Source organism: Cellulosimicrobium sp. JZ28, assembly GCF_015327065.1.
GTDB classification, from domain to species: domain Bacteria; phylum Actinomycetota; class Actinomycetes; order Actinomycetales; family Cellulomonadaceae; genus Cellulosimicrobium; species Cellulosimicrobium funkei.
On sequence record NZ_CP017660.1, the window covers coordinates 970,564 to 1,196,134 of the forward strand.

The 225,571-nt window shown below is 74.1% G+C and carries 226 protein-coding genes, 4 tRNA genes, 1 other RNA gene and 11 pseudogenes (2 of these 242 running past the window's edge); 125 read left to right on the plus strand and 117 right to left on the minus strand.

The annotated features are described in order from the left end of the window. Together BJP59_RS04320 and BJP59_RS04325 are read left to right on the plus strand one after the other, a co-directional pair. Positions 1-329, plus strand: the 3' portion of a protein-coding gene (locus tag BJP59_RS04320) for a MarR family winged helix-turn-helix transcriptional regulator (protein ID WP_061267618.1). Its footprint begins 160 nt before the window's first position; the window shows 329 of its 489 coding nt (coding positions 161-489); its start codon lies off the left edge, out of view; the stop codon is at positions 327-329. A gap of 170 nt (positions 330-499) precedes the next feature. Next, positions 500-2,011 (plus strand): MFS transporter, encoded by a 1,512-nt coding sequence (locus BJP59_RS04325; protein ID WP_194522289.1) that lies wholly within the window; start codon positions 500-502, stop codon positions 2,009-2,011. Positions 2,012-2,119: 108 nt separating this feature from the next. Here the strand turns inward: BJP59_RS04325 and BJP59_RS04330 are convergent, their stop codons facing one another. Together BJP59_RS04330 and BJP59_RS04335 are read right to left on the minus strand one after the other, a co-directional pair. Further along, positions 2,120-3,565 carry a class II fumarate hydratase gene (locus BJP59_RS04330; protein ID WP_021482628.1) on the minus strand — a complete coding sequence of 482 codons (1,446 nt, stop codon included), beginning with the start codon at positions 3,563-3,565 and terminating at the stop codon, positions 2,120-2,122. A gap of 145 nt (positions 3,566-3,710) precedes the next feature. Next, positions 3,711-4,388, minus strand: coding sequence for a carbonic anhydrase (locus BJP59_RS04335; protein WP_043659766.1), 678 nt, complete (start codon positions 4,386-4,388; stop codon positions 3,711-3,713). A 129-nt stretch (positions 4,389-4,517) separates the two neighbouring features. Here BJP59_RS04335 and BJP59_RS04340 point away from each other — a divergent pair, with 129 nt between their 5' ends. From BJP59_RS04340 to BJP59_RS04355, 4 genes are all read left to right on the plus strand, one after another. Further along, complete coding sequence (locus BJP59_RS04340; protein WP_043659768.1) at positions 4,518-5,810, plus strand: sugar ABC transporter substrate-binding protein; 1,293 nt, start codon at positions 4,518-4,520, stop codon at positions 5,808-5,810. After that, positions 5,807-6,853 (plus strand): carbohydrate ABC transporter permease, encoded by a 1,047-nt coding sequence (locus BJP59_RS04345; RefSeq protein WP_137280208.1) that lies wholly within the window; start codon positions 5,807-5,809, stop codon positions 6,851-6,853. Before BJP59_RS04340 ends, BJP59_RS04345 begins: the two co-directional genes overlap by 4 nt. Further along, positions 6,853-7,704 carry a carbohydrate ABC transporter permease gene (locus BJP59_RS04350; protein ID WP_194522290.1) on the plus strand — a complete coding sequence of 284 codons (852 nt, stop codon included), beginning with the start codon at positions 6,853-6,855 and terminating at the stop codon, positions 7,702-7,704. The genes BJP59_RS04345 and BJP59_RS04350 overlap by 1 nt, the downstream gene beginning before the upstream one ends. Before the next feature lie 91 nt (positions 7,705-7,795). Further along, on the plus strand, positions 7,796-9,049 hold the full coding sequence (locus BJP59_RS04355) for an ABC transporter ATP-binding protein (RefSeq protein WP_194522291.1): 1,254 nt from the start codon (positions 7,796-7,798) through the stop codon (positions 9,047-9,049). Between the two features lie 133 nt (positions 9,050-9,182). Here the strand turns inward: BJP59_RS04355 and BJP59_RS04360 are convergent, their stop codons facing one another. From BJP59_RS04360 to BJP59_RS04375, 4 genes are all read right to left on the minus strand, one after another. Further along, positions 9,183-10,142, minus strand: coding sequence for a carbohydrate kinase family protein (locus BJP59_RS04360; protein ID WP_194522292.1), 960 nt, complete (start codon positions 10,140-10,142; stop codon positions 9,183-9,185). Continuing rightward, entirely contained in the window at positions 10,139-10,432 is a 294-nt protein-coding gene (locus BJP59_RS04365; protein WP_051028398.1) for an exodeoxyribonuclease VII small subunit, read from the minus strand. The genes BJP59_RS04360 and BJP59_RS04365 overlap by 4 nt, the downstream gene beginning before the upstream one ends. Before the next feature lie 58 nt (positions 10,433-10,490). Beyond that, positions 10,491-11,819: an exodeoxyribonuclease VII large subunit gene (gene xseA / locus BJP59_RS04370; RefSeq protein WP_194522293.1), complete on the minus strand. Its 1,329-nt coding sequence runs from the start codon at positions 11,817-11,819 to the stop codon at positions 10,491-10,493. 83 nt (positions 11,820-11,902) lie between these two features. Beyond that, the gene (locus BJP59_RS04375; RefSeq protein ID WP_194522294.1) at positions 11,903-13,309 is read right to left on the minus strand and encodes a polysaccharide deacetylase family protein; all 1,407 of its coding nucleotides are present in this window, start codon (positions 13,307-13,309) and stop codon (positions 11,903-11,905) included. Positions 13,310-13,506: 197 nt separating this feature from the next. Here BJP59_RS04375 and BJP59_RS04380 point away from each other — a divergent pair, with 197 nt between their 5' ends. Further along, positions 13,507-14,586, plus strand: coding sequence for a 4-hydroxy-3-methylbut-2-enyl diphosphate reductase (locus BJP59_RS04380; protein WP_021483536.1), 1,080 nt, complete (start codon positions 13,507-13,509; stop codon positions 14,584-14,586). A gap of 45 nt (positions 14,587-14,631) precedes the next feature. Here BJP59_RS04380 and rmuC read toward each other — a convergent pair whose 3' ends face one another. Continuing rightward, positions 14,632-16,140 (minus strand): DNA recombination protein RmuC, encoded by a 1,509-nt coding sequence (rmuC, locus tag BJP59_RS04385; protein ID WP_194522295.1) that lies wholly within the window; start codon positions 16,138-16,140, stop codon positions 14,632-14,634. A gap of 120 nt (positions 16,141-16,260) precedes the next feature. Here rmuC and BJP59_RS04390 point away from each other — a divergent pair, with 120 nt between their 5' ends. The 6 genes from BJP59_RS04390 to BJP59_RS04415 all read left to right on the plus strand — a co-directional run bounded on the left by BJP59_RS04390 (position 16,261) and on the right by BJP59_RS04415 (position 24,838). Further along, on the plus strand, positions 16,261-17,139 hold the full coding sequence (locus BJP59_RS04390) for an ABC transporter ATP-binding protein (protein WP_194522296.1): 879 nt from the start codon (positions 16,261-16,263) through the stop codon (positions 17,137-17,139). 17 nt (positions 17,140-17,156) lie between these two features. Then, complete coding sequence (locus tag BJP59_RS04395) at positions 17,157-18,707, plus strand: hypothetical protein (RefSeq protein WP_228485269.1); 1,551 nt, start codon at positions 17,157-17,159, stop codon at positions 18,705-18,707. Positions 18,708-18,758: 51 nt separating this feature from the next. Continuing rightward, a complete protein-coding gene (gene ychF / locus BJP59_RS04400; RefSeq protein WP_175008006.1) occupies positions 18,759-19,844 on the plus strand; it encodes a redox-regulated ATPase YchF in 1,086 nt (361 codons plus the stop codon). Between the two features lie 326 nt (positions 19,845-20,170). Continuing rightward, entirely contained in the window at positions 20,171-22,036 is a 1,866-nt protein-coding gene (locus BJP59_RS04405; RefSeq protein ID WP_108049888.1) for an ABC transporter family substrate-binding protein, read from the plus strand. 238 nt (positions 22,037-22,274) lie between these two features. Beyond that, entirely contained in the window at positions 22,275-23,804 is a 1,530-nt protein-coding gene (locus BJP59_RS04410; RefSeq protein WP_144680376.1) for an ABC transporter permease, read from the plus strand. Further along, positions 23,801-24,838, plus strand: coding sequence for an ABC transporter permease (locus BJP59_RS04415; RefSeq protein ID WP_043654598.1), 1,038 nt, complete (start codon positions 23,801-23,803; stop codon positions 24,836-24,838). The genes BJP59_RS04410 and BJP59_RS04415 overlap by 4 nt, the downstream gene beginning before the upstream one ends. Before the next feature lie 65 nt (positions 24,839-24,903). Here the strand turns inward: BJP59_RS04415 and BJP59_RS04420 are convergent, their stop codons facing one another. Then, positions 24,904-25,482, minus strand: coding sequence for a PH domain-containing protein (locus BJP59_RS04420; RefSeq protein WP_194522298.1), 579 nt, complete (start codon positions 25,480-25,482; stop codon positions 24,904-24,906). 65 nt (positions 25,483-25,547) lie between these two features. Here BJP59_RS04420 and BJP59_RS04425 point away from each other — a divergent pair, with 65 nt between their 5' ends. The 10 genes and pseudogenes from BJP59_RS04425 (at position 25,548) to BJP59_RS04465 (ending at position 39,310) form a co-directional block, all read left to right on the plus strand. Next, a complete protein-coding gene (locus tag BJP59_RS04425; protein ID WP_228485270.1) occupies positions 25,548-27,380 on the plus strand; it encodes an ABC transporter ATP-binding protein in 1,833 nt (610 codons plus the stop codon). 157 nt (positions 27,381-27,537) lie between these two features. Further along, a pseudogene (locus BJP59_RS04430) lies at positions 27,538-29,180 on the plus strand (BCCT family transporter); the annotation flags it as partial. Positions 29,181-29,207: 27 nt separating this feature from the next. Further along, entirely contained in the window at positions 29,208-29,429 is a 222-nt protein-coding gene (locus BJP59_RS20290) for a hypothetical protein (RefSeq protein ID WP_336244638.1), read from the plus strand. A gap of 182 nt (positions 29,430-29,611) precedes the next feature. After that, positions 29,612-31,521 (plus strand): annotated as a pseudogene (gene typA / locus BJP59_RS04435) (translational GTPase TypA). 46 nt (positions 31,522-31,567) lie between these two features. Further along, a complete protein-coding gene (locus BJP59_RS04440; protein ID WP_228485401.1) occupies positions 31,568-32,545 on the plus strand; it encodes a PIG-L family deacetylase in 978 nt (325 codons plus the stop codon). 9 nt (positions 32,546-32,554) lie between these two features. Beyond that, positions 32,555-33,004, plus strand: coding sequence for a hypothetical protein (locus BJP59_RS04445; RefSeq protein WP_186381239.1), 450 nt, complete (start codon positions 32,555-32,557; stop codon positions 33,002-33,004). Positions 33,005-33,080: 76 nt separating this feature from the next. Then, positions 33,081-36,437 carry a VanW family protein gene (locus BJP59_RS04450; protein ID WP_194522300.1) on the plus strand — a complete coding sequence of 1,119 codons (3,357 nt, stop codon included), beginning with the start codon at positions 33,081-33,083 and terminating at the stop codon, positions 36,435-36,437. A 31-nt stretch (positions 36,438-36,468) separates the two neighbouring features. Further along, positions 36,469-37,368, plus strand: coding sequence for a hypothetical protein (locus tag BJP59_RS04455; RefSeq protein WP_194522301.1), 900 nt, complete (start codon positions 36,469-36,471; stop codon positions 37,366-37,368). Further along, positions 37,365-38,312, plus strand: coding sequence for a prephenate dehydratase (locus tag BJP59_RS04460; protein WP_228485271.1), 948 nt, complete (start codon positions 37,365-37,367; stop codon positions 38,310-38,312). Before BJP59_RS04455 ends, BJP59_RS04460 begins: the two co-directional genes overlap by 4 nt. Continuing rightward, positions 38,309-39,310: a prephenate dehydrogenase gene (locus BJP59_RS04465; RefSeq protein ID WP_228485272.1), complete on the plus strand. Its 1,002-nt coding sequence runs from the start codon at positions 38,309-38,311 to the stop codon at positions 39,308-39,310. Before BJP59_RS04460 ends, BJP59_RS04465 begins: the two co-directional genes overlap by 4 nt. Before the next feature lie 97 nt (positions 39,311-39,407). Here BJP59_RS04465 and BJP59_RS04470 read toward each other — a convergent pair whose 3' ends face one another. Next, positions 39,408-39,710, minus strand: a complete 303-nt coding sequence (locus BJP59_RS04470; protein ID WP_034651460.1) for a putative acetyltransferase — start codon at positions 39,708-39,710, stop codon at positions 39,408-39,410. 154 nt (positions 39,711-39,864) lie between these two features. On the opposite strand from BJP59_RS04470, the gene fdxA reads away from it, so the two are divergent. The 3 genes from fdxA to BJP59_RS04485 all read left to right on the plus strand — a co-directional run bounded on the left by fdxA (position 39,865) and on the right by BJP59_RS04485 (position 42,758). Next, positions 39,865-40,182: a ferredoxin gene (fdxA, locus tag BJP59_RS04475; RefSeq protein ID WP_024841122.1), complete on the plus strand. Its 318-nt coding sequence runs from the start codon at positions 39,865-39,867 to the stop codon at positions 40,180-40,182. A gap of 19 nt (positions 40,183-40,201) precedes the next feature. Beyond that, positions 40,202-41,344, plus strand: a complete 1,143-nt coding sequence (gene dapC / locus BJP59_RS04480; RefSeq protein ID WP_194522302.1) for a succinyldiaminopimelate transaminase — start codon at positions 40,202-40,204, stop codon at positions 41,342-41,344. A 115-nt stretch (positions 41,345-41,459) separates the two neighbouring features. Beyond that, complete coding sequence (locus tag BJP59_RS04485; RefSeq protein WP_021482791.1) at positions 41,460-42,758, plus strand: citrate synthase; 1,299 nt, start codon at positions 41,460-41,462, stop codon at positions 42,756-42,758. A gap of 190 nt (positions 42,759-42,948) precedes the next feature. Here the strand turns inward: BJP59_RS04485 and BJP59_RS04490 are convergent, their stop codons facing one another. Then, complete coding sequence (locus tag BJP59_RS04490) at positions 42,949-43,926, minus strand: hypothetical protein (RefSeq protein ID WP_194522303.1); 978 nt, start codon at positions 43,924-43,926, stop codon at positions 42,949-42,951. 32 nt (positions 43,927-43,958) lie between these two features. Then, positions 43,959-44,951 carry a 2,3,4,5-tetrahydropyridine-2,6-dicarboxylate N-succinyltransferase gene (dapD, locus tag BJP59_RS04495; RefSeq protein ID WP_194522304.1) on the minus strand — a complete coding sequence of 331 codons (993 nt, stop codon included), beginning with the start codon at positions 44,949-44,951 and terminating at the stop codon, positions 43,959-43,961. 36 nt (positions 44,952-44,987) lie between these two features. Here dapD and dapE point away from each other — a divergent pair, with 36 nt between their 5' ends. The 6 genes from dapE to BJP59_RS04525 all read left to right on the plus strand — a co-directional run bounded on the left by dapE (position 44,988) and on the right by BJP59_RS04525 (position 51,104). Then, positions 44,988-46,115, plus strand: a complete 1,128-nt coding sequence (gene dapE / locus BJP59_RS04500) for a succinyl-diaminopimelate desuccinylase (RefSeq protein ID WP_228485273.1) — start codon at positions 44,988-44,990, stop codon at positions 46,113-46,115. A gap of 10 nt (positions 46,116-46,125) precedes the next feature. Next, on the plus strand, positions 46,126-46,965 hold the full coding sequence (locus BJP59_RS04505) for a TIGR00730 family Rossman fold protein (protein ID WP_194522305.1): 840 nt from the start codon (positions 46,126-46,128) through the stop codon (positions 46,963-46,965). 13 nt (positions 46,966-46,978) lie between these two features. Beyond that, positions 46,979-47,974 (plus strand): dihydropteroate synthase, encoded by a 996-nt coding sequence (folP, locus tag BJP59_RS04510; protein WP_194522306.1) that lies wholly within the window; start codon positions 46,979-46,981, stop codon positions 47,972-47,974. Next, entirely contained in the window at positions 47,971-49,188 is a 1,218-nt protein-coding gene (locus tag BJP59_RS04515; RefSeq protein ID WP_194522307.1) for a hypothetical protein, read from the plus strand. The genes folP and BJP59_RS04515 overlap by 4 nt, the downstream gene beginning before the upstream one ends. Before the next feature lie 122 nt (positions 49,189-49,310). Continuing rightward, a complete protein-coding gene (locus BJP59_RS04520; protein WP_064506638.1) occupies positions 49,311-49,478 on the plus strand; it encodes a DUF3117 domain-containing protein in 168 nt (55 codons plus the stop codon). A gap of 60 nt (positions 49,479-49,538) precedes the next feature. After that, entirely contained in the window at positions 49,539-51,104 is a 1,566-nt protein-coding gene (locus tag BJP59_RS04525) for a leucyl aminopeptidase family protein (RefSeq protein ID WP_228485274.1), read from the plus strand. Positions 51,105-51,113: 9 nt separating this feature from the next. Here the strand turns inward: BJP59_RS04525 and BJP59_RS04530 are convergent, their stop codons facing one another. Further along, a complete protein-coding gene (locus BJP59_RS04530; protein ID WP_061267694.1) occupies positions 51,114-51,767 on the minus strand; it encodes an O-methyltransferase in 654 nt (217 codons plus the stop codon). Between the two features lie 184 nt (positions 51,768-51,951). On the opposite strand from BJP59_RS04530, the gene sigE reads away from it, so the two are divergent. From sigE to BJP59_RS04565, 7 genes are all read left to right on the plus strand, one after another. Continuing rightward, positions 51,952-52,578, plus strand: a complete 627-nt coding sequence (gene sigE / locus BJP59_RS04535; protein ID WP_194522309.1) for an RNA polymerase sigma factor SigE — start codon at positions 51,952-51,954, stop codon at positions 52,576-52,578. Next, positions 52,575-53,543, plus strand: a complete 969-nt coding sequence (locus BJP59_RS04540; protein WP_086151492.1) for a zf-HC2 domain-containing protein — start codon at positions 52,575-52,577, stop codon at positions 53,541-53,543. Before sigE ends, BJP59_RS04540 begins: the two co-directional genes overlap by 4 nt. After that, complete coding sequence (locus tag BJP59_RS04545) at positions 53,540-54,991, plus strand: S1C family serine protease (protein WP_194522310.1); 1,452 nt, start codon at positions 53,540-53,542, stop codon at positions 54,989-54,991. Before BJP59_RS04540 ends, BJP59_RS04545 begins: the two co-directional genes overlap by 4 nt. A gap of 9 nt (positions 54,992-55,000) precedes the next feature. Further along, positions 55,001-55,342, plus strand: coding sequence for a twin-arginine translocase TatA/TatE family subunit (locus BJP59_RS04550; protein ID WP_021479805.1), 342 nt, complete (start codon positions 55,001-55,003; stop codon positions 55,340-55,342). A gap of 67 nt (positions 55,343-55,409) precedes the next feature. Further along, positions 55,410-56,501 carry a tryptophan--tRNA ligase gene (gene trpS / locus BJP59_RS04555; protein WP_194522311.1) on the plus strand — a complete coding sequence of 364 codons (1,092 nt, stop codon included), beginning with the start codon at positions 55,410-55,412 and terminating at the stop codon, positions 56,499-56,501. Beyond that, entirely contained in the window at positions 56,498-57,061 is a 564-nt protein-coding gene (locus tag BJP59_RS04560; RefSeq protein ID WP_021479803.1) for a 2'-5' RNA ligase family protein, read from the plus strand. Before trpS ends, BJP59_RS04560 begins: the two co-directional genes overlap by 4 nt. A gap of 10 nt (positions 57,062-57,071) precedes the next feature. Beyond that, positions 57,072-58,217, plus strand: a complete 1,146-nt coding sequence (locus tag BJP59_RS04565; RefSeq protein ID WP_228485276.1) for a YihY/virulence factor BrkB family protein — start codon at positions 57,072-57,074, stop codon at positions 58,215-58,217. A gap of 251 nt (positions 58,218-58,468) precedes the next feature. Here BJP59_RS04565 and BJP59_RS04570 read toward each other — a convergent pair whose 3' ends face one another. The 4 genes and pseudogenes from BJP59_RS04570 to sdhC all read right to left on the minus strand — a co-directional run. Continuing rightward, on the minus strand, positions 58,469-59,236 hold the full coding sequence (locus BJP59_RS04570; RefSeq protein WP_021481376.1) for a succinate dehydrogenase iron-sulfur subunit: 768 nt from the start codon (positions 59,234-59,236) through the stop codon (positions 58,469-58,471). After that, a complete protein-coding gene (gene sdhA, locus BJP59_RS04575) occupies positions 59,236-61,068 on the minus strand; it encodes a succinate dehydrogenase flavoprotein subunit (RefSeq protein ID WP_021481377.1) in 1,833 nt (610 codons plus the stop codon). Before sdhA ends, BJP59_RS04570 begins: the two co-directional genes overlap by 1 nt. Before the next feature lie 71 nt (positions 61,069-61,139). Continuing rightward, a complete protein-coding gene (locus BJP59_RS04580) occupies positions 61,140-61,598 on the minus strand; it encodes a succinate dehydrogenase hydrophobic membrane anchor subunit (protein WP_021481378.1) in 459 nt (152 codons plus the stop codon). 7 nt (positions 61,599-61,605) lie between these two features. Then, a pseudogene (gene sdhC / locus BJP59_RS04585) lies at positions 61,606-61,980 on the minus strand (succinate dehydrogenase, cytochrome b556 subunit); the annotation flags it as partial. Between the two features lie 233 nt (positions 61,981-62,213). Here sdhC and BJP59_RS04590 point away from each other — a divergent pair. The 13 genes and pseudogenes from BJP59_RS04590 (at position 62,214) to deoC (ending at position 76,089) form a co-directional block, all read left to right on the plus strand. Continuing rightward, positions 62,214-63,362, plus strand: coding sequence for a mannose-1-phosphate guanylyltransferase (locus BJP59_RS04590; protein ID WP_031315561.1), 1,149 nt, complete (start codon positions 62,214-62,216; stop codon positions 63,360-63,362). Then, a pseudogene (locus tag BJP59_RS04595) lies at positions 63,359-64,587 on the plus strand (amidohydrolase). The gene BJP59_RS04590 and the pseudogene BJP59_RS04595 overlap by 4 nt, the downstream one beginning before the upstream one ends. Before the next feature lie 226 nt (positions 64,588-64,813). Then, positions 64,814-65,926 (plus strand): BMP family lipoprotein, encoded by a 1,113-nt coding sequence (locus BJP59_RS04600; RefSeq protein WP_144680348.1) that lies wholly within the window; start codon positions 64,814-64,816, stop codon positions 65,924-65,926. A 204-nt stretch (positions 65,927-66,130) separates the two neighbouring features. After that, positions 66,131-67,753, plus strand: coding sequence for an ABC transporter ATP-binding protein (locus BJP59_RS04605; RefSeq protein WP_051027470.1), 1,623 nt, complete (start codon positions 66,131-66,133; stop codon positions 67,751-67,753). Continuing rightward, positions 67,750-69,066 carry an ABC transporter permease gene (locus tag BJP59_RS04610; protein ID WP_076405246.1) on the plus strand — a complete coding sequence of 439 codons (1,317 nt, stop codon included), beginning with the start codon at positions 67,750-67,752 and terminating at the stop codon, positions 69,064-69,066. The genes BJP59_RS04605 and BJP59_RS04610 overlap by 4 nt, the downstream gene beginning before the upstream one ends. Next, the gene (locus BJP59_RS04615) at positions 69,063-70,358 is read left to right on the plus strand and encodes an ABC transporter permease (protein WP_034651148.1); all 1,296 of its coding nucleotides are present in this window, start codon (positions 69,063-69,065) and stop codon (positions 70,356-70,358) included. Before BJP59_RS04610 ends, BJP59_RS04615 begins: the two co-directional genes overlap by 4 nt. A gap of 81 nt (positions 70,359-70,439) precedes the next feature. Beyond that, positions 70,440-70,829, plus strand: a pseudogene (locus BJP59_RS04620) (cytidine deaminase); the annotation flags it as partial. A 29-nt stretch (positions 70,830-70,858) separates the two neighbouring features. After that, a complete protein-coding gene (locus tag BJP59_RS04625; RefSeq protein ID WP_194522929.1) occupies positions 70,859-72,193 on the plus strand; it encodes a thymidine phosphorylase in 1,335 nt (444 codons plus the stop codon). A 2-nt stretch (positions 72,194-72,195) separates the two neighbouring features. After that, positions 72,196-72,603 (plus strand): YidH family protein, encoded by a 408-nt coding sequence (locus tag BJP59_RS04630; protein WP_043651290.1) that lies wholly within the window; start codon positions 72,196-72,198, stop codon positions 72,601-72,603. After that, positions 72,600-72,950, plus strand: a complete 351-nt coding sequence (locus tag BJP59_RS04635) for a DUF202 domain-containing protein (RefSeq protein ID WP_194522313.1) — start codon at positions 72,600-72,602, stop codon at positions 72,948-72,950. The genes BJP59_RS04630 and BJP59_RS04635 overlap by 4 nt, the downstream gene beginning before the upstream one ends. Continuing rightward, positions 72,947-74,173 carry a hypothetical protein gene (locus tag BJP59_RS19690; protein WP_228485277.1) on the plus strand — a complete coding sequence of 409 codons (1,227 nt, stop codon included), beginning with the start codon at positions 72,947-72,949 and terminating at the stop codon, positions 74,171-74,173. Before BJP59_RS04635 ends, BJP59_RS19690 begins: the two co-directional genes overlap by 4 nt. A gap of 63 nt (positions 74,174-74,236) precedes the next feature. Further along, complete coding sequence (locus BJP59_RS04645) at positions 74,237-75,367, plus strand: adenosine deaminase (RefSeq protein WP_043651295.1); 1,131 nt, start codon at positions 74,237-74,239, stop codon at positions 75,365-75,367. Then, positions 75,364-76,089: a deoxyribose-phosphate aldolase gene (gene deoC / locus BJP59_RS04650; RefSeq protein ID WP_194522314.1), complete on the plus strand. Its 726-nt coding sequence runs from the start codon at positions 75,364-75,366 to the stop codon at positions 76,087-76,089. The genes BJP59_RS04645 and deoC overlap by 4 nt, the downstream gene beginning before the upstream one ends. A 102-nt stretch (positions 76,090-76,191) precedes the next feature. On the opposite strand, the gene BJP59_RS04655 is transcribed toward deoC, so the two are convergent. Both BJP59_RS04655 and BJP59_RS04660 read right to left on the minus strand, forming a co-directional pair. Then, the gene (locus BJP59_RS04655; RefSeq protein WP_194522315.1) at positions 76,192-78,036 is read right to left on the minus strand and encodes a phospho-sugar mutase; all 1,845 of its coding nucleotides are present in this window, start codon (positions 78,034-78,036) and stop codon (positions 76,192-76,194) included. 1 nt (position 78,037) lies between these two features. Beyond that, positions 78,038-78,889 carry a purine-nucleoside phosphorylase gene (locus BJP59_RS04660; RefSeq protein ID WP_043651298.1) on the minus strand — a complete coding sequence of 284 codons (852 nt, stop codon included), beginning with the start codon at positions 78,887-78,889 and terminating at the stop codon, positions 78,038-78,040. 121 nt (positions 78,890-79,010) lie between these two features. Here BJP59_RS04660 and BJP59_RS04665 point away from each other — a divergent pair, with 121 nt between their 5' ends. After that, complete coding sequence (locus BJP59_RS04665) at positions 79,011-80,474, plus strand: NAD(P)H-quinone dehydrogenase (RefSeq protein WP_442861527.1); 1,464 nt, start codon at positions 79,011-79,013, stop codon at positions 80,472-80,474. A 30-nt stretch (positions 80,475-80,504) separates the two neighbouring features. Here BJP59_RS04665 and BJP59_RS04670 read toward each other — a convergent pair whose 3' ends face one another. The 4 genes from BJP59_RS04670 to BJP59_RS04685 all read right to left on the minus strand — a co-directional run bounded on the left by BJP59_RS04670 (position 80,505) and on the right by BJP59_RS04685 (position 84,286). After that, positions 80,505-81,086 (minus strand): shikimate kinase, encoded by a 582-nt coding sequence (locus BJP59_RS04670; protein WP_194522316.1) that lies wholly within the window; start codon positions 81,084-81,086, stop codon positions 80,505-80,507. A gap of 1 nt (position 81,087) precedes the next feature. Beyond that, positions 81,088-81,561 carry a hypothetical protein gene (locus BJP59_RS04675; protein ID WP_061267660.1) on the minus strand — a complete coding sequence of 158 codons (474 nt, stop codon included), beginning with the start codon at positions 81,559-81,561 and terminating at the stop codon, positions 81,088-81,090. An 81-nt stretch (positions 81,562-81,642) separates the two neighbouring features. Further along, entirely contained in the window at positions 81,643-83,658 is a 2,016-nt protein-coding gene (locus tag BJP59_RS04680; protein ID WP_194522317.1) for an endonuclease/exonuclease/phosphatase family protein, read from the minus strand. Positions 83,659-83,749: 91 nt separating this feature from the next. Then, positions 83,750-84,286, minus strand: a complete 537-nt coding sequence (locus BJP59_RS04685) for an NUDIX hydrolase (RefSeq protein WP_371810621.1) — start codon at positions 84,284-84,286, stop codon at positions 83,750-83,752. Between the two features lie 108 nt (positions 84,287-84,394). Here BJP59_RS04685 and BJP59_RS04690 point away from each other — a divergent pair, with 108 nt between their 5' ends. Beyond that, on the plus strand, positions 84,395-85,693 hold the full coding sequence (locus tag BJP59_RS04690) for an MFS transporter (protein WP_194522318.1): 1,299 nt from the start codon (positions 84,395-84,397) through the stop codon (positions 85,691-85,693). Between the two features lie 144 nt (positions 85,694-85,837). Here the strand turns inward: BJP59_RS04690 and BJP59_RS04695 are convergent, their stop codons facing one another. The 8 genes from BJP59_RS04695 to BJP59_RS04730 all read right to left on the minus strand — a co-directional run bounded on the left by BJP59_RS04695 (position 85,838) and on the right by BJP59_RS04730 (position 94,500). Further along, positions 85,838-87,637 carry an acetyl/propionyl/methylcrotonyl-CoA carboxylase subunit alpha gene (locus BJP59_RS04695; protein WP_228485278.1) on the minus strand — a complete coding sequence of 600 codons (1,800 nt, stop codon included), beginning with the start codon at positions 87,635-87,637 and terminating at the stop codon, positions 85,838-85,840. A 181-nt stretch (positions 87,638-87,818) separates the two neighbouring features. Next, positions 87,819-88,478, minus strand: coding sequence for a Maf family protein (locus tag BJP59_RS04700; protein ID WP_194522319.1), 660 nt, complete (start codon positions 88,476-88,478; stop codon positions 87,819-87,821). A 35-nt stretch (positions 88,479-88,513) separates the two neighbouring features. Continuing rightward, complete coding sequence (locus tag BJP59_RS04705; protein WP_194522320.1) at positions 88,514-89,434, minus strand: AEC family transporter; 921 nt, start codon at positions 89,432-89,434, stop codon at positions 88,514-88,516. Between the two features lie 71 nt (positions 89,435-89,505). Beyond that, positions 89,506-91,248 carry a DUF885 domain-containing protein gene (locus BJP59_RS04710; RefSeq protein ID WP_194522321.1) on the minus strand — a complete coding sequence of 581 codons (1,743 nt, stop codon included), beginning with the start codon at positions 91,246-91,248 and terminating at the stop codon, positions 89,506-89,508. A 10-nt stretch (positions 91,249-91,258) separates the two neighbouring features. Continuing rightward, positions 91,259-91,972: a hypothetical protein gene (locus BJP59_RS04715; protein ID WP_194522322.1), complete on the minus strand. Its 714-nt coding sequence runs from the start codon at positions 91,970-91,972 to the stop codon at positions 91,259-91,261. Further along, the gene (locus BJP59_RS04720; RefSeq protein ID WP_228485279.1) at positions 91,969-92,235 is read right to left on the minus strand and encodes an acyl-CoA carboxylase epsilon subunit; all 267 of its coding nucleotides are present in this window, start codon (positions 92,233-92,235) and stop codon (positions 91,969-91,971) included. Before BJP59_RS04720 ends, BJP59_RS04715 begins: the two co-directional genes overlap by 4 nt. Then, on the minus strand, positions 92,232-92,741 hold the full coding sequence (locus BJP59_RS04725; RefSeq protein ID WP_194522323.1) for a hypothetical protein: 510 nt from the start codon (positions 92,739-92,741) through the stop codon (positions 92,232-92,234). Before BJP59_RS04725 ends, BJP59_RS04720 begins: the two co-directional genes overlap by 4 nt. Positions 92,742-92,802: 61 nt before the next feature. Next, positions 92,803-94,500 carry an acyl-CoA carboxylase subunit beta gene (locus BJP59_RS04730; protein ID WP_194522324.1) on the minus strand — a complete coding sequence of 566 codons (1,698 nt, stop codon included), beginning with the start codon at positions 94,498-94,500 and terminating at the stop codon, positions 92,803-92,805. Between the two features lie 88 nt (positions 94,501-94,588). Here BJP59_RS04730 and BJP59_RS04735 point away from each other — a divergent pair, with 88 nt between their 5' ends. Continuing rightward, on the plus strand, positions 94,589-95,464 hold the full coding sequence (locus BJP59_RS04735) for a biotin--[acetyl-CoA-carboxylase] ligase (RefSeq protein WP_194522325.1): 876 nt from the start codon (positions 94,589-94,591) through the stop codon (positions 95,462-95,464). A 115-nt stretch (positions 95,465-95,579) separates the two neighbouring features. Then, entirely contained in the window at positions 95,580-96,662 is a 1,083-nt protein-coding gene (locus BJP59_RS04740) for an adenylate/guanylate cyclase domain-containing protein (RefSeq protein ID WP_369824877.1), read from the plus strand. Between the two features lie 54 nt (positions 96,663-96,716). Here BJP59_RS04740 and BJP59_RS04745 read toward each other — a convergent pair whose 3' ends face one another. Further along, complete coding sequence (locus BJP59_RS04745; protein ID WP_061267671.1) at positions 96,717-97,484, minus strand: SOS response-associated peptidase; 768 nt, start codon at positions 97,482-97,484, stop codon at positions 96,717-96,719. Positions 97,485-97,649: 165 nt separating this feature from the next. Here BJP59_RS04745 and BJP59_RS04750 point away from each other — a divergent pair, with 165 nt between their 5' ends. Next, positions 97,650-98,885, plus strand: a complete 1,236-nt coding sequence (locus tag BJP59_RS04750) for a multidrug effflux MFS transporter (protein WP_194522326.1) — start codon at positions 97,650-97,652, stop codon at positions 98,883-98,885. Positions 98,886-98,964: 79 nt separating this feature from the next. Then, the gene (locus BJP59_RS04755; protein ID WP_194522327.1) at positions 98,965-100,332 is read left to right on the plus strand and encodes an LCP family protein; all 1,368 of its coding nucleotides are present in this window, start codon (positions 98,965-98,967) and stop codon (positions 100,330-100,332) included. A gap of 6 nt (positions 100,333-100,338) precedes the next feature. Here BJP59_RS04755 and BJP59_RS04760 read toward each other — a convergent pair whose 3' ends face one another. Further along, positions 100,339-101,562, minus strand: a complete 1,224-nt coding sequence (locus tag BJP59_RS04760; protein WP_194522328.1) for a pyridoxal phosphate-dependent aminotransferase — start codon at positions 101,560-101,562, stop codon at positions 100,339-100,341. A gap of 198 nt (positions 101,563-101,760) precedes the next feature. Here BJP59_RS04760 and BJP59_RS04765 point away from each other — a divergent pair. The 3 genes and pseudogenes from BJP59_RS04765 to BJP59_RS04775 form a co-directional block, all read left to right on the plus strand. After that, a pseudogene (locus tag BJP59_RS04765) lies at positions 101,761-102,225 on the plus strand (CpaF family protein); the annotation flags it as partial. Between the two features lie 125 nt (positions 102,226-102,350). Further along, positions 102,351-102,869 (plus strand): hypothetical protein, encoded by a 519-nt coding sequence (locus tag BJP59_RS04770; RefSeq protein WP_194522329.1) that lies wholly within the window; start codon positions 102,351-102,353, stop codon positions 102,867-102,869. Between the two features lie 615 nt (positions 102,870-103,484). Further along, entirely contained in the window at positions 103,485-103,976 is a 492-nt protein-coding gene (locus BJP59_RS04775; RefSeq protein WP_194522330.1) for a hypothetical protein, read from the plus strand. A 64-nt stretch (positions 103,977-104,040) separates the two neighbouring features. On the opposite strand, the gene BJP59_RS19695 is transcribed toward BJP59_RS04775, so the two are convergent. The 21 genes from BJP59_RS19695 to BJP59_RS04880 all read right to left on the minus strand — a co-directional run bounded on the left by BJP59_RS19695 (position 104,041) and on the right by BJP59_RS04880 (position 120,471). Further along, positions 104,041-104,814, minus strand: a complete 774-nt coding sequence (locus BJP59_RS19695) for a hypothetical protein (RefSeq protein ID WP_228485280.1) — start codon at positions 104,812-104,814, stop codon at positions 104,041-104,043. Next, positions 104,811-104,978, minus strand: coding sequence for a hypothetical protein (locus tag BJP59_RS04785; protein ID WP_194522331.1), 168 nt, complete (start codon positions 104,976-104,978; stop codon positions 104,811-104,813). Before BJP59_RS04785 ends, BJP59_RS19695 begins: the two co-directional genes overlap by 4 nt. Continuing rightward, positions 104,978-105,778, minus strand: a complete 801-nt coding sequence (locus BJP59_RS04790; protein WP_194522332.1) for a peptidoglycan recognition protein family protein — start codon at positions 105,776-105,778, stop codon at positions 104,978-104,980. Before BJP59_RS04790 ends, BJP59_RS04785 begins: the two co-directional genes overlap by 1 nt. Positions 105,779-105,845: 67 nt before the next feature. Further along, positions 105,846-106,283, minus strand: coding sequence for a hypothetical protein (locus BJP59_RS04795; protein WP_194522333.1), 438 nt, complete (start codon positions 106,281-106,283; stop codon positions 105,846-105,848). After that, positions 106,280-107,221 (minus strand): hypothetical protein, encoded by a 942-nt coding sequence (locus BJP59_RS04800; protein WP_194522334.1) that lies wholly within the window; start codon positions 107,219-107,221, stop codon positions 106,280-106,282. The genes BJP59_RS04795 and BJP59_RS04800 overlap by 4 nt, the downstream gene beginning before the upstream one ends. 36 nt (positions 107,222-107,257) lie before the next feature. Continuing rightward, positions 107,258-108,265 (minus strand): hypothetical protein, encoded by a 1,008-nt coding sequence (locus BJP59_RS04805; protein ID WP_194522335.1) that lies wholly within the window; start codon positions 108,263-108,265, stop codon positions 107,258-107,260. Continuing rightward, positions 108,262-109,392, minus strand: coding sequence for a tail fiber domain-containing protein (locus tag BJP59_RS04810; RefSeq protein WP_194522336.1), 1,131 nt, complete (start codon positions 109,390-109,392; stop codon positions 108,262-108,264). The genes BJP59_RS04805 and BJP59_RS04810 overlap by 4 nt, the downstream gene beginning before the upstream one ends. Before the next feature lie 9 nt (positions 109,393-109,401). Next, entirely contained in the window at positions 109,402-110,628 is a 1,227-nt protein-coding gene (locus BJP59_RS04815; RefSeq protein ID WP_194522337.1) for a hypothetical protein, read from the minus strand. A 3-nt stretch (positions 110,629-110,631) separates the two neighbouring features. Then, a complete protein-coding gene (locus BJP59_RS04820; RefSeq protein ID WP_194522338.1) occupies positions 110,632-111,534 on the minus strand; it encodes a phage tail family protein in 903 nt (300 codons plus the stop codon). Further along, positions 111,531-114,230, minus strand: a complete 2,700-nt coding sequence (locus tag BJP59_RS04825; protein ID WP_194522339.1) for a phage tail tape measure protein — start codon at positions 114,228-114,230, stop codon at positions 111,531-111,533. The genes BJP59_RS04820 and BJP59_RS04825 overlap by 4 nt, the downstream gene beginning before the upstream one ends. 3 nt (positions 114,231-114,233) lie before the next feature. After that, positions 114,234-114,419, minus strand: coding sequence for a hypothetical protein (locus tag BJP59_RS04830; RefSeq protein ID WP_108048118.1), 186 nt, complete (start codon positions 114,417-114,419; stop codon positions 114,234-114,236). Then, positions 114,416-114,910 (minus strand): DUF7426 family protein, encoded by a 495-nt coding sequence (locus BJP59_RS04835; protein ID WP_194522340.1) that lies wholly within the window; start codon positions 114,908-114,910, stop codon positions 114,416-114,418. Before BJP59_RS04835 ends, BJP59_RS04830 begins: the two co-directional genes overlap by 4 nt. Next, on the minus strand, positions 114,910-115,632 hold the full coding sequence (locus tag BJP59_RS04840) for a phage tail tube protein (RefSeq protein ID WP_194522341.1): 723 nt from the start codon (positions 115,630-115,632) through the stop codon (positions 114,910-114,912). The genes BJP59_RS04835 and BJP59_RS04840 overlap by 1 nt, the downstream gene beginning before the upstream one ends. A 25-nt stretch (positions 115,633-115,657) precedes the next feature. Continuing rightward, entirely contained in the window at positions 115,658-116,098 is a 441-nt protein-coding gene (locus BJP59_RS04845) for a minor capsid protein (protein ID WP_194522342.1), read from the minus strand. Positions 116,099-116,108: 10 nt separating this feature from the next. Then, positions 116,109-116,453 (minus strand): hypothetical protein, encoded by a 345-nt coding sequence (locus tag BJP59_RS04850; RefSeq protein ID WP_194522343.1) that lies wholly within the window; start codon positions 116,451-116,453, stop codon positions 116,109-116,111. A 214-nt stretch (positions 116,454-116,667) separates the two neighbouring features. Continuing rightward, entirely contained in the window at positions 116,668-116,997 is a 330-nt protein-coding gene (locus BJP59_RS04855) for a hypothetical protein (RefSeq protein WP_194522344.1), read from the minus strand. Then, positions 116,994-117,428, minus strand: a complete 435-nt coding sequence (locus tag BJP59_RS04860; RefSeq protein ID WP_194522345.1) for a hypothetical protein — start codon at positions 117,426-117,428, stop codon at positions 116,994-116,996. The genes BJP59_RS04855 and BJP59_RS04860 overlap by 4 nt, the downstream gene beginning before the upstream one ends. 197 nt (positions 117,429-117,625) lie before the next feature. Next, positions 117,626-118,135 carry an Ig-like domain-containing protein gene (locus BJP59_RS04865; protein ID WP_194522346.1) on the minus strand — a complete coding sequence of 170 codons (510 nt, stop codon included), beginning with the start codon at positions 118,133-118,135 and terminating at the stop codon, positions 117,626-117,628. Then, positions 118,132-118,632: a hypothetical protein gene (locus BJP59_RS04870; protein WP_194522347.1), complete on the minus strand. Its 501-nt coding sequence runs from the start codon at positions 118,630-118,632 to the stop codon at positions 118,132-118,134. Before BJP59_RS04870 ends, BJP59_RS04865 begins: the two co-directional genes overlap by 4 nt. Positions 118,633-118,699: 67 nt before the next feature. Then, positions 118,700-119,650, minus strand: a complete 951-nt coding sequence (locus BJP59_RS04875) for a major capsid protein (RefSeq protein ID WP_194522348.1) — start codon at positions 119,648-119,650, stop codon at positions 118,700-118,702. 17 nt (positions 119,651-119,667) lie between these two features. Further along, the gene (locus BJP59_RS04880) at positions 119,668-120,471 is read right to left on the minus strand and encodes a hypothetical protein (protein ID WP_194522349.1); all 804 of its coding nucleotides are present in this window, start codon (positions 120,469-120,471) and stop codon (positions 119,668-119,670) included. Between the two features lie 97 nt (positions 120,472-120,568). Between BJP59_RS04880 and BJP59_RS04885 the strand changes: the two genes are divergently transcribed. Then, a complete protein-coding gene (locus BJP59_RS04885) occupies positions 120,569-120,874 on the plus strand; it encodes a hypothetical protein (RefSeq protein ID WP_194522350.1) in 306 nt (101 codons plus the stop codon). Here the strand turns inward: BJP59_RS04885 and BJP59_RS04890 are convergent. Together BJP59_RS04890 and BJP59_RS04895 are read right to left on the minus strand one after the other, a co-directional pair. After that, positions 120,871-121,971: a phage minor capsid protein gene (locus BJP59_RS04890; protein ID WP_194522351.1), complete on the minus strand. Its 1,101-nt coding sequence runs from the start codon at positions 121,969-121,971 to the stop codon at positions 120,871-120,873. The two genes, BJP59_RS04885 and BJP59_RS04890, sit on opposite strands and share 4 nt — an antisense overlap. Before the next feature lie 32 nt (positions 121,972-122,003). Next, positions 122,004-123,764 (minus strand): phage portal protein, encoded by a 1,761-nt coding sequence (locus tag BJP59_RS04895; RefSeq protein ID WP_194522352.1) that lies wholly within the window; start codon positions 123,762-123,764, stop codon positions 122,004-122,006. A 145-nt stretch (positions 123,765-123,909) separates the two neighbouring features. Here BJP59_RS04895 and BJP59_RS04900 point away from each other — a divergent pair, with 145 nt between their 5' ends. Continuing rightward, positions 123,910-124,503: a hypothetical protein gene (locus tag BJP59_RS04900; protein ID WP_194522353.1), complete on the plus strand. Its 594-nt coding sequence runs from the start codon at positions 123,910-123,912 to the stop codon at positions 124,501-124,503. A 2-nt stretch (positions 124,504-124,505) separates the two neighbouring features. On the opposite strand, the gene BJP59_RS04905 is transcribed toward BJP59_RS04900, so the two are convergent. The 4 genes from BJP59_RS04905 to BJP59_RS04920 form a co-directional block, all read right to left on the minus strand. Further along, positions 124,506-125,831 (minus strand): PBSX family phage terminase large subunit, encoded by a 1,326-nt coding sequence (locus tag BJP59_RS04905; protein ID WP_194522354.1) that lies wholly within the window; start codon positions 125,829-125,831, stop codon positions 124,506-124,508. Further along, positions 125,828-126,337 (minus strand): helix-turn-helix domain-containing protein, encoded by a 510-nt coding sequence (locus BJP59_RS04910; RefSeq protein ID WP_194522355.1) that lies wholly within the window; start codon positions 126,335-126,337, stop codon positions 125,828-125,830. Before BJP59_RS04910 ends, BJP59_RS04905 begins: the two co-directional genes overlap by 4 nt. 45 nt (positions 126,338-126,382) lie before the next feature. After that, positions 126,383-127,003: a hypothetical protein gene (locus BJP59_RS04915; protein ID WP_194522356.1), complete on the minus strand. Its 621-nt coding sequence runs from the start codon at positions 127,001-127,003 to the stop codon at positions 126,383-126,385. A gap of 250 nt (positions 127,004-127,253) precedes the next feature. Further along, positions 127,254-128,189 carry a hypothetical protein gene (locus BJP59_RS04920; protein ID WP_194522357.1) on the minus strand — a complete coding sequence of 312 codons (936 nt, stop codon included), beginning with the start codon at positions 128,187-128,189 and terminating at the stop codon, positions 127,254-127,256. A gap of 147 nt (positions 128,190-128,336) precedes the next feature. On the opposite strand from BJP59_RS04920, the gene BJP59_RS04925 reads away from it, so the two are divergent. Further along, positions 128,337-128,933, plus strand: coding sequence for a hypothetical protein (locus BJP59_RS04925; protein ID WP_194522358.1), 597 nt, complete (start codon positions 128,337-128,339; stop codon positions 128,931-128,933). A 7-nt stretch (positions 128,934-128,940) separates the two neighbouring features. Here BJP59_RS04925 and BJP59_RS04930 read toward each other — a convergent pair whose 3' ends face one another. The 5 genes from BJP59_RS04930 to BJP59_RS04950 form a co-directional block, all read right to left on the minus strand. Next, positions 128,941-129,642 (minus strand): ParB/RepB/Spo0J family partition protein, encoded by a 702-nt coding sequence (locus BJP59_RS04930; protein ID WP_228485281.1) that lies wholly within the window; start codon positions 129,640-129,642, stop codon positions 128,941-128,943. Then, the gene (locus tag BJP59_RS04935; protein WP_194522360.1) at positions 129,639-130,049 is read right to left on the minus strand and encodes a hypothetical protein; all 411 of its coding nucleotides are present in this window, start codon (positions 130,047-130,049) and stop codon (positions 129,639-129,641) included. Before BJP59_RS04935 ends, BJP59_RS04930 begins: the two co-directional genes overlap by 4 nt. Next, positions 130,046-130,510 carry a hypothetical protein gene (locus BJP59_RS04940; protein ID WP_194522361.1) on the minus strand — a complete coding sequence of 155 codons (465 nt, stop codon included), beginning with the start codon at positions 130,508-130,510 and terminating at the stop codon, positions 130,046-130,048. Before BJP59_RS04940 ends, BJP59_RS04935 begins: the two co-directional genes overlap by 4 nt. A gap of 13 nt (positions 130,511-130,523) precedes the next feature. Beyond that, positions 130,524-130,979: a hypothetical protein gene (locus BJP59_RS04945; protein ID WP_194522362.1), complete on the minus strand. Its 456-nt coding sequence runs from the start codon at positions 130,977-130,979 to the stop codon at positions 130,524-130,526. Between the two features lie 131 nt (positions 130,980-131,110). After that, positions 131,111-133,783, minus strand: coding sequence for a phage/plasmid primase, P4 family (locus tag BJP59_RS04950; RefSeq protein WP_194522363.1), 2,673 nt, complete (start codon positions 133,781-133,783; stop codon positions 131,111-131,113). Between the two features lie 89 nt (positions 133,784-133,872). Between BJP59_RS04950 and BJP59_RS04955 the strand changes: the two genes are divergently transcribed. Beyond that, positions 133,873-134,235 carry a hypothetical protein gene (locus tag BJP59_RS04955; protein WP_194522364.1) on the plus strand — a complete coding sequence of 121 codons (363 nt, stop codon included), beginning with the start codon at positions 133,873-133,875 and terminating at the stop codon, positions 134,233-134,235. Between the two features lie 107 nt (positions 134,236-134,342). Here BJP59_RS04955 and BJP59_RS04960 read toward each other — a convergent pair whose 3' ends face one another. The 14 genes from BJP59_RS04960 to BJP59_RS05025 form a co-directional block, all read right to left on the minus strand. Beyond that, positions 134,343-135,017: a hypothetical protein gene (locus BJP59_RS04960; protein WP_194522365.1), complete on the minus strand. Its 675-nt coding sequence runs from the start codon at positions 135,015-135,017 to the stop codon at positions 134,343-134,345. A 44-nt stretch (positions 135,018-135,061) separates the two neighbouring features. Beyond that, positions 135,062-135,937 carry a hypothetical protein gene (locus BJP59_RS04965; protein ID WP_194522366.1) on the minus strand — a complete coding sequence of 292 codons (876 nt, stop codon included), beginning with the start codon at positions 135,935-135,937 and terminating at the stop codon, positions 135,062-135,064. Further along, positions 135,934-136,407, minus strand: a complete 474-nt coding sequence (locus tag BJP59_RS04970; RefSeq protein WP_194522367.1) for a hypothetical protein — start codon at positions 136,405-136,407, stop codon at positions 135,934-135,936. The genes BJP59_RS04965 and BJP59_RS04970 overlap by 4 nt, the downstream gene beginning before the upstream one ends. Beyond that, positions 136,404-136,940 (minus strand): hypothetical protein, encoded by a 537-nt coding sequence (locus tag BJP59_RS04975; protein WP_194522368.1) that lies wholly within the window; start codon positions 136,938-136,940, stop codon positions 136,404-136,406. Before BJP59_RS04975 ends, BJP59_RS04970 begins: the two co-directional genes overlap by 4 nt. Then, complete coding sequence (locus BJP59_RS04980) at positions 136,937-137,287, minus strand: hypothetical protein (RefSeq protein WP_194522369.1); 351 nt, start codon at positions 137,285-137,287, stop codon at positions 136,937-136,939. The genes BJP59_RS04975 and BJP59_RS04980 overlap by 4 nt, the downstream gene beginning before the upstream one ends. Then, complete coding sequence (locus BJP59_RS04985) at positions 137,284-137,505, minus strand: hypothetical protein (RefSeq protein WP_194522370.1); 222 nt, start codon at positions 137,503-137,505, stop codon at positions 137,284-137,286. The genes BJP59_RS04980 and BJP59_RS04985 overlap by 4 nt, the downstream gene beginning before the upstream one ends. Continuing rightward, the gene (locus BJP59_RS04990) at positions 137,505-137,669 is read right to left on the minus strand and encodes a hypothetical protein (RefSeq protein ID WP_194522371.1); all 165 of its coding nucleotides are present in this window, start codon (positions 137,667-137,669) and stop codon (positions 137,505-137,507) included. The genes BJP59_RS04985 and BJP59_RS04990 overlap by 1 nt, the downstream gene beginning before the upstream one ends. Then, positions 137,662-138,006, minus strand: coding sequence for a DUF983 domain-containing protein (locus BJP59_RS04995; protein ID WP_194522372.1), 345 nt, complete (start codon positions 138,004-138,006; stop codon positions 137,662-137,664). The genes BJP59_RS04990 and BJP59_RS04995 overlap by 8 nt, the downstream gene beginning before the upstream one ends. 8 nt (positions 138,007-138,014) lie before the next feature. Continuing rightward, positions 138,015-138,272: a hypothetical protein gene (locus BJP59_RS05000; protein WP_194522373.1), complete on the minus strand. Its 258-nt coding sequence runs from the start codon at positions 138,270-138,272 to the stop codon at positions 138,015-138,017. Positions 138,273-138,289: 17 nt separating this feature from the next. Next, complete coding sequence (locus tag BJP59_RS05005; RefSeq protein WP_194522374.1) at positions 138,290-138,604, minus strand: hypothetical protein; 315 nt, start codon at positions 138,602-138,604, stop codon at positions 138,290-138,292. Further along, positions 138,604-138,831, minus strand: coding sequence for a hypothetical protein (locus BJP59_RS05010; RefSeq protein WP_194522375.1), 228 nt, complete (start codon positions 138,829-138,831; stop codon positions 138,604-138,606). Before BJP59_RS05010 ends, BJP59_RS05005 begins: the two co-directional genes overlap by 1 nt. Further along, complete coding sequence (locus BJP59_RS05015; RefSeq protein WP_194522376.1) at positions 138,831-139,001, minus strand: hypothetical protein; 171 nt, start codon at positions 138,999-139,001, stop codon at positions 138,831-138,833. Before BJP59_RS05015 ends, BJP59_RS05010 begins: the two co-directional genes overlap by 1 nt. Before the next feature lie 75 nt (positions 139,002-139,076). Beyond that, positions 139,077-139,274 (minus strand): hypothetical protein, encoded by a 198-nt coding sequence (locus BJP59_RS05020; RefSeq protein WP_194522377.1) that lies wholly within the window; start codon positions 139,272-139,274, stop codon positions 139,077-139,079. Further along, entirely contained in the window at positions 139,274-139,513 is a 240-nt protein-coding gene (locus BJP59_RS05025; protein ID WP_053371085.1) for a helix-turn-helix domain-containing protein, read from the minus strand. Before BJP59_RS05025 ends, BJP59_RS05020 begins: the two co-directional genes overlap by 1 nt. A 177-nt stretch (positions 139,514-139,690) precedes the next feature. Between BJP59_RS05025 and BJP59_RS05030 the strand changes: the two genes are divergently transcribed. The 4 genes and pseudogenes from BJP59_RS05030 to BJP59_RS05045 all read left to right on the plus strand — a co-directional run. Continuing rightward, the gene (locus BJP59_RS05030) at positions 139,691-140,128 is read left to right on the plus strand and encodes a helix-turn-helix domain-containing protein (protein ID WP_228485282.1); all 438 of its coding nucleotides are present in this window, start codon (positions 139,691-139,693) and stop codon (positions 140,126-140,128) included. 19 nt (positions 140,129-140,147) lie between these two features. Continuing rightward, on the plus strand, positions 140,148-140,546 hold the full coding sequence (locus BJP59_RS05035; protein WP_194522378.1) for an ImmA/IrrE family metallo-endopeptidase: 399 nt from the start codon (positions 140,148-140,150) through the stop codon (positions 140,544-140,546). 24 nt (positions 140,547-140,570) lie between these two features. Next, positions 140,571-142,031 carry a recombinase family protein gene (locus BJP59_RS05040; protein WP_194522379.1) on the plus strand — a complete coding sequence of 487 codons (1,461 nt, stop codon included), beginning with the start codon at positions 140,571-140,573 and terminating at the stop codon, positions 142,029-142,031. Then, positions 142,028-142,285: pseudogene (locus BJP59_RS05045) on the plus strand (ATPase, T2SS/T4P/T4SS family); the annotation flags it as partial. The gene BJP59_RS05040 and the pseudogene BJP59_RS05045, both read left to right, overlap by 4 nt. 104 nt (positions 142,286-142,389) lie before the next feature. On the opposite strand, the gene BJP59_RS05050 reads toward BJP59_RS05045, so the two are convergent. The 12 genes from BJP59_RS05050 to BJP59_RS05105 form a co-directional block, all read right to left on the minus strand. Next, a complete protein-coding gene (locus BJP59_RS05050) occupies positions 142,390-143,040 on the minus strand; it encodes a hypothetical protein (protein WP_194522380.1) in 651 nt (216 codons plus the stop codon). A gap of 134 nt (positions 143,041-143,174) precedes the next feature. After that, on the minus strand, positions 143,175-143,966 hold the full coding sequence (locus tag BJP59_RS05055) for a hypothetical protein (protein WP_194522381.1): 792 nt from the start codon (positions 143,964-143,966) through the stop codon (positions 143,175-143,177). Between the two features lie 20 nt (positions 143,967-143,986). Continuing rightward, positions 143,987-144,346: a hypothetical protein gene (locus BJP59_RS05060; RefSeq protein ID WP_194522382.1), complete on the minus strand. Its 360-nt coding sequence runs from the start codon at positions 144,344-144,346 to the stop codon at positions 143,987-143,989. Between the two features lie 170 nt (positions 144,347-144,516). Beyond that, entirely contained in the window at positions 144,517-145,029 is a 513-nt protein-coding gene (locus BJP59_RS05065) for a hypothetical protein (protein ID WP_194522383.1), read from the minus strand. After that, entirely contained in the window at positions 145,026-145,718 is a 693-nt protein-coding gene (locus BJP59_RS05070) for a hypothetical protein (protein ID WP_194522384.1), read from the minus strand. The genes BJP59_RS05065 and BJP59_RS05070 overlap by 4 nt, the downstream gene beginning before the upstream one ends. Positions 145,719-145,738: 20 nt before the next feature. Further along, positions 145,739-145,978 (minus strand): hypothetical protein, encoded by a 240-nt coding sequence (locus BJP59_RS05075; protein WP_194522385.1) that lies wholly within the window; start codon positions 145,976-145,978, stop codon positions 145,739-145,741. Positions 145,979-145,999: 21 nt separating this feature from the next. Beyond that, positions 146,000-146,149 carry a hypothetical protein gene (locus tag BJP59_RS05080; RefSeq protein WP_194522386.1) on the minus strand — a complete coding sequence of 50 codons (150 nt, stop codon included), beginning with the start codon at positions 146,147-146,149 and terminating at the stop codon, positions 146,000-146,002. A gap of 260 nt (positions 146,150-146,409) precedes the next feature. After that, entirely contained in the window at positions 146,410-147,069 is a 660-nt protein-coding gene (locus tag BJP59_RS05085; protein WP_194522387.1) for a helix-turn-helix domain-containing protein, read from the minus strand. Positions 147,070-147,232: 163 nt separating this feature from the next. Continuing rightward, the gene (locus BJP59_RS05090; protein WP_194522388.1) at positions 147,233-147,520 is read right to left on the minus strand and encodes a hypothetical protein; all 288 of its coding nucleotides are present in this window, start codon (positions 147,518-147,520) and stop codon (positions 147,233-147,235) included. Between the two features lie 53 nt (positions 147,521-147,573). After that, complete coding sequence (locus tag BJP59_RS05095; RefSeq protein WP_194522389.1) at positions 147,574-147,732, minus strand: hypothetical protein; 159 nt, start codon at positions 147,730-147,732, stop codon at positions 147,574-147,576. Beyond that, a complete protein-coding gene (locus BJP59_RS05100; RefSeq protein ID WP_194522390.1) occupies positions 147,729-147,953 on the minus strand; it encodes a helix-turn-helix transcriptional regulator in 225 nt (74 codons plus the stop codon). The genes BJP59_RS05095 and BJP59_RS05100 overlap by 4 nt, the downstream gene beginning before the upstream one ends. 215 nt (positions 147,954-148,168) lie before the next feature. Beyond that, complete coding sequence (locus BJP59_RS05105; RefSeq protein WP_194522391.1) at positions 148,169-149,539, minus strand: recombinase family protein; 1,371 nt, start codon at positions 149,537-149,539, stop codon at positions 148,169-148,171. A 24-nt stretch (positions 149,540-149,563) separates the two neighbouring features. On the opposite strand from BJP59_RS05105, the pseudogene BJP59_RS05110 reads away from it, so the two are divergent. The 16 genes and pseudogenes from BJP59_RS05110 to ssrA all read left to right on the plus strand — a co-directional run. Further along, a pseudogene (locus BJP59_RS05110) lies at positions 149,564-150,139 on the plus strand (ATPase, T2SS/T4P/T4SS family); the annotation flags it as partial. A gap of 2 nt (positions 150,140-150,141) precedes the next feature. Then, positions 150,142-151,002, plus strand: coding sequence for a type II secretion system F family protein (locus BJP59_RS05115; protein WP_194522392.1), 861 nt, complete (start codon positions 150,142-150,144; stop codon positions 151,000-151,002). Further along, positions 150,999-151,940 carry a type II secretion system F family protein gene (locus BJP59_RS05120; RefSeq protein ID WP_194522393.1) on the plus strand — a complete coding sequence of 314 codons (942 nt, stop codon included), beginning with the start codon at positions 150,999-151,001 and terminating at the stop codon, positions 151,938-151,940. The genes BJP59_RS05115 and BJP59_RS05120 overlap by 4 nt, the downstream gene beginning before the upstream one ends. Positions 151,941-152,008: 68 nt before the next feature. Next, complete coding sequence (locus tag BJP59_RS05125; RefSeq protein ID WP_021483743.1) at positions 152,009-152,224, plus strand: hypothetical protein; 216 nt, start codon at positions 152,009-152,011, stop codon at positions 152,222-152,224. 4 nt (positions 152,225-152,228) lie between these two features. Then, the gene (locus tag BJP59_RS05130; RefSeq protein WP_194522394.1) at positions 152,229-152,633 is read left to right on the plus strand and encodes a TadE family protein; all 405 of its coding nucleotides are present in this window, start codon (positions 152,229-152,231) and stop codon (positions 152,631-152,633) included. Continuing rightward, positions 152,630-153,103 carry a TadE/TadG family type IV pilus assembly protein gene (locus BJP59_RS05135; protein WP_228485283.1) on the plus strand — a complete coding sequence of 158 codons (474 nt, stop codon included), beginning with the start codon at positions 152,630-152,632 and terminating at the stop codon, positions 153,101-153,103. The genes BJP59_RS05130 and BJP59_RS05135 overlap by 4 nt, the downstream gene beginning before the upstream one ends. 239 nt (positions 153,104-153,342) lie before the next feature. Then, entirely contained in the window at positions 153,343-153,837 is a 495-nt protein-coding gene (locus tag BJP59_RS05140; protein ID WP_194522395.1) for a pilus assembly protein TadG-related protein, read from the plus strand. Between the two features lie 190 nt (positions 153,838-154,027). Beyond that, positions 154,028-154,645: a hypothetical protein gene (locus tag BJP59_RS05145; protein ID WP_021483459.1), complete on the plus strand. Its 618-nt coding sequence runs from the start codon at positions 154,028-154,030 to the stop codon at positions 154,643-154,645. A gap of 132 nt (positions 154,646-154,777) precedes the next feature. Continuing rightward, positions 154,778-155,980 (plus strand): DUF916 domain-containing protein, encoded by a 1,203-nt coding sequence (locus BJP59_RS05150; RefSeq protein WP_228485284.1) that lies wholly within the window; start codon positions 154,778-154,780, stop codon positions 155,978-155,980. A 142-nt stretch (positions 155,981-156,122) separates the two neighbouring features. Beyond that, entirely contained in the window at positions 156,123-157,235 is a 1,113-nt protein-coding gene (prfB, locus tag BJP59_RS05155; protein WP_031316541.1) for a peptide chain release factor 2, read from the plus strand. Between the two features lie 162 nt (positions 157,236-157,397). After that, positions 157,398-158,327, plus strand: coding sequence for a cell division ATP-binding protein FtsE (ftsE, locus tag BJP59_RS05160; protein ID WP_194522396.1), 930 nt, complete (start codon positions 157,398-157,400; stop codon positions 158,325-158,327). A 5-nt stretch (positions 158,328-158,332) separates the two neighbouring features. Next, complete coding sequence (ftsX, locus tag BJP59_RS05165) at positions 158,333-159,244, plus strand: permease-like cell division protein FtsX (protein ID WP_021483124.1); 912 nt, start codon at positions 158,333-158,335, stop codon at positions 159,242-159,244. A gap of 1 nt (position 159,245) precedes the next feature. After that, complete coding sequence (locus BJP59_RS05170; protein WP_194522397.1) at positions 159,246-160,640, plus strand: M23 family metallopeptidase; 1,395 nt, start codon at positions 159,246-159,248, stop codon at positions 160,638-160,640. A 202-nt stretch (positions 160,641-160,842) separates the two neighbouring features. Continuing rightward, on the plus strand, positions 160,843-161,313 hold the full coding sequence (gene smpB / locus BJP59_RS05175; RefSeq protein ID WP_021482407.1) for an SsrA-binding protein SmpB: 471 nt from the start codon (positions 160,843-160,845) through the stop codon (positions 161,311-161,313). A 119-nt stretch (positions 161,314-161,432) separates the two neighbouring features. Beyond that, positions 161,433-161,846, plus strand: a complete 414-nt coding sequence (locus tag BJP59_RS05180; protein ID WP_021482408.1) for a hypothetical protein — start codon at positions 161,433-161,435, stop codon at positions 161,844-161,846. A 148-nt stretch (positions 161,847-161,994) separates the two neighbouring features. Next, positions 161,995-162,361: a transfer-messenger RNA gene (gene ssrA / locus BJP59_RS05185) on the plus strand. 63 nt (positions 162,362-162,424) lie between these two features. Here the strand turns inward: ssrA and BJP59_RS05190 are convergent. Then, positions 162,425-162,772, minus strand: coding sequence for a hypothetical protein (locus tag BJP59_RS05190; RefSeq protein WP_194522398.1), 348 nt, complete (start codon positions 162,770-162,772; stop codon positions 162,425-162,427). Continuing rightward, positions 162,765-163,742 (minus strand): DUF4349 domain-containing protein, encoded by a 978-nt coding sequence (locus tag BJP59_RS05195; RefSeq protein ID WP_194522399.1) that lies wholly within the window; start codon positions 163,740-163,742, stop codon positions 162,765-162,767. Before BJP59_RS05195 ends, BJP59_RS05190 begins: the two co-directional genes overlap by 8 nt. Positions 163,743-163,815: 73 nt before the next feature. Here BJP59_RS05195 and BJP59_RS05200 point away from each other — a divergent pair, with 73 nt between their 5' ends. The 9 genes and pseudogenes from BJP59_RS05200 to BJP59_RS05240 all read left to right on the plus strand — a co-directional run bounded on the left by BJP59_RS05200 (position 163,816) and on the right by BJP59_RS05240 (position 173,818). After that, entirely contained in the window at positions 163,816-164,775 is a 960-nt protein-coding gene (locus tag BJP59_RS05200) for a PfkB family carbohydrate kinase (protein ID WP_228485285.1), read from the plus strand. Between the two features lie 113 nt (positions 164,776-164,888). After that, positions 164,889-166,049 (plus strand): ROK family transcriptional regulator, encoded by a 1,161-nt coding sequence (locus BJP59_RS05205; RefSeq protein ID WP_051027709.1) that lies wholly within the window; start codon positions 164,889-164,891, stop codon positions 166,047-166,049. Positions 166,050-166,259: 210 nt separating this feature from the next. Then, positions 166,260-167,570, plus strand: a complete 1,311-nt coding sequence (locus tag BJP59_RS05210; protein WP_021481372.1) for an extracellular solute-binding protein — start codon at positions 166,260-166,262, stop codon at positions 167,568-167,570. 156 nt (positions 167,571-167,726) lie between these two features. After that, on the plus strand, positions 167,727-168,683 hold the full coding sequence (locus BJP59_RS05215) for a carbohydrate ABC transporter permease (protein WP_086151463.1): 957 nt from the start codon (positions 167,727-167,729) through the stop codon (positions 168,681-168,683). Then, positions 168,680-169,612 (plus strand): carbohydrate ABC transporter permease, encoded by a 933-nt coding sequence (locus BJP59_RS05220; RefSeq protein WP_021481374.1) that lies wholly within the window; start codon positions 168,680-168,682, stop codon positions 169,610-169,612. Before BJP59_RS05215 ends, BJP59_RS05220 begins: the two co-directional genes overlap by 4 nt. A 1-nt stretch (position 169,613) precedes the next feature. Beyond that, positions 169,614-170,642, plus strand: a complete 1,029-nt coding sequence (locus BJP59_RS05225; RefSeq protein ID WP_228485286.1) for an ROK family protein — start codon at positions 169,614-169,616, stop codon at positions 170,640-170,642. Then, positions 170,642-171,423, plus strand: a pseudogene (nagB, locus tag BJP59_RS05230) (glucosamine-6-phosphate deaminase). Before BJP59_RS05225 ends, nagB begins: the two are co-directional and overlap by 1 nt. A 209-nt stretch (positions 171,424-171,632) precedes the next feature. Then, positions 171,633-171,968, plus strand: coding sequence for a DUF3039 domain-containing protein (locus BJP59_RS05235; protein ID WP_021482851.1), 336 nt, complete (start codon positions 171,633-171,635; stop codon positions 171,966-171,968). Continuing rightward, positions 171,965-173,818 (plus strand): DEAD/DEAH box helicase, encoded by a 1,854-nt coding sequence (locus tag BJP59_RS05240; protein ID WP_194227675.1) that lies wholly within the window; start codon positions 171,965-171,967, stop codon positions 173,816-173,818. The genes BJP59_RS05235 and BJP59_RS05240 overlap by 4 nt, the downstream gene beginning before the upstream one ends. 67 nt (positions 173,819-173,885) lie before the next feature. Here BJP59_RS05240 and BJP59_RS05245 read toward each other — a convergent pair whose 3' ends face one another. After that, complete coding sequence (locus BJP59_RS05245; RefSeq protein WP_194522400.1) at positions 173,886-175,316, minus strand: nicotinate phosphoribosyltransferase; 1,431 nt, start codon at positions 175,314-175,316, stop codon at positions 173,886-173,888. A 113-nt stretch (positions 175,317-175,429) separates the two neighbouring features. On the opposite strand from BJP59_RS05245, the gene clpS reads away from it, so the two are divergent. The 6 genes from clpS to rdgB all read left to right on the plus strand — a co-directional run bounded on the left by clpS (position 175,430) and on the right by rdgB (position 179,668). Then, a complete protein-coding gene (clpS, locus tag BJP59_RS05250; RefSeq protein WP_206154435.1) occupies positions 175,430-175,717 on the plus strand; it encodes an ATP-dependent Clp protease adapter ClpS in 288 nt (95 codons plus the stop codon). Then, on the plus strand, positions 175,714-176,397 hold the full coding sequence (locus tag BJP59_RS05255) for a DUF2017 family protein (protein WP_194522401.1): 684 nt from the start codon (positions 175,714-175,716) through the stop codon (positions 176,395-176,397). Before clpS ends, BJP59_RS05255 begins: the two co-directional genes overlap by 4 nt. 88 nt (positions 176,398-176,485) lie before the next feature. Continuing rightward, a complete protein-coding gene (gene murI, locus BJP59_RS05260; RefSeq protein ID WP_031316087.1) occupies positions 176,486-177,289 on the plus strand; it encodes a glutamate racemase in 804 nt (267 codons plus the stop codon). Next, complete coding sequence (locus BJP59_RS05265; protein ID WP_194522402.1) at positions 177,289-178,119, plus strand: MBL fold metallo-hydrolase; 831 nt, start codon at positions 177,289-177,291, stop codon at positions 178,117-178,119. Before murI ends, BJP59_RS05265 begins: the two co-directional genes overlap by 1 nt. Before the next feature lie 95 nt (positions 178,120-178,214). Then, positions 178,215-178,985, plus strand: coding sequence for a ribonuclease PH (gene rph / locus BJP59_RS05270; protein WP_043652567.1), 771 nt, complete (start codon positions 178,215-178,217; stop codon positions 178,983-178,985). Further along, entirely contained in the window at positions 178,982-179,668 is a 687-nt protein-coding gene (rdgB, locus tag BJP59_RS05275) for an RdgB/HAM1 family non-canonical purine NTP pyrophosphatase (protein ID WP_061268533.1), read from the plus strand. Before rph ends, rdgB begins: the two co-directional genes overlap by 4 nt. Here the strand turns inward: rdgB and BJP59_RS05280 are convergent. Then, positions 179,657-180,106, minus strand: a complete 450-nt coding sequence (locus BJP59_RS05280) for a DUF3054 domain-containing protein (protein ID WP_081896078.1) — start codon at positions 180,104-180,106, stop codon at positions 179,657-179,659. The genes rdgB and BJP59_RS05280 overlap by 12 nt on opposite strands. A 132-nt stretch (positions 180,107-180,238) precedes the next feature. On the opposite strand from BJP59_RS05280, the gene BJP59_RS05285 reads away from it, so the two are divergent. Beyond that, positions 180,239-181,870, plus strand: a complete 1,632-nt coding sequence (locus tag BJP59_RS05285; RefSeq protein ID WP_194522403.1) for an ABC-F family ATP-binding cassette domain-containing protein — start codon at positions 180,239-180,241, stop codon at positions 181,868-181,870. Between the two features lie 66 nt (positions 181,871-181,936). Here BJP59_RS05285 and BJP59_RS05290 read toward each other — a convergent pair whose 3' ends face one another. The 5 genes from BJP59_RS05290 to BJP59_RS05310 all read right to left on the minus strand — a co-directional run bounded on the left by BJP59_RS05290 (position 181,937) and on the right by BJP59_RS05310 (position 187,000). After that, the gene (locus BJP59_RS05290; RefSeq protein WP_194522404.1) at positions 181,937-182,479 is read right to left on the minus strand and encodes a flavodoxin domain-containing protein; all 543 of its coding nucleotides are present in this window, start codon (positions 182,477-182,479) and stop codon (positions 181,937-181,939) included. 145 nt (positions 182,480-182,624) lie between these two features. Continuing rightward, the gene (locus tag BJP59_RS05295) at positions 182,625-183,287 is read right to left on the minus strand and encodes a Pr6Pr family membrane protein (protein ID WP_194522405.1); all 663 of its coding nucleotides are present in this window, start codon (positions 183,285-183,287) and stop codon (positions 182,625-182,627) included. Next, a complete protein-coding gene (locus BJP59_RS05300; protein ID WP_009863909.1) occupies positions 183,284-183,853 on the minus strand; it encodes an NUDIX hydrolase family protein in 570 nt (189 codons plus the stop codon). The genes BJP59_RS05295 and BJP59_RS05300 overlap by 4 nt, the downstream gene beginning before the upstream one ends. 71 nt (positions 183,854-183,924) lie before the next feature. Further along, a complete protein-coding gene (locus BJP59_RS05305; protein ID WP_336244607.1) occupies positions 183,925-185,550 on the minus strand; it encodes a pyridoxal phosphate-dependent decarboxylase family protein in 1,626 nt (541 codons plus the stop codon). Beyond that, entirely contained in the window at positions 185,516-187,000 is a 1,485-nt protein-coding gene (locus tag BJP59_RS05310) for an MFS transporter (RefSeq protein WP_194522406.1), read from the minus strand. Before BJP59_RS05310 ends, BJP59_RS05305 begins: the two co-directional genes overlap by 35 nt. Before the next feature lie 113 nt (positions 187,001-187,113). Here BJP59_RS05310 and trxA point away from each other — a divergent pair, with 113 nt between their 5' ends. Next, positions 187,114-187,497, plus strand: coding sequence for a thioredoxin (gene trxA / locus BJP59_RS05315; RefSeq protein WP_021482401.1), 384 nt, complete (start codon positions 187,114-187,116; stop codon positions 187,495-187,497). 258 nt (positions 187,498-187,755) lie between these two features. Here the strand turns inward: trxA and BJP59_RS05320 are convergent. Both BJP59_RS05320 and bcp read right to left on the minus strand, forming a co-directional pair. Then, positions 187,756-187,837, minus strand: a tRNA-Leu gene (locus BJP59_RS05320). Positions 187,838-187,931: 94 nt separating this feature from the next. Continuing rightward, on the minus strand, positions 187,932-188,408 hold the full coding sequence (bcp, locus tag BJP59_RS05325) for a thioredoxin-dependent thiol peroxidase (protein ID WP_021482400.1): 477 nt from the start codon (positions 188,406-188,408) through the stop codon (positions 187,932-187,934). 73 nt (positions 188,409-188,481) lie between these two features. Between bcp and BJP59_RS05330 the strand changes: the two genes are divergently transcribed. The 4 genes from BJP59_RS05330 (at position 188,482) to BJP59_RS05345 (ending at position 193,333) form a co-directional block, all read left to right on the plus strand. Beyond that, the gene (locus BJP59_RS05330; RefSeq protein WP_389304070.1) at positions 188,482-188,862 is read left to right on the plus strand and encodes a GroES family chaperonin; all 381 of its coding nucleotides are present in this window, start codon (positions 188,482-188,484) and stop codon (positions 188,860-188,862) included. A gap of 105 nt (positions 188,863-188,967) precedes the next feature. Then, positions 188,968-189,043, plus strand: a tRNA-Lys gene (locus BJP59_RS05335). A gap of 125 nt (positions 189,044-189,168) precedes the next feature. After that, a tRNA-Lys gene (locus BJP59_RS05340) sits at positions 189,169-189,241 on the plus strand. Positions 189,242-189,478: 237 nt separating this feature from the next. Beyond that, a complete protein-coding gene (locus BJP59_RS05345) occupies positions 189,479-193,333 on the plus strand; it encodes a metallophosphoesterase (RefSeq protein WP_194522407.1) in 3,855 nt (1,284 codons plus the stop codon). A 117-nt stretch (positions 193,334-193,450) separates the two neighbouring features. Here BJP59_RS05345 and BJP59_RS05350 read toward each other — a convergent pair whose 3' ends face one another. Next, positions 193,451-194,212, minus strand: a complete 762-nt coding sequence (locus BJP59_RS05350; protein WP_194522408.1) for an SDR family NAD(P)-dependent oxidoreductase — start codon at positions 194,210-194,212, stop codon at positions 193,451-193,453. A 294-nt stretch (positions 194,213-194,506) separates the two neighbouring features. On the opposite strand from BJP59_RS05350, the gene BJP59_RS05355 reads away from it, so the two are divergent. The 14 genes from BJP59_RS05355 to BJP59_RS05420 all read left to right on the plus strand — a co-directional run bounded on the left by BJP59_RS05355 (position 194,507) and on the right by BJP59_RS05420 (position 208,279). Continuing rightward, complete coding sequence (locus BJP59_RS05355) at positions 194,507-195,826, plus strand: TrpB-like pyridoxal phosphate-dependent enzyme (protein WP_043654086.1); 1,320 nt, start codon at positions 194,507-194,509, stop codon at positions 195,824-195,826. A gap of 55 nt (positions 195,827-195,881) precedes the next feature. After that, complete coding sequence (gene trmB, locus BJP59_RS05360; RefSeq protein WP_442861530.1) at positions 195,882-196,697, plus strand: tRNA (guanosine(46)-N7)-methyltransferase TrmB; 816 nt, start codon at positions 195,882-195,884, stop codon at positions 196,695-196,697. Positions 196,698-196,893: 196 nt separating this feature from the next. Further along, entirely contained in the window at positions 196,894-197,244 is a 351-nt protein-coding gene (locus BJP59_RS05365; RefSeq protein WP_021482757.1) for a DUF485 domain-containing protein, read from the plus strand. Continuing rightward, positions 197,241-198,887 carry a solute symporter family protein gene (locus tag BJP59_RS05370; RefSeq protein ID WP_021482756.1) on the plus strand — a complete coding sequence of 549 codons (1,647 nt, stop codon included), beginning with the start codon at positions 197,241-197,243 and terminating at the stop codon, positions 198,885-198,887. Before BJP59_RS05365 ends, BJP59_RS05370 begins: the two co-directional genes overlap by 4 nt. Positions 198,888-198,998: 111 nt before the next feature. Continuing rightward, positions 198,999-199,568, plus strand: coding sequence for an AAA family ATPase (locus tag BJP59_RS05375; RefSeq protein ID WP_228485287.1), 570 nt, complete (start codon positions 198,999-199,001; stop codon positions 199,566-199,568). Positions 199,569-199,620: 52 nt separating this feature from the next. Further along, positions 199,621-201,180 (plus strand): dihydrolipoyl dehydrogenase family protein, encoded by a 1,560-nt coding sequence (locus BJP59_RS05380; RefSeq protein WP_194522409.1) that lies wholly within the window; start codon positions 199,621-199,623, stop codon positions 201,178-201,180. A gap of 223 nt (positions 201,181-201,403) precedes the next feature. Beyond that, positions 201,404-202,111, plus strand: coding sequence for a SipW-dependent-type signal peptide-containing protein (locus BJP59_RS05385; protein ID WP_194522410.1), 708 nt, complete (start codon positions 201,404-201,406; stop codon positions 202,109-202,111). A 91-nt stretch (positions 202,112-202,202) separates the two neighbouring features. Beyond that, positions 202,203-203,231 (plus strand): hypothetical protein, encoded by a 1,029-nt coding sequence (locus tag BJP59_RS05390; RefSeq protein WP_194522411.1) that lies wholly within the window; start codon positions 202,203-202,205, stop codon positions 203,229-203,231. A 110-nt stretch (positions 203,232-203,341) separates the two neighbouring features. Further along, positions 203,342-203,845, plus strand: coding sequence for a signal peptidase I (locus BJP59_RS05395; protein ID WP_194522412.1), 504 nt, complete (start codon positions 203,342-203,344; stop codon positions 203,843-203,845). Further along, positions 203,842-204,777, plus strand: a complete 936-nt coding sequence (locus tag BJP59_RS05400; RefSeq protein WP_194522413.1) for a hypothetical protein — start codon at positions 203,842-203,844, stop codon at positions 204,775-204,777. The genes BJP59_RS05395 and BJP59_RS05400 overlap by 4 nt, the downstream gene beginning before the upstream one ends. Further along, positions 204,774-205,406: a hypothetical protein gene (locus tag BJP59_RS05405; RefSeq protein ID WP_194522414.1), complete on the plus strand. Its 633-nt coding sequence runs from the start codon at positions 204,774-204,776 to the stop codon at positions 205,404-205,406. Before BJP59_RS05400 ends, BJP59_RS05405 begins: the two co-directional genes overlap by 4 nt. Before the next feature lie 37 nt (positions 205,407-205,443). Further along, complete coding sequence (locus BJP59_RS05410; RefSeq protein ID WP_194522415.1) at positions 205,444-206,634, plus strand: sensor histidine kinase; 1,191 nt, start codon at positions 205,444-205,446, stop codon at positions 206,632-206,634. After that, positions 206,631-207,293: a response regulator transcription factor gene (locus BJP59_RS05415; RefSeq protein WP_194522416.1), complete on the plus strand. Its 663-nt coding sequence runs from the start codon at positions 206,631-206,633 to the stop codon at positions 207,291-207,293. Before BJP59_RS05410 ends, BJP59_RS05415 begins: the two co-directional genes overlap by 4 nt. A gap of 59 nt (positions 207,294-207,352) precedes the next feature. Further along, positions 207,353-208,279: an ATP-grasp domain-containing protein gene (locus BJP59_RS05420; RefSeq protein ID WP_021483322.1), complete on the plus strand. Its 927-nt coding sequence runs from the start codon at positions 207,353-207,355 to the stop codon at positions 208,277-208,279. Between the two features lie 69 nt (positions 208,280-208,348). On the opposite strand, the gene BJP59_RS05425 is transcribed toward BJP59_RS05420, so the two are convergent. The 4 genes and pseudogenes from BJP59_RS05425 to BJP59_RS05440 form a co-directional block, all read right to left on the minus strand. Further along, positions 208,349-209,272 (minus strand): ABC transporter substrate-binding protein, encoded by a 924-nt coding sequence (locus BJP59_RS05425; protein ID WP_021482243.1) that lies wholly within the window; start codon positions 209,270-209,272, stop codon positions 208,349-208,351. A 78-nt stretch (positions 209,273-209,350) separates the two neighbouring features. Further along, on the minus strand, positions 209,351-210,082 hold the full coding sequence (locus BJP59_RS05430) for an ABC transporter permease (RefSeq protein ID WP_194522417.1): 732 nt from the start codon (positions 210,080-210,082) through the stop codon (positions 209,351-209,353). Continuing rightward, positions 210,079-210,720, minus strand: coding sequence for an ABC transporter permease (locus BJP59_RS05435; protein WP_021482821.1), 642 nt, complete (start codon positions 210,718-210,720; stop codon positions 210,079-210,081). Before BJP59_RS05435 ends, BJP59_RS05430 begins: the two co-directional genes overlap by 4 nt. Next, a pseudogene (locus tag BJP59_RS05440) lies at positions 210,717-211,549 on the minus strand (ABC transporter ATP-binding protein). The gene BJP59_RS05435 and the pseudogene BJP59_RS05440 overlap by 4 nt, the downstream one beginning before the upstream one ends. Positions 211,550-211,779: 230 nt before the next feature. Between BJP59_RS05440 and BJP59_RS05445 the strand changes: the two are divergent. Then, a complete protein-coding gene (locus BJP59_RS05445) occupies positions 211,780-212,421 on the plus strand; it encodes a LysE family translocator (RefSeq protein ID WP_194522418.1) in 642 nt (213 codons plus the stop codon). Positions 212,422-212,507: 86 nt separating this feature from the next. On the opposite strand, the gene BJP59_RS05450 is transcribed toward BJP59_RS05445, so the two are convergent. The 3 genes and pseudogenes from BJP59_RS05450 to BJP59_RS05460 form a co-directional block, all read right to left on the minus strand. Continuing rightward, positions 212,508-212,583, minus strand: a tRNA-His gene (locus BJP59_RS05450). A gap of 92 nt (positions 212,584-212,675) precedes the next feature. Further along, positions 212,676-213,328 (minus strand): annotated as a pseudogene (orn, locus tag BJP59_RS05455) (oligoribonuclease). 182 nt (positions 213,329-213,510) lie between these two features. Then, on the minus strand, positions 213,511-213,651 hold the full coding sequence (locus BJP59_RS05460; protein ID WP_157446647.1) for a hypothetical protein: 141 nt from the start codon (positions 213,649-213,651) through the stop codon (positions 213,511-213,513). Between the two features lie 235 nt (positions 213,652-213,886). Between BJP59_RS05460 and BJP59_RS05465 the strand changes: the two genes are divergently transcribed. From BJP59_RS05465 to BJP59_RS05475, 3 genes are read left to right on the plus strand one after another with little or no spacing between them, the layout of a single operon-like run. Then, positions 213,887-214,624 carry a phosphatase PAP2 family protein gene (locus BJP59_RS05465; protein ID WP_194522419.1) on the plus strand — a complete coding sequence of 246 codons (738 nt, stop codon included), beginning with the start codon at positions 213,887-213,889 and terminating at the stop codon, positions 214,622-214,624. 47 nt (positions 214,625-214,671) lie between these two features. Continuing rightward, positions 214,672-215,295: an ArsR/SmtB family transcription factor gene (locus tag BJP59_RS05470; protein WP_194522420.1), complete on the plus strand. Its 624-nt coding sequence runs from the start codon at positions 214,672-214,674 to the stop codon at positions 215,293-215,295. Next, entirely contained in the window at positions 215,292-216,614 is a 1,323-nt protein-coding gene (locus tag BJP59_RS05475) for an MFS transporter (protein WP_194522421.1), read from the plus strand. Before BJP59_RS05470 ends, BJP59_RS05475 begins: the two co-directional genes overlap by 4 nt. Positions 216,615-216,712: 98 nt before the next feature. Here BJP59_RS05475 and BJP59_RS05480 read toward each other — a convergent pair whose 3' ends face one another. From BJP59_RS05480 to BJP59_RS05500, 5 genes are all read right to left on the minus strand, one after another. Next, a complete protein-coding gene (locus tag BJP59_RS05480; RefSeq protein ID WP_194522422.1) occupies positions 216,713-217,312 on the minus strand; it encodes an energy-coupling factor transporter transmembrane component T family protein in 600 nt (199 codons plus the stop codon). After that, positions 217,309-217,989 (minus strand): energy-coupling factor ABC transporter ATP-binding protein, encoded by a 681-nt coding sequence (locus BJP59_RS05485; RefSeq protein WP_194522942.1) that lies wholly within the window; start codon positions 217,987-217,989, stop codon positions 217,309-217,311. Before BJP59_RS05485 ends, BJP59_RS05480 begins: the two co-directional genes overlap by 4 nt. Positions 217,990-218,093: 104 nt before the next feature. Then, entirely contained in the window at positions 218,094-219,293 is a 1,200-nt protein-coding gene (locus tag BJP59_RS05490) for a thiolase family protein (protein ID WP_194522423.1), read from the minus strand. Between the two features lie 8 nt (positions 219,294-219,301). Beyond that, positions 219,302-220,699, minus strand: a complete 1,398-nt coding sequence (locus BJP59_RS05495) for a class I adenylate-forming enzyme family protein (RefSeq protein ID WP_194522424.1) — start codon at positions 220,697-220,699, stop codon at positions 219,302-219,304. A 20-nt stretch (positions 220,700-220,719) separates the two neighbouring features. Next, the gene (locus BJP59_RS05500) at positions 220,720-221,433 is read right to left on the minus strand and encodes a biotin transporter BioY (protein WP_194522425.1); all 714 of its coding nucleotides are present in this window, start codon (positions 221,431-221,433) and stop codon (positions 220,720-220,722) included. A gap of 338 nt (positions 221,434-221,771) precedes the next feature. Between BJP59_RS05500 and BJP59_RS05505 the strand changes: the two genes are divergently transcribed. Beyond that, on the plus strand, positions 221,772-222,257 hold the full coding sequence (locus BJP59_RS05505) for an Hsp20/alpha crystallin family protein (protein ID WP_369824872.1): 486 nt from the start codon (positions 221,772-221,774) through the stop codon (positions 222,255-222,257). Positions 222,258-222,264: 7 nt separating this feature from the next. On the opposite strand, the gene BJP59_RS05510 is transcribed toward BJP59_RS05505, so the two are convergent. The 3 genes from BJP59_RS05510 to BJP59_RS05520 all read right to left on the minus strand — a co-directional run. After that, positions 222,265-223,251, minus strand: coding sequence for an FHA domain-containing protein (locus BJP59_RS05510; protein ID WP_194522426.1), 987 nt, complete (start codon positions 223,249-223,251; stop codon positions 222,265-222,267). Continuing rightward, positions 223,248-224,531, minus strand: coding sequence for a VWA domain-containing protein (locus BJP59_RS05515; RefSeq protein ID WP_021483252.1), 1,284 nt, complete (start codon positions 224,529-224,531; stop codon positions 223,248-223,250). Before BJP59_RS05515 ends, BJP59_RS05510 begins: the two co-directional genes overlap by 4 nt. A gap of 70 nt (positions 224,532-224,601) precedes the next feature. Further along, positions 224,602-225,571, minus strand: the 3' portion of a protein-coding gene (locus BJP59_RS05520; RefSeq protein WP_194522427.1) for a PP2C family serine/threonine-protein phosphatase. It continues 329 nt past the right edge of the window; the window shows 970 of its 1,299 coding nt (coding positions 330-1,299); its start codon lies beyond the right edge, outside the window — the gene reads right to left on this strand; its stop codon occupies positions 224,602-224,604.

Genomic DNA, 225,571 nt, shown 5'->3' on the forward strand with positions numbered 1-225,571 from the left:
TCGACGTGCTCGCGGCGCTGCGCCGCGCCGGGCGGCCGCTGCGTGCGGGCGAGGTCACGACGATGACCGGCGCCCCCGGCGCGTCGATCACCAAGCGCCTCGACCGGCTCGAGCGCGCCGGCCTTGTCGAGCGCACCGTCGCCGAGCGCGACCGGCGCGGCGTCCTCGTCGCGCTCACCGACGCCGGGACGGCGCTCGTCGACGAGGTCTTCCCGCAGCAGCTCGACCGCGAGCGCGCGGCGCTCGTCGACCTCGACGAGGCCGAGCGCGCCGAGCTCGCGCGCCTGCTCGCCGTCGTGCTGCGCCGCCTCGACCCCGTCGACTACTGAGGGCGTGGCGCGGTGACCGACGTCACCGCTCTCGGGCGCGGCGGGCGCCGCCGCCGTCGGGCTAAGGTGGTCCGTCTGTCCGACCCCGCGGTTGGAGCGGCCGGGTCTCGCCGAGCGTGACCGGTCCGGGCTGGAAACCCCACGATCCCCTCCCGCGCAGAAGGTCGCCCATGCCTGCACGTCTCTCCCCGCCCTCCACCGACGTCGCACCCGTCCACGCCGCCCCGACCGACCCCGCACCGGGGGCCGCTGCGAAGCGTGCGCCGTCTGCCCGTCGCTGGTGGGTGCTCGTCGTCCTCGCCCTCACCCAGCTCCTCGTGGTGCTCGACGGCACGATCGTGAGCATCGCCCTCCCGCAGGCCCAGGCGGAGCTCGGGCTCTCCGACGTGCAGCGCCAGTGGGTCGTCACCGCGTACGCCCTCGCGTTCGGCGCGCTCCTGCTGCTCGGCGGACGGATCGCCGACTATGCGGGGCGCAAGCGGACGTTCCTCGTCGGGATGGCCGGCTTCGGGGTCGCCTCGCTGCTCGCGGGCTTCGCGCGCGACGGCGGTGAGCTCGTCGCGGCGCGCGGCCTCCAGGGCGTCTTCGCGGCGCTGCTCGCCCCGGCGGCGCTCGCGCTGCTGACCGTCACCTTCCCCGCCGGCCGTGAGCGCAACACCGCGTTCGCCGTCTTCGGGTCGATCGCGGGTGTCGGCGCGGCCTTCGGCCTCGTCCTCGGCGGGCTCCTCACCGAGCTCGCCGACTGGCGCTGGTGCCTGTGGGTCAACGTGCCCGTCGTCGTCGTCGGTCTCGTCGCGGGCAGCCTCCTGCTGCGCGAGAGCCGCGCCGACGGCGACAACCGCTACGACGTCCTCGGTGCGGTGCTCGTCGTGCTCGGTCTCGGTGCTCTCGTCTACGGGCTGACCCTCGCCGAGCACAGCTGGACGGCGCCCGGCACGCTCGCCTGCCTCGCGGTAGGGGTCGCCCTGCTCGTCGCGTTCGTCGTCGTGGAGTCCCGCACGGCGCAGCCGCTGCTCCCGCTGCGGATCGTGCGGGACCGGGTCCGCGCCGGCGCGTTCCTGCTCCAGGCCGTGGTGGGCACGCTGATGATCGGGGCGCTGCTGTACCTGTCGTTCCACCTGCAGGTCGTCATGGGGCTGCCGCCCCTGCGGGCAGGGCTGGGCTCGGTGCCGATGACGCTCGTCATCCTCGTGCTCGCGCCGGTCGTCACGAAGCTCCTGCCCCGGGTCGGGCCGCGGCCGCTCATGGTCGCCGGGCCCGTGGTCGCGGCCGTCGGCCTGCTGCTCCTGAGCCGCGTCACGGTCGACGGCTCGTACGCCGCCGAGATCCTCCCGTCGCAGGTCGTGCTCGGCGTGGGCCTCGCTCTCGTCCTCGTGCCGCTGCAGAACGTGGCGCTGGCCGGCGTCGCACCGCACGACGCCGGAGCGGCGAGCGCGACCGTCAACGCGGCGATGCAGGTGGGCGGCTCGGTCGGCCTGTCCGTCTTCACGACGGTCTACGCGAACGCCCTGCCCGCCGGCGGAGCGCCCACGACCGCCGATCTCGTGGACGGCTACTCCGCGGTCTTCGTCGCCGCCGCGGTCACCATGCTCCTGGGCGCGGTCCTCGCGTTCGTCCTGGTGCGCGGCCCGAAGTGGCGGCTGCTGCCCGCGGGCGGCGAGGTCGCCGTCCACCTCGGCTGAACGCCCACCCGGCCGCGGACCACGGGCGGGCGGCGGTGGCACGACGAAGGCCGGGCGGAGCGGGTCGTCCCGCTCCGCCCGGCCTCCGTGGACCCGGGTCGCGGACGCTCAGGCCTGCGGCGGGCGCGTCATCGACAGGACGTCGAGCGCCTCGTCGAGCTGCGCCTCGGTGACCTCGCCGCGCTCGACGAAGCCCAGGTCGATCACGGCCTGGCGGACCGTGAGGCCCTCCTTGACGGAGTGCTTCGCGACCTTCGCCGCCGCCTCGTAGCCGATGACGCGGTTGAGCGGCGTGACGATCGACGGCGACGACTCGGCCAGCGCGAGGGCCCGCTCGACGTTCGCCGTGATGCCCGCGACGGTCTTGTCCGCGAGGACGCGCGATGCGTTCGCGAGGAGGCGGATCGACTCGAGGACGCCCTGGGCGATCACAGGGATCTGCACGTTGAGCTCGAACGAGCCCGACGCGCCGGCCCACGCGACGGTCGCGTCGTTGCCGATCACGCGCGCGGCGACCATGAGCACGGCCTCGGGCACGACTGGGTTGACCTTGCCCGGCATGATCGAGCTGCCCGGCTGCAGGTCCGGGATGAAGATCTCGCCGAGACCCGTGTTCGGGCCCGAGCCCATCCAGCGCAGGTCGTTGCAGATCTTGGTGAGCGAGACGGCGATCGTGCGCAGCGCGCCCGAGAGCTCGACGAGGCCGTCGCGCGAGGACTGCGCCTCGAAGTGGTCGCGAGCCTCCGTGAGGGGCAGGCCCGTGTCCTCGACCAGCAGCGCGATGACGCGCTGGGGGAACCCGGCGGGCGTGTTGATGCCGGTGCCGACGGCGGTGCCGCCGAGCGGGACCTCCGCGGCGCGGGGGAGCGCCGACTCCAGGCGCTCGACGCCGTAGCGGATCGCGGCGGCGTACCCGCCGAACTCCTGGCCGAGCGTCACGGGCGTGGCGTCCATGAGGTGCGTGCGGCCCGACTTCACGACCGTGGCGAACTCGGCGGACTTCGCCTCGAGCGCGTCGGCGAGGTGGCCCAGCGCGGGCACCAGGTCGCGCACGACCCCGGCCGTCGCGGCGACGTGCACCGACGTGGGGAACACGTCGTTCGACGACTGCGACGCGTTGACGTGGTCGTTCGGGTGCACGTCGCGTCCGAGCGAGCGCGTCGCGAGCGTCGCGAGGACCTCGTTCGTGTTCATGTTCGACGACGTCCCGGACCCCGTCTGGTAGACGTCCACCGGGAAGTGCGCGTCGTGCGCGCCCGACGCGACCTCGTCGGCCGCGGCGACGATGGCGGCGGCGACGTCCTCGTCGAGCACGCCGAGCTCCGCGTTCGCGCGGGCCGCGGCCTTCTTCACGCGGGCGAGCGCCTCGATGTGGCCGCGCTCGAGCGGGGTGCCCGAGATGGGGAAGTTCTCCACCGCGCGCTGCGTCTGCGCGCGGTAGAGGGCCTGCGCGGGCACGCGCACCTCGCCCATGGTGTCGTGCTCGATGCGGTACTCGGTCGTCGGTGCGGCCGCGCCGGCGGCGGCGCCGGGAGCCTCGGGAGATGCAGTCATGGGGCCATCCTGCCGCACCGCGCGCCGGCCCCCGCAACCCGCGTGAGCGAGGTCACGCGGGCTGCGGGGAGGGTCGCGCGCGGGTCGGCGGGCGCCGCCCGGGGTCGACCGCGCCGGGACCGCCGGGCCAGCCCCGGCCGTGGGATCAGGCGTCGGCGCGGGGCTGCTCGCCGACGTCGCCCACGACGTCGACCAGGTGCGCGCGCCCCTCGGCGAAGTCGTACTCGACGCCGACGATCGCGCAGCGGCCCTCGGCGACGGCCGCGGCGAGGCCGGCCGAGTAGGAGTGCAGCATGTCGACCGTGTTGCGCACGTGCTCGCGGCGCAGCACGGCGGGGTCGAGGTTCTCCAGCGTGCCGTTCCCGGCGCCGGTGATCTTCGCCACGGAGGGGATGACGCGGTCGACGACGGCCCGGACGAACCCGTTCGCCTGCGCGCCCGTCCGCAGGGTCTCGACCGCCGCGCCCACGGCACCGCACGAGTCGTGCCCGAGCACCACGACGAGCGGCGCGGACAGCACCTCGACGCCGTACTCGATCGAGCCGAGCACCGTGGTGTCCACCACGTGCCCCGCCGTGCGGACGACGAACATGTCGCCCAGGCCCTGGTCGAAGATGATCTCCGCCGCGACGCGGGAGTCGGAGCAGCCGAACAGGACCGTGTGCGGGTGCTGCGCGGCCGACGTCTCACGCCGTCGGTCCGCGCCCTGCGACGGGTGCAGCGGGGCGTCGGCGACGAAGCGGTCGTTCCCGGTCCGCAGCGTCGCCCACGCCTCGGCGGGGGTGAGCGAACGGACCGGCTGTGCGGGGGCGGGAGAGGTCATGGCTCCCATCATCGCGCAGGTCGGGGCGTGCCCCGCGTGCCCGTTCGCATGGCGGGCCGCGCCGGGGGGCGGTATCCATGGAGGGTGACACCCCCGGTACTCGGGGAAGCGCGACCGAGGGGAGCTGACGTGCGCCGACGCACCCGAGCGCTCGCCGTCCTGGTCGCCGCGGGGCTCGTGGCGCCGCTCGCCGCGTGCGGCCCGGGCGACGACGGGACGCCGGAGCTCACGTGGTACATCAACCCGGACAACGGGGGCCAGGCCGACATCGCGGCGGCCTGCACCGAGGCCGCCGGGGGCGCGTACCGCATCACGACCGAGCTGCTGCCGCGCGACGCCGCGTCGCAGCGCGAGCAGCTCGCCCGCCGCCTCGCGGCGAAGGACTCGTCGATCGACATCATGAGCCTCGACCCGGTGTTCATCGCCGAGTTCGCCGAGGCGGACTTCCTGGCACCCGTGCCCGACGACGTCGCGCAGGCGACGACGCAGGACGTGGTGCAGGGCGCGATCGACGCCTCGACGTGGAAGGACGAGCTGGTCGCCATCCCGTTCTGGGCGAACACGCAGCTCCTCTGGTACCGCAAGTCCGTGGCCGAGGCCGCCGGGCTCGACATGTCGCAGCCCGTCACGTGGGAGCAGATCATGCAGGCGGCCCAGGACCAGGACAAGCTCCTGGCCGTCCAGGGCGCCAAGGCCGAGTCGCTCACGGTGTGGATCAACGCGCTCGTCGAGGGCGCGGGCGGCCACATCATCGACAACCCCGAGGCCCCGGCCGACGAGGTGAAGCTCGGTCTGGACACGGACGCGGGCAAGGCCGCCGCGGAGATCATCGGCGGCATCGGCACCTCGGGCGTCGGCGGGCCGGGGCTGCCGAGCGAGGACGAGCCCGCGTCGCTCACCAAGTTCCAGGGTGACCGCGGGTCGTTCATGGTGAACTGGCCGTTCGTCTGGTCGTCCACCCAGAGCGCCGTCGAGGCCGGGTCGCTCGACCAGGCGCTCCTCGACGACATCGGCTGGGCGCTGTACCCGCGCACGACGGAGGGCGAGGACGCCCGGCCGCCCTACGGCGGCATCTCGCTCGGCATCGGCGCGTTCGGCAAGCACACCGACCTCGCCTACGAGGCGGCCCAGTGCATCGTGAGCCCCGAGAACCAGGCCGAGTACTTCGTCACCAACGGCAACCCGGCCGCGAGCATCAAGGCCTACGACGACCCGGACGTCCAGAAGGCGTTCCCCATGTACGACGTCATCCGCGACTCGCTCGACCAGGCGGCGCCGCGGCCCCAGACGCCGTTCTACAACGAGGTCTCCACGGGCCTCCAGCAGACGTGGTACCCGCCCGCGTCGGTCGATCCCGACACGACGCCGCAGGAGTCCACCGAGTTCATCACCGCCGTCCTGCGAGGGGAGCGACTCCTGTGAACGCCGGACCCCCGACCGAGCCCGCACCCCGCGGCCGGCACGCCACCACGCCGTCGACGGCGGCCGACGACGCCCCGCCGCGCGGCGGGGCCGCTCCCCGGTCGGGGTCGCGCGGCGCGCCGGACGCCGCCGCCAAGGCCGCGCGCAGCGACCGCTCGCGGGCCGAGGCCCGCCTCGGCTGGTACCTCGCCGGACCGGCGTTCGTCGTCATGCTCGCCGTGACGCTGTACCCGATCCTCCAGGCCGTCTACGACTCGCTCTTCAACTACAAGCTCACCGCGCCGGACGACCGGTCGTTCGTCGGGCTCAACAACTACGTCGTGATCCTCACGGACTCCGTGTGGTGGCGGGACCTCGGGGTCACGCTCTTCATCACGGTCGTCACGGTCGTCATCGAGCTGATCCTCGGCTTCGCCCTCGCGCTCGTCATGCACCGCGCGATCAAGCGCCTGCGCGGCCTCCTGCGCACCGCGATCCTCGTGCCCTACGGCATCATCACGGTCGTCTCGGCGTTCGCGTGGTTCTACGCGTTCGACATCACGTCCGGGTACGTCAACCACTGGTTCGACTGGGTGCCGGGCGTCGGGCCCGACCTCAACTGGTTCGCGCAGCAGGGCACGAGCCTGTTCGTCATCATCGCGTCCGAGGTCTGGAAGACGACGCCGTTCATCTCGCTCCTGCTCCTCGCCGGCCTCGCGCAGGTGCCGGGCGACCTGGAGGAGGCCGCGAAGGTCGACGGCGCGACCGCGTGGCAGCGGTTCACCCGCGTCATCGTGCCGAACATGAAGGCCGCGATCATGGTGGCCGTCCTGTTCCGCGCGCTCGACGCGTTCCGCATCTTCGACAACGTCTTCATCATGACGAACGGCGCCAACGGCACCGAGGTGCTGTCGCTGCTGGCCTACCGCACGTCGATCGGCCAGCTCCAGATCGGCATGGGCTCGGCGATCTCGGTGCTGCTGTTCCTGTGCGTCGTGCTCATCTGCTTCATCGCGATCAAGCTCTTCAAGGTGGATCTCGCCGGCGCGAGGGGGGAGAAGTGATGGGCAGCGTCCTCAGCACCAAGGCCAAGATCTGGTGGGCCGTGATCACGGTCGTCGTGCTCGTCGGGGCGCTGTTCCCCGTGCTCTCGATCTTCATGACGAGCTTCAAGGGGCCCAGCGACATCAACTCCGGGACGTTCCTGCCCCCGCAGTGGAGCACCGCCAACTACGAGCAGATCCTCGCGTCCGGCGGGTCCGCGCAGGAGCTGTTCCTGTCCGCGCTGCGCAACTCGATCGGCATCTCGCTCATCGCGACGGTCATCGCCGTCGTGCTCGCCACGCTGTGCGCCTACGCGATCGCGCGCCTGAGCTTCCCGGGCAAGCGCCTCATCCTCACCACGGCGCTCGGCGTGTCGATCTTCCCCGTCGTGTCGATCGTCACGCCGCTGTTCAACCTCTGGCGCAACATCGGCCTCTACGACACCTGGCTCGGCCTGATCATCCCGTACCTGTCGCTCACCCTCCCGATCTCCATCTGGACGCTCGCGGCGTTCTTCCGCCAGATCCCGTGGGAGCTCGAGCAGGCCGCGCAGGTCGACGGCGCGACGCCGTGGCAGGCGTTCCGGAAGGCGATCGTCCCGCTCGCCGCGCCGGGCGTGTTCACCACCGCGCTCATCGCGTTCTTCATCGCGTGGAACGACTTCGTCTACGGCATCTCGCTCACGTCGACGAGCGCGGCCCGACCGGTCCCGGCGGCGCTCGCGTTCTTCACCGGGGCGTCGTACTTCGAGGAGCCGACGGGCGCGATCTCCGCGGCCGCGGTCGTCGTGACCATCCCCGTGGTCATCCTCGTCGTGCTGTTCCAGCGCCAGATCGTCTCGGGCCTGACCCAGGGGGCGGTGAAGGGATGAGCACCGCGTCCCCGGCCCGCCCCGTCCACCACCGCACGCCCTCCCGGTCCGCCGGGCACCGTGCCGCACGCCGAACCCGAGGAGAGAGCTGATGGCGTCGATCACCCTCAAGGACATCGTCAAGCGCTACGGCGACGGCTTCCTCGCCGTGGACAACGTCAACCTCGACATCGCGGACGGCGAGTTCGTCATCCTCGTCGGGCCGTCCGGCTCGGGGAAGTCGACGGTCCTGCGCATGATCGTCGGGCTCGAGGACATCACGGCGGGCGAGCTCGAGATCGACGGCGTGCGCGTCAACGAGAAGGCGCCGCGCGAGCGCGACCTCGCGATGGTGTTCCAGAACTACGCGCTCTACCCGCACCTCACGGTCGCGGAGAACATCGCGTTCCCGCTGCGCCTCGCGAAGGGCAAGCACAGCGAGGAGGAGATCCGGGAGAAGGTCGAGCGCGCGGCCGACATGCTCGACCTGCGCGAGCACCTCGACCGCAAGCCGGCGAACCTCTCGGGGGGTCAGCGGCAGCGCGTCGCGATGGGCCGGGCGATCGTGCGGGACGCGAAGGCGTTCCTCTTCGACGAGCCGCTGTCGAACCTCGACGCCAAGCTGCGCGGGCAGACCCGCACCGAGATCGCGCGCCTCCAGCGCCGGCTCGGCACGACGACCGTCTACGTCACGCACGACCAGACCGAGGCCATGACGCTCGGCGACCGCGTCGCCGTCCTGCGCCGTGGCGTGCTCCAGCAGGTCGCGAGCCCGCGCGGCCTCTACGAGCAGCCGGTCAACCTGTTCGTCGCGGGCTTCATCGGCACGCCGCCCATGAACTTCCTGCCCGGCGAGGTCTCGGGCGGGAGGATCACGCTGCCGTTCGGCGAGTTCGACATGCCGGAGAGCATCGCGACGGCCGTCGGCGACCGCGGCCTGGTGATCGTCGGCCTGCGGCCCGAGCACTTCGAGGACGCGCGGCTCGTCGACCCGGCGAAGAAGGACCGGGGCCACACGTTCGAGGCGCAGATCGACGTCACCGAGTGGCTCGGCGCGGAGCTCTACGCCTACGTCCCGTTCGAGATGCACGAGTCCGTGAAGGGGCAGCTCGACGAGCTGGACCGCGAGCTCGACGGCGAGGGCGTGCGCACGCAGTTCGTCGTGGCGCTCGACTCGGCGTCGCGCGCGCGGGACGGCGACGTGACCGACCTGTGGTTCGACCCGACGAAGATGATGATCTTCGACCCGGAGACGAGCGAGAACCTCACGCGCGACACCGCGGAGGCCGAGCGCATCGAGCAGGAGAACGTCGAGGACCGCAAGCGCTCGCTGGAGCGGGCGCAGAAGCAGGACGCGCAGGTCTGACGCAGGTCTCGGCCGCCCGGGCTCGTGCCCGGGCGGCCGAGGCGTGCCCAGCCTCGTGGCCGCGCTCGTGCCCAGCCTCATGGCCGCGCTCGTGGCCGGGCTCGCGGGCGCGGCCTCGGAGCCGTGACCGGGCTCAGGCGGGGGCGAGCTCCGCGCGCCGCGGCGGGTTGGCCCCGGCGCGCGAGACGGTGACGGCGGCGACCGCGACGCAGCGGCGCAGCACGTTGGCGAGCACGGTGGCGTCGATCGCGCGCAGCGCCTCGCGCCGGTCCGCACCGAGCAGGCCGGCCTCCCACAGGCCGTCGAGGAGCGCGCCCATGAACGAGTCGCCCGCGCCGACGGTGTCGACGACCTCGACGCGCGGGGCCGTGACGCGCTGCTCGCCCGCCGCGGTGACGGCAACCGCGCCCTCGCCGCCGAACGTCACGACGACGAGCGCCGGCCCGAGCGCGAGCCAGTCGCGCGCGACGGCGACCGGGTCCGCGCCCGGCACGAGCCACGCCACGTCCTCGTCGCTCACCTTGACGACGTCGGCGAGCGCGACGAGCGCCTCGATGCGGGTGCGCGCGTCGGCGGGGTCGCCCATGAGGGCGGGCCGGGCGTTGGGGTCGTAGGTGATCGTCGCGGTGTCGCGCGCCGCGGCGACGAGCGCGCGGACGTCGGACGCGCCGGGCTCCAGCACGGCGGCGATGGAGCCCGTGTGCACGGCGAGCGTGCCGGCGGCGGGAGCCGTGCCCGCGGGGACGCGCCACTCCAGGTCGAACTCGTACGTGGCCGCCCCGTGCGCGTCGAGGTGCGCGGTGGCGACGCTCGTCGTGGGGGCGTCGGTGCTGCCGGGCGTGAGGGTCACGGCGGAGTCGTCGAGCCACGCCCGTACCGCCTCGCCGTGCGCGTCGTGCCCGAGCCACGTGGCGAGCCGGGCGTCCCGCCCGAGGCGGCCGAGCGTGAGCGCGACGTTCGCGAGGCTGCCCCCGGGGTGCTCGGCGACGCTGCCGTCCGCGCGGTGCACGACGTCGACGAGCGCCTCACCGACGACGAGGACGTGCCCGGTGGGCGCGGCGGCGGGCTGGGCGGGGTCCGTGCTCGTGCTCATGCGTCGTCTCCGGTCGGGTCGTCGGGGTCGGTCGTGCCGCGTGCCGTCGCGTCGTCCTGCGAGCGTGCCGCGTCGAGGCGGGCGCGCGCGCCGTCGAGCCACTCCTGGCAGCGCGCGGCGAGCGCCTCGCCGCGCTCCCAGAGCGCGAGCGAGTCCTCGAGGGGCTCGCCCCCGGCCTCCAGCCGGGCGACGACCTGCACGAGCTCGTCGCGCGCCTGCTCGTAGGAGAGCGTCGACACGTCGGACGTGACAGCGTTGTCAAAGGAAGTCACGGCAGTATTCAACCCCATCTGTGCGTCGTAGCCCGACCGGTCGTCGGGCGGGCGGTCCAGAACCGGCGCGGGCGCGTCACGACGCCTCCCGGCCGGGAGCGGGTCCGTCGTCGTGCGTGCCGGTGACCGCCGCGTCCAGCGCGCCGCGCGCGAGACGCACGAGGACGGCGTCCCCCGTCGCGACGTCGCCGGGGGAGCGGACCACGTGCCCGTCGGCCCGCTGCACGACGGCGTACCCCCGCTCGAGCGTCGAGGCCGGGGACAGGGCCCGCACCTGGGCCTCGAGCCGGCCGACGTCGCCCGCCGCGCGCACGAGCCGCGCGTCGAGCGCCCGGCGTGCCCGGTCCCGCAGCGCCCCGACCCGCTCCTGCCGATCGGTGAGCATCCGCCCGGGGTCGGCGAGCGCGGGCCGGGACCGCAGCGCGTCGAGCCCTGCCTGCTCGCGGGACACGCGCCCCGCGATAGCGCTGCGCAGGCGCTGACGGCCCTGCGCCACGCGGGCGCGCTCCTCCGTCACGTCGGGCACCACGCGCTTGGCCGCCGCCGTCGGGGTCGAGGCGCGGTAGTCCGCGACCAGGTCGAGCAGCGGGCAGTCGGTCTCGTGGCCGATCGCGCTCACGAGCGGCGTGCGGCACGCCGCCGCGACGCGCACCAGCGCCTCGTTCGAGAAGGGCAGGAGGTCCTCGACGGCGCCCCCGCCGCGCGCGACGACGATGACCTCCACCTCCGGGTCGGCGTCGAGCGCGCGGATCGCGTCGCCCACCTGCTGCACCGCGTGCGCGCCCTGGACGGCCACCTCGCGGATCTCGAACCGGACCTGGGGCCAGCGGGCGCGCGCGTTGACCACGACGTCGTGCTCCGCCTTGGACTCGCGCCCGCACACGAGCCCGACGACGGCCGGGAGGAACGGCAGCGGCCGCTTGCGGTCGGCGTCGAACAGGCCCTCCGCCGCGAGCACGCGCTTGAGGTGCTCGATCCGCGCGAGCAGCTCGCCCACGCCGACGGGACGGATCTCGCGCGCCTGGAGCTGGAGCGTGCCGCGCCGCGTCCAGAACACCGGCTTCGCGTGCACGACGACGTGCGCGCCCTCCTCCACCGGCGTGCCCTGGAGCACGCGGGACGCGGCCGACACCGGGAGCGACATGTCGAGGTCCGTGTCGCGCAGCGTGAGGAACGCCGTCGACGTGCCCGGGCGCCGGTTGAGCTGGACGACCTGGCCCTCGACCCAGACCGGCGCCATCCGCTCGACGTACTGCTCGATCTTGCGCGACAGGAGCCGGACCGGCCACGGGTGCTCCGCGCTCGTCTCGAGCGCGCGCGCCGGCAGGGGGCCGCGGGCCGCCGGACCGGCGGGCGCGGCACCCGGACGCGGGGCGTCGTCGGGCAGCGGGAGGGAGGCGGTCACGGGACCAGCCTGCCGCACCCCACCCACGCCCACCCAACGCGCCCGCGGTACGGAGCGCGCCGACCGGCGCGCCGGTCGAGCGCTCAGGGCGCGAGCAGGTCGACGGTGACGAGGCGGTAGCCCTGCGCGCGCAGGTCGTCGACGATCCCGGGCACGGCGTCGACGGTCGAGGCGTGGATGTCGTGCATGAGCACCACGCTGCCCGGTCGCGCGCCCTCCACCGCGCGGCGACGCGTCTCCGCGGCGTCGCGCGTCTTCCAGTCGAGCGTGTCGAGGTTCCACAGCACCACCTGGAGCCCGGAGCGGAGCGCGACCGACCGCACGCGGTCGTCGACGTCCCCGTACGGGGGCCGCAGGAGCGTCGGGGTGACCCCCGCGGCGCTCTCGATCGCCGCCTGGGTGCGCGCGAGCTCGTCGCGGACGGCGTCGTCGTCGAGCGTCGTGAGCTGCGGGTGGTCCCAGGTGTGGTTCGCGAGCAGGTGGCCGGCGGCCGCCGTGTCGCGCACGACGTCGGGCCGCTTCTCCACGTTGCTCCCGACGAGGAAGAACGTGGCGGAGACGTGCTTCTCCGCGAGCACCTGCAGGAGCCGCTCGGTGTCGGGCCCGGGCCCGTCGTCGAACGTGAGCGCCACGCACCGCTCGACCGCGCAGTCCACGCCCGTCGCTCGCGCCTGGTCGCGCCGCTGGGCGAGCTGGAGCGCCAGACGGTCCGACCAGACGGCCTCCGTCGCCGCGAGCACCGCGTCGCGCAGCGCCACGGTCTCGGCCACCGGGGCGCCGCCCGGGCCGGCGTCCAGCGTCGTCGTCGCCTGCGTGAGCAGCCCGTCGAGGGTCGTGCGCGTGCCCTCGTCCGCGACGAGGCCTGCCGACTCCACGAGGACGGGCCGGCCCTCGGTCGCCGCCGCCTCGAGACCGTCGTACGCCCACTGCCGCTGCGCGGTCGCGACGGGCTCCGCCGCCTCGACGACGGCGGTGGCGGCCTCGTCCAGGGCGTCCGCCGTGGGCTCGGAGCCGGTCACGACCTCGACGTGGACGGCGGGGCGCGAGCCCGGGTGCAGCGGGTTCGGGCGGGACAAGGCGTCCACGGTGCGGTCCTCCTCCGGGTAGGTCAGCGGGGTCGTGCGGAGCGCGGTGGCCTCCTGGAGCGCCGCGGCCAGGGGCTCGCGGACCGCCGGGGCGTCCACCTGGCCCTCGCTCGCGGCGAGCAGCGCCGCGCCCGCGACCTCCGCCGCGGTCGTCGGGACGAGCCGCGTGAGGTACGCCGCCTCGGCCTGCGCGCGGCCGTCCGTCGCGTCCTGCGTCACGCGCGCGACCTCGGCGTCGTAGCGCTCGACGGCGGCGACCCACGCGCGGTGCTCCAGCGTCCCGACGACCACGACCGCCGCCGTGACGACGACGAGCAGCAGCGGGACGAGCCACCACCACACGCGGCGGCGCCGTCGGGGCGCGTCGGGCACGGGTGACGTCGTGCCGCCCGGGTCGTCGCTCATGCCCTCGATCTTGGGGGGCGGCGGGGCGGACGTCGACCCGGCGCGCCCGGCGGACGGGTGCGACACGCGTGCCGCACGCCGCGCCTGCGGAGGGTCTGTGTGCTCCTCGCGTGCGGGTCGTGACGACGTCGGGCCCGGGCGGTGGGTGAGCGGGCTCACCGGGGTCGGGAGACCGCCGCTCGCCTAGACTCGGGAGCGTGAGCGTCCTCCCCGCCGGCTCGTCCGCGTCCCCGACCGACCGCCCCGTCGCGACCCCTGCCGTCGACGGGACCCGCAAGCGCGTCCTGCTGGCGGCACCGCGCGGCTACTGCGCGGGCGTCGACCGCGCCGTCGTCGCGGTCGAGAAGGCGCTCGAGCACTACGGCGCGCCGGTCTACGTGCGCAAGGAGATCGTGCACAACAAGTACGTCGTCGAGACGCTCAGCGAGCGCGGCGCGATCTTCGTCGACGAGACCGACGAGGTGCCCGAGGGTGCGCGCGTCGTGTTCTCCGCCCACGGCGTGTCACCCGCCGTGAAGGCGGCCGCGGCCGCGCGCAACCTCGACACGATCGACGCCACGTGCCCGCTCGTGACGAAGGTGCACAAGGAGGCCGTGCGCTTCGCGAAGGACGACTACGACATCCTGCTCATCGGCCACACGGGCCACGAGGAGGTCGAGGGCACCGCGGGGGAGGCCCCCGACCACGTGCAGGTCGTCGACTCGCCCGACCACGTGGACGACGTCGTGGTCCGCGACCCGGACAAGGTCGTGTGGATCTCCCAGACGACGCTCTCCGTCGACGAGACGATGGAGACGGTCCGCAGGCTGCGGGAGAAGTTCCCGACCCTCCAGGACCCGCCGAGCGACGACATCTGCTACGCGACGCAGAACCGCCAGGTCGCGGTGAAGAAGCTCGCTCCCGACGCGGACGTGGTCATCGTCGTCGGCTCGGCGAACTCGTCCAACTCCGTGCGCCTCGTCGAGGTCGCGCTCCAGGCGGGGGCCGGGGCGTCGTACCGCGTCGACCACGCGAAGGAGATCGACCCGGCCTGGCTCGACGGCGCGACGACCGTGGGCGTGACCTCGGGCGCGTCCGTGCCGGAGATCCTCGTGGACGACGTGCTCGCCTACCTCGCGGAGCGCGGGTTCGGCGCGGTCGAGGAGGTCCGCACGGCGACGGAGGACCTCATGTTCTCGCTGCCGCGCGAGCTGCGCGCCGACCTCAAGGGCTCGACGGCCGACGGCGGGCGCCCCACCCGCGGCGGCCGCACCTCGCTCTCCGTCCAGCCCGTCTGACGCCCGCGCCGGAGCCCTCCGCGGCCGTCGGCCCCGGGGGAGCGGTCAGGCGCTCGCCCCGCCGGCCGACGGCTCCCGCCGGGGCTCGTCGCGGTCGTCCGGGCGCTCGTCGATCGCGACCACGGACTCGTTGACGGACGCGAGCAGCTCGGGTGCGCTCACCGCGCTGAGCTGCGGGTTCACCGTCGGGGGCGTCGTCAGCTCGTCGTCGACGACGTGCAGGTCCGCGAACCGGCGCGCGCTGACGAGCACGCGCGTCTCGAGCGAGCCGACCGTCCGGTTGTAGGAGTCCGCGGCGCTCTGGAGCTGGCGCCCGAGCTTCGCCAGGTGCGACCCCATGACCGCGAGCCGCCCGTGGAGCTCCTTGCCGAGCGTGAGGACCTGCTGCGCGTTCGTGGCCAGGGCGTCCTGCCGCCACGCGTACGCGATCGTCCGCAGCATCGCGACCATCGTCATGGGCGTCGCGATGACGACGTTCTTGGACACCGCGTGCTCGAGGAGCGACGGGTCCTGCTCGACGGCGGCCGAGAGGAACGACTCCGCCGGGACGAACATGACGACGAACTCCGGTGCCGGGCCGAACTGGTTCCAGTAGCGCTTGGCGCCGAGGTCGTCGACGTGCTTGCGCATGTGGCGGGCGTGGGCGGCCAGGCGGTCCGCGCGCACGGCCGGGTCGGTGGCGCCCTGCGCGTCGAGGTAGCCGAGGAACGCGACCTTCGCGTCGACCACGACCTGCTTGCCGCCCGCGAGCCGCACGACCATGTCCGGGCGCAGCGCGCCGTCGTCGGTCGCGACCTGGTCCTGCTCGACGAAGTCGACGTGGGGGAGCATGCCCGCCGCCTCGACGACGCGCCGGAGCTGGAGCTCGCCCCACGCGCCCCGCACCTGCGACGAGCGCAGGGCCGTCACGAGCTGCGACGTCTCGGCGCGCAGCAGCTCGGAGGCGTCGCGCACCCCGCGCACCTGCTCCGCGAGGCTCCCGTGCGCGGCGAGGCGGGCCCGCTCGGCCTCGGCGACCTCCGCACGCACCTTCTCCAGCGCACCGGCGAGCGGCTCGACCAGGTGGCGCACGGCCTCCTCGCGGCGCGCGAGCTCGGCCGCCCCCTGCTCCTGGCTGCGCCGCATGCGCTCCTCCGCCTGCACGAGGAACTGCTCCGTGCCCGCGGCGAGCACCTTGCGCGAGAGCGCCTCGAACTGGGCCTCGAGCCGTCGGTGGTCGCCCTGGATCTCCGCGACGCGGCGCTCGGCCGCGGCCCGCAGCTCCGCGAGCTGCTGCTCGTGGGTGGCCCGGGCGAGGTCGAGCCGCTCGTCCGCGCTGCGCTGGGCCGCGCCGAGCTGGCGCGCGAAGCCCTCGCGCTCCGCCTCGAGCCGTTCGGCGAGGCCCGCGCCGCGCGCCGCGTCCTGCTGCGCCTGGCCCAGGAGCTGGGTGAGACGGCGGACCTCCGCGCCCGCGGCGTCGGGCGAGGCGCGCCGCACCGCGAGCACGAGCGCGGCGCCGGCCACCAGCCCCAGCACGAGTCCGACGGCGAAGAGCAACCATCCCGAGGAGTCCATGGCCGCACCCTCCCACGGGGCACCGACAGCACCGTCGGTCGGCGCGCGGGGCGGGCGCCGTCGCGCAGGTCGTGACAAAAGGCACCGCCCCGCGGCCGAGGGCTCGGCTACCTTGGCGCCATGGTCGATCCCCACCCCGCCCCACCTGTCGCGCCCGCCGGCGCGCCCGCCCCCGGCAGCGTGCCGGGCGTCGCGCCCGACCCCCGGCCCACGGCTCCGCCGGGACAGCCCGCGCCCCCGGACCCCACCGCCGCGCTGTCCCTGCGCGCCCTGTGGAAGCGCTTCGGGGAGAAGATCGCGGTCGCCGGCATCGACCTCGACGTGCCGGCAGGCTCGTTCTACGGGCTCGTGGGCCCCAACGGCGCCGGCAAGACGACGACGCTCTCCATGGCGACGGGCCTCCTGCGGCCCGACGCCGGCTCCGCGCACGTCCACGGGACGGACCTGTGGGCCGACCCGGTCGCGGGCAAGCGCCAGCTCGGCGTCCTGCCCGACGGCGTCCGCCTCTTCGACCGCCTCACCGGCGCCCAGCTCGTGACCTACGCGGGCCTGCTGCGCGGCATGGACCGCGACACCGTGGCGGAGCGCACCACGGAGCTGCTCGCGGCCCTCGACCTCGCGAAGGACGCCAACACGTTCGTCGTCGACTACTCCGCGGGCATGACGAAGAAGATCGCGCTCGCGACCGCGCTCATCCACGCGCCGCGCACGCTCGTGCTCGACGAGCCGTTCGAGGCCGTCGACCCGGTCTCCGCGGCCAACATCCGCGACATCCTCGCCGGCTACGTCGCCAGCGGCGGGACGGTCGTGGTGTCGTCGCACGTCATGGACCTCGTCCAGCGCATGTGCGACCACGTGGCGGTCGTCGCGGGCGGGCACGTGCTCGCCGCGGGCACCGTGGACGCGGTGCGCGGCGACCAGAGCCTGGAGGACCGGTTCGTCGAGCTCGTGGGCGGTCGGCAGAGCACGGAGGGCCTCGCGTGGTTGCGCAGTTCGTAAGGCTCAAGCTCACGCTCATGGGGAACGCGTTCCGCCGGAGCGTGTGGCAGACCATCGGCTTCGTCGTCGGCGTCCTCTACGGGCTGTTCGTCGTCGGGATGCTCGTCGTCGGGATGGTCGTCCTCGGCACCGAGGACGCCGCGCTCGCGGGCTCGATCACGATCCTCGCCGGGGCGCTCGCCGTCCTCGGGTGGTGGGTGATCCCGCTCTTCGCGTTCGGCGTGGACGCGACCCTCGACCCGCAGCGCTTCGTGCTGTTCGGCATCCCGCAGCGTCGGCTGCTCGCCGGCCTCGCCGTCGCCGGCGTCGTCTCGATCCCGGGCATCGTCACGGCCCTCGCGGCGCTCGGCGCGTCGTTCGCGTGGTGGCGCACGCCCCTCGCGGTCCTCGCCGCGCTCGTGGGCGCCGTCGTCGCGGTCGCGCTGTGCGTCGTCGGCTCGCGCGCGACGACGACGGCGCTCGCGCCCCTGCTCGAGTCGCGGCGCTACCGCGAGGTCGTGACGATCGCCGCGTTCGTGCCGCTCGTCCTCATCGGGCCCGCGTTCGCGTGGCTGGGGTCCCAGCTGGGCGGGGGCCCGGTCGACGGCGACGCGGTGCGCGGCATGGTGACGCGCCTCGCCGACGTCGCGGCCTGGACGCCGTTCGGCGCGCCGTGGGGCCTCGGCGCCGCGGTGCACGACGGCGCGTGGGGCCTCGCGCTCGCGCGGCTCGTCGTGGCGCTGGCGACCCTCGCGGTCGCGTGGGTCGTGTGGGACAAGGCGCTCGCCCGCGCCCTCGTCACGCCGCCCACCTCCGGCGGGGGCGGCCGCGCCAAGGGCCTCGGCTTCTTCTCGCGCTTCCCGGCGACGCCCACGGGCGCCGTTGCCGCGCGCACCGCCACCTACTGGCTGCGCGACCCGCGCTACTCCGGGTCGATCGCGGTCGTGCCGCTCATCCCCGTCGTGCTGCTCGTCGTCGGCGGCGGCACCGGCTCGGAGATCTTCCTCGCGCTCGCTCCCTTCACGGCGTGGATCCTCGGCTTCTCCATCTCGGCGGACATCGCCTACGACCACACCGCGTTCGCGCTCCACGTGTCGTCGGGCGTCCCGGGGCGGGCGGACCGCTGGGGCCGGGCGCTCCCCGTGCTCGTCGCCGGCGGCGCCGTGTCCTTGCTGTTCGCCGTGGTCTCCGTCGCGGTGGCCGGGCGCTGGGACGCGCTGCCCCCGCTGCTCGGGCTCACCGCAGGCGTGCTGCTCACCTCGACGGGCATCTCGAGCGCGACGTCGGCGCGCCTGCTCTACCCGGTGCCCAAGCCGGGCGACAGCCCGTTCAAGCAGCCGCAGGGCGCCGCGATGGCGACCCTCGTCGCCCAGACGGTCGCGATGCTCCTCGTCCTGGCGCTGTCGCTCCCGTTCCTCGTCCCGGGCGTCATCGCGATCGTCGCCGACCTGCCCGTCCTCGGGTGGGTCACCCTCGCGGTCGGCGTGGTCGTGGGTGCCGTGGTGCTCGTGCTCGGCGTGCGGTGGGGTGCCCGCACCTACGACCGCCGGGCGCCCGAGCTGCTCCAGCGCGTGCTGTCGTACGCCTGACGCGCGGGCCGGGACCGCGCGCTGCGGTCCCGGCCCGTAGACTCGGCCGACGTGGCACTCACTATCGGCATCGTCGGCCTGCCCAACGTCGGCAAGTCCACCCTCTTCAACGCCCTGACGCGCAACCAGGTACTCGCCGCGAACTACCCGTTCGCGACGATCGACCCGAACGTCGGCGTCGTGTCCCTCCCGGACCCGCGCCTCGACAAGCTCGCCGAGATCTTCGGCAGCCAGCGCGTCCTGCCCGCCACGGTGTCGTTCGTCGACATCGCGGGCATCGTCAAGGGCGCGAGCGAGGGGGAGGGGCTCGGCAACAAGTTCCTCGCGAACATCCGCGAGGCCGACGCCATCTGCCAGGTGACGCGCGCGTTCTCCGACCCGGACGTCGTCCGCGTCGAGGGCTCGACGGACGCCGAGGGCGACATCGAGACCATCAGCACCGAGCTGATCCTCGCCGACCTCCAGACGCTCGAGAAGACGGTCCCGCGCCTCGAGAAGGAGGTCCGGATCAAGAAGGGCGACGCCGCCCTCCTCGACGCGGCCCAGAAGGCCCAGGCGGTCCTCGAGGCCGGCACGACCCTCTTCCAGGGCGCGGCCGCCGCGGGTCTCGATCTCGCCGACGTCGCGAGCCTGCAGCTCCTCACGGCGAAGCCGTTCATCTACGTCTTCAACACCGACGACGCGGGCCTCGCCGACGAGGACCTCCAGGCGCGGCTGCGCGCGCTCGTCGCGCCCGCCCAGGCGATCTTCCTCGACGCGAAGTTCGAGTCCGAGCTCGTCGAGCTCGAGCCCGACGAGGCGAAGGAGATGCTCGCGGAGTCGGGGCAGGCGGAGGCCGGCCTCGACCAGCTCGCGCGCGTCGGGTTCGACACGCTCGGTCTGCAGACGTACCTCACCGCCGGGCCCAAGGAGGCGCGCGCGTGGACCATCCGCAAGGGGTGGACTGCGCCCCAGGCGGCCGGGGTCATCCACACCGACTTCGAGCGCGGCTTCATCAAGGCGGAGGTCGTCTCGTTCGAGGACCTCGTCGAGACCGGCTCCGTGGCCGCGGCGCGCGCCGCGGGCAAGGCGCGCGTCGAGGGCAAGGACTACGTCATGGCCGACGGCGACGTGGTGGAGTTCCGCTTCAACGTCTGAGACGCAGGTCACAGCCCTGGGCGCCTGCCGCATCGTGAGACGCGGCGGGCGTCCGTGCGTCCGGGGCCGGACGTTTCGCGCGTGTTTCCCGGCCGTCGCGGCCCGGAAACGCGCCCGTACCGGCCAGTATCAACTCGGTAACGATCACCTGCCGCAACCGGGCAAGGGGGAGATCCTTCGCAACTTGCTGGGTAGCGTGGGCCCAAACCGTGGTGGGCATGCCCGTCCACGCGCGCCGGCCGCAGGGCGAGCGTGCGACGGACGGGGCGGCCGAGGGGCGATCGACGTCCGCTCGTCCGCGCCCACCATCCCTTGGAGGAGGAACATTGAAGATCAGGCGCACGAGTGCCGCCCTGGCCGTGACGGTCACGGGGGCGCTGCTGTTCTCGGCGTGCAGCGGCACGTCGGGTGAGGGCGAGACCGACGGCGGCGACGACGCGGGCATCAACACCGCGACCGCTGTCACGGTCGCGTGGGAGGCTCCGCTCAACGAGCTCAACCTGAGCTCGCAGAACGGCAACGCGACGCAGAACGCCGTCATCAACTACATGCTCAACTCGGGCTTCAGCTACTACGACGCCGACCTGAACATCGTCAAGGACGAGTCGTTCGGCACGTACGAGAAGATCTCGGACGACCCGCTGACGGTGAAGTACACGTTCGGCGACGACACCAAGTGGTCGGACGGCACGCCGGTCGACGCGACGGAGATCCTGCTGGACTGGGCCGGTCAGTCCGGCAAGTTCAACACGGTCGAGGCCCAGACGGACGAAGAGGGCAACGTCACGAACCAGGCCGAGGTGGACGCGGGTGTCTACTTCGACGGCTCGGACCCGGGCGTCGCGCTCATCTCGCAGAACCCCGAGATCTCGGACGACAACAAGTCGATCACCGTCGTGTACGACAAGCCGTTCGGCGACTGGGAGCTCAGCTGGACGAACGAGTTCGTCCCGGCGCACGTCGTGGGCCAGAAGGCGCTCGAGATCGAGGACCCGGAGGAGGCCAAGGCCGCCGTCCGCGACGCGATCCTCAACAACGACACCGCGGCGCTGGCGAAGATCTCGAAGTTCTGGAACGAGGGCTTCGAGTTCACCTCGCTCCCCGAGGACCCCTCGCTCTACGTCTCCAACGGCGCATACACGCTCGAGGAGTACAAGGAGAACCAGTACCTCACGCTCAAGGCGAACCCTGACTTCAAGGGCAAGAACAAGGGCTCGGTCGAGACCATCACGGTTCGGTACATCGACGACCCGATGGCCCAGGTCCAGGCGCTCGAGAACGGTGAGGTCGACCTCATCGGTCCGCAGGCCTCCGCGGACGTCCGCACGGCGCTCGAGGGCCTCGACGGCGTCGAGACCCACTCGGGCATCGAGGGCACGTACGAGCACGTCGACCTGGTCTTCCAGAACGGCGGCCCGTTCGACCCGGCCACGTACGGCGGCGACGCCGAGAAGGCCAAGGCCGTGCGCCAGGCGTTCCTGCTGACGATCCCGCGCCAGACGATCGTCGACAACCTCATCAAGCCGCTGAACCCGGACGCGGAGGTGCGCAACTCGAACATCCTGCTCCCGGGCTCGCCGAACTACGACGAGATGGTCGCCGAGAACGGCTCCGACTTCTACGACGCCTCCAAGGCGGCCGAGAACCTGGAGAAGGCGAAGCAGCTGCTCGCCGACGCCGGGGTCGAAACCCCGGTCAAGGTCCGCTTCGCGTACAACAACGAGAACACGCGTCGCGTGAACGAGGTCGCGCTCATCACGGACACCGCGTTGCAGGCCGGTTTCACGATCGAGGACACGGGCCGCCCGGCCGCGGAGTGGGGCACGCTCCTCGCCTCCGGTCAGGACCAGTACGACGCGTCGCTGTTCGGCTGGCAGTCGACCTCGACCGCGGTCACCGAGTCGGACGCGAACTTCCGCTGGGCGCCGAACCCGGGCGTCAACAACTACGGCAAGTACAACAACCCCGCCGTGGACGCCGCGCTCGACAAGCTCCAGGTCTCGACCGACCCGGAGGAGCAGTTCCAGCTCCAGCTCGAGGTCGAGAAGAACCTCTGGGCCGACGGCTTCGGCGTGACGATCTTCCAGTTCCCCGCCATCCAGGGCTGGGACGAGAACCTGAAGGGCGTCGAGTCGATCACGATCAGCCCGACGATCTTCCACGGGTTCTGGAACTGGACGTTCGAGGGCTGAGTGCCCTGAGTCCCTGACGCGCCCTGCCGCCGCCCCGTGCGGTGGCAGGGCCGTCCAGGTGTGAGACCGGGGGTTCCGGCGGCTGTCCGCCCGGGGCCCCCGGTCCTCGCGTGCACCCGCCCCGACGCCCAGACCCGCGGCGTCCCGGGCCCTCGGTTCACGACCACGCGAGACCCGCGCGTAGAATCGACCGGCCCCTGACCCGGGGTCCCTACCGACCAGCGAGGTAAGACCTCCGATGTTCTCCTTCATCTCGCGGCGTGTGCTGGCAGGGTTGGCGACCCTCCTCGTGTCCACGTTCGCGATGTACCTGCTCGTCGACGCCGCGATCCGGCCGTACATCTTCGCGGATCTCGAGTCGAGCACGAAGCCCAACAAGGCCCAGCTGATCGCCCAGCGCACCGCCGACCTCGATCTCGACACCCCGTCGGTGATCCGCTACTTCAAGTGGCTCGGCGACTTTGTGACCGGTGACCTCGGCACGGCCTGGCAGAGTGGCCAGTCCGTCTCGACCCTGCTCCAGGGCGCGGTCATCTCGACGATCCAGCTCGTCGCCGCCGCGACCGTCCTCGCCGTGGTCTTCGGCGTCATGGTCGGCATCGTCAGCGCCCTGCGGCAGTACAGCACCTTCGACTACCTGACGATCTTCGTCTCGTTCGTGCTCTACTCCCTCCCGGCCTTCTGGGTCGCCGTCCTGCTCAAGCAGTGGGGCGCGATCGGCTTCAACGACTTCCTCCGCGACCCGAACCTCTCGATCCTCGTGATCGTCGGCATCGGCGCGATCTCCGGCCTGCTGTGGTCCCTCGCCTTCGGCGGGACCGCGCGGCGGCGGCTCACGGTCTTCGGCCTGGGCTTCGCGGCGAGCACGCTCGCGCTGCTCTACCTGCAGCTCTCCGGCTGGTGGGAGAAGCCGAACCTCGGCCCGGTCATCATCGTCGTCACGGGCGCCGCGCTGGCATTCGCCATCACCGCGCTCGTCTCGGGCCTGAAGAACCGCCGCGCCCTGTACGCGTCGCTCACCACCGTCCTGATCGGGGTCGTCGTCTACTTCCCGATCCAGTCGGTCCTCAAGCAGGTCGACAACTGGTGGATCGTGCTGGTGCTCGCCGTGGTCACCGTCGGCGTCGGCATCGGAGTTGGGTACGCGTGGGGCGGTCCCGACAAGGGCGTGTCCGCGCGTGCTGCGGCCATCACCGCGTTCCTCGTCGGGTCCATGGTCTTCGTCGACAAGGTGATGTCGGTCTGGCCCGCGTACTTCGGCGCACCGGCGATCAACGGTCGGCCCATCCCGACGATCGGCAACAGCACCCCGAACCTCGGCGGCAACTTCTGGGTGCAGGTCCTCGACCAGTACACCCACCTGCTGCTCCCGACGATCGCGCTCGTGCTCATCCAGTTCGCCGGGTACACCCGCTACTCGCGCGCGAGCATGCTCGAGGTGATGAGCCAGGACTACATCCGCACGGCTCGGGCGAAGGGTCTGCCGGAGCGGACCGTCGTCATGCGCCACGGGTTCCGCAACACGCTGATCCCGCTCGCGACGATCGTCCCGATCGACGTCATCACGCTCCTGGGCGGCGCGATCATCACCGAGAAGGTGTTCGCCCGGCCCGGCATGGGCCTGCTCTTCCTCAACGCGCTGCAACGCGGCGAGATCGACCCCGTCATGGCGTACCTCGTCATCGTCGCGGCCCTCGCCATCATCGCCAACATCGTGGCTGACCTCATCTACGCAGCCCTCGACCCGCGGATCCGGGTGAACGCATGACCAACACACCGAACGACGCGTCGCAGAGCGGCGCGGTCGAGAACCAGATCGAGCTGCGCGAGGTCGAGGGCCTGTCCCAGGGCCAGATCGTCCGCCGTCGCTTCTTCCACCACAAGGGCGCCGTGGTCGCGCTCGTCGTGCTGATCGGCATCGTCGCGCTCGCGATCACCTCGATCGGCATCGGCGGCTGGCAGGGCTGGTACGCCTACAAGCCGTCCGGGCAGGGGTCCACGTACCCCCTGGTCAACGGCGGTGCACCGTCCGAGGCGCACATCTTCGGCCAGGACGAGGCGGGCCGTGACGTGTTCGCCCGCGTCATGCAGGGCACCCAGACCTCGTTGCTCGTCGTGCTCTCCGTCGGCGTCATCGCGACGATCGCGGGCGTCCTCGTCGGGGCGCTCTCCGGGTACTACCGCGGTCGTACCGACTCGTGGCTGATGCGGTTCACGGACCTCATCATCACGATGCCGGTCATCGTCATCGGTGCGGTGCTGGCCCTGCTCTCGGGCGGCAGCAACGCGCTCATCCTCGGGGCGTTCCTCGGGCTCGTGCTGTGGCCGCCGCTCGCGCGCCTCGTGCGCGGCGAGTTCCTCTCGCTGCGCGAGCGCGAGTTCGTCGACGCCGCCCGGGTCGCGGGCGCGAGCGACACGCGGATCATCTTCAAGCACATGCTGCCGAACGCGGTCGGCGTGATCATCGTCAACGTCACGCTGCTCATGAGCTCGGCGATCCTGCTGGAGACCGCGCTGAGCTACCTCGGCGTCGGCATCCAGGCGCCGGCGACCTCGCTCGGCAAGCTCATCAGCGACTACCAGGAGGCGTTCGCGACGCGTCCGTGGCTGTTCTGGTGGCCGGGTCTGTTCATCGTCGCCATCGCGCTGTGCGTCAACTTCATCGGTGACGGCCTGCGCGACGCGTTCGACCCCCGTCAGAAGCGCATCCCCTCCGAGCGTAAGATGGCCCGCGCGAAGCGCGTCGCCCGCCCGACGGCCGCCACGGCGCCGAGCGCGACCGGCGAGGCCGGGGCCAGCTGATGACCGCCGTCGTCGCCGTCCGCCCGGGAGGTCGTGGACCTCTCGGGCGGCGCGGCGCGCCGCGGTCAGGCGGTGAGCGCCACGACCGTCCCCACCGCGAGCGCGCCCAGCACGGCGAGCTGCATGACGTGCCACGTCGTGCGGGCACCGGGGGCGCCCTGGACCGCCCGGTCGAGGTGGCCGGCCGCCGCGAGCATCGCGTGGCGCTGCGTCACGGCGTCGGCCACGGCCTCGGCGCTCGCGCCGGTGACCACCTGGTCCTGGCCGACGGCGCGCCGTCGCGAGCTGCGCAGCCAGCGCGCCGTGCCGCTCGAGCGGGGCGCGGACCACGCGGCCACGCGTCCGCCGGCGTAGCGCACCTCGAGCGAGTAGCGGGTGTCGACGCCCTCGTACGCCGTCCACGGCACGTGCACGGTGCGCGTGACGTTGCGGACCTCGACCCCGCCGTCGGACACCTCGACGGCGGGACGCCAGAACAGCATCCAGACGAGGTACGTCACGAGCGCGGCGGGCACCAGTGCGCCGACGACCGCGCCGACGTCCCCCGTCAGGGCCGTGCTCACACCCAGGGCGACGGCGACGACGCCCGTCGCCACCGTGAGAACTCGGCCGTACGTCGAACGGAAGACCAGCGTGGGACCCATGCGCCCATGCTCGCAGAGTCGCGGCGCCACGAGCGCCGGCTCCAGCAGGAAGGACACTGATCAGCGTGGCCATCGAGACGTCTCCCGCGGCCCCGGCCGCGCGCCAGGGCAGCCCCGTGCTGACCGTGCGCAACCTCGGCGTGGACTTCTACGTCGACAAGGCCTGGTACCCCGCGGCCGCGGACGTGAGCTACGACCTCCACTCCGGTGAGGTCCTCGCGATCGTCGGCGAGTCCGGCTCGGGCAAGTCCCAGTCGTCGCTCGCGCTGCTGGGCCTGCTCCCGCCGAACGGCCGCGCCAGCGGCTCGGCGAAGCTCGGCGACCGCGAGCTCATCGGCATGTCGCACGGTTCGCTGCGGCACGTCCGCGGCAAGGAGATCTCCATGATCTTCCAGGAGCCGATGACGGCGCTGAACCCCGTCTACACGGTGGGCTTCCAGATCGTCGAGACCATTCGGACGCACTTCAACGTCGGCCCCGCCGACGCGAAGAAGCGCGCGATCGAGCTCCTGCGGCTCGTCGAGATCCCCGAGCCCGAGCGCCGGTTCGACGCGTACCCGCACCAGCTCTCCGGCGGGCAGCGCCAGCGCGCGATGATCGCGCAGGCCCTCGCGTGCGACCCGAAGCTCCTCGTCGCCGACGAGCCCACCACGGCGCTCGACGTCACGGTCCAGGCGGAGATCCTCAAGCTCCTGCGCGACCTGCGCTACCGCGTCGACGCGGCGATCATCCTCATCACGCACGACATGGGTGTGGTCGCCGACATGGCGGACTCGATCATGGTCATGAAGGACGGCCAGGTCGTCGAGCGCGGCACGTCGGCCGAGATCTTCGGCAACCCGCAGCACCCGTACACGGTGCGCCTCCTCGAGGCCGTGCCGCACCTCGGCTCCAAGCGCGGCACGACGACCGCCACGGACCGCGTGCCCGCGGGCGCCCCGGTCCCGGAGCGGCCGCTCGTGCTCGACGCGCAGGACATGGTCATCGAGTACCCGGGCCGCGGCCGGCAGGCGGCGTTCCGGGCGGTCGACGAGGTCTCGCTCCAGATCCACCAGGGCGAGGTCGTCGGCCTGGTCGGCGAGTCCGGCTCCGGCAAGACGACGATCGGCCGCGCGGCCGTCGGGCTGCTGCCCGTCACGGGCGGCTCGCTGAAGATCGTCGGGACGGACATGGTGGGTGCCCGGCCCAAGGACCTCAGGCCGCTGCGCACCGAGGTCGGCATCGTGTTCCAGGACCCGGGGTCGTCGCTCAACCCGCGTCTGCCCATCGGCGAGTCGATCGGCGAGCCGCTCATGCTGCACAAGGGCGTCAAGGGCAAGGAGCTCAGCCGTGAGGTCGAGCGCCTGCTCGACCAGGTCGAGCTTCCCCGGGCGATGCGCAACCGCTACCCGCACGAGCTCTCCGGCGGTCAGCGCCAGCGCGTCGGCATCGCGCGGGCGCTCTCGCTCGAGCCGAAGCTGCTCGTCGCGGACGAGCCGACGTCGGCCCTCGACGTGTCGGTCCAGGCGAGGGTCCTCGACCTGTTCACCGACCTGCAGCGCGAGCACGGGTTCGCGTGCCTGTTCATCTCGCACGACCTCGCGGTCGTGGAGCTGCTGTCCGACCGCATCGCCGTGATGCACAAGGGCAAGCTCGTCGAGGTGGGCGACACGTCGCAGATCGTGCACGAGCCGAAGCACGCGTACACGCAGCGCCTGCTCGCCGCCGTCCCCGTCCCGGACCCGGCCGCGCAGCGCGAGCGCCGCGCCGCGCGCGACGCCCTCCTCGAGGCCGCCGCCCGCGACATCGCGAACGACGAGGTGTCCTCGCTGGCTGACGAGGAGCGCGCGCTCGCGGCGGCGCGCGAGGACGTGGACCACGAGCGCAGCGCCCCGCCCACCGCCGGCGCCGGCTTCTGACCGCACGCTCCACGGCTCGCTGAGCCGTCACGACGCCCCGGGGGCGGCCGCGCACGCGGCCGCCCCCGGGGCGTCCCGGCTGTCATGACGGGTGTACCGGCTGCCCGGGCGGGCGTTCCGGTTGCCGGGGCCCGCGCGTCCGACAAGCCTTGAGGCCATGAACGCCCCGCACCACGAGACGCCCCGCGAGCCAGCACGTGACGAGGAGGCCGCACCGGCGCCCGACGGGGGAGGGGCCGAGGCGCCCCGCGACGAGGGCGCCGTGACGACCGACGCCGCGACGACCGAGGCCGCGACGACCGACGCCGTGGCGACGGACGCCGTCGGGCCGGGCACCGGCTCCGCGCCGGTCGTGTCCTCGCACGATCCGGACGCCCCGCGGACGGGCCGGCCGGACCCGCGCGTCTTCTACCCGGCGGCGGGGATCATCCTGGTCTTTGTCCTGCTCACGGTGCTCTTCACGGACACCGTCACGGCGGTGCTGGACACGCTCCAGACCGACGTCATCGGCGCCTTCGGCTGGTACTACGTGATCGTCGTCGCGGGCTTCGTGGTCTTCTCGCTGTGGATGGGTCTGAGCCGGTTCGGCGACATCGTGCTCGGCAAGGACGAGGAGACGCCGCTCTTCCGGCTGCCCGTGTGGTTCGCGATGCTGTTCGCCACCGGGATGGGCATCGGCCTCGTCTACTGGGGCGTCGCCGAGCCGCTCTCGCACTACGTGAGCCCCAAGCCCGGCGTCGAGGGGAGCGACGCGTCGCTCGCGCAGGCCGCGATGGGACAGAGCTACCTGCACTGGGGCATCCATGCGTGGGCGATCTACGTCGTCGCCGGGCTCGCGCTCGCGTACGCGATCCACCGCAAGGGCCGCCCCGTCTCGATCCGGTGGGCGCTCGAGCCGTTGTTCGGCGAGCGCGTGAAGGGGCGCCTCGGTGACGTCATCGACATCGTCGCGATCATCGGCACCGTCTTCGGCGTCGCGACGTCCCTCGGGTTCGGCGTGCTCCAGATCTCCGCCGGGCTCGGCTACCTCGACGTGGTCGAGCCGAGCACCGCGCTGCAGATCGGGCTCATCGTGGCGATCTCGGCGCTCGCGACGCTCTCGGTCGTGTCCGGTCTGGGCAAGGGCATCAAGTGGCTGTCGAACGGCAACATGATCCTGGCCGGTGTGGTCCTGGCGCTCGTGCTGGTCCTCGGCCCCACGCTGTTCCTCCTGCGCGAGTGGGTCCAGTCGCTCGGCTACTACCTGCAGAACGTCGTGCGCCTCACGTTCGACACCACCGCCTTCCAGGGCCAGGCCGGCCTCGAGTGGCAGTCGCAGTGGACGATCTTCTACTGGGGCTGGTGGATCTCCTGGGCCCCCTTCGTCGGGGTGTTCATCGCCCGGATCTCGCGCGGTCGCACGGTCCGCGAGTTCGTCCTCGGCACCCTGCTCGTCCCGACGATCGTCACGACGCTCTGGTTCTCCGTGTTCGGTGGGTCGGCGCTGTACCGCGAGCTCATGGAGCCCGGGAGCATGCTCGTGGACGGCGAGGTCGACACGGACACCGCGCTCTTCCAGCTGTTCGACGGCCTGCCGCTCGGGAACGTCCTCGCCGTGGTGGGGATCGTGCTCATCGTCATCTTCTTCGTGACGTCGTCGGACTCCGGCTCGCTCGTCGTCGACATGCTCGCGAGCGGGGGAACCCGAACCCGCCGACCTGGAGCCGCATCTTCTGGGCGGGCACCTCCGGCCTGCTGGCCATCGCGCTCCTGCTCGCGGGCGGTCTCCAGGCGCTGCAGACGGCGGCGATCCTCATCGCGCTTCCGTTCTCCGTGGTGATGATCGGGATGGCCGTCTCCACGGTGCGTGCGCTCCGGGTCGAGCACGCCGCGATCCTGCGCGCCGAGCGGCGCGCCGCGCGCGCCGCGCTCACGGAGCACGTGACGACGCGCGTCTCGGAGTCGATCTCCGAGCAGTGGGAGGAGCTCTACCCCGACCGCCCGGACCGATGGCGCGCGCTCGTCCGTCGGCCGCGGCGCAAGACACCCTCCGGGGGAGGCACCTCCTGAGGAGGCGCCTCCGAACGGTGCACGACGGCGGGCATGGTGTCCCGAGCGCGGACCCGGTAGGATAGCCGGGCCCGGGTGACGGCCCGTGCTCCGTGATGCTGCGGCGGGCCGAGCCCGCCGTCGTGCGCGCTGAGGTGGCCGGCCGTCGTCGCCCCTCGTACCCCACGAAATGAGAACCGTAGATGTCTGTGCGCTCCGACCTGCGCAACGTGGCGATCGTCGCCCACGTCGACCACGGCAAGACCACGCTCGTCGACGCGATGCTGCGCCAGTCCGGCGCCTTCTCCGCGCACCAGCACGTGGACGAGCGCGTCATGGACTCCGGTGACCTCGAGCGCGAGAAGGGCATCACCATCCTCGCGAAGAACACCGCGGTGCGGTACGCCGGCCCGGCGGCCGCCGCGGTGGGCGAGCCCGACGGCATCACGATCAACGTCATCGACACCCCGGGCCACGCCGACTTCGGCGGCGAGGTCGAGCGCGGCCTGTCCATGGTCGACGGCGTCGTGCTGCTCGTGGACGCGAGCGAGGGCCCGCTCCCGCAGACCCGGTTCGTGCTCCGCAAGGCGCTCGCCGCGAAGCTCCCGGTGATCATCGTCGTCAACAAGGTCGACCGGCCCGACTCGCGCATCACCGAGGTCGTCGCCGAGGCGACGGACCTGCTGCTGGGCCTCGCGTCCGACCTCGCGGACGACGTGCCGGACCTCGACCTCGACGCGATCCTCGACGTCCCGGTCGTCTACGCGTCCGCGAAGGCCGGCCGCGCGTCGCTCGACCAGCCGCTGGACGGCCAGCTCCCCTCGAACGAGGACCTCGAGCCGCTGTTCACGACGATCCTCGAGAAGATCCCCGCGCCGACGTACGACGAGGGCGCGCCGCTCCAGGCGCACGTGACGAACCTCGACGCGTCGCCGTTCCTCGGCCGCCTCGCGCTGCTGCGCATCTTCAACGGCGAGCTCCGCAAGGGCCAGGTCGTCGCGTGGGCGCGCCACGACGGCACGCTCCAGAGCGTGAAGATCACCGAGCTGCTGGAGACGAAGGCGCTCGACCGCGTCCCCACGGACAAGGCCCGGCCCGGCGACATCGTCGCCGTCGCGGGCATCGCGGACATCACGATCGGCGAGACGCTCACCGACCCCGACGACCCGCGCCCCCTGCCGCTCATCACGGTCGACGACCCGGCCATCTCGATGACCATCGGCATCAACACCTCGCCGCTCGCGGGCAAGGGCGGCAAGGGCCACAAGGTCACGGCCCGCCAGGTCAAGGACCGCCTCGACGCCGAGCTCGTGGGCAACGTGTCGCTGCGCGTGCTCCCGACCGACCGCCCCGACGCGTGGGAGGTCCAGGGCCGCGGCGAGCTCGCGCTGGCGATCCTCGTCGAGCAGATGCGCCGCGAGGGCTTCGAGCTCACGGTCGGCAAGCCGCAGGTCGTCACGCGCACGATCGACGGCAAGACGCACGAGCCGATGGAGCGCATGACCATCGACGTCCCCGAGGAGTACCTCGGCGCGGTCACCCAGCTCCTCGCCCAGCGCAAGGGCCGCATGGAGACCATGTCGAACCACGGCACGGGCTGGATCCGCATGGAGTTCATGGTCCCGGCGCGCGGCCTCATCGGGTTCCGCACGCGGTTCCTCACCGAGACGCGCGGCACCGGCATCGCGTCGTCGATCTCCGAGGGCTACGAGCCGTGGGCCGGCGCGATCGAGACCCGCACCACGGGCTCGCTCGTCGCCGACCGCGCGGGCAAGGTGACGCCGTTCGCGATGATCAACCTCCAGGAGCGCGGCTCGTTCTTCGTCGACCCCACGCAGGAGGTGTACGAGGGCATGATCGTCGGCGAGAACTCGCGCAACGAGGACATGGACGTGAACATCACCAAGGAGAAGAAGCTCACGAACATGCGGTCCTCGACGGCCGACAACTTCGAGAACCTCGTGCCGCCGCGCCACCTCACGCTCGAGGAGTCGCTGGAGTTCGCGCGCGAGGACGAGTGCGTCGAGGTCACCCCGAGGTCGTCCGCATCCGCAAGGTCGTCCTCGACCAGACCGAGCGCGCCCGCGCGGTCTCGCGCGCGAAGCGCGCCTGACGCCACCCCCGGGGTGACCGTCCCGCAGAGCCAGCAGGCCGCCGTCGTGCCCGACGGCGGCCTGCTGGCCGTCCACGCCCACCCCGACGACGAGACCCTGGCGACGGGCGCGCTGCTCGCGACCTGGGCCCGCGCGGGGGAGCCGGTCACCGTCGTGACGTGCACGCGGGGCGAGCGGGGCGAGGTGATCGACACCCCTGGGCACCCGACGGGCGTCGGGCACCTCGAGGGCGACGGGCCCGCGCTCGCGGCGTTCCGCGAGACCGAGCTCGCCCGCGCGCTCGCCGCGCTGGGTGTGCGGGACCACGTCTTCCTCGACACCGTCACGAGCCCGGTCGAGCCGTCCGACGGCGGCGCGACCGTGCGGTTCGAGGACTCGGGCATGGCCTGGGTCGCGCCGGGCGTGGCCGGCGGGGTCGCGACCGAGCAGCTCCCGCCGCGCGCGTTCGTCGGCGTCCCGCTCGACGAGGCCGCCGCCCGCCTGGCGGCGGTGGTCCGGGACCGGCGTCCCGCCGTCGTGGCGACGTACGAGGCGGGCGGCGGCTACGGCCACCCCGACCACGTCCGGGCCCACGACGTCACGGTCCGCGCGCTCGAGCTCCTCGCCGCGGACGGTGAGCCGCTGCCCGCGCTGTGGCAGGTCGTCGCCCCCGAGACCACGGTGCGCGCGGCACGCCGCGCCCTCGCCGAGCACCCCGGCGCGCGCGAGCTGCTCGCGGCCGACGCGCGGCTCACGCTCCCGGACCCGGACGAGGCGCTGCCCCCGCTCGCGCGTCCCGACGCGTCGCTGCCCGCGCTCGTGAGCGTGCCGGTGGGTCCCGTGCTCGACGACGTGCTCGGCGCGATGCGCGCGCACGCGACGCAGGTGCAGCACGTGACGGTCGCCGCGGGGGGCGAGCCGGTGCTGCTCGGGTGGTACGCCCTGAGCAACGACGTGCTGGCGCCCGTCCCTTCACACGAGTTCTACGCTCCCTCCGGCCCTGCTCTCCCGGGCGACCAGGTCCCGCCCGGACCCACGCGTTAGCCTGGGCCCGTGGAGACCGGTATGGGGCGGCTCGTGGGCCGCGGGGTGGCGTGCGCGCTCGTGGGCGCGCTCGTCGGGCTCGTCGGCACGGTCGCGCACCGGGCGCACCTCCTGGGCGTCGACCTCCCGGGCGGGGCCGGGCTCGGCATCGTGCTCGCCCTGCTCACCGTCCTCGCGGCGGCCACCCTGGCCCGCGCCTGGGGCGGGATGGCGGGTCTCCTGGGCTTCGGCATCGGGTGGGTCGTCGTCGTGCAGCTCCTCTCGCTCGAGGGGCCGGGGGGCGACGTGCTCGTCCCGAGCGAGGCCGTCGGGTACGTCTGGATCTACGGCGGCATGCTCGTGGTCGCCGCGGCGGCCTTCCTGCCCCGGTCGTGGTTCAGCGACCGCCCGGTCCGCACGGCCCAGCACGGGCGTCCCACCAGGCACGACGGACCCGAGAACCCCCTCGCGTCCCGCTAGTATTCGCCGTGCGGATCCCCGCACACCCCTCGTCGTCGCGCGGACCGCCGCGCGCCTTTCGTCACGGAGACAGTGGATGGGTCAGCCGACCGACCGAGACGCCGATCTCGACTCCCCTCAGGACGCCGTGCCGGAGCCCGCCGAGACGGTCGAGCCCGCGGCTCCCGAGACGGCCTCCGGCCCCGACGCGCAGCGTGCCGACGCTTCCGGCGACGTCGGCCCGGGCGCTCCCACGCCGACGGACGAGTCCACGAGCGCGTCGACGGACGAACCGACGGGCGCGCCGACGGACACCGCCCCGGACGGCCCCGCCCCCGCCGCGCCTGCGGACCCCGGTCCCGAGGGTGCCGGCTCGGCCGAGCCCGGCCCCGCACCCGGCGCGACCCCGGCGGGCGACGCGCCGACCTCCGTGGAGCCGTCGGCCGACGCCTCGGCCACCGGTACAGCCACCGCCGACGCGCCCGAGGCCGGCTCTCCCGCCGCGGAGAGCCGCCCGGAGGTCGCCGCCTCGGAGCCGGTCTCCGCTGCGGAGCCGCTCACCTCCGCGGAGCAGCTCGTCACCTCGGAGTCTGTCGCGGTCCCCGAGCAGACGGCCGCGACCCCCGAACAGACGGCCGCGCAGCCCACCGCCGTCCCGGAGCAGGGCTCCGCGGTGCCGGACGACGCGAGCCCGGCACCCGCCGCGTCGTCGGACGCCGCGGACGCGAGCCCGGCCACCCACGCCACGCCCGCAGCTCCGGCGGACGAGGCACCCGCCGAGACCCGCACGACGACCGGGACGGACGCGGACGCCGGTGCTCCGGCGAGCGCCGCCCTCGAGCCCGACGCCCAGGACGCCCCGGTCGAGAGCGGTCCCGACGCGTCCGTCGCGGAGTCGCCCGTCGCGGACGCGTCCGCGCCGGGCGGGTCGACGGCCGACCCGACCGAGGCGAGCGGCGAGCCGACGTCGACCACCCCCGACGCGCCGGTCGCCGGCGCTGCCGCAAGCCCGGCCCCTGTCGGCACCGCGGACGGCGGCACCACGGCCGAGAGCAGCCCGCGGACGGTCGGCGTTCCCGTCGGGAGCAACGCAGACGAGGGCGACGAGGAGCCGTACGTCCCGCGCGTGTTCGCGTTCGACCCGGACGTCCCGGCGGTGCTCGTCCCCGCCCCGGGTGCCCAGGCTGACTCCCCGGCCGCCCCGGCCGCGGGCACCGCCGACCGGGAGGCCCCGGCACCCGTGGCCCACACCTCGGTCATCCCGGACCCCACGACCTCGAACGACACGGGCTCGGACGACACGGCCTCCGTCGCGACGGCCGCGGACGCCCCGTCCGCGAGCAGCGCGACACCGGACGACCCGACGTCGGCCGACCGGCCCGCCGCCGCGACCGGGGGAGACCCGGCCGACGAGCGCGCGGCCGAGCGGACCGCCGTCGGGCCCGTGGTGCCGACGCCGGCGGACGGCCCGGCTCGTCCCGCGGGCGAGGAGAGCGACGCCGCGCCCGACGCGACGCAGGTGATCCCGCCCGTCGACCCGTGGTCGCGGCCCGCGCCCGTCGTGCGCACGTCGATCCTGTCGCCCGCGTCCCCCGACGAGCCGGCGAGCCCGGCGCCGGACGCTGCTAGCGCGAGCGTTCCGGCGGAGGCCACCGCAGGGGCCCCGGCCGAGGGCTCCGGTGCGACGGCGCCGACGGCTGCCGCGGGGACCGCCGCACCGAGCGCGTTCACGCCGGTCCCGCCCGACGACTCGCGCGAGGCCTCGCCCTTCGAGGGCTTCGACGAGGACGGGCCGCGGCGCGGCTGGGCCCGCGGGCTGCTGTGGACGGGGATCGCCGTCCTGGTCCTGGGCGGCCTGTACACCGGCGCCCAGTGGTTCTACTCCGACAAGGTCCCGAGCGGGACGAGCGTCGCCGGCGTCGACGTCGGTGGCCTGTCCCGGACGGCGGCCGAGGACCGGCTCGAGTCGGAGCTCGGGCCGCGCGCGGCCGAGCCGATCACGCTCGCCGCGGGCGAGGCGAGCACGACGCTCGACCCGGCGACGGCGGGCCTGACCTTCGACGCCGCGGGCACGGCCGAGGAGCTCACGTCGTTCTCGATGAACCCGGCGCGCCTGTGGCAGCACCTGTTCGGCGGCAAGGACGCGGAGCCGCTGGTCACGGTCGACGACGCGGCCCTCGACGCCCAGGTCGAGGCGCTGCGCGGCAGCCTGGAGATCGAGCCCGTGGACGGGGCCGTGCAGTTCGTCGACGGTGCGCCCACGAGCACGCCTGCCGCGGACGGCTCGGCGCTCGTCACGGACGAGGTGCCCGCCACCATCACGGAGAGCTGGCTCGTCACCGACGGGCCGGTCGAGCTGCCCACCGAGCCCGTCGAGCCCACGATCACGCAGGACGAGACGGACGCCGCGCTCGCCCTGGCGGAGAAGGTCGTGTCCGCGCCCGTCGTCGTCTCCGTCGGCGGCCAGTCGCCGGAGCTGCCCCCCGAGGCGCTCGCAGCGGCTGCCTCCTTCGCGGCGACGGACGGCGTCCTCACGCTGACCTTCGACGGCCCGGCGCTCGTGCAGTCCGTGGTCGACCGGACGAACGACCTGCTCACCGCGGCCGACGACGCGCACTTCGTCTTCCGGGACGGCGCGCCGGTGATCGAGGGCGGCCAGCCCGGCACGACGATCGACCCGGCGGCCATCGCGACGGCCGTCACGACGGCCGCCTCGGGCGACGAGCGCACGGCGACGGTCGAGCTCGTCGAGTCGGACCCGGAGCAGTCGGTCGCGGCGCTCGAGGCGCTGGGGATCAAGGAGAAGGTGTCGGAGTTCTCGACGCCCGTCCCCAACGTCCCCGTCCGCACCGCGAACCTGCAGCGCGGGGCGGAGAAGGTGAACGGGACGCTCGTCAAGCCGGGGGAGACCTTCTCGCTCGTCGACACGCTCTCGCCCATCACGCTCGAGGGCGGCTACTACGCGGCCGGCATCGTCGAGAGCGGGCGCCACACCGAGGGCGTCGGCGGCGGCCTGTCGCAGATGGCCACGACCACGTACAACGCGGGCTTCTTCGCGGGGCTCGAGGACGTCGAGCACCGCCCGCACAGCTACTGGTTCGAGCGCTACCCCGCGGGCCGCGAGGCGACGATCTTCGTGGGCTCGATCGACATGAAGTTCAAGAACGACACCCCGTACGGCGTCCTCATGCAGTCCTGGGTCGGCGGCGGACAGCTGCACGTCGCGGTCTGGAGCACCAAGTACTACGACGTCGAGACGTCGTCGAGCGGCAAGTCGAACGTGGTCCAGCCGACGACCGTCACGCACTCGGGCGCCGACTGCGCCCCGACGCCCGCGGGCAGCCCCGGCTTCTCCATCACGAACTACCGCAAGGTCTATCGCGAGGGCGAGCTCGTCAAGGACGAGTCCTACCGGTGGACCTACAAGCCGGACAACGCGGTCGTCTGCGAGTAGACCCGGTCCACCCACGAACCACGGAGGTCCCATGCTCGGACGCAGCGAACGGGAGTCGGGAGCGCAGGCGCTGCTCGCGGCCACGGCGGCGGGATGGGTCGACGGCGACCCGACGGAGGCGCTGCTCGACCTCGGGTCGACGACGGCGACGCTGTCGACCGTCGCGAGCATCGACGCGCTGGCCGCCGTCGTGCACCTGGGCCACCCGGCACAGCCGTCGCACGAGCTCGAGCGCGCGCTGCTCGCGGCGCCGCCGTCGCTCGTGCTGACCGGCGCGTCGGCGGTGCCGTCGCAGTGGGTCTGGGTCGGCCGGTCGACGGCGGCCCGCGACCTGACGGGGCACGTGGTGGTCGACGAGGCGGGTATGCGCGACCGGCGCCACGTGCTGCGCACGATGGGCGTCAGCCCGTCGCTCGTCCCGACCCGCACCACGCTCGAGGAGCGGGTCGCGCTCGCCGGCGCCGACGGCAGCCTCGTCGTGGAGCGCTCGGTGGCCCACGGGCCGCTCGCCGCGCTCGGCTACGCCGAGCTCCCGGGGAGCGAGCTCCTCGGCGAGGGCGCGCCCGTCTGGTACGGGCTGCTGGAGAGCCGCGACGCGGCGCCGCGGGCGGAGGGCGTCGCCCAGGTGTGGCTCGCGTTCGGGCCCCGGGACGACCACCGCGGCTCGCTCCAGGAGACGCTCGCGCTCGTCGCCGCCGCCGGGATCGACCTGCAGCACCTGCGCAGCCACCGCTCGCAGGCGGGCCCGCACATCTTCTTCTGCGCGTTCTCGTGCCCCGACGCGACGACGCTCGACGGCCTCGTCACGGGGTTCGGGGAGCGGGGCGTCGCGCACCGGGTGCTCGCGGTCCTGCCCGGTCAGGAGTTCGTGCCCGGCCCGGACGCGCTCGAGCCGCGCTGGGCGACCGCCCCCGACCCCGTCCACGCGTGAGCGTCGGGTACCTCGGCCCCGAGGGGTCGTTCACCCACCAGGCGGCGGCCGCGTGGTCGGCCGAGCACGGCCCGGTGGGTGCCGGGCTCGCGGCCCGCGAGACCGTCGCGGACGTCTTCGCGGGCGTGGCCGCGGGCGAGCACGAGCGGGGCGTCGTCGCGATCGAGAACACGGTCGAGGGGTACGTCGTGCCCTCGCTCGACGCGATCGTCGGGAGCGCGAGCGTCGTCGCGGTCGACGAGGTCGTGCTCGACATCTCGTTCGACGCGTTCGCGCGCCCGGGCCACGGCGACCTCACCGAGGTGACGGCGCACCCGCACGGCCTCGCGCAGTGCCAGGGCTTCGTGCGCCGGACGGGCCTCGTCCCGGTCGCGGCGTCGTCGAACGCCGCGGCGTGCCGCGACGCCGGGCCGCACCAGGTCGCCCTCGGCCCGACGATCTGCGGTGAGCTCTACGGCCTGGAGACGGTCGAGCGCGCGGTCGAGGACTTCGCGGGCGCGCGCACCCGGTTCCTCGTGCTGGCGCCGCGCGCGGAGGCTGCTGCGGCGCTGGGCCGGGCGCGCAGCACCGGCGAGACGACGTGGCGCACGATGCTCGCGGTGACGCCCGTCGTCACAGGCCCCGGGGTGCTCGCCCGCATCACCCAGTCCTTCGGCGCACGGCGCGTCAACCTGTCGAGCCTCATCACCCGGCCGCTCAAGGCCGTCGCGGGCACCTACGCGTTCGTCCTCGTGGTCGACGGCGCGCCCTGGGACGCGCCGGTGCGCGCGGTTCTGGAGGACCTCGTCGGGGCCGGGGACGCGCTCAAGACGCTCGGGGTCGTCCCGGCGCGCGGCGAGCTCGACGGGGCGGTGCGCGCCGACGTCGACGCCGCGCACGTCCCGGTCGGGAGCGTCGACGCGTCGACCGGCGCGGCGGGCCTCGCGTCGGGGCTGCTGTGGTGACCGCCGCGGGCGCCACGCCGGAACCGGGCGCGCCCCGCGCGGTGGTCCGGGTCGGCGTCGTCGGCCTCGGTCTCGTCGGCGGCTCGGTCGCACGGCTCCTGCACGAGCGAGGCGTCGAGGTGACCGGCTACGACGCCACGGCGACCACGCGCGCGGCGGCGCGCGCCGCCGGTCTGCGCGTGGTCGGCGACGTCGCGGAGGTCTGCGCCGACGAGCCGGACGCCCTCGTGCTCGCCGTGCCGCTGCGCGCCATGCGGGCGGTGGCGGCCGACGTCGCCCGGCACGTGCGGGGCGCGACGGTCGTGACGGACGTCGGGAGCGTCAAGGGCGCGGTGCGCGACGCCGTCCGGTCCGCCGGGCTCGACGCCCGGTACGTCGGGGCGCACCCCATGGCCGGGACCGAGCACTCGGGCTTCGAGGCGTCGGACCCCGCGATGCTCGCGGGCGCGCGCTGGGCCGTGACGGTGGACGCGACCACGCGACCGGACGCGTTCACGACCGTGCTGCGGCTCGTCACGGGCCCGCTCGGCGGCGCGGTGCACGTGCTCACCGACGACGTCCACGACGAGTCCACCGCGCTGGTCAGCCACGTCCCGCACGTCCTGGCCACCGAGCTCCTGGGTGTCCTCGCCGACGCGCCCGTGCGCGACGTCGCGCTGGGCCTCGCCGCGGGCAGCTTCCGCGACGCGACGCGCGTGGGGCGCACCGACCCGCGCCGGACCGAGGCCATGGTCACGGACAACGCCGCGTGGGTGGCGTCCGCGCTGCGCGTCGTCGTGCGCGACCTCGAGCAGCTCGTGCGCGCGCTGGAGACCAACGCGCCCGTGGGGGAGTTCTTCGACAGGCCCGACCCGGTGCGCGCCGCGACGGGCGGCACCGGCGAGCCCGTGCGCGTCGACCTCGACGACGCGGGCACCTGGCGCGAGACGCTCACCGCCGCAGGGGCCCGCGGCGCCGTCGTCGTGGACGTCGAGGACCGGGCGGTCGTCGTCGCCTGAGGTGCGACCGCGGCCCCGGCGTCGCCCGGGGCGGGTCACGTCGTCGCCGGGCCCCGTCGCGAGTCCCCGTCGACCGGTCGTCCGTCGGCCCCGGTCGTCAGTCCGGGCGCGACGCGGGCCGTCGCGGTGGCCGCGGCGGGACCGGCTTGCCGGCCACGATCGCGTCGAGCGGCACGGAGACCAGGGGAGGGGCGTCGTCGCGCGGGCCGTGGCCGCGGTGGGGCGGGGCGCTGCCGCCCGCGTCCTCGCGCAGCACGAGCGTGGTCGCGGTGGTCTCCACGACCACCCCGATCACGTCGGTGAGAGGCTTGCCCGCGGCGGCCGCGTCGTCGGGCGAGAGCCTGCGGCGGACGACGACCCGCGTCCCCGGCGCCCACGTCGTCCAGGGCGAGTCGGGCACGCGGCGGCTCCTCGGGTCGTGTGACGTTCGTCCACGGGCTGGTCAGAGAGGGTCGGGCACCGCCCGACCTGAGCGATACTAGTCGTGCATGTCCCTGTCATGACCTCGCCCCTCGCCGGGCCGGGTCCGGACGAACCCAGAAAGGTACTCGGTCGTGACTTACGTGATCGCCCAGCCGTGCGTGGACGTCAAGGACAAGGCGTGCATCGAGGAATGTCCTGTCGACTGCATCTACGAGGGCAAGCGGTCGCTCTACATCCACCCGGACGAGTGCGTCGACTGCGGCGCGTGCGAGCCGGTCTGCCCCGTCGAGGCGATCTACTACGAGGACGACGTGCCGACGGAGTGGAGCGACTACTACCGCGCCAACGTCGAGTTCTTCGACGACCTCGGCTCGCCCGGCGGCGCCGCGAAGATGGGTCTCATCGAGAAGGACGACCCGATGATCGCCGCCCTGCCGCCGCAGGCCTGAGCCCTCGGCGCCGGCGCTCGTGGGACTCGCCGACCTCTCGGGTCTCGCCTATCCCTGGGACACGCTGACCCCGTACGCGGAGCGCGCGCGAGCGCACCCCCGCGGCGTGGTCGACCTCTCCATCGGCACGCCGGTGGACCCGACCCCCGCCGTGGTGCGCGACGCGCTCGCCGCCGCGTCCGACGCGCACGGCTACCCGACGACGCACGGGACGCCCGCCCTGCGCGAGGCGGTCTCCGCATGGTTCGCCCGCCGTCGCGGCGTCCCCGGCCTCGACCCCGACGCCGTGCTCCCCACGGTCGGCAGCAAGGAGCTCGTCGGGCTGCTGCCCTCGCTCCTGCGGCTCGGGCCGGGCGACGTCGTCGTGCACCCGCGGACGGCGTACCCCACCTACGACGTCGGCGCCCGCCTCGCGGGCGCGACGCCCCTCGCGACGGACGACGTCGACGCGTGGGCCGGGCGCGACGACGTGCGGCTGGTCTGGGTCAACTCGCCGAGCAACCCGACGGGCCGGGTGCTCGATGCCGCGCACCTCGCGCGCGTCGTCGCCGCGGCCCGCGAGATCGGCGCGGTCGTCGCGAGCGACGAGTGCTACGCGGAGCTCGCGTGGACCGGGCCCTTCACGACGACCGGTGTCCCGAGCCTGCTCGACCCGGCGGTGTGCGGCGGGTCGCACGACGGCCTGCTCGTCACCTACTCGCTCTCCAAGCAGTCGAGCATGGCGGGCTACCGCGCGGCGTTCGTCGCAGGTGACGCGGCGCTCGTCGCGGACCTGCTCGCGACGCGCAAGCACCTCGGCATGATCGTCCCCGCGCCGGTCCAGGCAGCGATGGTCGCGGCCCTGTCCGACGACGCGCACGTCGCCGCGCAGCGGGACGTCTACGCGCGCCGCCGCGAGGTGCTCGTCGACGCCCTCACCGGCGCGGGCCTCGTGATCGACCACTCCGAGGCGGGCCTGTACCTGTGGACGCGGCCCGCCGACGAGGCGGCCGGCGACTGCTGGCTGACGGTCTCCGCCCTCGCGGACCGGGGCATCCTCGTCGGGCCCGGGGCGTTCTACGGGACGGACGGCGCGGGGCACGTGCGCGTCGCCCTCACCGCGACCGACGAGCGGGTCCACGAGGCCGCGGCTCGACTCTCCGGAGGCCTCCCGCTGGCGTGACCTGGATCACAGCGGGTGTGGTGTTCTCGTGACGGTTCCTGATTGGTCACGTGCGGGTGAGGCGGGGTACGGTCGACCGCGCGGCAACGGCGCGAGCAGCAGCAGGAAGGGAACCATGACCACCACTCAGCAGGCGAAGGTCCGCCTCCTCGTCGACGACCAGGCGCAGGACCTGCCCGTGGTCGCGGCGACCGAGGGCAACGACGGCATCGTCGTGTCCTCCTTGCTCAAGTCGACCGGCCTCGTGACCGTCGACCCCGGCTTCATGAACACCGCGTCGTGCGAGTCGAGCATCACGTACATCGACGGCGAGGCCGGCATCCTCCGGTACCGCGGCTACCCGATCGAGCAGCTCGCCGAGCGGTCGAGCTTCCTCGAGGTCGCCTACCTCCTCATCCACGGCGAGCTCCCCGACGCCGCGACCCTCGACGCGTTCGTCGAGCGCGTCAACCGGCACACGCTCGTGCACGAGGACTTCCGCACGTTCATGGGCACGTTCCCGCGCAACGCGCACCCCATGGCGGTGCTGTCGTCCGCGATCAACGCGCTGTCCACGTTCTACCCCGAGTCGCTCGACCCGTTCGACGACGAGACGGTCGAGCTCGCGACGGTCCTGCTCCTCGCGAAGTCGCGCACCATCACGTCGTACCTGCACCGCCGCCGCGTCGGTGAGCCGCTGCTCTACCCGGACTACTCGCGCGGGTACGTCGACGACTTCCTGCGCATGACGTTCGCGACGCCGTACCAGCAGTACGAGGCCGACCCGGTCGTGGTCGACGCGCTCGACAAGCTGCTCATCCTGCACGCCGACCACGAGCAGAACTGCTCGACCTCGACGGTCCGCGTCGTCGGGTCCTCGCACGCGAACCTCTACGCGTCCGTCGCGGCCGGGGTCAACGCGCTCTCGGGCCCGCTGCACGGTGGCGCGAACGAGTCGGTGCTCACCATGCTCGACAAGATCGCGGGCGCGGAGTACGACGTCGACACCTTCATGAAGAAGGTGAAGAACAAGGAGGACGGCGTCCGCCTCATGGGCTTCGGCCACCGGGTCTACAAGAACTACGACCCGCGCGCGGCGATCGTCAAGAAGTCGGCCGACGCCGTGCTCTCCACCCTCGGCAAGAAGGACCAGCTCCTCGACATCGCCATGGGCCTCGAGGAGATCGCGCTCAACGACGACTACTTCATCGAGCGCAAGCTCTACCCCAACGTGGACTTCTACACGGGCCTCATCTACAAGGCCATGGGCTTCTCGCCCGCCATGTTCACGCCGCTCTTCGCGCTGGGCCGCATGCCCGGCTGGATCGCGCAGTGGCGCGAGATGATGAAGGACCCGCAGACCAAGATCGGCCGCCCGCGCCAGGTCTACGTCGGCGAGACCGAGCGCGACTACGTCGCCGTCTCCGACCGCTGACGCCCGTTCACCGAGACGCCGCGCCGCTCACCCCACGGTGAGCGGGGCGGCGTCTCGTCGTGCGCCCGGCGGCTACCCCCGGGACGAGACGCGAGACATGGCCCCGACGCGGGGTGCGTGAGGGCCGCTTCTCCCGTCTCGGCGAGGCACTGACCGCGACACCGCGCCGGCGCGAGCCGACGGCGGTCGGTCAGGACGCGTCGGGGACGGCGACGTGGACGCGCAGGGTGCCCGGGTCGAGCGGGGCGAGGTCGGCCGGGTCGGGGGTGGTCCACGTCGCGCCGTCGCGCGACCAGCGGCGGTCGCCGACCTCGACGGCGACGACGTTCGTGGCGTCCGCCGTCGCGACGGCCCACTGGGCGACGGCCCACGCCGACCGCTCGACGCCGCCGTCCTCCGCGGCGGCGGGGAGCGCGGACGCGTCGACCACGACCAGGCCCCCGTCCCCGCCGTCCGACGGCGCGACGCGGACGGCGTCGCCGAGGTCGCGCGCGACGCGCTCCCGGAACGGCTCGGCCGGGTCGCCGTCGGCCGGGACCTCCTCCGCCGGGACCGCCGCGAGGTCGCACGTGAGCGACGCGGGCGACCAGCCGGTCAGCGCGGACGCCCACGCGCGCGAGCGGGGTTCGTGCTGCGCGTACGCGTCGGGGAACGCGGACCGCTGGACGGTCTGCGCGGCGACGGTGACCTCCATGCCCTCGTACCCCTCGACCGTCTCGAGCGCGTCGTAGAACGTGTTGGTCGAGTAGACCGGGTCCATGATCTCCGCGACGGTGCCCCACCCCTGCGAGGGGCGCTGCTGGAAGAGGCCGACGGAGTCGCGGTCGCCGTAGTCGATGTTGACGAGCCGCGACTCCTGCAGCGCGGTCGCGAGCCCGATGGTGGCGGCGCGGGCGGGCAGCCCGCGCCGCACGGTGGCCCCGGTGATCAGTGCCGCGTTGTCGGCCTGCGTCACGGAGAGGTACCACGTGCGGCCGTCGGCGGTCGCGGCGCAGCGCTCCGCGACGGGCGTCGCGTCGTCGAGCCGGTTGAGCGCGACCACGACCGCGCCGACCCCCACCGCGGCCACCGTGACGAGGGTGACCGCGGTGCGCAGGGGGCGTCGGCGCGACCGGACGCGCCCCGGCGCCGGGGCGTTCGGGGAGCGCGGGGGCGGCGTCGTCGTCATCGTCGAGGCGGGGCGTGCTCGGGAGGGGCCGGTCAGTTCGCGTGCAGCGCGGCGTTGAGCTCGACGCCCGCGCCGGTCCGCGAGACCGCCTCGACCCCGCCGGTCAGCGAGTTGCGCCGGAAGAGGATGCCGGACCGGCGGGCGAGGTCGCGCGCCTTGACGACGAGCGGCTCGCCCGAGGCGTCCTGCTGCCCGACGACCGTCACCTTGGTCCCGGCGGTGACGTACAGGCCGGACTCCACGACGCAGTCGTCGCCGAGCGGGATGCCGAGGCCCGCGTTCGCGCCGAGCAGGGAACGCTGCCCGACCGAGATGACCTCGCGGCCGCCGCCGGACAGCGTGCCCATGATCGACGCGCCGCCGCCCACGTCGGAGCCGTCGCCCACGACGACGCCCGCCGAGATGCGACCCTCGACCATCGACGTGCCGAGCGTGCCCGCGTTGAAGTTCACGAAGCCCTCGTGCATCACGGTCGTGCCGGCCGCGAGGTGCGCCCCGAGGCGCACGCGGTCCGCGTCGGCGATCCGGACGCCCGACGGGACGACGTAGTCCACCATGCGGGGGAACTTGTCGACGCCGAGCACGGTCACGGGCTGGCCGGTCGCGCGCAGGCGCAGGCGCGTCTCCTCGAAGCCGTCGACGGCGCACGGGCCGTGGTTCGTCCACACGACGTTCGTCAGCACGCCGAAGAGGCCGTCGAGGTTCAGGCCGTGCGGGACGACGAGGCGGTGGGAGAGCAGGTGCAGGCGCAGGTAGGCGTCGGCGGTGTCGGCAGGGGCGGCGTCGAGGTCGATCTCGGTCCGCACCACGACGACGTCCACGCCGCGCAGCTCGTCGCGCTCGGCGAGCGCGTCGAGGGACGCGGGGACGGCGGCGTCCGCCGGGGCGGCGCCGAGCTCCGGCGCGGGGTACCAGACGTCGAGGGTCGTGCCGTCGTCGGTGACGGTCGCCAGGCCGTAGCCCCACGCCGTACGCGGCTCGGACGCGCCCGCCGAGGGGGCGGGCGCGGGGGTCGCAGAAGTCATGCGCCCCACCCTATCCGGCGCCGGTAGGGTGCTGGCGTGACCTCTCCCACCCCTGGCACCGGACCCGTGCTCGACCTCCACGGCGACCTCGTCGCCCTGTTCCGCGCGGTGTGCGACGTGCCGTCCGTGAGCGGGGACGAGCGCGCGCTCGCGGACGCGGTCGAGGCCGCGTTGCGCACGGTCGCGCACCTGGAGGTCGTCCGCGACGGCGACACGGTCGTCGCGCGCACGGTGCTCGGCCGGGAGCGGCGCGTCGTGGTCGCGGGCCACCTCGACACGGTGCCGCTCACGGTCCCGCCGAACCTGCCGACGCGCGTCGTCGGCGAGGGCGCGCACGCCGAGGTCTGGGGCCGCGGCACGGTCGACATGAAGGGCGGCGTCGCCGTCGCGCTCGCGCTCGCCGCGGAGCTCGACGCCCCGGAGCAGGACGTCACGTGGGTCTTCTACGACAACGAGGAGGTCGCGGCGGACCTCAACGGGCTCGGGCGCCTCGCGCGCAACCGCCCGGACCTGCTGGAGGCGGACTTCGCGGTGCTCGGGGAGCCCACGTCCGCCGGCCTCGAGGGCGGGTGCAACGGGACGCTGCGCGCCGAGGTGCGCGTGCCGGGCGTCGCGGCCCACTCCGCGCGCTCCTGGACGGGGACCAACGCGATCCACGCCGCGCACGAGGTGCTGGACCGCCTGGCCGCGTACGTCCCCCAGGAGATCGAGGTCGACGGCCTCGTGTACCGGGAGGGGATGAACGCCGTCGGCATCACGGGGGGCATCGCGGGCAACGTCGTGCCCGACGAGTGCGTCGTCACGGTGAACTTCCGGTTCGCCCCCTCCCGCAGCGTGGCCGAGGCCGAGCAGCACGTCCGCGACCTCTTCACCGGGTTCGCGGTCACGCTCACCGACGCGGCGCCGGGCGCGCGACCCGGCCTCGACGACGCGCTCGCGGCGGACTTCGCGGCGGCCGTCCTCGGCGTGACCGGCGGGGCGCCGGCCCCGAAGTACGGCTGGACCGATGTCGCGCGCTTCGCCGAGCTCGGCGTCCCGGCGGTGAACTTCGGCCCCGGGGACCCGCTGCTCGCGCACAAGGACGACGAGCGGTGCCCCGTCGGGCAGCTCGCGCTGTGCCGCGACGCGCTCCGTGCGTGGCTGACGGCCGCCCCTGCGGCATAGGCTCGTGACCATGAGCGACACGGTGCGTGACCAGCCAGGTTCCGACGACGGTGTGCCCCAGACGGGCAGCGGGTACCGCAAGGGGCCGGTGCTGCTGCGCGGGGACCAGATCCCGGGCCAGACGACGGACCAGCGCCTCCTCGACTCGCGGGGGAGCGCGGACTGGGTGCACTCCGACCCGTGGCGCGTGATGCGGATCCAGAGCGAGTTCGTCGAGGGCTTCGGGGCGCTCGCGGAGGTCGGCCCGGCCGTCTCCGTGTTCGGCTCGGCGCGCACCAAGCCGGACCACCCGGACTACGCGCTCGCCGAGGAGGTCGGGCGCCTCCTCGTCGACGAGGGCTTCGCCGTCATCACCGGTGGCGGCCCCGGCATCATGGAGGCGGCGAACAAGGGCGCGTCCGACGCCGGCGGCCTGTCGATCGGGCTCGGCATCGAGCTGCCGTTCGAGCAGGGGATGAACCGCTACGTCAACCTCGGCGTGAACTTCCGCTACTTCTTCGCCCGCAAGACGATGTTCGTCAAGTACGCGCAGGGCTTCGTCGTGCTGCCGGGCGGGTTCGGCACGTTCGACGAGCTGTTCGAGGCGCTCACGCTCGTCCAGACGCACAAGATCACCGAGTTCCCCGTCGCGCTCGTCGGGACAGACTACTGGACCGGCCTGCTCGACTGGGCGCGGACCGCCGTCGTGGGGCGCGGCATGATCAGCGAGCACGACCTCGACCTCGTCCACCTGTGCGACGACCCGGCCGAGGCCGTCGAGTACGTGTGCGACCGCGGCGCCGAGCTGCGCGCGGAGGAGCGCGAGGCGACCGAGGAGCTCGCCCGGGCGCAGGCCAGCGACGCGAGCTGACGGGCGCGGCACGATGACCGCAGGTCCCGGCGCGCCCGGCTCCGGTGCGGGCGAGCCGGGGACGCGCCCGTCCGAGGGCGCGCCCGTCCCGCTGCCGCCGCTCGGGGTGCCGCCGCGCGGCACGTCGCTCGTGCTGCGCGGGCGCGAGCTCGACCGGCCCGCCGTGATGGCCATCGTCAACCGCACCGACGACTCGTTCTACGCCGGCGCGCGCCAGCTCGACGACCGCCAGGCGCTCGCCGCCGTCGAGCGCGCGGTCCGCGAGGGCGCCGAGATCCTCGACGTGGGCGGCGTGCGCGCCGGGGTCGGCCCGGAGGTCACCCCGGCGGAGGAGATCCGCCGCGTCGTCCCGTTCGTCGCCCGCGTGCGGTCGGAGTTCCCGGAGCTCCTGGTCAGCGTGGACACGTGGCGGGCCGACGTCGCGCACGAGGCGGCGCTCGCGGGCGCGGACCTCGTCAACGACACGTGGGCCGGGCACGACCCGCGGCTCGTCGAGGTGGCCGGGCAGCACGGGATCGGGGTGGTGTGCTCCCACACCGGGGGAGCGCGGCCGCGCACGGACCCCGTCCGCGTCGACTACCCGGCCCGCCCCGGAGCGGCCGACCCGCGCGACGGCGTCGTGCAGGGCGTCGTGACGACGCTGCGGGCCGCGGCCGAGCGGGCGGTGTCGTGCGGCGTCCCGCGCGCGTCGGTGCTCGTCGACCCGACCCACGACTTCGGCAAGAACACGTGGCACTCGCTGCACCTGCTCCGCCGCACCGAGGTGCTCGCGGGTCTCGGCTTCCCGCTCCTCATGGCCCTGTCGCGCAAGGACTTCGTGGGGGAGACGCTCGACCTCCCGGTCGACGAGCGACTCGAGGGCACGCTCGCGGCGACGGCCGTCGCCGCGTGGCTCGGCGCGCGCGTCTTCCGCGCGCACGACGTCGCGGCGACGCGCCGCGTCCTCGACCTGGTCTCCGCCGTCCGCGACGAGACGGCCCCGGCAGCGGCCCTGCGGGGCCTGGCGTGACGACGCCGCGCACGGCCGCCCTCCCCGCGGCGCGGGCGCGGCTGCTGCGGCCCGCCACCTGGCGGTGGTGGGTGCAGGTGCTCGTGGTCTACGCCCTGGCCCGGGCGGTGAGCGCCGTCGTCCTGCTCGTCGCCGCGCGGTCCCAGGAGCACAACCTGTGGACCGACGCCGCGCCCTCGTACCTCGCCTACGTCGGCCGGATGTGGGACGCGAGCTGGTACGAGCAGATCTACGCCTCCGGCTACCCGGACACGCTCCCCGTGGGCCCCGACGGCGCCGTGCAGCAGAACGTGTGGGCCTTCTTCCCGCTCTTCCCCGCGCTCGTCCGCGCGCTCGACGCGGTCACCGGGCTCGGCTGGGAGGTGCTCGCACCGACCGTCGCGCTCGCGTGCGGGGCGGGCGCGGGGCTCGTCGTCCATCGGCTCGTCGCGACGGCCGGGGCGGCCGCCGTCGAGCGCCGCCCGGGCCTCCCGCTCGCGACGGTGCTGCTCGTGAGCGTCTTCCCCTCCAGCCCGGTCCTCCAGGTCGCCTACACCGAGTCGCTCGCCGTGCTCCTCGTGGCCGGTGCGCTGCTCCTGCTCGCGCGGCGCCGCTACGCCGGGGCGGCGCTCCTCGTCGTGCTCCTCGGCTTCTGCCGCGCGGTCGCGCTGCCGATGGCGGCGGTCGTGCTGTGGCACGGGTTCGCGCGGTGGCGCCGGGGGGACCTGCGCGGGCCCGACGCCGCCCGGCTGGGCGGGCTGCTGGTCGTCGCCCTCGGGAGCGGGCTCGTGTGGCCCTGGCTGTGCGGCGCGGTGACGGGCGTGCACCAGGCGTACTTCCGCACCCAGGAGGCCTGGCGCGGCGGCGCGGAGGTCGTGCCGTTCGTGCCGTGGGTGGACGTCTCGCGGTGGCTCGCGGGCGACGCCGGCCCGTGGCTCCTCGCGCTCGTGCTCGTGGTGGCCGCCGCGCTCGTGCTCAACCCGGTGGCGGCGCGTCTCGGCCCGGAGATGCACGCGTGGTCCGGGGCGTACCTGGCGTACCTCGTGGCGACCGTCCAGCCGGGCACGTCGCTCGTGCGCTTCCTCCTGCTCGCGTTCCCGCTCGGCGCGGTGACGGCCGGGTGGACGCGGTCGCGGGCGTGGCTCGCGGCGGTGACCGTCGCGTGCGTCGTGGGTCAGGTGTGGTGGGTCTGGTCGCTGTGGCGGCTGGTCCCGCCGTCGGGCTGGCCGCCGTGACCGGGACGCCCGGGATGTCGGCACGCGTGAACTAGACTGTCCCCCGGGCGTCGTCCGAGGTCGGACGCCCCTCCTCGCGCGTGCGGGGTGGACTCGGGACAAACGGAAATGGAGTGCCATCGATGGCTGCGATGAAGCCGCGGACGGGTGACGGACCGCTGGAGGTCACCAAGGAAGGGCGAGGCATCGTCATGCGGGTCCCGCTCGAGGGTGGCGGGCGTCTGGTGGTCGAGCTCAACGCGACCGAGGCCAGCGAGCTGGGTGAGGCGCTCCAGGCCGTGGTGGGCTGATTGCCCGCACGTGAGCGCCGGGTCTCCGGAACCTCGGAGATCCCGCGCGCGCTGCCGGAGGTGGTCGGTGCACGGGGCGCGCTGAGCGACGCCCCGCTCGTCGACGAGGCACAGGCCGACGCGGTCGTGGTCGCCGTCGCGCCGCCGCGCGAGGCGGAGGACGGGCTGCAGCCGCGCGCCGGCACGGTCGACGCGACCCTGCGGTACGGGGTCGACCTCGCCGAGCTGGCCGAGCGCGCGGGTGGCCCGGGCTTCCGCGGCGCGGCCGGCGAGGTCGTGCGCGTGGACCTGCCGCGCGCGCACGTCGGGTCCACGACCCGGCTCCCGTGGGCGGGCCTGCCGCCCCGCCTCCTGCTGCTCGGCGTGGGCGCAGGCACCGCGACGGACCTGCGCCGCGCCGGGGCTGCGCTGGCCCGTGCGTCCCGGGGCCTCGAGCGGGTCGTGAGCGCCGTGACCGCCGACGCCGGGGCGGTCGAGGTCCGCGCCTACGTCGAGGGCTACCTGCTCGCCGCGTACGCCCAGCCGCGCCGCGGCGACGCGTCCGCCGGCGCGCAGGACGCCGCCGCGCAGCTCGTGCTGCTCACGCCGCCCGACCGTCCCGACGTGGCGGCACCGATCGAGGCGGCGACCCGCGCGGCCGCCGCCACGTGGCTCGTGCGCGACCTCGCGAACACGCCGTCCGACGTCAAGGACCCGGCCTGGTTCGCCGACCGCGCCCTCGGGCTGGCCGACGCGCTCGGCCTCGACACCACCGTCCGCGGCCCCGCCGAGCTCGCTGGGGAGGGCTTCGGCGCGCTCCTCGCCGTGGGCGCCGGCTCGGCGCGCGGGCCCCGGCTCGTCACGGTCACGTACGACCCCGCGGACCACGGCGTCACCCCGCCGACGGACCGCTCCGCGCCGCGGCACGTGGTCGTCGTCGGCAAGGGCATCACCTACGACACGGGCGGCCTGTCCATCAAGCCGCGCGAGGCGATGGTGCCCATGAAGACCGACATGGCGGGCGCCGCCGTCGCGCTCGCCGTCGTGCTCGGGGCCGCCCGGGCGCGGTCGGACCGGCGCGTCACCGCGGTGCTGCCGCTCGCGGAGAACCACGTCGGCGCGGCGTCGTACCGGCCCGGTGACGTGCTGCGCACGTGGTCGGGGCGCACGGTCGAGGTCGCGAACACGGACGCCGAAGGCCGCCTCGTCCTGGCCGACGCCGTCGGGTACGCGGTGCAGGAGCTCGCCCCGGACGTGCTCGTCGACGTCGCGACGCTCACCGGCGCGGCCAGCGTGGGCCTGGGTCGTGGTCACGGCGCGTTGTTCGCGACCGACGACGCTGTCGCCGACGCGCTCGAGGACGCCGCCCGCACGACGGGCGAGCGGGTGTGGCGCATGCCCCTCGTCGAGGACTACGCGGGTGCCCTGCGCTCCGACGTCGCCGACCTGCGGCACGTCCCGGTCGAGAGCCCCGGCGGCGGGGCCATCACGGCCGCGCTGTTCCTCCGGGAGTTCGTGGGCGACGTGCCCTGGGCCCACCTCGACGTCGCGGGACCGGCGCGCGCGACGGCCGACCGGCACGAGGTCGTGGCCGGGGCGACGGGCTTCGGCGCCCGGCTGCTGCTCGAGGCGCTCGACCGGCTCTGACCTGGCCGGTCAGCGCCGGACGGCGAGCAGGAGACCGTCGCCGCTGGGCAGCAGCGCCGGCAGCACGCGCTCATCGGACCGGAGCGACCGGCCGACCTCGCGCACGATCGTCGTGACCTCGTCGCGCCGCGCGGGGTCGGCGACGCGGTCGTGCGAGAGCGCGCCGTCGACCGCCAGCACGCCGCCCGGCCGCAGGAGGCGCAGCCCCTGCTCCACGTACTCGGGGTAGCTGTGCTTGTCGGCCCCGACGAGGACGAGGTCGTAGGCGCCGTCGGTGAGGCGGGGGAGCACGTCGCTCGCGCGGCCCGGGATCGTGCGCGTGCGGGACGCGGGCACGCCCTCCTCCGCAAACGCCGCCTTCGCCGCGCGCTGGTGCTCGACCTCGACGTCGATGGTCGTCAGCACGCCGTCGGCGGGCATGCCGCGCAGGAGCCAGATCGAGGCGACGCCCGTGCCGGTGCCGATCTCGACGACCGCGCGGGCCGCGAGGGACGCGGCCAGGACCTGGAGCACGGCCCCGACGCCCGGGAGGACCGCGGGGCAGCCGAGCTCGGCCGCGCGGTCGCGCGCCCGCAGGAGGACCTCGTCCTCGGGGACGAACTCCTCGCTGTACACCCAGCTCGCCGCCTTGGCGCTGCGGTGGGTGCCGACGTCGCTGGTGATCAGGTCCTCCTGGTGGTCCCTCGTCCGGCCCCGGGGCCGGGCCGGCACTGTCTCGGATCGTACCCGCCCCCTCCCACGCCGGCCCGTTCCCGCGCCGCGCGCGTGTGCACGGGCCGTGGACGTCGCGCGCACGTCCCGCGGGAGCCGGGAACACGCGCCGGGGGCGGGACGTTCTTCTGGGACGATGGACCACGTGGACGACGCACGACCGAGGACCAGCACGCACGGCCAGCAGGACGCGGGCACGTGGGTGCCGCCGTCGTGGGACTCGATCGTGCGCGAGCACTCGGCGCGGGTCTATCGGCTCGCCTACCGCCTCACCGGCAACCGCCAGGACGCGGAGGACCTCACGCAGGAGACGTTCGTCCGGGTGTTCCGCTCGCTGTCGAGCTACACCCCGGGCACGTTCGAGGGCTGGCTCCACCGGATCACGACGAACCTGTTCCTCGACCAGGTGCGGCGCAAGCAGCGCATCCGGATGGAGGCCATGGGCGACGACGACGGGCACTACCCGGCACGCGCCGAGGCCCAGCCGGAGCGCGGGTTCGAGCACGCGAACCTCGACCACGACGTGCAGCGCGCGCTCGACGCGCTCTCGCCCGAGTACCGGGCCGCCGTCGTGCTGTGCGACATCGAGGGCCTCTCCTACGAGGAGATCGCCGTCACGCTCGGCATCAAGCTCGGCACGGTCCGCTCGCGGATCCATCGCGCGCGCTCCCAGCTCCGCGCCGCCCTGCCGCACCGCGACCCCGCGGAGCGTCCGGCGTCGGACGGCGCTCCGACCGCCGTGGGCGCCCGGGGGGCGGCGTGACCCATCTCGGCTCGCGGCTCTCCGCGCTCGTCGACGGGCAGCTGTCGCCCGCGGAGGCGGAGCGCGCCCTGGAGCACGTGGCCTGCTGCCCGCGGTGCGCGGCAGAGCTCTCCGCGGCCCGGGCGGCCCGGCGCGCGCTGAGCGCGGCCGGGCCGGTGGAGCCGGCGCCGGACCTCGCCGCGCGCCTGCTCGCGCTGTCCGCCCAGATCCCGCCGACGGACGGCGACCCGCTGCGCGCGGCGCCCGCGCCGAGCGACCCCTGGGCGGAGACCGCGACGCTCCCGCGCGGCGCGTGGAGCGGCGAGGTGCGCCGCGGCTCGCTCCGGCGGCGGGTCGTCGGTCTCGTCGTCGGCGGCGTCGGCGTCGCGGCGGTCGGCCTCTTCGCGCTGGGGGAGAGCCCGCTCGTCACGCCGGACCTGCACCGCAGCGACCCGCTCACCGTGCTCGCGCAGGCCGCGCCCCGGGCCACGGGCGCGCTCGTCGTCGGCGGCGCGCGGACCGACGGTCCGGACGGCGGGTCGGGCGGGGGGACGGTCGCCGACGGCGGCGCGTCCGCCCTCGCGGCGCTCGCCGCGCAGGGCTGGACCTGCCCGACGCCGCTCCCCGAGGGCTTCCGCGTGGCCGACGTGCGCGACGACGCGCGGCGCGGCGTGCTGGAGATCGACCTCGAGGCGCCGGGCGGGGAGGCGGTCGTGCGCGAGCAGACCGGCCTGCTGGACACGTCGGCGCTCGCGGGCGGCGAGACGTGGGACGTCGACGGTCGCCGCGTGCACGTGCTGTCCGAGGCGCCGTGGCACGTCGTGTGGCAGTCGGGCGACACGGTGATCGACGTCGTCGCCGACACCGAGCAGGAGACGGTCGCCGCCCTCGTGGCGGCGTTCCCGGCCCGTGACTACGATGCCGGGGTCCCGGCGCGCATCTCCCGGGGCTGGACGACCATGACAGGAGCGCTCGGCACCTCATGACCGACCCCCAGACCGGACCGGAGCAGCCCGGTCCGCGCGACGCCGCGCCGAACCCGTTCGCGCCGCCGTCGGCCTACCGCAGCGTGCCCGTCCCGCCGTCCGCCGAGGCGCCACGGCCCACGGAAGCCCCGCGGCCCGCCGAGGGCGCTGCGTCGGGGCACGTCGCGCCCCCGCACGGTCCGGGACCGGTCCCGCCGCCGCCCGCAGCGCCCGCGGAACCCTCGGGCTCCGGGCCCACGGACCCCTGGGAGCGGCTGAGCGCCTTCGGCCAGCCCGAGGCGCCGACGCGCCCGGGCGGGTCCGTCGACCCGACGCTCGTGGGCGTGCCCCGCGGCGCCGTCGGCACCGCGCCGCGACGCGGCCTGCGCCCGGCCGCCGTGGCGGGCGTCGCGGTGCTCGCGCTCGTCGCGGGCGCCGTCGGCGGCGTCGCGGCCGACCGCCTCACCGACCCGCAGCCCTCCGGCTCCTCGGTCTCGGCGCTGCCACCCGCGAGCGTCGAGCCCGGCGCGGACCGCCCCGACGGCTCGGTGGCGGACATCGCCGCGACCGTGCTGCCCAGCGTCGTCTCGCTCCAGGTCCGCGGGGCCGACGGCGTCGCGACCGGCTCGGGCTTCGTGCTGCGGGAGGACGGCTTCATCCTCACGAACAACCACGTCGTCGCGTCGGCCGCCGACGGCGGCGACATCGTCGTGCTCTTCTCCGACGGGCACGAGAGCCCGGCCGAGCTCGTCGGGCGGACGGTCGACTACGACCTCGCGGTCGTCAAGGTCGAGGACTCCGGCCTCACGCCGCTCGCGCTCGGTGACTCCGACGAGGTGGTCGTCGGGGACCCGGTGGTGGCCATCGGCGCGCCGCTCGGGCTCAACGGGACCGTGACCACGGGGATCATCAGCGCGCTCAACCGCCCGGTCCAGGCGGGCGCCGCGGCGGAGACGGCGTTCATCAACGCGATCCAGACGGACGCCGCGATCAACCCCGGCAACTCCGGCGGCCCGCTCGTCGACGGCCGGGGCCAGGTGGTCGGCATCAACTCGGCCATCGCGCAGCCGCCGGGGAGCGGCGAGGCCACGGGCAGCATCGGGCTCGGGTTCGCCATCCCGTCGAACCAGGCCCGCCGGACCGCCGAGCAGCTCATCGCCGACGGCGTCGCGACGTACCCCGTGATCGGCGTGCTCCTCGACCAGCGCTACCAGGGCGAGGGCGTGCAGGTCTCGACCGACGCGCAGTCCGGGACGCCCGCGGTGACGCCCGACGGCCCGGCGGACGCCGCCGGGATCCGGCCGGGAGACGTGATCCTGTCCATCGACGGCCGGCCCGTCACCGAGTCGGACGAGCTCATCGTCGCGATCCGGGCGAAGGCGCCGGGGGACGCGGTGACCCTGCGCGTGCGGACCGGCGACCAGGAGCGCGACGTGCGCGTCGTCCTCGACGAGGCCACGAGCGAGTAGTCTGTCGGCGTGTTCGGGATCAACGGAGCCGAGTTCGTCGTGCTCCTCATCGTGGCGGTCGTCGTCATCGGTCCCGAGCGCCTGCCGCGCTACGCGGAGCAGCTCGGGGCGTTCGTGCGGTCCGCGCGGGGCTACCTGCGCGACGCGAAGTCGCGCGTGGACGCGGAGCTCGGCGAGGAGCTGTCGGACGTCGACTGGGCCAAGCTCGACCCGCGCCAGTACGACCCGCGCCGGATCGTCCGCGAGGCACTCCTGGACGACGACCCCCTGCCCGAGCGCGTCTCCCCGCCCCCGCCGCCCGCCCCCGTCGCGCCGCAGGGCCCGGCACCGTTCGACGACGAGGCCACCTGACCCGGTCGTCCGACCGCGGCACGACGGCGATTCGTTCCGGCGCCCGAGCACCTGTCAGAATGGGGCAATGTCCATCGAGGCGACGCACATCGGTCCGGCACCGGTCCCGGAGACCACGCAGGAGCCCGGGAGCCCGACGGGCACCCGGCCACGGATCCTCTCGGGCATGCAGCCCACGGAGGACTCGCTGCAGCTCGGGAACTACATCGGTGCGCTGCGCCAGTGGGTCTCCCTCCAGGACGCGTACGACGCCCTGTACTGCGTCGTCGACCTCCACGCGCTGACGGTCAACCCCGACCCGGAGCGGCTCCGCGAGCGCACCCGCCGTACGGCCGCCCAGTACCTCGCCGGCGGCGTGGACCCGGACCGCTCGGCGCTGTTCGTCCAGTCGCACGTGCCGCAGCACGCCGAGCTGTCGTGGGTGCTGTCGTGCCAGACGGGCTTCGGCGAGGCGGGCCGCATGACCCAGTTCAAGGACAAGTCCGCGAAGCAGGGCGCCGACGGCACGACCGTCGGGCTGTTCACGTACCCCGTGCTCATGGCGGCCGACATCCTGCTCTACGACGCGGCGCTCGTGCCGGTCGGCGAGGACCAGCGCCAGCACCTCGAGCTCACCCGCGACCTCGCGGAGCGGCTCAACGCCCGCTTCGGCGACGGGACCGCCGTCGTGCCGGAGGCCCACATCGTCCGGTCGGTCGCGAAGATCTACGACCTCCAGGAGCCTACGGCGAAGATGAGCAAGTCCTCGTCCAACGGCAAGGGCGTCATCTGGCTGCTCGACGACCCGAAGGTCGCCGCCAAGCGGATCCGGTCGGCCGCGACCGACTCCGGCACGGAGATCCGCTACGACCCGGTCGCCAAGCCCGGCGTGTCGAACCTGCTGACCATCTACTCGGCGCTCACGGGGCGGGACGTCGAGGCGATCGCCGGCGAGTACGACGGCCAGGGCTACGGGCGCCTCAAGGTGGACCTGGCGGACGTCGTCGTCGACTTCCTCGTGCCGTTCCAGGAGCGTGCGAACACCTACCTGGCGGACCCGGCCGAGCTCGACGCGGTGCTCGCGCGCGGCGCGCAGAAGGCCCGCGAGATCGCGGCCGGCACGCTCGCCCGCGTCTACGACCGCGTCGGTCTGCTGCCCGTGGGCGGGACGACCGCGTGAACCTCCCGGAGCGCGAGCCCCACCAGGTGCGGATCGGCATCGCGATCGAGGTGCCCGAGCCGTTCGCGACGCAGCTCCAGGACGCGCGCGCACGGTTCGGCGACCCGCTCGCGCGGTCGATCCCGCCGCACGTGACGCTCCTCGGCCCGACGGTCCTGGACCGCACCGCGCTCGACACGGCGCGCGCGCACCTGGCCGAGGTCGCGTCGACCGCGGCGCCGTTCCGCCTCCACCTGCGGGGGAGCGCGACGTTCCGGCCCGTCTCGCCCGTGGTGTTCGTCCAGGTGGTCGAGGGCATCGCGGAGTGCGAGCACCTCGAGAGCGCGATCCGCACCGGCCCGCTCGCCCAGGACCTGCGGTTCAACTACCACCCGCACGTGACCGTCGCGCACGAGGTGCCCGAGGCTGCGCTCGACGCGGCGTTCGACCAGATGGCGACCTACGACGCGCAGTTCGACGTCCCCGGGTTCTCGCTCTACGAGCACGGGGACGACGGCGTCTGGCGCCCCGAGCAGGTGTTCCCCCTCGGCGCGGATGCCGCGGGAGCGACCGCCTCGTAGGGTTCGGGGCGTGACGTCGCCCCGCCCTGCCGCCCCGCGCGCCGTCATCCGCACGCGCGCGCGGGTGGACGCCCTCGTCGAGCGCTGGAAGGACAGCCGGCCCGGCCGCGCGACCTACCGCTACCTGTACGCGCGCGGCGCGCTCCTCTGCGGCGGCATCGCGTACTCCGCGCTGTTCTCGCTGTTCGCCGCGCTGACGATCGGCTACACCGTCTTCATGCGGGTCCTGGGCGGCCGCCAGGAGCTCATGGACGTCGTCTTCGGCGAGATCAACGAGCTCGTGCCCGGCCTCATCGCCCTCGACGGCCAACCGGGTGCCATCCGGCCCGACCAGCTCCTGCTGGACTCCGGGCTCAGCGTCACGAGCGTCGTCGCGGGCGTGGTGCTGCTCTTCTCCGTCGTGTCGTTCATGTACCACCTGCGTGGCGCCGTGCGGACCATGTTCGGCGTGAGCGACGTCGGCCAGAGCCCCGTGCTCGCCCGGGCGCGCGCCCTGCTCGGGTTCTTCCTCCTCGCGCTGTTCCTCCTCGTCTCCGCCGTCGCCGGCATCGCCGTCACGTCCCTCGGCAACCAGATCCTCGAAGCGATCGGGCTCTCCGGCGGGCCCGCCGTCCTCGTCACCGGTGCGGGCCTCGTCGTGAGCGTCCTGCTGGACGCGCTCGTCGTGGTCGTCGTCGTGCGGCTCCTCGCGGGGGTGCGGGTCCGACGCCGCGACCTCCTCGTCGGCTCGCTCACCGCCGCCGTCGGGTTCGGCGTGCTCCGCTACCTCGGGTCGTCGTTCGTCGAGAGCAGCGCCACGCGGAACGCCCTCCTGGCGTCGTTCGCCGTCCTCGTGACGCTGCTGCTCCTCGTCAACTTCACCGCGCGCATCCTCCTGGCCGTGTGCGCGTGGATGGCGAACCCGCCGCGCCCGCCCGACCCGGTGCCCGACGGCGCCCGGCACGCGCGCGACGGCCGTCCCGAGCTGCCCGTGCTCGACGGCGACCCCCGGGCCGACGGCCGCCACCTCCGGGCGCCCCGCCACGCCGTCGAGAGCCCGCGCGACGACGTCGAGCCGTCCACCGAGGAGCACGTCCGCGCCGGCCACGGATCGCACCGCCCGTGGAGCCCCGTGGTCCGCGGAGTCCGCCGGGCCCGTCTGCCGCGGGGGACGTGACCGCTGCGCTCGGGCGGCGGGGCGAGATCGGCACGCGCTGTCGAGACCGCTGCCGAGATCGGCACGCGCTGCCGAGATCGGCACGGGCGGCTACCGATCTCAGCCCCAGACGCCGATCTCGGTCGCGAACGCCGATCGCGGTCGTGGTGGTCGGTCACGGAGGCGTTCGTCGAGGAGGCCGCGGCGTGACCGGGGGACGACGAAGGGCGCCGACCGTCCGGTCGGCGCCCTTCGGGGCGGTGCGGGGGGTGTCAGAACGCGCGGGTGATCATCGCGCGCTTGACCTCCTGGATCGCCTTCGTGACCTCGATGCCGCGCGGGCAGGCCTCGGTGCAGTTGAAGGTCGTGCGGCAGCGCCACACGCCCTCCTTGTCGTTGAGGATCTCCAGGCGCTGCGTGGCGCCCTCGTCGCGGCTGTCGAAGATGAACCGGTGCGCGTTGACGATGGCGGCGGGGCCGAAGTACTGGCCGTCGGTCCAGAACACCGGGCAGGACGACGTGCACGCGGCGCACAGGATGCACTTGGTGGTGTCGTCGAAGCGCTCGCGCTGCGCGGCGGACTGGAGGCGCTCCTTGCTCGGCTCGTTCCCGGACGTGATGAGGAACGGCATGATCTCGCGGTACGACGCGAAGAACGGCTCCATGTCCACGACGAGGTCCTTGACCACGGGCAGGCCCTTGATGGGCTCGACCGTGATCGGCTTGTCGGGGTTGACGTCCTTGAGGAGCGTCTTGCACGCGAGCCGGTTGCGGCCGTTGATGCGCATCGCGTCCGAGCCGCACACGCCGTGCGCGCACGAGCGGCGGAACGTCAGGGAGCCGTCGTGCTCCCACTTGATCTTGTGCAGGGCGTCGAGCACGCGGTCGGTGCCGTGCGCCTGGACGGTGAACTCGTCCCAGTACGCCTCCTCGCCGTGCTCCGACTCGGGGGAGTAGCGACGGACGCGGAGCGTGACCTCGAACGAGGGGATCTCCCCGGCCTTGGGCTCGGTGGCCGGACTCTCGAGTGTGGCAGTCATCAGTACTTCCGCTCCATGGGCTCGTACCGGGTCTGGGTGACGGGCTTGGAGCCCAGGGCGACCTTGTAGCCGTCGAACTGCTCGACGTGGTCGAAGTAGCCCGCGACGTGCCCGTCGGCGACGTCGCTGGCGGACGTCGGACGGCGGTAGGCCATCGTGTGCAGCATGTAGTTGGCGTCGTCGCGGTCCGGGAAGTCCTCGCGGTAGTGGCCGCCGCGGGACTCCTTGCGGTTGATCGCCGCGACCACGGTGACCTCGGCGATGTCGAGGAGGAACCCGAGCTCGATCGCCTCGAGGAGGTCGGTGTTGAACAGGCGGCCCTTGTCCTGCACGGACACGTTCTTGTAGCGCTTCTGCAGGTCGCGGATGTCCGCGAGGGCCTGGTTGAGCGACTCGCCCGTGCGGAACACCTGGGCGTTGGCGTCCATGGTCTCCTGGAGCGCCTTGCGGACGTCGGCGACGCGCTCGCCGTCGGGACGGTTGCGCATCTCCTCGAGCTGCGCGACGACGGCCGCGGCGGGGTTCTCCGGGAGCTCGCTGTACGACGCGGTCGCGGCGTAGGCGGCGGCCGTGCGGCCGGCGCGCTTGCCGAAGACGTTGATGTCGAGCAGCGAGTTGGTGCCGAGACGGTTGGAGCCGTGCACGCTGACGCACGCGACCTCACCGGCGGCGTAGAGGCCCTTGACGACGTTGTGGCTGTCGCGCAGCACCTCGGCGTCGACGTTCGTCGGGATGCCGCCCATCGCGTAGTGCGCCGTGGGGTACACGGGCACGGGCTCGGTGTACGGCTCGATCCCGAGGTACGTCCGCGCGAACTCGGTGATGTCAGGGAGCTTGGCGTCGATGTGCGCCGGCTCGAGGTGCGTGAGGTCGAGCAGGACGTAGTCCTTGTTCGGCCCGGCGCCGCGGCCCTCGCGGACCTCGTTCGCCATGGACCGAGCGACGATGTCGCGCGGCGCGAGGTCCTTGATGGTGGGGGCGTAGCGCTCCATGAAGCGCTCGCCGTCCGCGTTGCGCAGGATGCCGCCCTCGCCGCGGGCGGCCTCCGACAGGAGGATGCCGAGGCCCGCGAGGCCGGTCGGGTGGAACTGGAAGAACTCCATGTCCTCGAGCGGCAGGCCGCGGCGGTAGGCCAGGGCCATGCCGTCGCCCGTGAGCGTGTGCGCGTTGGACGTCGTCTTGAAGATCTTGCCCGCGCCACCGGTGGCGAAGATGATCGCCTTCGCCTGGAAGACGTGGATCTCGCCGGACGCGAGGTCGTAGGCGACGACGCCGGTCGCGGTGACCGTCTCGTCGTCGGGGATCTCGCCCGCGGAGAGGTCGTGGTCGGTGATGAGGTCGAGGACGTAGAACTCGTTGAAGAACTCGACGTCCTGCTTGACGCACTGCTGGTAGAGCGTCTGGAGGATCATGTGGCCGGTGCGGTCCGCGGCGTAGCACGAGCGGCGCACCGCGGCCTCGCCGTGGTTGCGCGTGTGCCCGCCGAACCGGCGCTGGTCGATGCGGCCCTCGGGCGTGCGGTTGAACGGCAGGCCCATGCGCTCGAGGTCGAGGACGGCGTCGATGGCCTCCTTGGCCATGATCTCCGCGGCGTCCTGGTCGACGAGGTAGTCGCCGCCCTTGACCGTGTCGAACGTGTGCCACTCCCAGTTGTCCTCCTCCACGTTCGCGAGCGCGGCGCACATGCCGCCCTGCGCGGCGCCCGTGTGCGAGCGCGTGGGGTAGAGCTTGGAGATGACGGCCGTCCGGACCTTGCCGGACGACTCCAGCGCCGCGCGCATCCCGGCGCCGCCTGCGCCGACGATGACGACGTCGTACTGATGGGTTTGCATCGGGGTCGATGCCTCCTGGGAGAGAGCCGGGTGGAGCGAGAGGAAGACGGGGGCGTGCGGTGGTGCGGTGCTCAGGCCGTGCAGAACGACGCGAGCAGCTCGGCCGGGGCGTTCGCGGGGCAGGGCTCGAACGTGAAGATCACGAGCGTGCCGAGGACCGTGACGATCGTGAAGGCGAGGTACAGCGCGAGCTTGAGGACGAGGCGAGTGCCGTCACGCTCGGCGTAGTCGTTGATGATCGTGCGGACGCCGTTGGTGCCGTGGAACATGGCGAGCCACAGCATGAGCAGGTCCCAGATCTGCCAGAACGGCGAGGCCCACTTGCCGGCGACGAAGCCGAAGTCGATCGCGTGCACGCCCTCGCCGACCATGAGGTTGACGAACAGGTGCCCGAAGATGAGGACGATCAGCACGACGCCGGAGGCGCGCATGAAGATCCAGCTGTACAGCTCGTAGTTGCTGCGCGTGGCCTTGCGGCGCTTGTACGGGTCGCGCGGGCTCGCGACCTCGACCGTGGGTGCGGCGGCCATCAGTGCCCCCTCCGAAGACGTTCATCAGGTGGCGCGGCAGGAACCCGGCCATCGTCACGACGAACAGGCCGACGACGACCCAGAGCATCGTGCGCTGGTACCGCGGGCCCTTGGACCAGAAGTCGACCAGGATGATGCGGATGCCGTTGAAGGCGTGGAAGACGATGGCCGCGACCAGGCCCGCCTCACCGATACCCATGATCGGCGTCTGGTACGTCCCGATGACGGCGTTGTACGCCTCGGGCGAGACCCGCACGAGCGCCGTGTCGAGCACGTGCACGAGCAGGAAGAAGAAGATGAGCACGCCGGTCACGCGGTGCGCGACCCACGACCACATGCCTTCGCGGCCGCGGTAGAGCGTGCCGGCTGGTGCACTGGGCACTTTGGGGGCCTCCTGTGGCGAGATCAGGGGGAGATGTCACGTTCCGGCCGTGGTCCGGAACTCCCTCAGTCCGGACCCCGGGACCGTCGTCGGCATCGGTCTCAGGGCTTCCACCATAGTGACATCGACGTCATGATGCGGACCGCCGGGGGCGGCGGAACGGCCCCGTGCCGTGGGTTTGTGACTGATCCCACAGCCCGCGGGGAACTGTGGCCCTCACTATGCTGGCCCTCATGGCCTCTTCGCCGCACGACTCCTCCGGCCCGTCCGGGTCGCCGATCCCCGGCTTCTTCGCCGTCGTCCCCGCGGGAGGCGCCGGCACCCGGCTGTGGCCGCTCTCGCGGGCGGGCTCCCCGAAGTTCCTGCTCGACCTCACCGGCTCGGGGCGCTCCCTGCTCCAGGCGACGGTCGACCGGCTCGTGCCGCTCGCGGGGGAGCAGGGCGTCGTGCTCGTCACGGGAGACCGGCACGTCGCGGCGGCGCGCACGCAGCTCCCGGGCCTGCCGGCCGAGAACGTGCTGGCGGAGCCGTCGCCCCGGGACTCGATGGCGGCCATCGGGCTCGCCGCGGCGGTGCTCGAGGAGCGGCACGGCGACGTCGTCGTCGGCTCGTTCGCCGCGGACCAGGTGATCACGGGTCGTGCCGCCTTCGAGTCCTCGGTGCGCGAGGCGGTGGAGGCGGCGCGCGCCGGGTACGTCGTGACGATCGGCATCGCGGCGTCGCGGCCGTCGACGGCGTTCGGGTACGTGCACAGCGGCGCCCCGCTCGGCGTCGCGGGGGCACCGAGCGCGCAGCACGTGCGCGGCTTCACGGAGAAGCCGGACGCCGCGACCGCGCAGCGCTACCTCGCGTCCGGGGAGTACCGGTGGAACGCCGGCATGTTCATCGTGCGCTCGTCCGTGCTCCTCGGGCACCTCGCGGACCAGCGCCCCGAGCTGCACGACGGTCTGCGCGCGATCGCGGCCGCGTGGGACGGCCCCGACCGCGACCGCGTGCTCGCGGAGCGGTGGCCGGCGCTCGAGCGGATCGCGATCGACCACGCGGTGGCCGAGCCGGTCGCCGCGGTCGGGGGCGTCGCCGTCGTCCCCGGCACGTTCGGGTGGGACGACGTGGGCGACTTCAACTCCCTCGCCGCCCTCCTCCCGTCCGTCGACGGGGCGGGCTCCAAGGTGCTCGGCGACACGGGGCGCGTCGTGCGACGCGAGAGCGCGGGCTCGGTCGTCGTGCCCGCGAGCGACCGCGTCGTGACGGTCCTCGGTCTCGACGACGTGGTCGTGGTCGACACCCCCGACGCACTCCTCGTCACGACGCGGGCGCGCGCGCAGCAGGTGAAGTCGATGGTCGACACGGTGCGCGAGCTCGGGATGGACGAGCTCCTGTGAGCGCCGACGTGACCCTCGCCGCCCGCATCGGGGCCGCCGTCGCGCGCCACGTGGACGAGGTCGTGGCGATCCGCCGCGACATCCACGCCCACCCCGAGGTCTCGCGCGCCGAGACGCGCACCACGGCGCTGCTCGCCGACCGCCTGCGCGCCGCGGGCCTCGAGCCGCGGCTCCTGCCGGGCACGGGGCTCGTGTGCGACGTCGGCCCGGAGCCGGGCACGACCGCCGCGGGCGTGCCCGACGGCCCGGCCGCCCCGGAGGGCCGCGTCGCCCTGCGTGCGGACATCGACGCGCTGCCGCTCCAGGACCGCTGCGGCCTCCCGTGGGCGTCGACCGTGCCGGGCGTCGCGCACGCGTGCGGCCACGACGTGCACACGGCCGTCGTGCTCGGTGCCGGGCTGGTGCTCGCGGACCTCCACGCGCAGGGCGAGCTGCGCCGCGGCGTGCGGCTCGTGCTCCAGCCCGCCGAGGAGGTCCAGCCGGGCGGGTCGCTCGACGTCCTCGCGGCCGGGGCGATGGACGGGGTCGACGAGATCTACGCCGTGCACTGCGACCCGAAGGTCGACGTGGGTCGCATCGGCACGCGGATCGGCCCGATCACGTCGGCGTCCGACGAGGTCTCCGTGACGATCGCCTCCCCGGGCGGCCACACGTCGCGACCGCACCTGACCGGCGACGTGGTGTACGCGCTGGGCCAGGTCATCACGCAGGTCCCCGCGGTGCTCGGTCGTCGGCTGGACCCGCGCTCGGGCGTCAACCTCACGTGGGGCGCCGTCCACGCGGGTTCCGCGCACAACGCCATCCCGAGCACCGGCACGGTCCGCGGCACCCTGCGCTGCCTCGACGTGCGCGCGTGGGAGTTCGCGGGGCAGGTGCTGCACGACGCGGTGGAGCAGGTCGTCGCGCCGTACGAGGTCGAGGTGACCGTGCACCACACGCGGGGCGTCCCGCCCGTCGAGAACGACGAGCGCTGCACCGGCCTGCTCGAGGCTGCCGCGCGCGACGTCCTGGGCCCGGAAAGCGTCGTGCTCACCGAGCAGTCGCTCGGGGCGAGGACTTCGCCTGGTACCTGACGAAGGTGCCCGGGGCGATGGCCCGCCTCGGCACGCGGACGCCGGGCGGACGCAGCTACGACATCCATCAGGGCGACCTCCAGGTGGACGAGCGCGCGATCGGCCTGGGCATGCGGCTCCTCGCGCGCGTCGCCGCGGGCCAGGACGGGTGAACCGGTCCCGACCCGTGGACAGGGGTGTGTCACGCCTCAGACGCAAAGTGACGCTTGCATAACGAAGCGCCCGCGTTACCGGCAAGTAACGTGCTGGACCCCTCGGGCTGATTAGTCTTCGGTCCTATAGAGGCCGACGGACCGGTCCTCCCGTGCAACGGTGCTCGGGAGGGCCCAGGGGTCCTTCCCTGCGCGGCACTGCTACGAGAACGACAGGAGCTATCAGGTGAAGAGAGCGACTCAGGTCACCGCCCTCGCGGCGGTCGCCGCGCTCGCGCTGGCCGCGTGCGGCGCCGCGCCCGAGGACGACGAGACGAGCGGCGGCGGCGACAGCACCGCGGGCGGCAACTCCGACTTCTCCGCGTGCATGGTCTCCGACGCCGGCGGGTTCGACGACCAGTCCTTCAACCAGTCGGGCTACGAGGGCCTCGAGAAGGCCAAGACGGAGCTCGGCATCACGACGCACGAGGTCGAGTCCCAGGCGGACACCGACTACGGCCCGAACATCGACAGCCTCGTCCAGCAGGGCTGCAACCTCATCATCGGCGTCGGCTTCCTCCTCGAGGACCCGATCCAGTCGGCGGCCGAGGCGAACACGGACGTGCACTTCGCCCTCATCGACTCGGCGTTCAGCAACCCGGGCGCCACGGCGGACGACCCGCCGGAGCCGGTCGAGATCGACAACGCGAAGCCGATCCTCTTCAACACCGCGGAGGCGGCGTTCCTCGCCGGCTACCTCGCGGCGGGCATGACGGAGACGGGCACGGTCGCCACGTTCGGCGGCATCCAGATCCCGTCGGTCGCCATCTTCATGGACGGCTACGTCGACGGCGTCGCGAAGTACAACGAGGACAACGGCACCGACGTCAAGGTCCTCGGCTGGGACAAGGAAGCGCAGACCGGCACGTTCACCGGCGACTTCGACAACCAGGCGAACGGCCAGAACGTCACGCAGGGCTTCATCGACCAGGGCGCGGACATCATCATGCCCGTCGCCGGCCCGGTCGGCCTCGGTGCCGCCGCGGCGGCCGAGAGCGGCGGCGCGAAGATCATCTGGGTCGACTCGGACGGCTTCCTCACGACGGACTACGGGAGCATCATCCTCACGTCCGTGATGAAGCAGATCGGCCCGGCGGTCTTCGACACGGTGAGCGAGTCGGCGGACGGCAACTTCACGAGCGAGCCGTACGTCGGCACGCTCGAGAACGAGGGCGTCGGCCTGGCGCCGTTCCACGACTTCGAGGACGCGGTCCCGGCCGAGCTGCAGGACCAGCTCGCCCAGTACCAGGAGCAGATCATCGCGGGCGACCTCGTCGTCGAGTCGCCGAACGCGCCGTGACGCGACGCTGAACCCGCCGGCCGCCCACGGGCGACCGGCACCGGTGGCCCGGGCCCAGCGCCCGGGCCACCGTCATGACGACGACGGTGTCGTCGGGGCCGCGACGACGCGCCGCGCTCCCGCGGGTGCGGTTCGATGGAGTACCTCGACGGGATCGAGGTCGACACCGCGGTACGACTGCGAAGCACGAGGAGAGGCAGACCGGTGAAGCTGGAGCTGCGAGGGATCACGAAGGTCTTCGGGTCCCTGGTCGCCAACGACCACATCGACCTGGTCATCGAGCCCGGCGAGATCCATGCCCTGCTCGGGGAGAACGGGGCGGGCAAGAGCACGCTCATGAACGTGCTGTACGGGCTGTACGACCCGGACGACGGGCAGATCCTCGTCGACGACGTGCCCGTGCAGTTCGCGGGCCCGGGCGACGCGATGGCCGCCGGTATCGGCATGGTGCACCAGCACTTCATGCTCGTCCCGGTGTTCACCGTCGCCGAGAACGTCGCGCTGGGGCACGAGCCCGTGAAGGGCGCGGGTCTCATCGACGCGCGCCGCGCGCGCCGCCTCGTCCAGGAGATCTCGGACCGGTTCGGGTTCGAGGTGAACCCGGACGCGATGGTCGAGGACATCCCCGTCGGGGTGCAGCAGCGCGTCGAGATCATCAAGGCCCTGTCGCGCGACGCGCGCGTCCTCATCCTCGACGAGCCGACCGCGGTCCTCACGCCGCAGGAGACGGACGAGCTCATCGCGATCATGCGCGAGCTCAAGGCCGCGGGGACGTCGATCGTCTTCATCACGCACAAGCTGCGCGAGGTGCGCGCCGTCGCCGACCGCATCACGGTCATCCGCCGCGGCAAGGTCGTCGGCACCGCCGACCCGAGCGCGAGCGAGACCGAGCTCGCGTCCCTCATGGTCGGGCGCTCCGTCTCCCTCGGGGTCGACAAGGCGCCTGCGGAGAACGGTGACACCACGTTCCACGTCGACGAGCTCACGGTCATGGACGACGCCGGCACGGCCGTCGTCGACCGCGTGAGCCTGGAGGTGGCGCGCGGCGAGATCCTCGTCGTCGCGGGGGTCCAGGGCAACGGCCAGACCGAGCTCACGGAGACGATCGTCGGGCTGCGCAAGCCGGTCGCGGGCTCGATCCTGCTCGACGGCAAGGAGCTCGTGGGGCGCAGCGTGTCCCAGGTGCTGGAGGCGGGCGTGGGCTACGTGCCCGAGGACCGCAGCACCGACGGGATCATCGGGACGTTCTCCGTCGAGGAGAACCTCGTGCTCGACCTCGTGACGTCCGCGCCCTACTCGCGCGGCGGCGCGCTCGCGCGCGGCACGATCCGCGCGAACGCCGAGCAGCGCATCGGCGAGTTCGACGTGCGCACCCAGTCGGTCGAGACCCCGGCGGGCACGCTCTCCGGCGGCAACCAGCAGAAGGTCGTCCTCGCGCGCGAGATGTCGCGCCCGCTGCGCCTGTTCATCGCGTCGCAGCCGACGCGCGGCCTCGACGTCGGCTCGATCGAGTTCGTGCACCGGCGCATCGTGCAGGAGCGCGACAACGGCACCCCCGTGATCATCGTGTCGACGGAGCTCGACGAGGTGCTCGCCCTCGCCGACCGGATCGCCGTCATGTACCGCGGCCGCGTCGTCGGGGTCGTGCCCGGCGACACCGACCGCGACGTCCTCGGCCTCATGATGGCCGGGGTCCCGCTCGAGGAGGCCGTCGTGCAGGCCGCCGAGCACCACACGACCCTCGGCGAGGCGGACGCCGTCGCCGAGGACGCGCCGTCGGGCGCCGCGCAGGACGCGGCCGCCGCCCGCGAGGAGGAGATCCAGTGACCCAGCAGGCCACGCCCGACGACGCGTCGGCGCTCCCGCCGACGGCCGCACCGCCGAGCGACCCCCAGAAGCCGGAGGCGCCGGCCGGGCAGGGCGTCCTGCGCGAGATGCTCGAGAGCAGCTGGCTCGTCTCGCTGCTCGCGATCGTCGCCGCGCTGATCCTCGGCGGCGTCCTCATCGCGGCGGCCGACCCCGCGGTCCAGGAGGCGGCGTCCTACTTCTTCGCGCGCCCATCGGACTTCTTCCAAGCCGTCTGGGACGCGGTGTTCGGCGCGTACGCCGCGCTCTTCCAGGGCGCGGTCCTCAACGTCGACGCGCCCGACGTCTCGCGGGCGCTGCGCCCCCTCACCGAGACGATGACGGTCGCGACGCCGCTCATCCTGGCGGGCCTCGGGCTCGGCATCGGCTTCCGCGCGGGCCTGTTCAACATCGGTGCGCAGGGCCAGATCATCCTCGGCGGCATCTTCGCCGGGTTCGTCGGCTGGACGTTCGCGCTCCCGCCGGGGCTGCACCTCCTGCTCGCCGTGCTGGGCGCCGCGCTCGGCGGGGCGCTGTGGGCGAGCATCGCGGGCGTGCTCAAGGCCCGCACGGGCGCCCACGAGGTGATCGTCACGATCATGCTCAACAACATCGCGATCTACCTCGTCGCGTACCTGCTCACGACGAAGCCGTTCCAGGCGCCGGGCAGCTCCAACCCGATCAGCCCGCGCATCCCGGGGAACGCGCAGTTCCCGCTGCTGCTGGGCGAGGGCTTCCGCCTCCACGCGGGGTTCGTCCTCGCGCTGCTCGTCGCGGTCGGCGTGTGGTGGCTCATGGAGCGCTCGACGCTCGGCTTCCGCTTTCGCGCCGTCGGCGAGAACCCGCACGCGGCCAGGACCGCGGGCATGTCGGTCCCGTGGACGACGGTGTGGGTCATGGCCATCGCGGGCGCGCTCGCGGGCCTCGCGGGCAGCGCGCAGGTGCTCGGCACGGAGCACGTCCTCACGGCCGGCGTCGCGGCGAGCTTCGGGTTCGACGCGATCACGGTGGCGCTGCTCGGGAGGTCCCGTCCGCTCGGGACGGTGCTCGCCGGCCTGCTGTTCGGCGCGCTGCGCGCGGGCGGGTTCGTCATGCAGGCCCGCACGGGCACGCCGATCGACATCGTCCTCGTCGTGCAGTCGCTGATCGTGCTCTTCATCGCCGCGCCGCCGCTCGTGCGGGCGATCTTCCGCCTCCCGACCCCGGGCGGCCCGACGCGCGCCGAACGGCAGGCCGCCCGCCGCCGCGCGAAGGCCGTCCCGACCACGACGACCACCCAGGAGGCCGGAGCATGAGCACCGCGACCACCACCCCGGCACCGGCCGCCGCGCCGGAGCGCGCGGCCAAGCCGCTGCCGCCCATCAGCTGGAAGGCCCCGGTCGCGTACGGGGTCATCGGGCTGCTGGCCCTCGTCTTCTTCGCGCTCCTCCCCGCGGGCGGCCAGCAGACGACGTTCCGCCTCTCGACGGCGAAGGACTTCTTCCAGATCGAGCCGATCACGGTGAGCTCCACCGGGGCGGCGCTGTTCCTGTCGATCCTCGCGCTGCTGCTCGCCGGCCTGTCGTTCTGGGCCGCGCGCGACCGGCGCAAGGTCGGCGTGTGGCTGCCGATCGTGTACGGCGTCGCGGTCGTCTTCGCGTTCCTCTCCTGGGCCGGGGCCGGGAAGTCGGCGATCCCGCTGACGGGCCTGCTCCAGGGCTCGCTCTTCCTCGCGGTCCCGCTCGTGTTCGGCGCGCTCTCCGGCGTGCTGTGCGAGCGCGTCGGCATCATCAACATCGCGATCGAGGGCCAGCTCCTCGCGGGGGCCTTCCTCGCCGCGGTCGTCGCCTCGCTCACGTCGTCGGCGTACGCCGGCCTCATCGCCGCGCCGATCGCGGGCGCGCTCGTGGGCGTGCTGCTCGTGATCTTCTCCGTGAAGTACTGGGTGAACCAGATCATCGTCGGCGTCGTGCTCAACGTGCTGGTCGTCGGCGTGACGAGCTACCTCTACTCGACGGTCCTCAGCGCGGACCCGGCGACGTGGAACTCGCGCAACCCGCTGCCCGTCATCGAGATCCCGGTGCTGTCGCAGATCCCGGTCGTCGGGCCGGTGCTGTTCCGCCAGACCCTCCTCGTGTACCTCATGTACGTGGTCGTGATCCTGCTGCAGGTCTTCCTGTTCCGCAGCCGCTGGGGCCTGCGCCTGCGCGCGGTCGGCGAGCACCCGAAGGCCGCCGACACCGTCGGCATCAAGGTCAACGCGACGCGCGTGCGAAACACGATCCTCGGCGGCGCGGTCGCCGGCCTCGGCGGCGCGTTCTTCACCGTCGCCGCGGGGCTCGCCTTCGGCAAGGAGATGACGGGCGGCAAGGGCTTCATCGCGCTCGCCGCCATGATCCTCGGGCGCTGGAACCCGGTCGGCGCGCTCGTCGCGGCGCTCCTGTTCGGGTTCTCGGACAACCTCCAGACGGTGCTCGGCATCGTCGGGACGCCGATCCCGAGCCAGATCATGCTCATGACGCCGTACGTCGTGACGATCTTCGCCGTCGCCGGCCTCGTCGGGCGCGTGCGCCCGCCGGCCGCCGAGGGCATCCCCTACGTCAAGTGAGGACGGCATGACGGACGTGCACGACGGCGGTACCCGGCCGGGCGGGGGACGGACCCCGACGGGTCCGCCGCCGGGCCGGCCGTCGACTGGGACGCGCTGCGCACCGCGGCGCGCGACATCATGACCCGCGCCTACGCGCCGTACTCGGGCTTCCCCGTGGGTGCGGCCGCGCTCGTGGACGACGGCCGCGTCGTCGTCGGCTGCAACGTGGAGAACGCCGCGTACGGCGTGACGCTGTGCGCGGAGTGCTCGCTCGTGAGCTCGCTCGTCGGCTCGGGCGGCGGCCGTCTCGTGGCGTTCGCGTGCGTCGACCGGCACGGCGCGCCGCTCATGCCGTGTGGCCGGTGCCGCCAGCTCCTGTGGGAGCACGGAGGGCCCGACCTGCTCGTCGAGACGGTGCGTGGTATCAAGACGATGAGGGACGTGCTGCCCGACGCCTTCGGGCCCGAGGATCTGGAGGAGCGCTCGTGACCAGCGACGACGTGGCCACGCAGGACGGCATCGAGGACGACGGCGAGGACCGCGGCACCGAGGGGCCCGCGCCGGAGGCGTTCGACACGGTCGACGTCATCCGGACCAAGCGCGACGGGGCGCGGCTCACGCCCGAGCAGATCGACTGGGTGATCGACGCGTACACGCGCGGCGTCGTGGCCGAGGAGCAGATGGCCGCCCTCGCGATGGCGATCTACCTCAACGGCATGGACCGCGCCGAGATCGGCCGCTGGACGCAGGCGATGATCGCGTCGGGCGAGCGCATGGACTTCTCGGGGCTCTCGCGCCCGACGGCGGACAAGCACTCGACCGGGGGAGTCGGCGACAAGATCACGCTGCCCCTCGCGCCGCTCGTCGCGGTGTACGGCGTCGCGGTGCCGCAGCTCTCCGGCCGCGGCCTGGGCCACACGGGCGGCACGCTCGACAAGCTCGAGGCGATCCCGGGGTGGCGCGCGGCGCTGACCAACGCGCAGATGATGAACGCGCTCGAGCACGTCGGCGCCGTGATCTGCCAGGCGGGCTCAGGCCTCGCGCCCGCCGACCGCCTCCTGTACGCGCTGCGCGACGTCACGGGGACGGTCGAGTCGATCCCGCTCATCGCGAGCTCGATCATGAGCAAGAAGATCGCGGAGGGCACGGGCGCGCTCGTGCTCGACGTGAAGGTCGGCTCGGGCGCGTTCATGAAGGAGCTCGGCTCGGCGCGCGAGCTCGCGCGCACGATGGTCGACCTCGGGACCGACGCCGGCGTGCGCACGGTCGCGCTGCTCACCGACATGTCGACCCCGCTCGGCCTCACCGCGGGCAACGCGCTCGAGGTGCGCGAGTCCGTCGAGGTGATGAAGGGCGAGGGGCCGCAGGACGTCGTCGACCTCACGGTCGCGCTCGCGCTCGAGATGCTCGCCGGGGCGGGCCGCCCGCAGGACGAGGACGACGTGCGCCACGCCCTCCTGGGCGGGCGCGCGCTCGACAAGTGGCGCGAGATGATCGCCGAGCAGGGCGGCGACTCGCGCGCCCCGCTGCCCGTCGCGCGCGAGCGCGAGCACGTCGTGGCCGACCGCGACGGGGTGCTCGATCGGCTCGACGCGTACGCCGTCGGGGTCGCCGCGTGGCGCCTCGGGGCGGGCCGGGCCCGCAAGGAGGACCCGGTGCAGGCGGGCGCGGGCGTCGAGCTCTTCGCCAAGCCCGGCGACACCGTCCGCAAGGGTCAGCACCTCATGACCCTGCACACCGACACCCCGGAGCGCTTCGAGCGCGCGGTGCAGGCTCTCGACGGCGCGTGGTCCGTCGCGGAGCCCGGCACCGTGGTCGAGCGCGGCTCGGTCGTCCTGGACCGCGTCGACTGAGCGTGTCGGCCGACCAGCAGGACCCGCCCGAGCCGGCCGACACGCGCCGGCCGCGGTCGGTCTACGGCGTGGGGACCGAGCCCGACGCGCGGTTCAGCCTCGCCAACGAGCGCACCGCGCTCGCGTGGGTGCGCACCGGGCTGGGCCTGGTCGCGGGCGGCGTCGCGCTGACGTCGTTCGCGACGTTCGCGGGCATGGCGGGCCTGCTCGACGTCGTCGCGGGCGTCGCGTGCCTCGCCGGCGCCGGGTTCGCGGGCTACGCGCTCGTGTCGTGGCGCCGCAACGAGCGGGCCCTACGGCTGCGGTGGCGCCTCCCGGCGCCGAGCGGCCTGCCGGTGCTCGTCGTCGGCGTCGTCGTGCTGGCCCTGCTGCTCGCGGGCTACGCCGTCGGGGCGGCGACCGGAGGGTGAGCGTGCCGTCGGGGGAGCCCGGCGCCGTGCCGCCCCGGGACGAGGGCCTGCAGCCCGAGCGCACGGCGCTCGCGTGGCAGCGCACGGTGCTCGGCGTCGTGGTGGGGGCGCTCGTGCTCGCCGCCGCCGGGCTGCGCTCCGGTTCCGTGGTCACGGTGTGCGCGGCGGTCGCGATCGCCGTGCTCGCGCTCGTCCTCGCCGTGCTGCGGACGCCGACGGGAGGCCTCCCCCGCGACGGGCGGCTCCGCTCGTGGTCGTTCCTCGTGCGCGTCGGCGGCCTCGTCGTCGCGCTCGCCCTCGTGGGCGCGGCCTGGGCGTTCGGCCGGGTCCTCGGCGGTGCCGCGTGAGGCGCGGGCCGGGGGCGCTGCGGGCGACCGACCTCGCACGCCTCCTCCCGGCGCGCACCCTGCCGCCGTCCCCGCCGTCCGGCGCCTACGCGCCCGACGCCGCGACCTCCCACGTGCTCGACCTCGCGCGCCGCGCGGGGCACCCCGAGCACCGCGTGCGCGCGCTCGCGACGACCCTCGACGGGCTGCGGCCCGCGGACCGGCGTGCCGTTGTCGACCCCCTGCGCCGGCTCGACCGGCCCGACGAGGGGCTCGCGGTCCGGACGCTGGAGATCGCGGGCGCGCCCGCCCGCCAGACCGACGGGACGACGTGCGGCTCGGCCGTGCTGGGCCTCCTCGCCGCAGCCGGCGACCCGGTGCTCGCCCTGTGGCTCGCCACCGGGCTGCGCCCGGGGGACGCCGCGCGGCACGACCGGGCGGACGCTCGCGCACGGGGCGGCGTCGAGCGGTTCCGGACGCTCCAGCAGGCGCTCAAGCGCCGCACGAACCGGCGCGCGCTCGGGCCGCTGCCGTGGCCCGCGGCGCTCGGGACGCCGCCCTGGGGCGCCGCCCGGACCGCACGCCACGCGGACGTGCGGTTCGTGGACCGGGTCGTCGCGGGGCCGGGCGCGGAGCGCGTCGTGCGCGCCGCGCTCGCTGCGGCGGCGCGCGGCGTGCCCGTGCCGCTCTTCACCGGCGGAGACCTCGCGCTCGGGCTCGCGACCGCCGTCCCGCGCCACGTCGTGCTCCTCACCGACGCCGACGCCGTGGCGGGGTGGTGCCGGGTCTACGAGCCGTCGTCGGGCACGCTCCGCACCGTCGCCGCGGGTGCGCTCCTCGACGGTGCCCGGGTGCCCGCCGTGCGCCGCGCGCTCGGGGCTGGCCGCACGTGTGCTGGGCGCTCCTGCCCGACGGCCGCGCTGGCGAGGCCGCGCGCCCGGCGGCAGGATGGGCGCAGCCGCCACGACCGTGGTGAGCACGCCGATCGTCGAGGAGGAGTCGCGATGAGCACCGTGCCCGGGAACGACGCATGGCGGGACGCCGGTCTGGACGAGCAGGGCGAGGACGCCGTCAGCCTGGTGGAAGAGGTCGAGGACGACGACCCCGGGGTCGAGGACCCCGTGCACGAGGTCGACGAGTACCAGCCGCGGACCCCGCGCCCCGACCTGGAGGGCGAGGCCGCCGAGGCCGACGTCGTCGAGCAGGCGTCCGCCGTGCCCGGCAGCGACGACGACTACGCCTGACCCTCCGCACCCGGCCGGTGCGCTCGGCGCGAGGCCGGGCGTACCGGCCGGTACCGTGAGCGCATGACCACCGAGAACGCCCCGCTGACGGTCGACGTCATCCGCGCGCTGCCCAAGGTCGTGCTGCACGACCATCTCGACGGCGGGCTCCGCCCCGCCACGATCCTCGAGCTCGCCGCCGACGTGGGGCACCAGCTCCCCGCGGACGACGCCGAGGCGCTCGGCGCCTGGTTCGCGGAGTCCGCGGACTCCGGGTCGCTCGTGCGCTACCTCGAGACGTTCGACCACACGATCGCCGTCATGCAGACGCGCGACGCCCTCGCCCGCGTGGCGCGCGAGGCGGTGCTCGACCTCGCGCGCGACGGCGTCGTGTACGCCGAGCAGCGCTGGGCGCCCGAGCAGCACCTCCAGCGCGGCCTCACCCTCCAGGAGACGGTCGACGCCGTGCAGTCCGGCATCGAGCAGGGCGTCGCCGAGGCGGCCGCGGAGGGGCGGACCATCCGCGTCGGGCAGCTCGTCACCGCGATGCGGCACGCCGACCGCTGGTCCGAGATCGCTGAGCTCGCGGTCGCGAACCGCGGGAACGGCGTCGTCGGGTTCGACATCGCGGGCGCGGAGGACGGCTTCCCGCCCTCGCGCCACGTCGAGATCTGGCGCTACCTGGCCGAGCAGAACTTCCCCGTGACGATCCACGCGGGCGAGGCGGCGGGCCCGCAGTCGATCGCCGAGGCCGTGCACCTCGGCCAGGCGAGCCGCATCGGCCACGGCGTCCGCATCGTCGAGGACATCGCGTTCGACCCGGAGTTCCCGCACAGCGCCGAGGGCGAGCCCGGCACGGCCGCGCTCGGCCTCCTCGCGCACTGGGTGCGCGACCACCAGATCCCGCTCGAGCTGTGCCCGTCGTCGAACGTGCAGACCGGGGCGGCGACGTCGATCGCCGACCACCCGATCACCCGCCTCAAGGAGCTCGACTTCGCGGTCACGCTCAACACCGACAACCGGCTCATGTCGCGCACGACGATGACCCAGGAGATGGCGCTCCTCGTCGAGCACGCCGGCTGGACCATCGACGACCTCGCGGACGTCACGATGACCGCCGCGTGGAGCGCGTTCGTGCACCACGACGAGCGTCGTGCGCTCGTCGACGACGTGATCCTCCCCGGCTACCAGCAGATCGAGGGAGCGCAGCTGTGAGCGACGCGACCGGCACGCAGCCCCTGGACGCGGCGGGCCTGGCCCGCTTCGTCGACCACACGCTGCTCAAGCCCGAGGCCACCCCCGCGGACGTCGCGGCGCTCGTCGAGGAGGGCGTCCGCCTGGGCGTCTACTCCGTGTGCGTCTCCCCGTCGATGCTGCCCCTGGACCCGGCGACCACGCGCGAGCGCGGGCTGCTCGTCGCGACGGTGTGCGGCTTCCCGTCGGGCAAGCACCACAGCGACGTCAAGGCGTTCGAGGCCGCCCGGTCCGTCCGCGACGGCGCCGACGAGGTCGACATGGTCATCGACGTCGGCGCGGCCAAGGCCGGCGCGTGGGACGCGGTGCGCGACGACGTCGCGGCCGTCCGCGCCGCCGTCCCTGCGGACAGGGTTCTCAAGGTCATCATCGAGTCCGCCGCGCTCACGGACCACGAGATCGTCGAGGCGTGCCGCGCGTCCGAGGCGGCGGGCGCGGACTTCGTCAAGACCTCGACCGGGTTCCATCCCGCGGGCGGTGCGTCGACGCACGCCGTCTCGATCATGGCCGAGACCGTCGGCGGTCGCCTCGGCGTCAAGGCGTCGGGCGGCGTCCGCACGCTCGCCGACGCCCTCGCGATGATCGAGCACGGCGCCACGCGCCTCGGGCTGTCCGGCACGGCCGCCGTCCTCGCGGGGTTCGACGGCGCGGACGCCCCCTCCGCGGGGGACACGGGCTACTGAGCGTCGTGACGGCGGCGGTGACCGTCGTCGCGGAGGGCTGACGAGCCGGGGTCCCCGGTCGCCGGGACGTTCCGGCGACCGGGGACCCCGGCTCGTGGTGGCTCAGAGGCCGAGTGCGCGCGTCATGTCGGCCTTGACGCGGTCGAGGCGGTCGCGGGCGAAGGTCCGGGCCGCGGTGAGATCGTCGTGCGAGGCGTCCGGGGCGACCGGGACCACGACCTCCAGGTAGCACTTGACCTTCGGCTCCGTGCCGCTCGGGCGCACGATGACGCGCGTGCCGTCCGCGGTGAGGATCCGCACGCCGTCCGTCGGCGGGAGCCCGTCCAGGCCCGCGGAGAGGTCGGTGACGTCGGAGACGCCGGCGCCCGCGAGGGTGCGCGGGGGAGCGGCCCGCAGGTGGGCCATCGTCTCGCCGATGCGGTCGAGGTCCTCGAACCGGGCGGAGAGCTGGTCGCTCACGTGCAGGCCGTGGGCGCGCGCCAGGTCGTCGAGCGCGTCGACGATCGAGCGCCCCTCGGCCTTGAGGCGGTTCGCGAGCTGCGCGACGAGCAGCGCCGCGCTGATGCCGTCCTTGTCCCGGACGTGGGCCGGGTCGACGCAGTAGCCGAGCGCCTCCTCGTAGCCGAACACGAGGCCGTCGACGCGCGAGATCCACTTGAACCCGGTGAGCGTCGTCGCGAAGGCGAGCCCGTGCGCGGCCGCGATCTTGCCCAGCAGCCGCGACGACACGATCGAGCAGGCGAGCACGCCTCCCGGCGCGCCTGACGCGGCGACGCGGCGCGCGACGTCGTCGCCCAGGAGCGCGCCGACCTCGTCGCCGTGCAGCATGCGCCAGCCGTTCGACCGGGCCGTCTCCGCGCCCTGGTAGGTCCCGACGCGCGGGTCGAGCACCGCGACGGCGCACCGGTCGGCGTCGGGGTCGTTGGCGAGGACGACGTCGGCCGCCGCGTCCTGCGCGACGGCGAGCGCGAGGTCCATCGCGCCCGGCTCCTCCGGGTTGGGGAACGCGACGGACGGGAAGTCGGGGTTCGGGTCGAGCTGCTCCTCGACCGGCACGACCGTCGTGAAGCCCGCGTCGCGCAGGACGTGCGCGACCGTCTCGCCGCCCACGCCGTGCAGCGCCGTGGTGACGACCTTGAGGTCGCGCCGTGCGCCGTCGGACAGCGCGAGGACCGACCGCTCGTAGGCGACGACGACCTCGCGGTCCAGCACGGTCCACCCGGACGACGCGCGCGGGACGGACCGCGCCGGCCCGACGGCCGCGATCGCGGCGGCGATGTGCGCGTCGTACGGCGGGACGATCTGGGCGCCCTGGCCCGAGTCGGTGACGACGCGGCCGCCGAGGTAGACCTTGTACCCGTTGTCGGCGGGCGGGTTGTGGCTCGCGGTCACCATGACGCCCGCGTCGGCGCCGAGGTGGCGCACCGCGAAGGCGAGGACGGGCGTCGGCAGCGCGGATGGCAGGACGAGCACGTCGAGGCCCGCCGCGGTGAGCACGGCCGCGCTGTCCACCGCGAACGTGCGGGACCGGTGCCGCGCGTCGAACCCGACGACGACGCGCGGTCGCGCCGCGCCACCCGCGCCTGCCGGGCCCAGGGTGTCGAGGAGGTAGGCGCCCAGGCCCGCGGCCGCGCGGATCACGACCGCGCGGTTCATGCGGTGCGGCCCCGCCTCCATGCGCCCGCGCAGGCCCGCCGTGCCGAACTCGAGCGGGCCGGAGAAGCGGTCCTGCAGGTCGGCGAGCGCGCGCACGCGCACGTCGTGCTTGCGCGGGTCGGGGGAGTCGACGAGCTCGAGCAGGCGGCGCAGCTCGTCCTGGTCGCCCGCGTCGACGTCGTCGTCGATCCACGCCGTGACGCGCGCGAGGAACGCCGCGTGGTCGGTCCCCGGGTCGAAGGTCGGGTCGTCGGCCGGGTCGGCCCGGTGCCCCGCAGTGCGGTCCGTCATGTCACACCAGCTTCGCGATGTCGGCCAGGAGGGCGCTGATCCGGGGTCCCGCGGCCTGGCCGGCCTCGATGACCTCGGCGTGGGAGAGCGGCGTCGGGCTGATCCCGGCGGCGAGGTTCGTCACGAGCGAGACGCCGAGCACCTCCAGGCCGCAGTGCCGGGCCGCGATGGCCTCGAGCGTCGTGGACATGCCGACGAGGTCGGCGCCGAGAACCCCGGCCATCCGCACCTCGGCGGGCGTCTCGTAGTGCGGCCCGGGGAACTGGGCGTACACGCCCTCGGGCAGCGTCGGGTCGACGCGGTGCGCGAGCTCGCGCAGGCGCGGCGAGTACACGTCGGTGAGGTCGACGAACGTCGGCCCCTCCAGCGGGCTGCGGGCCGTGAGGTTGATGTGGTCGGAGAGGAGGACGGGAGTGCCCGCGCCCCACTCCTGGTTGAGCCCGCCGCAGCCGTTCGTGAGGATGAGCGTCTCCGCGCCCGTCGCGGCGGCCGTGCGCACGCCGTGCACGACGGCGCGCACCCCCTTGCCCTCGTACAGGTGCGTGCGCGAGCCGAGCACGAGGGCGTGCCGCACCGAGCCGTCGGCGCGCTCGACCCGGATGGACCGCGTCACCGAGAGGTGCCCCGCGACCGCGGGCGCGGAGAAGCCGGGGATCTCGTGCGTCGGGACCTCCGCGACGACCTCACCGAGCAGCTCCGCGGCGCCGCCCCAGCCCGACCCGAGCACGAGGGCCATGTCGTGGCCCTCGACCCCGGTGGCCTGCGCGATGTGGTCGGCGGCGGCCCGGGCCACGAGGAAGGGGTCGGTCGCGGGATCGTCGAGCGGGGGTGTGCTCGGAGGCGTCGTCGTCATGGTCGCAAGGCTAGTCCGTCCCCGGGCCCGCGACCTGACGAGCACCGCCGTCCCGCGCGGCACGCCGGACCTGCCGGGACGTCTCGCATGCTGACACCGAGGGACGCGACGGCCTGACAGAATGTCCGGCGTGACGCACGTGAGCATGGACTCCTCGACTTCCCCGGACAGCACCCGCATCGTCGTCGTGGGGGGTGGGCCCGGCGGCTACGAGGCCGCCCTCGTCGCCCGTCGCCTCGGCGCCGACGTCACCGTCGTCGAGCGCCACGGGCTCGGTGGCGCGGCCGTCCTGACGGACGTCGTCCCCTCGAAGACGCTCATCGCCACCGCCGACTGGATGACGATCGCCGAGCGCGCCGCCGAGCTCGGCATCCGCCTCCCCGTCGACACGGCCAAGGCGCAGCACCCCGCGATGCGGCGGCACATCGTCGACCTCGAGGCCGTCAACACGCGCGTCATGGCGCTCGCGGCGGCGCAGTCCGCCGACATCCACGCCCGGCTCGAGCGCGAGGGCGTGCGCGTCGTCATCGGCGAGGGCCGGCTCGACGGCCCCGAGCGCGTCGTGGTCGACGCGCCCGACGGCACCGACGGCCCGCTCGTGCTCGACGCCGACGTCATCCTGCTCGCGCTCGGCGCGACGCCGCGCGTGCTGCCCACCGCGCAGCCCGACGGCGAGCGCATCCTCACGTGGACGCAGCTCTACCACCTCTCCGAGCTCCCGGAGCGGCTCGTCGTCGTGGGGTCGGGCGTCACCGGCGCCGAGTTCGCGGGCGCGTACAACGCGCTGGGCTCGGACGTCGTGCTCGTGTCGAGCCGCGACCGCGTGCTCCCCGGCGAGGACGCCGACGCCGCCGAACTGCTCGAGGGGGTGTTCCGCTCGCGCGGCATGACGGTCATGTCCCGCTCGCGTGCCGAGTCCGCCGAGCGCACCGAGGACGGCGTGCGCGTCACGCTCTCCGACGGCCGCGTCGTCGAGGGCTCGCACGTGCTCATTGCCGTCGGCGCGATCCCCTCGACGAGCGGCATCGGCCTCGAGGAGGCCGGGGTCCGGCTCACGCCCAGCGGGCACGTCGAGGTCGACAAGGTGTCGCGCACGTCGGTGCGCGGGATCTACGCCGCGGGCGACTGCACCGGCGTGCTGCCGCTCGCGTCCGTCGCGGCGATGCAGGGCCGCGTCGCGATGTCGCACGCGCTCGGCGACGCCGTCGTGCCGATCAAGCTGCGCACCGTCGCGGCGAACATCTTCACCGCGCCCGAGATCGCGACCGTCGGGTACAGCGAGGAGCAGCTCAAGGCGCAGAGCAGCAAGTACGTCACGACCGTCCTGCCGCTCGCCCGCAACCCGCGCGCCAAGATGCTCGGCATGCGCGACGGATTCGTCAAGCTGTTCGCCCACCCGGAGGCGGGGGTCGTGCTGGGCGGCGTGGTCGTCGCGCCGCGCGCGAGCGAGCTCGTGTTCCCCATCACGCTCGCGGTCTCGCACCGCCTCACGGTCGACGACGTCGCGTCGGCCTTCACCGTCTACCCGTCGCTCAGCGGCTCGATCGCCGAGGTGGCGCGCATGCTGCACCACCGGGAGGACTGAGCACTCGGTGGTCTCGGCGGGCGCGGCGCGTCAGCCGAGCGCGGCGGCCAGCCGGCGGGCGCTCGCGGCCGGGTCCTCGGTGCCCGTGACGAGCGTGCGGTGCGCGAGGCTCCGCGTCCCCGGGTCGTCGAACCACTCGGCGAGGAAGTCGTGCCCCGCGGGTCGCCAGTCGGTGCCCTTGGCGGCGAGGGAACGGGCGCGCAGCACGCCGAGCGCGTGCTCGCGGTCGGTGCTCGGCAGCACGAGGACGACGTGGGGGACGGACGCGAGCGCGGCGCGGACGCGGGCGAGCTGCGCGGGGTCGGTGTACGACGCGTGCCCCGCGCCGAGCGCCAGCACCGAGCCCGGGTGCTCCGCGACCGCGCGCTCCGTCGCGTGCGCGCGGGCCGGCTCCCACTCGCGCTCGGCCGCCACGCGGCCCAGCACGCCGACGCGCTCGACGAGGCGCTCGACGCTCCAGCCGACCTCGGGGTAGTAGCGGTCGGCCACGGCGTCGAGGTCGACGAACGGCACCCCGAGCCGCTGCGCGACGAGCGCGCCGAGCGTCGACTTGCCGGTCGCCGCGGGACCGAGCAGGACGAGGACCGGCGCCGGGGGACGAGCACCCGGCACGTCAGAGCCGTCCGTCGAGACGCAGGCTCCCGTCCGCCCAGGCGAGCTCGGTGAGCTGGAAGCCGGGGAACGTGTGCTCGAGCACGCCGCCCAGGAGCGCCTGCACGTCGACCGCGACGCGCGCCTCGGGCAGCACGCGCACGGCCTCGGGCGGCAGGCCGTGCGAGCGCAGCGCGCCCTGCAGCGGCGCCTCGACGAAGCCGAGGAGCTTGTGGGCGGGCAGGCCGGCCGCGCTCGCCTCGACCGCGAGCACCGCAGTGCCCGCGACGACGGACTCCACGCGCAGCGTCGCACGGACGACCGGGACGAGCCGGGCCGCGAGCCTGAGGGCCGACGGCGGGTCGGGCACCTCGCGCAGGTCGACGACGACCCGCACGTCGTCGCCCTCGCTCGCGACCGACCGCACGTACGGCGGCAGACCGCCCGTCGCGCGGGCGATCTCGACGGCCTCGGTCACGGTCAGCTCGATGCGCACCCGTCGACCCTAACCCGCCGCCCCGCGCCCGGGTCGGGCCGCGGGGGCCGGGATCCCGGGCCGAGGTGGCCGGGACGGGTCTCAGTCCTGCGCGCGGAGCTCGGCGAGCAGCGGGCGGTGGTCGGACGTCGTGACGTCGAGGACCTCGACCGACCGGAACGTCACCGCGGGGGAGCCGAGGACCCAGTCGATGCGGTGCGCCGGGGCCACGGCGGGCGACGTGAGCGCCACGGGGTCGCCCGCGACGTCCTGCCCGCTCTCGAGACCGGCGTCCTCGAGGAGGGCGATCTCGTCCCAGCCGGGTTCCGCGTTGAGGTCGCCCGCCAGGACGTACGCGTCCTCGACCGGCTCCGCGGCGAGGAGAGCGTCGAGCTGGTCGAGGCGGGTCGGGGTGTTCTCCTCCCGGTGCTGCACGTGCACCGACGTGACGCGCACCGGGACGCCCGCGGCGTCGACCGTCGCGGAGACGGCCGAGCGCTCCTGGGGGCCGGCGCCGTAGGGGAGGGCGTGGCGCACGACGTCGGTGAGGTCGCCCCGCAGCGGGTCCCAGAGGATCGCGTTGCCGAACTGGCGGTCGGCCGCGGGCGCGAAGACGACCCGCATGCCCGTGGCGCGCGCGAGGTACGTCGCCATGTCGGCGCCGCCGCCGAGCACCCAGCCGCGGGACACCTCCTGGAGGGTCACGACGTCGGCCCCGGACTCCGTGATCGTCGCCGCCATCTCGTCGAGCCGGACCGACGGGTCGGCGCTCACGCCGTAGTGCAGGTTCCAGTCCAGCAGCCGGAGGTCGCCCACCGGGTAGTCGGCGACGGCGGACGTCGTCGTCGGCACGTGGACCTGGGAGACGCCGACGAGCGCGAGCAGCGCGACCGCGCCCCCGAGGGCGAGCGCGAGCGGCCCGCGCTGCCGAGGGACGGGCCGCTCGTCGTCCGGGGTCGGCGCGGCGCGGTGCGCACGCCTTCCCGCGACCACGGCGGGGACGGCCACGGCGAGCGCGGCCGCGACGGGCAGCAGGGTGTGGGGGAACGGCAGCGGCACGTCGTACTCGAGCTGGTAGCCCAGCAGCGGGACCGCGACGCCGAGACCCGCGGCGCTCGCGGCGCCGGCGAGCCGGAGCCACGTGAGCGGGAGGGCCGGGCGGGTCAGTGCGAGGGCGAGCGAGCGCCCCGCGACCGGGACCAGCAGCACGAGCAGGGCGAGGAGCACCCAGCCCCACGCGCCCGGCCCGTCGAGGCGGGGGACCGCGAGCAGGACGACGGCGACGCCCACCACGAGCACCGCGGGCGGGAGCCACACCGCACCGGGACCGGACCGCGCGGGGCGCGGGACGGCCCAGGCCGTGAGCAGCGCGGCGACGGCGAGCCCGGCGACCGCGAACGGGAGCGCGACGCCCGTCTGCGCCGACGCGAACGCCGGGTTGACCAGCACCTGCACGGCAAGCGCGACGAACGGGCCGAGCACCCACAGCCCGCGCGGCCCCGGCAGGGCGTCGCGCCCGCGCAGCACCCACGCGCAGGCGAGCGCCGCCCCCGTGACGGCGACCGTCACGACCCACGCGCCGACGTCGGCCCGCCAGTAGGCGTCCCACGTGCCCAGGACCGCGCTCAGCGCCGCGGCGAGGAGGGCGCCGAGCACGACGCCCAGGGCCACGAGGCGGCCCCGTGCGAGGCTGTCGGCAGCGCCCGCGCGGACGCCGCTCGCGAACCCCGCCACGAGGACGAGCACGCCGATCCCGAGCGCGACGGTCGCCAGGCCCACGCCGTACCGGACGAGCCCGAGGTCCGCGCCCGAGGCGATCGCCGTGCCGAGCCCCTGGAGCACGAGCCGCGCCACGACGAGCGCGGAGACGGCGAGCAGCACGACGCGGCCGGTGAGCTCGAGCCGCGCGGCGATCATCGCGACGAGCAGCCCCGGCGCCGCGTACGTCGCGAGGGCCGTCAGGGCCACGGTGACGACCCCCGCGGAGAACGCGTGGTCGAGCAGCGGGCCGCTCGACCGCACGAGCTCGACCACCGTCGCCGTGACGGTGACGACGAGGAGCAGGAGGGCGAGGTCGGCGCGGTCGCGCGGGACGACGGGGGCCGGCGCGGGGTTCACGAGGTGTGACGCTACCGCCCCGGGCGCGCGCGGCACAGGGCGGCAGGCGTCCGGGCGGGCGGGGTCGGTGCTCGGGACGGCGCCCGGGCCCTCAGTCCTCGGGCGGGCCCTCCAGCAGGGCGCGCAGCCCCGGCCAGGCGTCCGCGAAGGCCGGGAGGAGGTCGAGGCCCGCGACGTCGTCGACGGGGACCCACCGGACCTCGATGCTCTCGGCGTCGGTCGCGTGCGGCTCGACCGGCGTACCGTCCACGACCTCCGCGAGGACCGTCGTGTACCGCCACGGGCCGTGGTCGAGCACGCGCTCGCCCACGACGCGCACGGCCGCGGGGTCGATCCCCGCCTCCTCCTCCGCCTCGCGCAGGGCTCCCTGCGCGGCGGTCTCGTCCGGCCCGACGGCGCCCCCCGGCACGCCCCACGTCCCGCCCTGGTCCGACCACGGGGCCCGGTGCTGGAGCACGACGTCGGTCGGCCGCCCGGCGCCGTCGCGCCGGGCGAGCAGGAGCCCGGCCGCCCCGAACAGCCCCCAGTGCCGGCGTCCGCACGCGCACTCGACCCAGCCGTCGCCGGGCTGGAGGTGGCGGGGGAGCCGGGTCGGCGGCTCGTCGGGGTCGCGGGGGGCGGTCGGGATCGTCACGAGCCCCATGCTGCCAGCCCGGTGCCGTGCCCCGCCGCGCGCGGCGGTGCGCCGTCGGCGAATTCCGTGGACCGTGTGGGTGGCGCCCGGCACGATGTCCGGGTGAGCCATACGCCGTACGAGAACACCGACGCCGCGCCCGCGGACGCCGTCGACCGTCCCGCCCAGGACGACACGCTCGCCCGGCCCCGGTGGCGCCGGGACACGGCGGTGTTCCTGTCGGGGCAGACGGTGTCCCTGTTCGGCTCGATGCTCGTCCAGTACGCCGTCATGTGGCACCTGACGATCGAGACCAAGTCCGGCTCGGTGCTCGCGCTGAGCACGCTGTTCGGGTTCCTGCCGCAGGCCGTCGTCTCCATCTTCGGCGGCGTGTGGGCGGACCGGGTGAACCGCAAGGTGCTCGTCATCGCCGCCGACGCCACGATCGCCGTGACGACGCTGGCGCTCGCGCTCCTGATGCTCGGCGGGGCCGACGACCTCTGGCTCATCTACGCCGCGTTGGCCGTCCGCTCGACGGGCGCCGGCGTCCAGACCCCGGCCGTCGCGGCGCTGCTCCCGCAGATCGTGCCCACGAGCAGGCTCCTGCGGGTCAACGGCATCAACCAGTCGATCCAGTCCGCGATGATGCTCCTCGCGCCCGCGGTCGCCGCCGCCCTGTACGCGAGCCTGTCCCTGGTCGCGGTGTTCTTCGTCGACGTCGTCACCGCCGTGATCGGGATCGGGCTCCTCCTGCTCGTGCCCGTCCCGACCCTCGCGCGCGCCGCCGCGGGTGAGCGCGCCGGGTACTTCGACGACCTCGTCGAAGGGTTCCGCTACCTCGGGTCGCACCCGTTCGTCCGGTGGGTGCTGGGCCTCTACGCCGTCGTGTTCCTGCTCATCGTCGCGCCGTCGTACCTCACGCCGCTCATGGTCGCGCGCACCTTCGGCGAGGAGGTCTGGAAGCTCACCGTCAACGAGGTCGCGTTCTCCGTCGGGATGCTCCTCGGGGGCGTGCTGCTCGCGACGTGGGGCGGGCTCAAGAACCGGATCGCGATGATCGTCGGCTCGACGTTCGTCTTCGGCCTGCTGTCGGTCGCCATGGGCGTCTCGACGAACATGTGGGTGTTCTTCGTCTTCATGTTCCTGCTCGGGCTCTCCGTGCCGCCCTTCTCCACGACGTCGATGACCGTGCTCCAGGAGACCGTCGAGCCGGAGCGCCAGGGCCGGGTGTTCGGGTTCGTCGGCATCGTCATGGCGGTCTCGATGCCGCTCGGCATGGTCGTGTTCGGCCCGCTCGCGGACCGCTTCTCCGTCGAGTCGCTGCTCGTGGTCTCCGGCGTCCTCATGTTCGTCGTCGTGACCGTCGCCGTCGCGCTGCCCTCGGGACGGCGGGCGATGCGCGCCGCCGCCCAGCCCGGCTGACGGCAGGCAGCGAGCTCGGCACTCGCGGTCGGGATCGGCAGTCGGTGCTACCGAGCTCGACCTCGGGTGCCGAGCTCGGTCGGAGGTGCCGATCTCGGGACGCTCGTGCCGACCCCGGTCGGTCACCGGGGCGGGACGCGCAGGTCAGTCGACGATCTCGCAGATGGCGGTGCCCGAGCTGACGCTCGCGCCCGCGGTCGCCGAGAGCGAACGGACGGTGCCGGCGCGGTGGGCGAGGAGGGGCTGCTCCATCTTCATCGCCTCGAGCACGACGACGAGGTCGCCCTCGGCGACCTGGGTGCCGTCGGCCACGGCGACCTTGACGATGGTGCCCTGCATGGGCGACGCGAGCGTCGTGCCCGACCCGCCGCCGTTGGACTTCGCGGCGCTGCGACGCGCGGGGCGGCGGGCGGCGTTCGCGGTGCGGGCACGCCCGGCGGCCATGCCGAGCCCGGCGGGCAGCACGACCTCGAGCCGCTTGCCGCCGACCTCGACGACGACGCGCTCGGTCGCGAGCGGCTCGTCGTCCTCGTCCGCGGGCGCCGCGGGAGCGGGCGCGAGCGTGGCGAGCCGGTCGGCGAACTCGGTCTCGATCCACCGGGTGTGCACGCGGAACGGCTCGTCGTCGGTGGGGACGAACGCCGCGGCGTCGAGCACGGCCCGGTGGAACGGGACGACGGTCGGGATGCCCTCGACCTCGAGCTCGCGCAGGGCGCGGCGGGCGCGCTGGACGGCCTGCTCGCGCGTGGCGCCGGTGACCACGAGCTTGGCGATCATCGAGTCGAACGCACCGGAGATGGTGTCGCCCTCGACGACGCCGGAGTCGACGCGCACGCCCGGCCCGGACGGGAAGCGCAGGCGCGTGATGCGCCCCGGGGCGGGGAGGAAGTTGGCCGCCGGGTCCTCGCCGTTGATGCGGAACTCGATCGAGTGGCCGCGCACCTGCGTGGAGGTGTACCCGAGCGGCTCCCCGGCGGCGATGCGCAGCTGCTCGCGCACGAGGTCGATGCCGGTGACCTCCTCGGAGACGGGGTGCTCGACCTGCAGGCGGGTGTTGACCTCGAGGAAGGAGATGGTGCCGTCGGCGCCGACGAGGAACTCGCACGTCCCGGCGCCCACGTACCCGGCCTCCCGGAGGATGGCCTCGGACGCCTTGTACAGCTCGGCCTCCTGGGCGGCGCTGAGGAACGGCGCGGGCGCCTCCTCGACGAGCTTCTGGTGGCGGCGCTGGAGCGAGCAGTCGCGCGTGGAGACGACGACGACCGTGCCGTGCTCGTCGGCGAGGCACTGGGTCTCGACGTGCCGGGGGGTGTCGAGGTACCGCTCGACGAAGCACTCGCCGCGCCCGAACGCCGCGGTCGCCTCGCGGACGGCCGACTCGTAGAGCTCGTCGATCTCGTCGGTGGTGCGGGCGACCTTGAGGCCGCGGCCTCCGCCGCCGAACGCTGCCTTGATCGCGATGGGCAGCCCGTGCTCGGCCGCGAACGCGTGGACCTCGCTCGCGTCGGCGACCGGGTCGGGCGTGCCGGGCACGAGGGGGGCGCCCGCACGGTGCGCGATGTGGCGGGCGCTGACCTTGTCGCCGAGCGCGTCGATGGCGGCGGGCGGCGGGCCGATCCAGACGAGCCCGGCGTCGAGCACGGCCTGCGCGAACTCGGCGTTCTCGGCGAGGAAGCCGTACCCGGGGTGCACGGCGTCGGCACCGGAGCGGCGCGCGACGTCGAGCAGCTTCGCGATGTCGAGGTAGGTCTCGGCCGCGCGCGTGCCGCCGAGCGCGAACGCCTCGTCGGCGAGGTGCACGTGCAGGGCCTGGCGGTCGGGGTCGGCGTAGACCGCGACGGACGCGATGCCGGCGTCGGCGCACGCGCGCACGATACGGACGGCGATCTCGCCACGGTTGGCGACGAGGACCTTGCTCAGGGGGCGGGTGGGGTTCGCGGGCACGGCTCACGGTAACGCGTGCGCACGGCGCGGTTCACGCTCCTGCGCGCGGTACCGGACAAGATTGGAGAACAAGCCAAGCCGCGCCGAGGGCGGTTGTCGGAAACCTCCATAGCGGCCCGTCCCTGGGCTCCGTGAGGTGCGCCGCGTTGTCCGGCCTCGACAACGGGCGCCGCGCAGCGCGTCAGGCGCGCAGCGCGTGCCAGGCCACGCCGACCTCGCGCAGGAGCGACCGCACGAGCGGCAGGCTGATCCCGACGACGCCGTGGTGGTCGCCCTCGATCCGCTCGACGTACGGCCCGCCGAGGCCGTCGACCGTGAAGGCGCCGGCCACGTGGAGCGGCTCGCCGGTGGCGACGTACGCGTCGATCTCGTCGTCGGCGAGGTCGGTGAAGTGCACGACGGTCGAGCTCGTCGCGCCGACGGCGGCGCCCGTGCCCCCGGCGTCGGCCGGGCGCAGGTCCACGAGCCAGTGCCCGGTGTGCAGGACGCCGGCACGGCCGCGCATGGCGCGCCAGCGGGCACGCGCGTCGTCCGCGTCGGCGGGCTTGCCGAGCACCTCGCCGTCGAGCTCGAGCATCGAGTCGCACCCGACCAGCAGCGCGGCGTCGTCCTCCGGCGTCCCTGCTGCGGCCGGGTCGAGCGTGCGCACGACCTCCTCCGCCTTGGCGCGCGCGAGCACGAGCACGGCGTCGACGGGCGCGAGCCCGCCGCGCTCCGCGGCGGCGTCGCGCAGCACGGCGTCCTCGTCGACCCCGGACACGCGCACGAGCGGGTCGACGCCGGCCGCGCGGAGCGTCGCGAGGCGGGCGGGGGAGCGGGAGGCGAGGAGCAGTCGGAGCACCCGCGCAGACTACCCGGCGCGGCTCGCCGCCCTGGCTACGCGAGGAGCAGCGCGGCGACGAGGAGCACGACGGGCGAGCCGACCGTCGTGACGAGGATCGCGTCGCGCGCGAGGATCTCGCCGCGCCCGAACCGCGCCGCGTAGTTGTAGACGTTCTGCGCGGTGGGCAGCGCGGCGAGCGTCACCGCCGAGGCGACGGCCGCGTCGTCGAGCCCGAGCACGAGCCGGGCGACGACGAACGCGACCACCGGCATGACGACGAGCTTGGCGGCGCTCGCGACGCCCACGGCCGCGCGCGGCTCGCCGCGCCGCAGCGGTCGCGTGCCGTGCAGCGACATGCCGAACGCGAGCAGGATCATGGGGATCGCGGCCCCGCCGAGGATGTCGAGCGGGGCCATGACCGCGACCGGCGGCGTCCAGCCGCTCACGGAGACGACGGCGCCCGCGAGCGACCCGAGGATGATCGGGTTGCGCACGGGCTGGGCGAGCACGAGCCGCCACGACGCCCGTCCGCTCGTCGTCACGTCGAGCACGAGCAGCGTGACGGGCGCGAGCACGAGGAGCTGGAGCAGGATCACCGGCACGACGGCCGTCGCGTCGCCCAGCACGTAGACCGCGACGGGCAGGCCGATGTTGTTCGCGTTCACGTAGCCGGAGCCGACGGCGCCGACCGTCGCCTCGGGGGCGGGCAGCCGCAGCCAGAGCCGGTCGACGACCACGAACACGCCGGCCGTCACGACGGCGGACGTCGCGGCGACCGCGAGGGGCGCCTGGAACAGCGCGGCGACGTCGGCCCGGGCGAGGACGGTGAACAGCAGGGCCGGGCTCGCGACGAAGAACCCGACGCGGTTGAGCGCGGTCCGCGCGTCGGGACCCCCGATGCCCAGGCGCGCGGTGACGTACCCGGCGGCCACGACGACGGCGATGACGGCGAAGCCGGTGAGGACGGCGCCCACGGGTCAGGACGCCCGGACGCCGGCCGGCCCGGGACGGCGCGCCGCCGTCCCGGGCCGGTCGTGCGCGGGGGTCACGACGAGAGCGCGTCGCGCAGCACGTCGAGGCCCACCGAGCCGAGGTTGAGCGCACGCTCGTGGAACGCCTTCGCGTCGAACTGCTCGCCGCGCGACTGCGCCGCGGCGCGTGCGTCGTCGCGCGTGGCCTCCCACAGGCGCTGCCCGACCTTGTACGACGGCGCCTGCCCCGGCCAGCCGAGGTAGCGGTCGAGCTCGAACCGCACGAACGAGTCGGGCATGTTGACGTTGGCGCGCAGGAACGCGAGCGCCTTGTCGGCGTCCCACGTGCCGCCGCCCCACTCCTGCGGCGCGGGGAGCCCGAGGTGCACGCCGATGTCGAGCACGACGCGCGCGGCACGCATGCGCTGCGCGTCGAGCATGCCGAGGCGGTCGCCGTCGTCGTCGAGGAACCCGAGGTCCGCCATGAGGCGCTCCGCGTACAGGGCCCAGCCCTCGCCGTGGCCCGAGACCCAGCACGCGAGGCGGCGCCACGTGTTGAGCGTCGCGCGCGCGTACACGGCCTGGCCGCACTGCAGGTGGTGGCCGGGGACGCCCTCGTGGTAGACGGTCGTCTTCTCGCGCCACGTGTTGAACTCGGTGACGTCCGCGGGGACGGACCACCACATGCGGCCCGGGCGGGAGAAGTCGTCGCTCGGCGGGGTGTAGTAGATCCCGCCGGTCTGCGTCGGCGCGATCATGCACTCGAGGTCGAGCACCGGCGCGGGGATGTCGAAGTGGACGCCGTTCAGCGCGGTGACCGCGGCGTCCGACGTCTCCTGCATCCAGGCCTTGAGGGCGTCCTTGCCGAGCAGCTTGCGGCTCGGGTCGGCGTCCAGCGCCGCGACCGCGTCCTCGACGCTCGCGCCGGGACCGGCGATGCGGCGCGCGATCTCCTCCTGCTCCGCGACGACGCGCGCGAGCTCCTCCAGACCCCACGCGTACGTCTCGTCGAGGTCGACCTCGGCACCGAGGAACGTGCGCGAGAAGAGGGCGTAGCGCTCGCGGCCGACGGCGTCCTCGGTGCGGGCCTGCGGGGCGAGGGTCGTCTCGAGGAAGTCCGCGAGCCGGCCGTACGCCTCGCGCGCGGCGGCGGCGCCGTGCTCGAGCTCCTTGCGCACGAGCGAGCACGCCGAGGAGTCGTCGAGGACGGCGTCGGCCTCGGGGCCCGAGACGAAGGACGTGAAGAAGGAGCCCTGCGGGTCGGCGAGCTCGCGCGACTGCGCCACGCCGATCCGCACCTGGCGGATCGCCGCGACGTTGCCGCGCGAGGCCGCCTCCGCGAGCGACGCCATGTAGCCGTCGATCGCACCGGGAAGGCCGTTGAGGCGGGCCGCGATGTTCTCCCACGCCTCGACGGTGCCCGTCGGCATGATGTCGAAGACGTCGCGCAGCTCCTGCACGGGCGACGCGATGTTGTTGAGGCTCGCGAGCGGCTCGCCGGCCTCGTGCAGCTCGAGCTGCAGGCCGATGCGCTCGCGCATCGCCGCGAGGGTGACGCGGTCGACGTCGTCGACCGGCTCGAGGCCGTCGAGCTCGCGCAGCACCGCGCGGTCGGCCGCGGCGCGCGCCTCGTGCCCGGCGGGGGACAGGTCGGTGACGAGGTGGTCGTAGCCGGACAGGCCCATCGAGGTGGCGGCCAGCGGGTCGAGCTCGGCGACCCGCGTGACGTACGCCTCGGCGACGGCGTCGATCGGCGTGGGGGTGCGGTCGGGGGTCCCGGCGGAGGCGCCGGCGGGGGTGGTGGTGGTGTCGCTCACCCGGACGAGACTACTCGGCGCGGGCCGGGGGCTCCGTGCGATCTTCCGGCTCGTCCGGCCCGCCCGGGTGTGGCCCGTCGTCCGCGGCCGGGCCGCCCCCGCGCAGCGCGGCGAGCAGGTCGTCGGCCCAGTCGCGCTGGTAGCGGACGAGCAGCACGCCGGTCGCGTCCTCGTCGTCGGCCGCGTGCCAGACGGCGACCGGGTCACCCGGGCGCGGGGCCGCCGTGCCCGCGGGCACGACGACGCGCACCGGCCGTGCCGTCGCCACGCCCGATCCCGTCGTGACGACGAGCGTCCCGCGCGCGCCGTGCGCACCCGGCTGCGGGGCGTCGGTGGCCGGTGCGGGCACGGTGAGCGTGCCCGTGGCCCGGACGGGGGCGGCGAGCAGCGCGTCGCGACCGCGCGCGAGGCGCGCGGCGGCGCGGTCGTCCTGGTAGCGCACGAGCGCGAGCACGGCCGTCAGCAGCAGGCCGAGGGTCGCGACGACGACGAGCGCCTCCGGCACGGGCCAGCCGCGCGACGCGCCCGCGCGCTGGTAGACGAGGAGCGCGACCGTCGGCACGAAGGCGACCGCCCAGGCCCAGCGTCGCCACGCGGCGACGGGCGCGACCGGCGGCAGCGCCGTCGGGTCGGCCTCGACGGCGTCGGCCGTCGGAGCCTGCTCCACGAGCACCGCCCGCTCGGGCAGCCGCCGCACGCGCGGGGAGGGGCCGGGCGTCGTCACGAGCGCAGGCTCCAGCGCCAGGAGTCGGCGTTGTGCCGCCCCGAGCGCCCGCCGAAGCTCTTCGCCGTCGCACCGTCGCCCGTCCCGCGCAGCACGCGCGCGCGGTTGGTCCACTCGTCCACGGGCGCGACGTCGTCGGGCTCGTCGCCGGCCGCGGCCGCCGCCGCGAGCCCGGCCACGAGCGCGGCGACCTCGAGCTCGTCCGGGGCGCCGCGCACGACGCGCACGCTCGGGGTGGTGCCCACCGGCTGCTGCTCGCTCACGCGTCGTCCTCGTGCTCGTCCGTGCCGCGGCCCACGCCCCACTCCGGGACGTCGTAGCCCGCCTCGGTGAGGCGCGCGTGCGCCTCGTGGCCCCACGAGTCCAGCAGCCCGACGACGTCGTCCAGGTCCGGCCCGCCGGGGCGCGAGACGACGACGTACTCCAGGGTGAACGTGTCGTCCTCCAGGTCCGCGGGGGAGGCGTCCGCGTCGTCGGCCTCCTCGCCCTCCGTCGGCTCCCACACGGACGACGTGAGGTCGGGGTGGATGCCGAGCGCCTCGTGCAGCACGTCGAAGAGCTGGGCGTTGAGCGCGCCGACGCGCGCCTCGAGCGCGAGGACGCGCGGGTCCTCGTCCGCCTCCGACGCCCCGAACTCGGCGCGCACCCCCACGGCGGTGCCGACGTACTCGTGCAGCGCCGCGGCGAGCGCGTCGACGGCGGCGTGCATCGGTGCCGGGTCGACCGCGCCGAGCGGCGCAGGGCCGTGCGTGGCGTCCTCGTGGCTCATGACCGTCCTTCTCTCGGGCCGCTCGCGCGGCGGGTCGTCGGGTTCGTGCGGTCCGCGGCGCTCACAGGGGGATGTTGCCGTGCTTCTTGGGCGGCAGGCTCGCGCGCTTGGTCCGCAGCGCCCGCAGCGCGCGCACCACCTGCACGCGCGTCTCGGACGGTCGGATCACCGCGTCGACGTAGCCGCGCTCCGCGGCGTCCCACGGGTTGACGATCGCGTCCTCGTACTCCGCGACGAGGCGTGCGCGCTCCGCCTCGACGTCGTCGCCCGCGTCGGCCGTCCGCTTGAGCGCCGCGCGCTGCAGGATGTTCACCGCGCCGCCCGCACCCATGACCGCGACCTGCGCCGTCGGCCACGCGAGGTTGACGTCCGCGCCGAGCTGCTTGGACCCCATGACGATGTAGGCGCCGCCGTACGCCTTGCGCGTGATCACCGTGACGAGCGGGACCGTGGCCTCCGCGTAGGCGTAGATGAGCTTCGCGCCGCGGCGGATGATGCCCTGGTGCTCCTGGTCGACGCCCGGCAGGAAGCCCGGGACGTCCACGAGCGTGAGCACGGGGATGTTGAACGCGTCGCACGTGCGCACGAACCGCGCCGCCTTCTCGGCCGCGTCGATGTCGAGCGTGCCCGCCATCGCGAGGGGCTGGTTCGCGACGACGCCGACCGACTGGCCCTCCACGTGCCCGAACCCGACCAGCACGTTCTTCGCGAACAGCGGCTGGACCTCGAGGAACGCGCCCTCGTCGAGCACGTGCTCGATCACCGTGCGCATGTCGTACGGCTGCGAGTCCGAGTCCGGGACGAGCGCGTCGAGCTCCTCGTCCTCCTCCGTGACCGCGAGCTCGACGTCGTCGGGCAGGAACGACGGCGCGTCCGACAGGTTGTTCTGCGGCAGGTACGACACGAGGTGGCGCACGTAGTCGATCGCGTCGTCCTCGTCGCTGCCCAGGTAGTGCGCGACACCGGACTTCTCGTTGTGCGTCAGGCCGCCGCCGAGCTCCTCGAAGCCCACGTCCTCGCCCGTCACCGCGCGGATCACGTCCGGCCCGGTGATGAACATGTTCGACGTCTTGTCGGCCATGACGATGAAGTCCGTGAGGGCGGGGGAGTACACCGCGCCGCCCGCGCTCGGGCCGAGGATGAGCGAGATCTGCGGGATCACGCCCGACGACGCGACGTTGCGGCGGAAGATCTCCGCGAACTGCGTGAGCGCCGCGACGCCCTCCTGGATGCGCGCCCCGCCGCCGTCGGAGATGCCGATGAGCGGCACCCCGGTGCGCAGCGCGAGGTCCTGCACCTTGGTGATCTTCTGCCCGTGGACCTCGCCGAGGCTGCCGCCGAACACCGTGAAGTCCTGCGAGTACACGCACACCTGGCGGCCGTCGATCGTGCCGTGCCCGACGACGACGCCGTCGCCCGCCAGCCGCTTCTTCTCCAGGCCGAAGTTGTGGGAGCGGTGCTTCGCGAACGCGTCGAGTTCGACGAAGCTCCCCTCGTCGAGGAGCGCGTCGATGCGCTCCCTGGCCGTCTTCTTGCCGCGCGCGTGCTGCTTGGTCCGCGCCGCCTCCTCGGGCAGCCCGACCGCCTCCGCGCGACGGCGGTCGAGGTCGGCGAGCTTCGCCGCGGTCCCGGTGAGGCGGGGCGCGTCGGCGCTCTCGGTCGTCGCGGGCGAGGTCGTCGCAGAGTCCGTCACGCACCCGAGCCTAGTTGGAGGATCGCACCCACTCGATGCGGCCGCCGCCAGCACCGCGGGGGCCATGGTTGGTGGGTCCCCACAACTCGGCCGGTCGCAGGTCGGCCGGTCCCTGCCTCGTGCGGCGCCCGCGCCGTGCGCGAGGATGGCGGGCATGGCGACCGCGCACGACCCCGAGACCCCGTCCGGCGACGAGCGACCCCCGCTGCGGGCCGACTTCCTGCGCGAGCTGCTCGTGGCGCCCGCCGGGCCGCTCGCCCGGCTCGAGGTCGTGCCCGAGTCCGCGTCCACCAACGCGGAGCTCGCGGCCGCCGTCGCGCACGACCCGGCGGCGTGGCCCGCTCCCGCGCTCCTCGTCGCCGAGCACCAGCCCGGGGGCCGCGGCCGGCTCGGCCGCTCGTGGACGACGCCGCCCCGCACCGCCCTGCTCGGCTCCCTCCTGCTGCGGCCCGGCGTGCCGCGCGAGGCCCTCAGCTGGCTCCCGCTGCTCGCCGGGCTCGCGACCGCCCGCGCGCTGCGCGCCACCGCTGGCGTCGAGGCCGTCGTCAAGTGGCCCAACGACGTCCTCGTCCCCGACCCCGGCGCGGGCGAGCCCGCACCGCTGCGCAAGGTCGCCGGCATCCTCGCCGAGGTGCTGCCCGACGGCGGGGTCGTCGTCGGCGTCGGCCTCAACGTCGCGCAGCGGCGCGACGAGCTGCCCGTCCCGACCGCCACCTCCCTCGCCCTCGTCGGGGCCGCGACCACCGACCGGGAGGTCGTGCTCGTCGCGCTGCACGAGGCCTTCGGCGAGGTCCTCGCGCGCTGGCAGGACGCCGGGGGCGACGCCCACGCCGCCGGGCTCGACGCCGACTGCGCCGAGGTCAGCGCCACGCTCGGCACGCGCGTGCGCGTCGAGCGCGTCGCGGGCGGGGACGTCGTCGGGCTCGCGACCGGGCTCGCCCCCGACGGCGGCCTCGAGGTCCGCCTCGACGACGGCACGACGACCGTCCACCACAGCGGCGACGTGCACCACCTGCGCCCCCACGACTGACCGGCCCACGCCTGACCCGAGATCGGCGGTCCGCGGCCGGATCGGCGGTCGTGCGTGCCGATCTCGCGTGCGCCCGCCGACGTCGACGAGCCCGGCCGAGGAATAGGATCGCCGGGTGCCAGTGGACCCGGAGAACGAGCTCGCCCCCGCACCGTCCGCGACGACCGCGGAGGACGGCGCGCCGACCACCGAGGCCGAGGCGACCGAGGCGGTGCTCGACGAGGCGCTCCTCGGCGGACCCCGCACCCTGACCGTCGAACGGCTCGCCGAGCGGGCCGGCGTCGACGAGGACCGCGTCCGCGCCTACTGGCAGGCGCTCGGCCTCCCGCTCACCGAGGGCGAGGAGCACGCCTTCACCGAGCGCGACGCGCAGGCCCTCGCGGACGTGTTCGCGTTCGCCGAGCAGGAGCAGCTCGACCAGCGCGCGCTCACGACGCTCATCCGCTCGACGGGGCACACGACCGAGCGCCTCGTGCTGTGGCAGGTCGAGGCGCTCGTCGAGCACCTCACGCGGCGGTTCGACCTCGACGACACGAGCGCGCGCCTGCTCGTGCTCGACCGGCTGCCCGAGCTCGCGCCCGTCCTCGAGGAGCAGCTCCTGCACGCGTGGCGGCGCCAGCTCGCGGCCGTCGCCGGCAGGTTCGCGGTCGAGTTCTCCGACGCCCGTGCGACGGCCGTCGACGAGCACGAGCTCCCGCTGCCGCGCGCGGTCGGGTTCGCGGACATCGTGTCCTTCACGCAGCGCACGCGCGGCCTCGGCTCGAGCGAGCTCGCCGAGTTCGTGCAGCTCTTCGAGACGAGCGCGCGCGACGTCATCACCGCGGCGGGCGGGCGCGTCGTCAAGACGATCGGCGACGCGGTGCTCTACGTGGCCGACGACGTCGCGACCGGCGCGCGCGTCGCGCTCGGCCTGGCCGCGGCGGGCGGCCGCGAGGAGGACGTCGACGTGCCGCCCGTGCGCGTGAGCCTCGTGTGGGGCCGCGTGCTGTCCCGGTTCGGCGACGTGTTCGGCCCGAGCGTCAACCTCGCGGCGCGCCTCGTCGACATCGCCGACCCGACGACCGTTCTCGTCGACCGCGAGACCGCGGGTCTGCTCGCCGGCGACCAGCGGTTCGCGCTCACGGCGCAGCCCGAGACGGAGGTGCAGGGCCTCGGGACGATCGAGCCCGTGCGCCTCCAGTGGGCCTACCGCGGCTGACCGGCTGCGCCGGGCGCGCGGTCGCCGACGTCCGCGCGCCAGGACCCGGGCCGGTCAGACCGCCTCGAGGAGCCCCGGGCCGTCGTTCGTCACCGAGTTGACCAGGGTCGAGATCTCGCGCGCGACCATGGGGACGTCGTCGTGCGGGCCGCCGAGCCCGAGGAGGTCTGCGGCGCCCCGCGCGTCGACCGCCGGGTCGAGCCACGCGTCCCAGGCGTCGGACGGCAGGGCGAGCGGCATGCGGTCGTGGATCTCGGCGAGGTAGGGCGCCGCGTCGGTCGTGATGATGGTCGTCGAGACGAGCCAGCGGTCCGGGTCGTCGTCCGCCTTGGTGCGGTCGCGCCAGAACTCGTAGAGCCCCGCGAACGCGGCGCTGCGCCCGTCGCCGGGCGCGATCCAGTACGGCTGCTTGGGGACCTTGCCCCGGCGCGCCGGCGCGCCCGCGGACCCGGCGGGGGACGCGCCGTCGGGCAGGACGCGCCACTCGTAGTAGCCGTCGGCGGGCACGAGGCACCGCCGCACGCCGAACGGCTTGGCGAACGCCGGCTTGTCGAGGATCGACTCCGCGCGCGCGTTGATCATGCGCGCGCCGCCCTTCGGGTCCTTCGACCACGACGGGACGAGGCCCCAGCGTGCGAGCCGCAGCGAGCGGCGCACCTCGCCCGTGTCCTTCGCGGCGCGCTCGACGACGATCCGCACCGGGTCAGTCGGCGCGAGGTTCCACGACGGCGGGAGGAGGCGCGCGTCGTCGGCCACGTCGGCGATCGCGAACTCGTCCGCGAGGTCCTGGGCGTCCCGGAAGGAGGCATAGCGTCCGCACATGCCTCCAGGGTGCCGCACGCCACCCACGCTCGCGTCGGGCCGGCGGGCGGGCGCACGGGAAGGGCCGCCGGGCTGGGCGCGCGACGCGCGGGCCTGCGCCGGGGGAGAGCAGGGTCACGCCCGTGAGCCCGGTCCGCACGCGATCGAATCGTTACGATGGGAGTCATGCCACCCTCCTCGGTCGACCCCGCCGTGCCCCGACCGAGATCGTCCGCCCGCTGGGTCCTGCTCCTCGGAGCGCTCGCCACGCTGCCCGCGCTCACGGTGGACATGTACCTCCCGCTCCTGCCCGAGGTGGGCGCCGAGCTCGGTGCGCCCGACTCCCTCGCGCAGCTCACGCTGTCCGGCATGCTCCTCGGCGGCGCCGTCGGGCAGCTCGTCATCGGGCCGCTCTCCGACCGCTACGGCCGTCGTCTGCCCGTGCTCGTCGGGCTCTCGCTGCACGTCGTCACGTCGCTCCTGTGCGCGTTCGCGCCCAACATCGGCATCCTCGTCGGCCTGCGCGTGCTCCAGGGGTTCTTCAACGCGTCCGCGTCCGTCGTCGCGATCGCCGCCATCCGCGACCGGTTCACCGGGTCCGACGCCGCGCGCGTCCTGTCGCGGCTCATGCTCGTCATCGGGCTCGCGCCGCTCCTCGCGCCCTCCATCGGGTCGTTCATCGGCGCGCACGCCACCTGGCGGGCGGTCTTCTGGGTCCTCGCGCTCGGCGGCGTCGTGCTCGGCGCGATCGTCCTGTTCTTCATGCCCGAGTCCCTGCCGCTCGAGCGTCGCCGCCCCGCCGGCGCCCGCACCGTCCTGCGCGGGTACGCGGGACTCCTGCGCGACCGGCACTTCGTCGCGCTCGCCGTGCTCCCCGGTCTCGGGCAGGCCGTGCTCATGAGCTACGTCGTCGGCTCACCCTTCGTCCTGCAGGAGGGGTACGGGCTCAGCCACGGGCAGTTCGCGCTCCTGTTCGCCGTGAACGGCATCGGGCTCGTGCTGTCGGCGCAGGCGAACGCCGCGCTCGTCCGCCGCGTCGCGCCCGTGCGGCTGCTCCGGACGGCGCTCGTGGTGCAGGGCGTGTTCGCCGTCGGCCTCCTCGTGGTCGCCCTGACGGGGGCGGGCGGCATCGTCGGGATCGTCGCCGCGCTGTTCCTCGTCCTGTCCATGCAGGGCCTCATCCCCGCGAACGCCTCCGCGCTCGCGCTCACCCGGCACGGCGAGATCGCCGGCACCGCCGCCGCGGTCATCGGCGCGTTCCAGGCCGGCGTCGCCGGGCTCGTGAGCCCGCTCGTCGGCGTCCTCGGCGGTGACGCCGTCGCGATGTCCACCGTCATGCTCGGGGCGGTCGTCGCGTCGATCCTCGTGCTCACGCTCGCCACGCCCGCGTTCCGCCGCGGGGGCTGGCACACGCCCGTCTGACCCGGTCTTCGCCGCCCTTTCACACGTCCTCCCGCTGGTCCGGCGCACGCATTCGCGCACGACCCTCTACTCTCGGACCGTGCCGAAGACCGCCCCCGCCTCGCCGCCCGCACGCGCGAGGTCCCGCGCGACGCAGGAGACACGCTCCCGCAAGGGGGCGACGGACAAGCCCGCCGGGGGCCCGCACCACGCCCGCGCGCTCCGCTCGCACCGCGTCGCCCGGGCGATCGGGCTCGTCCTCACCGGCGCGTTCGTCTTCCTGGCCGTCGGCGCCGGAGCCGTGTACCTCGACCTCAAGTCGAAGATCACCGTGAGCGACGTGTCCGAGTACGTGGTCGGCATGCCGACCGAGGAACCGCCGAAGGACCCCTCCGACCCGTTCGCGGGCAAGGCGCTCAACATCCTCGTCATGGGCACGGACTACCGCGACGCCGAGAACGCCGCGCTCGCGGGCGAGGAGGAGGGAATGCGGTCCGACACCACGTTCATCGTGCACGTGTCCGGCGACCGCACGCGCATGGAGGTCGTGTCGATCCCGCGCGACTCGCTCGTCGACCTGCCCGCGTGCAAGCTCCCCGACGGGTCGATGTCCTCGCCCCGGCGCAACACCATGTTCAACGAGGCTTTCCAGATCGGGTCGGGCGGCGTCGACGACATGGAGGCGGCCGCCGGCTGCACGATCTCGTCGGTCTACAGCCTCACGGGCGTGCCCATCACCAACCACGTCGTGGTCAAGATGACCGGGGTCATCGGCGTGGTCGACGCGATCGACGGCGTGACCATGTGCTTCCCGGAGCCCATCGTCGAGAACCCGAAGTACGGCACGCTGAACCTCCCCGCCGGTCAGTACACGCTCAACGGTCACGAGGCGATCGGCTTCCTCCGTGCGCGCCATGGGACGGGCATGGGCCTCGAGGTGGGCTCCGACCTCACCCGCATCGCCCGGCAGCAGGCGTTCATCGACTCGGCGGTGCGCGAGCTCCTCTCGCAGAACATCATCACCAACTCGCCCCAGCTCTACGGGGTCATCGAGGCCGTGCTCGGCTCCATCAGCGCGGACCCGACGATCGCGGACCCGACGGCGCTCGCCGGGCTCGCGTTCAGCCTGCGGGCCATCAAGCCCTCCGAGGTCGTCTTCACCCAGGTCCCCGTCGTGGACGCGGCGAGCGACCGCAACCGCGTCGAGTGGACGGCGGAGGCCGACGCGATCTGGCAGCGGCTGATCGACGACGCGCCCCCGCCCGGCCACGAGCCCGTCACGGACCCGCGCGACGACGCCACGGCCCCCGCGGACGGCGCGACCGACCCCGGAGCGGGGACGGACCCGGGCACCGTCGACCCCGGCACCGGTGCCGTCGACCCCGGCACGGGCGCGACGGACCCCGGTGCCGGGACCGACCCGGGAGCCGGTGAGACGGAGGAGCCACGCGACGGCGTGTGCGCCTGACCTCGCTCAGGGCCGCGACGCGCCGAGCGCGGCCAGGCGCCGCACGGCCTCGTGCAGGACGTCCTCGCGCTTGACGAACGTGAACCGGACGCGGGACGCGAGCGCGCGCGCCGTCGTCGACCCCGGGGTGCAGAACGCGCTCACGGGGACGGCCACGACTCCCGCGAGGGCGGGCAGCTCGCGGCACAGCGCGGTGCCGTCCTCGAATCCGAGCGCGGCGCCGTCGGCGATGACGAAGTACGTGCCCTGCGGCACGACGACGTCGAACCCCGCGCGGACCAGGCCCTCGCACAGCAGGTCACGGCGTGCGGCGAGCGAGTCGGCGAGCGCGCGCGGGGTCTCGTCGTCCGCGAGCGCGTCGGCGATCGCGGGCTGGAACGGCGCGCCCGACGTGTAGGTGAGGAACTGCTTCACCGTGCGGACCGCCGTCACGAGCGGCGCGGGCCCGTGCAGCCACCCCACCTTCCACCCCGTGAACGAGAACGTCTTGCCGGCCGAGGAGATGGTGATCGTCCGCTGCCGCATCCCCGGCAGCGTCGCGATCGGCACGTGCCGGGCGTCGTCGAACGTCAGGTGCTCGTACACCTCGTCCGTGACGACCACGACGTCGTGCCGGCGCGCGACGGCGGCGATCGCGTCGAGCTCGTCGAGGTCGAGGACCGTGCCCGTCGGGTTGTGCGGCGAGTTCACGACGATCAGGCGCGTCCGGTCGGTGACGGCGGCGCGCAGCGCGTCCACGTCGAGCCGGAAGCGGTCGAGGCCGGGGAGCAGGGGGACCGTGACGTGCCGCGCGCCGGCGAGCGCGATGCACGCGGCGTGGGAGTCGTAGAACGGCTCCAGCGTCACGACGTCGTCGCCCGGCCCGGCGAGCGCGAGGATCGTCGCCGCGAGCGCCTCGGTCGCGCCCGTCGTCACGAGCACCTCGGTCTCCGGGTCCGGGTCCAGGCCGTAGTGGCGGAGCTGGTGGCTCGCGACGGCGTTGCGCAGCTCGAGGATGCCCGGGCCCGGCGGGTACTGGTTGTGGCCGTCCTCGATCGCGCGCACCGCGGCGTGCTTCACCGCGGTCGGGCCGTCGACGTCCGGGAAGCCTTGCCCGAGGTTGATCGCCCCGGTGCGCTGCGCGAGCGCCGTCATCTCGGCGAAGATCGTCGCCGCGACCGCGCCGTCGGCGCCCAGGAGGCCCGTGGCGCGCGCGGCGGCCTGCCAGCGGCCGGGCGGGAGGTCCGTCATGGCCCGACCCTAGCCGTCGCGACGACCACGATGTGGGACGCCGGGAGGGGGTCCCCTCTCGACGGCGCGGGATTCCGGGGCGCCCGCGACCTTGTCCACAGGGGCGGTTCACGGGGGCGCCTCCATGCCCTACTCTCTGGCGCAGATCGTTGACGACCGGCGGGGCAGCCGGCCGACGGAGCAGGGGGAATGCTCGACATGTCTACGGACACGCACGCCGTCGGCGTGCTCGAGGGCGAGGTGCGCGAACTCGTCCGACGGCGCGGGGTGGACCCCGCGCGCGACCGCGCGGCCGTCGACCAGCTCGTGCGCGACGTCGTCGCGGACTACGAGACGCGCAGCGCGCTCGGGGCCGTCGCGCCGCTCGCCGACCCCGCCGCCGCCGGTCGCGCGGTCGTCGACGCCGTCGCCGGGCTCGGGCCGCTCCAGCCGTACCTCGACGACCCGGAGATCGAGGAGATCTGGATCAACGCGCCGTCCCAGGTGTTCGTGGCGCGCGGCGGCTCGTCGGAGCTGACGACGACGATCCTCACGTCGCAGCAGGTGCGCGACCTCGTGGAGCAGATGCTGCGATCGTCCGGGCGTCGGCTCGACCTGTCGAGCCCGTTCGTCGACGCGTGCCTCCCGGGAGGGGAGCGGCTGCACGTCGTCATCCCCGACGTTCTCCCTCGCTGCGCATAGGTCGGACCCTGCTCTCGGCGGCTCTCGTCGCCGTCCCGACGACGGCGGCTGCCTGCCCACCAGGCGCTCGGGCGACCGTCGAGCTGGTCGCCGCGGCTCCCGCAGTCGTGAAGGCGTGGCCGGCGGCGCCGTGCGCGCACCCGCTGCCCTACGACGAGGTCCAGGCCGTGGTCTGGGACGAGGTCGCCCGACTGCGCGGCCTCGGACTGCCCGCCTGCGACTTCGTCTGGTCGTTCGGTGCTCTCCCTGACGGGCTGTGGGGCCTCGCGTACTCGACGACCGACGTCGACGACCGGATCCTCGTCGTCATCGACCCCGACCCGGGCGCGTACGGCGAGGACCTCGAGCAGGACGTGCGCACCACGGTGCGGCACGAGTTCGGGCATGCTCTGACGTACATGCTCGGGTTCGACGACGCGTCGCTGCGCGCGACGTTCGACGCCGAGCTCGCGGGCGAGCACCTCGACGCGGACACCAGCCTCGGGTTCGAGGCGTCCGCCGAGGCGATAGCGCAGGCCCTCACACCACCCGGCCAGGCGCGGACGTGGTTCTACGACGAGCACGTCGACGCCGAGTACGTCGACGCGGCTCGGTGCCTGCTTGAGCAGGCCGGCGGCGCGCCGTGATTCCGCCCCCGGGGCCTGACGATGGCACACTCGGTCCCGTGAAACCGCAGGTGGGAGACGCGCCCGACTGCGTCCACGCCGCCTGCCCCGCGTACTACATCGACGACATGTGGGACGAGCCGCTCCCGTGCTCATGCGCCTGCCACCGCCCCGACGGGCCGGTCCTCGCCCGGCTCCTCGCCGCGCTCACTCGAGCCGTCCGCCGCTAGCTGCCCGCCCGAGGACGGACGGACCAGCGCCGCGCGAGGGGCGCGCCGATGGGCGTCGTGTGGGACTGCCACCGGCGGACGTCAGCGCACCCCTCCGCGGCGAGCGCTCCGCACACCGGACACCGCCAGAGCGTGTGCCAGAACGGCTGTCCGCACCCGCACCGGACGAACCGCTCGCCTGGACGATCCCGGACGACGCCCCACGCGGACGTGCACGCCGGACAACGCCGCGGCGGCACCTTGAGCCACCGGCCCCGGCCGATCTCGACCCACCCCGGCCACCGCACCTCTTCCACCAGTCCAGTGTCGCACTCGTTCGAACGTGCGTTCGAGTTCAGTTTCGGCGCTCGGCGCCCGACGATCGGTTCTCGGCGCGGACGGCGCGAGCGCCGTAGCATTCCCGACCATGGCTCCATCGGACTGGATCGCGATCGTGGCGATCGTTGCTGGACTCCTCGGAACAGTCTTCACGCAGATGTGGCAGAGCTACCAGGAGCGCAGACGCGCAGAGGGCACCAGATGGCTCGAGGAGCGACGACACGCGTACACGGCGCTGCTCGAGGCCGTCGACAGCGCCACGGGGGAACTCGGGTCGTCCTGCTTCATGGCGAGCACCCACGACTACACGAGCTTCCGCCACATGGAGCCGATCGACGAAAGCGCCGCCACCGCCGCGGCCAGCGCGCTCGAGCTCATCGCGCCCAAGGGCGTTCGGGAACACGCGGCGATCGTTGTTGCGACCATCCGAGAACTGGATTGGTCACTGGCCACCCTCCGCGCGGGGGCCGACGACGATCAGATCTCGGGTGCCCTGCCCGCTCTCTCCGACTCCCTCGACGCCCTGCGGACGAGTCGGGACGACCTCGCCTACGCGATGCGCCGCGACGTCCGCCGATAGACACGACGAAGCGCCCCCGCCCGGCCGTGAGGCCGAGCGGGGGCGCAGTCGCGTGCGGGGTGGGTCAGGCTCGCGGCGGCCAGGCCCACGTGCCGGGCTCGCCGTCGCTCGAGTGCGGCACGGCGTACTCGCGGTAGTCGCCGCCGAGACCGTGGACGAGGAGGTCCACGGTGAGGTCGTCGGAGAGCTCGCTCACGAGCCCCGCGGGGCGGCCCGCACCCGAGAGGGTGCCGTCCGGCGTCGGGCCCCAGCGGTCGATGACGCCCGGGACGGTAGACGCGCGCGTGCGAAGGACGACCGCCGGGCTTTCGACACCGTCACCCAGCCGGGACGTGTACCGCACGAAGCGCCCAACAGTCGGCGCGGGTGCGCCGCCCAGGGGCGCGATGTCACGGACGCCGTCGGGGCGCGCCGTGACCTCGACGACGGGGACGGTCTCGGGGAGCTGCTCGACGATGGCGAGGACCGCGGTCGTGACGGCCGCCGTCGCGGCCTGGGCGAGCGCGAGGCGCCAGTCGACGTCGGACCACACGAGCGCGGACCCGATGGACGCGGCCAGGGTCTGCCCGAAGGTGCGCAGCGAGCGGTCGAGCAGCGCGGCCCACCGGGAGCGAGTGGTGCCGAGCTCGGGCAGAGACGCGAGCGACGTCGCCAGGGACGCGACCGCGGCGAACGCGAACGCGAGCCCGGCCTGCCCGACGGCCGTCCAGTCCCCGCCGACGAGCGGGGCGAGGAACGGCAGCGCGGCGACGAGCACGGTGCGCAGCGCGCGGGCCCCGGCGGCCTGCCAGAACGCGGCCGTCAGGACGCGCGGGCGGGCGGTGGTGAGGGTGTTCACGGGGTGGCTCCGATCAGGTGGGCGAGCACCCGCAGGGGCTCGACGAGGGCGAGGTGCAGGACCGCCACCAGGCCGAGGACGCCGAGGGTGAGCGCGACGGCGCCGAGGGCGAGGACGGCGGGGAGCCGGCGCGCCGCGGCGACGGCGGCGCGCCGTGTGCGCATCAGCCGATCTCCGCGCGGATGCTTGCCGCGAGTGCCTTGCCGACCGTGCGGGGCTCGCCGAACGCGGCGATGATCTCGACGCGGTTCGCCTTGGCGTCGGTGGACGAGATGGGGACCTGCTTGGTGGGCGACAGGACGAGGGTCCAGGCGTCCTGGTCGGTGCCGCGGATGATGAACGGGTAGCCCATGAGAACCTCCAGGTCGTCGGGCGGGGGTGCCACCGGGACCGGTGGCAGGGCGGGTGTTGCGGGTCGCGACTTGGTGAGCGCGGGCAGGATCGCGTCGTGGATCTGGTCGATGACGGAGTCGGTCGGGCACGCCTTGCCGCGCGCGCCGGAGGTCTTGACGCCGAGCGGGGAGCGCTGCAGGCGTCCGGCGAGGCGGCCGTGGGGGAAGTTGCCGTCCACGCCGAGGCGGTGCCAGCCGATCCCGGCATCGGACGACGTCGCGGCCAGGCGCAGCGGGACGCCGTCGCGCTCGTGCGCCTCGCGGGCGAGGCGGATCGCCGCGGCGACCTGGGCGTCGGTGAGCGGGCCGCCCTTGCCGACGAACTCGACGCTGATCGTGTGAGTCGCGCCGTAGTCCGCGGCGGACTTGCACGCGCTGTCGGCGATCTGCACGATTCGGCCGTCGCGGAACACGACGAAGTTCGACCCCGCCGTGCCGTTGCGCCAGGTCGCGATCGTGCGGGGGTCGCCCTCGCCGGCGGTGATGTGGAACGTGAGCTGGGTCTTGCGGGTGTGCCGCAACGCGTTCATCCACGCGATCGGCGCCCACTCGGCGCACGAGTACCGGGCCACGGGTCCTCCTTCGGGCATGACGAGGCCCCGGTCGCCATGAAGCGGCCGGGGCTGCGGGTGAGGTGGGTCAGGCGCTGGCGGGAGGCGGGTTGCGCAGCGGGCAGTCAGCGACGTGCTGCTCGAGTTCGGCGCGGATCACCTTCGGGATCTCCCTGCGCAGCTCGTCGAGCTTCTCGTCGCGGTCCTGGACAGCGGTGGCGAGATCCCTCGCCGCCTTGCGCGCAGCCCGGTCCGCGGCTGCCTCGAGGTCGGTGTCCGCCGTTGCGAGGTCGCGCATCCACCGTGCGAGGTGTGCGATGTGCCGGGCCATGCCCTTCACCTCGCCGCGGGTCGCGGTGAGCTCGTCGCGCAGGTTCGGGAACTCGGCCTCTGCGTGTTCGTTCTCCGTCTGCTGGCGTGACGCCTTCGCGTCCGCGCCGATCCGGTTCAGCTTCCTGTTCCCGAGGATCGCCACGACGATCAGGCCCGCCGTGGAGACGAGCTGGATGATGACGGCATCGCTCACGGCGCCACCTCGATGAGGCCGAAGATCCAGAAGTTCCCGGCCGCGTTCGCGAGAAGGGTCGGGTTGACGGGTGCGATGACGCGGTTCGCGTTGCGGGTGACGAACGCGCGGCAGTTCGCGTTCGGGGTCGTGACCTTCGTCCCGGCCCAGTCGAAGAACTCGACGTCCGTCGTCGTGCCCGACATCGACCCGAGTTGTGGCTGGTAGACCCCGCCGCGTCCCGCAACCGACCCGGCAGCGCCGGTGACGGTCTCGTGCGTGAGGGTGAGCGTGCCGGCGGACCAGGCGAGGCCGGTGAACACCCCGCCGAGCGACGTCCAGGCGCCCGCCGTCGCGTTGTAGCTGACGTAGTCGCTGACGGACTTCCCCATGCGCGAGACACGGATCGCCGCGGACGAGAGACCGACCGATGCGCCCGCGAGGTATCCCTCTTGGGCGAAGGTCTCGTCGGGCACTACGAGAAGCGCGGCGACCTTCGTGCCGGTGAACCCGTACCCGATCGTGATCGCGTCGGCGTTCGCGGACACGGACGCGATGTTCGTCGGCTGGTGCCCGGAGTCGTTGAGGACCGCCCACCCGGAGCCGTCGTTGCGGATCACCCCCGCCACGACCCGGTACAGGCGCCCGTCCGCGCCGCGCACCCGCCCCGAGTCCGCGTAACCCTTCGTCGCCGCGTCCGCCGCAGCGACGGGGTCAGCGAACTGCGTGCGCCCGTGATCGTTCCGGCGCACGAGCGTCGCCGCATCCGGCGTGGACACGCCCAGGCCGGGGGCGAGCACGGCCAGCAGGTCCGCGAGCGACTGCGACGTCTGGGACGCGGGTTTGCCGAGCTCGTCGGCGACGAGCCCGTCGAGGTCGACCTTCTGAACGAGCTCGTTCAGCGCTGCGGCGTCGATCGGCGTCCCGCCGCCGGGTCCGTCCTGCCAGACCTTCCCCATGTCAGCACCCCTTCGTCATCGTCGTGTCGGCCCGGGTCACCGCAGCGGCCACATGCAGCCGGCGATGGGCAGGAGGAACGACCCGGAGCCGGACAGGTTCCCGAACCCGGCCGCGGCCTGGATCACCCCGGTGGAGAGGAAGAGCGCGCCGGAGGTCCCGTTGTTCGTGAACGTCGTGCCGATCGGGCGGGTGGTGTTGCTGACAGGCCGGAATGGCGGGGGGACGATGCCGATGCTGCCCGTCGATCCGGTGCTCCGGGCGAAGCCACCGGTCGTGAAGGCCCAGTCTCCGACGCGGCTGACGCGCGCGGCCCAGCCCGTGTTCGGGCTCTCTCCGCCGATGACGTCCCACCCTGCGCCCGGGGTGATGACCGCGGACTCGGACGCGGCGGCGAGCGTGCGCCACGTCGTCCCGTCGGTCGTGTACTCGAGTTCGAGGAACGCGGCGGCGTCCTCGCGGTAGACGACGAGCGGGTCACGTGCGCTCGGGGCCGCGACTGCGGCGAGTGCGGCACGGCGGGTCGTGTTCTGCACGGGCACGATGCCCCCACGGCCACCGGTTCGGGGAGCGACTTGGGTGATCGCGGCGCTCTGGGTCGTGAGGTCGTCGGAGTCGAGGAGGCACTCGGCGATCACGGTCGCGCCGGCGGGGACGGCGAGGTACGGCTTGGACGGGGTGCCAGCCGCGGTGCCGGAGGTGACGCCGAGGGAGGCGGCGGAGTCGAGGTCACCGTTGTCGACGTCGTGGTGCAGCGCCCACACGAGGTCCCAGCGTGCTCCGGTTGCCGGGGCCGGAGCGCACGGCACGCTCGCCGCGGAGTCGTTGGCGGCGACGACGACGCCGTCGCCGGCGCCGCGCACGAAGGTGCACGCCCCGGCGCCGACCTGGTAGGCCCACCCGTCGGTGCCGACCACGGTCATGCCCGTGAGGACACCGCCGACGCTGAGGGGCGCCAGGAGCCCGGCGAGGGCGTTGCGGGCCTCGACGGGGGTCGTGCCGCGCACGTCGTCCTTGCGGACGAACATGCCGCGCTGCATCGTCATGGTGCCTCCTCGGGCAATCGTGCGCGGAGCAGCTCGTCGAGCTCGGCGCGCATGGTGTCGATCTGGGTCTGCTGGCGACGGATCACGGCGAGCAGTGCCGCGGAGAACCGGTCGTAGGAGAGGGCGTCGGGGTGGCCGTCGGCGTCGTACACGACGAGGTTCGTCAGGCCCGCGGCGTGGACCTCCTCGGCGATGAACCCGACGTACCGGTTCGAGGTGTCGGGGTCGCGCTCGACCTCGCCCCGGTCGCGCCAGGATCGCGGTCGCAGCGCGAGCACGGCGTCCGGGTCGGCGTCGTAGTCCTCGACGTCCTGCTTGTACTTCAGGGCCGAGGAGACGCGCAGGATGATGCCGTCAGGGTCGAGCGCGACGTTTGCGGCCGAGGAAGCGTTCGTCCACGGGACGCGCAGCCGTCCGGTCTCGGAGTAGATCCCGATCTCGCCCGCGCACGTGAGGCGCATGGGCGCCTCGATCCCAGTCCCGCTCGACTGCGCCGCGCGCAGCCACCACCTCTGCGAGCGCCCCCAGACGTCCTGGATCGGCGCGTCGGGCTGACCGATCTCGATCGTCCGGGCCCCGGTTTCGTCGGTCTTCGCCTTGAGCACGTCGGGGGCACCGTCGGACGCGGGCCCCTGGATGAGCAGTCCGACCCCGGCGAAGTCGCCGGTCCCGTCATGCACGAGAGGGCCGAACTGGGCCCCGAGCGATCCGTCGGGGTGGTAGCCCCGCATACGGCCGCCGGCGCGGACGCTCAACGAGCCGCCTGCGGTGATGTCGACGTCCCCGCCGGCGACGACGACGTCGCCGCCGCCCTCGACGCGCAGACCGCCGCCGTCGCGCACGGCGACGGACCCGCCACCGGTGATGTCGACGCCGCCGCCGTCGGCCACGGCGAGGGACCCGCCGCCCTCGACTGCGACGCCGCCGCCGTCACGGATCGTGACCGACCCGCCGTCCTTGACGACGAGGCCGCCGTCGGAGATCGCTGCGGACCCGAGAGTCTTGGCCCGCTCCTGGTCGGACAGCCGTCGCCGCTGGGACGCGAGCTCGGCCGCCAGGACGTCGAACCCGGCCCGGGGGGTCCGGTACTGCTGTGCTTCCCCGGGGGCGCTGTAGTCGTCGGCCACGTGCCCTCCTCACCTGTTCTCGGGGGTCGGGGCGCACGTGATCTCGACCCAGTCGCCCAGGTCGCCACCGACCGCGAGGATCCGCGTCCGGTAGTGCCCCTCGGGCAGCAGGCCCCGCAGGTACGGGTGATTCCCGGGGACGTAGATCCGCGCCCAGTCGCCGGGCTGGTACTGCCCGAGCAGCGGGTAGGCGTCGCGGCGCGCGGCGAACTTCCACGTCATCCACGGGCGGGCCGCGCGCGTCAGGTTGGCCTGTCCCCAGGAGCGCAGCGTCGCCCGGTCCGTCGCCGAGGACCGCGCCTCGGTCACCTCGAGGAGCGGGAAGCCGGCGTCCGTGAGCTCAGACGACGCGACGAGCTCGATCGGCATCGCCTGCTCCACGCCGTCCCCGGACGTCCACGCACGCGCCGCGAGCCCGCTCGCATCCCGGTCCACCGACAGGCCCGTCGTCGAACCCTGCGCGGCGGACGTGTCCCACGACCAGTCCGCGCCGGTTTGCGTCAGCATCGGGTCGCCGGTGAGCATGCGCCACCGGATCCCCAGTCGGTCGTCGGCGAGGTACGGGCGGAACGCGAGGTCCGGGCCGTCAAGCACGCCCTCGAGCTCGTCGAGGCGCTGCCCGAGGTTGCCCAGCTCGTACCCCGGGTAGGTGCGCTCGGCCGTGCCGGCGACGTCCGCCGGCAGGTCGAGCGGGAGGGACCCGCCGGCGTGCGCCATCGCGGCCTGGATGAGCCGCTTCGCGATCGTCGCGAGCGACAGACCCGACCAGGACAGCGACGACTCCGCCGGGTCCTCGCCCACGGCGAGGACCTTCATCACGACGCGGTGGTCCCACAGCGACCGCAGCCCGGCCGCGCGCACCGTCAGCACGCGCGTGTCGTCGTTGTACGAGTGCGACCAGATGGGACCGGCCTCGAGCACCCGGTCGCCCTCGACGGCGGCGAGGAAGCACCGTGCCGGGTCTAGGCCCGCGAGCCCGTCCGTGCGGTACTCCGACGACGGGGACGACGTGACCGTCGCCCGCACAGGGAACAGGTCCGCAGCCGGGAACAGGTCCAGCGCGGGGAACATGCCGTCCACGGACAGGAACGCCTTGCGGTACTCCTCGATCTCGAGCGGCGTGCTCGCCTCGACCACGCCCGCCGCGCGGTGCGTGATTGACCACTTCGCACCTGACGTCGGCACGGTCGCGAGCCGTCGGCCGGTGCGCAGCTCGCCGCAGATGATCTCGACCACGGCTCACCACCACGCCGACGACGACTCGACGGACACGCGAGCCCCGACCGACGCGCCCACGGGGAGGAACTGCACCTCGAGCTCCTCCCCGGGCGGGACCGCGAACCACTCGCGGCGCGTGAACAGGCCTGACCGGTCGGCGGTGCCGTTGAGGAGTGCGGTGCCGCGCGCAGGGTTCACGGTGAGCAGGTCGCCGGCGAACAAGCGTCCCTCCCACCGGATCCGTCGGCCGACCCCGACGGCGACGAGCTCGAACCCGTCCGCGGCAGGGCCCTCGACGTGGAAGATCGAGTAGGCGTCTGCGGTGCCACCGTTGGTCAGGCGGACCCGGCCGGTCTCGCCCCGTTCCCCGAACTCGAGGAACCCCGTGTCGACGCTGCCGTCGGTGAACAGGTCGAACTCGAGCCCGCCCACCAGCTCCGGGAACGACGCGCCCGCCACCTGCTCCGGCCCGTACCCCACTGGGTCCGGCGCGAACAGCTGCACGTCGATCCGTGCGAGGCCCGCGTTGTACGCCTCGTCCGTCACGACCCGCGCGCGCCGCACCTTCGCGTCCCACCGCACCGGTCCACGCCCTGGCATGTTCACCCACACCGGGACCGTGCTCTCCGACGGGACCAGGACCCGGCGTGCCGCCTCCACGGCCTCGTCGAAGCCGACCCCTACGGGCCGGTGCACCTGGAACCGGGCTGTCAGGAACCGGCCCTGCGCCCAGTCACGAGACCCGAACGTCCCGTGACCGTTCGGCCGCGGCACGTCCGCGCTCTGCATCGGGGGCAGCTCGTGGAACCCGTCGCGGTACGTCCACGAGAACGGTGTGCCGCGCCCGACGGGCAGGCCGTCGATCGTGGCGGACCACGGGTACGGCAGGACCGGTGCGGACGTCGTGACGGCCTTCACGCTCACGCGCCCCTCACCTTCCACGCCAGCTCCTCCGCGACCTCCTGGGCCGACGCGGAGCCTGCGTTGTACTGGTCGATCTGCACGTACGGCCCGCGCCGCTCCGGTGCCGGCACGGGCGCGGGCGCCTGGACCACGACCGGGGGCGGTGCGGGTGAGGCCACCGTCCCGACGAACCCTCCGTCGGCGTACCCGGCTAGCTGGCCGGCGTTGATCGCCTCGAGCAGGCCCGGGTTCTTCTGCGCCTCCTCCGTCTTGACGACGAACTCCCCGGGGGCGAGGAGCGCGGGCACGGAGTCGTACGGCGACGGCATCCCCGGCACCCACCCGCCGCCGGAGCGGCGGATCGAGTACGGGGACGAGGCCGGGTTGTAGGACGGGTCGTCGTCGACGCGGGCCTGGATGCGGATCGTCTTCTGCGAGGCGACACGGATGAACTCGTCGATGTCGGCTGCCGCGGCCGCGGTGTTGGCCGTGACGACGGTGTCGACCCGGTCCGGGATCAGCCCGTACTTGTCCGCCAGCGCCTGTGCAGCCTCACTGGTCAGGCCAAGTGCCGTCATCTGGTTGATGAACGCCGTGCGCGCGTTCTCGACCCGTCCACGCAGGTCGTCTTGCGACTCCCCGGCACCGGCCGCCGCGACGATCTGCTCGTCGAGCGACCCGACGACCGCCTGGATCTGGGCGTCGAGCTGCTGGCCGGCCAGTGTCGACGTGTCGACCATGCCGTTCATCTCGGACAGGGCCAGCTTCGACCCGTCCGCCGCGTACCCGACGCCCTCGATCCCCGTTGCGAGACGGGTCGTGGTGTCGTTCAGCTGCGCCTCCGCGAGCATCGGGATCGCGAGCTCGTTCAGTTTCGCCTGCGCCGGGTCGAGCCCGTTCTCGATGACGTTCGTCCGGATCGTGTCCGCGACGCCCTCGAGCTGGTCGTCCGTCGCCTTGAGGCCTGCGATCGCGCCGTCAGCCCACTCGCGGAAGCCCAGCGCCCCCTGGTCGCCCGGGGTCGCCTTGTCGACGGCCATCGCGATGTCCGCGAGGGCGTCGATCAGGTCCGCGGCCGGACCGCCGAGGAAGTCGCCGACGGCCTCCGTCGCGGACGCCGTCCCTTCGACGATGGCGCGACCGAAGTCGAGCGCCCCGTTCGCGGCGTCGAACAGGAACGTCAACACGGCGGTCCGGTTCTGGGTGACGAAGGTCGCGAACCCCTCGATCTGGGGGGAGAACGCGGTGGCGAGCGCGCCCTTGATGCCGTCGGCCGCGACCTCGATGTTCCGCTTCGCGGACTCGATCTTCCCGGCGCTGTTGTCGCCGAGCGTGTCGAGCGCGGACTGGGCGGCGCCCTCGACCTGGCCGAGCTTGTCGACCGCGGTCGTGACGTCGAGGTTGAGGATCGCGTCCCCGAGGTCCTCCCACTGCGTGCCGAAGAGCGCGACGCCGGCGGCGTTGCGCGCGACGGGGTCCTCCATGGCGCGCAGCCCGTCGAGGACCTGGTCCAGTCCCTCGCGGGCGCCCTCGCCGCCGGCGGCGATCTTCGCCGTCATCGCCTCGGCGTTCAGGCCGATGGCCTGAAACCCGGCGGCGGACGCCTCCGAGGCGTCGGTCGCCCGGATCTGGAACTCCTTGAGCGCGTCCGCGACGAGGTCGCTGTTGCGTGCGCCGCCCTCGAGGCCCTGGTTGATGAGCCCGAGCGCGGTCTGTCCGTCGAGCCCGAGCCGCTGGAACAGGGCCGGGTACTCGGTGAACGTGTCGAGCAGGTCCTCGGACGCGTTCGCGCCGGTCTGCGCGCCCCGCACGAGCACGTCGAACGCGGCCTGCGCGTCCTGGGCGACCCCGGTGCGCAGCATGACGCCGACCGTGCGCGCGGTCGCGCCGACGTCCTCCTCGAGAACGTCCGCGACCCCGGTCAGGGACTGGATGACCTGCTGCGCGTCGCGGCGGGTCGCGTTCGGGTCGAGCAGCCCAGCCTGGATCGCGGTCCGCGCGACGTCGATGTTCGACGCGATGGACTCGCCGAAGTTGTTCGCGTACGCCTCACCGGCCGCGCGCCCGATCTTCGCCGTCGTCGCGACGTCCAGCCCGGTCTGGGCGGCGAACCGGTCCTCCCGGACCTCGTTCTCCAGCCCGGACATGAGGGCCTCACCGATCGCGGCACCGATCCCGACGATCGCGCCCGCCACGGGGATCGTGGCGAGCGCGGCGATGATCTTCCCCGACAGCCGCCCGCCCGCCTCGGCGCCGGCCTTGTCGCCTTCGCCGGGCAGGTCCCCGATCGCGTCCTCGGCCTCGGACGTGTCCGCGTCGACGACCATCTCGGCGCGCGCACCACGCAGCTCGTCGAGCGCGGACCCCGCCCGGTCGAGCGCGGCCCGGGCCTTGGAGATGTCCGCGTCGACCTCAGGGGTCGGGTCCATCGCCTCGAGCGCGTCGAGGTCGGCCTCGATCCGGGCGAGGTTCTGCTCGGCCTTCCCGATCGCGGCGTCGACCTGCGCGACGGTGTCCGCGTCGACGATCCGCTCGAGCCGGTTCTCGACCTGCTCGACCTTCCGCTCCGCGGTCGCCGTGTCGGCGTCCACGTGCACGGTCGGGTCGAGCTTGTCAAGCTGGTTCGCGAGCTTCTCGACCTCGCCGTACTTCTTCGTGAACGCACGGTCGTCGAGCTCGACGGTCGCGCGCAGCGGTCCGAGGTCGAGAACGGTCACGGGTCACCTCCGTCGTGGTGCCAGGGCGCGGGCGGTGCGCGAGTCCGTCGAGAGCAGGCCCCGGATCCGGGTCCGCAGCCACCGCCACGACCGCGCGCCCATCAGGGCGGGGTCGTCGACGTCGATGCCGCGGTCTTGCAGGTCGGCTTCGACGAGGCCCCACAGGTCGAGCAGGCGACCCCAGGTCACCCGTTCGCCGGTGGCTTCGATCCGCGCTTGCTGCTCCGGCGGGACCTCGTACCACTCGAAGAGGCCCGTGACCGGGTCGTACTCGCCGCGCCCGTACTGGTCGATGTCGACGGCAGCGGACGCGTCAGGGCTTTTCCCAGCGGGGCCGCCCAGTACGCGCGGGCGGCCTGCTCGCCGGCGACGACCCACAGGTACGCGGTGAAACCGGCGTGGTTCAGCACGTCGACGGACACGCCGTCGGCGAGCATCTCGTCGTGCACCGGGCCGAGCGCGTCCTGCTCTAGCGTCGTCGCGCCGTCGTCGTCGGTCAGGAGCTGCAGGTACCGCGACTTCGGAGTGGCGCCGGCGCGGCGTGCGTGCGTGACGGCCCAGGACGCCTGCAGTCGGAGCCCGACCAGCGCGGGCGGGGAAGGCACGCGGTAGACCTTCCCCGCCACGGGCAGGTCGAGGGTCGGTGACAGCAGGTCGCCGAGGTCCTCGAGCTCAGGCATCAGGCGCCGCGCGTGTACGACAGCGGGGCCGAGGCGCCGACGCCGTTCGTGACGACGATGTTCGCGGGCCCGGCCGACCCAGCGGGCACGGTCGCGACGATCGTCGAGTTGTCGACGACGGTGTACGTCGTCGCGTTCGCGGCGCCGAACTTCACGCCCGCGGCACCGGCCACGCCAGTGAATCCGGCGCCCTTGATCGTGACCTGCGACCCGGCGGCCGCGCCCGAGGGGAGCGCGGTCGTCAGGACGGGCACGGTGGTCGCGGCCGTCGGGTTCGCGATCTTCTCCGGCTTGCCCTGCACGAGCAGGGTGACGTTCACGGCCTGGAGGCCCTCGACGCCGCCGCCCTGCGGGGCCCACTGCACGAGCGCGTACCCCTCCCACGCCTGCCCGCCGGCCTTGCGCTCGTACCAGCGGATGTGCGCGAGCTCGAGGTCCTCCGAGCACTGGCGCAGCTTCTCCTGGCCCGGGTCGTACGCGCCCGTGGTCGGGTTCTCCTTGCGCAGGAGCGTCGCGGTGGGCTGGGCCTTGCGGAGCGTGACGGCGTCCGAGCCCCACCCCTCGGCGTCGTAGTCCGAGGAGTCCTGCACGGTGGAGTTGATGCCGGGCACGAAGTTCTGGGTCGCGCGGACCTGCGCCCAGTTGGGGGTCTCCGTGGCGGCCAGGTCGACGTCCAGGCGCCAGATGCTGTTGACGGTCGGGTTGAGGGTCTCGGCGGTCATGGGGGTGTCCTTCCGGGTGCGTCGGTCAGTCGGTGACGTGCGCGGAGGGGTGCGCCGTCGTCAGGTAGTAGTTCGACGTGGTCTCGTGCCGGCGGTTCGCGTCGGGCCCGAGATGTGCGGCGCTGGCGCGTCGCGTGTGAGCGACGAGGACGCCGCCCAGGCGCAGGTTCTCCACCCCGTGGAGGACGGCGTACACGGCGTCGTCGAGGTCGCTCGGGGAGGTGGGGGAGCTGCGGGCGCCGCGGCACCGCACCTGCACGCCCTGCACGACGTCGGACAGGCCCGACCCGGACACCGGGTACGCGGTGAGCACGACGACGCGGTCCGGGTCGGCCGGCATCGCGCCGAGGACGACACCGACCTCGGCTTGCGTGTACGCGGGCCCGGACGGCCTCCAGGCGAGGTCGGGCACGACGGCGGCGAGGTGCTGGGCGAGCCCGACGAGCAGGTCGGTGGTCCATCCCACGGGTGCCTCCTCAGGTGAGCGCGCCGCGGATCGCCTGCGCGATCAGCTGCTTCGCGGTGTCGGCGTCGTCGGCCTTCGCGGTCTCGAGGTACTTCGCCTGCCGGCCGTCGTCGTGCCGCCAGTCGAGTTCCTCGTGCTGGCGCACTGCGTATGGGGTGTTGAAGCTGATCCCCACGACGACGCCGTCTCCGGTCTCGTGGGGCGCGGACACGGCTCCGGTGCGCTCGAGCGTGCCCTCCTCGTGGGGGACACGCTGGCGCGCGGTCGTGAGGACCTGCTCGGCGGCGAGGACAGCGCCACGGGTCTCTCCGGTGCGGAGCTTCGCGGTGATCTGGGCGAGGGGGAGGATCGGCACGGCGTCTACCCCCTTGTGACGGATCGTCGGGTGCGTTTCCGCAGGTGGTGACGCGTGACAGGTTCTGCGGGGTTCGAGCGCCATGGGCGCGTGCGTGCGCATGCGCGTGCGCGCGTATAGGGGGAACCCGAGAAAACGTGTCACACCTGTCACAACGTGTCATGACCTGCGGAAACACCGTCGCTCGATGTGTCACGGACCCGTCACTGACGTGTCACTCGACCGCCCACTCGACGTGGTCGGGGAGGTCCAGAGGACCGGACGTTCGCCGCGCTTCGGCGAGCACGATCGCGGTCCGGCCGGACGGCAGCGTGAGCAGCGACCCCGGGGGAGCGGCCGGCGCGGTCGTGCGCGCGTACACGGTCGCGGACGACACGACCTGCGCCCCGGTCCGATCACGCACCATGCGCGTCGTCTCGTCCACCAGGCACGGCACGCCCGCGACCGGGGGCCCGTGGACATCGCCCATACCGCCCGACCCGATCAGCGGGACGACGGTGACGGTGTGCACGAGGAAGTCGTCGAACTCGTCCGCGGTGCTCACCCCGTCACCCGCACCCGGGTGTCCAGGCCCGCGGTCGTGAGGATCAGCGCCGCGGCGTCCGAGAGGCCCGTCGCGAGCCGTGCACGAGTGGCGACGGCGCCCTCCACGCCGACGTACGACACCGACGCGGGCCCGAAGCTCTTCGACGCGGCCACGCGCCCCGACGACGTCGCAGCGTCCGCGCCCGCGGTCGCCGGGTCGATGCCGAGCGCGATCCACGTCGTCACCTGCGAGCACGTCGCGTCCCGGAACGCGGCCCGGACCACCGGGTCGAGGGGGTATCCGTCTGCGTCGGTGCGGTAGACGGCCGAGCGGGTCGCGCCGAGGACGAGCAGCGACGCCGCGGCGAGCAGCTGGTCGACGTTCGCGGGCAGGGTCGACAGCGACCATGGTGGGTCGACGAGGTCGGCGCTGGTGGCGTAGATGAGCACGAGGCACCTCCTGGGGGTGTGGTGGGCGCGCAGGACGCGTTCATGGCAGGGCCGGAGGCACCCGGCGTCGGCGGCCCCGAACGGCCTTCACGGTCGTAGCACGGTGCGGGTGGCCGTCGCCGGGCCCGTGTTGACGCACCCACCACGGGTACGTGGGGTGCTGGACGGGGGCGACAGCGAGCCCCCGCCCAGCACGATCAGGCTCCGGTGACCGTGATCGTTGCGGACGCCGTCGAGCCGTCCGACAGCGTCGCGGTGATCGTCGCGGTCCCCGCGGCGACGCCGGTCACGACGCCGGACCCGTTCACGGTCGCGACGGCGACGCTGGACGACGCCCACGACGTGACCGTCGAGTCCGGGCCGCCTGCCGCGGCGAGCGCCCGCGTGGCACCGACGGCGACACTCGCCGTGGCCGGCGCGACCGTCGTCGTGCCGGTCGTGTCCTGCCACGCCTGCGCGTGCGCCGTCTCCTGCGCGGACTGCGTCGCAGCGACGGACGACACCTCGGCCGGCCGGACCGGCCGCACACCCTGCGAGGCGTGGAGCTCCGGGGAGACCACCGTCGGGCCGTGCGGGTTCCCGACCTCGCCCGGCTCGCCCGCGTTCGTGGGCGGGAGGAAGTCGTCCGGGCGAGGGTCGACGGCCGCGTCACGCAGGCGCGTGCCGATCTGGACGTCGTTGACGTCGCGGGGGTCGACGATGCTCACTTCGCCTCACCCCCGGTCGGCGTGCCCTCGATGCCCTCGAGCAGGGTCGGCCGGTTCTTGCCGGCCTTCTCGGCCCCGACGACGCGCTGGAGCTCCGCGTCGCGCTTCTCGGGGTCGCTGGCGTCGAGCCCGTCGAGGTACGCCCGGACGTCGTCAACGCTGTGCTGCCCCGGGTCGAACTGGTCCGACGGGCCGGGGTCCTTGGCCGGCACGACGACGGCAACGATGTCCGCCTTCGTCTTCGCCCCACCGAGGTCGACGTCGTGCGCCTTCGCCCACGCCGTCAGCTGCGGGACCGTCCAGGACTCGGTCGGAGCACCCTGCGGTACCTCGGTCTCGACCTCGACCTTGTAGCCGCGGCCCTCGAGGTACGCGAGCAGCCCAGCCGGGAGCTTCTCGGACGTCTCGGCGACGCCGTCGCGGAACTCGAGGGTGACCGGCCCGAACGTGGACCGGTCCGTGTGCCCCTGGATGGGGCTCGTGATCTTCGTGGTCATGATCGTCCTTCCCGTGCATCGGAGCGCGGGCCCGGGGCGTGCCGGGCCCGCGCTGGTCCGGGGACCGTCAGGCCGCGACCTTGACGTTCCGCGCGACGGCGGCCGCCTTGGTCTTCTTGAGCGCGACCGCGACCGGGCCCATCTCGACCTCACCGGTCTTGACGGCGCCGGCCTTCGTGAAGTCCGGCAGCCACGTCTGCACGAGCGGCGCACCGGCCATGGAGACGCCGTGGAACGCGTCGAGGCCGAACCGGACCGCGTACAGCTCGGTCAGGCCGCCCGAGCGGATCGGGATGACGTCGGCGTTCGACCCGGCGCGCTTGCCGGCGTCGATGAGGCGGATCGTGCCGTACGAGCGCAGGCGCGTCTCGCGCGGGCCGACCTGCTCGACGTACATGTTCGCTCGGCGGGCCGCGGACGCGATCTTCGCGATCGCGCGCTTGTTCGTCAGGATCGCACCGGCCTCGCCGTCGAGCAGGCCGAGGACGTCGTCGACGGCCTCGAGCAGCGCGAACGAGTTGTCCTCGTTCATCGTGCCCGACCAGTCGATCGCGGTGGTGACCTCGGTCGTGGACCCGGCGAGGGCCTTGGACAGGCCGTCGAACGAGTCCTCGTCCGCCGAGCTGTCGCCGTTGATGACGGCGTTGCCGAACTCGGCCTGCGTCGCGCGGATCTTGTCGCTCATCTGAAGCGCGACCTCACCGGACGCGGCCGGGCCGATGCGGCCCAGGACACGGTCGATCTGGAACGACCCGCCGAGCGGCTTGAGGTCCACGCTGTGCTTCGTGGTCGTGGACTCGGTGGGCGCGTACTCGGCGTTGATCGCGCGGAACGCGGCCGTGCCGAGCGACGCCTTGCGCCGGTACGTGTGGGTGAGGGTCCCGCCGCCGCCGACGGGGTTGACCACGTCGGCGAAGGTGATCAGGTCGAGGATCTCGTTGGTGCGGAACTCGTCGATGACGCTGACGTCGACGTCGTCGACGGCGTTCTGCTGCGCCTGGGCGAGGGTGACGGGCATGAGGGTGCTCCTTGGGTTCAGGCCGTGCCGTAGTGGCCGGCGACGGCGTCAGCGAGCGGCTTGGGTGTGCGGGTGCGCGCCTCGCCGGACCCGCCGGCGTGGTCGACGCTGCTCGCCCCGGCCGCCTGGGCCGCGAGGAGCTTGGGGTTGTCGGTGACCGCCTGCTTGATGGCGGCCGTGACCTTCTCGCCGAAGTCGTTGGCGGTGGGGTCGAGGTCCACGACCTTCGCCAGGAAGGCGCGGGAGTCGAGGAGGGCCGACGGGTCGGCCCTGTGGGTGGAGGCGGCGCGGTGCACGGCGAGCTCGACCTGCGCGGCGCGCGCGGCGTGCTGGGCGGCCTGGACCTGCGCGGTGAGCTCTTCCGGCTTCGGCGCCTGCTCGCCGTCCTTGACGAGGCCGAGGGCCTTGCCGAGCTCCTGCACGAGCGCGGTGCGCGCCTCGTCGGCGGCCTGCGCCTTCGCGTTCGTCCGGGCGGACCCGTTCTCGCGGCGCAGGTCGGCGATCATGCCCTTGAGGACGGCGGGGTCGTCGGGCAGGTTGTCCCCGCCCGGACCGGCCGCGTCGGCCGTCGTCGCGGCGGCGCTGGCCGCGCTGCGGCCGTTCTGAGCGCCGTTCCCGGCGGCCGTGGCCGTCTGGTCGCCCTGACCGCTGTTCGCGCCCTGGTCGCCCGCCGTGGCGCCGTCGCCAGTGCCGCCCGCGGGCGCTCCCGGGGTGCCCGCGGCGCCCGCGTCCGCGGTCATGAAGCGCAGGCGCTCGAACCGGGCCGGCATGCCGGGCGTGCGGGACAGGATGGGGTGGACGTGCTGTGCCTTCGTGGACATGACTGGGCCTCCTGGGTCCTGGTCGTGTGGGTGGATGCCGCTACGGTTCGCGGCGTACCGGCGCGCACCCGGCGCGACGGAAGCTAAGGAGGGCGCGATGGCGCAGCAGCACTACTACGAGGTCGAGACGGATGCGTCTGACCTGCTGATCCCTAGCGATTACAACCGCTGGGATGAGAGCAGCGCCTCCGGTCGAGGAGAGATCGTTGTGGGCCTCCCCAACGGCGAGTCTCACTGGATCTTTGGCTCCCGAATGATGGAGCGTGGGGTGGGCTTCCACGTTGCCGACAACGGGATCCTGTTCATCCGTGTGAATGGCAACGGAAAGGTGTTGCGCCGCTATGGCGCGTGGGTGTGGGTGGACGGCACGGAGTACGTCAAGAGGAAGATCCAGCAGGACTAACGGGCGCGGCCGACCTGCTCCCGAGCCGTCTGCCGCTTCAACGCCGGATGCTCCGCGAGGTGCTCGCGCATCGCGCCCTGCCACTCCCGGACCTTCGTCCGCGCGCGGGCTGCGGCCTCGTCGTCCAGGGCCGCGGCCTCGCGCAGCTTCCACTTCCGGATCCCGCGCTCGATCGCGCGCTGCCGCTGCTGATCCTCGTACCCAGCCCGCTCGCTCCTCGCCGCAGGGACGCGCGTCGCGCCGGGCAGGTACGCGGACAGGGAGTGCCGGCAGTTCGGGTGCTGGAACCCCGCCGCGCGCGCCTCGTCCACCGTCCCCGCGACCCGCACGGACACCGTGCCGTCGCCGGTCGAGGACGGGACGTCGACGGCGCCGGTGACGCCGCCCGTGATCGACAGAACCTTGCCCTCCCACGGGCGGCACAGCGGGCACTCGCGCGGCGCGTCCGATACGACGACGAGGTCGACGCCGGCGGCGACGAGCTGCGTCGTGTGCCCGTCCACCGCGGCCTTCCCCGCCCCGGTGCGCACGGCCATCTCGACGTACGACTCCACCGCCCAGCGGCGCCCCGACCGGTCCCGGAACGTTCCGACCCCGCGCTCGGTCAGCCGGTCCAGGACCTGTTGTGCCGCCTCGCGCCGGGTCTGTGTCCCGAGCAGCACGGTTGCTGACGCGTCCGCGACGGTGCGCTGGTAGACGTCCTGGGCGGCGCGGAGGATGCGCGGCGCCCACGGCCCGACGCGCTGCACGGTCTCGGCGGCGATCGACTCCACCGCACGCAGCGTCGCCGGCGGCATCACGACTTCGAGCCCGAGCGCGTCCAGGTCGCGCACGGCGAGCGCGCGCCCGGCCGTGTACGCCTGCCCGATCACCTGCCCGACGACGGTCGCGGCCTGCTCGTCGAGGCTCGCGAGGTCGCGCGCGATCTGCGCGCGCACCCACTCCAGCTCGGCGAGACGCGACGTCGCCCACGTCGGCTCGTCGACGCCGCGAGCGAGCGCGGACGCGAGCCGGCGCAGCACGGCGAGCTCCGCCTCGGCGAACAGCTCGGCGACGCGGCGCGCGAGGCGCTCACCGAACCCGGGGTCGATCGGCACGCGAACCAGCCTCCCAGGTCAGACCCACCGGCCTACGCCTGCTCGAGCGCGGCGGCGTCGCCCTCCGGCAGGCGCAGCGACGTCGGCACCGCGCCCGTGAACCGCAGACCGGTCAACCCGGCCTGCTGCGCGGCGTCGAGGGGGTCTACGCCGGCGCGGATCAGGACGCCCATCGCGTCGGCCTGAGCCTTGACCGCCGCCGGATCCGTCGCCCGCGCGTCGGGCGGGACGTCGTCGGGGTCGGCGAGGACCTCGCCGGCGTCCTCGCGCAGGATCGCTGCGACCTCGTCCGACACCTGCTGCTCGGTCCAGTCCGGGTGCACCATCTGCACCCGGGTCGCCGTCGACGCCGCACGCGCGACGTACAGCGCCTGCCCGGTCTGCGCGAGCGTGATGATCGCGTCCTGCACCGTGTCCCCGAAGTCCACCGTCACCTCGCCCGGCTCGAGGCCCGGCGTCGAGAACACGGCCCGGTCGATCGTCAGCATCTTCTGCGCCAGACGCGCGACCGCGGGCCGCTCGTTGCGGATCTTCCGGTCCCGCGTCAGGTACGACCGCCGCTCGCGCGAGTGCACCTCCGTCGCGGTCATCTGCCCTCCGTCAGTGCGCTCCGCGAACGTCTGCGTCGAGTACCCCGCGCCCTGCACCGCCCGCAGCGCGATGTCCTCGCACGCGCGCAGGTGCTCCTCAACCCGGATCTCGAACTGCTGCGGCGTGATGTCCAGGTGCCCGTCCTCCGGCGGTGCGGCCTTCACAGCCTCGTACACCTCACGGTCCAGGTCGAACGACGCACCCGTGCCGGGCGCACCTGCCTCGAGCATGTACGACGGCACGATGATGCGGGCCTTCGCGAGCCGGATGTCGCGCATCAGCGACGAGTACGTCTCGTCGAGCGCGTCCATGAGCTGCTCGACGCCGTCGAAGTCGGACCGCCCGAGGTTGTGCCCGACCGGGTCCTGGCGCCACCGCCGCTGCGGCAGCTGGTTCGGGATGTACTCCACGCACAGGCCCGGCGTGCGGCCGGCCACGAGCGCGCCCTGGTCGTCGACCTGAGCCGCTAGCGTCTCAGTCGACGGGTGCTCGGCGAGCGGGACGGGCCGCCCGAGGTTCGTGGCCGTGCCCTCGTACAGGGCGTGGAGCACGAGACCGTTCCCCTCGCGGTCGAGCTCGTGCCGCTCGACGTGCCGGCGCACGATCTGCCCCTGCTCGTCGACGACGCGCCAGAACGTGACCGCGACGAGCCGGCCCCACCGAAACTCGGGCCACGCCGCGTCCGCGTCGACCGTCACCAGGAACGGCTTGCTCGACGCGGCAACGTCCCACGTGACGCGCTGGTACCGGCCGCCGAGCGCGGCACCGACCTCCGCACCGGTGGCGAGCACGGAGTGGAAGCCGTCGTCGACGTACGCGTTGAGCCGCTCCTGCGTCACCGACGCCTTCTCGCCCGACGTGCGCGCCACCTTGTCGGCCAGGAGCAGCGTGGGCGGCTCGGCGTACAGCAGGTCCGCGGACCCGCGAGCGATGTCGGCGGCGAGCGGGATGTGCAGTTGTCCGCGCTGCCCGACGGTCAGGTCCCCGACGGGCCGGCCCCACCAGGTGCGCGCGGCCCAGCCGACGACGCCGCCGCGGTACTGCGACGGCCGGTCGAGCTGCTGCCGCTGCCCGTCGTGCTGGTATGCGCCCCGCAGCGCGGCCGGGGTGCCCTCGTACCAGGCGGACCACTGGCCCAGGACCGGCGTGATGTCGGCGAGGGCCTTCGGGGGCCAGGCCTGGCCGGGCGTGGGCAGCGGCACGACGTACCTCCTACTTTCTGTTGTGGTCGCTCGCGAATAGGTTCGCCGCTAGGCTTTCCCGCCAGCCGTGAGCCGAATGGGAGTCCAGATGACGGAGCCGTCCGTAGACCAGCCGTTCCAAACCCGACTTAGATTCCATCGCCCGATGCGCAATCTGCTCGATGTCACGTCCGCCCTCTCCGCAGTCGACTCACTGTGGGTCGGCAGTTACGACCTAGCCGTGCTCCTTGCAACCGAGGGATCGGGGTTCGGGCTCGAAGACGAGACCCTGTATCTACGACGAGGCTCGTCTGATGAACTCGAGCTTTCGACGATGTGGTGGGAGAACGCTCAGACAGGATCCGGTCCACGCTTCGACGTGCCACGACCATCGCCGACATACATCTCGATGCGTTCGCCGCTGATCGTGGAGCTCGTGGAGACCTACCTCCTACCGACGGGTATCGGTGCGACCACCGTCGCGTTCTTCCGATTCGCACTCAAGAACCCGGGCGCGATCGGCCAGTTCCTTCCATCGATCCTTGAGGGCTGGAACAGCGGCATGGCGGCGTCGACCAGAGCCCGAACCGATCGGCTTCGTGCCCGCGAAGAGGCTGCGCAGTTCCTTGCCGAACGGGACAGAGCTCGGCGGACTCATGAGATTGCCGGTCGGGTGATCGAAGCGGGTCACGAACTCAGCGATGCGGGCCTGGAAGTGATTGAGACTCAAGGGATGCCGGAAGACGGAGTGGAGCACTAGGTCTAATCGGTGTCGTCGCCGGGCGCGCCGTCCATGGCGGGGGCGATCGGGATGGTCTCCCGCCAGGACAGGCGGGTCGTGTAGATCGCGTACCGCAGCGCGTCGACCTCGTCGTCGTCCGCCTTCATCGGGGCCGTCTCGCCGCGCTTCGTCGCCTTGTCGTCCCACACGTACCCGGGGATCTTGTCGACCAGCTCGGTGCACGCGTCGGACACGACGAGCCGGTCCACCGCGAGGAGGGACGCGACCGTCTGGATACCGGGCAGGACGGCCTTGTGCGCGTTCGTCACGCCGGGCACGCCGTCGTGGAACAGCTGGTGCCGGAACGACGCCGCGGCCGAGTCGACGGGCACCCACTCCGGCGTGCGCCACGCCGCCACCGGGCGGGCCGCAAGCCACGTGCGCAGGTCCGTCGAGTGCTCGCCGACGGTCATGTGCCCCGGCCGCCACTCATCCAGCACGTACAGCCGGTCCTCGCCGACGTGCCCGGGGCGCGTGTCCGGGCCGATGCCGAGCAGGTACCCGCGCGAGGCGTGCACGTCGCCGTAGTCGACACCGAGCGCGAGCACCCGGTCCATGGCCGGCAGCTCGACGGCGGGCATGACGTGTCGGTCCGGGTCCCACTGCTCGTACACGGCCCCGGCGGCCTGGACCCAGTCGCCGAGGATGAAGCGGCGGTACCAGAGGCCGACGTACTCGCGGGTGATCTGCGCGACGTACGCGGGGTCGAGGTGTGTGTTGTCGGCGAGGCGGAACCGGAAGACCTTGTACCCGAGCTCGGTCGCGCGCAGGATGACCTGCTTCCGCAGCCAGTGCGCGGGCCCGTCCGGGTTCGTCGTCGCGAACAACCGCGCCCCGGGCACGCTCATGCGGCCGATGAGCTGCGTCCAGAACGCCTCCGCGACCAGCGTCGCCTCGTCCACGTACGCCCCGGCGACGGTCAGGCCGCGGAGCACGGCTTCGGCGCGCGAGTCGGACGCGCCGAGGACGTGCACGGTGCGGCCGAGGATGACCGCGGTCGGGGCGCCGGCCGTGTACGACACGTGCCGGGCGAGCAGCCCGAACAGCGACGGGTCCTTGAGCGGGCCGAACACGTTGCGTGCGATCGACTCGCGGGTGCGGCCGACGACGACGAGCTCGCCGCCGCGCGGCGCGTGCGCCACGAAGATCAGCCACGCGAGCAGGCTGGCGATCGTCTTCCCGGACCGGATCGACCCGGTCCACAGGTTCACGCGCGCGGACGCCCGGGCGATCGACCACACCTGCCTCGGCGAGAGGCCGGCAAGGACGGCGGCGATGACGGCCTTGGTGACGACGACGGCGGTCACGACTCGTCCTGCGCCGGCATCCGGTCCGCCGCGGCAGCGATCGCGGCGGCGATCCCGTCCAGCATCCCCACCGCCTCCGCGTGCCCACCGTCGCCATCGTGGAGCGCGAGCTTGAGCGCCCGGTCGATCGCCGCGCCCGCGGCCTGCACCAGCTTCAGCTTGTCCGACGGCGTCGGCTCCGGCGTCGTGTGCTCGTCGAAGTCGTGGTCCTTGCCGCCCCAGTCGAAGTACGTGTGCGGCTGCCACAGCTGCGCGCGCAGCCGTTCCGCGTCCTCGAGCAGCTTGACCTCGAGCCCGGCCCGCCGCGCCTTCGCGTCCACGATGACGGCCTGCGTCGCCGCGACGGTCTGGGTGCGGTCGGACCGGATCCCGAGCTTGTGCGCCCGCGACGCCACCGACCCGGCCGTGCGCCCGAGCTCCTCCGCGACGGCCCGCTGGGAGACGCCGGCGGTGAGACGTTCGCGCAGGAGCGCGTCTTCGTCAGGCGTGTAGCGGGGTGCGGGCACGTGGAGTTTCACCTGCCCTCGCGGAATCTCGCCGCGACGCCTCAACTACTGCAGCGTGCAGGTGTACGGGTCGTCGGGCGCTTCGATCTCGTCCAGGCGGCCATCGAGGTAGCGAATCCACTCCTGACCGGCCATGTCACGGAACCGGACGCTCGCGTCTTGAATCTCCATCTTCCACAAGTCGTGCGTCTCGAATCTGCTCGTGTCGAAGACGAACCCCTGCTGTCCGGGAAGGAGCCGATACCACGTGCGGCCGAACATCTCCGAGTCGTCAGCGTTCACCACCCGTGTGCTGATGTTGAAGATCGGCTCGTCCGAGAAGTTGCCCACCACAGCCTGCGTGCCGGGGATCTCGGGTGCCCACGATGCCTCGTCCTGTCGCCAGATCGCGACACGCCGCGCCTGCGCCTGATGACGCAGCAGGGCTTCACGCCCTTCCGCGCGGTCGCGCGCTGCGTCGGCGGCCAACCGTTCTGCGACAGCATCTACTCGGTCTTGCTCGAGACGCATGAGCTCTTGCTTCTGAGCGCGGTTCCGTCGCCGTCCCTCGACCCAGCCAAGGGCGATCGCAACTACGACTGCGCCGACCGTGCCGATTGCCGTCAGGATGTCCCACACGTTCGGGTCGTTCGGTGCAATGACGACCTCGATCGGGAACGGATCCATGAGCGGGAGCGTACCGGGGACGTGGGCCCCTGCCGGGTCGGGCTCACCGCGCTCGAGTGTGAGGGGTCGCGGGCTCGTCGACGCGGCAGGGAGAACAGGGACGGGCCCGCCGCTCACGTGCAGGGGTTCGTGAGCGGCGGGCCCGCGGGGCTTCCGTGCGAGGGCGTGCGTCACCTCGGGAAGCGTTGCACCCGAATCGTAGCGCACCACTGGCAAGGATGAGCACATTCGAGAGGCAAGTTGTGGCAGGTCATGCGGGCACCGCGACGGCGTCCGCGCGGGCCGCGACCGCACCGAGCTCGAACACGTCACGCCCCCGATCGTCCCGCCCGGCTGGGGTGATGACGCCGCGGTGGAGCCAGGACCGCCACGTCGCGCCGTTCAGGTGGGGCCAGATCGTGCGCACCTGTTCGGCGGTGACGAGCGCGTCGGGGTGCTCGCGCGGCATGGCGCGCACGTGCCATGCGACCTCGCGGTCGAGCTGCGGCCGGTCGTCCCAGGTCGTGTGGCACCCGGTGCAGCGTGCGACGTCGGAGAGGCCGGCCACGACGTCGCGGTCGCACACGACGCGGCCGCCGCAGTGCGGGCACGACCCGGCGCGCTCCGGTGCGAGCCCGGCGAGGCGGCGCAGGGTCGCCCGGACGGCGCGGACCTCTGCGAGGTAGTCGTGCCAGCCGGGGTGGTTCTGCGCCGCCCAGAGGGTGTGCTCGTGGAGGAACGCGAGCGTGCCCGTGTCGCGGCTGTACCCGCGTGCGGCGTCGACGCGCCCGGCCCAGTCGGCCGCCCACGCCTCGAGCACGACCAGCGCGCCCCGCCCGGTGCGCACCGACCGCACGCCGGCGACCGGGGCGTCCTCGCGGTACACGGCGTCGAGGCCGTGGGGGAGCCTGCCCGGGTCGTTCGTCGACGGGGTGCCGGTGAGGTCGTACCGGATCGCGCGCAGCCCGACGGAGGTGGCGCGGCCGCGGGGGAGCTCGTCGAGGAGGGTGGCGATGTCGTCGAGGAGTTGGCGGGCGCGGGTGAGGCACCGGTCGCAGATCGCGAGCGCGGTGCCGTCGAGGGGCTGTGCGCAGTCGCGGCACGCGGTCGTCGTGGCGCTGCAGCTGGTGCAGAGGTAGACGGGGTGGGCGTCGTCGTGGGTGGTGGTCTCGACCCATTCGTGGGCGCAGCTGTCGGGGTGGGTCACGGCGGGTCTCCCTTGATGCATGTTCGTCCAGGTCAGAGGCTTGATGTCGGGATATCCGGCTCGGGGCGGATGTCGGAGGATCCCGACACGTCCCCCGGCGGCGGACGGCGGCGCGGCCGTGTCACCGGCCCGTGGGAGCATCCGGCCATGAATCTCTGGGCCGCAGCGAGCGAGAGCGCGACGTCGGGCTGGTTCGAGGGATGGATCGGAGGTCTCATCGCCGCAGCGGTGACGCTCGGCTTCACGGCCTGGTGGGAGACGCGGCAGCACCGACGACGGCAGCTCGACGACGCACTGCTGGAACTCAGCGATGCGCAGAACCAGTTCTGGCAGGCGGTCCAGCGAATGCCCGCGCGTGGGTGGGATGAGATGGAGCTCGCGGTTGTCACCAACCGCGTTGGGATCGCCCAACTCCGGGCCGGCGCTCTCTCGGCACGACGCGTTCTGGGCATCCCAGCTCGATTCGTGGCACCAGCGCGCGACGGGCTGCGCAAGACGTTGTCCGCCCTCGACGGCGTGTGGGTGACGGAATTGAAGCTCGTGATCGGGAAGAAGTGGCCGAAGGTCAAGACAGAGGAGGAGTACGACCGAGTTCTCGAGGAGCTCGCGCCGGTGATGCGAGCGGCTGCGGCGCAGATGGCGACGTGCCACGGATGGCTGCACAACCCATGGCGGTTCGCGTGGAGTCGCAACCTCAGCGACCGCATGCAGTCAAGCATCGAGCTCGACACCAGCCTGTCGTAGGGCTGCTTCACGCGGTCTCGCCGTCCCCGGCCCGCCCGACCGCGCGCCGGGTCAGCTCGTCCCCGCGGATCGCGTCCTCCCAGCACTGCCCGCACCCGACCCCGCCCACGACGACGCGCCCCTCAGCGTGCGTGCATGCGGTCCGGACGGCGTCGGCGAGCGGGTGCGTCGTGGTGAGCCACCCGGCGCGCCGCTGCACGGTCCTCGCCGTGCCGGTGCCCGTGCGGCGGACCTGGCGGGCGAGCGCGGTCGCGTCCGTCGTCGACAGCTCGCCCGACTCCACCATGGCGCGCGCCTCCGCCGGCAGGTCGAGCAGCGCGAGCCGGGCCCGCACCGTCGCCGCGGAGTACCCGGTACGCGCCGCGATCGTCGCGGGGGACATGCCGCGGCGGCGCAGGCGGGCGAACGCGTCGGCCTGCTCGAGCGGGGACAGCTGCTTGTGCATGGCGGCGGCGAGCATGACCGCGGTTTCGCCGTCGTCGTCGCGCCGGGCGACGCACGGCAGCGCGCGCACACCGGCCCGCAGGGCGGCCTGGTAGCGGCGGTGCCCGTCGACGATCGTCCAGCCACCGGACGCGCGCTTCTTCACGACGAGGGGCTGCAGGAGCCCGACGGCGCGCAGCGACGCCGCGAGCTCATCGAGATCGCCGAGGTCGGTGCGCACGTTCGCTGGGTTGGGGTGGATCTGGTCAACCGGGATCGCCGTCATCGCAACGGCCCACCCGCGTCGAGCGTCCCGCGCGCGGCCTGCCACCCCGCCACGAACGCCCGGTACTCATCGGCATCCCCACGCACGCCGTAGTCCTTCCGGAAGTCCGACCACGCGCACGCCAACTCCACCGACTCGTCGCCCCCGCGCGCGCACACGGGCACCGAAGCAAGCGCTTCCGCTTCCGGCGTGGTGGTGGTGTTGATGGCTTCGGTGAGGAGGACGGCGTCGCGTTGGGCGAGCTGGAAGGACTCGACGATGGTGGGGCCGGTGATGGACCAGGTGTGTGCGCCGGTGGTCTGGTGGTCGCCGATCTTGACGGCGGCGACGGGGAGGCCGCGGAGGTCGGTGGCGCGAACGATGGTGCCGCGGGGGAGTTCGTCGAGGTTCTGGCGGGTGAGGGTCATGCGGCGTGCTCCTGGTCGGTGGGCTGGCCGTAGCCGGCGGTGCGGATGAGGGTGAGGGCGTCGTCGAGGAGCATGCGGACGACGATGTCGGGCTCGGTGTCGACGTTGCGTGCGTCGCGGACGTTGTCGAGCCAGCTGAGGCGCCACCAGGCCCACCAGCGGTGGGCGTTGGGGGCGCCGACGCCGCGGCGCTGGGTGACGAGGAAGGCGACGTCGGCGTTCGCGTGGAGGGCTTCGCGGTTGGTCTCGTCGAGCCAGCGTTCGATGTCGAGGTCGGATGCGGCGCGGGCTTTCTCGCCGCCCTTGATCTCGAGGATGACGCCGGGGCAGAGGCTGATGTCGCCGCGGTCCTTGTTGCCGGTGAGGGTGAGTCGGTCGGCGTGGGGGAAGCCGCGGGTGCGTGCGGCGCGGACGACGGCGGTCTCGGCGGCGGTGCCGATCTGCTTAGGGCGGTTGACCATGCTGTGGGTCCTCTCAGAACGGGACGACGTCGCCCGGGCGGGCGGGCCGGGCGGGTGCGGGCAGGGGTGTGGTGGCCAGGGGTGGCCGGTGGCAGGTGTGGGCGAGGACGACGAGGACGTCGCCGGCGGGACGCTTCGTGCCGAGCGCGCGCAGACCAGGTACGTGGCGGGGGGTGAGCTCGTAGCGGCCGGGGTCGCCCCACAGCTGGTACGTCGCGGTGGCGAGGATGACGGCGGCGGCTTCGAGCTGCGGGGTGGCCTGGTAGGGGTCGACGGTGGCGAGGCCGGCGATCACGGGGGCGTCGTACCCGACGAGGACGAGGCGTCCGCACAGGCAGGTGCGGGGGATCGCACGGGTGCCAACGAGGCGGGGGTCGTCCCCGGACCGGGTGGTGTAGGCGTCGAGCCAGACCGGGGTCGATGACGCGATGACGCCGGGTGGACTATGACGCTGATCGCGTGTGCGCATGCGCGCGTGTATGGGCTGGTTTCCAAGAAAACGTGTCATCGCGTCATTCGCGTCATCGTGGCTGGTCAGACCGTGTGACACGTGGTCGAGCGACGTGTCATCGAAGAGGGTGAACGCGTCATCCACGGGGCTCACCACCCGTCCTCGTTGCTGAGGAGGCCGTCGAGCTCTCCTCGTGATGACGCGTCCCGTGACGCATCTGATGACGTGTCCTCCCCGCCGTGCGTGATGTCGTCGAGGCGAATGCCGGCGAGGAACCGGGCCGACGCGGACCGCTCGGTGCGCACCCCGTACTTGGACCGGAGCGCGAGCGTGAAGCCCTTCGCGCTCATGGGGGTGGCGCCCGCGTCGGTGCACCACCGTTCGTACGCGGCACGCAGCTCGGCGGTGCGCACGCGCAGGTCCTGCCGGTTGGGCTCGCCGACGACGCAGCAGTCGGCGACGAACCCGCCGACGGTGTCCTGCTCGGTCTCGTACGCCTTCGTCGCGGCGGTGACGGCGGCGGGTGCGTCGAGGCCGCGGGCGAAGTAGTCGGCGGCGCCCCGGATGACCCACGCGAGGATCGCGGGGCCCTCGTCCTCGATGAGGCGCTCCTCGAGGTCCTTGACGCGCAGTTCTTCGGGCATGGTGTGGACGAACGGGACCATGACGACGCGCCGCCAGAACGCGAGGCCGCCGACGCGGACCTCGGGCTCGTGGTTGGACAGGACCCACAGGGTGTGGGTCGGGCTGAAGTCGAACAGGTCCTCGCGCATGAACCGGGCGCTGATCGTGTCCTTGCCGGTGAGGAGCTTGATGCGGGCCTCGTCGAAGGTCTGGCCCTCGTTGATCTCGGAGGTGACGGTGAGGCGCTGTCCTTGGAGGCGTGCGAGCTCGGTGGGGTGCCCGTGGTTCTTCGTGGCGAGGAGCATCTCGGCGGGGGCCTGTCCGGAGTAGCCGCCGGCGCCGAGGCCGACGATCTTCTGCAGGGTGGACAGGAAGGTGGACTTGCCGTTGGCGCCGGCGCCGTGGGCGAAGAAGAACACCTGGTCGAGGACGGCGCCGACGATGCTCATGCCGGCGGCGCGGGCGACGAAGGCGATCATGTCGGGGTCGCCGGCGAACGTGTCGGCGAGGAACTTGTCCCACCGGGGGTGGGGGGCGTCGAAGTCGGGCGCGACCGTGGTGGACCGGGTGTGCATGGCGGCCGGGTCGGACGGGGAGAGCGTGCCGGTGCGCAGGTCGACGATGCCGGCGGGGGTGTTGAGGTCGTAGGGGCGGGCGTCGAGCTGGTCGGCGGGCACGACGATGCGCTGGTCGGACTGGGCGAGGCGCAGGACGTCGGTGACGCCCTTGGCGGTGAGCGCGGACCGGCGGTACCGGTCCCACCCGTCGCCGCCGGGGAGCCGGCGTGCGAGGGTGCGGGCGTGCTCGCGCACGAGCTCGCGCTCGTCGATGTTCCACCGGTGCCCGGCCCAGGTGAGCCAGCGGCCGCGCCCGGCGGCGTACCGGACGTCGTGGAGGTGGTCGTCGACGAACAGGAGGGCGGTGTTGTCCTGGATCGGTTCGGCGCGCCGCGGCTCCGGTTCGGTGGCGCGCTCGTCGTCGCGGACGACGCGCAGTGCGGGCGCCGCGGACGCGGTCTGGGGTGCGAGGGCGGTGGCGCCGTCGGTGGGTGCGATGAGGCCAGCGAGGTCGCCCCCGGGCGGGGGTCCGTCGGGTGCGGGGGTGAGCGCGGTGGCGATCTGCCCGAACCCGGCCGCGCGCAGGGCCCTGGCGGCGGCGGTGTGGTCTCCGCCGTGCTCGAGGACGGCGAGGGCGCCGAGCTTCGTGTACGGGACCTCGGGCTCGAACTCGGTGCTGGAGGTGAAGACGTAGAGGCGGTCGCGGTCGTCGGCGTGCCCGGTGGTCGCGGACAGGCCCTGGCCGCGCTTCTTCCCGGGCCGGATCCAGTATCGGGTGCGCCCGTGGGTGTGGGAGAGCGTCCAGCCGTGGGGGGTGAGGAGGTCGGCCCAGTCGGTGCGGTTCTCGTAGTCGTCGCCGGGGGTGATGCCGGCGGTGGGGTCGTGGTGGGCGACGGGTGCGCTCGCCGTGGTCTCGGCGGCCGGGTCTTGGGCGTCGAGGGTGCGCAGGAGGGCGTGGAAGGCGTCGCGCTCGTCGCGGGTGAGTACGGGCGCGGTGGCGGGGCCGCCGACGAGCCGCACCCACGGCTGCCCGGAGGGGTGGTGGGTGCCGGGCGTCGGCGCGACGACGACGTACCCGCCCTCGCCGCGGGTCTCGGCGAGCACCTGGACGACGTCGCGCTCAGTGGTGGTGGCGATCTTCTCGAGGCGGCGGTCGCGGTGCGGCTCGTCGAGCTCGGCGGCTTTCGCGGTCTCGGCGGCCTTCCACTCGGCGAGCTCGTCGGGCGTGCTCGGGCGGCGTGCGAGCTTTGTGTTGCCGGGGACGGTGTCGTCGTCGGTGAGGCGGTAGTGCCAGTGGAAGCCGCCGGAGGGGGAGCGTTCGACCCACCCGGCGCCGAGCCGGGCCCACAGGTCGCCGAGGCCGGTGTCGCGCGCGAGGGCGGCGAGGTCGGGCAGGTGGTCGACGGCGCGGCCCTCGAGCTCGACGAGCTCGGCGCGACCGGAGACAGCGCCCTGCACGACGGCGAGCCCGTGGTCGGTCCCGTCGAACCAGGCGCGCACCTGCGCTTCGTCCGCGCGCTCGGTGATGTACGGCTTCCACGTGACGGCGGGGGCCTTGGAGCCGTCGGCGCGGATCGGGAGGACGGAGTAGCCGGCGGCGTGGAGCTCGAGCGCGGCGACGAGGATGGGAGGCGTGGTCACGCTGCCTCCGGCATGCGGGTTGCGGTCCCACGGTGGGCCGCGGGAAGGTGTGGGCCGTTCGTTCGTCCAGCGCGAGAAGTGGAGGGGCCATGCCGTTCGACGGCTGGATTCGACGGCCGTACAAGATCGCCCGTCAGCAGCACCTCGGTGAGTTCCTCGACTACCTGGAGTCCGCGGGGTACCTGCGCTGGAGCCTCCGTCATGACGGGTCGACGGCGGTCTGGATCGTCTCGGAGGGAGGTAGGAGTCCCCGCGAGTACCAGACCCGTCAGGCCGAGAAGCTCGCGGAGCGGATTGCGGAATGGGTGCCGATCTATTGGCGTCCGGTGCCCTCGCCGGGTGGCAAGGAGCTCTACCTCCAGTACCGCCAGCACATCGCCGCCAAGCGGCGGAAGCTCGGGCAGGAGCCCCTGTATCACGGGCCTGGGCAGCCGGATGAGCTGCCGATCTAGGGGGTTCCTGGTCACCGATGCCTCCGAAGCGTGGTCGTGGTGCTGAGTGGTGTGGTCCCCGCGCCCGGCTTGAACGGGCTGCACGCCTGCGTGGGCGGGGTGCCGCGTCAGGCGGCGTTGCGCAGGATCGCGACGACGTCGGCGCCGAGGCCGGTGGCGCCCGCGATCGTGGCGTCGTCGATGCCGAGCGCGATGAGCTGCCGGGCCTTCGCCGCGGCGTCCTCACCTGACGGCGCCGCCGGGGCCGGGGCGGGTGCGGAGGCCGGCTGCGCCGCAGGAGCGGACGGCGGGGGCGTGGCCGGGGCGGTGGGCTGCCCGCCGACCTCCGGGGCCATGAGCGCGGCGTTCCCGGCGGGCACGTACTTCGCCTGCCAGAACTTCCGGGACCGCTTGTCCTGCGGGTCCTCGCGGTGCGTGAACGACAGGGTGATCGTGCCGCCGACCTCGAGCCCCGGGGCGCCCGCGGCGCGCACGGCGTTGCGCACGTCCTCCTTGAGGTAGCGGCCCTCGATGTAGAGGCGGCGCACGCCGTCGTCGTCCTGGATGGACGGGTCGCGCAGGTCGGTCTGGAGGTCGACGCTGATCGCCATGATCGGGTCGCCGGACGGGTAGTAGAGCAGCTCGCCGCCGCCGGGGTTGTTCGGGTCGTACTTGCGGGCCTGGTAGGCCTGCGGCGGTGCGACGATGCGGCCGGTGACGGTGTCGCCGGGGTTGGCGAACTTCACGGCGGGCGCGCCGCCGCCGCCCATGAGGACGTCGTTCGCGTTCGGGGTCGTGGTCATCGTGTTCTCCTGGTGTGTCGTGCCGTGGTGGCGTGGGTGGGTGGTCAGGGGATGAGGCCGGCGAGGGTGTCCGCCGGGGGCCGGTGCCCGGGCTTCGTGAGCCCGTGCCCGTCGGGGTAGCGCGCGCAGTCCCAGCAGCCGGTGGCGCGGGGGAGCTGCGTGATCCACGCGTCCCGGGCCTGCGTCGAGATGGACTCGAGCGCGGTGAGGTTCGCGTGGAGGCGATTTGCGCGGTCGAGGCCGTCGACGGCGATCTGCTCGTCGTACGGCTCGGACCACAGGTGCCCGCGGTCGATGCCGTTTGCGTCGTTCCGGGGCAGGTACCAGATCGCGACCGTGCGCACGTCGTGGCCGGCGGCGACCCACCCGCGGCCGTACAGGTGCGCCTGCACCCGGTACGTCGCGGACGGCCCGTGTGTGCGCGCCTTGCGGAGCGTGGACTCGCCGACGACCTTCCAGTCGAACGTCGCGCCGGCGGCGGTGTCGAACAGGTCCGTGGACCCGGTGATGTCGACGCCGCCGATCTGCCCGACGGTGACGCGGTGCTCGCACAGCCACCGCGTCCCGGTGGTGTGCAGCGCGTTCCGCGAGATCTCGTGGTCGGTGAGGAGTCGCTCGAGCTCGGCGTGCACTGCGGTGCCGACGAACGGCAGCCACGCGACCCCGTCGTCGGTCTGGTCCCAGCCGGCGAGCTTCGCGGCGAGGCAGTGGTCGCAGGGGGTGCCGATCTCGGACGGCCCGATGCGCTTCTGCAACGACCGGGGGGAGTGGGTGATGGCGTGCTCGATGACGCCGCGCAGCTGCCCGGCGGCGACGTCGACGGGGGTGCCGTCGAACGCCTGCGTGCGGGGCGGGAGCGTGGAGTACTCGAACGCGGACGGGTCGTGGGCCACGGGCGCGATCGGGGCCGGGGCGCTCACGACGGCGCTCCCTCGCGGGCGACGTCGGCGGCCTCCAGGCGCATCCAGGCGGCGCTGTGCTTGACGCCGTTGGGCCACGTGGTCGGGAGGCCCTCGATGGCCGTGGCGATGCGCTCGCGCTCCTCGGCGTCGTGCTTCGCGATCACCCGGTCGAACTCGGCCAGCAGGGCGTCCGGGTCGTCGACGTCGTGCCGGACGAGGAAGCGTCCGAACGCCTCGCGCCACCCGGCCAGCGTCGGGGTGAGCAGGGCCAGGGCCTCGGCCTCGCAGGGGTCGTGCTCCGCCGTGCGCTCGTCGCTCACGTGCGTCTCCTCGTGGTCGGTGGGGGTGGGCATGGGCCCGGGGTCGCCGCCCGGCTCCGGGGCATCCGGCTCGACGTCGTGCTCGTCGACGCCGTCGTGCTCGAGGCGGACCGCGGCGACGAGCGTCTGGAACACGTAGCCGCGTTCGAGCGCGACGAGCGCCGTCACGACGCCTCCCGGAGCAGCGCGGGCACGTCGAGCAGGCCCAGCTGCGTCAGCAGGTCGCGCGCGTCGTCGACGCCGGTCGCGCGCCCGCACACCTGCAAGGCCGCGCTCCGGCGGGTCGGGCCGTCGAGCGGGAGGAGCGCGAGGGACTCCGCGGTGCGCTGCGCCTGGTCCATGCCGGCGAGCACGCCGTCGACGGGGAAGGTCGCGAGCGTCCCGTTCGCCCCGGCGCGCTGGTAGCACGCCCCGCACATCCCGCGGGCGCCCGCCTGCACGGCGCCGGCCGGACGGGCCGCGGGTGCCGTGCCGCGCGGGTAGGTGGCCTTCCCGCACGCCCGGCACGACCCCGCCGTGACGGTGGGGGCGGCGGACCTCATGCGCGGGAGCGCGCTGAGGGTGCCCGCCTTCTTCCGCTGGAAGTAGCAGACCGTGCACAGCCCGCGGGCCATGTGGGTGCGCTTCCCGTCCGGCAGCACCTGCCCGGGGCGGCGCGGGACCATGCTGACCCCGCAGTCACCGCACGTCGTCGGCGTCATCGGATCGTGACCGTCGTCGACCCGGACCGCGTGTACTGCTCGAGCACCGCGGGGGACAGGTGGTGCCGCACCGCCGTCGTGTCGAGCGCCGGCTTGTACAGCTCCGGGTGCTGCGCGACCGGGAACGCCTCGCCGAGCGCCTTCGCGTCCAGGCGCGACGGCGTCGACACGATGACCTTGTGGTCGGCGAGGTCGGTCGTGCCGGCGTCGAGGTGGCGGGCGAGGACGGAGCGGATGGTGGCGCGGCGCGCCTTGATGCGCTCCTCGTCCTCGGCGAGCTTCGTGTCCTCGAGCACGAGCTGCTCCAGCTGGACGACGTCGAGGTCGTCCTTCGTCGTGTCGGTCATGCTGCGTTCCTTCGCTGGGTCTGCGCGGTCCAGTACCCGGACTGGCGGCGCTCGTGGCTGATGATGGCGGTGACCTCGCGTGCGAGGTCGTCCCGCCCCTGGCGGCGTGCGGCCTTCTCGACGCCGGAGAGCGTCACGCCGAGGCGGCGCGCCGCGAGAGGGGGCCAGACGCCGCCCTTGGTGAGGTGCAGGTACTCGTCGAGGTCGACGGCGCCCATCAGGCGGCCCGCCTCGGGGTCGCGCGCAGCTCCGCCGCCGTCGTGCCGACCGGCGGGCGCGGCACGCGCGGGGCGTGCTCGGCGCACAGGTGCGCGTTCATGTACCGGCGCGTCGGGGTGCGCCCGCAGCGGGGCCACCCGTGGGTGCAGGGGCGGTCAGCCACGGCGCACCTCCTCGCGGTGGTGCTGCACCCACACGAACCGGGCCAGCAGGCCGGCCCCGGCGACGATCAGCCCGGGCGCGAGGATGAGGTGGGCGCCGTCGAACGGGCGCGCCTGCCACGCCACGAGCACGCCGGCGACGACGAGGGCGACGACGGTGGCGAGCACGACGGCGACCCCGCCCGGGGTCGGCGCGCCGTCGGTGGGCTCGTGGTCGAGCTCCTCCTCGCACCCGTCGCAGAACCCGCGCGAGGACAGGTAGTCGACGGTGTCGCCGCACCGCTCGCAAAGCCGCTCATCGTGGCGGTCCTGCGCGAGCCCGAGCGAGTAGCCGCTCATCCCGCCCCTCACGATGCGCCGCCGTTCGACAGCCCACGCACGGCGTGCTCGAGCGCGAACGCCGCGTCGCCCGCACCCGCGCGGCCGTAGCGGTCGGTCCAGCGCGCGGCCGCGATGACGACTGCCAGGCCAGGCTGGTGCCCCGCGCCGACGGCGGTGAGCTCATCCTCGAGGCGCTGGCGTCGGGCCATCGCGCCCGGCGTGCCACGACCCGCCTCTACGACGGCCGTCGCGGCGGCGACGATGGCGGGGAGGGTGCCCGTCACGCGGGCATGCTGGTCGGTCACTGGTCGACCTCCGTCCAGGCGTGCGCCGCGGCGACCGCGGCCTCGTAGTGGCTGTTGATGTCCTGGCCGAGCTCGACGGCACGGACGTACGCGGCCAGCGCGCGGGCCGCGTTCTCGGCGGTGTCCGCCCGTCGCGCACCGGCGCCGAACTCGGCGCGCAGCGCGGGGTCGAGCTGGACGGACATGAGGCCGGCCTGGGAGAAGCCGCGACGGGCCTGCGGCGGCGGGGCGATCGCGGTCGCGCCGTTCTCTGCGAACACGAGGTCCGGCACGGGCGCGACAGCGGGACGGTGGGTCGGCCGCGTCGTCATCACGCGGCCTCCTGCCCGGTCGTCGCGGCGAGGCCGAGCGGGAGCCGGTCGTCCGGGTGCGCGACCGCGACGCGGCCGACGAAGCGGACGCCGTACGCGCCGCGACGGGCGCGGACCACGTTCGGCTGGCCGTTGCGGAGCCGAATCTCGGCGACGGTCTCGCGCGCCACCTGCTGGCTCGCGAGCGGCGCGTCGGAGCGGTGGCGCGGGACGTACGTGGCGGCCATCAGGCGATCGCCAGCTCGGTCGCGTACCACGCGTCGAGGTCGACGTAGTACGACGCGAGGTCGACCACACCGGCCCGGTCGTAGTCCGCCAGGCGCGGGCGACCGGTCGGGCGCGGCGCGGCGGGCACGACGGCGACGTGCCGGCCACGGGAGGTGATGGGGTGCTTCATGGGACACTGCTCCTGTTCGTTGAAGGTGAAGGCCGGTACTCGTTGGCGCGGGGCCGGCCTTCGCTGTGTCCGGGGTCAGGCGACCCGCGGAAGGGAGTGCGCGCGCTGCGCGCGGATGAGCTCCTCGAGCTGGGTGATGGACGGGCCGCCCGCGTGGTGCGCGCGGCGTGCGGCCTCGGCGACGGGGAGCGAGTCGCGGACCCGCCGCCCCTCCGCGATGCAGGCCGCGGCCCTCGTGAGGGCCTCCTCGCGCGGCACGACGACGCCGTCCATCACGCCGCCCTCGTGCTCGTGGCCTCAGCGGTGACGACGTACGTGATGTCGTCGACGTTGACGCCGAGGCGCTTGGCGATCGCGACCCGCACGGTGGCGGAGGGCTGCTTCGCGCCCTTCTCGATGTTCGTGAGGTAGCCGGCGCTGATGCCGACGTCCTGCGCGAACACCCCGTGCTTGATCCCGAGGGCCTCTCGGATCGCCCGGACTGCCGGGCCGTGGGTGAATCGCTGGTGCATGGGAAGACCATAGGCAACAACAGGCAACGACGTCAAGCAGGGATGGGCAACGATCGGAAATTGCCCTCTGACCAGCCACGATGGGCAGCGATCCGCGCGCGTCTTGCCCTGGATTTGGGTCCGTGCGGCGGTTTACGCTTCCTTGCGTTGCCCAAAATTGCCTAGGAGAGTGCAGCCGTGATCAACGGAAGAGAGATTCGCGCGGCTCGGGAGCGCGCAGGCATGACCCAGGGCGACCTCGCGCAGCGTGTGGGAGTGAGCCTTCGAACCGTCGGGAACTGGGAGCGTGGCGACACTGTCCCCATGAACCGAGCGAGCGCTGTCGAGTCAGCGCTCGCCCAGTGGCTCGACCGCGGCGACACCGAGGGGCCGCGCCTCGCGAGCGCCTCCGACGGCGAGCTGCTCGCCGAGATCGCGCGCCGCTTCGAGCGCGGCGCGCGCGACCGTCAGGCGCCCGACGAGCCCGGCGTCGTCATCCCGATGAAGCGCGACAACGGCGCGCCGGTCGAACAAACGTTCGAAGATCGCGCTACGGTCAGCGACGAGCGCGCCGTCGCCTTCGAGGACGACCCCGCGCTCGACGAAGAGATCGAAGCGCAGCAGCAAGAGCCGTAACAGGCGCGGGGGTGGTGGCGTGCAGGACCTGATCGACTACGCGATGAGGCACGGGTGGGGCATCAAGCTCGTCGACCTCGGCCGTCGCAACGGCGAGTACTCGAACGGGCTCATCAAGGTGAACCCGCGCAAGTCCCCGTACCGGCAGCGGCTCACGCTCGCGCACGAGATCGGGCACGCACACCACGACCACCCGTGGACCGACGACCCCGTCGTCCACGAGCGCCAGGAGCGCGAGGCCGACGTCATCGCCGCCCACCTGCTCATCAAGGTCGACGACTACGCGTACGCCGAGCGCATCGTCGGCGAGCACCCCGGCGCGATCGCGAAGGAGCTCGGCGTACCGGCCCGGTACGTCGAGCTCTGGCGCGCCACCTACAGGCAGCCGTCCGTGCGCCGGCACCTGCGCGTCGTGTAGGCGCGGTCAGGCAGGATGCCCACCATGGCCCGTCGTCGCGCGCTCGCACCCGTCCCCGACACCCCGCCCCGCGCGGTCGCCTACTTGCGCCAGTCCACGTACCGCGAGGAGTCCATCAGCCTCGAGCTGCAGGAGACCGCGTGCCGCGACTACGCGGCCCGGCACGGGTACCAGGTCGTCGCCGTCGAGTCCGACCCCGGCGTCTCCGGCCGCACCTGGGCCCGGCCCGCCGTGCAGCGCGTCATGGAGATGATCGAGAGCGGCGACGCCGACGTCATCGTCCTGTGGCGCTGGTCTCGCCTGTCCCGCAACCGCAAGGACTGGGCGATCGCCGCCGACCGCGTCGACGTCGCCGGCGGCCGCATCGAGTCCGCCACCGAACCGAACGACACCGCGACCGCCGCGGGGCGGTTCGCGCGCGGCGTCATGACCGAGCTCGCCGCGTTCGAGTCCGAGCGGATCAGCGAGCAGTGGAAGGAGGTCCACACCTCCCGGGTCGCGCGCGGCCTCCCGCCGGGCGGGAAACTGCCCTGGGGGTGGCGGTGGGTCGACGGTGCGGTCACGCCCGACCCGGAGACGGCCCCGTACATCGTCGAGGCCTACCGGCGGTACCTCGCCGGCGCCGGGAATCGAGACCTCGCCGACTGGTTCAACGGGTCCGGCGTGCGCCCGATGCACGCGAAGGAGTGGTACTTCTCGACGATCACGCAGTGCCTGGACTCGCCGATCCACGCCGGCCTCATCGCCTACCACGGTCAGACGCTCCCGGGCGCGCACGACGGCATCATCGACGTCGCCACCTGGGAGGCGTACCGGCGCGAGCGCGAGCGACGCGCGGGGGAGCGGCAGGTCAAGCGTCGCTACCTGCTCTCAGGGATCGCGCACTGTCCGTGCGGGGAGCCGATGCTCGGGTTCACGCAGGACAAGGAGGGTCGGCCCCGCACGGGACGCACCCGGTCGCCATGGTCGTGCTACCGGTGCAGCAGTCTCGGCAAGCCCGAGGGGCACGGGCCCTGGAACATCACGCTGCGCGCCGTGGAGCCCGTCGTCATGGACTGGCTGCACCAGGTCGCCACAGACGTCGAGAACAAGGTGCCGCGCGCCGCGGCCCGGCGCGACGACGCGCACCGCGAGGCCCAGCGGCTCTCGCGCGAGATCACCGCGCTCGACGCTCAGCTCACCGCCCTCACCGTCCACCTCGCGTCCGGGCTCGTACCCGAGTCCGCGTACGTCTCGACGCGCGACGAGATCCTCGCTCGACGTGCCGAGCTCGAGCGCGGACTCGCCGAGGCGGAGCGGCTCGTGCTTCACGTGCCGGACGACCCGTCGGCGATCGCGCGCGAGGCCCTCGCTGACTGGGACACGCTCCCGATCGAGACGAAGCGCGCGACCCTGCGGCAGCTCGTCCGGACCGTCGTCGTCGACTACGAGAACCGAACGGCGCACGTCGTACCGGTGTGGGAACCTATGTCCCACGATGCTTAACGGACGTCACGCGCAGCGAGTGGGCGGTGAACATCCGCAAGCACGTCGTCCGGGCGTCGCACCTGGACGACCTGGTCCGGCTCGGCGCGCTCCCGCCCCAGGCCGCCGCGTTCCTGGACGCGTCCGTGCGGGCCGGGCTGAACATCCTCGTCGCGGGAGCCACGCAGGCGGGCAAGACGACGATGCTCAACGCCCTCGCCGGGTCGGTCCCGCCCGCGCAGCGCGTCGTCACGTGCGAGGAGGTGTTCGAGCTGCCGCACGCGACTCGACCGCACACTTTGCCGATTTTGCGTTTCCTTGACCCCCGGAGTGTGGGCAGGGTCCACCGCCTACATCCCGCAGTTCCGACTGCTGGTGCCTACGAGTGAAGGAGCGGTGGGGTCTTCGCGCGCACTGCACCGGCCCCAAGGCCTAGGAGCCCTACGCCGACGGTCAGGAGGGCGAGGCCGCCAAAGTTGGAAGCGTCATCGACGATGATCCCGACGCTGATCGACGCGAGAGTGAGGCCCACCGCAAGGAGCAGAGCCCAGAAAAACTCACGCCGAGAGCCGCCCTCGATCTGGTGCAGTAGGGCGAGTTCCGCGGGCCTGACCTCCTCGCCTCTCCAGTACTCCGCTGCGACGCGGTATCGCTCGATGTAGATGCGGATCCCTCGCCGCAGCGTGAACCACGAGAAGCTGACCGCAAACAGGGCAACGATGACGCCATCGACGTCGGGTTGCAGCCGAAACACCAGGTAGGGGACTGCGACGACGACTGCGACGGTCTCGACGTACAAGCGCGCTGGAACCATCACGCTCGCGACCATGTGCGCTGCTGCCATCGCGCGGAGTTGCTGGAGCGCCTCGATCCTTGCGGCGTTGGTTTCCCCGTCGGCGAGTTGTTTCGTCCACTCCGCGACCCGACGCATGCGTGACCGCTGTGTGAGTTGGTCAAAGGCGACCAACAGGCCGACGGCAGAGGCGATGACCGCGAGGACCGGCGCGATGGTCGCCAGTGCTGAGTCCATGCGCCGATACTCACGCAACTGCGGGCTACGTGGTCGGCGGCTCGCCGTAGTCTCGTCGGTGCGATGTCGACCGCACACGGGCCGTCCCGGGCCCGTTCTTCGCCGCCCCGGCCGGGACCGGGGCGGCGTAGTCGTCACGCGGGCGGGGTGTACGTCACGTGCAGGTCGCCGAGGCCAGGGGCGGGGCCGGTGAACTCGGCGTAGTCGATGACGACGGTCGGGAACAGGCCGATGCCGGTGATCTGACCGGCGAGCCAGGCCCTGACGAACGCTGACGGAAGCGTGAGACGGATGGTCTCGTCCGCGGCCACGCGCGGGTAGTGGACCGGGCCGAACCCCGCGACCCACACGGGCGGGTCGCCCGCGGTCGGCGGGTTCGCTGCGCTGTATCCGTGGCCCCACACGGTGGGGGCGATCAGCGGAGACCCGCCGGGCGCACGCACGAGGTCGAGCGCGACGCTGAGGATGGTCGCCCCGGACGGGATGTGCGACGCGAGGGGGCCGTAGTGCAGCAGGGTCGCGTGCTCGTCGATCCGGTCCGGCGTGTCCTCTGCGGTCGGGTACGCGACGGGTCCCCAGCCTTGCCTGTAGTCCTGGAAGCCGCTCGACAGGTAGTACCAGCGCCGGTCTCCGTAGTTCGCGCGGCGCGACTTTCGCCACCGGTTCACCGTTCGCACGGTGACGGTCACGTCCTCGGGCGGTCGGGTCGGCGCGGGAAGGTCGCCCCTCGTGCCGACCGGAGCGACGACGACCCACGAGGAGTCCGTAGGCATGACGAGGACGCGGTCGCCGACGATCGGGGAGTACGCGACGTCGCGGAGCAGGCCGGGGGTGGGGCCGCCCCCGAAGTCCACGGTGACCGTGGAAGCGTCGAACGCGGTCACCACGCCCATGCGCGGCTGGGGCGGCGTGCGCTGCTCGATCATCCGATACACGGTCTGTGGTCTCACGCGACGGCCTCCGGGGGCGTGGTGGGGTCGGTGTACGCGCCGCCGTGCTCGCGGATGAGGAGCCCGTCGGCGACGGCTGCCCGCAGGGCGGTGGACGCGGTGCGCTCGGCGCACCCGAACGCGGCTGCGACGTCGACCGGTCGCGCTGTCCCGCGGTGCGTCACGAACTCGGCGACGGTCGCCGCCCGCTCGTGCACGTCGGGCGGTAGGGGCTGGCGTGGTCGGAATGCGACGGCTGACCCTTCGTCGATGCGCCCGTGCCCGCGGTATACGAGCACCGCAAGGTCGGTACCCAGGGCGGCGCGCACCGTGTCGACGGGGACCAGGTGGAGGTCGGCGACCTCGGTCAACGACATGCCGTTCGTCCACGAGTGCACGTCGCTGGTCGCGCGGGCCAGGAAGTGCGCGGCCTCCTCAGCGAGTCGGGCGGCGTCCCCAGAGCGCCCGCCGAGGAACGCACGCCGGGCCGCATCGGCGACCTGTGCCACCCGTGCGAAGTCGCGGGGAGGGTCGATCCGGCGGGCCGTCACGACGTCCCCTGGTCGGCACGCTTGCGGGCTTCCGCGACGAGTCGGGCCATCCGTTCGCGGTTCGCCTCGGGGTCGAGGCCGTCCACGGGACCGATCGCCAGTTCGAGCAGCTGCGGCGCCCCAGCGATCCCGAGGGCGTCGCGCTCGACCCTCGTTGCGACGTCGAACATGCGCACGGCGTCGCGTGGCGCGATCTCCTGCGGCGTGACGGCTTGCAGGGCGCGCAGCGCGCGAACCATCAGGGCCGCGGCGGCGTCCGCGTGACGTCGGCCCATGGTGCGGGCCCGCTCCCGCATGGCCGCGTCCTCCTCGCGGTGGAGCGCGGCGTCGTGCTCCGCGGCGCGTGCCACCCACTGCCACCGTGACGACCATCGGTCGACGAGGGTCTTCGTCTTGCCCAACTCCTGCGCGACCCGCGCTGTACTGCGCGCGGCACCCTGCGCGCAGTACAGCCGGAACGCCTCGTGGGCCTTCGCCGACTCACCCGGGAGCGGCCGGTCGTCGGTCATCGTGCGCGGAAGAGCCCGGCGCCGCGGCGGACGCCAGTTGTCGCGTCGCGCGCAGCGCGCTGAAGGTCCGCGAGCGGCCCGTGCCGGGGCGCGTCCGAGGGCTCGTGCTGGATCGTGTTCAGTCGTCGGTCATCGACGGTGGGCGGGCCCGCGGGCGGTGTGAAGCGGGAACCGGCGCGACGCAGCGCCTCACGGCGGGTCGATCGGGCGTTGATCCGCTGCTCGACCTCACGCAGCGCCGCGCTGAGTCGGGCGGCCTCCGCGTCGTCGGCCTCGCCCTCGTCGTCGAGCGCCGCGACCTCTTCCGCGATGACGCGGGCGCCGCACTCGTCCCAGGTCCGCCGGACCTCTGCCAGCACCTCGTGCCGCGCCGACTCGAACGCGCCGACGCCCGGCCCCGCGATGAACGACGGGGGAGCCTGCGGGCCCTCCTCCCCGCGGAGTGCGGCAGCGGTCGTCGCCTCCTGCCACACGGCCACTGTGCGCTCGTGCTCACGTGCCCGCGTGGCCTCGCGGGCCCGGTAGCCGGCCTCGGCGGCGGCGACGTGCGCGAGCCGTGTGCGCGCGTCGGCGAACACCTCGTGGCGGTCGAACAGGTCGAGGGGGACGAGTCCACTGAGGCCCTGGAGGACGCTCGCGGTGCGCCACGGGACGGGCGCAGGGGTGGGGGTAGTAGTCGCGCTGGTCATGGTCGGCGTCCTCTCGGGAATCATGCGGGGAAGTGGGTGGGGAAGCGCTGCTGCAACTGCGCGAGCACGGTCGGGCTGATCGAGGACGAGGGCGCGGCGGCGGTCTCGCCGAGCGCAGTCGCGATGAGCGCGCGGTCGTCGCCCTGATAGGCGTCGCGGAGCCGCCTCCACCCCGCTCGCTCCGTAGAGGTGAGGTCGGCGGTGCGGGCGGCGACGGCGGCGAGCCGGTCGCGCTGGGAGTCGTTCAACGTGGCGGGCACGGGGGTCCTCTCGGTGATGGGTCAGGAGTCGGCGCGGCGGGTCGCGTCGAGGGCGCGGTGGCAGGGGCGGCAGGCGGCGCCGTAGTCGAACGCGAAGAGCGACCACGTCGCGGGGCGCTCGCGTCCGGGTCGGGTGCCGATGACCACGAACGGCGACGCGAGGTCGAGCAACGCCCATTCCGCGGCCGTGTCGCCGCAGAACTCGCACGGGTACGCCGTCGGGGCTCCGCGGAGGCGCCGTACGCGTTCGTGCGCAGCGGCGTACGTGCACCGGGTAGCGGTCGTGGGGTCGGAGCCGCGAGGCATCTCGCGGCCATCCACGACGCGCGGAGCGGCGGGGCGGCCCCGGAGTTGCGCGAGCGAGCGTGAGGACGTCCACGGTGTCGCGGAGGACCGTGCAGGTGTAGCCGGGCGGGTCAGCGTCGCGGCGGTCACCGGACAGCCTCCGCGAGCGCGTAGTTCCTCACCGCGTGGGGGTGCTCCCCGCGGGTGAGCATCGCTTCGACGGCGCCCATGACGAGCGGGTCGCCGGTGTCGGCGCCGGTCGAGCCCAGCCAGGCCTCGACGTCGTAGAAGGTACGGGCCTCGGGGTCGAGTCCGCGGTCTCGTGCCCACGCGGACCACGACGTGTCGCGTCCGTCCGCGTCGCCCGGCGACGCCGACGCGTCAGCGTCGGAATCCTGTGATGGACAACGTGATGGGTGGTGCTGGTTGTGTCCGGCTCCCGGACTAGGCCGGTCCGGCTCTTGCACTAGGCCTGGTCCGCCTCCCGGACTAGCCGGTGGTCGCGGGACGGGGAGACGGAGGCGGTATCCAGTGCGCGCGTGCTCCGTGCGCGCGGCTTCGACAGTGGGGCGGGCCCGGTTCACCCAGCCTGCTGCCTCCAGCCGGTTGAGGTAGTTGGCGGTCGTGCTCCGTGACTGGCCGCACCTCGCCGCCAGGGTTGTGAGCGACGGTGAGAACCGATCGGGGATGCTCAGGTCCGCGTCGGTCATGGTGGCGAGCACCAGGCCCACCAGCCGGGCCGGGCCCGGCAGATCGGACGCGAGCAGGGCTCGTTCCCACTCGAAGCGCTGCGTCATCGCGGCCATGTCAGGCGGACCTCCTGCGTCACGCGTCCGGTGCGCTCGTCGCGGAGCCGGACGACTCCGTCACGCTCGACGTACCGCGCCAGCGCCTTCGCGGTCACGACAGCGCCGGGCTCGACCCCGGAAGCGCGCACGGCGCGCAGCCACCGGCGACGGTCACGGCGGTTCACGACGTACCGCCGGTGTGCTCGACGGCGGCGAGGAGCGCGGCGGCGGCTTCCCGGGCTGCCCGGGACGCGGCCAGCGCGGCCTCGCTCGCCGCGATGGCGGCGTCGCTGGCGGCGATCGACGCCCCGACGGCGGCACGCATCTCGGCGATGTCGCGCTCGACGCCGGTCAGGCGGTCGTCGACCTGGATCACGAGGCGTCCGAGGGCGAGGAGCGTCGCTTCGGCCTGCTCGACGCGGTTGTCGGTCGTGAGGGTCGGACGCGGCGCGCGGAGGTCGCGGATCACGTGGGCGAGGTCGGCCCGGAGGGCATCGTCGAGCCCGTCAGCGGGCGGGCGGGTCATCGGGCGCCGCCGCGGAAGATCGCGCCGAGCGCGTCAGCCTGCTCGGGCGTCAGGGGCGGCGCCTGCGCGACGATCGCTGCGACGGCGGCATCGAGGTCGACGACCCGGGCGCTCGTCCGGCGGGCGGGCGACGCGGTCGCGGTGGGGGCGGTCACTTCGTCGCCTCGATCGGGACGAGCAGGGCCTCGACGTCTACCCACCGCACGCGGACGAGGCGAGGGCCGAACCGGTACGCCTGGAGGGCCCCGTCGGCGATGTAGTTATCGAGGGTCCGGCGCGTGACGCACAGCCGCTCGGCGGCGTCGTCGAGCGTGAGGTACGCGCCGGTCGGATCGGCGCCGGGCGGCGGTGGTGTCGGGTGCTGCCGTGCGGGCATGGGTGCTCCAGGACGTCCGTCGCATCTCTGCGACTCGGTCCCGGCACCGGTCTCCGGGGGACATGTCGAGCAAGCCCGGCTGGAATGTGCGCTGCGCGCGGTGTCTTGCAATCGGACTCTCGTCCGACGACACCCCCGATTCTACGGGTTTACACCGCGTTCAGGAAGGCGGTTCTGGTGTATCGCCGCAGGTGACGGGTTCAACACGTCACCTGTCAGGACCTCCACACGAGGCGCACCGACGCCGGGTCGAACCGCTTCGTGCCACGTGCGACCGGGTCAATCACGACCCGGTCGAACAGCACGCGGACGACGGCGCGCTGACGGGAGATGTCGAGCGCGTCCCATGCGGCGCGGACGTCGTCGGCACCGACGAGCCCGGCGAGCGCGTCCTCGCGTCCAGCGTCGGCGAGCGTCGCAGAGACCTCCGCCAAACGGGTCTCGATGTCGCGCGTGATCGTCGTCAGCTGTGACGCGCGGATCGTCCCCGCAGCGAACAGCGCCGCGGCCTCGTCGCGGCGCGTGCGGAGCGCGGTCGCCTCGTCGCGCAGGGCCGCGACGTCGTGGCGCGAGTCCCGTGTGAGGAGCGCGGCGGCGTCCGGACGGGCGAGGCGCGCGACGATGACCTCCTCGACGAACCGGTCGAGCGTGTCGGCGCCACGCGCGACGTCGCCCCTCTCCTTGCATTTGTAGGTGCGCTTCCCCCGGCTCGTGCGGGCGGTCGCGACCTTCGCGCCGTCGTCGCACCGGCCGCACTCGGCGATCGACGTCAGGAGGAACTTCACGCTGCGGTCCTTGACGGTCGACCGGGCCGGATCGGCGAGCACGTGCAGCGCCGCACGGTACGTCTGCTCGGGCACGAGCGCGGGCCACGACCCCGGGCCGACGATCTCGCCGCGGTGCGACCGCAGGGCGGCGTTCCTCGGGTTGGTCAGCACGCGACGCGTTGTCGTCGCGTCCCATGGGTTGCCGCGCGACGTCGTCGCCCCCGCCGTGTTCCACGCGCGAGCCACGGATCGCAGGGACCCGCCCGCGAGGATGGTCGAGTACCCGTCGCGCACGAGCGCGGCCTCGTCCTCGACGAGGTCGAGCCCGTCCACGGTGTACCCGAATGCGCGGGGTCCGGACGGCGGCTTGCCCGCGGCGGCGCGCTGGTCGTTCGCGCGGCGCTGCCTGTCGCCCTTGGTCTCGATCTCCGCGCGAGCGACGGACGCGAGGAGGTCCGCCACAAGCCGCCCGGATGGCGTCGTCATGTCGAGGTCGGTCCCGCGGACGAGTGCGACCGTCGTGGACGCGGCCTGCGCCGTCTCGATGAGGCGCACGGTGTCGCGGCGGTTGCGGGTGAGCCGGTCGAGGTTCCACGCGATGACGGCGTCGACCGCGCCCGCGCGCATGTCGTCGAGGAGGGCGTCGAACCCGGGGCGGTGCGCCTTGCCGGACGCCGACGTGTCGTTGTCGCTCCGCTCGGTGACCACGGTCCAGCCGCGGAGCGCGGCGAGGTCGCGCGCGTCGTCGAGTTGGCGGCTGACGGCGGCGCCTTCGCCGGTGCGGTCGAGGCTCACGCGGGTGTAGATGGCGGCTCTCATATGTGCACTCTAGCGATGTACGTGCTGCGCTTCGCCGTGCGCGACGTCGTGTCGCTCCAGTGCCGGCAGCCGAGCCTCGAGGGCACGGGGGAGATCCCCCTGCGGCGCCTGGTGAAGGAGGCGCTGCGCATGCGCCCGGACCGCATCGTCATCGGCGAGGTCCGCGAGGCGGAGAGCCTCGACCTGCTCGTCGCGCTGAACGCCGGAGTTCCGGGGATGTGCACGATCCACGCGAACTCCGCCCGGGAGGCGATCACCAAGATGTGCACGCTGCCCCTGCTCGCGGGCGAGAACGTCTCGGACCGCTTCGTGGTGCCGACGGTCGCGTCCGCGATCGACCTCGTCGTGCACCTGGGCGTCGACGCAGACGGGCGTCGCGGCGTGCGCGAGATCCTCGGTGTGACGGGCCGCGTCGAGCAGGGCGTCGTGGAGGCCGCGGAGATCTTCGTGCGTTCGGGCGACCGGCTGGTGCGGGCGGGAGGCTTCCCGCCGCGCGCGGAGCGCTTCGCGCGCGCGGGCATCGACCTGGCAGCGGTCCTGCGGGCGGGCCCGGCCAGTGCCGACGTGCTCGACGGCGCCGCGCCGACGAGGGTGGGCTGACCGTGGGCGTGGCGGTGGGCCTCCTCCTCGGCGCGGGGCTGTTCTGCGTCTGGTGGTCGTTCTGGGCGCCCGGGCCCCCGCGCGTGCGTCGCGCCGACGGGTGGGCGGCGCGCACGCAGGACCTGCTCGTCCAGGCCGGTGCACCGGCGGTGACACCCGGTGCCCTGGTGGTCGCGAGCGTCGGCGTCGGGCTCGTCGTCCTCGTGGTCGGGACGGTCCTCGCGCGCTCGTGGACCATCGCGGCCTGCTTCGCCGTGATCGCCGCGGGTGCGCCCTCCCTCCTCGTGCGGTCCCGCGCCCGGCGGCGGCGTGCACGGCTGCGGGAGGTGTGGCCCGAGGTGCTGGACCACCTGTCCTCGGGCGTGCGCGCGGGGCTGTCGCTGCCCGAGGCCGTCGGCCAGCTCGGCGAGCGCGGTCCGGTCGAGCTGCGCGAGCCGTTCACCCAGTTCGCGCGGGACTACCGCGCGTCCGGCCGGTTCGGGGAGTGCCTCGACCTGCTCAAGGACCGGCTCGCGGACCCGGTCGCCGACCGCATCGTCGAGGCGCTCCGGATCACGCGGGACGTCGGCGGCACCGACCTGGGACGCCTCCTGCGCACCCTGTCGACCTTCCTGCGCGAGGACGCCCGCACGCGCGGTGAGCTCGAGGCCCGCCAGTCGTGGACCGTGAACGGGGCGCGACTCGCGGTCGCCGGCCCGTGGGTCGTGCTCGGCTTCCTCGCGACACGCCCGGAGACGGCGGCCGCGTACAACTCCATGGCGGGTGCGGCCGTCCTCGCCGCCGGCGCGGCGTGCTCCGCGGCGGCGTACCAGCTGATGCTGCGGATCGGGCGGCTGCCCGAGGAAGAGCGGGTGCTGCGATGAGCGTCGTCGACGTGTCCTGGACCGGTGCCGCGCTCGGCGCGCTCGGCGGGCTCGGTGTCCTCCTCGTGGTCGCCGGGCTCCGGGGGCGGTCGATCCGCCTCGACGAGCGGCTCGCGCCCTACCTGCGCACCCACGACCGCACGTCCGTCCTGCTGCGCGACCACCCTGTGCGATCACCCTTCCCGACCCTCGAACGACTCCTCGCGCCGCTGCTCGCCGACGCGGGACGCGCGCTGGAGAGGTTCGGCTCGACGGCGTCCGACGTCCGGCGCCGCCTCGACCGTGCCGGCCGCGGACGCAGCGTCGAGCAGTTCCGCGCACGGCAGCTCGTGTGGGGCGTCGTCGGGCTCGGCGGCGGGACGGCGCTCGCCGTGCTGCTCGCGGCGACGCGGGGGTCGTCCGTCGCCGCCCTGGTGATCCTCGTGCTGCTGTGCGGCGTCGGCGGGGTGCTCGCGTGCGACCACGCGCTGACCCGCGCCGTGCGACGTCGGGAGGAGCGCATGCTCGCCGAGTTCCCCACGGTCGCCGAGCTCCTCGCGCTCGCGGTGAACGCGGGCGAGGGGCCGGTCGCCGCGCTCGAGCGCGTCGCGACCACCGCGCACGGCGAGCTCTCCGGCGAGCTGCGCACGACCCTCGCGACCGTGCGTGCCGGGACCCCGCTCGCCCGGGCGCTCGAGCAGCTCGCCGACCGCACCGGGCTGCCGAGCCTCACCCGATTCGCGGAGGGGGTCGCGGTGGCCGTGGAACGGGGGACCCCGCTCGCCGACGTGCTGCGGGCGCAGGCGCAGGACGTGCGCGAGTCGGGACGCCGCGCGCTCATGGAGGCGGGCGGGAGGAAAGAGGTCGTGATGATGGTCCCCGTCGTCTTCCTCATCCTTCCCGTGACGGTGGTCTACGCCGTCTTCCCGTCGCTCGCGACCCTGCGGCTCGGCTTCTGAGCAGCGGCCCACGAACATCCGGCACGACCGTCCGGCACGACCGATCGAAACGACGACGAAGGAGAAGCATGCAGGGGTGGAGTCGAGGGAACCAGGCCGTGCGCGCCGCAGCGCGCGGCGCGCTCGGGCGGCTGACCGGTCAGGACCCGGAACGCGGTGACGTGCCAGGCTGGGTGCTCATCACCCTGATGACGGCCGGGTTGGTGATCGCCCTGTGGGCCGTCGCCGGGCCGGCGCTGACGCAGGCCTTCAGCAACGCCATCTCGAGCGTCGGCGCCCCCTGAGGTGGTGCGTCGCGGTGGCCCGGGAGTCGGCGTCGAGGACCCGGAGCGGGGCTCCGCCGTCGTCGAGTTCACCCTCGTCTCCGTCCTCGTGCTCGCGCTGTTCCTCGGGGTCGTCCAGGTCGCGCTCGCCGTCCACGTGCGCGCGACGCTGGTGGACTGCGCGGCGGAGGGCGCCCGCGTCGCAGGTCGTGCCGACCGTGGCCCGCACGACGGCGCTGCCCGCACGCGCGACCTCGTCGTGTCCGCGCTCTCGGCGCGGTACGCGCAGGACGTCGTCGCGCGCCAGACCGTCGTGGACGGTCTGCCCGTCGTCGAGGTCACGGTGACCGCGCCGCTCCCGGTCGTCGGGCTGCTCGGCCCGGCCGGAGCACTCACGGTCCGCGGTCACGCGCTGGAGGAGGCCCCGTGACGCGCCTGCTCGCTCGGCTCCGCGCGAGGCTGACGGGGCAGCGCTCGGACCGGGGGAGCGCGGTCGTCGAGTTCCTCGGCGTCGCCCTCGTCCTCCTCCTGCCGGTCCTCTACCTCGTGCTCACGGTGGGTCGGGTGCAGGCCGCGACGTTCGCCGTGGAGGGCGCCTCCCGCGAGGCGGCGCGCGCGTTCGTCACGGCACCGTCGAGCGACGACGGCGCCCGGCTCGCCACGGCGGCCGTGGCCCTGGCGCTCGGCGACCAGGGGTTCGCCCCCAGCGCGGGCGGTCTGACGATCGCCTGCTCGTCACAGGTCTGCCTGGAGCCGGGCGGCGAGGTGACGGCGCACGTCCGGCTCGACGTGCCGCTCCCGCTCGTGCCCGAGCTCGTGCGGGAGGTCGTCCCTCTCGCGGTCCACGTGGAGGCGCGGCACGTCGCGTCCGTCGACGCGTACGCGGCGCGGCGGCCGTGAGCGCCCCGTCGCCCGCGAGCGCGGCGTCGCCCATGAGCGCCCCGACACCCATGAGCACCCCGTCGCCCCTGGGCGCCACGACACGCGGAGGCGCGCCGGTACCCGTAGGCACGCCGGCACCCGTAGGCGCCCTGACGCCCGCGGGCACCTCGACACCTCTGAGCACGGCGGCACCTCGGGGCACCGCGACACCCGGGGGCGCACCCGGACGCGGTCCCGGGCGGCGGTCCGGCGCGGTCGTGCGCGGGTCGGCGGCGCTCGTCGCGCGGCTCCGGGGCTCGGACGAGCGGGAGGAGGACGGCCGCATCCTGCTGCTCACGAGCGCGTTCGTCGCGTTCGCGCTGCTCCTCGTGACGGTCGTGGTGAGCGCCACGGAGGTGTACCTCGAACGCAAGCGGCTCTACGCGCTCGCGGATGCGCTCGCCCTCACGGCGGCCGACTCGACGACCCCTGAGACGTTCTACTCCGGCGGCGCCGCGCCGCCGGTCGAGGATGCCGTCCTCACGCTGACCGACGCCGGGATCCGCGCGGACGTCGACGACTATCTCGCCCGGAACCCCGCGGCGCTCGCCGGTCTGAGCGAGGTCGTGGTGACCGACGCGTCGACCGGCGACGGGCGCACGGCGTCGGTCGGCCTCGCCGCGCGGGCGCGACCCGCGATGATCAGCTGGGTGACCGGGGCGTGGAGTGATGGCATCATCGTGCGTGCAGAGTCACGTGCCAGAGCGTGGTGAGCACCTGTTGCTGTTCGACGAAGAACGTCCCAGGGAAAGGAATACCGCAACGTCGCGTGAGCGCGCTCTCGCGCCTTTGTTCACTTTCTTAACTTTGGATGGCCACTTCTGGTTGGGCCCTGTCAAAACCCCAGGTTCGCCGCTATGGTGATCCGGTCCGACAACAACTCCAACGATGGAGAGCTACAACATGAACGCACGAGCAACGAAGAAGCTCGTCGCCGGGGGTGCCCTCGGCGCGATGCTCATCGGCACGGTCGCCCTCGCGTCCGCTGCCTCCGCCGACCAGGTGGGCGACGACACGAACGTCGACGTCTCCGTCGAGATCGAGTCCAACGTGGAGCCGGGCAACCTCGCCCTCACCGTCGCCGCGAACTCGACCACGCTGACCGAGGCCGACGAGTCGTCGGTCGAGGGCACGCGCGAGTTCAACGGTGCCCTCCCGGAGGTCACCGTCACCGACACGCGGACCGAGGTGCCCGAGGGCGCCTACTGGTACGTGCTGGGCAGCGCGTCGGCCTTCACGGGCGACGCGGGCGAGATCGGTGCCGACAACCTCGGCTGGGCCCCGACCCTCGTCGACGGTGGCGACACCGGCCTGGTCTCCGAGGGCGAGCCGGTCGAGCCCTCCCTCGAGGACGGCCCGGGTCTCGTCGACCAGGAGCTCCTGGTCTCGACGTTCGACTCGGCCGAGGTCAACCCCGAGGGTTCCTGGACCGCCGGCGCGAACCTCACGCTGCGCACGGGTGAGGACGTCGCGCCGGGCGCGTACAACTCGACCATCACGCTGTCCCTGTTCGAGGACTGAGCCGTCCCGACGTCCCGGTGACCGGTTCCGGCCGGGCACCGACCGAGTAGTCACACGACGGGTCGCACCGTCCCGCACGACCACGGTCGTGCCGGGCGGGCGACCCGTCGTCGTACGGAGAGAAGCCCCTGCGTGATCCCCGCACCAACGCACCCCGCCCGCACCGGGTCCCCGTCCCGCCGTCGCGGGCGTCGTCTCGTCCTCGCCGCGACCGCCCTCGCCCTCGGCCTCCTGCCAGCGACCCCGCTCGCCGTCGCCGCGTCCGCGACGACCGCCGCCGCGAGCGCGCACGCCGGCGTCGCGAGCGCTCTGCCGACGGCGCTGCCCCTCGACACCGAGGACCGCATCACGTGGGGCGCCAAGCCCGCGGACGCGAACGGTCCCGACGGGCGTCGCGGCGTCGACCTCGTCGCCGACCCGGGCACGACGGTCGAGGAGCACATCGCCGTCTCGAACTTCAGCGACGTGCCGGCCACGTTCGCGCTCAAGGCCGCGGACGGCTACCTCACCGCCAACGGGCGCTTCAACATGCTCTCCTCGGACCAGGAGTCCACCGACGCGGGGACGTGGTTCACCGTCCAGGAGAGCGTCGAGGTGGGACCGAAGGAGACGGTGGTCGTCCCGTACACGATCACGGTCCCCGAGAACGCGACCCCGGGCGACCACCCGGCGGGCATCGCCGCGTCGGTCACGAGCACGGGCGGCGGCGAGGGCGGTACGAGCGTCGGCGTCGAGAGCCGTGTCGGGTTCCGCGTCACGACGCGCGTCACCGGCGACATCCAGCCCGCGCTCGCCGTCGAGGACGTCAAGGCGTCCTACGCGCCGTCGTGGAACCCGTTCGCCGCGGGCGACCTCACCGTCTCCTACGACGTCGCCAACGACGGCAACGTGCGCCTCGGCGCCGAGGGTCAGGTCGCGACGTCCTCCCTCTTCGGCGCCGTGACGGACGAGGCGACGGCGGAGCCGCTCGGGGAGGTCCTGCCGGGCGGATCCCTGCGGAGCAAGGTCGCGTTCGCCGACGTCTGGCCGCTCGGACCGGTCAGCACGACGATCACCGTGACGCCGACCGTCGTCGGCGACGACCAGGTGGACGCGCCGCTCGACCCGGTGACGGTCACCGTCACCACGTGGGCGGTCCCGTGGCCGCAGCTCCTGCTCCTCGCGATCGTCGTGGTCGTGATCGTGGGCGTCCGGGACGACCGCCGACGCCGGCGCCAACGCCTCGAGGCGATGCTCGCGAAGGCGCGCGACGAGGGCCGCCAGCAGGCGACGACCGCCGAGCCGGCGCCGTCGACCGCGGGCCGGTCCGCCCCCCAGGGCGGCACGAAGGACTGACGGCGACGCGCCGTCGGGCGGCCCTCGCCCGGTGGCACCGAACCCCCGCGGCGGCCCGCGCGCGGACCCCGCGCGCGGTCCCCTCGCCGTGGCCTCGCGCGACGGCGCCGACCGCGCGCGGGGTCGCGTAACCTTGAACCTCGTGGCCACCATCGACTTCCCGTCCGAGATCAAGGCGCTGCGGAGCACGCTCGAGTCCATCGAGAGCGTGAGCGACCCGGAGGAGCTGCGCGCGACGATCGCGAACCTCTCGGAGAAGGCGTCGGCGCCCGACCTGTGGGACGACCCCGACGCGGCGCAGAAGGTGACGTCGGCGCTCTCCGCCGCGCAGTCGGAGCTGGACCGGGTGAAGAAGCTCGGGCAGCGCATCGCCGACGTCGAGACCCTGGTCGAGATGGGCCAGGAGATGGAGGACGAGGACACCCTCGTCGAGGCCGAGAACGAGGTCGCCGCCATCCGCAAGGATCTCGACCAGCTCGAGGTCCGCACCCTGCTCGCCGGCGAGTACGACGCGCGCGAGGCCGTCGTGACGATCCGCGCGGGCGCCGGTGGCGTCGACGCGGCCGACTTCGCGGAGATGCTGCTGCGCATGTACCTGCGCTGGGCGGAGCGCCACGGCTACCCGACGACTGTCCTCGACACGTCGTACGCGGAGGAGGCGGGGCTCAAGTCTGCGACGTTCGAGGTGAAGGCGCCCTACGCGTTCGGCCACCTGTCGGTCGAGGCGGGCACCCACCGCCTCGTGCGCATCTCGCCGTTCGACAACCAGGGCCGCCGCCAGACGTCGTTCGCGGCGGTCGAGGTGATCCCGCTCATCGAGCAGACGGACTCGATCGAGATCCCGGAGTCGGAGATCAAGGTCGACGTGTTCCGGTCCTCGGGCCCGGGCGGGCAGTCGGTCAACACCACGGACTCCGCGGTGCGCATGACGCACATCCCGACGGGCATCGTCGTCTCGATGCAGAACGAGAAGTCGCAGATCCAGAACCGCGCCGCGGCTCTCCGCGTGCTCCAGTCCCGCCTGCTGCTCGTGCGCCAGGAGGAGGAGAACGCGAAGAAGAAGGAGCTCGCGGGCGACATCAAGGCGAGCTGGGGCGACCAGATGCGCTCCTACGTGCTGCAGCCGTACCAGATGGTCAAGGACCTGCGCACCGAGCACGAGGTGGGCAACCCCTCGGCGGTGTTCGACGGCGACATCGACGACTTCATCGAGGCCGGGATCCGCTGGCGCCGCGGGGTGCAGAAGGAGGCCTGACCCTCCGCGGCCGCCCCGGGCCGATTGATCCGAGCAACGGATCGATGCACCCGGGCGCGGCGTGTCCGCCCCGCCGGGCCGCAGACGCATGCCTACCCTCGGGATCGTGCGACGAACCCCGTTCGTCCACGGATCGACCCCCGACCCGAGGAACGTGCCGCTGTGATCCGCTTCGAGAACGTCACCAAGGTCTACGCGCGCGGCGCGAGGCCGGCCGTCGACGACGTGTCGTTGGAGGTCCGGCGCGGCGAGTTCGTCTTCCTCGTCGGCGCGTCCGGCTCCGGCAAGTCGACGTGCCTGCACCTCGTCCTGCGTGAGGAGCGCCCGACGAAGGGCAAGGTCTTCGTCGCGGGCCGCGACCTCGGGTCGATGTCGAGCTGGAACGTCCCGAAGCTCCGCCGCCAGATCGGGGTGGTCTTCCAGGACTTCCGCCTGCTGCCCAACAAGACCGTGTTCGAGAACGTCGCGTTCGCGCTCCAGGTGATCGGCAAGCCGCGTCACACCATCGCGATCACGGTGCCCGAGACGCTCGAGATGGTGGGCCTCGCGGGCAAGGAGAAGCGTCGCCCGCACGAGCTCTCCGGCGGTGAGCAGCAGCGCGTCGCCATCGCGCGCGCCATGGTCAACCGCCCGCCGATCCTGCTCGCCGACGAGCCGACCGGGAACCTCGACCCCACGACGTCCCTCGGGATCATGCGCCTGCTCGACCGCATCAACCGCACCGGCACGACCGTCGTCATGGCGACGCACGACGAGGAGATCGTCAACCAGATGCGCCGCCGCGTCGTCGAGCTCGACACCGGCACGCTCGTGCGCGACCAGGCGCACGGCTCGTACGGCGCCCGTGGTCAGGTCATCCCTGGCCCGACGACCGGCCCGGCGCCCGAGTCGGCGCCGACCGCCGTCGTGCGCCGGACCGCACGCCCGTCCGCGGCGCCCGACCCGGCGTCGTCCTCGACGCAGGACCCGGCCGAGGCGCCGGACCGGACGCCGGCGACCGGCGCGACGCCCGCGGTCGACGCGTCGGGCCGGCCACCGCTGCCCCGGCGACGCTCGACGCGTCGCCACGTCGACGCGACGGCGGGGGAGTGAGCGGCGTGCGACTCCAGTTCATCCTCGCGGAGCTCGGCCAGGGCCTGCGGCGCAACGTCTCCATGGCCGTCTCCGTCGTGCTCGTCACCTTCGTCTCGCTCACGTTCGTCGGGTCGTCGCTGCTGCTCCAGGCGCAGATCGGCAAGCTCAAGGACGACTGGTACGACAAGGTCGAGGTGTCCGTCTTCCTCTGCCCGGCCGGGTCGCCGTCGCCCACGTGCGCGGCCGGCGAGGCCACGCCCGACCAGATCGCGGCGATCGAGGACCTGTTCGACACCGAGCTCGGCGACGAGATCCAGACGGTCTACTTCGAGTCCAAGGACGACGCGTTCGCGGCGTTCACCGAGCGCTACCCCGACGGGTACCTGGGCACGCAGCTCACGGTCGACGACATGCAGGCGTCCTTCCGCCTCAAGCTCACCAACCCCGAGAACTACGAGGTCGTCAACGACGTCGTGACGGGGCGGCCGGGCGTCGAGGTGGTCGAGGACCAGCGCCGCATCTTCGACTCGCTGTTCCTCGCGCTCAACCGCGCGTCCCTGCTCGCGGCCGGTCTCGCGGCGGTCATGCTGCTCGCGGCCGTGCTGCTCATCACGACGACGATCCGCCTCTCCGCGCTGAGCCGACGGCGCGAGACGGGCATCATGCGGCTCGTCGGGGCGTCGAACCTGTTCATCCAGCTCCCGTTCCTCCTCGAGGGCGCGATCGCCGCCGTGCTCGGCGCGGTCCTGGCGGTCGGCGGGCTCTGGGTCGGCGTGAAGTACCTCGTCACGGACTGGCTGTCCCAGTCCGTGACGTGGGTGGCCTACGTCGACGAGGCGGACGTGCTGCGCATCGCACCCGTGCTCGTCGGGATCGCTTTCCTGCTGGCGGCCGTGTCCTCGGTCGTCACGCTCAACCGCCACACGAGGGTGTGAGATGACCCGGGACCTCCGCCGCGCGACAGCGGCTCTGATCGCCACGACCCTGCTCCTCGTGGGGGGTGTCGCCTCGGCGTCCGCCGACGACATCGACGACCGCCGTGCCGCGGCGGAGCGTCGCCAGTCCGAGATCCTCGGCAACCGCGAGCAGCTGCAGTCCGAGCTCGAGGACACGGACGCGGCGCTCGCGCAGGCCGTCGTCGACCTCCAGGCCATCGAGGCGCGGCTGCCCGTCGCCCAGGCCGAGCTCGACGCGGCCCAGGCCGAGGTCGAGCGGACGCAGCGCGAGGCGGAGCTGCTCGCGCAGCGGCTCGAGGACGCGCTGGGCCAGGAGGCCGCGATCAGCGCCGAGATCGAGCGCGGCGCGACCGAGGTGGCCGACGCCAAGTCGAGCATCGCCGAGATGGCGCGCCAGGCGTACCGCGGCCAGGGCGACGTCTCGAGCCTCGGCATCGTCACGGGTGCGCAGAGCACCGAGGAGTTCATCGCGGAGTACGCCGTCTCCTCGACGGCGGCGCGCAGCCAGTCCCGCTCGCTCCAGGAGCTGCTCGAGGCCGAGTCGGTGTCGCGCAACCGCGAGGCGCGCCTCCAGGCGGTGCGCGAGACGGTCACCGACCTCAAGCAGCAGGCGGACGAGAACCTCGTCGCCGCCGAGGCGGCGCGCACGGCCGCGGCCGACCGCAAGGCCGAGGTCGAGCAGCTCATCGTCGACCAGCAGGCCAAGAAGGCGACGATCGAGGAGCGCAAGTCCGCGGCCGAGGCCAAGGTCGCCGAGAACGAGGCCGCACAGCAGTCCCTGCAGAGCGAGATCAAGGGCATCATCGCGGAGCAGGCCGAGCGTGACCGCAAGGCCGCCGAGGAGGAGGCACGCCGCCAGCAGCAGAGCCAGCAGTCCGGCGGCGGCGGTGGCGGTGGCGGCGGCGGGTCGTCCTCCGGCGGTGGCGGCGGCGGAGGTGGCGGTTCGTCCTCCGGCGGCGACCGCGGCAGCATCTCGAGCTTCCTGTCGTACCCGACGGCGGTGCCCTACGTGACCTCGAGCTACGGGATGCGCCTGCACCCCATCCTCGGCTACTACCGCCTGCACGCGGGGACGGACCTGCGCGCCTACTGCGGCACGCCGATCATGGCGGCCGGGCCCGGGACGGTCGTCCACGCCCAGTGGCGCAACGGCTTCGGCAACCAGGTGCTCGTCAACCACGGCACGGTGGGCGGCAAGAACCTCATGACGAGCTACAACCACCTCACGCGCTTCGCGGTGTCGTCCGGCCGGACCGTCAACAAGGGTGACGTCATCGGCTACTCGGGCAACACCGGCCTCTCGGGGGCGTGCCACCTGCACTTCGAGGTGTACGTCAACGGGTCGACGATCGACCCGATGTCCGTGCTGCGCTGACCGGGCCGGGTCGCGCTCCGGGCGTCGCGCCCGACCCGCCCCGGCCCCCGCGCGACCGCACCCGGGGGATAATCGGTACCGGGCGCCGTCGGGCACCCGTACGCTGGGGCGCCCGCACGGCTCGGGGCCGACGCACGGACGGTGCCCCGGACGAGCACCCCGGGCGACAGCACCGACAGCAGAGAAGGACGGTAGGACACGGATGGCGAAGGACAGCGGCCGCAAGGTCGTCGCCAGCAACCGCAAGGCACGCCACGACTACGTGATCGAGGACGTGTACGAGGCGGGGATCGTCCTGTCCGGGACCGAGGTCAAGGCGCTGCGGATGGGCAGGGCGTCGCTCGTCGACGGCTACGTCGCGGTCGACCGCGGCGAGGCCTGGCTCGAGAACGTCCACATCCCCGAGTACACCGAGGGCACGTGGAACAACCACGCCCCGCGCCGCAAGCGCAAGCTGCTCCTGCACAAGGAGGAGATCCTGCGCCTGGAGTCCAAGACGCGCGAGAAGGGGCACACGATCGTGCCCCTCGCGCTGTACTTCCTCGACGGCCGCGCCAAGGTCGAGATCGCGCTCGCGCGCGGCAAGAAGGAGTACGACAAGCGCCAGGCGCTCCGCGAGAAGCAGGACAACCGCGAGGCGCAGCGCGCCATGCGGCAGCGCGAGCTGCGCTGACGCCGCGCGGGGCGTCCCGCACGCGGTCCCGTGCCCGACGCCGGCCCCACCCGCTGGTGACGCCGTCGCCCTCGACGTACGGTCGAGGGCGAGACGACGACCGCGAACCAGGAGGCCCCATGGTCAAGCTCCGCCAGTACATCCCGCGCCTCGCGGCGGGGGCGTACATCCTCAACTCCGGCCTGAGCAAGCGCGGTGCCGACGAGGAGACCGCGCAGGGACTGCACGGGATGGCCGCCGGCACGTACTCGTTCCTCGGGGACGTCGAGCCGAAGCAGTTCACCAAGACCCTGTCGACCGCTGAGATCGCGCTCGGCGCGGCCCTCGTGGCGCCCTTCGTCCCGACCGGTCTCGTCGCCGTCGGGCTCGGCGTCTTCTCGGCCGGCCTCGTCGGCATGTACCTCAAGACGCCGGGCATGACGCGCGAGGACGGGGTGCGACCCACCGAGCAGGGGACCGGGCTCGCGAAGGACGTGTTCCTCCTCGGGATCGCCGGCGGGCTGCTCGTCGACTCGCTGAGCCGGAAGAAGTAGCCGCGACGCGGGTACCGGCGGCGCACGACCGCCGGGACCCGGCCGCGCGGAAATATCCGTGCGGGGCACGGCGTTGATCGCGTAGGCTGGACCTGCTGCACGAGGTCCGGGTCCGCCCGGGCGCCGCGCAGTGCTTGACAACTGCACAGGGGGTGATCGGTTTCGACGGTGGTCGTGCTTCGAGGAGAAGCGGGCCGAGGATGCAGGCTTATCTCGTAAACGATGTCTGCAAAACACAGGTGCCGATAACAAGCGCACCGACTTCGCCCTCGCCGCCTGAGCGAGCCCCGAAGTCCGTCAGCCCGAGCTAGCTCTCGACTCGGATCCTGGCGTCATCTAGAGAGCCACTGCTCGTAGTCCTCGTCACCGGGGCTGCGGGGACTTTCAGGTGACTGAGCCCGTCCGCATCTTGTCTGCGTGAGTGCGGGGGCCGAGAAAAACGACAGCAGACTGCGCCCGGAGAAGTCCTCGATCGGCGTCACCGGACCGGGGTTCGATTCCCCGCACCTCCACCCCTGCGGCGACGGCCCGCACCCCTCTCGGGGTGCGGGCCGTCGTCGTGCCGGGGCTCGTTCGCGTCACCAGCCGTGGCGCTCCCAGGCCTTCGCCGCCTCGTCGCCCTCGAGCCACTCGAGCCGCAGCCGCCGCCCCCGTACCTCGAGCCGGGCGTCGTCGTCACGGGGGAGCGGGGGCGCGCCGGGATCGTCGCTGTACAGGTCCTCGTCGCCGTCCGTGCCGTCGAGGTGGGCTCGCCACTGCACGCGCGGCTCCGGGTTGACGTGCCGGGGGAACGTCTGCGGCCCGACGGTGTCCCAGTGCGTGCACACGCGCGTCACGAGGTGACCGGCGAGCCGGGCCGTGCCCTCGTCGTCGGCCCACAGGCGCGCGACGCGACCGGTGCCCTCCGGGGCGACGGGCTCAGTCACGGGCGGACGCCCCGACGAGCGGAGCCCGTCCCGACGACGGCGCCCGCGGGTCGTCGTCCGGCCCCGTGCCGCCGTCGTCGGCCGGGGGAGCGCCGCCGTCCTGCGCACGACGGCGCACCCGGCGCAGCACCCAGCGCACGACGAGCAGCACGAGACCGGCGACGACCAGCCACGGGAGCAGCGCGCCGAGGACGACGACCAGGCCGTTGAGCGTGCTCAGCAGAGCGTTCCAGCCGTTCTGCAGACCGCCGAGGAAGCCGCCGGGAGCGAGCTGCTCGGCCGGCACCACCTGCACGACCGTGACGTGCAGCGTCGACATCGAGACCTGGTCCGTGAGCGCGGCGCGCTGCGACTGGAGCGACTCGAGCTCCGCCTGGCGCGTCGTGAGCTCCTGCTCGGCGGCGAGCAGGTCCGCGGTCGTCGCGGCGTCGCCCATGAGCGTCCGCAGGCGCTCGACCGACGTGGTGAGCGCCGCGACGCGGGCGTCGAGGTCGCGCGCGGTGCCGGTCACGTCGACCGCCTCGATCGCGAGGTCGCGCACCTCACCGACCTGACCGAGCGCGTCCACGGTCGCGGTCGTCTGGGCCGCCGGCACGCGCACGGTCAGCTCGGCCGTGGGCCGCGCGTCGCCCTCGGGCTCGGACTGCCGCCGGCTCTCGACCCGCCCGCCCGCGCTCTCCGCGAGCTCGGCGACCTGCTCGGCGGCCGCCGACGGGTCCTTCGCGACGACGGTCACCGAGCCGGTCGTGACGATCTCGCGGTCTGCCTCGACCACGGCGTCCTCGTCGCCGGTCGTGATCCCGGCCGGGGCGCCGGACGAGGCGTCGGTGCCGTCGACCACCGCCGCCTCGGACCCCGCGCCGGAGTCGAGGGCGGCGTCGCCGGCGCCCGGCGTCGCGGAGCAGCCGGCCAGGAGCGCGCCGCCGAGCACCAGCGCGGCGACGACGGCGAGAGGGCGAGTGGTCCGCATGCTGCGAGGGTAGGGGGCCAACCGCGCGAACCGGACAGCCGCACCCACATCGTGACCGTCTTGTGAACTGTCCGTGATCCGACCGTCGCCCGGCGCCGTGCGGACGTGCCGGTCCGCGCGCGAGGATGGGCGCGTGCTCGTGTGCTGCGGACTCGTGACCCTCGACGTCGTCCAGGTCGTCGACGCCCTGCCCGGACCCGACGAGAAGGTCGTCGCGCGGTCCCTCGCCGCGACGTTCGGCGGCCCGGCCGCGAACGCCGCGGCCACCGCCGTCGCGCTCGGCGTCCCGACGACCCTCGTGACCGCCGTGGGCCACGGGCCCCTCGCTGCGGTCGTGCGGTCCGAGCTCGAGTCCGCGGGCGTCGCGCTCGTCGACGCGGTGGCCGGCGCGGCCGAGGTTGCCGGGCCGGCCCAGCCCGCGGTCTCGACGGTGCTGGTCACGCGCGCGACCGGCGAGCGCGCGGTCGTGAGCACCAACGCGTCCGGCTTCGGCGACCTCGCCGACGCGCGGCTGGTGGGGCCGGGTCGCACGGCGGACCTGCTGGACGAGCTCGGCCCCGGGGACGTGCTGCTGCTCGACGGTCACCACCCGGGGCTCGCGCTCCGGGTCGCGCGCCGCGCGCGGGAGCGCGGGTGCGCCGTCGTGCTGGACGGGGGCTCCTGGAAGCCCGACGCGCCCGCGATGATCGGGCTGTGCGACGCCGTCGTCGTGTCGGCGGACTTCCGGCCGCCCGGCGTCGCGACGGACGACGTGCTCGACGCCGTCGCCGCGCTGGGCCCCCGGTTCGTCGCGCGGACCCGCGGTCCGCGGCCCGTCGAGGTGCTCGACGCGGGGGAGAGGTACGAGGTCGCGGTCCCGCGGCCAGGCCGCGTGGTCGACACCCTGGGCGCGGGCGACGTGGTCCACGGCGCGTTCGCCGCGGCGGCGGCGCGCGGGTCGCCGTGGCGCGCGGCGCTGGAGGACGCCGTGCTGGTCGCGTCCCGCTCGGTCGAGCACGCCGGCGCGCGGGGCTGGATCGCCGCGACGTCGTGACGCGCGGGGGCCATGGGACCAAGGTCCCGGGTCGCGGCCTCCTCGGCTACATTTCGGTCACGAAGCCGGGAGAGAGTTGACAGCCACTTAGTAAAGGCAGTCTACTAACAAACATGACAACGGCAGTCACCGGCACCGGCGCACCGAGGAGGCGACTGAGCACAGGGCTCAGGCCGACCTCCAAGGTGCTCCCCGAGCACGCTCGGGCCCACAACCGGTCGCTCGTGCTGCAGCACCTGTTCCACGAGGGCCCCACGTCGCGCGCCGACCTCGCGCGCGCCACCTCCCTCACCCGCGTGACCATCTCCGACCTCGTCTCCGTGCTCATCGCCGAGGGCCTGGTCGAGGAGCTCGGCGTCCGCCCGGGGCAGCGCGTGGGCAAGCCCGCGATCCTCGTCGGCATGCGCACGAGCGCGTACCAGATCGTTTCTGTCGACCTCACCGACGACGAGGTCCTGCGCGGCGCCGTCGTCACGCTCACGGGCGACTTCGTCGTGCGGCAGAGCCTCGCGGTGGACGGCCGCACCGGCACCGAGCTCGTCGACCTCCTCATGCGCTTCTGCCGCGGCCTCATCGCGTCCGCGACCCAGCCGGTCATCGGCGTGGGGATCGGGTCGCCCGGCGTCGTCGACGCCGAGGGCCGCGTCATCGAGGCGCCGAACCGCCGCTGGTACGACGTCCCGCTCGCGGCCCAGCTCACGGAGCGGCTCGGGCTCGCGGTCCACGTCGCCAACGACGCCAACATCGCCGCGCTCGGTGAGTTCACGTTCGGGGGAGCGGCCGGGGACGGCCTGCTCGTCCTCACGGTGGGCGAGGGCGTGGGCGCCGGCATCATGGTCGACGGCGCGCGCGTGCACGGGCACGCCGACGCCGCCGGCGAGCTCGGCCACGTGACCGTGGTCGAGGACGGCGAGCCGTGCGCCTGCGGGCGCCGCGGCTGCCTGGAGACCGTCCTGTCCGTGCCGGCGCTGCGCCGCGCGGTGGACGGGCTCGACACCGAGGCTTCCGACGCCGTGCTGGCGTCGGTGGGCAGGACGCTGGGCATCGCCCTGGCCCCTGTCGTCAGTGCGCTCAACCTCGCAGAGGTGCTCGTGAGCGGTCCTGCGGACCTGCTCGACGGCCCCCTGCGCGAGTCGGCGTTCGAGACCATCCGCTCCCGCACCATGCCGGTCATCGGCAGCGGGCTGCAGGTGCGGATGGCCACGCTCGACGAAGACGTCGTCCTCGCTGGGGCCGCCGTCCTCGTCCTCTCCGGACAGCTGGGGGTCTCGTGAGCCGACGACGCTCCGCCTGACCCGCCCTGCCCGACCGGGGCGCGGGCCACGACCCGCCCCTCACGACCTCCTGGGACCCCCAGTGCAGCACCCCCAGGAACGCAATAACACAGCAGCGCCCCTGCACACGCTCGATTACGCAGGACTCCTGCCACACCTCCGGTGGGGGCATCGCCGCCACCACCAAGAATCACCGAGAGGAAGCACCCAGTGAAGAGGAACCGTCTCGTCGCCGCCTCCGTGGCGTCGACGATCACCCTGGCGCTCGCGCTGACCGCCTGCAGCACCGGCGGCGGGAGCGACGACAACGGCTCCGGCGACGGCGAGTCCGCCTCCGGCGACATCCGCGTCTGGCTCAACGGGTCGGACACGCCCGACGCCGCGCGCGACTACCTCAAGACCACGTTCGAGGAGGAGAACCCGGGCAGCACCCTCACGATCGAGGAGCAGTCCTGGACCGGCCTCGTCGACAAGCTCACCACGTCGCTCTCCGGCTCCGACAGCCCGGACATCGTCGAGGTCGGCAACACGCAGTCCCCGGCCTTCACGTCCGCAGGCTTCTTCCGTGAGATCACCGAGGACGAGTTCCAGTCCCTCGGCGGCGACGACCTGCTCGGCGGCTTCGTCGAGGCCGGCGACTGGGAGGGCAAGCACTACGCCCTGCCGTACTACGCGGGCTCGCGCGCCGTGTTCTACACCCCGCAGGTCACCGGCTCCACACCGGTCCCGACGACGCTCGACGAGTACGTCGAGACCGCGAAGTCGCTCAAGACGGACACGGTCTCCGGCGTCTACTGGCCCGGCCAGGACTGGTACAACGCCCTTCCCTTCGTCTGGGAGAACGGCGGCTTCATCGCCGAGCAGAACGACGACGGCGAGTGGGAGGCCGGGTTCTCCTCGGAGGGCGGCCTCGCCGGCCTCGAGCAGGTCCAGGACCTCATGACGAACGCGTCGCTCGCGCCGAAGGACGGTCAGGAGACCGACCTCCAGGTGCCGTTCTGCGAGGGCCAGGTGGCCTACGTGTCGGCCCCGACGTGGATCGCCGGCACCATCAAGACCTCGGCCACGCCCGAGGACCCCAAGACCACCCCCGGGTGCCTCGAGACCTACGGCTCCGACCTCGCGGCGTTCCCGCTGCCCGGCAAGACCGCGGGTGAGCCGGCGGCCGTGTTCGCCGGTGGCTCGAACATCGCCGTCGCGGCGAAGTCCAACAACCCGGACCTCGCGTACAAGGCGTTCGAGATCATGATGAGCGACGAGTACCAGACGATCCTCGCCCAGGCGAACATGATCCCGGCGAAGAAGTCCCTCGCGAGCGAGGTGCCGCAGGACGACCCGATCGCCCAGGCGGGCGTCGAGGCGGCACAGAACGCTCGACTCACCCCGGCGTCCCCGAAGTGGGCCGACGTCGAGGCGCAGAACGTGCTCCAGAGCGCCTTCACGAAGCTCGCCAACGGCGACGACGTGCAGACGGTCGCCGAGGAGCTCGACGCGAAGATCGAGTCGATCCTCAACAGCTGAGCCGGTCCGACGGTGCCCGGTGACCGCCGGGCACCGTCGGAGGCTCGAGCCGTCAGGGGTGGGGACTCCTTCGCCGGAGCCCCCACCCCTTCCCATGACGAGCCCCGGAGGCACGTCGCCTGCGCACCACCGCGCAATCCCTGACGGAGTGAGGAAATGAGCTCAACCACCCTCGAACCCCGCACCGAGCGCTCCGGCGCGCCCGTGCGGCCACCCAAGAAGCGGCGCCCACCGATCCTGCCGTGGACGCTCCTCGTCCCCAGCCTCGTCGTGCTCGGCATCCTCGTCGGATACCCGCTCGTGCGGCTCGTCATCATGTCGTTCCAGGAGTACGAGCGGGCCCAGCTCATGGGTCAGCCCGCCGAGTGGGTCGGCTTCGACAACTACGTCCAGGTCCTCACCGACGTCGACGGCTTCTGGACCGTGCTCCTGCGCAGCTTCCTGTTCATGGTGGCGTGCGTCGTCCTGACCATGGTGCTCGGCACGCTCATCGCGCTGCTCATGATGCGTCTCGGCAAGGGATTCCGCCTGCTGGTCTCGGTCGGGCTGCTGCTGGCGTGGGCGATGCCGGCGCTCGCCGCGACCATCGTCTGGGGCTGGATCTTCGACACCCAGTACGGCGTCATCAACAACCTGCTGACCGCGATCACGGGCGACAACTGGATGGGCCACTCGTGGCTCCTCAACCCGCTCCAGTTCTTCCTCATCGCGACGATCGTCATCGTGTGGGGCGCCGTGCCGTTCGTCGCCTTCACGATGTACGCGGGACTGACGCAGATCCCCGGCGAGGTCCTGGAGGCGGCCCAGCTCGACGGCGCCACCCCGGTGCAGCGCTTTCGGCTCATCATGGTCCCGTACGTCCGCAGCATCATCACGGTGCTCATCGTGCTGTCGATCATCTGGGACCTGCGCGTCTTCACGCAGATCTACGCCCTCCAGGGCGTCGGTGGCGACCGCGACAAGACGAACACGATCGGCGTGTACATCTACCAGATGGGCATGGCCCAGGGGCACTACGGTCTCGCCGGCGCCATCTCGGTGATCTTCGTGTTCATCATGCTCGGCATCTCGTTCTACTACGTGCGCCAGACGGTCCGGGAGGAAGAACTGTGAGCACCGTCCAGACCACCCCCCGCGCCGCGGTCCGGCACGCTTCCCCGGCGGCGGGCACCGCCCCTCGCGTGAGCCGCGAGAAGCAGCGCAAGAAGCTCGCGAACGTCGGCTACGCGATCCTGGCGATCATCGTCTTCGTCTCGTCGGTCTTCCCCGTCTACTGGATGATCAACACGTCGTTCCTGCCGTCGAGCCTCGTGCGCGGGACGGAGCTGAAGTTCTTCCCGACGCCCGACGTCTTCACGCTCAACAACTACGTCACGGCGATCACGGACGAGACGCGGGCCCCGTTCATCCCGGCCATGGGCAACTCGCTCACGGTGACGTTCTTCACCCTTGTCATCGCCATGGTGCTCGGCTTCCTCGCGTCGCTCGCGGTGACGCGCTTCCGGTTCAAGGGTCGCCGGACGTTCATCCTCGCGATCCTCGTGGTCCAGATGATCCCGGGCGAGGCGATGATGATCTCGATCTTCCGGATCATCGACAACTGGCAGATGCTCAACACGATCGTCGGGCTCGGGATCGTCTACGTATCCGGCGTGCTGCCCTTCACGATCTGGACGCTGCGCGGGTTCGTCAACGGCGTCCCGGCAGACCTCGAGGAGGCCGCCATGATCGACGGGTGCTCGCGGGGCAAGGCGTTCTGGAAGATCACCTTCCCGCTCCTGGCCCCCGGGCTGGTCGCGACGGGTGTCTTCGCGTTCATCCAGGCGTGGAACGAGTTCGTCATGGCGCTGATCATCATGCAGCGCCCGGAGGCCATGACGCTGCCGGTCTGGCTGCGGACCTTCCAGCAGGCGACCCAGGCGACCAACTGGGGCGCGCTCATGGCCGGCTCGGTGCTCATCGCCATCCCGGCCGTGGTGTTCTTCCTCATCGTCCAGGGTCGGATGACCGGTGGCCTCGTCTCGGGTGCGGTGAAGGGCTGACGTGAGCGACCTGAGCACGGCTGCCTCGCTCGACGGCGAGGCGGCCGCAGCCCTGGCCGGACGCCCCGGCCCCGGGACCGCGTCACGACGCGGTCCCGTGGGTCCGGGCAGCGCGGTGGGCCTCGACATCGGCGGCACCAAGGTGCTCGCGGCCTTCCTCGGCCCCGACGGGGTCGCGCGCGAGACGCTGCGCCTGCCGACGGTGCGCGGACCGGAGGGCGTCGTGTCCAGCGCGGCGCGCGCGGTCCGCGAGGTGGTCCGCCGCGCCTGCGGTGACCTCGCGGACGTCGACGGCGTCGGCGTCGGGGTCCCCGGGCTGGTGGACCCCGCCGACGGCTCCGTCGTGCACGCGGTGAACCTCGGCATCGAGGGCGGACGCTTCGCCCTCGCCGAGGCGCTGTCCGCGGAACTCGGCGGCGTCCCGGTCCAGGTCGACAACGACCTCAACGTGGCCGCCCTCGGTGCCTCGCACCTGCGCGGCGCGGAGGGGGAGGACCTCGCGTTCCTCGCGCTCGGCACCGGGCTCGCGGCGGGCATCGTGCTCGGCGGCGAGCTGCGCCGGGGCGTGAGCGGCGCGGCGGGGGAGATCGGGCACATCCCGATCGACCCGCGCGGCCCCGAGTGCGCGTGCGGGCAGCGCGGGTGCGTGGAGGTCTACGCGTCGGGCTCCGCCGTGTCGGCGCGCTGGCCGTCCCGCCACGGCCGGCCGGCCCCTGCCGAGCTCTTCGAGGCCGCGGCCGCGGGCGACCCGGACGCGATCCGGATCAAGGACGAGTTCGCGTCCGCCGTCGCCTCCGCCGTCCGGATCCTCGAGCTGACGGTGGACGTGCGCCACGTGGTGCTCGGCGGCGGCGTGTCCGCGCTGGGCCAGCCGCTGCTGGACGCGGTCCGCGACGCGCTCGACGCGCAGTCGAGCACGTCCCCCTTCCTGTCCTCGTTGCGTCTGTCGGAGCGGGTCTCCCTCGCTCCGTCGGACGTCCCGGTCGCCGCCGTGGGCGCTGCTCTCGTCGGCCGTCGAAAGGTGTTGTGATGGAGGTCGTGATCGCTCCGGCGGAGCGGTTGGCGGTGCTGGCTGCGGATGCCGTGGAGGCGGTGGTGCGGTCGGGTCCGGGGCGGTACTGGGGTTGGCGACGGGGTCGTCGCCGTTGAAGGTGTACGACGAGCTGGTGCGGCGTCATGTGCAGGAGGGGTTGTCGTTCGCGGGGGTGCGGGCGTTCATGCTGGACGAGTACGTGGGGTTGCCGGTCGATCATCCGGAGCGGTACCGCAACGTGATCGAGACGGAGATCGCCTCGCGGGTGGACTTCGCTCCGGGTGCGGTGCAGGGTCCGGACGGCAACGCGGAGGACCTGGTGGCGGCGTGCGCGGCGTACGAGGAGTCGATCGCGGGGGCGGGGGGTGTGGACCTGCAGATCCTGGGGATCGGGACGGACGGGCACATCGCGTTCAACGAGCCGGGGTCGAGCCTGGCGTCGCGGACGCGGATCAAGACGTTGACGGCGCAGACGCGCGAGGACAACGCGCGGTTCTTCGGTGACGACGTGGAGCGGGTGCCGCGGCACTGTCTGACGCAGGGTCTGGCGACGATCATGTCGGCGCGGCACCTGGTGCTGCTGGCCACGGGCAAGGGCAAGGCGGAGGCGGTGCACCAGCTCGTGGAGGGTCCGGTGAGCGCGATGTGGCCCGCGACGATCATGCAGATGCACCCGCACGCCACGGTCCTGGTCGACGACGCGGCGGCCTCGCGCCTGCAGCTGGGCGACTACTACCGCCAGACGTACGCGTCCAAGCCCGACTGGCAGGGCCTCTGACCCGACGGGTCGACGACACCTCGCGGGAGCTCCCGCGACACCGAGCCGCCCGTCGGCGCGCGGTCCACGCCCCTGGACCGTGCGTCGGCGGGCTTCGTCGTCTCCCGTCCCCGCGGCCCGTGGTCCGCGCGGCGGGTGTCGCACGGCGCGCGGACCGGCCGCGGCGACGGCCGCCCGACGTGTGGGCGTCGCGACGTAGACTTCACTCCATGATCGAACTCCGCGCGAGCACGCCACCCGGGGGTCCCGAGGACCCGTTCCGGACTCCTGCGACCGAGCCGACGACCGGCACGTCGACCGGGGTGCTCGAGCGCGAGGAGACGCGCGAGCAGACCGAGCCCGGCGACCACGAACGCTTCGCGCACTACGTGCGCAAGGAGAAGATCATGCAGTCGGCGCTCTCCGGCAAGCCGGTGATCGCGCTGTGCGGCAAGGTCTGGGTTCCCGGCCGTGACCCGAACAAGTTCCCTGTGTGCCCCACGTGCAAGGAGATCTACGAGGGACTGCGAGACCCGCAGGACGGCGAGGGTGACTCCGGCAAGTGAGCGCGGAGCACCACACGACGTCCACCGGTCACTCCGCCCCCGACTCCCGTAGCAGGACCTCGCCGCCGGCGCCTCAGAGCCCGTCGTCCGCGGCGGCGTCGCACCTCTCGCCGGCGTTCCCGCGGCGCGCCCCGTGGGGCTCGGCGTCCAAGCTGCGCGCCTGGCAGGCAGAGGCGCTCGAGCTGTACCGCACGCGCTCGCCGCGCGACTTCCTCGCCGTCGCGACGCCCGGCGCGGGCAAGACGACGTTCGCGCTCCGTGTCGCGACCGAGCTCCTGGAGCAGGGCGTGGTGCGGCGCGTGACCGTCGTCGCCCCCACCGAGCACCTCAAGCACCAGTGGGCCGACGCCGCGGCGCGCGTCGGCATCCGGATCGACCCGAACTTCCGCAACAGCCAGGGCCGGCACGGCGCGCACTACGACGGCGTCGCGCTCACCTACGCGCAGATCGCCGCCAAGCCGGCGCTGCACGCGGCGCGCACGACGGCCGACCGCACGCTCGTCATCCTCGACGAGGTGCACCACGGCGGCGACGCGCTGTCGTGGGGCGATGCGGTGCGCGAGGCGTTCGAGGACGCGACCCGGCGCCTCGCGCTCACGGGCACGCCCTTCCGCTCGGACACCGCGGCCATCCCGTTCGTCGAGTACGAGCGCGGCCCCGACGGCATCCGGCGGTCGCGCGCCGACTACACGTACGGGTACGGCGACGCGCTGCGCGACCACGTCGTGCGGCCGGTGCTGTTCCTGTCCTACTCGGGCAACATGCGCTGGCGCACGAAGGCCGGCGACGAGGTGAGCGCGCGTCTCGGCGAGGCGCTCACCAAGGACATGACGGGCCAGGCGTGGCGCACCGCGCTGGACCCGAACGGCGAGTGGATCCCGTCGGTCCTCGCGGCCGCGGACAAGCGGCTGACCGAGGTCCGGCGGGCGATCCCCGACGCGGGCGGCCTCGTCATCGCGACCGACCAGACGGACGCGCGTGCGTACGCGGGCCACCTCGCGCGCATCACCGGGAAGTCGCCGACGGTCGTCCTCTCGGACGACGACGGCGCGAGCAGCCGCATCGAGGAGTTCTCCGACGGCGACGCGCGCTGGATGGTCGCCGTCCGCATGGTGTCGGAGGGCGTCGACGTCCCGCGGCTCGCGGTGGGCGTGTACGCGACCTCGACCGCGACGCCGCTGTTCTTCGCGCAGGCCGTCGGACGGTTCGTGCGTGCCCGCAAGCGCGGCGAGACGGCGTCGGTGTTCCTGCCCAGCGTGCCGCACCTGCTCGAGCTCGCGAACGGGCTCGAGATCGAGCGCGACCACGCGCTGGACCGGCCGCTCACGGCGGAGGAGCAGGGGGAGGGGTTCAACCCCGAGGACGCGCTGCTCGCCGAGGCGAACCGCGAGGACAAGGCGTCGGGCGAGCTCGTCCAGGGCTCGTTCGAGGCGCTCGAGGCCCAGGCGTCGTTCGACCGCGTGCTGTTCGACGGCGGCGAGTTCGGCACGGGCGCGGACGTCGGCTCCGACGAGGAGCTCGACTTCCTCGGGCTGCCCGGTCTGCTCGACGCGGACCAGGTCACGACCCTGCTGCGCCAGCGGCAGGCCGACCAGATGAGCGCGCGCTCGCGCACCACGCAGTCTGCGGAGCGCGAGCGGGCCGAGATGGACCACCGGCGCGCCGCGGAGCTCCGCAAGGAGCTCCAGCAGCTCGTCTCGGCGTGGTCGCGCCGCAGCGGGCAGCCGCACGGGTCGGTGCACACCGAGCTCCGGCGCCGCTGCGGCGGGCCCGAGGTCCCGCTCGCGACGGTCGAGCAGCTCGACGCCCGGGTCGCGACGGTGCGCGGCTGGTTCGTCGGGAAGCGGTAGCCCGCGCGGCCCCGGCGGCCGGGCGCGCACGCCCGGCCGCGACCGGGTCGCGGCCCGGTCAGGGGAGTCAGGACAGCGTGTGCACGACCGTCGGGATCGCCGGGTCGCCGGCGGAGAGGCGGCGCGCGCCGCGGGGCAGCTCGGCGCGGGCCTCGCGGTGGCGGTGCGCGGCGTTCTCCACGCCGTACGACCCGACCCAGCGCGAGTCGACGGCGCCGTCCACGACGAGGGGCACCTGGAGCCGGCGCAGGTCGCCGTCGTCGGGCTCCCACTCCTGCACGGCGAGGTCGGCACCCGTGACGACGACCTCCTCGACCGCGCGTCCGTCGGCGTCGTAGCGGCGGGCGGCGCACTTGCGGCCGCCCGTGCTCGTCTTGGCGGTGGACGCCTTCGCGACGGGCTGGAGCACGCCGCTGGAGTCGGCGCGGGCGACGAGCTTGTAGACCATGCCGCACGTGGGGGCGCCGGAGCCGGTGACCAGGGACGTGCCGACGCCGTAGGAGTCGACGGGCGCGGCGGCGAGCGACGCGATGGCGTACTCGTCGAGGTCGGAGGTCACGGTGATCTTCGTGTCGTGCGCGCCGAGGGCGTCGAGCTGGCGGCGCACCTCGACGGCGAGGACGCCGAGGTCGCCGGAGTCGAGCCGCACGGCGCCGAGGCGGCCGCCGGCCGCCTCGACGGCGTTCTCGACGCCGCGGCGCACGTCGTAGGTGTCGACGAGCAGCGTGGTGCCGGGTCCGAGGGACGCGACCTGCGACGCGAAGGCGGACTTCTCGTCGTCGTGCAGGAGCGTGAAGGCGTGCGCGGCGGTGCCGATGGTCTCGAGGCCGTACCGGCGGCCCGCCTCGAGGTTCGACGTCCCGGCGAACCCGCCGACGACGGCGGCCCGCGCCGCGGCGACGGCCGCCTGCTCGTGCGCGCGCCGCGCCCCCATCTCGAGGCACGGGCGCTCGACGGCGGCGCTCGTCATGCGGGACGCGGCGGACGCGACGGCCGAGTCGTAGTTGAGGATCGACAGGACGAGGGTCTCGAGCAGCACCGCCTCGGCGAACGTGCCCTCGACCGTCATCACCGGCGACTGGGGGAAGAAGACCTCGCCCTCGGGGTACCCGGTGATCGTCCCGGTGAAGCGGTAGCCGGCGAGGAACTCGAGGGTGCGGTCGTCGACGACGGACTGCGCGTGCAGCCAGTCGAGCTCGGCGGCGGAGAAGCGGAACGACGACAGCGCCTCCAGGACCCGCCCGGTCCCGGCGAGGACGCCGTACCGCCGACCCGGCGGGAGGCGGCGCGTGAAGACCTCGAAGAGGCAGTGCCGCCCCGCGGTGCCGTCGGCGAGCGCCGCCTGGAGCATCGTCAGCTCGTAGCGGTCGGTGAGGAGCGCGGTCGACGCACCGGGCTGGTACGTCGGCTGGTACGACGGCCGCTGCGTCGGCGAGGCGGAGGGGGCAGCGCTGTCGGTCGCGGGGAGGGCGACGCTGCCCGGGTCGGCGAGGCTCATGCGGAATACCGTAGGGCAGCGACCGCCGCGGTGGGCGCCGACAGGCCCGCGAATAGAGTGGTGACGTGAGACCCCACCCGATCTTCACCCGCCCCGCTGCCGCGCGGGCCTCCCTGACCGTGCCCGAGGAGGCGGTCCGCACCGAGGAGGCGACCCGGCTCGACAGCCCGTGGGTCACCCTCGTGTGGAACGACCCGGTCAACCTCATGAGCTACGTCGCGTACGTGTTCGAGTCGTACTTCGGGTACTCCACCGCGCGCGCCCACGAGCTGATGATGCAGGTGCACCAGGAGGGGCGGGCCGTCGTGTCCACGGGCGACCGCGAGCGCATGGAGGTCGACGTGCAGGCGATGCACTCGTTCGGGCTGTGGGCGACGCTCCAGAAGGACGGCGAGCAGTGAGGCCGTTCCGCGCGGAGGCGCACGGGTACGTCGCCGAGCTCGAGCCGTCGGAGCGGATCGTGCTGGCGCAGCTCGCGGGCGACGTCGCGCAGATGCTCCAGGAGGGCGTCCCCGGGCGGGCGTCGGACGCGCCGGGCCGGTCCGCGCCCGACGACGCGTGGTCGCCCCCGGGCTGGACGGGCCCGACGCCCGGTGGGGGCGGGTCGGACGCGACGCCGCCGCCGGACCCGGCCGTGCGCCGTCTGCTCCCGGACGCGTCGGACGACGTCGAGGTGGCGCACGAGTTCCGACGCTTCACGCAGGACGACCTCGCGGCGCGCAAGGTGGGCCGGCTGGTGCTGCTCGGCCGGATGCTCGTGGACTCCGAGCCGGCCGAGGCGGCGCCGTTCGTCGTCGGGCGCGAGGAGGCGCAGGACGTCGCGGGCGCCCTGACCGACGTGCGCCTCGTCCTGGCCGAGCGCCTGGACCTGCGCACGGACGAGCAGGTCGAGGGCCTGTACGACGAGCTGGACCGGGAGGGCGACGACGGCCCGGACGACGGCGAGGTCGGGGGTGCGCCGCGCCGCTTCCTCGTGAGCGTGTTCCTCCTCACGGGGCTGCTCCAGGAGTCGCTCGTCGACGGCATGCTCGCGGACCTGCGGGCGGGGCGGGGCGGTCCGCGCCCCGGGCCGCGGGGCTGAGCGTGGCGGGGACCTGTGGGCGCTGCCACAGCGGCGTGCGCGTGGTTCGGGGCGCCTGGCGCGGGGCGGCGACAGTAGGCTCGGCCGGGTGAACGACGCTCCCATCGGGATCTTCGACTCGGGCGTGGGTGGCCTGACCGTGGCACGCTCGATCCTCGACCAGCTCCCCAACGAGGCCCTCCTCTACATCGGGGACACCGCGAACAGCCCGTACGGGCCGAAGCCGCTCGCGGCGGTCCGGGCGATGGCGCTGGCGATCATGGACCAGCTCGTCGACGACGGCGTGAAGATGCTCGTCATCGCGTGCAACTCCGCGTCGTCCGCGGTGCTGCGCGACGCGCGCGAGCGGTACACGCAGCGCCACGGGCTCCCGGTCGTCGAGGTGATCCTCCCGGCGGCACGCCGGGCCGTGGCCGCGACGCGGTCGGGCCGCATCGGCGTCATCGGGACGCGGGCCACGATCACGTCGCGCTCGTACGAGGACGCGTTCGCCGTGACCCCGGGCCTGACCCTGACGACGCAGGCGTGCCCCGAGTTCGTGCCGCTGGTCGAGCAGGGCGTGACGTCGGGCCCCGAGGTGCTGGAGGTCGCGCACCGCTACCTGGACCCGGTGAAGGCCGCGGGCGTGGACACGCTCGTGCTCGGGTGCACGCACTACCCGCTGCTGACGGGCGCGATCTCGTACGTCATGGGCGACGAGGTCACGCTCGTGTCGAGCGCGGAGGAGACCGCGAAGGACGTGTACCGCACGCTCGTCGCGCACGACCTCGAGCGCTCGCGCGACGCGGGGCCGCCGCGGCACCGGTTCCTCGCGACGGGGAGCGCGGAGCCGTTCGAGCACCTCGCGCGCCGGTTCCTCGGCCCCGAGGTGCTGAGCGTGGAGGCGGCCTGATGCGTCTCGTCACGGTCGGGTGCTCGGGGTCGTTCGCCGGCCCGGCGTCGCCCGCGTCGTCGTACCTCGTCCAGGTCCCGGCCGCGGAGGCCGCGGCCGCGGGGTTCGAGGCGCGCGACTGGAACGTCGTGCTGGACCTGGGCAACGGGTCGCTGGGTGCGCTGCAGCGGTTCGTCGACCCGCTCGACGTCGACGCCGTCGGCCTGTCCCACCTGCACCCCGACCACTTCGTCGACGTGTGCGGACTGTACGTCTACCTGCGCTACCACCCGGTGCGCGGCTCGACCCGCACGGGCGTGCCGAGCCGGCTCACGGTGCTGGGCCCGGCGGGCACGGCCGCCCGCATCGAGGCGGCGTACGGCGCGGAGCCGGGTGACGGCGTGACGGAGGAGCTCGAGGTGCGCGCGTGGGAGCCGGGCGCGCCGGTCCGGGTCGGCCCGCTCGTCCTCGAGCCGTACCGCGTGTTCCACCCGGTCGAGGCGTACGGGGTGCGCGTCACCGGGCCGTCGACGCTGCGCCCGGGGGAGAGCGCCGTCCTCGCGTACACGGGGGACACGGACGCGTGCGACGGCGTGGTCGAGCTCGCGCGCGACGCCGACCTGCTCCTGTCGGAGGCGGCGTTCCACGAGGGCCGCGACGACGGCGTGGAGCGGGGCATCCACCTCACGGGGCGGCGCGCGGGCGAGGTCGCGACCGCGGCCCGCGCGCGCCGGCTCGTGCTCACGCACCTGCCCGCGTGGAACGACCCCGAGCGCTCGCGCGCCGAGGCGCGCGAGACGTACACCGGCCCGGTCGACGTCGCCACGACGGGCGCGGTCTTCGACCTCTGACCGCTGAGCGCGGGGACGAGCCGCCGTCGGCCGCCCCGGAAGATGCGACCATCCACCGCGCTCAGCGGTGGGCCGGGGGTCGGTAGGGTGGCGGCATGACCATCCCCTCCTCGTCTCCGGGCACGGCCGCGCCCCTCCGCGCCGACGGCCGCACGCCCGACCAGCTCCGCCCCGTGACCATCACCCGCCACTGGCTCGACCAGGCCGAGGGCAGCGTGCTCGTCGAGTTCGGCCGCACGCGCGTGCTGTGCGCGGCGTCGTTCACCGAGGGCGTGCCGCGCTGGCGCAAGGGGTCGGGCGAGGGCTGGGTCACCGCCGAGTACGCGATGCTGCCGCGCGCGACGAACGAGCGCAGCCAGCGCGAGTCGGTCAAGGGCAAGATCGGCGGGCGCACGCACGAGATCTCCCGCCTCATCGGCCGGTCCCTGCGCGCCATCATCGACGTCTCCGCGCTCGGCGAGAACACGATCGTGCTCGACTGCGACGTCCTCCAGGCCGACGGCGGCACGCGCACCGCCGCGATCACGGGCGCCTACGTCGCGCTCGCCGACGCCGTCGCGTGGGGCCAGCGGCACGGCCACATCAAGGGCGGCAAGCCCGTGCTGACCGACTCCGTCGCGGCCGTGAGCGTCGGGATCATCGACGGCACGCCCATGCTCGACCTCCCGTACGTCGAGGACGTCCGTGCCGAGACGGACATGAACGTCGTCGTCACGGGCTCCGGGACGTTCGTCGAGGTGCAGGGCACCGCGGAGCACGCCCCGTTCGACCGCGCCGAGCTCGACGCGCTGCTCGACCTCGCGGTGGCCGGCACCGCCGACCTCACGGCGATCCAGCGCGCGGCGCTCGCGGCGGACCCGCGGTGAGCGGCACGCCCGAGGCGACCGGCGTCGTCGTGCCCGACGGCGCGCGACTCGTCCTCGCGACGCACAACCCGGGCAAGATCGCCGAGCTGCGCGCGATCCTCGCGGCCGAGCTCGACGCGCACCCGGGGCTCGAGCTCGCGCCCGAGGCGATCGTCGGCGCGGGCGACGTCGGCGCGCCCGAGCCCGTCGAGGACGGCGTGACGTTCGCCGAGAACGCGCTCATCAAGGCGCGCGCCCTTGTCGCGGCCACCGGGCTGCCGGCCGTCGCGGACGACTCCGGTCTCGCCGTCGACGTGCTGGGCGGCGCACCCGGGATCTTCTCGGCGCGCTGGGCCGGGCGGCACGGCGACGACGTCGCCAACCTCGAGCTCCTGCTCGCGCAGCTCGGCGACGTGCGTGCCGAGCACCGCGCGGCCGGTTTCGTGTGCGCGGCGGCGCTCGTCACGCCCGACGGCACCGAGGTCGTGCGGACGGGGGAGATGCGCGGGACCCTGCTCACCGCGCCGCGCGGCGCGAACGGGTTCGGCTACGACCCGATCCTCCTGCCGGACGAGCAGCCCGGTGCGGGGACGGCCCGCTCCGCGGCCGAGCTGAGCCCGGCGGAGAAGAACGCGATCAGCCACCGCGGCAAGGCGTTCCGCGCTCTCGCGCCGGACGTCGTCGCGGCGCTCTCAGCGCGGTAGGGGGCGGCCGGCGAGCTCGCGCTCGCGGCGTCGGCGGTCGCCCGGCCGCAGGACGCCGACGAGCGCGACCACGCCGCGCCAGCCGAGCATCGTCACCGCGAGGAACCCGAACGACACGAGCTGGAACGCCGGGGCCACGCCCTGGTCGGTGAGCACGCGCAGCAGGACGCCCAGCGCCCACGTGCAGCCCCAGACCACGACGCCCGTCGGCCACAGGGCCCACGGGCGGCGCCACGCGCGCGTGACGAGCCAGCCCAGCGCGGCGCCCGCGGCGAACGGCCACGCCACGACGAGCAGCCGCGTCAGGCCCTCGTCGGCGGAGTGCGTCGCGAGGCCGCCGGTCGCGAGCGCGAGGACGCACGCGACGTCGGCCAGCGCGGCGAGCACGACGAGCCCGGGGCGACGAGGGCGCGGTCCGGTAGGCGCGAGGTCGGTCATGCTCCCGACGGTACCCCGCCCGCGAGACCGTCCCCGCACGGCCCGGACCGGTACCAGGGGGGCGGTCCGGGGACGCGCGGGGCCGATCCCGGGACGCGGAAGGTCGCTCCCCTGGAACATAGGGTGGTCCCCGTGCACCTCGCCGCCGACGACCTCGCCTTCGCCTACCCCGGACGCCCCGTCCTCGACGGGGTCGGGCTGCGCGTCGCCGCGGGGACGCGGCTCGGGGTCGTGGGGGAGAACGGCACGGGCAAGTCGACGCTCCTGCACGTGCTCTCCGGCGACCTCGCGCCCGCCCGCGGGGAGGTGCGCCGCGCGGGCTCGCTCGCGCTCGTCGAGCAGGAGCTCGCCATCGCGCCGGGCCAGACGGTCGGCACGCTCGTCGCCGCGACGCTGAGCGGGCTGCGGGCGGTCGCCGCCGAGCTCGAGGCGGCGGCCCGGGACTTCGACCACGAGGCGGGCGACCTCGCCGAGCTCACGGAGATCCTCGCCCGCGCCGAGCACCTCGCCGTGTGGGACGCGGACCGCCGGGTCGACGTCGCGCTCTCGCGCCTCGGCGCGTGCCGCGACCGGGACCGCGAGCTCGCGACCCTGTCCGTCGGCGAGCGCTACCGCGTGCGGCTCGCGTGCCGGCTGGCCGAACGCGCCGACCTGCTCCTCCTCGACGAGCCGACCAACCACCTCGACACCGGCGGGATCGACTTCCTCACCGGCGAGCTCGTCGCGTGGCGCGGCGGCGTGGTGATGGTCACGCACGACCGCCAGCTGCTCGACGACGTCGCGACCGAGATCCTCGACCTCGACCCGGCGATGGACGGGAAGCCGGTGCTGTACGGGCAGCCGGGCTACCTCTCCTACCGGTTCGCGAAGAACCAGGCGCTGCACCGCTGGCGGCAGCGGTTCCGGGCGGAGCAGAAGCGCGCGGAGAAGCTCGCGGCGGTCCTCGACGCGTCGTACGAGGGGCTGTCCGACGAGTGGCGCCCGCCCAAGGGCAGCCAGAAGCACCGCCGCGCGACGCGCGCCCGGATCCACGTCAAGGCCGCGGACCGGCGCCTCCAGCAGCTCGAGGCCGAGGCCGTCGAGGTGCCCGTGCCGCCGCTCCAGCTCGTGTTCCCCGAGCTCCCCGCGATGTCGCCGGGCTGGGAGCCGGGCGACCCGGTGCTCGAGCTGCGCAGCCCGCGCGTCGGGCCCGACGGCGGCGCGCGCCTCGACCTGCCGGGGACCCGGGTCGCGCTCCCGCCCTCGGGGCGCCTGCTCGTGACCGGGCCGAACGGCAGCGGCAAGTCGACGTTCCTCGCCGCGCTCGCGGGCCTGGTGCCCCTCGACCGCGGCACGCGGTCCGTGGTCGACGGCGCGCGCCTGGGCGTCGTCGCACAGGAGGGCCCGGCGCTTCCCCCGGAGGCGGAGGACCGCACCGGGTTCGACGAGTACGCGCGCGAGGCGCTCGACCTGCTCGACGCGGGCCGCCTCGACCCGGAGCACCTCGTCCCCGTCGCGTTCCTGGGCCTGCTCACGGAGGAGGACCTGGAGCGGCCGCTGCGCGAGCTGTCCGCGGGGCAGCGCCGGCGGTTCGACCTCGCCCGCGCGCTCCTCGCGGCGCCGCACGTGCTCGTGCTCGACGAGCCGACCAACCACCTGTCGATCGACCTCGTCGACGAGCTCACCCAGGCGCTGCGCGTCACGCCCGCGGCGGTCGTCGTGGCGACGCACGACCGCCGCATGCGCGAGGACCTCGACGACTGGCCCCGGCTCGAGCTCGGCTGACCCGCAGCGCCCTCAGCGCCGGACCGGCCGGAGCGTCGTGGCCAGGGGGCGGGCGGGCCCGGCTGGTCAGCGGCCCTCGGCCGGGCTCTCCGCCGGGACGAGCACCTTGCCCAGCGCGCGACCCCACGCGCGCGCCCGGTCGAGCTCGCCGTCGTCCAGGGGTCCCTCGACGTCGCCGACGTAGAACGACGCGGACGGGACGACGAGCCGGAACCCCGCGCGGCGCATCGCCCTGGCGGCGCCGCGGGCCGCCGAGCCCGGGAGCGAGCGGACCTTCGTCGCGCGCGTGTCGAACGTCGCGGCGAGCCGCTCCTCGTCCTGCGGCGGGAGGGACTCCACCCACTCGCGCAGCCCGGTCGCCCGGTCGGAGACCGGGCCCGTCGCGCGCTGCACCGCCTCGGCGCGGGTCGCGGGGCGCGTCATGCCCAGGGCGTGGGTCGGGCCGCCGGCGACCACCAGCTGCACGTGGCGCAGGGCGTCCGGGTGGGCGGCCGGGTCGGTCACGTCGACGACCTCGACGCGCACCGTCTCGCACAGACCCTCCGCGATGGCCTGCGCGACGCGCTCGCTGTTGCCGTACATCGACTCGTAGACCACTGCGGCGTCCATCGCGCTCACCCCTTCGTCGACCGCCCGTCCGGACCGGACGGGTCCCCTCCCTCCAGCGTCCGGCTCCGAGGGCGCGGCGCCCAGGGCCGACGGGAACGAGCGTGCGGGCCCTTGGTCCCGGGCGCCCGGCCGGAGCGCGACAGGGTCAGGGTGCGGGGCGCAGGCGGGAGTCGACGAGGCGCACGAGCCACGCGAGGGCGAGGAAGACGACGGCCACGACGGCGGTGTTGAGGAGCGCCCGGCCGAGGCCGAGCTCGCCCACGTCGAGGAACGGGTAGGGGTACCAGCCGACGACGGCGCCCCGGACGAACGTGTACGCGATCCACGCGAGCGGGTACGCGACGGACCACCAGACCGTCGCGGCGTCGACCCGCGGGCGCGGGCCCACGAGTCCCCACGCGGCTACCGCGAGCAGCGGTGCGACGAGGTGCAGCAGGAGGTTCGAGACCTGGCCGGCGCTCGTCAGGTCCTGCAGACCGCGCAGCACCGTGTTGTAGACGATCCCGGTCACCGCGATGCACAGCAGCGCGTCGAGGCGCGCGACGCGGAAGACGGTCCCGTCGCGCGCGGGTCGCGCCGCGAGCAGGACGGAGACGACCCCGACGAGCAGGTTCGACTGGATCGTGAAGTAGGAGAACAGGCGCACGAGGCGCTCGGCCTGGCTCGGGGCCGTGCCGGGACCGTCGACGAGCGCGATCGCGACCTCCAGGACGACGCCCGTGAGCGCCGCGACGGCGACGAGCGCGTGCAGGGTGCGGGCCACGACGTGCCGGCCCGCGTCGGTCCGGACGCGCGGCGCGTCGGTCACGGGAGGCGACCGACGTACGCCATCGCCTGGCGCAGCAGCACCCCCTGGCCGCCGCGCATCTCGAGCTGGACCTCGTCGCTGCACGCCTGCTCGGGCGTGAGCCACGCGAGCTCGAGGGCGTTCTGCTGCGGCCGGCAGTCGCCCGTCACCGGCACGACGTACGCGAGCGAGACCGCGTGCTGGCGGGGGTCGTGGTAGGACGTGATGCCCGGCGTCGGGAAGTACTCGGCGACCGTGAAGGGCTGCGGGGACGCGGGAACCTGCGGCAGCGCGACCGGGCCGAGGTCCTTCTCGATGTGGCGCAGCAGCGCGTCGCGGATGCGCTCGTGGAACATGACCCGCCCGGAGACGAGGGCCCGCGTCATCATGCCCTCGGGCGTCACGCGCAGCAGGAGGCCGACCGCGACGACGTCGCCCGAGTCGTCGACCCGCACGGGGACGGCGTCGACGTAGACGAGCGGGAGCTGGGCGCGCGCGACCGCGATCTCCTCGGCGCTGAGCCAGCCCGCGGGTCGCGGGTTGTCGTGGGAGAAGTCGTCGGGCGGGAAGTCGGCGGTGTCGGTCACGCGACTGTTCTACCCCGAGCGGTGCGGCGGGGCGAGTCCGCCCCGGGCGCCGCTGCCCGGTCGTGCGACCGTCACGCGGTGCCGGGCGCCTCGGCGTGCGGCTCGGAGACGCGCGCCACGATCTCGACGAGCGCCTGCTCCGCGACCGGTCCGGGCAGCGCCTCCATGAGGGCCATGAGCGGGGCGAGGCGGTCGGGGAGGACCGAGCCGCGCGGGCTCGGCGCGTCCTCGGCCGCGGGCCCGCGGTCTTCCGCGGCGAGTACCCCGACGAGCGCGCCCCACATCTCGTCGGCGGTGGGGGCGGCTCCCGGCGCGAACGCACCGGCGAGCGCGGCGAGCACCCCGCTCACGTCGGGGCGCCCGGCGCCGCGGACGGCGTCGGCGCCCGCGCCGAGCGCCGCGACGAGGCCGTCGAGACCGGCTTCGGTGACAGGCGTGACGGTGAGGTGGGTCGTGTGCGGCAGGCGCGTGCCGTCGTCCTGGACGAGCCCGGGCTGCGGCTGGAGCACCCACCCGAGGGACCGGACGGCGTCCGCCCACAGGTGCGGGTCGACGCGCCGCTCGGGCGGCACGGACTCGTCGGTCGCGACGGCGACGAGCGGGCCGGTGGGGCGGCCGACGACGCGGAGCCCGTCGATCGCGTCCACCGCCGCGCGCAGGGCGTACGTCGCGCGCACGCACCGCGCGGTGAGCGCCGTGTATCCCGCGGTGCCGAGGGCCTGGCTCACGGCCCACGCGGCGGCGAGGGGCGCGGCGGAGCGCGACCCGGACAGCGTGGGGTTGACGACCGGGTACCCCGGCCAGCCCGTCGTCGCGAAGAACTGCCGGCGCTGGCGGTCGCGCCCGCGGACGAGCAGGACGGACGCGCCCTTGGGCGCGTAGCCGTACTTGTGCACGTCCGCCGAGATGCTCGTCACGCCCGGCACCGAGAAGTCGAACGGCGGCACGTCCTCGCCCCCGGCCGCGGCCCAGAACGGCAGCACCCAGCCGCCGACGCACGCGTCCACGTGCACGGGCACGCCGCGCGCGGCGGCGGCCGCGGCCACCTCGGAGACCGGGTCGACGACGCCGTGCGGGTACGACGGCGCGGACACGACGACGAGCGCGACGTCGTCGGCGTCGAGCGCCGCGACGAGGTCGGCGGCGGCGGGCGTCCCCGTGGCCGGGTCGACAGGGACGAGCGTGAGGTCCACGTCGAGGTGCTGCGCGGCCTTGCGGAACGCCGCGTGCACGCTCACGGGGGCCACGACGCGGGGCCGCACGTCCGGGTGCTCGGCGCGGAACCCCTCGCGCGCGATCTTCACCGCGAGCAGGCAGCTCTCCGTCCCGCCGGACGTCACCGAGCCCACGACGGCGTCGGGCCCGTCGGCCGGGCCGTGCAGCATCGTGCGCGCGAACCCGAGGAGCTCGCCCTCCATGACGGCGACCGACGTGAACGTCGTGGGGTCGAGCCCGTTGACCGGCTGGACGGCCCGCGCGGCGGCGGCGGCGAGCTCGTCGAGCTCGGCGAGACCGGGGTCGTAGACGTAGGACAGGACGCGTCCGCCGTGCGTCGGGGCGTCGGCCGCCCGGAGCGAGGCGAGCCGGTCCAGGATCCCGTCGGTGCGCAGCGGCACCGCGTCGGCGGGCCGCGGCAGGGCGCCGGGGGCGGTCGATCCCGCGTCAGTCACGGGCTCGGTCGGTCGGGGCGTGGTCACGCGGCAGCTCCGGTGCTGTGTCGTCGATGTCCCCCCTGCGCAGACCGTATCGCACGAGCGGGACGAGGCTCAGCAGGACGAGCGCGGCGGGCACGACCGAGAAGGAGAGCGCGATCCCGTTCACCGCGGCGGCCGGCTGCGCGACCGTCTCGCCCGCCCGCGTGGACACGTACCCGGTGATCCCCAGGACGAGCGAGAGCACCGCGGCGCCGAGCGCCATGCCCGTCGTCTCGCCCGCCGTCCACACGCCGCCGAAGGCGCCGCCGCGGCCCTCGCCGTGCGTCCGCGCGTCGTGCGCGATGGCGTCGGGGAGCATCGCGAGCGGCAGCGCCTGCATGCCCGCGTACGCGACGCCGGCGAGCGCGGTGGGGACGTAGACCCACGCGCCCGGCGCCCACACGAGCGGGACCATCCCGAGCGCGGCGACCGCGAAGAGCACGGTCGCGACGACGAACCCGCGCTCCTTGCCGTCGCGGCGCGCGAGCCGGGTCCACAGCGGCATGCAGAGCAGCGCGGGCGCGACGAGCGCCGCGAAGAGGTAGCTGACGGCCGCCTCGTCGCGCAGCACGTACCGCGCGACGTACGCCGCCCCGGCGAGCATGAGCCCCGTCGCGACGGCCTGGAGCACGAACGCGGCGAGCAGCGTGCGGAACGGGTGCGAGCGGCGCAGGGCGTCGACCGCCTCGCGCACGGCGAGGGTCCAGGCGCGCGACGCCGAGGCCGGCGCCGTCGAGCCCGTGGTGGTGTCGGGTGAGGCGGTGGTCGCTCCGGCCGAGGCGGTGGTCGCGCCCGCCGGGGGAGCGGGCGTGCCGGCACCGCGGGGTGCGCGCGGCGCGACCCGCGCGGCCACGAGCATCCCGGCGCCGATGACGACACCCGACACGACGCCCATGACGAGGTACCCCGACGTCGAGTCCCCGCCTCCGCGCAGCGCCGGTCCGCCCGCGCCGAACAGGAGGATCGCGAACGCGAGCGTCGCGACGCGCCACGCGAGCAGTCGGGTGCGGCCGTCGTACGTGGGGTCGAGCTCCGCGGGGAGCGCGATGTACGGCACCTGGAACAGCGAGAACGCCGTCGCGGCGAGCAGGAACGCGACGAGCACCCAGATCGCGGCGGCGGTCGGCCCCGCGGCCGCCGGGACGGCGAACGTCAGCGCGAAGAGGACGGGCAGCGTCAGAGCGCCGAGGGTCATGAAGCGACGGCGCGACCCGGTGCGGGCCAGGTCGCGGTCCGACCCGTAGCCGATGAACGGGTCGACGACGACGTCCCACACCTTGGCGCCCGTGACGATGAGCCCGGCGACCGCCGCGGGCACCGCGAGCGCGTCGGTGAGGTACACGAGCAGGACCAGGCCGGGGAGGGTGCCGAACCCGCCGGTGCCGACGGACCCGGCGGCGTAGCCCGCGATCGTGGTGCGCGAGAGCCGGTGCGCGGTGGTGTCGTGCGTCACAGGGGCAGAGTAGAGGGTGCGCGGGCCGGGCCTGCGCGGTCGTGCGCGGGGAATACTCCGGGCAAGGTGTGTGCTCTACGTAGCAGACCCCCAAGCCCCCAGGAGGAACATCCATGGCCACGCAGACGCTCACCGAGTCCACGTTCGAGCAGACGATCAAGGAGAACGACATCGTCCTGGTCGACTTCTGGGCCGACTGGTGCGGTCCGTGCAAGATGTTCGCGCCCGTCTTCGAGGCGTCGTCGGAGGAGAACCCGGACGTCGTGCACGGCAAGATCGACACGGAGGCCGAGCGCGGCCTGGCCGCCGCCGCCAACATCACGTCGATCCCGACGCTCATGGCGTTCCGCGAGGGCATCCTCGTGTTCTCCCAGCCCGGCGCGCTCCCGGCCCCGGCGCTCAAGCAGGTCGTCGACGCCGTGAAGGGCCTCGACATGGAGGACGTGCGTCGTCAGATCGCCGCGGCGAGCGACGGCTCCCCGGCGCAGGACGCCTGAGCCTGCACGACACCACGACGGCCCGGCACCCTCGGAGGGTGCCGGGCCGTCGTCGTCTCTGTCGCAGGCCGTCACGCGCGCAGGCGCCGCGTGGCAGGTGTGGAGCCGGTGCCCGTACCGGCAGGGGGCAAGTGGTGCGGGCACCGGCTCTGCCACCACGGTAGACACCGAACTGGACGGTCGTCCAGATGGGGTGCGGGTGAATCCAGCGACGGCTGCCGCGCCGTCACGACAGGGACTCCGGCAGGGCGGGAACGGTGCGCGAGGCGGGACTCGAACCCGCACGTCCGAGGACACCAGGACCTAAACCTGGCGCGGCTGCCAGTTACGCCACTCGCGCGCGGTGGTCAGTCTACGGCGCGGGCGGCGCCGCCCCGGCGGCCGGTGCGCGTCGCTCGACGCGCACCGGGCCAGGACCGCGCCGCCCGGGCGCGCTACTTCGGGTCGATGCCGAGGTCGCGACGGAGCTTCGCGACGTGGCCCGTGGCCTTGACGTTGTACTGCGCGAGCTCGACCTTGCCCTCCGGGTCGACGACGACCGTCGAGCGGATGACGCCCACGACCGTCTTGCCGTAGAGCTTCTTCTCGCCCCACGCGCCGTACGCCTCGAGGACGGACCTGTCCTCGTCCGACACGAGCGGGAAGGTCAGGTGCTCGGCCTCGACGAACGCGGCGATCTTGTCGACCGGGTCGGGGGAGACGCCGACGACCGAGTACCCCGCGCCCTGGAGCGAGGCGAGGTTGTCGCGGAAGTCGCAGGCCTCCGTCGTGCAGCCGGGCGTGCCGGCGGCGGGGTAAAAGTAGACGACGACGTGCTTGCCGCGCAGGTCGGAGAGCGTGACGGTGCTGCCGTCGGCGGCGGGCAGGGAGAAGTCGGGAGCGGTGTCGCCGACGGTGAGGCGCGTGGACATGGATCTCCTTCGGTCCGGCCAAGGTGTGGTTCGAGCGTAGGTGAGGGTGGGCGGCACCGGTAGCGTTGTCGCTGTGAGCAAGACGACGTCCGCCCCCGCCACCGCCTCGTCCCGCCCGTCGCCGTCCCGGACGGCGGCGCGCGACCTCCCGATCCGGATGCTGCACGACCGCCTGCTCGTGGACCCGGAGGTCGACGCGAGCGAGCGGCAGAGCTCGGCGGGGCTCGTCATCCCCGCGACGGCGGTGGGCCCGAAGCGGCTCGCGTGGGCCGTCGTCGTCGCGGCCGGTGAGCACGTGCGACAGGTCGCGGTGGGGGACCGCGTGCTGTTCGACCCGGACGAGCGCGCCGAGGTCGAGCTCGGCGGCAAGGACCTCGTGCTGCTGCGCGAGCGTGACGTGCACGCCGTCTCGCAGGAGGTCGAGGAGGACGGCCCGACGGGGCTGTACCTCTAGCCGAGGCCGCTGCGCGGGCTCGCCGGGCCGTGTCGCCGACGTCACACGAGGGCGGGCGGAACGGATTTTCCCGGCGCGCCCGCGGCTGCTAGTGTTTTCTCTCGCGCGCCATTAGCTCAATTGGCAGAGCAGCTGACTCTTAATCAGCGGGTTCGGGGTTCGAGTCCCTGATGGCGCACCACCACCGATCGGGCCGTCCGCATGGCGGGCGGCCCGAGCCGTGCCGGTCGAGAGCCGGCGCGGCGGGCGGGCCCGGTCTCCTCGCGGAGATCGGCGGTCCTGGCCGCTGGTAGTGTTCCCTCTCGCGCGCCATTAGCTCAATTGGCAGAGCAGCTGACTCTTAATCAGCGGGTTCGGGGTTCGAGTCCCTGATGGCGCACCCTTCCTGACCAGGCCGTCCACCTCCGGGTGGGCGGCCTTCGTCGTCCGCCGCCCGGGCGATCCGCCCTCCCGCTCCACCCGTGCCGGTCGCCCGCCGCAACCGTCGCCGTCCGTTTCGCCGGAGTTCGCCCGGCACCGACCTCCCGTTCACCCCCGCCGGGAAGGGTCCGGTGCGGGCGTCGTCGCCGCTCGGCAGCGTCGCCCGTCGACCCGTTCGCCACGGAAGGGAACCACGATGGACACGTCCGTGCCCACGCACAGGACTTCGGGACGCACCGAGAGACGCACCCAGAGACGGACCGACGGCGGGGCGCGGCGCCGCGCCGCGGTCGCCGGGGCGCTCGGGGCGGTGCTGGTCGCCGGCCTGCTCGCGCCCGGCGCCGCCGCCGCGACCGCCCCGGGAGCCTCCCCGACCCTCGACCGGACGGCCGCCCGGTCCACCGGGGCCGGCCCGGAGACGCGGCCGGTGCTGAGCCCGACGACCGGCACGTTCCTCGACGGCACGGTGCGCGTCGCGGCCGACCCGGTCCGCGCGGGCGACGCCGTCACGGCGCTCGCGGTCGACGGCACCGCCGTCGACGCCTCCCCGACGCCCGCGACGGCGCGCCTGCTGTTCGACGTCGGCAGCAACTCGATCGAGAAGCGGTACGGCAGCCACGTGCTCGTCAACGGCGAGCGCCTCGAGCTCGACCGGGACATGGTGTCCGAGCGCGTCGCGCTCGACGTGCCCGCGCGGTGGCTCGTGCCGGGCGAGAACCGGGTGCGGTTCGTCGTCGGTGCGGTCACGACGTCGTGCGGCACGAACTACGACGACTACGACCTCACGGACGTGTCGCTCGAGCTCCTGGGCGAGACGGCCGACGGCTCCGCCAACAGCTTCTCCTACGCGTTCGGCGACGGCTCGTGCGGCACGAACACGTCGCGCGTCCTCTCGGCGGACCTCACGTTCGACCTCGACCAGGACCCGGCCGCCACGACCGGCCTCGCCGCGGAGCTCGACACCACGACGCTCGAGAACGGCGCGCACACGCTCACCGCGACGACCGCGTCGGGCGCGACCACGACGAGCGCGGTCACCGTGAACAACGGCGCCCCGGGGGCGCCCGTGATCCTCCCGGCGGACGGCGCGCTGCTGCACGGCCCGCAGACCGTGCTCGCCACGCCGCCCGCCGGGGGCGAGCCGCCCGTCGGCATCGAGCTGGACGGCGCCCCGCTGACCACTGTCGCGACGCTCGGCACCGGCTCGTCGCGGTTCGTCTTCACCGTGGGCTCGAACTCGATCGAGGCCCGCTACACCAACCACCTGCTCGTCAACGGGCAGCGCATCGACCTCGTGGACCGCGACTACGTGAGCGAGACGGTGCGGATCGACGTCCCGAACGCCTTCCTGTCCCCGGGCCGCAACGTGGTGCGCTTCGTCACGGGCACGTACCCGACGGCGTGCGGCGACAACCGCGACGACTTCGCGATCTCCGGGATCGCGCTCGACGTGACCGACGGCACGGCGACCGGCGTGGGCATCGCGCCGTCGTACTCGATGGGCGACGGCGACTGCGGTACGAGCACGACGAAGCCGCGCGAGGTCGACCTCGCGTTCGACGTGACGCGCGACGCCGACGCGCCCGCGACCGGCCTGCGGGCCGACGTCGACACGACGACGCTCGCCGACGGCGAGCACACGATCACGTCGGCGACCGCCGCGGGTGCGGCCGCGCGCCGGACGGTGACCACCGACAACACCGGTCCCGCGATCGTGTCCAGCACGCCGGCGGCGGGGGCGGAGCTCGCGAGCGCGACGAGCCTCGCGGTCGAGCTCGCGGACGCGTCCGGCGTCCTGTCCGGCCCCGACGCCACGCTCGACGGCGAGCCGCTCGAGCTCGGCGCGCCCGTCGGCCCGGGGCTCGCCCCGGGTGCGCACACGCTCGTCGTCACCGCGACGGACGTGCTCGGCAACGCGAGCACGCACGAGATCGCGTTCACGAGCCTCGGCGTGCCGGACGTCCCGACCGACCTCGCGCCCGCGCACGGCACGCGCGACGTCGCGGGGAGCGTCGACCTGTCCGCGCGCGTCGCGGCGCCCGGCGGCGGCGACGTCACCGCGACGTTCTCCCGCGCCGACGTCACCGCCCCCGCGCTCGTCGCGCAGGGCGAGTCGGCCGAGGTCCCGACGACGCTCCCGGTCGAGGGCGAGCAGCCCGCCGCGGCGGACGCGCTCGCACCGGGCGACGACCTGACGCTCGACTCGCCCCAGAGCCGCGACGTCACCTACCAGCGCTTCGAGCTGCCCGCCGAGGGCTCGACCGCCGGCCAGGTCGTGCGCTGGGAGGGCGTCGTCGACCCGCAGCGGCTCGCGACGCTGCACGTGTGGGACGGGGAGCGGTGGGAGCCGCTCGCGTCCGCGCGCGGCGCGGTCGAGGGCACGACGTCCCTGAGCACCGTGCTCCGCGACGGCGCCGCCACCGACGGGACCGTGCACGTCCTCGTGACGGGCACCGACCCCTTCGCCGACGACATCGCCGCGGGCGGGTCGCGCGACGAGACCGACTTCGCACCCCGCGAGGACTACGACTTCTCCCTGGTCCACCTGACCGACACGCAGTACCTCACCGAGGGAGCGGTCGAGCAGGAGACTGCCGAGGAGCGCGCGGTGTGGGCGCAGGCCTACACGGACCTCACGCAGTGGGTCGTGGACAACGCCGAGGAGCGCGGGATCGCGTACGTCGGCCACACGGGCGACGTGAACGAGAACTACACGCGCCTGCCCGCCGACGACGCGATGGCCGCCCAGATCCGGGGCGAGTACGCGTTCTCCTCGTCCGCGCAGCAGATCCTCGACGACGCGAACATCCCGAACGGAGTCCTCGCCGGCAACCACGACAACCTCACGGGCCAGGACAACGGGCCCGGGGCGCTGTTCAACGAGTTCTACGGCCCCGAGCGCTACGAGGCGCTTTCCGCGGGGTGGGAGAACGCGTCCTACGGCGGCCCGTGGCGCGAGGGCGACAACCAGAACCACTACGACCTGTTCAGCGCGGGCGGGCTCGACTTCGTCGCTGTCTACCTGTCGTACGGGGTGACGGACGAGGAGGCCGCGTGGGCGGACGGCGTCCTCAAGCAGTTCCCCGACCGCAACGCGGTCGTGCTCACGCACGACTACCTCGTGCCGAGCTCGAACCCCGACGGTCGTGACTCCGAGATCTCGACGCCCGACGGCCGCCTCGTGCACGCCAAGGTCGTCGAGCCCAACCCGAACGTCTTCCTCGTCCTCGCGGGGCACCGGCACGGCGTGGGCATCAACGTGCGCCAGGACGTCGGCACGCCGGGCAGCGGCGTCGTCGAGCTGCTGGCCGACTACCAGTTCTACGAGGTCACGGCCGAGGAGGCGGGCCTCACCGAGATCGGCGGCTACGCGCCCGACGAGGGCCTGCGGCTCGGCGCGAGCTTCCTGCGCCTGCTCCAGTTCGACGTCGACCGCTCCGAGATGATCGTCGACACCTACTCGCCGTGGCTCGAGAACTTCGGCGCCACCGAGTACGACGACGAGCAGCGCTACGACGGCCGCGAGGACGACTTCACCGTCCCCGTCGACCTCACCTCGCGCGTCACGAGCCTGTCGACCGACGCCGTGTCGCTCTACGCCTCGGGCGAGGAGGTCGGCAGCGTGACCGTGCCCTCGGGCGAGGTCGCGACCGTCACGTGGGACGGGCTCGAGCCCGGCGCCGCGCACGCGTGGACCGTCACGGCCACCAGCGCGGGCGGCGGCACCGCCGTCTCGCCGGTGAGCACGTTCACCACCGCGCCCGCCGAGGACGGCCTCGTCGTCGAGACGACGGCGCGCACACAGTGCCTCGGCGGCACGGCCTACGTCGCCGTCCGGGCCCGCAACGCGGACACCGTCCCGATGGACGTCACGCTCAGCACGCCGTTCGGCGAGCGCACCGTCACGGGCGTGCGACCCGGCGCGTCGGCCTACCAGGCGTTCTCCGTCCGGGCGTCCGACGTCGCGGCGGGCACCGCGCACGTCGCCGCGAGCGGGGACGGCCGGTCGTTCGCCGCCGACGTCGCGTACGACGCGCTCGCGTGCGGCTGACACCGCGCTGATCCGCCGGCGTCGCGCCGCTGACGCGGCGCCGACGGCACGACGGCGGCCCCCGGACCGGACGGTCCGGGGCCGCTGCGTCGCCCGCCGGGTCGGGGAGCGGGACGGTCAGACGGCGGCCCACCCGCCGTCGCTGTGCAGGATGGCGCCCGAGACGTTTGCCGAGTCGTCCGACAGGAGCCACGTGATCGCCGCGGCCAGCTCGTCGGCGCTCGCGGCCGGCGGGACGGTCGTCGCCATGACCGGGCCGAGCCGCTCGCCCGCGTACGGCGAGCGGAAGGGCGCCTCGATGCTCGTCGCGACGGCCCCGGGGGCGACGACGTTCGCCCGCACGCCCCGGGGCGTGTAGAAGAACGCCGTGCTCTTCGTGAAGCCGACGATCGCGTGCTTCGACGTCGCGTACGCGGTGCCCGACGCCGACGCGCGCGAGCCCGCCTCCGAGCCGACGTTGACGATCGAGCCCTTCCCCGCCTCGAGCATGAGGGGCAGGACCGCACGCGTGAGGCGCATGACCGCGGTGACGTTGACGGTCATGACGAGGTCCCACGTCGCGTCGTCGAGCTCGGCGGTCGGCAGGAAGCCGTCCATGATCCCGGCGACGTTGGCGAGGGCGTCCACCCGGCCGCCCGCGGCGGCGACCACCGCGTCGACCGTGGTCTGCGCGCTCACGTCGCCCGCCACGGTGACGAGAGCGTCCGTGCCGACGTCGGCGACGAGCTTGTCGAGGCGGTCCTCCCGGACGTCGGTGGCGACGACGCGTGCGCCCTCCGCGAGCAGCCGCTCGACCGTCGCGCGGCCGATGCCGGCGCCCGCGCCGGTGACGATCGCCGTGCGGCCCTCGAACCTGCCCGGGACGTGGTTGCTGACCATGACGGCTCCTTCCGTCCGCGCCGGCACTGCCGTCGACCGGCGTCTGCTCCCATCCCAGCGCCCGCGCGCCCGCGCGCGCGAGAGCCGATCGTCCTCACCTGGGCGCCGGTGGTCCCGAGCGTGCGGGCGGGGGTAGGGTCGGCGTCGTGACGCACCCGTCCGTGACCCCCTGGTGGCCGGCCGCCTGACGGCCGGTGACCTCATCCGGCCGTGCCCCGACGACGTGGGCGGCCTCGGTGAACCCGGTGCGCCCGTCGTCGGCCCAGCGGCCGTCCCCCTGAGCTGGAGCCGAGCATGACGACACCGCAGACCCCGCCGACGGCCCTGCCCGTCCGGTCCCTCGAGCCGACGGGCGCCGAGGTGCCCTCGACCGTCCCGACGCACTGGTACAACCTCGCGGCCGACCTCCCCGAGCCCGTGCCCCCGCACCTGCACCCGGGCACGCGCGAGCCCCTCACGCCGGACGACCTCGCGCCGTTGTTCCCGCTCGCGCTCGTCCAGCAGGAGGTGACGACGGAGCGCTACGTCGAGATCCCGCAGACGATCCGCGAGATCTACGCGCTGTGGCGGCCGTCGCCGCTCGTGCGCGCGCGACGCCTCGAGCGGGCCCTGGGCACGCCGGCCCGCATCTACTACAAGTACGAGGGCGTGAGCCCGGTCGGCTCGCACAAGCCGAACACCGCCGTCGCGCAGGCGTACTACAACGCGCTCGAGGGCACCACGAGGCTGACGACCGAGACGGGCGCGGGCCAGTGGGGCGCGTCGCTGTCGTTCGCGGGCGCGCTGCTCGGGCTCGACGTCGAGGTGTGGCAGGTGCGCGCGTCGTACGACTCCAAGCCGTACCGGCGCGCGCAGATGGAGGTCTACGGCGGGATCTGCCACCCGTCGCCGTCGGACCTCACGGAGGCGGGGCGCGCGATGCTCGCCGCGGACCCGGAGACGACCGGCTCGCTCGGCATGGCGATCAGCGAGGCCGTCGAGACGGCCGCGAAGGACCCCGCGGCGCACTACGCGCTGGGCAGCGTGCTCAACCACGTCATGCTGCACCAGAGCGTCATCGGCCAGGAGGCGCTCGTCCAGCTCGACGAGGCGGGCGAGGGCGCGCCGGACGTGGTGTTCGGCTGCGCGGGCGGCGGGTCGAACCTCGCGGGCCTGACGTTCCCGTTCCTCGGCCGCAACCTGCGTGAGGGCACGACGACGCGGCTCGTCGCGTGCGAGCCGGCTGCGTGCCCCTCGCTCACGCAGGGCGAGTACCGCTACGACTTCGGGGACGTCGCGGGCCTCACGCCGCTGCTCAAGATGCACACGCTCGGCAAGGACTTCGTCCCGCCGGCGATCCACGCGGGCGGTCTGCGGTACCACGGCATGTCGCCGATGGTGTCGCACGCGGTGCACCTCGGGCTGATGGACGCCGTCGCCGTCGACCAGGACGAGGCGTTCACGGCCGGGACGCTGTTCGCGCGCAGCGAGGGCATCATCCCCGCGCCGGAGTCGACGCACGCCGTGGCGGCGGCGGTCGCGCACGCGCGCGCGGCGACGGAGCCCGAGGTGATCGTCCTCGGGCTGTCGGGCAACGGGGTGCTCGACCTGCCCGCGTACGCGGCGTACGTCTGACGGGACGGGCGCCTCGCGCGGCACGACCCCCGCGAGGCGCCCGTACCCTGGTGCGGTGCCCGAACCGACCCCCGAGACCCTCGACGAGCCCGTGACCGGCGCCCCCTCCGCGACCCCGGGGACCGGCGACGCCCGACCGCGCTACCGCACCCAGCCCGTGTCGTTCGTGCGGCGCAGCGGCCGCCTCGCGCCGCGCCAGCAGCGCGCGTGGGACGCGTACCGCGACCGCTACCTCGTCGACGTCCCGCGCGACGTCGCACGGACCTCGGTGGACCCGGACCACGTGCTCGACGTCGCGGCCACCTTCGGGCGTGACGCGCGCCTCGTCGTCGAGATCGGCTCGGGCCAGGGCGAGGCCGTCGTCGCCGCCGCCGAGCGCGAGCCGGGCACGGACTTCCTCGCCGTCGAGGTCTACGCGCCCGGGCTGGCCCAGACCGTGCTGCGTGCGTCGCAGCGCGACCTGACGAACGTGCGGCTCGTCCAGGCGAACGCGGCCGAGGTCCTCGCCACCACGCTGCCCGCGGGGAGCGTCGACGAGCTCTGGGTGTTCTTCCCCGACCCCTGGCACAAGTCCCGCCACCACAAGCGCCGCCTGGTGACGCCGTCGTTCGCGGCGCTCGCCGAGCGCGTCCTGCGCGCGCCGGGGGAGGGCGACGACGGCCGCCCCGGCGGGACGCTGCGGCTCGCGACCGACTGGGCCGAGTACGCGGAGCAGATGCTCGAGGTGCTGGACGCCGCGCCGGGGCTGCGCAACGTGCACGGCCCGGGGAACGCCGCGCCGCGCTTCGAGGGCCGGGTGCTCACGGGGTTCGAGCGCAAGGGCGAGGCCGCGGGGCGCGTCATCACGGACCTGGAGTACGCGCGCGTCTGACGCTCGGCACGGCCTCGCGACCGGCCTCGCGACCGGCCGCGCGCGGTCCTTGCGGACAACAGTGATCTACGGCACATTGTGCCGGGGGTGGAAGGTCGCCCCGGGCACGCAGCGTCGCGTGCGGTCGCGTCGACAGGCGACCGTCCGCGGGGTGCGGGCTCTCTGTCTGTCCACGGAATGAGCCAACGGAGGCGTCATGACCGACGTGACGGCCGCCCCCGGACCGGGGCCCGCCGAAGAGACCGACTACCAGCGGGTGCAACGCTCGCCCGAGTTCCAGGACCTGCGCCGACGCTTCCGGAACTTCGTGTTCCCGATGACCGCGCTGTTCCTCGTGTGGTACTTCGTCTACGTGCTGCTGGCGAACTACGCGCACGACCTCATGAGCGTCCGGGTGTGGGGGAACGTCACCGTCGGGCTGCTCCTCGGGCTCGGCCAGTTCGTGTCCACGTTCGCGATCACCATGATCTACGCGCGCTGGGCCAACAAGCGCTTCGACGCCCAGGCGGACGAGCTCCGCCGGGAGATCGAGGAGGACGAGCTGTGAGCGCGCACCTCCTGGCCGCCGAGGCCACGGACGTCGGGAACCCCGTCGTCAACGTCGCGATCTTCGCCGTGTTCGTCGCCGTGACCCTCGTCATCGTGCTGCGCGCGTCCCGGCAGAACAAGTCCGCCGCGGACTACTACGCGGGCGGACGGTCGTTCACCGGGCCGCAGAACGGGACCGCCATCGCGGGCGACTACCTGTCCGCCGCGAGCTTTCTCGGGATCTGCGGCGCCATCGCGATCAACGGCTACGACGGGTTCCTCTACTCGATCGGCTTCCTCGTCGCGTGGCTCGTCGCGCTGCTGCTCGTCGCCGAGCTCCTGCGCAACACCGGCAAGTTCACGATGGCCGACGTGCTGTCCTTCCGGCTCAAGCAGCGGCCTGTGCGCATGGCGGCCGCGCTCGCGACCCTCGCCGTCGTGTTCTTCTACCTGCTCGCGCAGATGGCCGGGGCCGGCGGGCTCGTGGCGCTGCTGCTCGGCGTGGACTCCACGGCGGGCCAGAGCGTCGTCGTCGCGGTCGTCGGCGCGCTGATGATCCTCTACGTGCTGGTCGGCGGGATGAAGGGCACCACCTGGGTCCAGATCATCAAGGCCGTGCTGCTCATCGCGGGCGCCGCCGTCATGACCGTGTGGGTCCTCGCGAAGTTCGGCTTCAACCTGTCCGACCTGCTCCAGGGCGCGATCGACAAGGCGGGCCCGGGCGGGGAGGCGCTCATCGAGCCCGGCAAGCAGTACGGCGCCACCGGCACCACGAAGCTCGACTTCCTGTCGCTCGCCCTCGCGCTCGTGCTCGGCACCGCCGGCCTGCCGCACGTCCTCATGCGCTTCTACACCGTGCCCTCCGCCAAGGAGGCCCGCCGGTCGGTCGTGTGGGCGATCTGGCTCATCGGCATCTTCTACCTGTTCACGCTCGTGCTCGGGTACGGGGCGGGCGCGCTCGTGGGGCCGGAGACGATCAGCTCCGCTCCAGGGGGCGTGAACTCCGCGGCACCCCTGCTCGCGTTCGCGCTCGGCGGCGAGATCCTCCTCGGCTTCATCTCCGCCGTCGCGTTCGCGACCATCCTCGCCGTCGTCGCCGGGCTCACCATCACCGCGGCGGCGAGCTTCGCGCACGACATCTACGCCAACGTCATCAAGCGCGGCGAGGTCAAGCCCGACGGCGAGGTCAAGGTCGCGCGCATCACCGTCGTCGTCATCGGGATCCTCGCGATCCTTGGCGGCATCTTCGCGCAGGGCCAGAACGTCGCGTTCCTCGTGGCGCTCGCGTTCGCCGTCGCGGCGAGCGCGAACCTCCCGACCATCCTCTACTCGCTGTTCTGGAAGCGGTTCAACACCGCGGGCGCGCTGTGGAGCATGTACGGCGGCCTGATCTCGTGCGTCGTGCTCATCGCGTTCTCGCCCGTCGTGTCCGGGAAGGTCGACCCGGTGACGGGCGCGAGCCTGTCGATGATCAAGAACACGGACATCGACTTCGCGATCTTCCCCCTGAGCAACCCCGGGATCGTGTCGATCCCGCTCGCGTTCCTCCTCGGGATCGTCGGGACGCTCCTCAGCAGGGAGAAGCCGCACCCCGAGAAGTTCGCCGAGATGGAGGTGCGCTCGCTCACCGGGGCAGGCGCCGAGAAGGCGACGGTGCACTAGCCCGACGGCGGCCCCCGCGGAGCGTGCAGGACGCCCCCGGCCTCGACCGGGGGCGTCCGTGCGCGGCAATTTCCGTCGCGCGGCACGTCGACGACGCCGTACGGTCGCGCCGTGACCTCAGCGACCCCAGCGACCCCAGCCCCCGCCGCCCCGGGCGGGGAGACGCCGGTCCTCGTCGTCACCGGGGCGATGGCCTCGGGGAAGTCCACGGTCGCCGACGCGCTCGCCCGCACGTTCCCGCTCGCCGCGCACGTGCGCGGGGACCAGTTCCGGCGGTTCGTGGTCAGCGGCCAGGCGTCGACGGCGCCGCCCCTGTCCGCCGCGGCCCGGGCCCAGCTCGACCTGCGGCAGGCGCTCGCGGCGCAGGCGGCCGACACGTACGCGGCCGCAGGCGTCACGGCCGTGGTCCAGGACATCCTGCTCGGTCCCGACCTCGCGCGGTTCACGGCGCGCGTGCGCACCCGGCCGTGCTACGCCGTCGTGCTGACGCCGGACGCCGCGACGCTCGCCGCGCGCGACGCCGGCCGCCACAAGCAGGCGTACGGCGCCTGGACCCCGGAGGAGTTCGCCGTCGCGGCCCGCTCGACGCCCGGCGGGCTGCACGTCGACACGACCGGGTGGACCGTCGCGCAGACCGTGCGGCACGTGCTCGACCGGCTCGACGAGGCCCGCGTCGCCTGACCCGCGGCCACACCGCCGGGCGGCGACCGGGCCGTCGGGCGAGGATGGGCCCATGACGTCCGACGCGCAGCCCGAGACCACCCCTGACGAGACGTACGACGTGATCGTGATCGGCGGCGGGCCCGTCGGCGAGAACGCCGCCGACCGCGCGTCGCGCACCGGCCTGAGCGTGGCGCTCGTCGAGGCCGAGCTCGTGGGCGGCGAGTGCTCGTACTGGGCGTGCATGCCGTCCAAGACGCTCCTGCGCCCGGGGGCCGTGCGGGCCGAGGCGCGGGGCGTCCCGGGCGTCACCGTGGGGGACGACCTCGACGTCGCCGCCGTCCTCGCGCGCCGCGACCAGATGGTCTCCGACTGGGACGACTCCGGCCAGGTCTCCTGGGTCGAGAGCGCGGGGCTCACGCTCGTGCGCGGGCTCGGGCGGATCGTCGGCCCGCGGCTCGTGGAGGTCGTCGCCGAGGAGCCCGACGCCGACCCGGACGACCTCCCGCGCACCCGGCGGCTCGCGGCCCGCCACGCGGTGATCGTGGCGACCGGCAGCGTGCCCGTCCTGCCCGACGTCCCCGGGCTGGCTGACGCGAACCCGTGGACGAGCCGCGAGGCGACCGCGGTCGAGGACGTGCCCGAGTCGCTCGCGATCGTCGGCGGGGGAGTGGTCGCCACCGAGATGGCGGTCGCGTTCGCCGACCTCGGGGCGCGCGTGACCGTGCTCTCGCGCGGCGGCCTGCTCGGGCGCACCGAGCCGTGGGCCGGCGAGGCGGTCGCCGCGTCGCTGCGGGAGCTGGGGGTCGACGTGCGGCTCGGCGTGTCGACGGAGGCCGTCGAGCCCCTGCCCGACGGCGGCGTGCGGCTCGTCCTCGCGGCCGCCGGTCCCGCGGACGGCGGGGACGCACCGGACCTGTCGCCCGTCACCGCCGAGCGCGTGCTCGTCGCGACGGGCCGCGTGCCGCGCACGCAGGACCTCGGCGTCGACTCCGTCGGGCTCGCGCCCGGCCGCGCGCTGGAGGTCGACGACACGATGCTCGTCCAGGGGCTCGGGTCGGACGCCGGCACCGGGTGGCTGTACGCGGCCGGCGACGTCACCGGTCGCGTCGCGACGACCCACCAGGGCAAGTACCAGGGCCGCGTCGCGGGCGACGTCGTCGCCGCGCGCTTCGGCGACCCCGACGCCGACGGCGCCCCCACCGCGGGCGAGCGGCCGCCCGCCGTCGGTGCCCGGCCCGAGCCGTGGTCACGGTTCGCCGCGACGGCCGACGCCGTGGCCTCGCCCCAGGTCGTGTTCACCCGTCCCGAGGTGGCGGCCGTCGGGCACACCGAGGCGTCCGCGCGCGACGCGGGCCTCGACGTGCGCGTCGTGCGCTACGACCTCGCGAACGTCGCGGGCTCCTCGGTGCGCTCCACGGACTACGCGGGCAGCGCGCAGCTCGTCGTCGACGCCGCGCGCGAGGTGGTCGTCGGCGCCACGTTCGTCGGCCCGGACGCGGCCGAGATGCTGCACGCCGCGACGATCGCCGTCGTGGGCGAGCTGCCGCTGCGCCGGCTGTGGCACGCCGTGCCGTCGTACCCGACCGTGAGCGAGGTCTGGCTGCGGCTGCTCGAGGAGTACGGGCTGTAGCCCCCGTCGCACCCCGGTAGCGCCCGGGCAGCGCCCCGGGAGCGCCCAGTAGCGACCCCGCGACGCCGGGCCGTTGGGGTTTCCCCTACCCCTGGCCGTGGCGGCCTGCCGGGCCGCCGAAGACTGGGGACCGTTGCGGCGGCGAGTCGTCGAGACGGAGCAACCTCCGGTGGCGAGCACCCTCGCGGGACGCGCAACGCGACGCAGAAGGGGAACGCTCACCATGAACACGAAGACCAAGGGAATCGTCGCCGGCGTCGCCGGGGGCGCGCTGCTCCTCGGCGCGGGCGGCACGTTCGCGCTGTGGCACGACGACGCGGGCGTCGCGGGCGGGGAGATCCGCAGCGGTCTCCTCGACGTCGAGGCCCAGGAGGCCCGGTGGTTCGACGTCTCGCCCGACCGGCCCGACGCGGCCGACCTCGCGGGCGAGGTCGGTCCGGGACTGCGGTGGGACGTCAACTGGCTCGGCGAGGAGCGGACCGTGTGGAGCGGCGTCCCGACCGAGTTCCAGCGGCTCGACACGGACGGGGCAGGGACCGGCACGGACGCCGTCGTCGGTCACGTCATCGACGACCTCGGGACGTGGCAGGCCGTGCCCGGCGACTACCTGCTGGGCCAGACGCGCGTGACCGCCAAGACCGAGGGCGACAACATGCGCGCACACCTCGCCGTGCACGGTGCCGGCGTGCAGAGCGGCGAGCTCGCGCAGGGTCTCGGCCTCAAGTACGTCGTCGCGGACGTCGACGGCACCGTGCTGGGGGAGGCGCGTGACGTGGGCGAGCCCTTCGACCTGGCGTTCGAGGGGTCGGGTGGCCAGGAGCTGCAGGTGTTCGTGATCGCGGCCTTCCCGCACGAGATCCAGGCCCAGGACCTCATGACCACCCAGGCCTACCTGGACGGTCTCCACGTGACGCTCGACCAGGTCCGCTGACCGCACGCCGCGCGTCGTGGCTGTCCCGGACCGGCACCGGCCGGTCCGGGACGGGTCGCGGCGCACGCTTCGACACGGAAAGGAGCGCGCCATGAGGTGCGCAACCGGTCTGGGCACCACCGCCGCGGTCGCTGCGTTGCTCCTCGCAGGAGCGTCCGGGACGACGCACGCCCTGTGGCGCGACGAGGCGCTCACCACAGCAGCGGTCGTCCGCTCGGGCTCGCTCGACGTGGAGCTGGAGCCGCAGGGCGAGACGGCCCCCGTCCTGCTCGTGCCCGACGGGCGGGTCACGGTGGACTACCGGCTCGCCGCGACGCTGGGTGGGGACAATCTCGACGCGCGCCTGCGCCTCGGGCTCCCCACATGGCGCGACGTCCCGCTCCTCGACTACGTGGACGTCACCCTCGAGCTGCGGCGCGAGGGTGCGGAAGTGGCCACCGGCACCCTCGACGCCCAGGGCCAGGTCCTGTTCGGAGGTTCGCCGGACGTGCCCGTCGACCTCGTGACGGGGACGATCACGCTCGACGTGACGCTCGCCGTCCAGATGGACTGGGACGTGAGCGGGCACTGGCAGACCGCGCTGCCTGACGGCGACCTCGTCGCCGACCTCTGGCAGGTCCGGACGGACGACGACGCGTTCGACGACGCTCGGCTGTGGCGCGACACGCAGGGCGCCTCCGCGCCGTCGATCGTGACGGGCCCGCAGACGGCTGCGGCGACCGAGACGGTCCCTGCGCCCGACACCGCGGTGCCCGCTCCCGACGTCGTCACCACCACGCCCGAGGTCCCGCCGACGACGGGGGCCCCGGCGGGCGACCCGCCCACGGGCGACGCACCGACCAGCGGCGGGCCGACGCCCGTCGCGCCCGTCGCGCCCGTCGCGCCCGTCGCGCCCGTCGCGCCCGGCGCAGCCCCCGACGGGCCCGCCGTGGCGGCGGACGACCCGCCGTGGGCCACCGAGCTCCGCACGCTGCTCGAGGACCTGGGCCTCGACCCCGCGACGCTCGACCCGGCCGTCCTCGACCTCGACCGGCTGCCCGTCGAGGTCGAGCAGTGGGCCGCGGACCGTTCCGTGCCGACGGCCGACGTGGTCGCCTGGCTCCGGGAGCAGAGGCCATGACCGCCGGGACGCAGGCCACTGCAGCGGCAGGCACCGCGTCGCCAGCGGCTGCCAGGGCGCGCGCAGGTCGTCGGCGCGGGCCTGGCCCGCTGGAGAGGGTCGCGTCCGTCGTGCTCGGCGTCGTCATGGTGGCGCTGGTCGTGCTCGCCGGGGCGGTCGTCGTCGTCCCGCGCGTGCTCGGCGCGACACCGCTCACGGTGCTGAGCGGCTCGATGGAGCCCGCGCTCTCGCCGGGGGACGTCGTCGTGGTGCGGCCCGTCGACCCGGGCGAGCTGCGGACGGGCGACGTCGTCACCGTGCAGCCCGTCTCGGGCGACCCGACGCTCGTGACCCACCGCGTCGTGCAGGTCGACCGTGACGGCACGGACGTCACCGGTCTCGTCACGCGCGGCGACGCGAACGGCGCGGCCGACGCTCCGCTCGTGCCCGACCAGGTCATGGGCCGCGTCGCCTACTCCGTGCCCCTCGTTGGCCACGCGACGAACGTGTCGTGGGGCCCCACCGCGGTGACCGTCCTCGCGGTCGCCCTCCTCGTCTACGCCGCGGTGGCGCTCGTGCGCCCCGGCCGCGGCCGTCCCACCGACCCGCCGCGCGAGCAGGAGGTCCCGACATGACCACCCACCGACCCGTCGCCCCGGCACGCCGTCTCGGCCTCGCGGCGGCCACCGCCGTCGTCGCCGCCGCGCTCGTCGCGCCCACCACGGGCGCACCGGCCGCGGCAGCCGCCACCGCGACGAGCGCCGCGCCGGCCGCCACGGCGACGAGCGCCACGGCGAAGACCGCCGCGGCGCAGGCGACCGTCGCGGCCCTGCCGACAGAGGCGGGGACGCCCGTCGTCCCCGGGAGCGACGTCGACGGCACGCCCCTGGTCGCCGTGACGCCCACGTCGACCGCGACGCAGGCCCTGCGGGTCGACGGCGCGGGCCTCGGCGAGGTCCGGGTCGTCCCCGGCGACGCGGGCAGCGCGCTGCTGCGCGTCCGGAACGACGGACCGACCGCGGGCACCCTCACGGTGAGCATCGTCGACGCCGAGGCGCTGCGGAAGACCGACGACGATACCTGGACACCCGACGCCTTCTACGACGACCTCACCGTCAACGGCGTCCCGGCGTCGCAGCTCGAGGGGCGGCGCACCCGGATCCAGGAGGTCCCGCTCGCGCGGGGCGCCACGGTCGACGTGCCGCTGACCTACGACCTCCCCGTCGAGGCGACGACCGGCAACACGGCCGCCGTCGGGGAGCGCCGGTTCTCCTTCGACCTCCTGCTCGTCATCGCGGGGGACACGCCGGGCGGCACCGGCACGACGCCCGACCCGACCCCGGCCGACCCGACCCCGGCCATCGTCCCCGGGACGACCGGCCGCGGCGGCACGGGCACGACCGCCACGGTAGAACGGGTCGGGGGTCCGCTGACCCGCACCGGCGGCGTCCTCCCCCCGGACCGGCGCCCGTGGCTGCTCCTCGCCGGTGCGGCGCTCGTCGTCGTCGCCGGGTCCGCCGCGCGGGCGCTGCGCCGTCCGGCCCCGACCCGCCGGGCCGGGGGATGAGCCGGGCGGTGCGGGCGCTGCTCGGGGCCGTCGTCGCGCTCGCGCTCGCCGGGGCCGTGGTGCTCACGGCGACGGTCCTCGGCGGCGGCGACCGGTGCGACGCGGCGCTCCGCGACCTCGACGGGCGGTGCGTCGTACTCGACGCGCCGCCGTCGGCCGCCGCCGCCGATCTGCGACCCACCGGGGGCCGGTTCGAGGCGCCCGCCCAGGGCCTCGACGTGCCGCTCACCGCGATGCCCGGCGCGCGGTCCGTGCTCGACCCGCCGACGTTCACCGAGGCGTTCGTGCTCGCCGACCCGGACCGCACGTCCGCCTCCGGGGTGCGGCCGCTCGTCGTCGCGATGCACGCCGTGCGCGACGGCCGCGCGCCCGGCAACGTGTTCTTCGAGCCGGGCGCGCCCGACCCGGCCGTGACGGTCGCCCCCGGCGACCCGCTGCGCGTGGACGGGGTCGCGTACGTCGTCGAGCGCACGGAGGTCCTCACCAAGGACGCGGCGGCCGCCTCCCCAGAGATCTGGGGCCGCCTCCCCGACGGCGAGCGGCGCCTCGTCGTGCTCACGTGCCTGCAGCGGTCGGGGGCGACCGGGGCCGCACGGGAGAACGTCGTGGTCCACGCGGTGCGCCGCTGAACGGGTGACGTGCGCGGGCCTCTGTCAGCATGAGGACGTGGTGCGGGACGCGGATCGTGCCGAGCGCCGCGCCGTCGCGCTGATCGCGATGGCCGGTGTGGTGCTCATCGCTGCCGTCCCGGCGATCGAGCTCGTGCTGTGGGCCATCGAGGACTTCGGTCCCGTCGCCCCCGGCGGCGAGCCGATGCTCGCCGGGGCCGAGCTGCAGCGCGTCGCGTCCGTCGCCCTCGTGCTCGTCCTCGCGGTCGCCGCGGCGAGCGCGGTCGCGGCCGCCGTCCTCGTGCGGCTGCACGTCCTCGCGTGGCCGCTGCGGCGGCAGGTGGCCCTCGTGCTCGGGCTGAGCCTCGGCATCGGTGCCGTGCGCGCGGGCGCGCTGTACCTCACGCTCCCGCGCGGGGCGCCGGGACCGTTCGTCGCCGCGCAGGTCACCCTCGGCACCCTCGAGGCCTGCTTCGCCATCTCCGTCGCGCTCTTCTACGTCGGCTCGCGGCGTCGCATCCGCGCGGAGGAGCGCCGACGCCTCGTGGAGACGCAGCGCGCGGAGCGCGCGCGGCTGGAGGCCGAGGAGGAGGAGCTGCGCGTCCGGCGCGACGTGTCGCGCCAGCTCCACGGCGGGCTCCAGCAGCGCCTCGTCCTCGCGATCCGCGAGGTCGACGCGATCCGCGACGACCTCGAGCACGGGGGCCAGGAGCAGGCCGCCCACTCGCTCGAGGCGGTGTCCGAGCGCCTCGACCGGCTCCGCGAGTCGGAGGTCCGCGCGGTGGCGCACACCCTCTACCCGCTCGCCGGCGACTTCTCGCTGTCGACGGCGCTGCTCCTGCTCGCGGACCGGCTGCCGCCCTCCGTGCGCATGGACGTCCGGTACGAGGGCGTGGCCGACGCCGTGCTGGCCGGGTACTCCTTGCCGCCCGCCGACCGGGTCCTGCTCTTCGCGATCGTCGAGGAGGGCGTCAACAACGCGATGCTGCACGGCCGGGCCGACGTGGTCAGCGTCGTCCTGCGCGGCGAGCCCCTCGCGGAGCGCCGGAGCCTCGCGCACGTCGTGGTGGACGACGACGGCTCCGGCCTCGCGGGCGAGCCGCACCTCTCGGGCGTCGCCCGTCTCCAGGCGCGCGTCCGCGGCCGGGGCGGGGACCTCGTGCTGGGCCCCTCGCCGATGGGCGGGGCCCGGCTCGCCGCGCGGATCCCCGTCCTCAGCCCCGTGGCCGAGGCCGAGGAGCGGGCGTGAGCACCGCCCGCCGTCTGCGCGTGGCCGTCGTCGAGGACGAGGCGATGGTGCGGGGGCTGGTCCTGGCGCTCCTGCGCGCGCAGCCGGGCATGGAGGTCGTGGCCGACGCCGCCGGCCAGACCGCGGCGCTCGCCGCCATCGCGCCGGGCGAGGTCGACGTCGCGGTCCTCGACATCGAGCTCGAGGACGGGAACGGGATCGCCCTGGGCCGGGCGCTCCAGGAGCGCGACCCGCGCCTGCGGATCCTGCTCGTGTCGAGCCACAACCTGCTCGCCCTCGTGCGCTCGATCAGCGCGAGCGCACCGACGCCGTGGAGCTACCTGTCCAAGCGGTCCTCGGCACAACCGGGTCAGCTCGTCCGCGCGCTCGGTGACGTCGCGAAGGGCCGGGTCGTCATCGACCCCGCGCTCGTGCGGCGCTCGGTGCCGCGGACCGACACGCTCCTCGCGGGGCTGTCCGTCGCGCAGTTCCGCGTGCTCCAGCTCGTGGCCGAGGGCCGCGCGAACGGCGCCGTCGCGACCGAGCTGGGGATCACGCCCAAGGCCGTCGAGGCGCAGCTCACCGTGATCTACCGGCTGCTCGACCTGCCGGCCGGCGCCAACCACCGCGTGGCCGCGGTGCTCGAGTTCCTCCGCCAGTCCGTGCGCCCGGAGCCCTGAGCACCGCGCGCGCCCACCTCCGGGGGCCGACGGCCCGTGCCAGGCCCTAGGCTCGGAGCGTGACGACCGAGAACTCCGCCCCGCGCGTCGCCCTCGCGACGTGCTCCGTCCTCCCGCAGCTCGACCCCGACGACGCGCCGCTCGTGCGGGCGCTCGACGCCCGGGGCGTCGCGGCGCAGCCGGCCGTCTGGGACGACCCTGACGTCGACTGGTCCGCGTTCGACGCCGTCGTCGTGCGCTCCACGTGGGACTACTCCGCCCGGCGCGACGAGTTCGTCGCGTGGGCGGGCCGGGTCCCGCGCATCCTCAACGCGGAGCAGGTGCTGCGCTGGAACACCGACAAGGGGTACCTGCGCGAGCTCGAGGGCGCGGGCATCCCCGTCATCCCGACGCTGTGGCTCGACCCGGCGCGCAACCTCTCCTCGCGCGCGATCCACACGCGGCTGCCCGCCCAGGGCGACTTCGTCATCAAGCCCGTGGTCAGCGCGGGCGCGAAGGACACGGGCCGGTACCAGGCGGGCGAGGCGCACTCGCGCGGCCTCGCGATCCAGCACGCCAAGAACCTGCTCGTCTCCGGGCGCGAGGTCATGGTGCAGCCCTACGTGACGAGCGTCGACACCGCGGGGGAGACGGGCCTCGTCTTCGTCGACGGCGAGTTCTCGCACGCCGTGCGCAAGAACGCGCTGCTCACCGGCCCGCACCGCCCGACGCGCGGCCTGTACCAGCAGGAGGAGATGAGCCCGTTCACCGCGTCCGACGAGCAGCTCGACGTCGCGCGGCGGGCGCTGGCCGTGGCGGCCGACGCCGTCGGCGGCGGTGACCCGGCGAGCTTCCTCTACGCGCGTGTGGACGTCGTCACGGGCAACGACGACGGCGGCGTCGTGGTCATCGAGCTCGAGCTCACCGAGCCGTCGCTGTTCCTCGCGCTCTCCCCGGGCTCGCTCGACCGGTTCGCCGACGCGATCGCCGCGCGCGTCGCGGGCTGACCCGCACCGACCCGCCCACGACGACGGCGGCCCGTCCCGATCCCGGGACGGGCCGCCGTGGTCGTGCGGTCAGGCGAGGCCGTTCTCCGACAGCCAGTCCGCGGCGATGTCCTCGGGCGAGCGCTGGTCGACCGTGGACTCCACGTTGAGGGCGACGAGGCCCTCGGGGGTGAGCGCCTCGCTCACCGGGTTGATGACGTCCGCGATCTCGTCGGCGATGTCCGCGTTGACCAGCGGCACGACGTTCGAGGCGAGGAACAGGCCCTCCGGGTCCTCGAGCGTGACGAGCTTCTCCGTCTGGATGCGCGGGTCCGCGCTGAACACGTTGGCGATGTTCACGGTCCCGGCGACGAGGTCCTGGACGGTCGTGTCGCCCGTCGCGACGAACGACACGTCGACCCCGTAGACGTCCTTGAGCCCCTGCGGGCCGTACGGGCGCTGCTCGAGCTCCGCGGGGCCGCCGAGCGTGAGCGGCACGTCGAGGCCCGCGAGGTCGGACAGGCTCGTGAGGTCGTTCTCCGTGGCGAACGCCTCGGTGACGTTGTAGGAGTCCTGGTCCGTGGCGGTCGACTGGTCGAGGACCGTGAGGCCGTCGGGCAGGGCCTCCTGGAGCGCCGCGTACACGTCGTCGGGCGACGTCGCCGTGGTCTCCGGGTCGAAGAACTGCAGCAGGTTGCCCGTGTACTCCGGGAAGAGCTGCACCTCGCCGCTCTCGAGCGCCGGCATGTACGCGTCGCGCTGGCCGATCGAGAAGTTGCGCTCGACCGTGAAGCCCTCCGCTTCGAGCGCCTGCGCGTAGATCTCCGCGATGATCTCGTTCGAGTAGTAGGCCTGCGAGCCGACGACGATCGTGTCGGACGAGGCGCTGCCGCCGCCGTCGGAGCTCGTGGTGTCCTCGGCGAGCGGGTCGGACCCGCCGCCGCAGGCGGTGAGGGCGAGGACGGCGGTCGCCGCGGTGGCGACGAGGGCGGCGGTGCGTCGGATGGTGCGCATGTGTCTGCCTTTCTGAGGGCCGTCCCGGGGACCGGGAGGGGTCGGTTCGGCGCGTGCGGCGGGGGAGCGCCGTCCGCGTCAGGCGGTGGTGGGTTCGGGGGCGCGGCGGCGCCGCCGGGACGGGGAGTCCTCCGCGGACCGTCCCGCCGTGACGCCGCGCGGCACGACGACCCGTTGGAGGATCGCGAACAGCGCGTCGAGCACGACGGCCAGCACCACGATGACGAGGGCCGCGCCGAGGATCTGGGAGAAGTCGCGGATCTGGATGCCCTGGACGATGTAGAAGCCGAGACCCCAGTTGCCGACGTAGCCGGCGAGCGTCACGGTGGCGACGACCTGGAGCGTCGCGGACCGCAGCCCGCCGATGAGCAGCGGCAGCCCGAGAGGCACCTCGGCCTTGAGAAGGACCTGGCGACCGGTCATGCCGACGGACCGTGCGCCGTCGACCACGCGCCGCTCGACGGCCTCGATACCGGCGTACGCCCCCGCGAGGATGGGCGGGATCGCGAGGAGGACGAACGCCGTGACCGACGCGGCGACCTTGTGGGTCACCCCGAGCACGAGCACGAGCAGCAGGACGAGCCCGAACGAGGGCACGGCGCGCGCCGCGCCCGAGAGGGCGACCGCGACCTCCCGCCCGCGCCCGGTGTGGCCGATCGCCCAGCCTACGGGGATAGCGATCGCCGCGGCGATCAGCACCGCCACGAACGTGAACGCGAGGTGGGTCCAGATCGCCTCGGGCAGCGGGAGCGCGCCGGTGAGCCGGTCGGGGGAGAAGATCCAGGCGACCGCGTCGGAGAAGACGTTCATGCGCGCACCTTCCGGGACCAGGGCATGACCGCTCGCCCGGCGAGCACGAGCAGCAGGTCGACGAGCAGGGCGATGACGACGACCGCGACGACTCCGGCCAGGATCTCGGGGACGATCTGCCGCTGGTAGCCGTTGGTGAACAGGTAACCGAGGTTGTCGATCCCGATGAGGATGCCGACCGTCGCGAGCGAGATGGTCGAGACGGCCGTGACGCGCAGCCCGGCGAGCACCACCGGGCCGGCGAGCGGGAGGTCGACCTGCCAGAAGCGTCGCCACGGCCCGTACCCGACGGCGAGGGCCGCCTGCCGGACCGTCGGGTCGACCGACGCCAGGGCGTCGGCGACGAACCGCGTCATGATCGCGACCGCGTAGATCGTCAGCGCGACGACCAGGTTGACCTCGGACAGGAAGCTGATGCCGAGGAGCGGCGGAAGCAGCGCGAAGAGCGCGAGCGACGGGATCGTGTAGAGCAGCCCGACGAGCGTGAGCACGAGCCCCCGCGTGAGGCGGAACCGGAACGCGAGCCAGCCCAGCGGGATCGAGACGACGAACCCCAGCACGATCGGCACGACGCACTGGCGCAGGTGCTCGACGGTCAGGCGGCCGATGAGGTCGAGGTTGTCCAGGACCCAGGTCATGCGCCGTCCTCGGGGGCGTCGCCGACGAGCACGCCCTGGGTCCGGCCCGCGCCGTCGACGAGGACCGTGCCGTGGTCCGTCCGCTTCGTGCGCAGCGCACGACGGCCGCGCTCGGCACCGATGAAGCTCGCGACGAACTCGCTCGCGGGGTTCTCGAGGATCTCGCTCGGGGACCCGATCTGCGCGATCTGCGCCCCCTTCTCGAGGATCACGACCTGGTCGCCGAGCAGGAAGGCCTCGTCGACGTCGTGCGTGACGAAGACGACCGTCTTCTCCAGCTCCCGCTGCAGCCGGATGGTCTCCGTCTGGAGCTCGGCCCGCACGATCGGGTCGACCGCACCGAACGGCTCGTCCATGAGCAGGATGTTCGGGTCCGCGGCGAGCGCGCGAGCGACGCCCACGCGCTGCTGCTGGCCCCCGAGAGCTGGCTCGGGTAGCGGTCCGCGAGCCCCCGGTCGAGGCCGACCGTGTCGAGGAGCTCGAGGGCGCGCTCGCGCGCCTGCCTCCGGGGAGTGCCCTCCAGGCGCAGGACCGTCGTGACGTTGTCGACGACCTTGTAGTGGGGGAGCAGGCCGCCGTTCTGCAGGACGTACCCGATGCTGCGCCGCAGCTTCACCGGGTCGCGGTCGAGGACGGAGCTGCCGTCGATCTCGATCGTGCCCGACGTGGGCTCGACCATCCGGTTGATCATGCGCAGGAGCGTCGTCTTGCCGCTCCCGGACGAGCCGACGAGCACCGTCGTGCGGTGCGGCGGGATGACGAGGTCGAAGTCGGCGACCGCCGCCGTGCCGTCGGGGTACGTCTTCGTGACCGATCGGAACTCGATCATGGGGCGCTGCCTCCCGACAGTCGGTGAACGGCCTCCACCCAACCACGACCGCGGTTCGGCTCGTCAAGCGCAATGCCGCGCGTCTCCCAGACCGTACGTCGAACCACCGACACGCCGCACCCGGACCGCGCGGGCGGCCTCCGCACGGGTGCGGCGGTCGCCGCGGTGCGTCCGGCGGGCCGCGCGGATTCGCCCGTGACGTGCGTCACGCCGCGTCCTATCGTGGCGGTGTGCCGCACCTCGACGCCCTCCTCGCCTTCGCGCTCGCCTCCCTCGTGCTCGTCGTGATCCCGGGCCCGAGCGTGCTCTTCGTCGTCGGCCGCTCGCTCACGCTGGGCCACCGCGGCGGCGTGCTCAGCGTGCTCGGCAACGAGCTGGGCGCGCTCACGCTCGTGGTCGCGGTGGCGCTCGGGGTCGGGACGGTCGTCGCGACGTCGGTCGCGATCTTCACCGTCGTCAAGCTCGTCGGGGCCGCGTACCTCGCGTGGCTCGGCGTCCAGGCGATCCGTCACCGGCGGGACGGGACCATCGCCGTCGACGCCGCCCCCGTGCGCGAGCCCTGGTGGCGCGTGGTGCGGCAGGGCTACGTCGTCGGGGTGACCAACCCCAAGACGATCGTGTTCTTCGTCGCGGTGCTGCCGCAGTTCACCGACTTCCACGCGGGCTGCGTGCCCGGGCAGATGATGGTGCTCGGGCTCGTCTTCACCGTCATCGCGTTCGTGTGCGACAGCGTCTGGGCGCTGGCGGCGGGCGCGGCCCGCTCGTGGTTCGCGTCCTCGCCCCGGCGCCTCGGCACGGTGCGGGCTGCGGGGGGCGGGATGATGATCGGCCTCGGCGGCGTCCTGGCCGTCGCGTCGCACCGCGCGCCCTGAGCGGCCCGGGGCGCGCCGACGGAGGGCTCGTCGGGCCCGGGACGTGACGAGGGCCGGTCTCCGTACGGAGACCGGCCCTCGCCGTCTGGGGTGAGTAACGGGACTTGAACCCGCGACCCCCTGGACCACAACCAGGTGCTCTACCAGCTGAGCTATACCCACCATGTGAGCCGTGCTCACGGACCGGCGCCTGGAGCACCGGCCGTCGAAAAGTGTACCCGGTCCGCGGGGTGCTCCTGGACGCCTTTCTCGCGTCAGGCCTCGCCGGCTCCTGTGACGGTCGCCACGGCCGGGTCGTCGGTGGCGTCCGTGCCCTCCGCGGGGCGCGTGCGCCCCCGGGTCACGCTCGTCGTGACGACCTGCTCCGCGATCTTGCGCGCGGTCGCCGAGTCCGGGCCCGGCGCGGGCACGAAGACGGCGGCGCGGTAGTAGCGCAGCTCGTCGATGCTCTCGAGGATGTCGGCGAGCGCGCGGTGCCCGCCGTGCTTCTCGGGAGAGGAGAAGTAGGCGCGCGGGTACCAGCGGCGCGAGAGCTCCTTGACGGAGGAGACGTCGATGATCCGGTAGTGCAGGTGGCTCATGAGGGCCGGCATGTCGCGGTCGAGGAACGCCTTGTCGGTCCCGACGGAGTTCCCGGCGAGGGGCGCCTTCCCGGGCTCCGGCACCCAGGTGCGGACGTAGTCCAGGACGCGCTGCTCGGCCTCGGCCAGCGTCAGGCCCTCGTCGAGCTCGTCCAGGAGGCCGGACGTCGTGTGCATCTGGCGCACGAAGTCGCCCATCTGCTCGAGCGCCTCGGCCGGGGGCGGACCAGGACGTCGACCCCGTCGCCGAGCACGTTGAGCTCGGAGTCGGTGACGACCGCGGCGACCTCGACGAGGGCGTCGGCGCCCAGGTCGAGCCCGGTCATCTCGCAGTCGATCCAGACGATGCGTTCGTTCGCGTTCACAGGGCTCACGCCCACAGCCTAGTCGCGCACGAGGAAGGCCCCGGCGGTCCGGTCCACGGAGGGTCCGGACGGCCGAGGCCTTCGACGGGTCGCGCTCTCGCCCGGCGGGGTGTGCCCCCGGCGTGACGAGCGCTCGGTGCGCGTCATGCGGTGCGGCGCGACAGGCGGGCCTGCCGGGTGTGCGCCGGGACGCGGGTCGTGGTGCGGCGCAGCTGCGACCGGCGCAGGGTCTGCTCCTGCAGCTGCTCGCGACGGCTGAGGGCCGCCACGTCGTACGTGATCAAGGGATGCATGGTGCTGCTCTCGTGACGCTGGGTTCGTGGGTCTGGCCGGACCCTCCACCGCCCGGTACGGACCGGACGGACGCCACCGCGGTGTGTGCTCCATACGACCACGGCGGCCTCCGGGGATGCACGGGTTTTTCGACGGGGACCGCCCGCGGGACCTCCCGGGGGTCCGTCGGGGCCTCCGGGACCGTGCCGCCCTGCGTCGTCGGCCACCGTTCCGTAGCCTCCGGGGATGGGAGCGACGACGAGCGGGTCGAAGGAGGGCACGTCGCCGCGGGCGGTGCTCGTGAGCGTCTGGCCGGGGGTGCTCCTGGTCCTGGTCGGCGTCCTGGGCTTCGCCGGACTGCTGGACTCGGTCCGGGAGCGGGACGACCTCTGGCGGTTCGACGAGCCGCTGCTGGCCTGGATGGTCGCGCACCGGACTCCCGTCGCGACGGGGGTGCTGACGGTCGTGACGAACGTGTTCGGCCCGTTCGTGCTGCCCGTCCTCGTGGCGGTGGGGTGCATCGTGTGGGCGCGCCGCTCGGGGACGTGGTGGGAGCCGGGTCTGCTCGCCGGGGCGATGGTGCTCGCGACCCTCGTCTCGAGCGTGCTCAAGGCCGTGATCGCGCGCCCGCGCCCCCCGGACGTCTCGATGGTCGTGGCCGGGGTGGAGCGGTCGTTCTCGTTCCCGTCGGGCCACACGATCGGCGCGGCGACGCTCGTGCTCGTCGGGGGCTACCTCGTGTGGCATCGCCACCGCGACGCGCGCGTGCTCACGGTCTGGGTCGTGGCGTCGGTGCTCGTCGTCGGGACCGTGGCGCTGAGCCGCCTCTACCTCGGGTACCACTTCCTCACGGACGTCCTCGCCGGGCTCTGCCTGGCCGTGGCCGTGCTCGGCGTCGTGGTCGCGGTCAGCCGGGTGCACGACCTCCGGGCCCGACCGGAGGCGCCGCCGCGACCCGTCGAGACGGCACCCGACGATGCTTAGAAAAGAACTCTTGCGCAAGATATCTTTCGTGACGTAGCGTCGTCGCCATGACGACCGCTGCCGACCGCCCCGCGCCGGGCGCCCCCGAGGGCACGACCCCGCCGGAGCCGGTCGTCGCGACCGACCCGGCGAGCATCCGCGCCCTCGCGCACCCCCTGCGCCTGCGGATCCTCGCGCTGCTCGACGACGAGGGCGAGGTCACGGCCACGCGCTGCGCCGAGGTCACGGGCGAGTCGGTCGCGAGCTGCTCGTTCCACCTGCGCATGCTCGCGAAGTACGGCTACGTCGAGGCCGCCGAGCGGCGCGGCAAGGAGCGCCCGTGGCGGACGGTCGGGCGCGGCCGCCAGACCCGCTTCGACCCCGACGTGCCCGAGTCGCTGCCCGCGGCGAGCGCCGTGGCGGACCTCGTGCTCGGCCAGGAGGCGGCGCGCGTGCGGGCGTGGCTCGCCGGCGCCGCGGCGGAGGACCCGCGGTGGCTGCTCGCCTCCACGCTCAGCTCGTCGTCGTTCTACGCGACGCGCGAGGAGCTCGACGCGCTCGCGCGCGAGGTCGAGGCGCTCACCGACCGGTTCGCCGGGCGCTGGGAGGACCCGGCGCTGCGCCCCGAGGGCGCGCGACCGGCGCGGCTGTTCGCCGTCGTCAACGCCGACCCGCCCGCGGACCCCCGGTGACCGCGCCGTCCGAGCCGGCGGCCACGGACCAGGCCGCGGCGCCGACGTCGACCGCCGCGCCGACGGCGACCGGGGAGAGTGCGACCGGGGCGTCCGCGCCGCAGCGCGAGAGCACGACGCCGGGACCGGACGCACGGGCGGCGCTCCGCGGGCGCCCCTTCCGGCTGCTCTCCGTCGCGTGGGGCTTCACCAACTTCGCCGACTCGGTGCTCGCGATCATCCTCGCCGTGTGGGTCAAGGACCTCACGGGATCGAACGGTGCGGCCGGGCTCGTGTTCGCCGCGCTGGGCCTGCCCGCGCTCGCGTCGCCGTTCCTCGGCCAGCTCGCCGACCGGGTGTCCCGCCGCCGGATGCTCGTCGCGACGTACCTCGTCGGCGCGGCCGTGCTGCTCGCGCTCCTCCTCGTCCGCGGCCCGGGACAGGTGTGGCTCGTGCTCCTCGTGACGGTCGTGTACTCGGGGGTCGGGTTCGCGACGTCCGCGGCGCAGTCCGGGCTCGTGCGCGACATGCTGCCCGACGACGCGCTCGCCGCCGCGAACGGCCGCCTCACGACGATCGACCAGGTGTTCCGCCTGCTCATGCCCGTCGTCGGCGCGGGCGCCTACGCGATGGCGGGCGTGTGGCCGCTCGTCCTGGCCGCGTCGGGCGCGTTCGTCGTCGCGGCCGCGGTGGTGGCGCGCGTGCGGGTGCGCGAGACGCCGCCGTCCGACGAGCGCGAGCCGTACCTCGCCGAGGTGACGGCGGGCTTCCGGCACCTCGCACGGACGGCCCCGCTCGGCGTCCTCACCGTCGCGCTCGTCGTCGCGTTCGGCGCGGTGGGCCTGCTCAACGCCGTGAGCCTCGCGATCGTCGAGGACGGCCTCGGTCTGCCCGCCGCGCTGCTCGGCCCGGTCTCGTCCGTCCAGGCCGTGACCGCGATCGTGGCCGGCCTCACCGCCGCCCGGCTCGCGGCCCGGTGGGGTGCGCAGCGCCTCGTCGCGCTGGGGCTGGTCGTGCTCGCGCTCGGCATCGTCCCGGCGACCGGTACGAGCGTGGTGGCGGTCGTCGTCGGGCTGGGCGGCGTCGGCCTCGGCGTCACGTGGGCGATCGTCGGGTTCGTCACCGAGCGCCAGCTCCGCACGCCGCCCGCGCTCCAGGGCCGGGTGGCCGCGGCGAGCACCATGCTGCTCAACGTGCCCCAGCTCCTGCTCACCGTGGTGGGGGCCGCGCTCGTCGGGGTCGTGGACTACCGGGCGCTGCTCGTCGTGACCGTGGCGGGCATCGCCGTCGCCGCGGCGCTCGCCCTGCGCGGCCGTCGCGTCGTCGTCGGCGCACGCTAGCGGGACGGACCGGCGGGCACAGCGGCGGGAGCGCAACGGCGGGGAACACCGGCGAGGCGCAGCACCGGGACCACCGGCGAGACGACGCCGGGGCGGCCTCAGTCGTCGAGGCCGCGGGCGCGCAGCGCGTCGCCGAGCGCGTCCGCCTGGCGCAGGGCGCCCACGACGAGCGGGACGGCGAAGGCCCGGACGTCGTGCTCCCGGCCGCGCGCGCGGCACGCGTCCCGCACGCGCTGCGCGAGCGCCGCGACCACCGGGACGGAGCGCACGGCGAGCGAGAGGACGAGCGCGAACCGGCCGACGTCGACCCCCACGCGGCCGAGCGGGCGCAGCCCGCGCTCGATCGCCGCGAGCACCGCGGCCGTGCGGGTCGTGAGCAGCACGAGGCCCGCGAGCGCGACGAGCGCCACGAGGCGGGTCGTGAGGACCACCGCGGCGGCGGGACCGAGCGCGAACCACTGCACCGCGAGGAGCACCGGCACGACGAGCCGCAGCGGTCGGACCTGCTCCCACGCCGCGCGGGCCCCCACCCCCGCGAGCGCGTAGAGCGCCGCGACCACGACGACCACGACCCCCACCGCGACCGGTGACGACACGAGCAGCACCGCGCCCGACGCCGTCGCGAGGCCGACGAGCTTCGCCCCGGCCGGGAGGCGGTGCAGCACCGAGGTCCCCGGGCGGTAGCCGCCCGCCGTCATCCCGGCCCCGCGTCGACCAGGCGCCGGTAGTGCGCGACGGCCGGGCCCGGCGCGTCGTCCGCGACGACCCGCCCGCCGTCGACCACGAGCACGCGGTCCATCGCGTCCATGAGCGCGAGGTCGTGCGAGACGAGCACGACCTGCTGGGAGAGGGACGCGAGCTCCGCGGCGACGCGGCGCGTGTTGCGCAGGTCGAGGAGCGTGGTCGGCTCGTCGGCCACGACGAGGCGCGGTCCCGCCGCGAGCACGGAGGTGAGCGCGAGGAGCTGCTTCTGGCCGCCCGAGAGCAGGTGCGCGGGATGGTCCGCGTGCTCGGCGAGGCCGCGCGCGGCGAGGGCGCGCCGCACGACCGCGGCGCGCTCGTCCGCGGGGACGCCGCGCAGCGAGTACGCGACGTCCTCCGCCACGGTCGGCATGACGATCTGCGCGTCCGGGTCGGTGAACACGAACCCCACGCGCCGTCGCACCGCCGCGCCCTGGCGGCGTGTGTCGAGGCCGTCGACGAGCACGCGCCCCGCCGTGGGCACGACGAGCCCGTTGAGCAGGCGGGCCAGGGTGCTCTTGCCCGAGCCGTTCGCCCCGACCACGCCGACCCGGTGCTCGCGCAGCTCGAGGCTCACGCCGCGCAGGACGTCGCGCTCGCCGAGCCGCACGTGCACGTCCTCGAGCCGCACCACGCACCCCCCGGCGTCGTGCTCGATGGGGGCCTCCGGTGCGGGCGGCGCGGCGTCGGCCGGGCGGTCCCGTCGTCGCCCCCGCACGGCGCGCGCCGTGCGCGCGATCACCGTGTCACCTCCACGAGCACCGCGACGCCCTGGCCGCCGCCGACGGCCGCCGTCGCGAGCCCGAGCGTCCCGGCGCGCGCGCCCCCGCGCACGAGCCGGGAGAACAGCCGGACCACGGCCACCGCGCCGCTCGCGCCCCACGGGTGGCCCAGCGCGAGGGCGCCGCCGTCGGCGCACACCCGGGCGTCGTCCACCGGGTCGCCCAGCGGGTCGAGGCCGAGCGCGCCGGTGACCGCGAGCACCTGGGCTGCGAACGCCTCGACGACCTCGACCGCCGCGAGGTCGTCGAGTCGCGCGCCGGCGCGGTCGAGCACGGCGCGCACCGCGGGCACCGGGCCCCACCCGGGCAGCGCCGGGTCGCAGCCCACGGTGGCCGACGCGACGACCCGCAGGCCCGCGAGGCCCAGGTCGCGGCGCACCGCCTCGGGAACCACCGCGACGACCGCGGCGCCGTCGCTCACCGGGCTCGACGTCGCCGCCGTGACGGTCCCGTCGGGGGTGAACGCGGGGGAGAGCCGTGCGACGACGGCCGGGTCGAGGCGGCGCGCGCGCTCGTCGCGCTCCAGGGCACGGCCCGGCGGGCCGACGCGCACGGTCTCGGCGGCGAACCGGCCGGCGTCGTGCGCCGCGCGGGCGCGCGCGTGGCTGCGCACCGCGTACGCCTCCTGGCGCTCGCGGGTCACGCCGCGGCGCCGCGCGAGCTCGTCGGCCGCCGCGCCCATCCCCGGGTCGGCCCACGGCACGGGCGCGAACGCCGCGCGCGCGTACGGGACGTCGCCCCAGGGCGTGCGGTGGGCCCGCGCGGGCGAGCGCGTCGCACTCTCGGTGCCGCCCGCGAGGACGAGCGCCGCCTCGCCCGCGCGGACCTGCTGCGCCGCGACGAGCACGGCCGCGAGGCCCGACGCGCACTGCCGGTCGACCGTGAGGCCGGGCACGCCGACGCCCGCTCCCGCGGCGAGCGCCGCGACGCGCGCGACGTCCCCGCCGGGGCCTGTGCAGCACCCGAGCACGACGTCCGCGACGTCACCGTCGACGCCGTGCGCCCGCGCGTCGTCGAGGGTCGCGCGCAGGACAGCGGCCGCGAGGTCCACCTCGGTGAGCGCCCGGTGCCCGTGGCCCGCCGTGCCGACCCACGTGCGGCGCGCAGCGACCACCACGGGCGTCGCGTCGGGCGCGCCGTTCGTCGCCCCGAACATCCGCCGGCTCACCGCAGCGGCTCCAGGCCCGACCGCGCGAGGTCCGTCCCGCCGAGGGCCTCGCTCACTGCGCCGCGCGCGGGCTTGCCCGACGGCGTCCGCGGCAGCGCGCGCGTGCCGTACCAGCGCCGCGGTCGCTGGGCCGGCGCGAGCGCCGCACGGGCGACCCGCTCGAGGTGCGCACGCAGCCCCGACCGGTCGTCGCACTCCACGACGGCGGTCACGACCGCCCCGAGGCGCCGGTGCGCCGTGCCGAGCACGACGACGTCGCGCACCCCGGGCACGGCCCGCAGCACGACCTCGACGTCCTCGGGCACGACCGTCGAGCCGCCCGAGAGGATCGCGCCGTCGCCCCGGCCGCGCAGCACGAGAGGCTCCGGCCCCGGGTCGGCGAGGTCCCCGACGGTGTGCCACGCGCCGTCGCGCCGCAGCGGTCCCGTGGCGCGCGCGAGGTAGCCGCGCGACACCCACGGCGAGCGCACCCACACCTCGCCGACGCTCGCCGACGGCAGCGGACGGACCGCCAGGTCCACGCCGGGGAACGCGCGCATCCCGGACCCGTCGGGGTCGTAGGCGACGAACGACAGCTCGACGGCGCCGTAGTACGCGAGCACGTCGACGCCGAGGCCCCGCGCCCGCTCCCGCGCCCCGGGCGCGAGCGACGCCCCGCCGACGACCGCGTGCCGCAGCCGGGACGGCGCGCCCGCGGCGACGGCGTCGAGCACGTCGTCGAGGACCTGCGGCACGAGGTGCACGACGTCGCTCGTCGCGAGCGCCGCCGTCGTCGCGGCCGGGCTGCGCGTGAGGACGGCGCACGCCCCGACGGCGAGCGTGTGCACGGCGGCGAAGCAGTACAGCGACGACGCGAGCGGGCCGGGGACGAGGACGGCGTCGGTGGGCCGCAGCCCGAGGAGCCGCGTGACCGCGTCGAACGACCCCGCCCACGACGCGCGCGTGCGCACGACCGCGCGCGGGCGGCCGGTGCTCCCGGACGAGAACCCGGCCCACGCGAGGTCGTCGGGGCCGGGGACGTGCGACGGCGCGGGCTCCGCGCCGTCGGCGGTGCCGGTCCCGCGCGGCAGCGGCACCTCGACGAACGTGCGCGGCGCGAGCGTGCGCAGCACCTCGGCGCGGTGGGCGCGCGGCCAGGCGGCGTCGCACACGAGCGGCGTCGCGCCCAGGTGGTCGACGGCCAGCATCGCCGTGAGCAGGTCGAGCGGGTCCGGCAGCGACACGGCGACGAGGTCGCCCGGTCGCGTGCCCGACGCGCGCAGGTGCGTCGCACCCGCGCGCACGTCCGCGGCGAGCGCGGCGTAGGTGCGCGACCGCTCGGGCGTGCGCAGGGCGGGACGGTCGCGCACCGCCGGGTCGGCGGCGTGCGTCAGGACCTGGTGGGCGACGGGCACGCGGACACTCTCGCAGGTGTTCAGGAGGCGGGGCGGCCGTCGGCCGCGGCACGGTCGACGCGTCCGGTGCGCCCGACCGGACGGGCCGCGGGGTAGGCCCGCACGACGCCCACCGTGATCGCGGCGGCAGCGAGCGCCTTGAGCAGGTCGCCGGGCAGGAACGCGAGCGAGAGCTGCGCGGTCGTGGGCAGCGGCACGCCCGTGACGAGCGCCTGCACCGGGATGCCGACGGCGTAGACGACCGCGATCCCGCCGACGACGCACGCGAGGAGCACGGGCGCGAACGTGACGCGCCGGAGCCGGTCGACGAGCAGGCCCACGACGGCCGCGCCGGCGAGGAACCCGACGAGGTAGCCCGCGGACGGCCCGACGAACGCCCCGAGCCCGCCGCGCCCGCCCGCGAGGACGGGGAGCCCGGCCGCGGCGAGCGCGAGGAACGTCGCGACGGCGAGCGAGCCGCGCCACGCGCCGAGGATCGCCCCCGCGAGCATGACGCCGAGCGTCTGGAGCGTCACGGGCACCGCGTTGCCGAACAGCGCGATCGAGCCGGGCAGGCCGAGCGCGGCCAGGAGCGCGGCGAACGTCGCGACCCGCGCGGCGTCGCCGGCGTCGAGCGCGAACCGGCCGCGGCGATGGTCGAGCGCGTCCGGGGGTGCGTCGCGCAGCACCTCCGGGGCGGTGGGCGCCGTGGCGGACGGGGTGGCGGCGGGCGTCTCCGTGCGGGCGTCGGTCATCGCGGGCTCCCTGCTGTCGGTGGTCGGGCGTGTCCACTCTGGCCGGGACGGCGGTCGTCGGGCGACGGCGCTCGCGACCACCTCCGCGGCCCGCCGTGCACGGATCGCACAAGGCGTTGGAGGGATCCTCCAACCGCGCCGGGGCGCGGGCGCGGGATCGGTGTGGGAGCAGCACAACCCGGCCTGTCCGGCCGGGCGACACGGCTCGTCGCACCTCTTGGCACTCTCGAGGTGAGAGTGCTAAAACAGGAGCTGTAGCCGCCCGCGGGGTGCCTGCCTCGCGGGAGCACCGACCGGTCCCGGACCGTCCGGGACCGTGCGACGAGGAGGTGAGAGGTGTGGCTGCGATGACCGACCCCTTCACGAGCACCTTCGACGCGATGGACCGTCTCGTCGGCCAGCTCGCGTCCGGCGCCCGCGCGACCGCTGCCTCGGCGGCCTCGGGCGGCATGCCGCTCGACCTGTTCCGCGCCGGGGACCACTACGTGCTGACGATGGACCTCCCGGGCGTCGACCCAGGCACGATCGACGTGTCCGTCGAGGACCGCACGCTGACCATCCGCGCCGAGCGCAGCCCCCGGACCGACCCGGACGTCCAGTGGCTCGCCCGCGAGCGGCCGTCCGGCACGTACGCGCGCCAGCTCACGGTGGGGCGCGGCCTGGCGCTCGACAAGATCACGGCGTCGTACGAGGACGGCGTGCTGACGCTGACGATCCCGGTGGCCGAGGAGGCCCGGCCCCGCCGGATCGAGGTCGCGCACCGCGCGGGCGGCGCGGCGACCCAGATCACGGCCGAGGCCGAGCCTCAGACGTCGGAGGGCTGAGCCGGGCTCACGCCTCGCCCGGGAGCGCCTTGCGGACGACGAGGCGCGTCCACGCCCCGAGGTACACGCGGTCCCCGTCGGCCAGCTCGCGTCGCTGGCCGGCGGGGATCGGGTCCGTCGGGAGCGGTTCCCCCGCGGGGCTCACGTAGGTGCCGTTCGAGGACTGCAGGTCCTCGACCCACCAGCGCTGCCCGTCCGTGCTGAGCTGGCAGTGCCGTCGCGAGACGCCGGTGTCCGCGCCGCAGTCGACCTGCGGGTGGATGCCGCGCGAGACCGACGGGCGCCCCACGAGCACGCTGCGCTCGCGCAGCACGACGAGCCCCGGCAGGCCCGCCGACGGCATGGGGTCCTCGGGCTGCTGGGCTGCGTACCAGTCCGGGTCGATCCAGATCTCGACGACCCACTGGTCCGGCCCGGGCACGGGCGGCGTCGGCAGGTGCGCGCCCGACGGCGCTGCCGGGTCCGCGGGCGCACCGGTGGGCTGCGCACCCGCGGCGGTCCCGGTGACCGGGGTCGACGCCGGAGCCTCGAGCGGTGCGGAGGCGCCCGGCGGCGGGGTGGCCGCGGACGCGGGGGACGCGGCCGGAGCCGGGAGCGGGGGCGGCGTCACGCCCGACGCGAGGCCCGCCCCCGGTGCGGCCGGGGCAGCGGCGGGTGCGGCCGGGGCAGCGGCGGGTGCGGCCGGGGTGGCCGGCGTGGGGCGCGACGGCGGGTCGAGCGAGAGCGCCGACGCAGGCTCCACCGGGTCGGGCAGGGCGCCGGTGGTGAAGTCGTAGCCGCAGTTCTCGCAGAACAGCGCGCCGGCAGGAGCGGGCGAGCCGCAGTTCGGGCACTCGAGGGCCTGCGCCGGTGCGGAGGCCCCGCCCGGAGCAGGAGACGCCGCGCCCGCTGCGGGCGTCGCGGGTGCCGACGCCGCGGCGATGGGCTCGCCGCACACGTCGCAGTAGTCGGTCGACTCCGAGGGGTGCCCGTTGGGGCAGACGACGGCGCTCACCGACGCACCCGCGTCGTCTTCGTCGAGGCGGTGTCGAGCGCCATCTCGTCGAGCGTCGAGGTGTTGCGCTTGAGCCGCACGGTGCCGTGCTCCTCGTCGTCGATCTCGACGACCTTGCGCAGGCGCGACGTCGCCTCCTCGTTCCCGGTCTGCTGCGCGAGCTGGACGGCGCGGCCGAGCTTGACGGTCGCCGTCGCCTCGTCGCCCGACGCCTTGGCCGCGAGGCCCTCCTGGATCGCCGCGGCGAGCTCGGTCTGGCCGGTGTAGTGCGCGACCTCGGGGTTGATGCGCGTGGTGAGCGACTCGTCGTCGGACCACTTCGCCTTGACCAGGCCCGAGGACACGACCTCGCCGTTCACGGCGAGCTGGACGCGCGCCGCGAGCTGCTCGGAGCCGACGGGCTTCGAGGCCACGCGCACCGCGACGTGGTAGTCGCGCGACTCGTCGCCCCACGACCCGGTCGGGTACGCGCCCGTGAGCGGGTTGACCTCGGCCCGGCGGTGCGTGAGGTCCTCGACGGTCGGGGCGACCTGGCGTACGAACAGCACCTGCGAGCCCTGCGGGGCCCACACGCGCAGGTCGGCCGAGGCGACGCCGCGCGCCATCGACGCCTGCATGAGCTTCTCGAAGTCGGCGGCGATCTCGTTCGGGTCCGCGATGAGGTCCACCGTGCCGAGCAGCGCGGTGGAGATCTCGCGCAGCTCGTCGACCTGCCAGCGCGAGCCGACGCCGCGCGCGTCGCACTGGAAGTGGCCCGTGACGTCCCGGACCGCGGCCGAGAGGTTGGCGCGGGGCTCCGACTCGTTCTTGCCGTCGGTGAGCAGGATCGCGTGCCGCTGCGTCGCCTGCGGCACCGTGGCGAAGAGCTGGTCCGCGAGGCGCAGCCACGTGCTCATCGCCGTGCCGCCGCCGGGCGTGAGCATCGAGATCGCGCGCTTCGCCTCGGCCCGCGCGCCCGGCTCCATCTGCACCATGGCCATGCGGGCGTTCGGGTAGGGGAACGCACGGTTCGCGACGTGGCTGCCGCCGACGATCGCGAACCACGTGCCGTCGAGGATCTGGTCGACCGCGACCTGGGCGGCGTGCTTCGCGGCCTCGATGTTGCGCCCCGACATCGACCCCGACGTGTCGACCATGATGATCTCGGCCACCCCGCCCGCGCCGCCGGCGCTCCCCGCGCTCCCGGCGCCGCGGCACGTCACGGTGACGATCGCGTGGACGTCCGTCGCGCCCTCGGACAGGAACTCGTTCTGGTAGACCTCGGCGGCGAACTCGGCCATGGGGGCTCCTTCGGTGGTGCGGGTGTTCGTGCAGGCTATCGGGTCGTCGGGGCCCGACGCGCGGTGCGCGTCAGGCGGTGGCGGGGTCCGCCGGGGGCGGCGGCGGGGTCGCGGACGACGCCCGGGAGAACCGGGCGAGCGTCGCCGTGATGTTGTCCCGGCCGCCCTGGGCGTTCGCCCAGTCGACGAGCGCGCCCGCGAGCACCTGCGGGTCGTCGCCGACGCGGTCCTGCGTGCTGCGCACGAGGGCCGCCAGGTCGGCCGCGGGGGAGCAGTAGTTCCACAGGCCGTCCGAGCACACGAGCAGCCAGCCGTCGCGGTCGGGCAGGGTCGCGGCCGTGCGGGCCACCGGGTCGGGGGCGTCGGGGCCGAGCCAGCGCGTGATGGCGTGCGCCTGCGGCGACGTCTCCGCCTGGGCGCGCGGCACGCCCTGCGCGATCATCTCCTGCGCCCACGAGTCGTCCACACTGAGCTGGTGCGCGTCGCCGTCGTCCGGGATCCAGTAGGCGCGCGAGTCGCCCACCCAGCCCGCCACGACGAGCGGCCCGTCGAGGACGGCCGCGACGAACGTGCACGACGGCGGGTTCTCGCGGTCGGCCATCGTGCCGACGGTCGCGAGGATCGCGTCCTGCGCGGCGCGCGACGCGTCGCCGAGGAGCGCGGACCACGCGCCCATGCGCGCCGAGGCCTCGCCGGTCACAGGGTCGGGCCCGTCGGGGCCGCGCGCCGCGAGCACGTCGCGCGCGGCGCGCGCCGCGGCGAGGCTCGCGACGTCGGAGTCGGGGGCGGAGGACACGCCGTCGCACACGACGAGCGCCGCGAACGCCCGCTCGGCGGTCGCGGACGGGCTCGCCGCCAGGGCCATCGCGTCCTCGTTGCGCGAGTGCCGCACACCTCGGTCGCACACGCCGGCGACCCAGCTCGCGGGCCGCTCGGCCCAGTGGTCGCGCTCCGACGCCGCGGGCTCGCCGCACTCGGTGCAGTACCCGTCCTCGGCGACCCGGCCGCCGCAGCGCACGCAGGGGCGCGCGCCGCTCTCG

Bases quoted from the DNA above. Each gene is read 5' to 3' on its own strand.
- BJP59_RS04325 (WP_194522289.1), top strand. From the start codon at position 500: ATGCCTGCACGTCTCTCCCCGCCCTCCACCGACGTCGCACCCGTCCAC.
- BJP59_RS04330 (WP_021482628.1), bottom strand. From the start codon at position 3,565: ATGACTGCATCTCCCGAGGCTCCCGGCGCCGCCGCCGGCGCGGCCGCA.
- BJP59_RS04335 (WP_043659766.1), bottom strand. From the start codon at position 4,388: ATGACCTCTCCCGCCCCCGCACAGCCGGTCCGTTCGCTCACCCCCGCC.
- BJP59_RS04350 (WP_194522290.1), top strand. From the start codon at position 6,853: ATGGGCAGCGTCCTCAGCACCAAGGCCAAGATCTGGTGGGCCGTGATC.
- BJP59_RS04355 (WP_194522291.1), top strand. From the start codon at position 7,796: ATGGCGTCGATCACCCTCAAGGACATCGTCAAGCGCTACGGCGACGGC.
- BJP59_RS04360 (WP_194522292.1), bottom strand. From the start codon at position 10,142: ATGAGCACGAGCACGGACCCCGCCCAGCCCGCCGCCGCGCCCACCGGG.
- BJP59_RS04365 (WP_051028398.1), bottom strand. From the start codon at position 10,432: ATGGGGTTGAATACTGCCGTGACTTCCTTTGACAACGCTGTCACGTCC.
- BJP59_RS04375 (WP_194522294.1), bottom strand. From the start codon at position 13,309: ATGAGCGACGACCCGGGCGGCACGACGTCACCCGTGCCCGACGCGCCC.
- rmuC (WP_194522295.1), bottom strand. From the start codon at position 16,140: ATGGACTCCTCGGGATGGTTGCTCTTCGCCGTCGGACTCGTGCTGGGG.
- BJP59_RS04390 (WP_194522296.1), top strand. From the start codon at position 16,261: ATGGTCGATCCCCACCCCGCCCCACCTGTCGCGCCCGCCGGCGCGCCC.
- BJP59_RS04395 (WP_228485269.1), top strand. From the start codon at position 17,157: ATGGGGAACGCGTTCCGCCGGAGCGTGTGGCAGACCATCGGCTTCGTC.
- BJP59_RS04410 (WP_144680376.1), top strand. From the start codon at position 22,275: ATGTTCTCCTTCATCTCGCGGCGTGTGCTGGCAGGGTTGGCGACCCTC.
- BJP59_RS04415 (WP_043654598.1), top strand. From the start codon at position 23,801: ATGACCAACACACCGAACGACGCGTCGCAGAGCGGCGCGGTCGAGAAC.
- BJP59_RS04420 (WP_194522298.1), bottom strand. From the start codon at position 25,482: ATGGGTCCCACGCTGGTCTTCCGTTCGACGTACGGCCGAGTTCTCACG.
- BJP59_RS20290 (WP_336244638.1), top strand. From the start codon at position 29,208: ATGGCCGTCTCCACGGTGCGTGCGCTCCGGGTCGAGCACGCCGCGATC.
- BJP59_RS04450 (WP_194522300.1), top strand. From the start codon at position 33,081: ATGGGTCAGCCGACCGACCGAGACGCCGATCTCGACTCCCCTCAGGAC.
- BJP59_RS04455 (WP_194522301.1), top strand. From the start codon at position 36,469: ATGCTCGGACGCAGCGAACGGGAGTCGGGAGCGCAGGCGCTGCTCGCG.
- BJP59_RS04485 (WP_021482791.1), top strand. From the start codon at position 41,460: ATGACCACCACTCAGCAGGCGAAGGTCCGCCTCCTCGTCGACGACCAG.
- BJP59_RS04490 (WP_194522303.1), bottom strand. From the start codon at position 43,926: ATGACGACGACGCCGCCCCCGCGCTCCCCGAACGCCCCGGCGCCGGGG.
- dapD (WP_194522304.1), bottom strand. From the start codon at position 44,951: ATGACTTCTGCGACCCCCGCGCCCGCCCCCTCGGCGGGCGCGTCCGAG.
- BJP59_RS04505 (WP_194522305.1), top strand. From the start codon at position 46,126: ATGAGCGACACGGTGCGTGACCAGCCAGGTTCCGACGACGGTGTGCCC.
- folP (WP_194522306.1), top strand. From the start codon at position 46,979: ATGACCGCAGGTCCCGGCGCGCCCGGCTCCGGTGCGGGCGAGCCGGGG.
- BJP59_RS04520 (WP_064506638.1), top strand. From the start codon at position 49,311: ATGGCTGCGATGAAGCCGCGGACGGGTGACGGACCGCTGGAGGTCACC.
- sigE (WP_194522309.1), top strand. From the start codon at position 51,952: ATGGACCACGTGGACGACGCACGACCGAGGACCAGCACGCACGGCCAG.
- BJP59_RS04545 (WP_194522310.1), top strand. From the start codon at position 53,540: ATGACCGACCCCCAGACCGGACCGGAGCAGCCCGGTCCGCGCGACGCC.
- trpS (WP_194522311.1), top strand. From the start codon at position 55,410: ATGTCCATCGAGGCGACGCACATCGGTCCGGCACCGGTCCCGGAGACC.
- BJP59_RS04570 (WP_021481376.1), bottom strand. From the start codon at position 59,236: ATGACTGCCACACTCGAGAGTCCGGCCACCGAGCCCAAGGCCGGGGAG.
- sdhA (WP_021481377.1), bottom strand. From the start codon at position 61,068: ATGCAAACCCATCAGTACGACGTCGTCATCGTCGGCGCAGGCGGCGCC.
- BJP59_RS04580 (WP_021481378.1), bottom strand. From the start codon at position 61,598: ATGGCCGCCGCACCCACGGTCGAGGTCGCGAGCCCGCGCGACCCGTAC.
- BJP59_RS04590 (WP_031315561.1), top strand. From the start codon at position 62,214: ATGGCCTCTTCGCCGCACGACTCCTCCGGCCCGTCCGGGTCGCCGATC.
- BJP59_RS04615 (WP_034651148.1), top strand. From the start codon at position 69,063: ATGAGCACCGCGACCACCACCCCGGCACCGGCCGCCGCGCCGGAGCGC.
- BJP59_RS04645 (WP_043651295.1), top strand. From the start codon at position 74,237: ATGACCACCGAGAACGCCCCGCTGACGGTCGACGTCATCCGCGCGCTG.
- BJP59_RS04655 (WP_194522315.1), bottom strand. From the start codon at position 78,036: ATGACGGACCGCACTGCGGGGCACCGGGCCGACCCGGCCGACGACCCG.
- BJP59_RS04660 (WP_043651298.1), bottom strand. From the start codon at position 78,889: ATGACGACGACGCCTCCGAGCACACCCCCGCTCGACGATCCCGCGACC.
- BJP59_RS04665 (WP_442861527.1), top strand. From the start codon at position 79,011: ATGTCCGGCGTGACGCACGTGAGCATGGACTCCTCGACTTCCCCGGAC.
- BJP59_RS04725 (WP_194522323.1), bottom strand. From the start codon at position 92,741: ATGAGCCACGAGGACGCCACGCACGGCCCTGCGCCGCTCGGCGCGGTC.
- BJP59_RS04730 (WP_194522324.1), bottom strand. From the start codon at position 94,500: ATGGCCCCCGCGGTGCTGGCGGCGGCCGCATCGAGTGGGTGCGATCCT.
- BJP59_RS04735 (WP_194522325.1), top strand. From the start codon at position 94,589: ATGGCGACCGCGCACGACCCCGAGACCCCGTCCGGCGACGAGCGACCC.
- BJP59_RS04745 (WP_061267671.1), bottom strand. From the start codon at position 97,484: ATGTGCGGACGCTATGCCTCCTTCCGGGACGCCCAGGACCTCGCGGAC.
- BJP59_RS04750 (WP_194522326.1), top strand. From the start codon at position 97,650: ATGCCACCCTCCTCGGTCGACCCCGCCGTGCCCCGACCGAGATCGTCC.
- BJP59_RS04760 (WP_194522328.1), bottom strand. From the start codon at position 101,562: ATGACGGACCTCCCGCCCGGCCGCTGGCAGGCCGCCGCGCGCGCCACG.
- BJP59_RS04775 (WP_194522330.1), top strand. From the start codon at position 103,485: ATGGCTCCATCGGACTGGATCGCGATCGTGGCGATCGTTGCTGGACTC.
- BJP59_RS04785 (WP_194522331.1), bottom strand. From the start codon at position 104,978: ATGCGCACACGGCGCGCCGCCGTCGCCGCGGCGCGCCGGCTCCCCGCC.
- BJP59_RS04800 (WP_194522334.1), bottom strand. From the start codon at position 107,221: ATGGGGAAGGTCTGGCAGGACGGACCCGGCGGCGGGACGCCGATCGAC.
- BJP59_RS04805 (WP_194522335.1), bottom strand. From the start codon at position 108,265: ATGACGATGCAGCGCGGCATGTTCGTCCGCAAGGACGACGTGCGCGGC.
- BJP59_RS04835 (WP_194522340.1), bottom strand. From the start codon at position 114,910: ATGCCTGAGCTCGAGGACCTCGGCGACCTGCTGTCACCGACCCTCGAC.
- BJP59_RS04840 (WP_194522341.1), bottom strand. From the start codon at position 115,632: ATGACCGCCGAGACCCTCAACCCGACCGTCAACAGCATCTGGCGCCTG.
- BJP59_RS04870 (WP_194522347.1), bottom strand. From the start codon at position 118,632: ATGACCACGAAGATCACGAGCCCCATCCAGGGGCACACGGACCGGTCC.
- BJP59_RS04875 (WP_194522348.1), bottom strand. From the start codon at position 119,650: ATGCCCGTCACCCTCGCCCAGGCGCAGCAGAACGCCGTCGACGACGTC.
- BJP59_RS04880 (WP_194522349.1), bottom strand. From the start codon at position 120,471: ATGTCCACGAAGGCACAGCACGTCCACCCCATCCTGTCCCGCACGCCC.
- BJP59_RS04885 (WP_194522350.1), top strand. From the start codon at position 120,569: ATGGCGCAGCAGCACTACTACGAGGTCGAGACGGATGCGTCTGACCTG.
- BJP59_RS04900 (WP_194522353.1), top strand. From the start codon at position 123,910: ATGCGCAATCTGCTCGATGTCACGTCCGCCCTCTCCGCAGTCGACTCA.
- BJP59_RS04915 (WP_194522356.1), bottom strand. From the start codon at position 127,003: ATGGATCCGTTCCCGATCGAGGTCGTCATTGCACCGAACGACCCGAAC.
- BJP59_RS04925 (WP_194522358.1), top strand. From the start codon at position 128,337: ATGAATCTCTGGGCCGCAGCGAGCGAGAGCGCGACGTCGGGCTGGTTC.
- BJP59_RS04930 (WP_228485281.1), bottom strand. From the start codon at position 129,642: ATGACGGCGATCCCGGTTGACCAGATCCACCCCAACCCAGCGAACGTG.
- BJP59_RS04935 (WP_194522360.1), bottom strand. From the start codon at position 130,049: ATGACCCTCACCCGCCAGAACCTCGACGAACTCCCCCGCGGCACCATC.
- BJP59_RS04940 (WP_194522361.1), bottom strand. From the start codon at position 130,510: ATGGTCAACCGCCCTAAGCAGATCGGCACCGCCGCCGAGACCGCCGTC.
- BJP59_RS04945 (WP_194522362.1), bottom strand. From the start codon at position 130,979: ATGCGCACACGCGATCAGCGTCATAGTCCACCCGGCGTCATCGCGTCA.
- BJP59_RS04955 (WP_194522364.1), top strand. From the start codon at position 133,873: ATGCCGTTCGACGGCTGGATTCGACGGCCGTACAAGATCGCCCGTCAG.
- BJP59_RS04960 (WP_194522365.1), bottom strand. From the start codon at position 135,017: ATGACCACGACCCCGAACGCGAACGACGTCCTCATGGGCGGCGGCGGC.
- BJP59_RS04975 (WP_194522368.1), bottom strand. From the start codon at position 136,940: ATGACGCCGACGACGTGCGGTGACTGCGGGGTCAGCATGGTCCCGCGC.
- BJP59_RS04980 (WP_194522369.1), bottom strand. From the start codon at position 137,287: ATGACCGACACGACGAAGGACGACCTCGACGTCGTCCAGCTGGAGCAG.
- BJP59_RS04985 (WP_194522370.1), bottom strand. From the start codon at position 137,505: ATGGGCGCCGTCGACCTCGACGAGTACCTGCACCTCACCAAGGGCGGC.
- BJP59_RS04995 (WP_194522372.1), bottom strand. From the start codon at position 138,006: ATGAGCGGCTACTCGCTCGGGCTCGCGCAGGACCGCCACGATGAGCGG.
- BJP59_RS05005 (WP_194522374.1), bottom strand. From the start codon at position 138,604: ATGACGACGCGGCCGACCCACCGTCCCGCTGTCGCGCCCGTGCCGGAC.
- BJP59_RS05010 (WP_194522375.1), bottom strand. From the start codon at position 138,831: ATGGCCGCCACGTACGTCCCGCGCCACCGCTCCGACGCGCCGCTCGCG.
- BJP59_RS05015 (WP_194522376.1), bottom strand. From the start codon at position 139,001: ATGAAGCACCCCATCACCTCCCGTGGCCGGCACGTCGCCGTCGTGCCC.
- BJP59_RS05020 (WP_194522377.1), bottom strand. From the start codon at position 139,274: ATGGACGGCGTCGTCGTGCCGCGCGAGGAGGCCCTCACGAGGGCCGCG.
- BJP59_RS05025 (WP_053371085.1), bottom strand. From the start codon at position 139,513: ATGCACCAGCGATTCACCCACGGCCCGGCAGTCCGGGCGATCCGAGAG.
- BJP59_RS05040 (WP_194522379.1), top strand. From the start codon at position 140,571: ATGGCCCGTCGTCGCGCGCTCGCACCCGTCCCCGACACCCCGCCCCGC.
- BJP59_RS05050 (WP_194522380.1), bottom strand. From the start codon at position 143,040: ATGGACTCAGCACTGGCGACCATCGCGCCGGTCCTCGCGGTCATCGCC.
- BJP59_RS05055 (WP_194522381.1), bottom strand. From the start codon at position 143,966: ATGATCGAGCAGCGCACGCCGCCCCAGCCGCGCATGGGCGTGGTGACC.
- BJP59_RS05060 (WP_194522382.1), bottom strand. From the start codon at position 144,346: ATGTCGTTGACCGAGGTCGCCGACCTCCACCTGGTCCCCGTCGACACG.
- BJP59_RS05065 (WP_194522383.1), bottom strand. From the start codon at position 145,029: ATGACCGACGACCGGCCGCTCCCGGGTGAGTCGGCGAAGGCCCACGAG.
- BJP59_RS05070 (WP_194522384.1), bottom strand. From the start codon at position 145,718: ATGACCAGCGCGACTACTACCCCCACCCCTGCGCCCGTCCCGTGGCGC.
- BJP59_RS05085 (WP_194522387.1), bottom strand. From the start codon at position 147,069: ATGGCCGCGATGACGCAGCGCTTCGAGTGGGAACGAGCCCTGCTCGCG.
- BJP59_RS05100 (WP_194522390.1), bottom strand. From the start codon at position 147,953: ATGCCCGCACGGCAGCACCCGACACCACCGCCGCCCGGCGCCGATCCG.
- BJP59_RS05105 (WP_194522391.1), bottom strand. From the start codon at position 149,539: ATGAGAGCCGCCATCTACACCCGCGTGAGCCTCGACCGCACCGGCGAA.
- BJP59_RS05120 (WP_194522393.1), top strand. From the start codon at position 150,999: ATGAGCGTCGTCGACGTGTCCTGGACCGGTGCCGCGCTCGGCGCGCTC.
- BJP59_RS05125 (WP_021483743.1), top strand. From the start codon at position 152,009: ATGCAGGGGTGGAGTCGAGGGAACCAGGCCGTGCGCGCCGCAGCGCGC.
- BJP59_RS05145 (WP_021483459.1), top strand. From the start codon at position 154,028: ATGAACGCACGAGCAACGAAGAAGCTCGTCGCCGGGGGTGCCCTCGGC.
- BJP59_RS05170 (WP_194522397.1), top strand. From the start codon at position 159,246: ATGACCCGGGACCTCCGCCGCGCGACAGCGGCTCTGATCGCCACGACC.
- smpB (WP_021482407.1), top strand. From the start codon at position 160,843: ATGGCGAAGGACAGCGGCCGCAAGGTCGTCGCCAGCAACCGCAAGGCA.
- BJP59_RS05180 (WP_021482408.1), top strand. From the start codon at position 161,433: ATGGTCAAGCTCCGCCAGTACATCCCGCGCCTCGCGGCGGGGGCGTAC.
- BJP59_RS05195 (WP_194522399.1), bottom strand. From the start codon at position 163,742: ATGCGGACCACTCGCCCTCTCGCCGTCGTCGCCGCGCTGGTGCTCGGC.
- BJP59_RS05205 (WP_051027709.1), top strand. From the start codon at position 164,889: ATGACAACGGCAGTCACCGGCACCGGCGCACCGAGGAGGCGACTGAGC.
- BJP59_RS05215 (WP_086151463.1), top strand. From the start codon at position 167,727: ATGAGCTCAACCACCCTCGAACCCCGCACCGAGCGCTCCGGCGCGCCC.
- BJP59_RS05235 (WP_021482851.1), top strand. From the start codon at position 171,633: ATGATCGAACTCCGCGCGAGCACGCCACCCGGGGGTCCCGAGGACCCG.
- BJP59_RS05245 (WP_194522400.1), bottom strand. From the start codon at position 175,316: ATGAGCCTCGCCGACCCGGGCAGCGTCGCCCTCCCCGCGACCGACAGC.
- BJP59_RS05265 (WP_194522402.1), top strand. From the start codon at position 177,289: ATGCGTCTCGTCACGGTCGGGTGCTCGGGGTCGTTCGCCGGCCCGGCG.
- rph (WP_043652567.1), top strand. From the start codon at position 178,215: ATGACCATCCCCTCCTCGTCTCCGGGCACGGCCGCGCCCCTCCGCGCC.
- BJP59_RS05280 (WP_081896078.1), bottom strand. From the start codon at position 180,106: ATGACCGACCTCGCGCCTACCGGACCGCGCCCTCGTCGCCCCGGGCTC.
- BJP59_RS05290 (WP_194522404.1), bottom strand. From the start codon at position 182,479: ATGGACGCCGCAGTGGTCTACGAGTCGATGTACGGCAACAGCGAGCGC.
- trxA (WP_021482401.1), top strand. From the start codon at position 187,114: ATGGCCACGCAGACGCTCACCGAGTCCACGTTCGAGCAGACGATCAAG.
- bcp (WP_021482400.1), bottom strand. From the start codon at position 188,408: ATGTCCACGCGCCTCACCGTCGGCGACACCGCTCCCGACTTCTCCCTG.
- BJP59_RS05345 (WP_194522407.1), top strand. From the start codon at position 189,479: ATGGACACGTCCGTGCCCACGCACAGGACTTCGGGACGCACCGAGAGA.
- BJP59_RS05350 (WP_194522408.1), bottom strand. From the start codon at position 194,212: ATGGTCAGCAACCACGTCCCGGGCAGGTTCGAGGGCCGCACGGCGATC.
- BJP59_RS05355 (WP_043654086.1), top strand. From the start codon at position 194,507: ATGACGACACCGCAGACCCCGCCGACGGCCCTGCCCGTCCGGTCCCTC.
- BJP59_RS05365 (WP_021482757.1), top strand. From the start codon at position 196,894: ATGACCGACGTGACGGCCGCCCCCGGACCGGGGCCCGCCGAAGAGACC.
- BJP59_RS05380 (WP_194522409.1), top strand. From the start codon at position 199,621: ATGACGTCCGACGCGCAGCCCGAGACCACCCCTGACGAGACGTACGAC.
- BJP59_RS05385 (WP_194522410.1), top strand. From the start codon at position 201,404: ATGAACACGAAGACCAAGGGAATCGTCGCCGGCGTCGCCGGGGGCGCG.
- BJP59_RS05390 (WP_194522411.1), top strand. From the start codon at position 202,203: ATGAGGTGCGCAACCGGTCTGGGCACCACCGCCGCGGTCGCTGCGTTG.
- BJP59_RS05400 (WP_194522413.1), top strand. From the start codon at position 203,842: ATGACCACCCACCGACCCGTCGCCCCGGCACGCCGTCTCGGCCTCGCG.
- BJP59_RS05405 (WP_194522414.1), top strand. From the start codon at position 204,774: ATGAGCCGGGCGGTGCGGGCGCTGCTCGGGGCCGTCGTCGCGCTCGCG.
- BJP59_RS05425 (WP_021482243.1), bottom strand. From the start codon at position 209,272: ATGCGCACCATCCGACGCACCGCCGCCCTCGTCGCCACCGCGGCGACC.
- BJP59_RS05430 (WP_194522417.1), bottom strand. From the start codon at position 210,082: ATGAACGTCTTCTCCGACGCGGTCGCCTGGATCTTCTCCCCCGACCGG.
- BJP59_RS05435 (WP_021482821.1), bottom strand. From the start codon at position 210,720: ATGACCTGGGTCCTGGACAACCTCGACCTCATCGGCCGCCTGACCGTC.
- BJP59_RS05465 (WP_194522419.1), top strand. From the start codon at position 213,887: ATGGGAGCGACGACGAGCGGGTCGAAGGAGGGCACGTCGCCGCGGGCG.
- BJP59_RS05470 (WP_194522420.1), top strand. From the start codon at position 214,672: ATGACGACCGCTGCCGACCGCCCCGCGCCGGGCGCCCCCGAGGGCACG.
- BJP59_RS05480 (WP_194522422.1), bottom strand. From the start codon at position 217,312: ATGACGGCGGGCGGCTACCGCCCGGGGACCTCGGTGCTGCACCGCCTC.
- BJP59_RS05490 (WP_194522423.1), bottom strand. From the start codon at position 219,293: ATGTTCGGGGCGACGAACGGCGCGCCCGACGCGACGCCCGTGGTGGTC.
- BJP59_RS05500 (WP_194522425.1), bottom strand. From the start codon at position 221,433: ATGACCGACGCCCGCACGGAGACGCCCGCCGCCACCCCGTCCGCCACG.
- BJP59_RS05515 (WP_021483252.1), bottom strand. From the start codon at position 224,531: ATGGCCGAGTTCGCCGCCGAGGTCTACCAGAACGAGTTCCTGTCCGAG.